The organism is Pantoea sp. Ap-967, assembly GCF_011752565.1.
GTDB lineage: Bacteria > Pseudomonadota > Gammaproteobacteria > Pseudomonadales > Pseudomonadaceae > Aquipseudomonas.
On record NZ_VWXK01000003.1, the window covers coordinates 1 to 227,966 of the forward strand.

Consider the following 227,966-nt stretch of genomic DNA (forward strand, 5'->3'; position numbering starts at 1 on the left):
TGCTGTCATGCGCAAGTATCTGACAGGCATCTGGGCGTGCATGCGTGGGGATGAGCCATTTGATACGGCCAAGCTTTTCAGCTCTGAACACCTCAGAAAAGCTTGACCATCAACAGAGTATCTACATGGTTCTCTGTTAAATCAGGTAGTTACGATTTTTTCTGTAGGAGCGGGCTTGCCCCGCGAAAGGGCCGGCACAAGCAACTCAAGGCCTGCGGATCACCCGCCCGTGGCATCCAGCATCAAGCGCTGCTTGACCACATCGACCAGGCGGTCGGGCTGGAACTTGGAGAGGAAGTTGTCGCAACCGACCTTCTTCACCATCGACTCGTTGAAGCTGCCCGACAACGAGGTGTGCAGCACCACGTAGAGCTTGCGCAGGCGTGCATCGCTGCGAATCTCGGTGGTCAGCCGGTAGCCGTCCATCTCGGGCATTTCGGCATCGGTGAACACCATCAGCAGTTTTTCGCAAACGTCTTCGCCGGCATCGGCCCAGCCCTTGAGCATGCGCAAGGCCTTCAGGCCGTCGCTGGCCACATGCAGCTTCACCCCCAACTGCGACAGGGTATCGCGCAGCTGCGCCAGCGCCACGCTGGAATCGTCCACCAGCAGCACTTCGCGCCCACGGGCACGCGCCAGCACCGGGTCGGCGAGCTTGTCCCCGGAAACCCGGGCGTTGTACGGCACGATCTCGGCCAGTACCTTTTCCACGTCGATCACTTCCACCAACTGCTCATCGACCTTGGTGATCGCCGTCAGGTAATGCTGGCGCCCAGCGCTGGAAGGCGGCGGCATGATCGACTCCCAGTTCATGTTGACGATACGGTCGACGCCGCCCACCAGGAACGCCTGCACCGAGCGGTTGTACTCGGTGACGATGATGGTGCTGTCTGGCCCCGGCTGCAGCGGGCGCATGCCAATGGCCTGGGACAGGTCGATCACCGGCAGGGTCTGCCCGCGCAGGTTCACCACCCCACACACGAAGGCATGGCGCTGCGGCATCAGGGTCAGCTTGGGCAGTTGCAACACTTCCTGCACCTTGAACACGTTGATGGCGAACAGTTGGCGACCGGCCAGGCGGAACATCAGGATTTCCAGGCGGTTCTCACCCACCAGTTGCGTGCGTTGGTCTACCGTGTCAAGAATGCCAGCCATTGGACAGCCCCCAGGCTTGAGTCGAAAATGTTGAAAGGATTCACCCTATATCGGCGGCGTGGCGGCCATCTTGACCCTTGCGTAAAAATGCCGTCCGGGCAATTGATATCACAATAGCATCATGCTTTACTCCAGTTGCCCGCACCTTGGATCCCTTCTAGGGCAACCTGTCGCACCCTAGGCCGCTCTAAGGGAAACCCCTAGGAGCAATCAGGTGCAACCTGATGTTCGCGCCATCCTTTAGCCATTAATGTGACGCCATTCTCACTGCATGAATGGAGTCAGGCTTTTGCTAGCGATCGTCATGGCGTGGCCATCCCCTGCTCCAGCCCAACGCGCCGGAGTGTCTTGATGGACAGCACAGTCTCAAACAACAGCGCCCTGCAGGAATTCCTGCTGGATGCGCAAGTCTTGCTGACCCAGTCCCAGGAATGCCTGCAGCACCTGGAGCTGATCGCCAACGACCCTGACGCCTGCCATTGCCTCGACCGTACCCTCGACACCCTCGCCCGCCGCGCCAGCAGCCTGGGCCTACGCGAAATCGCCCTCTACGCCACCCGCCTGCAGCAGATTCTGGCCCCAGCCTGCCGCCAACTGCACCTGCACAGCGCCGCCCTGCCCGCGCTGGACGCTTGCCTGAACCTGCTGGCCTGGCAGCTGGAGCTGGTCGACGTGCACACCGGCCACCTGGCCCTGGACAGCGGCGAGCAGGACTCACTGCTGAGCGAACTGGCCGCGGCACTGCAACAACCACTCCCGCAAACGTGTGCCTAGCCCTGCGTGAGCGTTGAGGCCTGAGCGCCACGGGCTCGCGCCCACGGGATGTGCGCAGGCAACTAAGCGCGCCCTCTGCCAACCGCCGCCGTGCAACTAATGAAGTTCAGCAAGTTGCGCCGTGGGTACTTGGGCCCAACCTTGGCAAGTTGCCGGGGGAGGCTTCGACGCCTGGTTCATTGGTGGCAGTTTGCTACTTGAAAACAAGCCATTTTTTTCACGATCAGCCCGCAAAAGCTGGGGTTTCAGCTCACTTCACACCCGCGACCAATGCCACCCAAAGTGTTAACATGCCCGCCAACAAACACCGGCCAGCCGTACCCGAAGCGCGTCGATGCGTATTCGAGTTTGTTGGGCTCACAACGCCAAAGCCTCTGGTAAAACATGCGCAAGGCTTCCATCAGCAAGACTTCAGTGGCTTCCCCTCTATGTTCCCACGCTTGAAGACTGTTCTGCGCTGCCGGTCCAGCGCCACCTTGCTGTGCTGGGTAACGGCAACGCTGTGCGTGGTTTCCCTGATTGCCAACCTGCTGCTGTTCATGGCAGGCCAGCCCATGCCTGCCAGCCTCGTACTGCTGCAGTTGCTGGCCACCCTAGGCGTCGGCTGGCACCTGAGCCGTGGCGCGCGGTCGATCAGCCTGCGCCCGGCGGAGCTGGCCGGCCGCATGCTCAAGGTTCAGGAAGGCGAGCGCCAGCACTTGAGCCGCGAGCTGCATGACGACATCGGCCAGCTGCTCACCGCCGCCAGAATGCAACTGCAATGGCTGCAGCGCCGGGTGCCGGCCGAACTCCAGAGCGCCTGTGGCACCCTGGGCAGCACCCTTGACGACACCTTGGGCAAGGTGCGCGACGTATCCGCCATCCTTAACCCGCGGCAACTGGCAAGCCTGGGCCTGGAAGCCAGCTTGCGCGCCCACCTGGTGCGTACCTTGGCCAATAGCGACGTGCACTGGAGCCTGGAATGCCACCAGCGCCTGGGCGGCATTGGTGAGGAAGTGGCGATGGCGGCATTTCGCATCACCCAGGAAGCGGTCACCAACATGCTGCGCCATGCCGGCGCCCGCAACCTCACCATCCGCCTGCTGCGCGGCCCCACCGGCCTTACCCTGTCGATTCAGGACGACGGCCAAGGCTTCGTCCCGGCGCCAGACCCCGCCGTGGCTGGCCAGCGCGGCATGGCCGGCATGCAGGAACGCGCCACGGCGCTCAACGGCAGCCTGCACGTCAGCAGCCAGCCAGGCCGGGGCACACGCATCGAAGTGCTGTTCCCGTGGCCGCCACGCACCCATGAACGCGCCAGGACACCTGCCACACCATGACCTGTAGATTGCTGCTGGTGGACGACCACTCGCTGATCCGTGCCGGGGTTCGCGCCCTGGTGTCCGACATACCCGGCTACGCCGTGGTGGGTGAAGCCGACGACGGCGACCAGTTGCTGGAGCAGGTGCAGCGGGTGGCGCCGGACATCGTGCTGCTGGACATTTCCATGCGCTCCACCAGCGGCCTGGATGCCCTCACCCTGCTGCGCGCCACTGGCAATACCTGCAAGGTGCTGATCCTGTCGATGCACACCGACCCGGACCTGATCATGCGCGCCCTGGAAAGCGGCGCCCACGGCTACCTGCTCAAGGACGCCACCGCCACCGAACTGGAGCAGGCCCTGGCCGCGCTGCGGGCGGGCGAGCGTTACCTGAGCCCGGCCATTGCCCATACGGTGATCAACCAGGCCCTGATGCGCGCCCAGCACGGCAAACAAACCAACAGCGACCGCCACAACCTGACCGCCCGGCAACTGGAAATCCTGCGCCTGATCGTGCGCGGCAAGTCCACCCGCGAGATCGCCGCGGGCCTTGGCCTTTCGATCAAGACCGTGGAAACCCACCGCTCGCAGATCATGAAGCGCCTGCAGATCTACGACGTGGCCGGCCTGGTGTTGTTCGCCGTGCGCGAAAAAATCATCAGCCTGGACGACTGAGCAGCGGCGAGTTCGCCGGCAAGTGCACGCGCAACGCCGCCGGGACTGCCTCGAACCGCAGGCTGTCGGCCTGCAGCGGCTCACCATCTAGGTTGATGTCCAACCCCTGCGAGCAGTGGATTTCCACCCACGGCAAGCGCGTACGCACAAACAGCCCGTCGCCTGCGAGCAAGTCACGCAACGCACCGACCATTTCCTGCGGCGCCGGCAGGATGGCGATGTCGAGCAAGCCGTCATCCACCTGCGCTTGCGGGCACAACACCTGCCCACCGCCGGCCTGGCGGCCATTGCCGATGCCCAGTGCCAGCAACTCGCCCTGCCAGTTGAAATCCGGCCCGCGCACGCGCACCGAGGCGGCTTGCAGTTCACTGAAGCGCGTCAGGCCAGTGAACAGGTAGGCGGCGGCGCCCAGCATTTTCTTCAGGTCTTCGGAGGTGCTGGCCGTGACCTGGCTGCCGAAGCCGCCGGTGGCCATGTTCAGGAACAGCTGGTCGCCCACCCGCCCAAGGTCGATCGGCATCGCCGGCATGTCCAGCAGGGCCAGCGCCTCGGCAGGCACCAGCGAAACGCCGGCGGCCCGGGCAAAATCATTGGCCGTGCCCAGCGGCAGCAGGGCCAGGCTGGCCTTGGTATTGGCCTGCCCCATGGCTTCGGCCACATCGCGCAGGGTGCCGTCGCCACCGCCTGCAACCACATGGCTGTAACCGGCCGCCAGCGCCTCGCCCACCAGCCGCTGGGCATCGCCGCCTTCCCAGGTGACCCGCACATCCAGCTGCCAGCCCCGCTCGCGCAGGCCCAGCACCGCCTGGCGCACGTCCTCGTTCGCGGCCTGCTTGCCGTGCAAAATCAGCATTGCCTTGCTCATTGCCCTTCTCCCCCGCAAACCGTTGCGTGCAGATCTCGACCACACGCGCACGCAGAATGCTGCATGCCGGCAAAAAATCCCTCTGACCGGGCAGCCACCAAGAAGTGCGCTTTACTGATAAGACGGACGCGCACCGGGAGCAGCCATGGGCTGATCGCCCCAGCGCGTTTTTTGTCCGCAGCCCTTTGCGAGGATTCCGGGCCATGCGCATTCTCTGGACACTGCCCTACCTGCCCTGGCCCACCACCAGTGGCTGCAAGACCCGGCAATACCACCTGCTGCGCGCCCTGGCCCAGCAGGGCCACCGGATCACCTTGCTGGTGCAGTCGAAAATTCCCCTGAGCGATGCCATCCGCGAAGCTCTGGAACCCTGCGTCGAACGCCTGATCGTGCTGCCCCGGCGGGCACTGAACAACCCGCTCAACCTGCTGGCCTCGCCCATCATCGACTACCCCATGCGGGCGATCATCAATGGCCTGGCGCCGAACCTGCGGCACCGCTTCGAACAGCTGCTGGACGAGCCCTGGGACGTCATCCAGATCGAGCACAGCTACAGCTTCCAGCCCTTCGAGAAAGCCTTGCAAGCCCGTGGCCTGCCCTACATGCTCAGCGAGCACAACCTGGAATCGGTCACCGGCGCGGCCTGCCACGACCGCCTGCCCCTGTGGCTGCGCCCCCTTAACGCCTTCGACCGCTGGCGCTACCGGCGCTGGGAACAGCGCGTGCTGCGCCAGCCCACCGAAGTGGTGGCGGTAAGCCCGCACGATGCCGAGCTGATCAGCCAGGTCAGCGGGCGGCGGGTGAACGTGGTGGTCAACGGCGTGGATTGCGACTTCTACCAGCACGTGCAACCGGCCCTGCACAGCCAGCGCCTGCTGTTCGTCGGCAATTTCGAGTGTGGCGCCAATCAAGAGGCGGTGGAGTGGGCGCTGGAAGAGATCCTGCCGCAGGTGTGGATGAGCAACCCCGCCGTACGCCTGGCGATCGCCGGGCATGCCTTGCCTGCCAGCTGGAAACTGCACTGGAACGACCCGCGCATCGAGTGGGTCGGCTACCGCCCCGACCTGCGCGAGCTGCAGCGGCGTTCGGCGTTGTTCTTCGCCCCGCTGCGCTACCCGGGCGGTTCCAAGGTCAAGATCCTCGAAGCCATGGCCGCCGGGCTACCGGTAATCAGCACCGGCAAGGGCATGTCGGGCCTTGCGGCGAACCAGGGTGAGCATTACCTGGGCAGCGACGACCCCGACCAGCTGGCGCTGTTGATCACCCAACTGCTCAACCAGCCCTGGCGCATGTGCCAATTGAGCGAAGCCGGCCGCCAGTTCGCCCGCCAGCGCCACGACTGGAGCGTGGCGGCGCAGCAACTGGAAACCGTGCACATGCGCTTGACCCAGGCAGCCCCAGCCAATGCCGGCCAAGGCGGCAGCGCCTGGCTGGGGCGCTCAGCCGAGTAGTTCGCTCAGTGGAATGAACGGCACGCTGTCACCCGGCTTGGGCGTACTGCCTTCGCGCACTTCCACCAAGCCATCGGCCCAGGCAGCACTGCGCAGCACCCCGGAGCTCTGGTTCTTGTAGATCTGCACCTGGCCGTTGTCGATGCGCGCCCGCAAGTACTCACGGCGGGTGCCGGCCTTGGGCCAGTCGAAGCCAGCCGGCATGTCGAAGCGCAGTGGCGTCACCGCCATCACGCCCTGGCGGCGCAGCAGGTACGGGCGGGTCAGCAGGCCGAAGGTGACCAGGGTCGAGGCTGGGTTGCCCGGCAGGCCGATCACCGGCACACCGCGGTAGTGGCCAAAGGTCAACGGCTTGCCCGGTTTGATCGCCAGCTTCCACAGGGCCAGCTCACCGGCCTCCCGCAGCGCCGCGCCCAGGTAGTCGGCCTCGCCCACGGACACGCCGCCGGTGGAGAGAATCAGGTCGACATCGCCCAAGCCGCCCAGGCACTCACGGGTGCGCGCCAGGTCATCGGGCAGAATGCCCATGTCGCGCACCTCGCAGCCCAGGCGCTGCAACCAGCTGACCAGCAAGCGCCGGTTGCTGTTGTAGATTTGCCCCGGGCCCAGCGGCAGGCCGGGTTCGACCAGCTCGTCACCGGTGGACAACACCGCCACCCGCACCCGGCGCACCACCTGCAGCTCGCCATGCCCGAGGGTGGCCGCCAGGCCCAGTTCGATCGGCCCCAGGCGCGTGCCGGCCACCAGCACCTGCTCGCCCTGGCGGGTTTCCTGGCCCTGGGGACGCACGTTCTGGTCTGGCTTCAAGGGTTCGAGAAAGCGCACCGTGCCATCGGCCAGCACCTCGGTGTTCTCCTGCATTTCGACGCAATCGGCGCCGGCAGGCATGGGCGCGCCGGTGAAGATCCGCGCGCAGGTGCCCGGCTGCAAGGGCTGCGGCGCATGGCCAGCGAAAATCCGCTGGCTTACGCTCAGCGGCTCGCCCTGCAGGTCAGCCAGGCGCAGGGCGTAACCGTCCATGGCGCTGTTTGGCCAGGGCGGCAGGTCGAGCGAGGCCACCAGGTCGCTGGCCAGCACTCGGCCATCGGCTTCGGCCAGGGAAACCCATTCGGTTTCCTTGATGGGTGCGGCTTCGGCCAATGCCAGCAAGCGCGCCAGGGCCTCTTCCACCGGCATCAACGGCCGGGCTTGCGGCGCCTCAGCCACGGCTGTCACAGGCCGCTGCCTGCTTCAGGTGCGCCACGAAGTTGCACGGCCGGTGGCGGGCATCGAGCTGTTCGGCGAGGATGCCGTCCCAGCCGGTACGCACTGCGTTGGTCGAACCTGGCAGGCAGCACACCAGGGTGCCATTGGCCAGGCCCGCCAGGGCGCGCGACTGCACGGTGGAGGTGCCGATATCGGCCACGGAAATCTGCCGGAACAGCTCGCCGAACCCGTCCACTTGCTTGTCCAGCAGGCAAGCGACCGCTTCCGGGGTGCTGTCGCGGCCAGTGAAGCCGGTACCGCCGGTAATCAGCACCACCTGCACGCTGTCGTCGGCGATCCAGGTGGCGACCTGGGCGCGGATCTTGTACAGGTCATCCTTGAGCAGTACCCGCGCGGCCAGGTGGTGGCCCGCGGCCGTGAGGCGGTCGACGAAGGTCTGGCCGGAGCTGTCGGTGTCGAAGGTGCGGGTGTCGCTGACTGTCAGCACGGCGATGTTCAGCGGCACGAAGGGGGTATCTGCCTTGGCTTTCATGGGGGTCCGTCGCGGGGGAATGAGGATGGGGCATTTATATCACAGGCGGCCCGGCAGGCAGCGCAGGCAGACTTGGATCAATACGGCGCGATTGGCGCTATGCTGCACTGTGAAGGAACTTGCACGGACACACTGCGTCATAAAGTCATCTAGCACCCTCGCATTGGAGATACACGATGATTCAACGGACCCTTCCTGCCTTTCTGCTCGCCCTGGGCCTCGGTGCGCTCGCCGGGTGCGCCTCGCCTACCGTGATCACGCTGAACGACGGCCGCGAGATCCAGGCCACCGATACCCCGAAGTATGACGAGGACTCCGGCTTCTACGAATTCGAACAGCTCGACGGCAAGCGCACGCGCCTGAACAAAGACCAGATTCGTACCGTCAAAGAGCTCTGAACAGAGCCGTTTTTCGGGCATTAGCCCCTGCCATGGCAAGGGCTTGCAGGCGAAAAATGGATGCAGTAGGATTTTGTTCATCGGAGTGTAGCGCAGCCAGGTAGCGCGTCTCGTTCGGGACGAGAAGGCCGCAGGTTCGAATCCTGTCTCTCCGACCAGATCCTTAGCCAAAGCCCGCCTTGCGCGGGCTTTTTGTATTTTGGGGTGAGGGGCGCTGCTGGCGCAGCGCCGCCCCTACCTACGCCGTCAACCGCGACGTCACCTCGCCCAACTGCCCCGACAACCCATGCAACCGCTGCCCCGCCTGCTCGGTGTGCTGCACCGCTTCCTGGTTGGCCGTGGCGATACGGGTGATCTCGATCAGGTTGCGCGAGATGTCCTCGGCCACGCTGGTCTGCTCTTCGGCGGCCGTGGCGATCTGCCGGTTCATGTCACGAATCGCCTCCACCGCCGTGGTGATGCGCTGCAGCATCTGCCCGGCCTGCTGCACCTGCTCGGCGCCCTCCTCGCTGCGCTGCTGGCCGCTTTCGATGGCCTTGACCGCCTCCACCGCGCCCGACTGCACCGCCTCGATGATCTGGTGAATTTCAGCGATCGACGCCGCCGTGCGCTGGGCCAGGCTGCGCACCTCGTCGGCAACCACCGCGAACCCACGCCCGGCCTCGCCGGCCCTGGCGGCCTCGATGGCGGCGTTGAGCGCCAGCAGGTTGGTTTGTTCGGCAATGCCGCGAATCACTTCCAGCACCTTGCCAATGCGTGAACTGTCGGTTTCCAGGTCGCGTATCACCGCCGCGGTGCCGGCAATCTCGCGGTTGACCACGCCAATGATATCGATGGTCTGTTGCATCACCTGCTCACCCGCCTGGGCGCTGTGGTCGGCGTCATCCGCGGCGCGCGCCGCCTCGGCGGCATGGCGGGCGACCTCCTGGGCAGTGGCGGACATTTCGTGCATGGCCGTGGCCACCTGGTCGGTGCGCTGGAACTGGTCCTGGGTGCCGCGGGCCATGTCGCCGGCGATGCTACGCAACTGGCCGCTGGCGCCTTCCAGTTCCTGGGCGTTGTCTTTCAGGCGGCCAACGGTGTCGGCCAAAAAATCGCGCAGGGTGTTCGCCGCACGGGCCAGGCGGCCCAGTTCATCTTCCCGGCGGCTGTCGACCCGGGCCGCGAAACGGCCCTGGCTCAGCTGCGCCACGTACTCGATCAGCTGGCGAATCGGCTCGACCAGGCTGCGGTTCACCCGCCACAGGCTGAGCAGCCCCACCAGCAGGGCTGAGCCCAGCATCACCAGCACGCCCAGCCACACCGTGCGCTCGGCACTGGCGCTGATATCGCCAGCGCGGGCGCGGGCGTCGGCACGCAGTTGCTCGACCAGCGCGCTCATCTGCTCGCTGGCGGCGCGGTCCACGCCCTTCACGGCCTGGTCGCCAGCCACCGGGTCGCCGCCTGCGGCCAAAAACGCCTGGCGCCCTTGCTGATACGCCAAACCCAGTTGCCGGTGGCTGTCACGCAGTTGCTGCAGCGGTGCCTTGAGCTTGGCGTCACTGCTGTCGATCAGCTCGCCCAGCAACTGCTGCACCTGCTGTTCACGGGCCTGGAACTGCTGCCAGTACTTGTCCAGTTCGGCCGGCTGGCGACCGCGCAACAGCACGTTCTTCCATTCCTGCACCTGGATCTTGAACTGCAGGTTGGCCTCGTCGATCAGCTGCGAGGCCCGCAGAGGCCCGTCCACCAACTCGGCATAGTTGCGCACGCTGGAGGACAGGAACTGGAAGCACACCAGGGCGATCAGCAGCATCGCCGCCAAGCTACTGCCAAGCAGGGTGAGGATTTGCACGCGGAGGGATTTACGCAGCATCGCGGGTCTCGGAGCCAGTCAAAAAGGAAAAGGGAACAGCGCCATTGGCAGCGCCGCCAGACATCCTTGTCCTCGTTCACAGGGCAAAAAAAAGCTGCCATCAGTCGATAGCAGCCAGGTCGAGCACTTACGCAACAGTTGAGCCAATACTCTCAGGCAAATGCTACAGAAATGTTACAGAAAAGCGACCATCAGCCTGTGGTGAACTGCAGCTCAGCCAGCCGGGCGTACAGCGGGCTTTCTTCGATCAATTGCCGGTGCGTGCCCACGGCCACCAGGCGCCCCTTGTCGATTACCGCGATGCGGTCTGCGTGCTGCACCGTGGCCAGGCGATGGGCGATCACCAGCGTGGTGCGCCCTTCCATCAGGGCCGGCAAGGCCTGCTGGATCAGGTGTTCGCTTTGTGCGTCGAGGGCACTGGTGGCTTCGTCGAGCAGCAGGATCGGCGCATCCACCAGCAGCGCGCGGGCAATTGCCAGGCGCTGCTTCTGGCCACCGGACAACCCGACACCGCCCTCGCCCAACGGTGTCTGGTAACCCTGGGGCAGTTGCCGGATGAATTCGTCGGCATGGGCACCGCGGGCCGCCGCCTCCACCTCGGCCAGGCTCGCTTCGGGCCGGCCGTAGCGGATATTGGCTTCGACCGTACCACGAAACAGCGACGGGTTCTGTGCCACCAGGGCGAATTGGGCACGCAAGGTGTCCGGGGCCAGCGCGGTGATCGGCTGGCCGTCGAGCAGAATCTGGCCTTGTTGCGGGTCGTAGAAGCGCAGCAGAAGGTCGAACAGGGTCGACTTGCCTGCGCCCGACGGCCCCACCAGTGCCACGGTCTGGCCGGGCTCGATGGCCAGGCTGAGGTGGTCGATGGCGGCCACCGAGGGCCGCGAAGGGTAGGCGAACACCACCTCTTCCAGGGCGATACGGCCACCTTGGGGGCGCAGCGCCTGGGGTTGCTGCGGCGCCAGGATGGTACTTTGCGCCGCCAGCAGTTCGGCAATGCGCTCGGCAGCGCCGGCGGCCCGCTGCAGCTCGCCGATCACCTCGCTGAGGGTGCCGAAGGCGCTGCCGACGATCAGGCTGTAGAACACGAACGCTGCCAATTCACCCGCCGAGATGCGCCCGGCGATCACGTCCATGCCGCCCACCCACAGCATCACCCCGACGGCGCCCAGCACCAGCACGATCACCAGGGTAATCAGCCAGGCACGCTGGGCGATGCGCTGGCGGGCCACGGCGAACGCCGCCTCGACCGTGCCGGCGAACAGCTCGCGGTCACGCCCCTGGTGGTTGTAGGCCTGAACGGTCTTGATCTGCCCCAGCGTCTCGGCCACGTAGCTGCCCACGTCGGCCACCCGGTCCTGGCTCTGGCGCGACAGGCTGCGCACGCGCCGGCCGAACAGCAGAATCGGCGCCAGCACCAGGGGCAAGGCCACCACCACGATGCTGGTGAGCTTGGGGTTGGTGATGAACAGCAACACCACGCCACCGAGCACCATCAGCGCGTTGCGCAGGAACAGCGACAGCGACGAACCGATCACCGTCTGCAGCAAGGTGGTGTCGGCGGTTAGCCGCGACTGGATCTCGGAGCTGCGGTTGTCCTCGAAGAAACCCGGGTGAAGGCCGATCAAGTGGTCGAACACCGCGCGGCGGATGTCGGCCACGCAACGCTCGCCAATCCACGACACCAGGTAGAAGCGGCTGAAGGTGCCCACCGCCAGGGCCAGCACCAGCACCAGGAACAGGCCGATGGTCTGGTTGAGCTGGTGCGCTGAGCCGGTCATGAAGCCCTGGTCGACCAGCAGGCGAATGCCCTGGCCCATGGACAGGGTGATGGCAGCGGTGACGATCAGGGCCAGCAAGGCCAGCAGCGCTTGCCGGCGATAGGGGCGCAGGTACTGCCAACCCAGCTGCAGGGCGCGGCGTTGACGGGAGGAATCCGGGTTGGGCATGGCGCGCTTCACAAAAAACAGAGGAGCCCGAAGACTACCACTCCTGACTGTCGATGGTGGCTATAGCACATCGTTCTAACCAGGGTATGGAGCTTTGCCGTGCTTTCTGGTGGACTGTAGATGCAGTGCCCTGATGAGGAGATCGCCAATGAGCTTGCAACACAACAGCGATAGCGTGAAACCCCAGAACAAGACGCAGCCCAAGGCCTGTGGTTCGATCATTGACGCCCAGGGGCGCGAGGTCGAGATCACCGAGCAGATGATCCAGCAGGCCTGCAAGGCCCTGGAAGAAAGCCGCGTGGAAAAAGTGCGTAAAGGCTGAGGCGCGAATTTCTTGAAACCCGGCCCAGTGCCGGGTTTTTTATGGCCTGCGCTGGCCCTTTCGCGGGGCAAGCCCGCTCCTACAAGGGGGGGGCCAGCACAGGTTCACGCGACCATCAAACCAACACACCACCCAGGGCACTGACCATCTGCGCCAGCTGTGGTGCCTCGCCGCGCACCCGCACCGCCAGCCCTTCAACCTCGCGGCGCGGCGGATATTGCTTGCGCAACTGGTCGAACGCCGCCCGCTGCTGCGCCACATCGTCACTCAGGCTGCGACGAAAATCGGCATCGTCACGTCGCGGGTCATACACCGCCCGGCACAAGGTCGCCAGGGACCAGGCGATATCGGCGCCCGCATCGAGCTCAATCTGCGCCAAGGGTGGCGGCGGCAGCAGGTCAGCCAGCTTGACCTGCTCGGCCTCGCCGAGAAACCGGCACAACGCCTGGTAGATCTGCGCCGTGCCGCGCTGGCGGCCATCGAGGCTGTAACCGGCGATATGCGGCGTAGCCAAGGTGCACAGGTCGGCCAGTTGCAGATCGACCTGCGGCTCGCCCTCCCACACATCCAGCACCGCGTGCACATCTTCGCGGTCCAGCAGCAGCTGGCGCAGGGCGGCGTTGTCCACCACCGGCCCACGGCTGGCGTTGATCAACCAGGCGCCCGGGCGCAGTTGGGCCAGCTGCGCCTGGCCCAGCAAGTGCCAGGTCGGGTGCTCGCCGCTGCGCTGCAGCGGAGTGTGCAGGCTGATGACATCGCATTGCTCAACAATCGTCTGCAGGCTGACATAGTCGCCGCCCTCGGCCGCCTGGCGCAGCGGGTCGCACACCAGCACCTTCCAGCCCAGCCCGTGCAGCACCCGCACCAGCCGGCCACCGACTTCACCTGCGCCGACCACCCCGTAGGTACGCTGGGGCAAGGTCACGCCATCGAGCTCGGCCAGGGTCAGCAGGCTGCCCAGCACGTAGTCGACAACGCCCCGGGCGTTGCAGCCGGGTGCGCTGCTCCAGTGGATGCCGGCTTCGGCGAAGTAGTTCAGGTCCAGGTGGTCGGTGCCGATGGTGCAGGTGCCGACGAAGCGCACCTTGCTGCCTGCGAGCAATTGCCGGTCGACCTTGGTTACCGAGCGCACCAGCAGCACGTCGGCATCCTTGACGCTGGCCGCGTCGAGGCTACGACCGGGGTAGCGGCGGATCTCGCCGAAACCTTCGAAGAAGGCATCGAGCAGCGGGATATTCTCGTCGGCAACTATCAGCATGGCGCTCTCCTGTCTGGGGAACGCAGTGTAGGCGCAACGAGAAGCCGGTTCCAGCGCGGTTCAGTCGGCCTTCTTGCGGATCCAGTACAGGTAGGTGCCGGCATCTTCCTGCTGTTCGAGCAGTTCGTGGCCGAGGAAGTTGCAGAACTTGGGGATGTCGCGGCGGGTGGACGGGTCGGTGGCGATGACCTTGAGCAGGCCGCCAGCAGCCAGGTTGCGCACGTGCTGGTGCAGCATCATCACCGGCTCCGGGCAGTTCAGGCCAGTGGCATCGAGGATGGCGTCGGGGGTGAAATCGGTCATGGGGGGCTCCGCAAATGATCGGTCATTGTGGCGCATCGCAGCGCATCGACCAAGGGGGCCGCGGCGCGGCCCCTGTAGGCGCGCCGCCACTGCGGCGCGGGTTACCTCAACGCGGCTTCAAATCGAGCCTGCGCAGGTGGCACGTCACCTCTTCACGGTCGTGATAGAGCTGCTTGCAGGCAATCGACACCTTGATCTTGCGCGCCTTGAAGGTCGCGTCCATGCGGTCGAGCAAACGCCGTACCTCGGCATAGCGCTGCTTCATCGGCAGTTTCAGGTTGACCACCGCCTCACGGCACAGCCCCTCGCCCAGCCAGGTTTCGATCAACGAGGTGGTACGCGCCGGCTTCTCGACGATGTCGCACACCATCCAGTCCACCGGCTGCTTGGGCTGCCAGGTGAAACCGTCGGCCATCAGGTGCTGCACCAGCCCTGTGTCCATCAGGCTCTCGGCCATCGGGCCGTTGTCGATGGCCGTCACCAGCATGCCGCGGCGCACCAGCTGGTACGTCCAGCCCCCCGGCGAGGCGCCCAGGTCGACCCCGGTCATGTCATCGCCCAGGCGCTGCGCCCAGTGCTCACGCGGGATGAACTGGTGCCAGGCCTCTTCCAGCTTGAGCGTCGAGCGGCTCGGCGCCTCGCGGGGGAACTTCAGGCGCGGAATGCCCATGGGCCACAGCGCACTGTTGTTGGCCTCGGCCACGCCAACGAATACCCGGCGGCCGCTGATGAAGGTCAGCAGCAGGCGCGGCAGGCTGGGGTTGTCCACCAGGCGGCCGGCCTTTTCCAGGGCCTTGCGCAGCGGCACTTCGAACTTGCGGCAGAAGGTCGACAGCTCCTTGCCTTCGTTGCTGTCCAGCACTTCCAGCCACAGGCTGCCAAAAACAGGCTGCTCGGCCAGGTGCGCCAGCAGCACGCTGATGCGGTCGGTTTCCGGCAGTTCGATATAGGCGCCACGGGCCCACTGGCGCGGGAAGATCAGCTGCGCGAAACGCAACTGGGCCATCAGCCGCTCGGCCCCCTCGGCGTCGGCGCAGACGAATTCGGCGCTGGCGCTTTGCGGCTTGCCCTTGGCATAGCCGGCCACACCCAGCTGGGCCGCATGTTCGCTGATCTCGGCGCACACCTCACCCTCGAAACCGGGCCGGCAATGCATGAACAGGGTATTCATTTCTCACTCCACTACGGCTGGCGCCTCAGGCGCCGGCAGGGCGGCGATGATAAAGGAAGTTCGGAACCTGCGACATGCCCCGCCGGTCCAGAAAAGAGCCAGGGGCGCCAAACGGCGCTAACCTGACCATTCAGCCAGGTCCGTGCCGTGCGGACCAGAACAGCGCGGTGGCACCGGCCTCCCCCAACGAATGCCGGGCCCCGCGGCACAAGGAGTCGGCAATGCCCTCGCTCGATAGCCTGAACACCCTCAAGACCCTCAAGGTGGCTGACCGCACCTACCATTACTACAGCCTCACCGAGGCCGCCAGCCAGCTGGGCGACCTGCAGCGCCTGCCCAAGTCGCTGAAGGTGCTGCTGGAAAACCTGCTGCGCTGGGAAGACGGCGAAACCGTCACCGGCGACGATTTGCGCGCCCTCGCCGCCTGGCTGCAGGAACGCCGCTCCGACCGCGAAATCCAGTACCGTCCGGCGCGGGTGCTGATGCAGGACTTCACCGGCGTGCCCGCCGTGGTGGACCTGGCCGCCATGCGCGCGGCCATGGCCAAGGCCGGTGGCGACCCACAGCGCATCAACCCGCTGTCGCCGGTGGACCTGGTGATCGACCACTCGGTGATGGTCGACCGCTACGCCACCCCCCAGGCCTTCACCGAGAACGTCGACATCGAGATGCAGCGCAACGGCGAGCGCTATGCCTTCCTGCGCTGGGGCCAAAGCGCCTTCGACAACTTCCGCGTGGTACCGCCGGGCACCGGCATCTGCCACCAGGTCAACCTGGAATACCTGGGCCGCACGGTGTGGACCCGCGAAGCCGATGGCCGCACCTATGCCTTCCCCGACACCCTGGTGGGCACCGACTCGCACACCACCATGATCAACGGCCTCGGCGTGCTCGGTTGGGGCGTCGGCGGCATCGAGGCGGAAGCGGCGATGCTGGGCCAGCCGGTATCGATGTTGATCCCCGAGGTCATCGGCTTCAAGCTCACCGGCAAACTGCGCGAAGGCATCACCGCCACCGACCTGGTGCTGACGGTCACGCAGATGCTGCGCAAGAAAGGCGTGGTGGGCAAGTTCGTCGAGTTCTATGGCGATGGCCTGGCCGACCTGCCCCTGGCCGACCGCGCCACCATCGCCAACATGGCACCTGAATACGGCGCCACCTGCGGCTTCTTCCCGGTCGACCAGGTAACCCTCGACTACCTGCGCCTGTCGGGCCGGCCGAGCGAGGCCGTGGCACTGGTGGAGCAGTACTGCAAGGCCCAGGGCCTGTGGCGGCAAAGCGGGCAGGAGCCGCTGTTCAGCGATACCCTGGCACTGGACATGCACGAGGTCGAAGCCAGCCTGGCCGGGCCCAAGCGGCCCCAGGACCGAGTAGCCCTGGGCCAGGTGAGCCAGGCGTTCGACCAGTTCATCGAATTGCAGCCCAAGCCGCTGGCCAAGGAAGTCGGCCGCCTGGAAAGCGAAGGCGGCGGTGGCGTGGCGGTGGGCAACGCCGACCAGGCCGGCGAAATTGCCTACAACCACGCCGGCCAAACCCACACCCTGCGCGATGGCGCCGTGGTGATCGCGGCCATCACGTCATGCACCAACACCTCCAACCCCAGCGTGATGATGGCAGCCGGCCTGGTGGCGAAGAAGGCCCTGGAAAAAGGCCTGCAGCGCAAGCCTTGGGTGAAGAGTTCGCTGGCCCCTGGGTCCAAGGTGGTCACCGACTACTACCAGGCCGCCGGGCTTACGCCCTACCTCGACCAGCTCGGCTTCGACCTGGTCGGCTATGGCTGCACCACCTGCATCGGCAACTCCGGCCCGCTGGATGAGGCCATCGAAAAAGCCATCGGCAGCGCCGACCTCACGGTGGCGTCGGTGCTGTCGGGCAACCGCAACTTCGAAGGCCGCGTGCACCCCCTGGTGAAAACCAACTGGCTGGCCTCGCCGCCGCTGGTGGTGGCCTATGCCCTGGCCGGCAGCGTGCGCGTGGACCTCACCCGCGACCCGCTGGGCACGGGCAAGGATGGCCAGCCGGTGTACCTGCGTGATATCTGGCCCAGCCAGCAGGAAATTGCCGAGGCCGTGGCCAAGGTCGACACCGCAATGTTCCACAAGGAGTACGCCGAAGTGTTTGCCGGCGATGCCCAGTGGCAGGCCATCGAGGTGCCCCAGGCCGCCACCTATGTGTGGCAGGAGGCCTCGACCTACATCCAGCACCCGCCGTTCTTCGACGACATCGCCGGGCCCCTGCCCGACATCAAGGACATCCAGGGTGCACGCATCCTCGCCCTGCTCGGCGATTCGGTGACCACCGACCACATTTCGCCGGCGGGCAACATCAAGGCCGACAGCCCAGCCGGGCGCTACCTGCGTGACAAGGGCGTGGAGCCACGCGACTTCAACTCCTACGGTTCGCGGCGCGGCAACCACGAGGTGATGATGCGGGGCACCTTCGCCAACATCCGCATTCGCAACGAAATGCTTGGCGGCGAGGAAGGCGGCAACACCCTGCATGTGCCCAGTGGGGAAAAGCTGTCGATCTATGATGCCGCCATGCGCTACCAAACCGAGGGCACGCCCTTGGTGGTGATCGCCGGCCAGGAGTACGGCACCGGCTCCAGCCGCGACTGGGCGGCCAAGGGCACCAACCTGCTGGGGGTCAAGGCGGTGCTGGCAGAGAGTTTCGAGCGTATCCACCGCTCCAACCTGGTGGGCATGGGCGTACTGCCGCTGCAGTTCAAGGCCGGCGCCGACCGCAAGCAGCTGGGGCTTACCGGCAAGGAGCAGATCGATGTGCTGGGGCTGGACGGCGCGGCGCTCAAGCCGGGCATGAACCTGACCTTGCGCATCACCCGTGAGGATGGGGGGCAGCAGGACATCGAGGTGCTGTGCAGGATCGATACCTTGAACGAGGTGGAGTACTTCAAGGCAGGCGGGATTCTGCATTACGTGTTGCGGCAGATGATCCGCGCCTGACAGCCCTTCGCGAGCTGCGCTCGCTCCTACGGAATAAATCGTATTGATTCGATAACGTCTATCTCCGTAGGAGCGAGCATAGCTCGCGATGCGCCGCACAGCGGCGCCAATCCCCCAACCTTCCACCAGTAGCACTTTGATGGCCGCTCAGTCATCATAGGCCCAAGCAGTCACAAAACGGTCATAAACCCCGCGCCTCTACTGCACCCCAGCGCCACCCACCTTGCCCCAGATCAAGCAAATTAATTATTCGTTCAATAAAACCAGTGGCTTGCCGATATCTGTCGAAAGCCTTGCGGATTACTCGACCCATGCGTAACAACCAGCCGATTACCCAGAGAGAACGGACTTTCCCTGCCCAGCAGCGGTTGATCTCCACCACCAACGCCAAGGGTGTGATCACCTACTGCAACGATGCCTTCATCGAGATCAGTGGTTTCACCCGCGAGGAGCTGACCGGTGCGCCGCACAATCTGGTGCGCCACCCCGATGTGCCGTCGGCGGTGTTCGCGCACATGTGGCAAACCCTCAAGCAGGGCCTGCCGTGGATGGGTATCGTCAAGAACCGCTGCAAGTCCGGCGACCATTACTGGGTCAACGCCTACGTCACCCCGATTTTCGACAACAACCAGGTGGTCGGCTTCGAATCGGTACGGGTCAAGCCCACCGCCGAGCAAATCCGCCGCGCCGAAGCGCTGTACCAGCGCATCAACCAGGGCAAGACCTCGGTGCCGCGCCGCGACCGCTGGCTGCCGGTGGCGCAGGACTGGCTGCCGTTCATCCTGGTCAGCCAGGTGGGCTTTTTGATCGGCAACTGGCTTGGCCACTCCTGGGGCTTCGCGATTGCCGCCGGCCTCTCGGTGCCCCTGGGCCTGCTGGGCCTGACCTGGCAGCAACGCGGCCTCAAGCGCCTGCTGCGCCTGGCCGAACAAACCACCTCCGACCCGCTGATCGCGCAGATGTACACCGACAGCCGCGGCGTGCAGGCGCGCCTGGAAATGGCCATGCTCAGCCAGGATGCGCGCCTGAAAACCTGCCTCACCCGCCTGCAGGACAGCGCCGAGCACCTGAGTGAACAGGCGCGCCAGTCCGATGCCCTGGCCCACAAGAGCTCCTCGGGCCTGGAGCGCCAGCGAGTGGAAACCGAACAAGTGGCCGCCGCGGTCAACCAGATGGCTGCCACCACCCAGGAAGTGGCCAACCACGTGCAACGCACTGCCGATGCCACCCAGGAAGCCAACCGCCTGACCAGCCAAGGGCGGCAGATCGCCGGGGAAACCCGCGACGCCATCGAGCGCCTGTCGACGGCCGTGGGCGAAACCGGCGCCACCGTGACCCAACTGGCCAAGGACAGCGACGAGATTGGCGGCGTGGTGGATGTGATCAAGGGCATCGCCGACCAGACCAACCTGCTGGCGCTCAACGCGGCCATCGAGGCGGCCCGCGCCGGTGAAATGGGCCGTGGCTTTGCCGTGGTTGCCGACGAAGTGCGGCAACTGGCCCAGCGTACTGCCGAGTCGACCGGGCAAATCCACGGCCTGATCGCCAAGTTGCAGCAAACCGCCAACAACGCCGTGCTGACCATGGAAACCGGCCACCGCCAGGCCCAGGAAGGTGTAGACCGGGTGATGCAGGCCGACCAGGCGCTGGTCGGCATCAGCGAAGCGGTGGCCAACATCACCGACATGGCCACGCAGATCGCCGCCGCGACCGAGGAGCAAACCGCGGTGGCCGATGAGATCAGCCGCAATATCAGCACCATCGCCGCACTGGCCGACCAAACCGCCGAACAGGCCCAGCATTCGGCGCAGCTGAGTGAAGAGCTGAGCAGTACGGCGGGTGGCCAGTATTCCCTGGTGGAGCGGTTCAACCGCTGAACGAGCGCCGCTTTTTGCGGCGCATCGCGAGCTTCGCTCGCGCCTACCAGGGCCGCGAATCCCCGCCGGTAGGAGCGAGCGCAGCTCGCGATGAAGCGTTTACCAATCCAGCGTCAAACGGCTCTCGAAATACCGCTCTTCGCCCGTCAACGGGTCGCTAAAGCGCAAGCTGTGGGCCAGCAGCTTCAGCGGCCGCTGGTAGTCGTCATCTTCCTTGAGCAAGTGCGGGTAGAACGGGTCGTTGCAGATCCCTGCCCCCAGCGCCGCCATGTGCACCCGTAGCTGATGGGTTTTGCCGGTGACCGGGGACAGCCCGTAGCGCCACAGTTCGCCATTGCGTTCCAGCACCTCGGCCAGGGTTTCGCTGTTGCTCTCCCCTTCGACCTCATGCATGCGGAAGAACGGCTCGCCGTGCACCAGCCGGCTCTTGTGCACCAAGGGGTAGCGGTGTTGCGGCATGGCGGCGGCAATGGCCTGGTAGCGCTTGTCGATACGCCGCTCGGGGAACAGCCGCTGGTAGGCGCTGCGGGTATCCGGGTTGGCCGAGAACAGCACCAACCCGGCGGTGTGCCGGTCGATGCGGTGCAGCGGCACCAGGTGCGGGTTGCCCAGGCGGCGAATCAACCGCCGCAACAGGGTTTGCTCGACGTATTCGCCGGTCGGGGTCACCGGCAGGAAATGCGGTTTGTCGGCCACCACCAGGTGCTCGTCCATGTGCAGGATGGTTTCCTGCACCGGAATCGGCTTCTCGTTGGGCACTTCCCGGAAATAGTGAAGGCGCATGCCCCGGCGGTACGGCAGGCTGGCAGCCACCGCCTGGCCTGCAGCATCCAGCACCCGGCCACGGGCGAAACGGTCGAGCCACACGGCCCGGTCGATGGCCTTGAAGTGGTCACACAGGCAGTCGAGCACCGTGGCCCAGTGGCCGGGGGGCAGGCAAACCGTGCTGGCTTGCTGGCGGGCAGGGTCGAATGGCGGGGTCATGGCGGGGCTCGAAACAGGCAAGGCCGCGCATTATCGCCCAAGCCCGGCAGCTCAACCAGCCTCGGCCATGGCCTCGCTGCGTTCCTTCAGCCAGCGCAGCACCTGCACCGCCTCCCAGCGCCCAGGATCGTACAGGGCATAAAGCAGGCCTTGGTAACCGACCACGTCCAGCCCGCGGTGGTAACCGGCGCGCTGGAACAGCGCCTCGATCTCGGCGAAGCAGGTGTTGAAATGAACCTTGCCAAACGGCGTGCGCTCATCGAGAACCAGGCCTTCCAGGCGCAGCTCCAGCACCGCCTCGCACACCCGCTCCACCGGCATGCGGTTGACGCTGTACTTGAGTTGCTCGACGTTGTGCATGGGGTTACCTCGATACTGTATTTATATACAGCATACGAAGTGGCAGGCACCGCCGTCAATTCACCTGGCCGTCATTGGCCGAGAAAGGCCACCACCTGCTCGGCATCGAACGGCCAGTGCAGCTCGGCCGACGTGTCGCAGCGGCGCAGCACCGGAATAATCAGCCCATAGCGCTCGAACAGCGTCTCGTCCTCGGCAATGTCGATCAGTTCGATGAGCAGGCCGCGGTCGGCGAAGGGCATCAGCACCGACTCGGCCACTTCGCACAAATGGCACCCGCTGGTACCGAAGAGTTGGCATTCAGGCAGCATGGGGCAGGACTCGATCTGGCTGTGGGATGAAGCCCATTCTAGGCCCGCCCTGCCCACTTGTGCACCCGGCCCCGGTCAATCCTGGCTGGTGGCACCAATACGGTGCAGCGACAGGTCGGCGCCCTGGAACTCCTGCTCATGGCTCAGGCGCAGGCCAAGTACCTTGCGGATCAACCCGTACACCGCAAAACCACCGGCCAGCGCCACCGCGATACCGCCCAAGGTGCCGAGCAACTGGCTGGCCAGGCTGACACCGCCCATGCCGCCAAGCGCGGCCTGGCCGAAGATGCCGCAGGCAATGCCGCCCCACACGCCGCACAGGCCGTGCAGGGGCCAAACGCCCAGCACGTCGTCGATCTTCCAGCGGTTCTGCGCAGCGGTGAAGCTCCACACGAACAGCACCCCCGCCACCAGGCCGGTGGCCAATGCGCCCAGTGGGTGCATCAGGTCGGAACCGGCGCAGATCGCCACCAGCCCGGCCAACGGGCCGTTGTGCAGGAAGCCTGGGTCGTTGCGCCCCGCCAGCAGCGCGGCCAGGGTGCCGCCGACCATGGCCATCAGCGAGTTGATCGCCACCAGGCCGCTGACGCCTTGCAGGGTTTGTGCGCTCATCACGTTGAAGCCGAACCAGCCGATGATCAGGATCCACGAGCCCAGCGCCAGGAACGGGATGCTCGATGGCGCGAAGGCCACCAGCCGGCCCTCGCGGTAACGCCCGCGCCGCGCGCCCAGCAACAGCACCGCCGCCAGCGCCAGCCAGCCGCCCATGGCGTGCACCACCACGGAGCCGGCAAAGTCATGGAACGGCGCACCGAAGCGGGCCTGCAGCCAGGCCTGGATACCCAGGTTGCCGTTCCACACCACGCCCTCGAAGAACGGGTAGACGAACGCCACGATCAGCGCCGTGGCGCACAACTGCGGCACGAAACGGGCGCGCTCGGCGATGCCACCGGAAATGATCGCCGGGATCGCTGCGGCAAACGTCAGCAGGAAGAAGCACTTGACCAGCGCATAGCCATGGTCGGCAGCCAGTGCAGCCGCTGGCTGCAGGAAGTTCACGCCGTAGGCGATCCAGTAGCCGATGAAAAAGTACACCAGCGCCGAGATGGCAAAGTCGCTGAGGATCTTCGACAAGGCATTGACCTGGTTCTTGTGGCGCACCGTGCCCACTTCCAGGAAGGCGAAGCCGGCATGCATGGCCAGCACCAAAATGGCGCCCATGAGGATGAACAGGGTATTGGAACCGTGGACCAGGGAGTCCATCGCGCTGAGCGTATTTTCCATGTAGAAGGCAGACCTGCTGAAAAAGGCACCAGGACAGTTCAAGAACCTGCATCCCTGCACCGAATCGGTGCCAGCCTGTCACCCCTTCACCGTGAAGCGGGTGTGGCCTGCGTGGTTTTTTCTTGGGTTTGTCGTGGATTGGGTTAAGGTTTACCGGTATCCGCCGGGGCCGGCGCCCTGAATCGGCGCAGCGCCCCAGGGCCGTGCCCCGCGTTGTGGCAATTGTCCTTAGCAAGGCGCATACCAGCGCCGACTGAACCTTCCACGCGCCGCGTCACTCGAATGATCTACACACCTGCACAGGGAGAGCCCCAATGGCCAGCAAATCGGCAAAGACTGCACAAGAAATCCTCATGGCTGACTTCCAGGCCTTGGTTCGCGATACCGAGAAACTGCTGGCCGACACCGCCAACCTTGCGGGCGACCAGGCCGACGAATTGCGCGAGCAGATTCACGAGCGCCTGAGCCAGGCCCGGGAAACCCTGCAACTGACCCAGGACTCGGTGCTCGACCGCGGGCAAGCGGCACTGGGCAGCGCCGAGCAGTACGTTCAAGAAAACCCGTGGCAGGCCATCGGCATCGCTGCAGGCGTGGGGCTGTTGATCGGCCTGCTGGCCAACCGGCGCTAAGGAGCCCACATGGACAATGATGCCATTGGCACCAGTGCCTCGGGCCGGCGCCTGGGCGCCGCGCTGCTGGGGCTGCTGCACAGCCATATCGAACTGTTCGGCATCGAACTGCAGGAGCAGAAAGGCCGCACCCTGAGCTTGTTGCTGTTCGCAGGCCTGGCGTTGGTATTTGCGCTGTTGCTGCTCACCGCCCTGTCGGGCTTGCTGCTGGTGCTGCTGTGGGACAGCTACCGCCTGGCCGGGATTATCGGCCTGTGCGTGTTCTACGGCCTTGCCGCGCTGTATTGCGCGCTGCGCCTGAAAGCAGCGGTGTTCGATGAATCCTCGCCCTTCCACGCCACCCTCGAGGAACTGGCCAAGGACCGGGAGCGCCTGTTGCCATGAGCCTGCCTGAAATGCCGAACACGCGAAACCCGCGTGAAATGCGCAAGGCGCTGCTGCGCCTGCGCATGGAAATGCACCGCCAGGAAATCCGCCACGAATCGGGGCAATTGCTGCAACCGCTGCAGCGCTTGCGTGGGGTGGGCAGCTCGCTGGGCGATGGGCTGGGCATCAAGCATGCGCCGTTGTGGGGCGTTGGCGCGGTCGTGGCGCTGGGCTTTCTCACCGGCAAGGGCGTGCGCAGCGGCAACCTTTCCCGCCTGGTGCGCCTGGGCGCCAGCCTGCTGCCTTTGGTGAAGCTGTTCATGCAAAGCGGCCGCCGGCCCTGACGCCAGCTACACCTTCCAGCGTAATGCGCTGTCGTGGCAAACCTGCCGCAATTCCCTGTAGGAGCGGGCTTGCCCCGCGAAGCAAGCGACGCGGTGGATGGCACCGGCTTCGCCGGTGTTCGCGGGTCAAGCCCGCTCCTACACAAAATTTGTTCCATGCGCATTCGCAATGCGCCGCCCCGGCGGCGCCAATCCCCCTTGCACAACCCACCCAGACACCAGAAGCTATACCCTTCGATCGACAGGAGACCGCGCCTTGGACTGGCACACCCTGCTCACCCGCGAACGCCTCGGCAAAGCCCTCTACAGCGCCGATGAACTGGGGCGCAGCCCCTTCCACAAAGACCACGACCGCATCATCTTCTCCGGCGCCTTCCGCCGCCTGGGGCGCAAGACCCAAGTACACCCGGTGTCGAGCAACGACCATATCCACACCCGCCTCACCCACTCGCTGGAAGTCAGCTGCGTTGGCCGCTCGCTCGGCATGCGCGTGGGCGAAACCCTGCGCGACAGCCTGCCGGCCTGGTGCGAACCCAGCGACCTGGGGATGATCGTGCAGTCCGCCTGCCTGGCCCACGACATCGGCAACCCGCCCTTCGGCCACTCCGGCGAAGACGCCATTCGCCACTGGTTCCAGCAGGCTGCCGGGCGCGGTTGGCTCGACGACATGAGCGATGACGAACGCGCCGACTTCCTCAATTTCGAAGGCAACGCCCAAGGCTTTCGCGTGCTCACCCAGCTGGAATACCACCAGTTCGACGGTGGTACCCGGCTGACCTATGCCACCCTCGGCACCTACCTCAAATACCCCTGGAGCGCCCGCCACGCCGACGCCCTGGGCTACAAGAAGCACAAGTTCGGCTGCTACCAGAGCGAACTGGGGCTGCTGGAGCAGATCGCCCGCAAGCTCGGCCTGCCGCAGCTCGAAGCCCAGCGCTGGGCGCGCCACCCGCTGGTTTACCTGATGGAAGCCGCCGATGACATCTGCTACGCGCTGATCGACCTCGAAGACGGCCTGGAGATGGACTTGCTGCAGTACGCCGAGGTGGAGGCACTGCTGCTCGACCTGGTGGGCGACGACCTGCCGGAAACCTACCGCCAGCTCGGGCCTGCCGATTCGCGCCGGCGCAAGCTGGCGATCCTGCGCGGCAAGGCCATCGAACACCTGACCAACGCCGCCGCCCGCGCCTTCGTCGAGCAACAACCCGCACTGCTCGCCGGGCAGCTGCACGGCGACCTGGTCGAGCACATGCACGGCCCGGCCAAGCGCTGCGTGCTGCAGGCCAAGGACATGGCACGCAACAAGATCTTCCAGGACAAGCGCAAGACACTGCATGAAATTGGCGCCTACACCACACTGGAAATTCTCCTCAACACCTTTTGCGCCGCCGCCCTGGAACAGCACGGCGGGCGTACGCCATCGTTCAAGAGCCGGCGCGTGCTCGACTTGCTCGGCAACAATGCACCCCACCCCCACGACTCGCTGCACAAGGCCTTCCTGCGCATGATCGATTTCATCGCCGGCATGACCGACAGCTACGCCAGCGAGATGGCCAGTGAAATGACCGGGCGCTCCAACCCGGCCTGAGCGTCAGCGCCCGGCGCCTCGCCGGGCGGCTGCCTGAATTGTAGGAAATTTCCTATATCCCAGACCCAGGGTTAAACATTTAATAAACATCGAGCCGCACTCTGGATACAAATATTAAAAGTTTGAATTAATCGCTTACACTTCGTGGATTTAATGCCCGTGTTTTGTAGTCCATTTCCCATATAACGCTAATCGCCATTCCTCATACCCCCGAGGAGTTTGAACTGCGTTATGGTGGAACCTGCCTCCGTCATTCGTCGCAGGGAAGTTGAACATGCAATCCGTATTTATTGTCGACGACCACCCGGTCGTCCGCTTGGCCGTTCGCATGCTGTTGGAGAACCAGAACTACAAGGTGGTGGGTGAATCGGACAATGGCGTGGACGCCATGCAGCTGATTCGCGAAACGGACCCGCACCTGGTCATTCTCGACATCAGTATTCCCAAGCTCGATGGCCTGGAAGTGCTGGCGCGCTTCCAGGCCATGGCGCTGCCGCTGAAGGTGCTGGTGCTCACCGCCCAGGCCCCAGCCCTGTTCGCCATGCGTTGCATGCACTCCGGCGCAGCCGGCTATGTGTGCAAGGCCGAAGACCTCACCGAACTGCTCAGCGCAATCAAGGCTGTACTTGCCGGCTATAACTATTTCCCAAGCCAGGCCATCCACCCGCAACACGAAACAACTGACGCCGACTTGCGCTTGTTCCGCCTGGTCAATGACCGGGAATTGATGGTCTTGCAACTTTTCGCCCAGGGCCGCAGCAACAAGGAGATCGCCCGGGGCATGTTCCTCAGCAACAAAACTGTCAGCACCTACAAGAAGCGGCTGATGCAAAAGCTTCAGGTCGAAACCTTGGTCGAGCTGATCGAGATGGCCAAACGCAATGCGCTGGTCTGAGGTCGGCCATGGTGCACATCATCGCTCGCCTGCTCCTCACCCTGACACTGGCCTGGGCGGGGGCGCTGGCCGCCGCCTCCGACGCCACGCCCTATTCGCTGCTGGCCCGTTACGCGCCCACCGACCCCGGGCCGCCCCTGGCGCCACAACAACTGGCCTGGCTGGCCGGGCGCCAGCAGCTGACACTGGGCACATCGGCCCCGGACTACCCCCCGTTCGACATCACCCGCGGGGGGCGCGATTACCAGGGCCTGACCGCCGAATACGCGAACCTGGTCGGCAAAGCCCTGCAGTTGCCCGTGAAGGTGCTGCGCTACCCAGACCGTCAAGCGGCAGTGCAGGCGCTGCTGCGCGGCGAGATCGACCTGCTGGGCAGTGCCAATGGCTATGAAGCGGCGGCCGATGGCCTGGCCATGTCGCTGCCCTACGCCATCGACCAGCCGGTGCTGGTCACCCGTGAGGACGAAGAGCGCCCCCTCGACACCGACCTTGAGGGCATGCGCCTGGGCATGCTCTACCACTACCTGCCCCGCCCCGAGGTGCATGCGGCCTACCCCAAGGCCGAACTGCTGACCTTCGATTCCTCCACCCAGGCGCTCAATGCCGTGGCGTTCGGCCAGGCCGACGTGTTCATCGGCGACACGCTGTCGACCCACTACCAACTCAACCGCGGCCACCTGCCGCGCCTGCGCATGGCCAGCTTCGGCCAACACGAGAGCGTCGGCTTCGGTTTTGCCATGCGCGCGCAGGATACCGAGCTCAAGGCCTTGGTAGACAGCATTCTCGAACACCAGGACAAAGCCGTGCGGGCCAGCATCTTCAAGCGCTGGAGTGCTGGCGCCGACCGGCTGCTCAGCGACCTCAGGCTGCCGTTGTCGGCCGCCGAGGCGCAATGGCTGAAACAGCACCCGGTGGTGCAGGTGGCCATCGACGAAACCGCCGCACCGCTGTCCTATTTCGACGGCAACGGGCATTTTCGCGGCATCACCGCCGACCTGCTGGAACTGATCCGCCTGCGCACGGGCCTGCGCTTCGAAGTGCAGCGCGCCAGCGATTTTGCCGACATGCTCACCCGGCTCAAGGACGAACGGGTCAGCATGATCGCCGCCCTGGCCGTCGACAGCCTCGCGGCCCCGCAGATACGCCTGAGCCGGCCCTACCTGGAAAGCCCCCAGGTGCTGGTGACCCGTGCCGATCACCCGCAGTACGGCTCGCTGGAACAACTGCGCGGGCGCCGCGTCGCCATCGCCCGCCACAGCACCCCGGCCCGGCTGATAACCGAGCGTTACCCGCAAACCAGCTGGGTCGAAACGCAAAGCCCCTACTATTCCATGGCCCTGCTGAGCGCTGGGGCCGTGGATGCGGTGATCACCACCCTGATCGATGCGAACCACGCCGTGGCGGTCGACCCCGCCCTGGTCATTCGCAGCACGCTGGGCAGCGAGCCTGCGACCTTCGCCATGGCCACCAACGCCCAGGCCACGGCGCTGGGTTCGATCCTCGACAAGGCCCTGACCAGCATTTCGCCAGAGGAGCTGGGGGTGATCGACAACCGCTGGCGGGGGTATGTGCGGCATGACGAGAACCACTGGCAAGCCGTGCGCCAGCGGGTCGTCCAGATATTGCTCGGCGCAGGCCTGCTGCTATTGCTGGCATTGCTGTGGAATGCCCGCCTGCGGCGCCAGATCAAGCAGCGCCAGCGCGCCGAGCGGGCGCTGGGTGACCAGCTGGAGTTCATGAGCGCCCTGCTCGACGGCACGCCGCACCCGATGTACGTGCGCGACCGCGAATGCCGCCTGCAAAGCTGCAACGCCAGTTACCTGCAGGCGCTACAGGCGCCCCTGGAGCACGTCATCGGCAAACGCCTGGAAGACACCCACTGCGCCGCCAGCGAGCACACCCGGCAGATGCAAGCCGACTACCAACAGGTGATGGCCGCCGGTGTTCCGTTGATCCTCGACCGCCCGCTGCACATGAACGAACGCGAGCTCACCATCTACCACTGGATCCTGCCGTACCGCGACTCGCTGGGCGAGGTACAAGGCATCATCGGCGGCTGGATCGACATCAGCGAGCGGCGCAAGCTGGTGCAGGAACTGCGTGAGGCCAAACGCCTGGCCGACGACGCCAACCGTGCCAAAAGCACCTTCCTCGCCACCATCAGCCACGAGATCCGCACGCCGATGAGCGCGGTGATCGGCATGCTGGAGCTGGCGGTCAACCGCGCCCGCCAAGGCCAGGTCGACGCGACTTCGCTGGAGGTCGCCCACCATTCGGCCAAGGACCTGCTGGGCCTGATCGGCGATATCCTGGACATCGTTCGCATCGAATCCGGCCACCTGTCCCTGGCCCCCGAGCCGGTCGACCCGGCCGCCTTGGTGGAGTCGGTGGGCCGCGTGTTCGACGGCCAGGCCCGGGAAAAAGGCCTGGCCCTGAAACTCGACATCAGCGCCGACGCCCGTTGCCATGTACTGCTCGACCCCCTGCGCTTCAAGCAGATTCTGTCCAACCTGGTCAGCAACGCCATCAAGTTCACCGAGCAGGGCCAGGTGTGCGTCAGCCTGGGCCTGCGCGAGGCGGGAAGCGCCAACCCCGCGCGGCTGGCGCTGGAGGTGCGCGACAGCGGCATCGGCATCCACCAGGACGACCTGCAACGGCTGTTCAACCCGTTCGTGCAAGCCAACCCGCACAGCCGGCAATCGCGTGCCGGCACCGGGCTGGGCCTGGCGATCTGCCGCAGCCTGTGCGAAATGATGGGGGGCGAGCTGAGCATCAACAGCGTGCCAGGCTTCGGCACCCAGGTGTGCCTGCAACTGCCGCTGGAGCCTGCCGAGGCCCCCTTGCCCGCCGTTCTTCCAGCCGACGACATCACAACACCGGCCCCGCAACTGAAGGTACTGGTGATCGACGACCACCCCGCCAACCTGCTGCTACTGACCCAGCAATTGGGCTACCTGGGGCTCACCGCAGCCAGTGCCAGCGACGGTCGGGAAGGCCTGGGCAAATGGCGCGCGGGCAACTTCGACGTCCTCATACTCGACTGCAACATGCCGCACATGAGCGGTTACCAGCTGGCCGCCACGCTGCGTGCCGAAGAGCGCCACGCCAAGCGCTCGCCCTGCCTCATCCTCGGCTACACCGCCAACGCACAGCCGCAGGTGAAGCAGAAATGCCTGAGCGCCGGCATGGACGACTGCCTGCTCAAGCCCATCACCCTGCGCACCCTCAGCCTGCGCCTGGCCGGTATTACGCCGCGCGCCGCCGTGGTGCAACGTACGCTGTTCGACCTCGGCGGCCTGGGCAGTATCGTCGGCGACAGCAGCAGTGGCCGCGCCCGTTTCGTCGAGGCCTTGCACCGCAGCCTGCATGAAGACCTGGCGGCGCTGATGGCGATCGATGTGGACAACGCACCGGAGGAACTGCGCGAGCAGGCACACAAGATCCTCAGCGCGGCGCGCATGCTCAAAGCGCATGAGGTGATGGCTGCCTGTGAGGCACTTGAGGCGCAAGACGAACCTGTTGCGCGCCTTAAACTACGGCGCCAGGCCTTGGCACGGCACATGTGCCGTGTGGAGAAGGCCCTGGCCCGCTACAGGGCCAGGGCCAGCTGAAGCGGCACGCCGAACGGCGGCCGCCCAGGTGGATCAGGAAGCCGGGTTGATCGGCTTTTCCGGGTACCAGGCGTCCAGCAGCGGGCTGACTTCGATGGTGGTCAGTTCGCTGCGGCCCTTGAGCCAGGCTTCGACAGTGGCGCGCTGCTCTTCGCTGACCGAGCCACGCTTGGCCGAGCAGACCAGGCCGAAATCATCACCGCCGACATAGTCCAGGCCGTTGGCATCCATGGCTTCTGCCAGGAAGGCGTCGAGGAAGGCATCGATGGCTTCGTCGGACAGGTCTTCCTTGAAACCCAGGTTCAGTTCGAAACCCAGCTCCTGGAATTCATCCACGCACAGCTTCTTGCGCAGACGACGGGAACGGTTGGTAGCCATGAAACAATCCTCTTGAGTAATAACGCGCGGCACTTTACCAGTTTCCACGCTACAAAGGCGCTTTTCCGTCGAACGTGGCCCATCAACGCTGCGCTTGGGGCATAATGGCCGCTATATTTCGTCGTGGGGCCACCATTTCTTATAGCCCCAATTTCATTTTCCCTCGTCCGCAGGGTATTTATCCCAGATGATCAAAGCGCTCCGTCCCCTCGTTCTCGCCGGCCTGCTGTTGCCGTTCGCTCTGCCCAGCCAGGCTGCCGCCGTCAATACCACCCTGCCAGCGAAAGTGCAGCAGGCCCTGAAGGCCAACAAACTGCAAGACAGCGCACTGTCGCTGGTGATGCTGCCGCTCAACGGCCCGGGCACCGCCACGGTGTTCAACGCCGATGTGTCGGTGAACCCGGCCTCGACCATGAAGCTGGTCACCACCTACGCCGCCCTGGAACTGCTCGGCCCGACCTTTCAGTGGAAAACCGAGTTCTACACCGACGGCACCCTGAGCAACGGCGTGCTCAATGGCAACCTGTACCTCAAGGGCGGTGGCGACCCAAAGCTGAACATGGAAAAGCTCTGGCTGCTGATGCGTGACCTGCGCGCCAACGGCGTGCGCACCGTCACCGGCGACCTGGTACTGGACCGCAGCCACTTCGTGCAGCCCAACCTGCCGCAGTTCGACGACGACGGTGGCGACGTCAACAAGCCGTTCCTGGTCAAGCCCGACTCGCTGATGATCAACCTCAAGGCCTTGCGCTTCGTTGCCCGCAACGACGGCGGCAAGGTGACCGTGGCCGTCGAGCCGCCGATCGCCAGCATTCATATCGACAACCAGGTCAAGGCCGTGGCTGCCAAGCAGTGCAGCGGCGATGTGCGCTACAACCCGGTGCAGCAGGCCGATGGCATCAGCGTGACCGTCACCGGCCAGCTGGCCGACGGCTGCAACTCGCAAACCTACCTGTCGCTGCTCGACCACCCGACCTACGCCGCCGGTGCGGTGCGGGCGATCTGGAACGAGCTGGGCGGCACCATCCAGGGCCGCGACCGCATCGAGAACGTACCGAAAAGCGCGCGCCTGCTGGCCCGGGCGTTCTCGCCGGACCTGGTGGAGGTGATTCGGGACATCAACAAATACAGCAACAACACCATGGCCCAGCAACTGTTCCTGAGCCTGGGCGCGCAGTTCCGCACCGATGCCGACGGTGACGATGCACGTGCCGCCCAGCGCGTGGTACGCCAGTGGCTGGCGAAAAAAGGCATCACCGCGCCGCACCTGGTGATGGAAAACGGCTCGGGCCTTTCGCGTGCCGAGCGCGTCAGTACCCGCGAGATGGCCGCGCTGCTGCAGGCCGCCTGGAACAGCCCGTATGCTGCCGAGTTCATCAGTTCGATGCCGCTGGTGGGCATGGATGGCACCATGCGCAAGCGCCTCAAGCGCACCGCCATGACCGGCGAAGGGCACATCAAGACCGGCACCCTGAACACCGTGCGGGCGATCGCCGGCTTCAGCCGCGACAGCAATGGCAACACCTGGGCGGTGTCGGCGATCCTCAATGACCCCAAGCCGTGGGGCGCGTCGCAGGTGCTCGACCAGGTGCTGCTCGACCTGTATCGCCAGCCCAAGTTGAACAACAGCGCTACGGCGGCTGTGGGGCAGTGATGCTGTAGTTCGCGGATCGCATTATTGTAGGAGCGAGCGCAGCTCGCGATGGCTGCAGAGCTGCCCCGGGGTTACAAGCCGCGAAGCTGAAACCCTGGGGCCGCTGCGCGCCCCATCGCGAGCTACGCTCGCTCCTACCGGGACCCCGCAGGCTTCGACGGGTGCCCAACCGTTAGGCCAACTCTGCCTCAACCCGGTCACGCCCGGCCTGCTTGGCCGCATACACCCCCGCATCGGCCCGCAGCAGCAAGGCATCGGCGCCCTCCCCCGGCCGCCACCCGGCCACGCCGAAGCTCGCGGTCACCTTGCCAACCCCCTCTACCGGCACGCCGCGCACCCCTTGCCACAACTCCAAGGCCAGCGCCCGCGCCTGCTCGGCATTGCTGCCGGGGCACAGCACCATGAATTCCTCGCCGCCCAGGCGGCAGAACACGTCGGTGCGGCGCAGGCGGTGGCCGATGCGCTGGCACAGGCTGCGTAGCACATGGTCACCCACGGCATGGCCGAATTGGTCATTGATGCGCTTGAAATGGTCGATGTCGAGCATGATTACCGCCAGGTCCTGGTCATCACGCTGGGCGCGGTCCAGCTCCACCTTCAGCCGTTCCTGGAAGTAGCGGCGGTTGTGAATGCCGGTCAGGGCATCGGTCACCGACAGCGCGCGCAGTTCCTCCTCCACGCCCTTGAGGTCGGAAATGTCGGTGAGGTAACCGTGCCACAGCGTGCAGCCCTGCTCACCCACCTCTGGCGTGGCCTCGCCACGCACCCAGCGCAACCCCGCACGGGGCAGGCACACCCGGTATTCCTCGCGCCACGGCGTCAGGTGCTCGGCCGAGTAACGCACCGAGCGGCGCACGCGCTCCAGGTCATCGGGGTGAATGCGCTCGAACACCACAGAAGCATCGTCGCGCAGCGCCTGCAGGTCGACCTCGTAGATATCGAACAGGCCCTGGCTGGCATACGGGAAGCATGAGTGGCCATCGGCATCCAGGCGGTACTGGTAGATGCCGCCGGGCACCTCGGCGCTGAGTTTTTCCAGCAGCCGGTCACGCATCGCCAAGGCCTCGTGCACGCGCCGCCGCTCGGTGACATCGATGCAAATGGCCAGGTAGCCCACCCACAGCCCCTGCTCGTCCAGCACCGCCGTGACCAGCATGTTGGCCAGCAGCTGGCTGCCATCCTTGCGCACCAGGGTCCATTCACCAGGCTCGGCACCGCGTTCCTGGATGGTTTCGGCGAACATCGCCTGGCCACCCGGAATCGGCCTACCGTAGCGCAGGCTCAAGGCCTGGCTGCGCTGGTTGAGCTCTTCGGCCAGCATCAGGTCTTCCAGGTGCAGGTGGCCGATGGCCTCGCTGGCGGCGTAGCCCAGCAGGCGCTCGGCACCGGCATTGAAGGTGCTGACCACGCCCTTGAGGCTGGTGGCGATGATCGCGACCTGGGTGGCGGCGTCGAGCACGCTGCGCAGCTGGTTGTGGGTGTCGCGCAACGATTGCTCGCTGACCTGCAGCTCGGCGGTGCGCTGCTCGACCAGGGTCAGGGCCCGCTGGCGCTGGCTGAACAGGCTGTACAGCAAGGCGCTGAGCAACAGGCTCAGCAGGCCACCGAGAAAGCCCACCGCCGGCGCCGCTGCAGAACGGTTGGCCTGCATGAACGCCTGGCTGGGGCGGATATCGAGCTGGTACTGGTGGTCGGCCAGGTGCAGCATCTGGCTGCTCGACAGCGGCAAGGGCGCAGCGGGGTTCTGCGAGTCGTACAGCACTTCCTGGCCGTCACGCCCGCTGGGGTCGACGATACTCACCACCAGGTTGTCATCGGCAGCGACCGGCAAGCCCTCGCTGACCAGCTGGCGCAGGCTCAGCAACGCCATCACATAGCCCGTCGGCAGGCCACTGGCGTGGTCGTCGGAAAACACGGGGGCCACCATCAGCAAGCCGCGACTCAAACCAGGCTCGACATTGATCATGTCCAGGGGCGCGGACACCGCCATGCTGCCCGGCTGCTGCGCCCGGCCCAGGGCCTGCTCGCGGGCCGGCTGGCTGCGCAGGTCGAGGCCGTAGGGCTGGCCCTGGGCCTGGGTCGATTGGGAATAGAGAATCGGGTAGTAGTGGTCGCGCGTCGGCGACGGCTGCCATTGCCCCTGGGCATCCTGCTCGCGAATCACATAGTCATGGCCAAGCCCGGCACTGGCCGCGCGCTCGAAGGCGCGCCGCTGCCCGGCGTCCACCCGCGGCGCCCAGGAATAGGCCTGGGTGCGGTGCAGCAACGGCCGCGCATAGCCATCGAACTCGCGTGAGGTAACCTCGTCGGAATAGTCGAAGAACCGCCGCAGGCCATCCAGGCGCTGGGTTTGCTCCTCGAAACGCTCAGCAATGCGGCTGGCGCGCTCAGCGGCCAGCAGCTCGAAGCGCTGGCGCAGCTGCTGCTTGTAGAAGGCCTCGGTGGCCAGCGCCAAGGCCGCCGAAAGCAGCACGCCAGCGACCAACGCCACCAACGCCACCGCCCAGGCAGCCATCGCCTCGCTGCACAGGTGCAACACCCTCGCACGAACGCCCCACTTCGACATAGATCGATCTCATCTCGTCAGCGTCCTGCGAACATCATGGCCCTGTGCAGAGTTATAGCTATTGGCCACTAACCACGCAACACGTCTCGTCGCTTCAGCGCAACTGCAGGCGCCAGGCGCGGTGGATACGGTTGTTGCGGGCGAAGTCCGGGTCCAGCGTCTGCGCCGTGATTTCCTCCACCGCGTAGCGCGCGCTCAGGTGCTCGTCGAGCTGGAACTTGCGGAAGTTGTTGGAGAAATACAGCACCCCGCCCGGTGCCAGGCGTGCCATGGCCAGGTCCAGCAACTGCACGTGGTCGCGCTGAACGTCGAACACACCTTCCATGCGCTTGGAGTTGGAGAAGGTCGGCGGGTCGATGAAGATCATGTCGTAGCTGTCACGGTTGGCTTCCAGCCAGGCCATGACATCGCCCTGCTCCAGGCGGTTGCGCTCGGAGAAGCCGTTCAGCGAAAGGTTGCGCCGTGCCCAGTCCAGGTAGGTTTTCGACAGGTCGACGCTGGTGGTGCTGCGTGCACCGCCCTTGGCCGCGTGCACGGTGGCCGTGGCGGTGTAGCAGAACAGGTTGAGGAAGCGCTTGCCGGCAGCCTCGCGCTGGATGCGCATGCGCATCGGGCGGTGGTCGAGGAACAGCCCGGTGTCGAGGTAGTCGGTCAGGTTGACCAGCAGCTTGACGCCGCCTTCGTTGACTTCCTGGAAGCGGCCTTCGGTGGCCTGGCGCTCGTACTGGCGGGTGCCGCTCTGACGCTCGCGGCGCTTGAGCACCACGCGCTGGGGGTCGATGTTCAGCGCCTGGGGAATGGCCGCCAAGGCATCGAGCAGGCGCGCCTGGGCCTTTTCCGGGTCGATGGAACGGGGGGCGGCGTATTCCTGCACGTGTACCCAGTCCTGGTACAGGTCGACGGCCAGGGCGTACTCGGGCATATCGGCATCGTACAGGCGGTAGCAGTCGACCTGCTCGCGGCGGGCCCACTTGCCCAGTTGCTTGAGGTTCTTCTGCAGGCGGTTGGCGAACATCTGCGCACCTTCCGACAGGCGCGCCGGCTCGCTGGCCTGGGGCGCCTGGCGGCGTGCGTCGCCGCTGTCGGCCTGGGCCTCGCGGCGCTCGCCAGTCACGAACTGGTCAGGCTGCACCTTGAACAGCAGCAGCTTGCACGGCAAGGCGCCGTTCCAGAAGGCGTACTGCTTGTGGCTGCGAATGCCCATGCGCTTGCCCAGCTCCGGGGCACCGGTGAACACCGCCGCTTCCCAGCCCATGCAGGCCTGGCGCAGGCGCTCGCCCAGGTTCTGGTAGAGGTACAACAGGCTGGCCTCGTCGCCCAGGCGTTCGCCGTACGGCGGGTTGCTGATGACCAGGCCTTTCTGGTTCTGGTCCGGGCGCGGCTCGAAGGTGCTGACTTCGCCTTGGTAGATCTTCACCCAGTCACCCAGGCCTGCGCGCTCGACGTTGTTGCGCCCGGGCTGGATCAGCCGCGGGTCGGCTTCGTAGCCACGAATCCACAGCGGCGGCTTGGCCAGGCCGGCCTGGGCGCGGGCCTGGGCCTCTTCATGAACCTTGCGCCAGGTGGCCGGCACATGGCCCAGCCAGGCGCTGAAACCCCAGCGCTCGCGCTTGAGGTTCGGTGCAATATCGGCGGCGATCATCGCCGCTTCCACCAGGAAGGTACCCACGCCGCACATCGGGTCGGCCAGGGCGCCGCCCTCGGCGGCAATGCGTGGCCAGCCGGAACGGATTAGCACAGCAGCGGCCAGGTTTTCCTTCAGCGGCGCAGCGCCTTGCTGCAGGCGGTAGCCACGCTGGTGCAGGCTGTGGCCCGACAGGTCCAGCGACAGAATCGCCTCGCCACGGTCCAGGCGCAGGTGCACGCGCACATCCGGGTCGACCTTTTCCACCGAGGGGCGCAGGCCTTCGCGGTTGCGCAGTTTGTCGACGATGGCGTCCTTGACCTTCAGGGCGCCGAAGTGGGTGTTGTCGATGCCCGAGCCGAGCCCGCTGAATTCCACGGCCAGGGTGCCGTCGGCAGCCAGGTGGTCGGCCCAGTCGAGCGCATGCACGCCGTCGTAGAGGTCGTCGGCGTTTTTCATGGAGAAGCGCTTGAGCACCAGCAACACGCGGTTGGCCAGGCGTGACCACAGGCACAGGCGGTAGGCGGTTTCCATGTCGGCGGCGCCGCGAATGGCCGAGGTGTGCTCACGCACATCATCCAGGCCAAGGCCCTTGGCCTCTTCGGCAAGCAGGCCTTCCAGGCCTTTGGGGCAAGTGAGATAGAGTTCGAAACGGTCCGACATGAGTATTCCAGCGCCTTGGGCTATTTAAGTGACGGGGCGACGCATCGCCCCGCCGATGTTTGCCCGAACGCCCTTCCAGCAGGCGTTCGAGTGGCCTTCGCGCTGCAGGGTTGCAGTGCGCGGGCCGGGCCGCCTGAACGATCCGCCGCGTGCCAGGTGGCAGAAACAGCTTAGATCATCAGGCAGTACGAATAATTTCCGCCGATTTCAGGGCCGATGTGACCCTTCGTCGCATTTCAAATTATTACTGTCATCGCTCAGCAACGCTGGCGAAATGACGTCAAGGTTCAGCAAACCCCGATCATAGCGGGCCCAACGCCAAACAGGGTTGAGTCGCATTTATTTACTTATCCCCTCACCCTCGGAAAGGTTACGTGCTTATGACAAATCGATCATTCACACCGTGACCTGCATTCGTTAGAACTGGTCCTAGGCCGCTTCGCAACGAGGCGGCACATTCAGCTCGCCACGCCGGCAGCGAGCGCAAACCGGCAGAAAGACTCTGCCCGGCCTCGGAGAGGCCGACGGGACATTACAGTCAACAAGTGAGGGCAACACCCTATGAGAAGACTTAAGCGTGATCCGTTGGAAAGAGCATATTCACGTGGCTACCAATACGGGGTCACCGGCAAATCCCGCGAACTTTGCCCTTTCAATCTTCCTTCCGTTCGCCAAGCCTGGATCAACGGCTGGCGCGAAGGTCGCGGTGATAACTGGGACGGCATGACTGGCACCGCTGGCATCCATAGACTCAACGAAAATCACGCCGTTGGCTGAACGAGGACACTGAATTCGAGTCACCATGCGCGCACTATCCGTGCGGCGGGCTACGGCCCAGGGGCCCCTTGAAGGGGCCCTTTTTTATGGGCCCGATCTTTGATCGGTGGTGGATGCGTCGCGGGTAAACCCGCGAACGCGCCCTGGCCGATCAGCGCGGCATCGCGGCAATGGCATCCACCGCTTCACGAATCAGCGCCGGGCCTTTATAGATGAAGCCCGAATAGATCTGCACCAGGCTGGCACCGGCGGCGATCTTCTCAGCCGCATGGCGCCCCTCGGTAATGCCGCCAGCGGCAATGATCGGCAACTTGCCCGCCAACTCGCCCGCCAGCACCTTGACGATATGGGTGCTTTTTTCCAGCACTGGCGCACCCGACAGGCCACCGGCCTCGCCACCGTGCTCCAGCCCTTCGACGCCTTCACGGCCCAGGGTGGTGTTGGTGGCGATCACCGCATCCATGCCCGACTGCAGCAATGCCGACGCCACCAGCGCGGTTTCCTCGTCGCTCATGTCCGGGGCGATCTTGATGGCCAGTGGCACGCGCTTGCCATGCTCGCTGGCCAGTTGCTCACGGCGCTCGGCCAGGGCATCGAGCAGTTGCTTGAGCGAATCGCCGAACTGCAGGCTGCGCAGGCCAGGGGTGTTCGGCGAGCTGACGTTGACGGTGATGTAGCTGGCGTCGGTGTACACCTTGTTCAGGCAGATCAGGTAATCGTCCACCGCACGCTCGACCGGGGTGTCGAAGTTCTTGCCGATGTTGATGCCCAGCACACCGTCGTAGCGCGAGGCACGCACGCGCTCGAGCAGGTGGTCGACCCCCAGGTTGTTGAAGCCCATGCGGTTGATGATCGCCGTTGCCTGGGGCAGGCGGAACAAACGTGGCTTGGGGTTGCCCGGTTGCGGCCGTGGCGTCACGGTGCCGATTTCGACGAAGCCGAAGCCCAGCTGGGCGAAGCCGTCGATGGCGGCGCCGTTCTTGTCCAGGCCTGCGGCCAGGCCCACGGGGTTTGCGAAGTTCAAGCCCATCACGCTCACCGGCAACGCCGCCGGCTGCTTGCACAGCACGCCATTGAGCCCGAGGCGGCCACCGGCGCCGATCAGGTCCAGGGACAGGTCATGGGAAGTTTCCGGGGAGAGCTTGAACAGCAGCTGGCGGGCCAGGGTATACATGGGCGGGCAAGGCTCGGGGTGAATGAGGGTGCGATTATAGCCAGCGCGGGCCGTGCATGACAGGCCCTTGGCACATGGGTTGCTACATCGCCTGCACACAGCCTATTCAGTACGGGCGAGGACCTTCGTGAACACAACACCCCTAGCCTGGGTAAACGGCAGCGACGCGCCGGAAAAACCCAGCCTCGACATCGGCTTCATGGCCCTGAGCGACTGCGCTTCGGTGGTAGTGGCCGCCACCCAAGGCTTCGCCCAGCAGCACGGCCTGACCCTCAACCTCAAGCGCCAGGGCTCCTGGGCCAGCCTGCGCGACAAGCTGGCCAGTGGCGAACTGGATGCCGCCCATTGCCTGTATGGCCTGGTGTACGCGCTGCACCTGGGCATCGGTGGGGTGCCGGCCAGCCCCATGGCGGTGCTCATGGGGCTGAACCAGAACGCCCAGGCCATCAACCTCTCGCCGGCGCTGCAACGCCAGGGCGTGACCAGCCCTGAAGCATTGGCCCTGCGCGTGCACCAGGCTGGCGCACCGCTGACCTTCGCCCAGACCTTTCCCACGGGCACCCACGCCATGTGGCTGTATTACTGGCTGGCCAGCCAAGGCATCCACCCCTTGCATGACGTGCGCAGCGTGGTGGTGCCACCGGCGCAGATGGCCGCGCATATCCAGGCCGGGCGCATCGACGGTTTTTGTGCCGGTGAGCCTTGGTCTGCCGCCGCCGTGGCACAGGGCCAGGGCTTCACCCTGGCCACCAGCCAGTCGATCTGGCCGGACCACCCGGAAAAGGTGCTGGCCAGTGCCCGCGCCTTTGCCGAGCAGTACCCCAACAGCGCCCGCGCCCTGGTCAAGGCAGTGCTTGCCGCCAGCCGCTTCATCGAGCAAAGCCCGGAGAACCGCCGCAGTACCGCGCAACTGCTGTGCGGCAGCGCCTACCTGGACACGCCCCTGGAAAACATCGAGCCGCGCTTGCTGGGCGATTATGAAGACGGCCTTGGCCATCGCTGGCAAGACCGCCATGGCCTGCGCCTGTTCGACCAGGGCCGGGCGAACCTGCCGTACCTGTCCGATGGCATGTGGTTCATGACCCAGTTCCGCCGCTGGGGGCTGCTGCGTGAAGACCCCGACTACCTGGGCGTTGCGCAACAGGTGCAGCAACTGGCGCTGTACCGCGACGCCGCCACCGCCGTTGACGTGCCCTGCCCCGACAGCGCCATGCGCAGCAGCCTGCTGATCGACGGCACGTGCTGGGACGGCAGCGACCCGTATGGCTACGCCCGCAGCTTCCGCCTGCATGCCCTGGGCGAGCCGCCAGCCGCCCGTACCGGTCTGTGAGGGCCATCGCCATGCTGCGCATCCTGCTGATCGACGATACCCGGAACAAGCTTGGCCGCCTCAAGGCCGCCCTGCGCGAGGCCGGCTTCGAGGTGATCGAAGCGCCAGACCTGACCATCGACCTGCCCGCCTGCATTGAAACGGTGCGCCCGGACGTGGTGCTGATCGATACCGAGTCACCCGACCGCGATGTGATGGAACAGGTAGTGCTGGTCAGCCGCGACCAACCCCGGCCGATCGTGCTGTTCACCGACGAGCACGACCCTGGGGTGATGCGCCAGGCGATCCAGGCCGGGGTCAGCGCCTATATCGTCGAAGGCATTCATGCCGCGCGCTTGCAGCCGATTCTCGATGTGGCCATGGCGCGTTTTGAAAGCGACCAGGCGCTCAAGGCCCAGCTGCAGGCCCGCGACCAGCAACTGGCCGAGCGCAAGCGCATCGAGCAGGCCAAGGGTTTGCTGATGAAGATGAAGGACTGCAACGAGGAGCAGGCCTACACCCTGATGCGGCGCCAGGCCATGAGCCGCCAGCAGAAGCTGATCCAGGTGGCCGAACAGATCATCGCCATGCATGAAATGCTGGGCTAGGGCACCCGCCGCATCGCGACTCCCCACCACGTCTCAATTCCCTGTAGGAGCGAGCGAAGCTCGCGATGGGCTGCGAAGCAGCCCCGGCGTGATGAGCCGCGAAGCTGAAACCTGGGCCGCTGCGCGCCCCATCGCGAGCTACGCTCGCTCCTACCAGGGCGGTGCCGGCCTAGAGAGGAAGAGTTGGCCCAGCTCTTGCTCAACAATCCTCACCGGTAGCCAACGGCGGTTGCCTCAAACACTCCCGACAAAGACGTCGCTTTCCCTTCCACGCCAGTGGACCGGGTAGCGGCGTCTTTTTCGTTTCCGTTGCATTGCCCCGTGAGGTGTTCGATGAGTACCAGCTTCTGGAAGTCCGGGCATGTGCCCACGCTGTTCGCCGCGTTCCTGTATTTCGACCTGAGCTTCATGGTCTGGTACCTGCTGGGCCCGCTGGCCGTGCAGATCGCTGCCGACCTGCAACTGAGCCCCCAGCAACGCGGCCTGATGGTGGCTACACCCATCCTCGCCGGGGCGGTGCTGCGCTTTATCATGGGCGTGCTGGTCGACCGCCTCTCGCCCAAGACCGCCGGGCTGATTGGCCAAGTCATCGTCATCCTGGCGCTGGCCAGCGCCTGGCACCTGGGCGTGCACACCTACGGCCAAGCCCTGCTGCTGGGCGTGTTTCTCGGCGTTGCCGGCGCGTCCTTCGCCGTGTCGTTGCCGCTGGCCTCGCAATGGTACCCACCGCAGCACCAGGGCAAAGCCATGGGCATCGCCGGTGCGGGCAACTCCGGCACCGTGTTCGCCGCCCTGTTGGCGCCCATGCTGGCGGCCGCCTATGGCTGGAACAACGTGTTCGGCTTTGCCGTGCTGCCCTTGCTGCTAGCCCTGGCGCTGTTTGCCCTGCTGGCCCGCAATGCACCGCAACGGCCCAAGCGCAAAGCCATGGCCGACTACCTCAAGGCCCTGGGTGACCGCGACAGCTGGTGGTTCATGTTCTTCTACAGCGTTACCTTCGGCGGCTTCATTGGCCTGGCCAGTGCCCTGCCGGGCTACTTTAGCGACCAATACGGCCTGAGCCCGGTCAGCGCCGGCTACTACACCGCCGCCTGCGTCTTCGCCGGCAGCCTGATGCGCCCGCTGGGCGGGGCCCTGGCCGACCGCTTCGGCGGCATCCGCACCCTGCTTGGCATGTACAGCGTGGCCGCGGTTTGCATCGCTGCCGTGGGCTTCAACCTGCCCAGTGCCACGGCGGCCCTGGCCCTGTTCGTCAGCGCCATGCTGGGCCTCGGCGCCGGCAATGGCGCGGTGTTCCAACTGGTGCCCCAGCGCTTTCGCCAGGAAATCGGCGTGATGACCGGGCTGATCGGCATGGCCGGCGGCATTGGCGGCTTCGCCCTGGCCGCCGGGCTTGGCACCATCAAGCAGCACACCGGCGACTACCAGCTGGGCCTGTGGCTGTTTGCCAGCCTCGGGCTGCTGGCCTGGTTCGGCCTGCACGGGGTAAAACAGCGCTGGCGCACCACCTGGGGTTCGGCGGCGGTGACGGCGGCGCGGGTCTGAGGTGGCCCGATGAGCCTGCAGCTGAGTTTCGCCCAGGCCAGCGCCACCGGCCCGCGCGCGGAAAACCAGGATGCCCTGCGCCTGGTTACCCCGGCGCCTGAACTGGCTGCCAGCAAGGGTTACCTGTTTGCCCTTGCCGACGGCGTCAGCCAGTGCGCCGATGGCGGCCTGGCCGCGCGCGCCAGCCTGCAGGCACTGGCCATGGACTATTACGCCACCCCCGCCACCTGGGGCGTGGCCCAGGCCCTGGACCGCCTGCTGCTGGCGCAGAACCGCTGGCTGCGCGCCCAGGGCAGCCAACCGTTGCTGACCACCCTGAGTGCCCTGGTGCTGCGTGGGCGCCGCTTCACCCTGGCACATGTCGGCGACTGCCGCGCTTACCGCTGGCACGCTGGCCGCCTGCAGTGCCTGAGCCAAGACCATGTGTGGGACCAGCCCGGCATGCAGCATGTGCTCAAGCGCGCCCTGGGCCTGGACCAGCACCTGCTGGTCGACTACCTGGACGGTGAGCTTGAGCCGGGCGAGTGCTATTTGCTGCTCAGCGACGGCGTCTGGGCCAGCCTGGGCGATGGGCATATCCAGGCGGTACTGCGCGAGCAGCCTGACCTGCAGCGGGCGGTGGATACCCTGGTTGCCAGCGCCCACCTCAATGGCAGCCAGGACAATGCCAGCGCCTTGCTGGTGCGCATCGACCAACTGGGCCCGGCAAACCTGGGCGACACGCTGGTGCAGCTGCAGCAATGGCCGTTACCCGGCGCCCTGCGCGATGGCCAGGCAATCGACGGTTGGCAGGTCGAAACCCGCCTGGCGCACAGCCGTCAGTCGTTGCTGTACCGGGTGCGCGACGGCCAGGGCCAGCCGTGGCTGCTGAAAACCTTGCCTGCCGAGCGCGAGCAGGAGCCAGGGGCCGCGCAAGGGTTGCTGATGGAAGAATGGTTCCTGCGCCGGGTAGCTGGCCGCCATTTCCCGGAAGTGCATGCTGCCAGCCAGCGCCAGCACCTGTACTACGTGATGCGCGAGCACCGCGGCCAAACCCTCGCCACGCAGCTTGCCGAGCACGGCCCGTTGCCGTTGGCGAAATGGCTGGAGGTGGCTCGCCAGTTGTTGCAGGCAGTGGGCGTGCTGCACCGGCGCAACCTGCTGCACCGTGACATCAAGCCCGACAACCTGCACGTGGGTGAAGACGGCCAACTGCGTGTGCTGGACTTTGGCCTGGCCTACTGCCCCGGGCTCTCCGAGAGGTCCCGGCACGACCTGCCCGGCACCCCTTCCTACATTGCCCCGGAAGCCTTCGAGGGAGAGCCGCCGAGCCCGCGCCAAGACCTGTACGCCGTCGGCGTCACGCTGTATCAGCTGCTGACCGGGCATTTTCCCTATGGTGAGGTGGAAGCTTTTCAGCGGCCGCGTTTCGGCCAGCCGGTGAACCCCTCGCGCTATCGACCCGACCTGCCCGAGTGGATCCAGCACAACCTGTTGCAGGCGGTGGCGGCAGACCCGGCGCAGCGTTTCGAAACGGCCGAGCAGTGGTTGTTGCTGCTTGAGCGTGGAGACCGTCAGGAACCGGCTGGGCGCCCACGGCCGTTGCTGGAGCGCGAGCCTGTGAAGGTGTGGCGCACGGTGGCGTTGGTGTCGTTGCTGGTGAATTTGGTGTTGTTGATGCTGTAGATAGGCGCCGCTTTGCGCGGCGCATCGCGAGCTGCGCTCGCTCCTACCAGGGGGACATGGACTGTGGTGTGGATGAATTTTGGGCAAAGAAAAACCCGGCCGAGGCCGGGTTTTTCATTGAAGCTTCAAACCAATTACTTGGCCTGGGCTTCTACCTGAGCTTCAACGCGACGGTTGATAGCACGGCCTTCTTCGGTGGCGTTGTCGGCAACCGGACGGGTTTCGCCGTAGCCAACCGACTGAACGCGGCTCGATTCAACACCGTACTGCTGGGTCAGAACCTGCTTAACAGCATTGGCACGACGCTCGGACAGCTTCTGGTTGTAAGCGTCTGGACCTACGGAGTCAGTGTGACCTTCAACCACGGTGGTGGTTTGTGGGTACTGCTTCATGAAGTCAGCCAGGTTCTTGATGTCGCCGTAGCTGTTAGGCTTGACGACCGACTTGTCGAAGTCGAACTTGACGTCCAGCTCAACGCGAACGACTTCGGCAACAGCCGGGCAGCCATCAGCGTCAACGGTAACGTTGGCTGGGGTGTCTGGGCACTTGTCGACGTTGTCGCACACGCCATCGTTGTCGGAGTCGGAGCAGACTTCGGCAACTGGAGCTGGAGCAGCTTCAGCAGCGTGCTTCGGGCTACCGCCGAAGTTCAGGCCAACACCGATGCTCGGGGCCCACTCGGTGTCACCCTGGTCGATGTTGTACTGGGCTTCAACGCCGGCACGGGCGTAGAACATGTCGGTGATGTACCACTTGGCGCCAGCGCCAACGTTGGCGAAGGTCGACTGGTTACGACCGCCACGGCCGGTCTGGCCCAGGGACTGGTGCGAGAAACCTGCCGATACGTATGGACGGATGGCGTCGTACGGGTTGTTGAAGTGGTAAACGGCGTCCAGGGCGGTGTTCGAGCCCTTGATGTTCTTGCCGTCGTCGCCACGAACGTTGTGCACTTCGTCGTAGCCCAGACGCAGTTCAACGTCGTCGGTCAGGAAGTAACCGATCGAACCGCCGAACAGGTTGCCGTCGTTCTTGAAGTCGCGCTGGCTGTCGTAGAATTCTTTCTTGGCAAAGATTTCAGTTTCGACGGCGCCTTGACCTTGTGCCAGAGCGCCAAACGAAGTGGCGGCTACAAGCGAACCAATGGCCAAGCCCAAGGTGTTTTTCAATTTCATCCGTTAAATCCCCATCTGGTGATAGTTAAGCAGTCCCACCAAAATCCGGGGGACAACTCGACGGCAAGTCTAGCAGAACTCGCCGATTCGTTAGAGATATTTACAAGGGACTAAGTTTCATCCAGGCCTGCAAATTTCTCCCGAAGCTTGTCTAGCGCACGCTTGTAGCGCATCTTCGTCGCGCTCAAGCCCATGTGCATGATGTCGGCGATCTCCTGGAATTCCAGCTCTGCAACAAAGCGCAGCACCAGGATCTCCCGGTCGATCGGGTTCACATGCACGAGCCATTTGTCCAGCCCGCCTTTTTCTTCCGGCTTCGGGGCCTTGTCTTCGGAGGCCTCTTCGACAGGGTCCAGACTCAAGGCATCCATCAACCGGCGTTTACGGCGCTCCTTGCGGTACTGGGTAATGCACTCGTTGTAGGTGATGCTGTAGAGCCAGGTTTTGAACTTGGATTTGCCCTCGAAGTTCTTCAGCCCGTACAGCACCTTCAGCATCACTTCCTGACAGACATCATCGGCGTCCCGGTCGTTCCCCAGGTAACGCGCGCAGACATTGAACAGGGTGCGCTGGTAGCGCCGCATGAGTTCCTCATAGGCGCGGGTTACGTGAAACAGCTCCTCGTGCGAACGCGCCACCAACTCCTCGTCCGTGAGTTCGCGGGGGTCGTAACGCAAGGGCGGCGTATGAACTTTATTCAAAACGAATCTGGCCGACAGTCAGGTCAATGTCGCCGCTCGGCCCCGTAGGCCGAATTTCGCGGCGGCATACATTAACAGCTTTTGGGCGGTTAGCGGCTATTGACCCGCTGCTCGAGCAATTCGCGGTTGGACATTGATACCAACTCGCCATCATCTGTCAGCAAAGTCGTCTTGACCGTGCCGATCTCTTCGATCATCCCTTCAACCTCTCCAATCCGCACCTGCTGGCCGACCTGGTAGAGTTCACGCACGTAGATGCCGGCCAGAATCTGCCCGGCAATTTCGCGGCTACCCAGGCCCATGGCCAGGGCAACGGCCAGACCAACGGTAATCAGCCCAATCACGATCACGTGGTTGAGCAGGTCGGTCTTGACCTCAAGCTGGCTGATGGCCACCGAGATACTGATGATGATCACCAGGCCCTGGGTGATGCGCCCAAGGCCTGCCGAGTATTCCAGGCCGATGCCTTCGGCGGCGCCGCGCACCAGGCCGTTGGCCACCTGCGCCAACATCACGCCGGCCAGCAGCACCAGCGCTGCGCCGAACACCTTGGGCAGGTACAGCGCCAGCATGTCGAGGGTCGCGGAAACCCGCTCAAGGCCCAGCGACTCGGCCGCCGACACCAGGAAGATCAGCAGCACGAACCAGTAGACGATCTTGCCGATCAAGGTCGAGATCGGCACCTGGATGCCCACCCGGCCAAACATCTTGGTCAGCCCGGTGCCGGCCATCAGGCGGTCCAGGCCGAACTTGGCCAGCAGCTTGGAGAGCAGTGTGTCGAGCAGCTTGGCCACCACGAACCCGAGCAGCACCACGACCAGCGCGCCAAACAGGTTGGGGATGAAGTTCGCCACCTTGGTCCATAGGGCGGTCATGGCAGTGACCAGGCTCTGGGTCCAGAGATCGAGTTCCATATTCAATCGGCCTTATCTGCTTTGCTGCCAGTGGCAGCGTTGCGGGTAGAGTGTCGGCGCACCGGCGCAACGTGCGCCGAGCCATTGTTCACGGCGATCAGCAGCGCCTGGCTCCAACGGCCAAGCAAGCTGAACAGGTCACCGGCGCCCACCTGGCGGTTGGCGGTTTTCAGTACGCGACCCAGGCAGGCGGCGTCGTCGCGGTCTTCACCGGACGGCGACGCCTTGAGCAGGTCACGCAGGGATTGTTCAAACGGATCGTGCATGGGCACCTCGCGCAATGTCACTCAGAGACGAGGTGGCCAGGCGATGGGTCACACATCGCGCTGCCCTCTTCGCGGGCAAGCCCGCTCCCACAGGGTTATCCGCAGGGCCTTTGTGGGAGCGAAGAGACCGGTACAGGCATGGCATTGTCATACCCAGCGCAACCGCCGGAACATCCACCACTGCCCCACCGCCAGGGCCAGCACGATCAGGCAGGCGACCAGGAAGCCATAAGGGCTGCTTGAACCGGGAATGCCGCCCACGTTTATCCCCAGCAGCCCGGTGAGAAAGCTCATGGGCAGGAAGATGCAGGTGATGATGCTGAAGCGGTACATGGTGCGGTTCATCCGCTCGCTGCGCCGGCGGTCTTCGCTTTCCAGCAGCAGCGCGGCGCGCTCGCGCGCCAGTTCGAGCTCTTCGAGGTAGCGGATCAGGCTGTTGTTCAGCTCGTTCCAGTAGTCGGCATCGGCATCGCAGAACCAGCTCCATTTGCTGCGCGACAGCTGGGCATAGATGTCGCGCTGTGGCGCCAGGAACCGGCGCAAGCCAGCGGCGCGGCGGCGGATCTGCTGCAGGCTGCCGTGCTCAGGGGTATACCGTTCGTCGGATTCAACCTTTTCCTCTTCCAGGTCGACCTGCTCCGACAGGTCGCTGACCAGGCTCTGGACCTTTTCGGTGAGCAAATCGCCCATCAGCAGCAACAGCTCGGACGCCGATTTCGGCCCCCTGCCCTCTTCCAGCTGCTGGAGCATTTCATCGCTGGCCCGCAGCGGGCGCAAACGCAGCGAAATCACCCGCTGGGCCTGGGCATGGATGCGCACCGACACCATGTCTTCGGGTTCGGCGCCGGGGTTCAGGTTGACCCCGCGCAGGAACAGCAACATCTGCTCGCCTGGCTGGGGCAACAACCGTGGCCGGGTGTTTTCCTCCAGCAGCAGTTCGCAGGCGAACTCGCTCAGGCCGCTGTCCTGCAACAGCCAGGTACGGGTCTGTGGATGGCTACGGTCCCAGTGCAGCCACAGGCTTTCCTGTGGCTGCAACTGCAGGTTGTCCAGCTCGGTGCGGGCAATCGGGCGCGCGCCGCCTTTACCATCGAGCACCAGGGCATGCACCAGCCCCCACTGCGCGTTGTCTTCCTCGAACATCAACACTCCATCAGCGCGTGCGGCGCATCACTCCGGCATTTTCAGCGGGCTTGGCGAGATGATCACGCCATTGTTGTCGGCATAGAGGTATTCGCCTGGGCGGAACGTCACTCCGGCGAAGGTCACGGCCACGTTCAGGTCGCCGATGCCCCGCTTGTCGGTTTTCATCGGGTGGCTGGCCAGGGCCTGCACGCCGACGTCGGTTTGGATCAGCACGTCGACATCGCGCACGCAGCCGTAGATCACCAGGCCTTCCCAGCCATGCTTGGCGGCCTTTTCGGCGAGCATGTCGCCCAGCAGCGCACGGCGCAGCGAACCACCACCATCGACCACCAGGACCTTGCCCTTGCCGTCCTGCTCGACTTGCTCCTTGACCAGCGAGTTGTCTTCGAAGCACTTGATGGTGACGATCTGGCCACCGAACGAATCGCGGCCACCGAAGTTGCTGAACATCGGCTCAAGCACCTGGACCAGGTCGGGGTAGGCATCGCACAGGTCGGGCGTTACGTAATGCTGCATGGGAAGCTCCTGTCAGTCACAACGAAAGCGGGTGTCGGACAAGGCTACACCGTAGACGCTGCTGGCGTCATCCGGGACCGGGCAGTCAGTTGTGGTTAACCTGTGCCCCGCGAAGAGGCCGGCACAGGCGAACCAGATTCAGCCTACAGGCACTGGCTCACGCGCCACCGTCGACTCATGCACCGGCAGCAGCGGGTTACGCAACCAGCGCTCCACCAGCGGCCACACCTGCAACTGCGCCGCCTTGCTCACCAGCATGTCGACATGCCCGAACGCCTCGAAGCCTGCTTCAGGCCCCAGGCGCAGGAACTGCTTGCGCGCCCCGCCCAGCTGGTCGAACAGCTTGCGGCAGGCCCATACCGGGTCCTGGAAGTCCCCCGCCCCGGCCACGGCCAGCAACGGCACATCGACCTCTGCCAGCCCGGCCCACCAGTCGCCGTGCTTGTCGCCAAAACGCCCGAACAAGCCATGCCAGCGCAGGCTTTCCAGCGCCAGGCCGATGGGCTCGTCTTCCGGGCCGCGCTTGAACCGCGGCCCGGAAATCTGCCCCCAGCGCTTGAGCAGCAGCTTGGCGCCCCAGGTCACCGGCGGCACCTTCAACGGCCAGTAGACGCGGCTGATCTGGGTGCCGAACATCGCCACGCTGGCCACCAGCTCCGCTGCCAGGAAGCCGCCGCCCAGCGCCGCCGCCAGGGTCGTGCCACCCAGGGAATGGCCCAGCCAGTGCGGCGCCTGGCCGGACTGCTCACGCACGAAGGCGCCAATCAGCGGCAAATCGTCGCGGGCATAGGCGGCCACGCTGTTGTGTTTCCAGTCACGGTTACGCGGGGACAGGCCATGGCCGCGCATTTCAGGAATCCACACATCGAACCCGGCCCGCGCCAAATAGGCGCCCAGGCCAATGCCCTTGGGCGAATACCAGAACCTGCGGTTGGAAAAACTGCCGTGCACAAGAATCACCGGCACGCCTAGGCACGGGCCCTGGTCGGCCAGGCCCAGGCGGGTCACGGCCAGTTCGACGCTGGGGTCCGGGCTGTTGCCGGCCTTGATCCGGTACACGTCTTCGCTGAGGTCGCCGCGGCGTTCGGCACTGAGCAGGGCCACGGGAAATAGGTTGCTGCTGCTTTGCATAAGGTTGCTTAGATAGCACAAAAAAGGGCGGGATCCATCACTGGAACTCGCCCTGGAAAAAACCAGGCGGGGGCGCGCCAGACGCGCCCCCGCAATTTACCGCATCAGGCCGCGCCTTGGCCTTCGGCCAGGAAGAACCAGGTTTCGAGTACCGAATCCGGGTTCAGCGACACGCTTTCGATGCCCTGCTCCATCAGCCACTTGGCAAGGTCCGGGTGGTCCGACGGGCCCTGGCCGCAGATGCCGATGTACTTGCCGGCCTTGTTGCACGCGGCAATGGCGTTGGCCAGCAGCTTTTTCACCGCAGGATTTCGCTCGTCGAACAGGTGGGCGATGATGCCCGAGTCGCGGTCCAGGCCCAGGGTCAGCTGGGTCAGGTCGTTGGAGCCGATCGAGAAGCCGTCGAAGTATTCCAGGAACTCTTCGGCGAGGATGGCGTTGGACGGCAGTTCGCACATCATGATCACGCGCAGGCCGTTGTCGCCGCGGGCCAGGCCGTTTTCGGCGAGCAGGTCGACCACTTGGCTGGCTTCGCCCAGGGTGCGCACGAACGGCACCATGATCTCGACGTTGGTCAGGCCCATTTCGTTGCGCACGCGCTTGAGTGCACGGCATTCGAGCTCGAAGCAGTCACGGAACGACTCGCTGATGTAGCGCGAGGCACCGCGGAAGCCCAGCATCGGGTTCTCTTCTTCCGGCTCGTACAGCTTGCCGCCGATCAGGTTGGCGTACTCGTTGGACTTGAAGTCCGACAGGCGCACGATGACCTTTTTCGGGTAGAAGGCCGCCGCCAGGGTGCTGATGCCCTCGACCAGCTTCTCGACATAGAAGCCAACCGGGTCGTTGTAGCCGGCGATGCGCTTGTCGACGCTGTCCTTGAGGTCGGCCGGCAGGCCTGCGTAGTTCAGCAGCGCCTTGGGGTGCACGCCGATCATGCGGTTGATGATGAACTCCAGGCGGGCCAGGCCCACGCCTTCGTTCGGCAGCTGGGCGAAGTCGAAGGCGCGGTCCGGGTTGCCGACGTTCATCATGATCTTGAACGGCAGCTCCGGCATGGCGTCCACCGAGTTCTGCTTGACGTCAAAGCCCAGCTCGCCCTCGAAGATGAAGCCGGTGTCGCCTTCGGCGCAGGACACGGTCACGCCCAGGCCGTCTTTCAATACCTGGGTGGCGTTGCCGCAGCCGACCACCGCGGGAATGCCCAGCTCACGGGCGATGATCGCCGCGTGGCAAGTGCGCCCGCCACGGTTGGTGACAATGGCGCTGGCGCGCTTCATCACCGGTTCCCAGTCCGGGTCGGTCATGTCCGACACCAGCACGTCGCCTGGCTGCACCTTGTCCATCTCGGACACGTCGTTGATCACGCGCACCTTGCCGGCGCCGATGCGCTGGCCGATGGCGCGGCCTTCGACCAGTACCTTGCCCTTTTCCTTGAGCAGGTAGCGTTCCATGACGTTGGCGCTGGCGCGGCTCTTCACGGTTTCAGGGCGCGCCTGAACGATGTACAGCTTGCCGTCGTCACCGTCCTTGGCCCACTCGATGTCCATCGGGCGCTGGTAGTGCTGCTCGATGATCATGGCCTGCTTGGCCAGCTCGTTGACTTCGTCGTCGCTCAGGCAGAAGCGTGCGCGTTCGGCGCGGTCGACTTCGACCGTCTTGACCGAGCGACCGGCCTTGGCTTCGTCGCCGTAGACCATCTTGATCGCCTTGCTGCCCAGGTTGCGGCGCAGGATGGCCGGGCGGCCAGCTTCCAGGGTTTGCTTGTGCACATAGAATTCGTCAGGGTTGACCGCACCCTGCACCACGGTTTCGCCCAAGCCGTAGGCGCCGGTGATGAACACCACGTCGCGGAAGCCCGACTCGGTGTCGAGGGTGAACATCACGCCGGCGGTGCCGGTTTCCGAACGCACCATGCGCTGCACGCCTGCGGACAGGGCCACCAGCTTGTGGTCGAAGCCCTGGTGCACGCGGTAGGCGATGGCACGGTCGTTGAACAGCGAGGCAAACACTTCCTTGGCCGCGCGGATCACGTTGTCGACGCCGCGAATGTTGAGGAAGGTTTCCTGCTGGCCGGCGAACGAGGCGTCTGGCAGGTCTTCGGCGGTGGCCGAGGAACGCACGGCCACGGCCATGTTGTCGTTGCCCTTGGACATTTCAGCGAAGGCCGTACGGATTTCCGAATCCAAGCGGGCCGGGAATTCGGCCTCCATGACCCACTGGCGAATCTGCGCGCCGGTTTTGGCCAGGGCGTTGACGTCGTCCACATCGAGGGCATCGAGGGCCGCGTGAATCTGGTCGTTCAGGCCACTCTGTTCGAGAAAATCACGGTACGCCTGAGCCGTCGTGGCAAAGCCGCCCGGCACCGACACGCCGGCACCGGCAAGGTTGCTGATCATCTCGCCCAGGGATGCGTTCTTGCCCCCCACATGCTCCACATCATGGACGCCGAGCTTATCGAGGGAAACTACGTACTCTACCAAGGTGATCTCTCCACTAACTGTATTGGAAAAGCTCAAGGGCGCCCGCCTGCCTGCTTTGACTGGGCCGGGCGCTTGTGGCCTGTACCTGGAAAATAGGTTCGCAAAATATGTCAGAATGCCGACAGCCGCATTCGGCAAACCGAACTTATCATATCCAAGAAACGTCATCAGCTTAAGGCCCATATCGCAAATGAAAAGAACCGCGTTCTTCATCTCCGATGGCACCGGCATCACTGCCGAAACCCTGGGCCAGAGCCTGCTCGCACAATTCGAGAGCATACCGTTCAACAAATTCACCCGTCCGTACATCGACACGCCCGACAAAGCGCGGACCATGGTGCAGCAGATCAACGCGGCCGCAGAGCGCGATGGCATGCGCCCGATCATCTTCGACACCATCGTCAACCAGGACATCCGCGAGATCCTGGCAACGTCGAACGGGTTCATGATCGACATCTTTTCGACGTTTTTATCCCCGCTTGAGCAAGAATTGACCGCCCATTCGTCGTATTCGGTGGGCAAGTCGCACTCGATCGGCGGCAATTCCAACTACATGGAGCGTATCGAGGCGGTGAATTTCGCCCTCGACAACGACGATGGCGCGCGCACCCATTACTACGACAAGGCCGACCTGATCCTGGTGGGCGTGTCGCGTTGCGGCAAGACCCCAACCTGCCTGTACATGGCCATGCAGTTCGGCATTCGCGCCGCCAACTACCCGCTCACCGAGGACGACATGGAGCGCCTGCAGCTGCCGGCGGTGCTGAAAAAGCACCACAACAAGCTGTTCGGCCTGACCATCGACCCCGACCGCCTGACCGCCATCCGCCACGAACGCAAGCCCAACAGCCGCTATTCGAGCTTTGCCCAGTGCGAGTTCGAGGTGCGCGAGGTGGAAAACCTGTTCCGCCGGGAGAACATTCCCAACATCAATTCCACGCATTTTTCGGTGGAAGAAATTTCCGCGAAGATTTTGGTGGAGAAAGGTGTGGAGCGCAGGTTCAAGTAATCCTGAGCGGCCCTCTTCGCGGGGCAAGCCCGCTCCTACAAGCAACCTGTAGGAGCGGGCTTGCCCCGCGAAGAGGCCGGCACAGCTGAACAAAAAAAGCCCCGGCATCACTGCCGGGGCTTTTTACTCACTGACCGCAAGGCTCAGGAAGGCACCACCGCCGCCTGCCCGCTCATGGCCAGGTCGACCAGCTCGCGGTTGGCCACCGCGTACATCGCATAGTCGGTGCCCGTGGCATTGCGCAGGTCGTCGAGCATGGCGCGCCAGCGCTCCACCATCACCCGGTGCTGCTCGGCCCACAGCGCCACGCGGGCGTCCATGTCCTCTGGCGCGTCGGCCATCTGCAGCACGGAAATGGTGATCGCCCGCTGCTGCAGGTCGATGTCGTCGCGGAACGCCTCGCGGGCCAGGGCCTGCCAGTTGTTCTCCACCGGCAGGTTGCTGATTTCCTGCAGGTACCAGGTCAGGTCCAGCGCGCTGCCCACGGCGAAGAACGCCTTGGCCACTTGCGCCGGGTCGTGCCCGGTGACGTCCGAGGCCTCGATGATCGGCAGCAGGGTGTACAGGTGGGTAGTACCCGCCACCATGCGCGCCAGCAGCTCTGGCACCCCGGCGTCGACGAAGCCCTGGTAGCGCACCATCCAGCGTTCGCGGGTCGGGCCTTCCAGCAGTTCGTCGAGCTTGAGCCCCAGCTGGGCGATTTTCGGCCCGAAGTGCGCGGCGTCGCGCCCGGCATCCTGCTCGTTGCGCCGGCTACGCAGGAACCAGCGGGTGGCGCGGCGGCCCAGGCGCATCAGCTCGTCCATCAGGGTCAGCTGAATTTCCGCCGGCACCTGGTAGTCCAGCGCCTCGATCTGGCGGAACCAGTGCGGCAAGTGGAAGATGTCACGTACGATCACATAGGCCCCGGCGACGTTGGCCGGGCTCATGCCGGTCGACTCCTTCAGGCGCTGCACGAAGGTGATGCCCATGTTGTTGACCAGGTCGTTGGCGATCTGGGTGCTGACGATTTCGCGCTTGAGGCGGTGGCGGCGCATGGCCTCGGCGAACTTGCTGACCAGCGACGGCGGGAAGGCGGTTTCCATGTCGCGGGTCAGGTAGTCGTCGTCAGGCACCTGCGACTTGAGCAACTGCTCCTTGAGGTCGATCTTGCTGTAGGAAATCAGCACCGACAGCTCGGCGCGGGTCAGGCCCTGGCCAGCCGCCAGGCGCTCGGCCAACTGCTCTTCCGACGGCAGGAACTCGATGGGCCGGTCCAGCTTGCCGCGGCCTTCAAGGTCGGCCATCAGGCGCTTGTATTCGGCAATCCGCTCGCGGGCACGGCGGGCCGCCAGCGACAGTGCCTGGGTCTGCTTGTAGTTGTTGCCCAGCACCAGGCCGGCGACTTCGTCGGTCATGCTGCCCAGCAGCTGGTTGCGCTGCTTCTCGGTCATGTCGCCGCCCTGCACCACTTCGTTGAGCAGGATCTTGATGTTGACCTCGTGGTCGGAGCAGTCCACGCCGCCGGCGTTGTCGATGAAGTCGGTGTTGGTGGCGCCGCCATTGAGGCCGAACTCGACCCGGCCGAGCTGGGTCATGCCCAGGTTGCCGCCCTCGCCCACCACCTTGCAGCGCAGTTCGTTACCGTTGACCCGCAGGGCGTCGTTGGCCTTGTCGCCAACGTCGGCATGGCTTTCGCTGCTGGCCTTGACGTAGGTGCCGATGCCGCCGTTCCACAGCAGGTCGACCGGTGCCTTGAGCAAGGCATGCAGCAGTTCGGTGGGGGTCAGGCGGTCGGCTTCGATGGCGAAGCGTTGCTGCATCTGCGGGCTGATGGCGATGCTTTTGGCACTGCGCGGGAAGATCCCGCCGCCTTCGGACATGATGCTGGTGTCGTAATCGCTCCAGGCCGAGCGCGGCAGGTCGAACAGGCGCTTGCGCTCGGCAAAGCTGGTGGCAGGGTCCGGGTTCGGGTCGATGAAGATGTGCAGGTGGTTGAACGCCGCCACCAGTTGCAGTTTGTCGGACATCAGCAGGCCGTTGCCGAACACGTCGCCGGCCATGTCGCCCACGCCGATCACAGTGATCGGGTCTTGCTGCACATTGATGCCGCGTTCGCGGAAGTGGCGCTGCACGCCCACCCAGGCGCCGCGGGCGGTAATGCCCATCTTCTTGTGGTCGTAGCCGGCCGAGCCGCCGGAGGCGAATGCATCGCCCAGCCAGAAGCCGTAGTCGATGGCGATGCCGTTGGCGATGTCGGAGAAAGTCGCGGTGCCTTTGTCGGCAGCCACCACCAGGTAGGGGTCGTCGTCATCGTGACGCACCACGTTGGCCGGCGGCACCACGCCGCCGTCCTTGAGGTTGTCGGTGATGTCGAGCAGGCCCGAGATGAAAATGCGGTAGCAGGCCACGCCCTCGGCGGCGATCTCGTCGCGGCTGCCGCCCAGCGGCAGCCGCCGTGGCAGGAAGCCGCCCTTGGCACCGACCGGCACGATCACCGAGTTCTTCACCTGCTGTGCCTTGACCAGGCCCAGCACCTCGGTGCGGTAGTCTTCCTCGCGGTCCGACCAGCGCAGGCCGCCGCGGGCAACGTTGCCAAAGCGCAGGTGCACGCCCTCGACTCGTGGCGAGTAGACGAATATCTCGAACTTGGGCACCGGCTTGGGCAGCTCGGGAATCAGCTTGGGGTTGAACTTGAAGCTGAAGTACGGCTTGTTCTGCCCGTTGCCATCGGGTTGGTAGAAGTTGGTGCGCAGGGTGGCCTTGATCAGGTCCAGGTAGCGGCGCAGGATGCGGTCCTCGTTGAGCACCTGAACATCGTCCAGGGCGGTGAGAATCGCCTGCTCCAGGCGTTGCTGCTTGTCGTCCAGGTCATCGTTGGCCAGCTTGCGCGCCAGGTAGAAGCGGGTTTTGAACAACCGGGTCAGCTCGCGGGCGATGTCGGTGTGGTTGTTCAGGGTGCTGGCGATGTAGCCAAGGTCGAAGCCCAGGCGAATCTGCTTGAGGTAGCGGGCATAGGCGCGCAGCAGCGCCACGTCGCGCCATGGCAGGCCAGCGGTGAGCACCAGGCGGTTGAAGGCGTCGTTTTCGGCGTCGCCGTTGACGATATGGACGAAGGCGTCCTGCAGGGTGTCGTTGAGCTGCTGGATGTCCAGGTCCAGCCCTTCGCTGTAGGTAAAGGCGAAGTCGTGGATCCAGAACTCGCGGCCGCTGGCATGGCGCAGGCGGTAGGGGAATTCACCGAGCACGCGCAGGCCAAGGTTTTCCAGAATCGGCAACACGTCCGACAGCGCCAGCGGGGTGTCGGCGTGGTACAGCTTGCAGTGCAGCAGGCGGTCGCCCAGGCGGGTCAGCGGCTGGTAGAAGCTCATGGCCAGGGGCTTGCTTTCCGACAGCGCCAGCACATGCTGCAGGTCGACCACCGCCGAATGCGCCGGGAAGCGCTCGCGGTAACCGGCCGGGAAGCCTTTGGGGAAGTCGCCGAGGATGTTGGTGCCCTGGGCCTCGCCGAAGTTCTCGACCACCAGTGCCGAGTAATCGTCATGCCACGAGCGGCAGGCCTGGATCACTTCGTTTTCCAGCTGCTGCGGGTCGATGTCGATGCGGTTCTTCGGGTCGACCCGCAGAATCAGTTGCACGCGCGCCAGCACGGATTCGGAGAAGAAGGTCCAGAATTCGCAGTCGCTGGCCTTCAGGCGCTCCATCAGCACCTGCTGGATCTTCTGCCGCACTTCGGTGGAGTAGATTTCCCGCGGCACGTAGGCCAGGCAGTAGCAGAAGCGGCCGTACGGGTCCTTGCGCAGGAACACGCGGATCTTGTTGCGTTCCTGAATTTGCACAATCGACATCACGGTGTTGAACAGCTCGTCGATCGGGGTCTGGAACAGGTCGTCGCGCGGCAGCACTTCGAGCACCTGGGCCAGCTCCTTGCCCAGGTGGGCTTTCGGGTCGAAGCCCGAACGGCGCTCTACTTCGGCGACCTTGACGCGGATGTACGGGATGGCATGCACGCTTTCGCCATACACCGACGAGGTGTACAGGCCCATGAAGCGGTGTTCCTTGACCACCTTGCCGGCAGCGTCCAGCTGGCGGATCGACACGTAGTCCGGGTAGGCCGGGCGGTGCACGCGGCTAGGCAGTGCGGCCTTGGCGAACGACAGCAGCAGCGGCTCGTTGAGGTAGGCCACGGCGTAGTCTTCGATGCGCAGCTCCTCGGCGCTCAGACCCACGCGCAAGCGGCGCGGCAGGCCGAGGAACGACGGCTCGTCATAGACCATCTGGCCACCGGCGGCATCGCCCTGCACGGTGAACTCTTCGTACCCAAGGAAGGTGAAGTGGTTGTCCAGCAGCCATTCGAGAAAGGCCTTGACCTCGCCCTTCTCGTGCTGGGCCGGGCCGTAGGCGGTGTTCTCCACCAGGGCGACCACCTCGCGCAGCTTGGCCTTCATCGGCTCGAAGTCGGCCACCGCCACGCGCACTTCGGCCAGCACCGCCTCGATCTCGCGGGCCAGCACGTTCAGCTCGGCAGCATTGGCGCAGCGGTCGATCTCCAGGTACATCAGCGACTCATGCTGCACGCCTTCGCCCTGGCTGCCCTTGGGCAGCAGCTCGGCCAGCTCGCCCTTGGCGCCACGGCGCACGCTGAGCACGGTGGTTTGCAGGGTATGGATGCTGTAGCCGCGGCGGTTGAGCTCGGTGCGCACCGAGTCGACCAGGAACGGCAGGTCATGGTGCAGCACCTCGACCACGGTGTGGGTCGACTGCCAGCCATTGCGTTCGTAGTCGGGGTTGTACACCCGCACCTGCGGCTGTTCGGGGTCGAAGCGCTCGATGATGCGCCAGGCAGAAAGGGTACAGCCGGCCAGGTCGGACAGCCTGCGCTGGGTGAGTTCGTCCAGAGAGATGATGCCAAAGAACTGCTCGGCGAACAGTGCCACTTGTGGCAGGGACTGTTCGCTGATGTGCTGCGCCAGGGCCGCTTGCAGTTGATGCTGGAAGTCGGCTTTGCTGGCTGCGGTGAAGAACGCCATCTGTGGTACTCCGCTTGGGCTTTGTAGTAGTTGAAGCGTCGCGTGCGTCCGCCAATTACGGATCAACGATAGTCAACACCGGGCAAGGCGGACGGCAAAAAACCAGACAGGGAACGCGACGGGCACGTTCCGGGCTCGCCGAAGCTTAACGACTGATCGGTCATTGCCGCTTGCGGTGCTGCGACAATTTCGGTCAAGGGCTGGCAACTTTACGTTTATGGATGGGTACAAGGCTGTCAGAATTCCCCTTCATTTCCACCAAGCCGAGCCGTAACCATGCAAATCAAGACCGCCGTGCTGTTCGCCACCCCTTGCGATGACGAGGAAGACAACATGGCCACCTTGTGCTGCCACAGCGACAAGGGGCAGATGTTCCTGCTGACCCGCTACCCGGACGAGGACACCGTCGACCTGACCCTGGATGACGAACCGTCGACGCTCGATGGCTTGAAGGTGACGCTCAGCGCCCAGCGCCTGCTGATCGAGGTGGCGGCCGGGGACCGCGATGCGTTGAAGGGAGACGAGGCACTGGAGATCGTGCTGACATCGGCGGGAACCGACCTGGAAGAGGTGGCGCTGACCCTGCGCAATATCCTCGATGGCACCGGCACCTTCGTCAGCGAGCTCTGACACCGAGCCCCAACCGCGCCCTTGTAGGAGCGAGCGTAGCTCGCGATGGGGCGCGCAGCGGCCCCAGGTTTCCAGCTTCGCGGCTCATGACGCTGGGGCTGCTTTGCAGCCCATCGCGAGCTACGCTCGCTCCTACCCAAAATTGTAACCACGCAATTGCAGGGCGCCTGCTGGCATTGTCAAACCGGGTTGTCGTGCACCACCCTGCCCCCCTGCGCAGGCCGGTTGACGAACAACACCTCCAGCGCGCCGCTGCGCACGCCCCTCAGCGCATTCCAATGCGCCGAGGCATGCACATACCGCTCGCGCAGCCACGCCTCTTCCTCGGCCGACAACACCCGCCCCCCAGCCAGCACATGCTCATGCAGCTGGTCGCTGATGGCCTGCAACTCGCCCGGCACCCGGTACGCCTCGTCATCGCCCATGGGCAGAAAAGGCACTCCGCCGCGCAGGCCAAGCTCACGCATGATGCTCAGGTACACCCGCGACAGGTGCCCGCTGACTTCACGCTCCCGGTACACCGCCGCATACACCTGCTTTTCCGGTGCGTCCCGGCGCGCCCAGGCATCGCCCAGCGCCACGTCCCAGGTCAGCACCCGTGCCCCTGGCTCGCCCAGTTCGGCCAGCAGCGCCTGGGCCTGGGCGTAGGCCTGGGTCTTTTCAGCTGGCACCCGCTGCGGCACGCGGCTGGAACCTGGCTTGCTCAACAGCACCTGCTCGCGGGTGGATGCCGGGTAACCGCCGCCGATGTTGGCGTGCACGCCTGGCACGACGATATCGTTGCCGCTGCGCATCAAGGCAAAATTGCGCCGTTGTTCGTCCCTGGCCACCAGTTGCACCACCTGCCGGGCAATGCCCTCGCCCAAGCCCAGGCGCAGGCTGCCGTTACGGGCGTCGGCCGGATCGAAGTCACCGCGCAGCGGCTCGACGATGGCGGCCACCGTGTCGAACAGGCCAATGAAGTTGATCGTGCAGGGGCCCTGCAATTCGCCCGGCAGGCCCTGGTTGCCACTCAAGCGGTTGGCCAGGTGCCTGGCCGCCGCCGCGCCGCGGCTGAAGCCGAACAGGTCGAATTCCACCCGCGCCGGCAACGCCCCCTGACGCAGCTGCCCGGCAACCGCGGCCAAGGCTTGCTCGACACGCGCCAGCACCCCCGTTGCCCCCTTTCCGGTGGCCATGGCATATAGCGAATCGGCAGCACCCGCCGTGGTGCCGATGCCTTCCATATACACCTTGAAGTACACCTGGCCCGCCACCGTGCCCTGCGGGTAAAGCCTGTGCAATAGCGCGATATTGCTGGGGGCCCGGGCCGGGTCAGCCTGGTTATTGCCCGTGCCGTCAAAGAAAATGCCCACCCGTACGCAATGCTCTTGCCTGTTCATCGTCACGCTCCGGTTCGCGCCAAAAGCCACCAGAAAGCGATAAACAGCAGACGCGCACCATCAGCCGACCCCACAAGCCCCACGTGCAGATTTCGACGCGGCACTACGGATAGATTAAAGTATGTCCCCCTGCCAGGCCGTTCGCGTTCTGGCGCACACCCAGGAACCGCCGCCGATGGAACACCGTGAAGCGCTGATCGCGCTGCGCACCTTTCTTTCCTCCCAGATCCTAGGCCAGGAGAAACTGGTCGAACGGCTGCTGATCGTGCTGCTCGCCGACGGCCACATGCTGGTCGAGGGTGCGCCGGGCCTGGCCAAGACCAAGGCCATCAAGGAACTGGCCGAGGGCATCGAGGCGCAGTTCCACCGCATCCAGTTCACCCCCGACCTGCTGCCCGCCGACATCACCGGCACCGAGATCTACCGCCCGGAAACCGGCAGCTTCGTGTTCCAGCAGGGGCCGATCTTCCACAACCTGGTGCTGGCCGACGAAATCAACCGCGCCCCGGCCAAGGTCCAGTCGGCATTGCTTGAGGCCATGGCCGAGCGCCAGGTCAGCGTGGGCCGCAGCACCTACGACCTGTCGCCGCTGTTCCTGGTGATGGCCACGCAGAACCCGATCGAGCAGGAAGGCACCTACCCGCTGCCCGAGGCCCAGCTCGACCGCTTCCTGATGCACGTGAAAATCGGCTTCCCGGACGCTGCCGTGGAACGGCGCATCCTCGCCCAGGCCCGCGGCGAGGCCCTGGGCGGCGAGGTGAAACCCGAGCGGCGGGTCAGCCAGCAGGCGATCTTTGCCGCGCGCAAGGAAATCCTCAACCTGTACATGGCCGATGCCGTGGAGGAATACCTGGTGCAGCTGGTCATGGCCACCCGTACCCCGGCCAAGTTCGACACCGAGCTTGCCGACTGGATCGCCTACGGCGCCAGCCCCCGAGGCTCGATCGCCCTGGACCGTTGCGCACGGGCCCACGCCTGGCTGGCCGGGCGCGACTTCGTCAGCCCCGAAGACATCCAGGCCGTGCTGTTCGACGTGCTGCGCCACCGCATCATCCTGTCGTTCGAGGCCGAAGCCGCCGGCATCGACCAGGACCGCGTGGTGCAGCGCATCCTCGACGTCGTTGCCGTCGCCTGACCCATGCCCACCGCGCACCTGGCCGAACACGGCATCCGCATCGGCCTGGCCGAACTGATCGACATGCGTCACCGCGTGCGCGAAATCCAGCTGTTTTCCCGCCCCGGCCAGCGCAGCCCGCTGGTGGGCCTGCACCACTCGAAACTGCGCGGGCGCGGGGTGGACTTCGACCAGGTGCGCGTCTACCAGGCCGGTGACGACGTGCGCAACATCGACTGGCGGGTGACCGCACGCACCCAGGAGCCGCACACCAAGCTGTTCCACGAGGAGCGCGAGCGGCCGATCTTCATTCTGGTCGAACAGAGCCAGCGGCTGTTCTTCGGCTCGGGGCTGCAGTTCAAGTCGGTGCTCGCCGCCCAGGCCGCAGCGCTGTTTGGCTGGGCGGCGCTGGGCCATAACGACCGCATCGGCGGCCTGGTGTTCGGCGACAACGAACACCACGAAATCAAGCCCCGGCGCAGCAAGCAGAGCCTGCTGCAATTGCTAAACCGCCTGGCCAAGGTGAACCAGGCGCTGCACACCGAAGCCGCGCCCCAGGCCGACAGCCTGGGCCTTGCCCTGCGCCGTGCGCGCGAAGTGCTGCGCCCCGGCAGCCTGGCCATCGTCATCTGCGACGAACGCTCGCTCAGCGCCCAGGCCGAGCAACACCTGGCCATGCTGTCGCGCCATTGCGACCTGCTGCTGATGCCGGTGTCCGACCCGCTCGACCATGCCCTGCCCGCCGCCGGCCTGCTGCGCTTCGCCCAGCGCAGCGCGCAACTGGAACTCGACACCCTCGACCCCAGCCTGCGCCAGGCCTACCGCCAACAGGCCGAGGCGCGGGTGGAGCGCTGGGAGCTGATGGCGCAGAAACTGCGCGTGCTGCTGATGCCCCTGAGCACCCAAAGCGAAATGATCGAGCAATTGCGCGAGTACCTGAATGCCCAGCGCCCGCGGAGCGCCACATGAACCCGCTGGACCAGCTGCAACCGCTGATCGCCCCTGCGCCGATCGGCCTGTGGCCGCCTGCGCCGGGCTGGTGGCTGCTGCTCGCCCTGCTGCCGCTGCTGGCCTGGGGCCTGTGGCGCCTGCGCCGCTGGCGCCCGGGCAAGCGCTTGCCGGTGCGCGCCGAGCAACCGCTGGACCCGGTACGCGCCGAAGCCCTGGCCGAACTGGCCCGGCTGCCGCGCCCCTACGACGGCGCCCCGGCCGGCGCCTGGCTGCAGCAGATCAATGCGCTGCTCAAGCGCCTGTGCCGCAACCATTACCCCGGCGCCAACAGCCACACCCTGAACGGCCGCCAGTGGCTGGCATTTCTCGACAACCGCTGCCCGGCGGCCGGCCTCACCCGCTGGATGGTGCTGGTCGAAGGTGCCTACAAACCCGAGTGCAAGCTCGACGACAAGGCCATCGCCGGGCTCAGCCAGGCGGTCGAGACCTGGATCCGCAAACATGTTTGAACTGGCCTGGCCGTGGATCTTCCTGCTGCTGCCGCTGCCGTGGCTGATGCGCTTGCTGCTGCCCGCTGCCGACAGCGGCGAGCCGGTGCTCAAGGTGGGCTTTCTCGATGAGCTCGAAAGCCTGGCCGGGCGCCGGGCGCGGCTGAACCTGCCAACCCTTCGCCAGCAGGCGCCGTTCGTGGTGGTGTGGCTGTTGCTGCTGTTGGCCGCCGCCCGCCCGCAATGGCTGGGCGACCCGGTGCCGGTGGCCGCCAGTGGCCGCGACCTGCTGGTGGCGGTGGACGTGTCCGGCTCGATGGACTTCCCCGACATGCAGTGGAAGGACGAAGACATCAGCCGCCTGGACCTGGTCAAGTCGCTGCTCGGCGATTTTCTCCAGGACCGCGAGGGCGACCGCGTTGGCCTGATCCTGTTCGGCAGCCAGGCCTACCTGCAAGCCCCGCTGACGTTCGACCGGCGTACCGTGCGCACCTTCCTCGACGAAGCGCAAATCGGCATCGCCGGCAAGAACACCGCCATCGGTGACGCCATCGGCCTTGCCGTCAAGCGCCTGCGCCTGCGCCCGGCACAGAGCCGGGTGCTGGTACTGGTGACCGACGGCGCCAACAACGGCGGGCAGATCCACCCACTGACCGCCGCCCGCCTGGCCGCCCAGGAAGGCGTGCGCATCTACACCATCGGCATCGGTTCGAACCCCGACGCCAATGGCACCCCTGGCCTGCTCGGGCTGAACCCGAGCCTGGACCTGGACGAAGCCTCGCTGCGGGAAATTGCCGACATCACCCACGGCGCCTATTTCCGCGCCCACGACGGCGCCGAGCTGAGCGCCATCGGCGATACCCTCGACCAGCTTGAACCGGTGGCCCAGCAACCGACCCAGGCGCGTACTGCCAAGGCCTTGTACGTCTGGCCGCTGGCCCTGGCCCTGCTGCTGAGCGTGCTGCTGGTGGTGGCGGTGCAATGGCCCGACCACCTGCTGCACCGGCTGCTGCGCCGGCCACGCTTCCTGCAACCCCACCCGGAGTGGCGCCAGCGCCTGAAGCGCCTGCGCCTGAGGAGGCGGCGATGATCGACCTATGGCCACAATGGCTGCGCGCGCTCTGGCTGCTGGTCCTGCCGCTGCTCGCCTGGCTGCTGTACAAGCTGTGGCACCGGCAAAAGCGTGCCGGGCGCTGGCAGATGATCCTGCCGCCGGCCTTCCACCCGGTGCTGCTCGGCGGCGGCAGCGGCAGCACCAGTAAACTGCCGTGGGTCGCCCTGGGCCTGGCCTGGCTGCTGGTGCTGCTGGCCTTGCTGGGGCCAAGCTGGCAGCGCCTTGAGGAAACCCGCCAGCGCCCGGCCGACCCGCTGGTGATCCTGCTGGAACTGACCCCGCAGATGCTCGCCGAAGACATGACGCCCAACCGCCTGGAGCAGGCCCGGCGCAAGATCCTCGACCTGCTTGAACACCGCCGCGACAGCCAGACTGCGCTGATTGTCTACGCAGGCTCGGCGCACACCCTGGTGCCGCTGTCCGACGACCTGGGCACCACGCGCAACCTGCTCGAAGCCATCGACCCGTCGATCATGCCGCAAGCCGGCCAGCGCGCCGACCTTGCAGTGCAGAAGGGCTTGGCATTGCTGGCCCAAAGCGGCCTGGGCCAGGGCCGCCTGCTGCTGGTGGGCTCGGCATTGAGCGCCGCTGAACGCCAGGGCATCACCCAGGCCCTGGGCCGCCAGGGGCCGAGCCTGCTGATGCTGGGCATCGGCAGCCGCGAGGGGGCGCCGGTGCGCCAGGCCAATGGCGAATTCCTCAAGGACGACCAGGGCGGCATCCTGGTGCCGCGCCTGGACAGCGCCAGCCTCAAGGCCTTCATCAACGGCACTGGCGGGCGCTACCGCCACGCCCGCATCGACGACCTCGACCTGCGCGGCCTGGGCCTGTTCGACACCCCGCACAGCCTGCGCGACGACAATGGCCACACCTTGCAGCTCGACAGCTGGGCCGACCAGGGTTACTGGCTGCTGATTCCCCTGCTGTTGCTGGCCGCCTGCGCCGGGCGCCGTGGCTGGCTGTTCTGCCTGCCGCTGCTGCTGGCCCTGCCGCAGCCAAGCCAGGCCCTGGAGTTCAACGACCTGTGGCTGCGCCCCGACCAACAGGGCCAGCGCCTGCTGCAACAGAACCACCCGGCGCAGGCTGCCGAACACTTCCAGAACCCCCTGTGGCGGGGCATGGCGCTGTACCAGGCCGGCGACTATGCCGGTGCCGCCCAAGCCTTCGCCCAAGGCAACAGCGCCGCCGCCCACTACAATCGAGGCAATGCCCTGGCCCGCGGCGGCGAGCTGGAAGCCGCCCTGGACGCCTACGAACAGGCCCTGGAACGCCAGCCCGACCTGCAGCCGGCACTGGCCAACCAGGCGCTGGTGCAACAGTTGCTGCAACAACGCCAGGCCCAGGCCGAGGAGCAACCTGCCAACCCCGATGCCCAGGGCACGCCCGGCAGCGAAACGGAAGGCAACAGCAGCTCGGCCAGCAGCCCTGCCCAAGGCTCGCCCGGCAATGAACAACAGGCCAGCGCCGAACAACCCGGCGAAGGCAGCGGCAACAGCCAGGCCGGGCCCGGCAACCAAGGCAGTGACGACGACAGCATTACCCAGCCGCCGCAGCGCCCGGTGTCGACCAGCCTCGATGCCGAACAGCGCCAGGCCCTGGAACAATGGCTGCGGGAGATCCCCGACAACCCGGCGGAGCTGCTGCGGCGCAAATTCTGGTATGAACAGCAATTGCATCAGGAAAAAACACGATGAGTCGCTTCGGCGTCTTTCTTCTCAGCCTGCTCTGGGCCGCCATGGCCCAGGCCGTACCGGCGCTGCAAGCCAGCGTCGACCGCACCCGCGTGCAAGCCGGCGAAACCCTTGAACTGACCCTCGAAAGCCAGGACGTGACCCAGTTCGGCAAGCCCGACCTGCGTGCCCTGGAGCCTGATTTCGAGGTGCGCGGCACGCGCCAGTTGAACAGCCTGCACACCCTGGACGGGGAAACCCGCGCCAGCACCCGCTGGATCATCACCCTGCTGCCACGGCGCAGTGGCAGCCTGCAGATCCCCGAGCTGCAACTGGGCCAGTCGCGCAGCCAGGCCATCGACCTGCAGGTGCTGCAGGCCGATGCCAGCCGCCCGGACAGCGCGTCTCAGGTGTTCGTCGAAGCCACCCTGGACAACACCGAGGTGTACGTCCAGGCCCAGGCGGTGCTGACCCTGCGCATCTACCATTCGGTGTCGCTGTACGACGACAGCAGCCTCAGCCCCCTGCAGCTGGAGAACGCCAAGGTCGAACCGCTGGGTGAGTCGCGCACCTATGAAAAGGAAATCAACGGTGTACGCCACGGCGTGATCGAAACTCGCTACGCGCTGTACCCGCAGCAAAGCGGCAGCCTGGACATACCACCACTGACCTTCACCGCCACCGCCGCCGCCGACCCCCAGCAAGGCGCGGGCACGCCGCGGGCCGGGCGCCAGGTGCAGGTCAGTTCACTGCCCCTGCACCTGACCGTGCGGGCGATCCCGGCGGCCTGGCCGGCCGGTGTGCCCTGGCTGCCAGCGCGCAGCCTGAACCTGGAAGAACACTGGAGCCCCGACCCCGCCAGCCAGCAGCCACAAATCGGCGATTCGCTGACCCGCAGCATCACCCTGCGTGCCGAGGGCCTGTCGAGCACCCAGCTGCCGCAACTGCCGGCCACCGAAATCGTCGGCCTGCGCCGCTACCCGGACCAACCGGTGCTGCGCAATGAAATCAACGAACGCGGCATGACCGCCAACCGCGAAGAGCGCGAGGCGCTGGTGCCGACCCACAGCGGCGAGCTGGCCCTGCCGGCGCTGGAAATCACCTGGTGGAACACCCGCGAGGATCACCTGGAGCACAGCAGCCTGCCGGCGCGCACCCTGAACGTGGAAGACAACCCGGCCCTGAGCGCGGACACGCCGGTGGGCGACAGCAGCGCTGGCAACCCGCTGCTGTGGCCATGGCAGCTGGCAACGATGGTGTTCGCCCTGACCACGCTGCTTGGGTTCGCCCTGTGGTGGCGCGCCCGCTCGCAACCGGCGGTGCTGCGCGCCGCACAGAACGGCCCAAGCCCACGCACGCTGCTGGACGACCTCAAGCGCGCGTGTTTGGCCAACGACCCCCAGGCCACCCGCCAGGCGCTGGACGCCTGGGCCCGGCAGCAGCCGGAAACCCTGGCTGAGATGGCGGCGCGTTTCGTGCCGTTGTCGGATGCCCTGGATGGGCTGAACGGGGCGTTGTACAGCGAGAGCGGGCAGTATTGGCAAGGTGAGGACCTGTGGCGGGCGATCGGCACCATTCCACCGGCCGAGCAGGTGTTGTTGCCGGCCGGGGAAAGCGGGAGCTTGCCGCCGCTGTATCCGAAATGATGCATTGAGCGTACCGGCCTCTTCGCGGGCAAGCCCGCTCCCACAGGCCACGGGAAATGGTATCCCTGTGGGAGCGGGCTTGCCCGCGAAGAGGCCGGTACAGGCCAACCTGCACTTGCGTTACCATACCGCCCCAACCCCAAAGCCCCCCAGCTCCCTTCCAACAGGTCATCCATGCGTCTGTTTCACACCTCCGACTGGCACCTGGGCCAAAGCCTGCACGGCCAGGAACGCGACTTCGAACACGCCTGCTTCCTCGACTGGCTGCTCGGCCAGCTGCAGCTGCGCCAGCCAGACGCGCTGCTGATCGCCGGGGATATATTCGACACGGTGAACCCACCGGTCAAAGCCCAGGAACGGCTCTACGACTTCATCGTCCAGGCCCATGAGCAACAGCCGAAACTGGACATCGTGATGATCGCCGGCAACCACGATTCCGGCTCGCGCATCGAGCTGCCCGCCGCGCTGATGCGCCGCCTGCGCACCCATGCCCTGGGCCGCGTGCACTGGCTCGACGAAGGCCAGCTGGACACCGAACGCCTGCTGATCCCGCTGACCAATGGCCGTGGCAAGGTCGCCGCCTGGTGCCTCGCCCTGCCCTTCCTGCGCCCGGCCGAAGTCACCGGCCCGCAACTGGGCGAGGACTACCTGCAAGGCATCACCCAGGTGCACCAGCAGCTGATCGCCGCCGCCCAGAAAAAGCGCAAGCAGGGCCAGGCACTGGTCGCCATCAGCCACGCGCACATGGCCGGTGGCGCAGTGTCGGAAGACTCCGAACGCAGCCTGATCATCGGCAACGCCGAGGCGCTGCCGGCCAAGCTGTTCGACAAGGCCATCAGCTACGTCGCCCTCGGCCACCTGCACAAGCCGCAGAAGGTCAACCGCGAAACCCGCATCCGCTACAGCGGCTCGCCAATTCCGTTGTCGTTCGCCGAAATCAACTACCCGCACCAGGTGCTGGAGGTCGAGCTCGATGGCACCGAGCTGGTCAGCGTCGAGCCGCGCCCCATCCCCCGTGCGGTCGCCCTGCAGCGGGTCGGCCCGGCGCCGTTGGGCGAGCTGCTTGAGCAGCTGGCCGAGCTGCCGGTGGTCGACCTGCTGGAAGACCCCAACCGCCAGCCGTGGCTGGAAGTGCGCGTACGCCTGGACGAACCACAGCCCGACCTGCGCCAGCAGGTTGAAAACGCCCTGCATGGCAAAGCGGTGCGGCTGATCCGCATCAGCGCCGAGTACGCAGGCGCCGGCAGCGCCGAGGATGACGACATGGCCTTCGTCGAACTGGCCCAGATGACGCCCCATGACTTGTTCGGCCGTGCCTGGGAACAAGCCTACGGCAGCCCCGTGGACGAGCAGACCCTGGCCGACTTCGCCCAGCTGCTGCAAGACGTGCAGCAAGAAGAGGAACAGCCATGAAGATTCTCGCCATCCGCCTGAAGAACCTGGCATCCCTGGCAGGGCCTGTGGACATCGACTTCACCGCCGAACCCCTGGCCAGCGCCGGCCTGTTCGCCATCACCGGGCCGACTGGCGCCGGCAAAAGCACCCTGCTCGACGCCCTGTGCCTGGCCCTGTTCGGCACCGTGCCGCGGCTCAACGACATCGGCCGCGAGGCCAAGGTGCCCGACGCCGACGGTGAAATTCCCACCTCCGACCCGCGCAACCTGCTGCGCCGCGGCACCGGCAGTGGCTTTGCAGAAGTCGACTTCGTGGGCATCGACGGCCACCGCTACCGCGCCCGCTGGGAAGCCAACCGCGCCCGCGACAAAGCCAACGGCAAGCTCCAGCACAGCCGCCAGAGCCTGTACGACCTGGACAGCGAGCAGGTACTGGGCAGCGGCAAGAACGAATACAAGCAATTGATCGAGGCCCGCCTGGGCCTGAACTTCGAGCAGTTCACTCGCGCGGTCATGCTGGCGCAAAGCGAATTCGGCGCATTCCTCAAGGCCGACGACAAAGACCGCAGCGAGCTGCTGGAAAAGCTCACCAACACCGCCATCTACACCCGCCTCGGCCAGCGCGCCTTCAGCAAGGCACGGGAAACCGGCGAGGCGCACAAAGCCCTCAACGACCGCGCCAGCCACTTGCTGCCAATGGCCAGTGAAGCCCGCGCCGAGCTGGACCAACAACTGGAGCAGGCGCTGCAGCAGCTCAAGGCCGACCAGGCCGGCGAGCGGCAACTGGAGCAGCAACGCATCTGGCTTGAGGAGCAGCGCCAGCTGCACGCCCAGCACAGCGCCGCCAGCACCGCCCTGCAGGCCGCCGAAGACGGCTGGCAGCAACTGGCCGAACAGCGCCTGGACCTGCAGCGCCTGGAACGCCTGGCCCCCCAGCGCCACCAGTTCCACCGCCAGCAAATGCTCGCGGCGCAATTGGCAACGCTGGGCGCGCAGATCGCCGAGCAACAGCACCGGCAAAGTGAACTGCAGGGTGCCACCGGCGAACTTGAGCAGGCCCAGGCGGCCGCCTGCGACGCCTTGGCCCAGCAACAGGCCCAGCACGGCGAAAACGCCCCGCGCCTGCGCCAGGCGTTCGCCGGCCAAGACACCCTCACCCGCCTGGATGAAGCACTCACCGCGCAAACCACTGCCGCCCAGCAGGCCGAGCAGCACGTGGGCGAAGGCCAGCAACACCTGCAGCAGCTGGAAGAAAACCAGCAGCGCAGCCAGCAACAACTGGCCCTGATCGACACCGCCCTGGCCGACAGCGAGCACCTGGCAGGGCTGGCCAGCGCCTGGCAGGCCTACCTGCCTCAGCTCAAGCAAGTGATGCTGATTGGCGGGCGCCTGGCCAAGGGCCGTGAGGAACTGCCGGGCCTGCAGGCCCAGGCCAGCCAGGCCAATGCCCAGCTGCAGGGCCAGCGCGAGCACTACGAGCTGCTGTTCCGCGAAGCCAAGGCCGAGCCCCAGGCCCTGGCTGAACAAATCGACCTGCTCGGCGGCATGTTGCAAGACAACCGCAAACAGCAACGCGCCGTCGAGGAGCTGTCGCGCCTGCACGGCCGCGAACTGGACGTGCGCCAGCAGCTCGACAGCCTGCGTGGCCGCCAGCAGCAGGCCATGCAGCAACGCCAGCACCTGATCGGCGAAGGCACCGCCGCCAAGGCCGAGCTTGAGGCCGCCGAGCAAGCGCTCAACATCACCCGCCAGTTGCTCGAACGCCAGCGCATGGCCCGCAACACCAGCGTCGAGGAACTGCGTGGCCAGCTGCGCGAGGGCGAGCCTTGCCCGGTGTGCGGCAGCGCCGAACACCCGTTCCACCAACCCGAAGCGTTGCTGCAAAGCCTCGGCCGCCACGACCAGGCCGAAGAGGACGCGGCGCAGAAGCAGGTCGAAACCCTCAACGGCAAGCTGGTCGAGCTGCGCACCCAGCTGGGTGTGGTCAATGCCCAGCTCAAGGATTACCAGCAGCAGCAACAGCAACTGGGTGAGCAGCTGCAGCCGCTGGTGGCCCAGGTGCAGGCCCACAGCCTGTGGCCGGCGCTCGCGCCCCAGGACGACAAGGCCCGCAGCGCCTGGCTCGACAGCCAGCTACGGCGCCTGGACGAAGAAATTGGCAAGGACGAGAAGCGCCAGAGCGCCCTGCTCGCCCTGCAAAAGGATGCCGCCCGCCTCAACCAGCAACTGCAGGCTGCCGAGCAGGCCCAGCAGCAGGCCCAGCGCAACCTGGACCATCAACACCAAGCCTTGGCCAGCGACGAGCAACAACTGCAGCAAGGCCTGAGTGACCTGGCCAGCGTGCTGCCGGACGATGTGCTCAAAGCCCTGGGCGACGACCCGGCCCATGCATTCCTGGCCCTCGACCAGCAGATCGCCCAACGCCTGCAGCAGCTGGAGCAACGCAAGGACGAACAGGACGAACAGCAGGCCCGACAAGGCCAGCTGGACAAACTGCGCGACCAGCAACAGGCACGGCTGCAGGCCCTGGAGCAGGCGCGCCAGCAGCTTGCCAGCGTCGACACCCAGCGCCAGCAGGCCCAGGCCGCCCTGGCCGAACTGCTTGGCGAGCATGCCAGCGCCGAGGCCTGGCAGCAGCACCTGGACACGCAACTGGAACAGGCCCGCGCCCTCGACGCCGACACCGCCCAGCGCCTGCAAGCCCTGCACACCCAGGGCGTGCAACTGGCCACCGAACTCAAGGCCAGCGGCCAGCAACAGCAGGCCCTGGCGCTTGAATGCCAGCAGTTGCAAGGCGACATCGCCCAATGGCGCGCCGCGCACCCGGAACTGGACGACGCAGGCCTCGACCGCCTGCTGGCCATGGACGACGCCCAGCTGGGCGAGCTGCGCCAGCGCCTGGAAAGTGCGCAGAAAGCCATCGAACAAGGCCGCGTGCTGTTCCAGGAGCGCGAGCAGCGCCTGCAGCAACATGCCGCACTGATGAGCGTGGAAAGCTCGGTCGAAGACCTCGAACAAGCCCTGGCGGCGCTGCGCGAAGGCCTGGCAGGCCACGAACAGCACTGCGCGGAGCTGCGTGCGCAGCAGGCCGACGACCAGCGCCGCCAGCAGGCCAGTGCTGCCCTGGCCGGGGAAATCGAACAGGCCTACCAGCAGTGGCAACGCTGGGCGCGCTTGAATGCCCTGATCGGCTCGGCCTCAGGCGACGTGTTCCGCAAGATCGCCCAGGGCTACAACCTCGACCTGCTGCTGCACCACGCCAACGCCCAGTTGCGCCAGCTGGCCCGGCGCTACCGCCTCAAGCGCGGTGGCAGCGCCCTGGGCCTGCTGGTGCTGGACACGGAAATGGGCGATGAGCTGCGCTCGGTGCACTCGCTGTCCGGTGGCGAGACGTTCCTGGTGTCGCTGGCCCTGGCCCTGGGCCTGGCCTCGATGGCGTCGAGCACGTTGCGCATCGAGTCGCTGTTCATCGACGAAGGCTTCGGCAGCCTCGACCCTGAATCGCTGCAACTGGCCATGGACGCGCTCGACGGCCTGCAGGCCCAGGGGCGCAAGGTGGCGGTGATTTCCCACGTGCAGGAAATGCACGAGCGCATTCCGGTGCAGATCCAGGTACGGCGCCAGGGCAATGGCCTGAGTGATGTGGAGGTGTGCGGGTGATCCTCTACTCGTTCCGCCGCTGCCCCTGGGCCATGCGCGCGCGCCTGGCGCTGCGCTATGCCGGCTGTGCGGTGGACATCGTCGAGGTGGCGATGAAGAACAAGCCGCCGGCGTTGCTGGCGCTGTCGCCCAAGGGCACGGTGCCGGTGCTCGACACCGGTGCCGGGGTACTGGAGGAGAGCCTGGACATCATGCGCTGGGCGCTTGAGCAGCACGACCCGCAAGACTGGCGCCTGCAGGCCGACCCGCTGGCGGCGCAGCACGCCGAGGCGCTGATTGCCCGCAACGACAGCACGTTCAAGGCGCAGGTGAACCTGTACAAGTATGCCGAGCGCTACCCCGAGCATTCACGCGAGCACTACCGCCAGCAGGCCGAGGCCTGGCTGGCGGAGCTTGAGACGTTGCTTGAAGGCCGGGCGTTCCTGCTGGCCGAACAGGCGAGCCTGGCCGATGCCGCGCTGTTGCCCCTGATGCGCCAGTTTGCCGGGGTCGAACCGCAGTGGTTCGCCGAGGCGGCTTATCCGCGGGTGCGGAGCTGGCTGGAGGGGTGGCTGGCGTCGGACCTGTTCAAGTCGGTCATGGCACGTTAGACACCTGTCTCAAGCATTTCATGGCCCCTGTAGGAGCGAGCCTTGCTCGCGATGGGCTGCAAAGCAGCCCCGGCAATACGGGCTGCGAAGCTGAAAACCTGGGGCGCTGCGCGACCCATCGCGAGCAAGGCTCGCTCCTACAGGGTCCGAGTCAGGCTTGAGTCAGTGGCCGTGCTTGGCGCTCAGTGCAGCATGGAAGTTGGCGCTCTGGCGCAGGTACTGCTCGGTGTAGCTGTGGGTGGCCGATGCCTTGCTGCTGTCGGCATGGGCATGGGCCGGCAGCACCACGGAGGCGGAAATGGCAGAGGCGGCGATCACGGGGAAAAGGTTGAAGTTCATGGGGCTGACCTCGACGTTTTGAGTTTGACGTTCAGCCACTTGGGCCTTGGGTCAAACTTACGCCGCCGAGGCGAGCTGCAGAAATTCATTGCGCTGGTAGGGATTATCAGCGGTATCGATAGTTCACGCCCCCTTCCAGGGGCGTGAACGCTACTCGATGAACTTGAGGTCCGACGGCGCGTCCTGGGCGAAGGCCTGCACCGTTTCGCCCAGCTTGCCGCTGCGCGGGTCGCGGCGCATGACCACGATCTGGTTGCTTTTCTGGTTGGCCACCAGCAGGAAGTTGTCGCTGGGGTCGAGGGCGAATTCCCGTGGGTGATCGCCTTCCACCGAACGGCGCTGCAGGAAACTCAGCTGGCCGTCGTCCTTGCCCACGCTGAATACCACGATCTCATTCGCCGTGCCGCGGTTGCTCACGTACAGAAAGCGCCCATCGGCTGACAGGTGCAGCCCGCCGGAGGCTTTCGCCGCAGCGTCCTGGCGCTCGGTCAGGGGCAAGCGCTGACGCTCAAGCAAGGCATCGTCCTTGACGTCGAACATCACCACTTCGCCGCTCATTTCAAGCGTCAGGTAGGCATGCCGGCCCTTGGCGTCGAACAGCAAATGGCGCGGACCGCTGCCCGGTGGCAGGTCGACCGCAGCGGGAATCGCCGGGCTCAGCGGGTGTTCGGCGCTGGCGCCGTCGTAACGGTAGATGAACACCTTGTCGGCGCCCAGGTCGCAGGCATACACGTGCTGGCCATCCGGCGACAGCACCAGCGAATGCACATGGGCACCGGCCTGGCGTTCGGGGTTCACCTTGCTGGGGGTGTGCCGCAACTGCTGGACCACCTCCTTGAGCTTGCCGTCCTTGGCCACCGGGATCACCACCAGGCTGCCGCCCGGGTTGGGGGCAACGGCGTAGTTGGCGACGAACAGGTAGCGCTGGTCACGGCTGAGGCTGGCGTGGGTGGGCTCGTCGCCGCGGCTGGCCACCTGGTTCAGCGGCTTGATCTCGCCCTTGGCACTGACGCTGAAGCTGCTGACCTGGCCATTGACGGTTTCGTTGACCGCAAACAGCTGGCGCTGGTCGGCCGACAACACCAGCCAGGAGGGGCTGACACTCTTGACCACCTGCAGCGGCGTGGGCGCGATCTGCCCGGTCTTGGTGTCGAACGTGTAGCGGTAGATGCCCTGGCTTTGACCATCGGTGTAGCTGCCCACCAGCAGCGTGGCTGCCTGGGCGGTGATTGTCAGGCTCATCAGGCTAGCGGTCAGCAGGCTCGTCCAGGTCCGGTTCTTCATCGTCTTCATCCGGGGCACGCAAGGCACTCATACAGATTAGACGATGCTCGCCCTGGGCATCGGCCAGTTGCCATTCATCACCGTTGGCAACCGCAGCAGCGACTTGCTCCGGGGTAAAGGACCAGCGACGGTGCTGGCGGCCGTCCATGCATTCGACGGTAAGGCCGTTGGCGTCGCAGGTGAAGTCGAAGGCATGCAGGCCGTCGATCAGGAGCATGTCGCAGGATGCGAGGGCGGTGGCGAGGGAAGACATGGGAATACCGTTTGAAAATGAGCTGGCAGTATAACCGTTGGGGCCGCGACGCGGCCCCAACGATTCAATGGGCGAAGATCGAACCACCCTGTTTGCCCGCCATTTTCTCCGGCTTGATCAGGAATCGCGCCAGCGCCGGCAGCAGCCACAGCGCGCCAAACATGTTCCACAGCAGCATGAAGGTCAGCATCAAGCCCATGTCGGCCTGGAACTTGATGGCCGAGAAGATCCAGGTGCACACGCCAATGGCCAGGCACAGGCCAGTGAACAGCACCGCTTTACCTGTCGAGCGCAGGGTCTGGTAATAGGCTTCCTGCAACGGCAACCCGGCGCGCAGGAAGCTTTCCAGGCGGCTGTAGATGTAGATGCCGTAGTCCACGCCAATGCCCACGCCCAGGGCCACCACCGGCAAGGTGGCAACCTTCACGCCAATGCCCATGAACGCCATCAGCGCGTTACCCAGCACCGAGGTGAGCACCAGCGGCAGCACGATGCACAGGGTGGCGGCGAATGAGCGGAAGGTGATCATGCACATCACCGCCACGCACAGGTAGACCAGGATCAGGATGGTCAACTCGGCCGACTTGATCACCTCGTTGGTGGCGGCCTCGATCCCGGCGTTACCGGCGGCCAGGAGGAACTGCAGGCCCTGCTTGTCATGGCTGTCGGCAAAGGCCTTGGCCACGCTGGTCACCCGTTCCAGGGTTTCGGCCTTGTGGTCGTTGAGGAACACCAGCACCGGCGCCAGCGAGCAGTCGGCGTTGTACAGGCCGTCGGCACGGGCGATGGAGTTGTTCAGCACGTCCGGGTTGCGCGAAAGGGTTTCCCATTTCAGGCTGCCCTCGTTCATGCCCTTGATTACCTGCTTGGACACCGTCACCAGGGAAATGGCCGACTGCACGCCCGGGGTGTTCTCCATGGTCCACATCAACTCGTCGACCGGCGCCATGGTCGAGTGGATCGAGCAGCTTTCCGGCGGGGTCTTGACCATGATCACCAGCACATCGGAACTGGTGGAATAGTTGCTGATGATGAAGTTGTTGTCCTGGTTGTAGCGCGAGTCGGGGCGCAGCTCCGGCGCGCCCTGGTCGAGGTCGCCGATCTTCAGGTTCTGGCTGTACCACAGGCCGCCAGCGAACATCACCAGGGCCAGGGCAATCGACACCGGCGCCACCTTGGCACTGGCGAAGTTCGACAGCAGGCGCCAGAACGGGTGCTCGCAGGTCGCGTCCTTCTTGCTGCGTTCGATGGCCTTCTTGCTGATGCCAACGTAGGAAATAGCCACCGGCAGCAGGATCAGGTTGGTGAAGACGATCACCGCCACGCCAATCGAGGCGCCGATGGCCAGCTCCCGGATCACCCCGATGTCGATGATCAGCAAGGTGATGAAGCCCACCGCGTCGGCGAGAATGGCGATCATCCCCGGCAGGAACAACTGGCGGAAGGTGCGCCGGGCGGCGGTCAGGGCGTTGTCGGCGTCGCTGGACTGCAGGGCGATGCCGTTGATCTTCTGCACCCCGTGGGAAATGCCGATGGCGAAGATCAGGAACGGCACCAGCATCGAGTAGGGATCCAGGCCGAAGCCCACGGCATGCATCAGGCCCAGCTGCCACACCACCGCCACCAGGGTGGTGATGAGCACGGCAACGGTGCTGCGGATGCACCAAGTAAACCAGTACAGCAGCACCCAGGTAATCGCCAGGGCCACGCCGAAGAACATCGCCACCATCACCAGGCCATCGATCAGGTCGCCGACCTTCTTGGCAAAACCGATGATGTGGATTTTCACGTTGGGGTTCTGCGCCTGGAACTTGTCGCGGATTTTCTCCTCCAGTTGGTGCGAGAACTGCTGGTAGTCGAGCTTCACCTGCCGGCCGGGGTCCTGCGGGTCGGGGAAGCTTTCCAGCAGCGGCACGTCGACGATGCTGGACTTGAAGTTGTTACCCACCAGGCGCCCCACCTGGCCCGACTTGAGCACGTTGTCGCGCAGGCTGTCGAGGCTGTCCTGGGAGCCGTTGTAGGTGTTGGGAATCACCTCGCCACCGGAGAAGCCCTCCTCGGTGACCTCGCTCCAGCGCACGCTGGGGCTCCACAGCGATTTCAGCCCGGCGCGGTCGACGCCGGGGATGTAGAACACCTCGTCGTGGATCTGGCGCAGGGTCTCCATGTAGTCCTTGTCGAAAATGTCGCCGTTGACCGCCTCCACCGAAATGCGCACGGTGTTGCCGAGGTTGGCCAGGTCGTTGCGGTGTTCCATCATCTGTTCGATGAAGGGGTGCTGCAGCGGGATCATCTTCTCGAAACTGGTCGAGGGGCGAATCTGCGTGGCCTGCCAGAACAGGAAGATGCTGACCAGCAGGCACAGGGCGATGACCACCGGGCGGTTGTTGAAGATCAGGCGTTCGAGCAGCGTGGCCTTGTCCTGGTGGTGCGGGTGCATGGTGATGCTCTCCCTGCTGGTCATGGCCGCACCTCCTTGGCAGGCAGGTCCGCACCGTCGGCGCCGGCCAGGTGGACGCCACCCTGCCCCACCAGCAGCAGGCCGCCATTGGCCAGGCCGCTGACGCCGGCCAGGGCGATGCGGTCGGCGCGGTTGTAGACGCTGAAGTTCTGCCCGTCATCGGTGCTGCGCAGCACGCTGCCGCCATTACCCACCAGCACCAGGCTGCCGTCTTCGACAAGCGTAGCGCCTGCCAGGCCGAATTCGAGCTCGCCGCGTGCGGCCTTGAGGGCGATGGGCTGCCAGCTGTCACCGAAGTCGGTGGAGCGGAACAGATTGCCGCGCAGGCCGTAGGCCAACAGGGTGCGCGGCGCGGCAGTGCCGATCACGCCGAACAGCGAGCCCTCGTAGGGGCCCTGGACCTTGGCCCAGGTTTGCCCGTTGTCGCTGGAGCGGAACATGCCGCCCTGCTCGCCGACGATGAACAAGCCGGCATCGCGCACCCGGGTGATGCCGTTGAGGTGCAGTTGGTCGGGGTTGTCCAGGCGCTCGGCGATGTCATTCCAGCGCTGGCCGCCATCGGTGGTTTCCAGCAACGCCCCGTAGGCGCCCACGGCAAAGCCGTGCTGGGCGTCGAGGAAGGTCAGGTCGAGCAGGGGCGCTTCGCGGGCAAGGTCTTCGAACTGCTTGCTCCAGGTTGCGCCGCCGTCGTTGCTGGCCAGCACCTGGGCATCGTGGCCTACCGCCCAGCCGCGTTTGTCGTCGAGGAAGAACACGGCGGTGAGCAACTGCCGGGTAGGCACCCGGGCCTGGGTCCACGTGGCGCCCTGGTCGTCGGAGAACAGGATATGCCCGCGATCACCCACCACCACCAGGCGCTTGCCGGCATGGGTGGCGCCGATCAACAGGCTCTGGCTGGCCTTGGCCGATTCGGTGGAGTATTCGTCGGCGCCAGCAGCTTGCGCGCTGTCGGCCCACATGCCCAGTGCCAGCGCCAGCATCGCACCGGCCGCCAGCGGCCAGGCACCACGCCTGGCTCGCGTCATCACCCGCTCCTTCATGACCATCCCCTGTTGTGTTCTTCTTGGTGGGTCTGTGCTGTGAAAAGCCTGTGCTAGAGGCTTGCCGTAGCCTGGAGGGATCGTATCGGGGAAGGTTGCGCGATTACAACGGACAAGACGTTATGTTTTGTTAACCGGGAAAAAGCTGGGGCCGCTTTGCGGCCCATCGCAGGCAAGCCAGCTCCTACAGGGGTTCGATTAGCCTGTAGGAGCTGGCTTGCCTGCGATGGGCTGCACAGCAGCCCCAGAATCGACCAGGCTTACGCCAGGCTCTTGCTCACCACTTCATACACATCGCTGGACAGCTCACCGGAAGCCAGAATCCGCTCCAGCTCGCCCTTCATCAGCACCTGCCGCGCGTCATCGTACTTGCGCCAGCGGGTCAGCGGTGCCAGTTGGCGCGAAGCAATCTGCGGGTTCAACGCGTTGAGCTCGATCACCAAGTCCGCCAGGAAGCGATAGCCCGAACCGTCGGCTGCGTGGAAGTTCACCAGGTTCTGCCCGGCAAAGGCGCCGATCAACGCCCGCACCTTGTTCGGGTTCTTCAAGGTGAATGCCGGGTGCTGCATCAGCGCCTTGACCCGTGCCAGGCCGCCCGGCAAGGTGCTGGCCGCCTGCACGCTGAACCACTGGTCCATGACCAGCGGGTTGTCCTTGAAGTGCTCGGCAAAGGACTCCAGGGCCTTGGCGCGCTCGGCCTCGAACGGCGAGTTGACCAGCACCGCCAGCGCGGTCAGGCGCTCGGTCATGTTGTCGCAGTGCTCGAACTGCTCCAGGGTCGCTTCCAGCACCTGCGCCTTGCCGCTCTGCATCAGGTACGACAGCGCGATGTTCTGCAGGCTGCGGCGGGCGAAGTGCTCGGCAGCGGCCACATAGGCGGTGTTGCGCGACACCTCACGGTTGGCCTGGTAGCGCGCCCACAGCGCGTCGAACAGCTGTTCGGCGATTTGCTGGCGGGCGAACTCGCGGGCCGCGTGAATGGCGTCCACGTCCGCCACCTGGCTGATCTCGGTGAGGTAGGCTTCACCGGGCAGCGAGAGCATTTCGGCAACCATGGCGGGGTCGAGCGATGCATTGCCCAGCACCGTGCCGAGCGCGGTAATCAGGCGCTGGTCAAGGGTGAGCGCTGCGCCGCGCTGGTACTGGCCGATCAGCTCCTGCAGCACCTGCACCGACAATTGCTGGCCCGCTTCCCAGCGGTTGAAGCCATCGCTGTCGTGCTGCATCAGGAACATCAGCTGGTCACGGTCGTAGGGGAAGCTCAACTTCACCGGCGCACTGAAGCCGCGCAGCAGCGACGGCAGCGGCTTGGCGGCTATGCCCTGGAAGGTGAAGGTCTGCTCGGCCTCGGTCACCGACAGCACGCGGCTGCTGGCCCCAGGGCTGGCTTCACCGGCCAGTTGCAGTGGCAGGTCGTTGCCCTGGGCATCGAGCAGGCCCAGTTCCACCGGAATCACGAACGGCAGTTTCTCGGCCTTGTCCGGGGTTTGCGGGCAGCTCTGGCGGAAGGTCAGGCTGTAGGTCTGGGCGGCGCCATCATAGGCTTCGCTGACCGCCAGGCGCGGGGTGCCGGCCTGGTTGTACCAGCGCTTGAACTGGGTGAGGTCGACGCCGTTGGCGTCTTCCATGGCCTTGATGAAGTCGTCGGTGGTGACCGCCTGGCCATCGTGGCGCTCGAAGTACAGGTCGCTGCCCTTGCGGAAACCGTCTGCGCCCAACAGCGTACGCACCATGCGCACCACTTCGGCGCCCTTCTCGTACACCGTCAGGGTGTAGAAGTTGGAGATTTCGATGAAGCTGTCCGGGCGCACCGGGTGGGCCATGGGGCCGGCGTCTTCGGCGAACTGGTGGGTGCGCAGGTAGGCGACGTCCTCGATGCGCTTGACCGTGCGCGAGTTCATGTCGGCGCTGAACTCGGCATCGCGGAACACCGTGAAGCCTTCCTTGAGCGACAGCTGGAACCAGTCGCGGCACGTGACGCGGTTGCCCGACCAGTTGTGGAAGTACTCGTGGGCGACCACACCCTCAACACGCTGGTGGGCGGCGTCGGTGGCGGTTTCGGCGCGGGCCAGCACGCAACTGGAGTTGAAGATGTTCAGGCCCTTGTTTTCCATGGCGCCCATGTTGAAGTCGTTGACCGCAACGATCATGAAGATGTCCAGGTCGTATTCGCGGCCGTACACCTCTTCGTCCCAGCGCATGGACTTCTTCAGGCTGACCATGGCGTGGTCGCACTTGTCGATGTTCTCGGGCTCGACATAGATGCGCAGGGTCACGTCGCGGCCGGACTGGCGGGTGAAGTTGTCCTCCACGCACCAAAGGTCACCGGCCACCAGCGCGAACAGGTACGCCGGCTTCATGAACGGGTCTTCCCAGGTTGCCCAGTGGCGGCCGTCTTCGGCCGGCCCGCTGCCGATCGGGTTGCCGTTGGAAAGCAGCACGGGGTAGCGATGCTGTTCGGCGATCACCGTGGTGGTGAAGGTGCTCATCACATCCGGGCGGTCGAGGTAGTAGGTGATCTTGCGGAAACCTTCGGCCTCGCACTGGGTGCAGAACATCTTGCCGGACTTGTACAGGCCTTCCAGCGCGGTGTTGCTTTCAGGGTGGATCTTCACGCTGGTGTCGAGGGTGAAGCGCTCGGCCTTGGGCTGGACGGTCAGGCTGTCGGCTTCGAGCTGGTAGTCGCCGGCCTGCAGCTCGGCATCGTCCAGCGAGGCACGCAGCAGCTCCAGCTGCTGGCCATCGAGCACCAACGGCGGCAGCCCGGCACCGCGTGCCGGGTTGCGGCGCATGACCAGTTGCGCATGGACCAAGGTGTGGTCCTCGAACAGTTCGAAGGTCAGGTGCGTCTCGTCGATCAGGTACTCGGGCGCCTGGTAGTCCTTGAGGTAGATCACTTGCGGTTGTTCGGTACGCATGTGCAGGTCCTTTTTACTGGAGCACGGCCAACTGGTAGGCCGTGTACTTGCGAATGTTGATCACGCCGGTGTCGAAGATCAGGTACTGGCCCTTGATGCCCAGCAGCGTGCCTTCGGCCACCGGGTCCTTGTCGAGGTTGAAGCTGACGATCTTTTTCGGGTAGGCCTCGACCGGGTAGTTCATCTGCACCACTTCGGCATCGGGCAGCGGCTGGATCGCCTGCAGGCCAAAGCGGGCCTGCAGGTCGCGCAGGCCATCGGCGCAGGCGTCGAACACCTGCTCGCGGATGGCCGGCAGGTCGAGCGCTTCGGCGTCGCCCTTGAGCAGCGCGCGCCAGTTGGTGCGGTCGGGCACCTGGCTGCGCAGCACGTCTTCGACCAGACCCGATTGCTGGCGGGTGGCCACGCGCATGATCGGCAGGGCCTGGATCGCGCCCTGGTCGAGCCAGCGGGTGGGCAACTGGGTGGCGCGGGTAATGCCCACCTTGATGCCCGAGGAATTGGCCAGGTAGACCACGTGGTCGGTCATGCAGAACTGTTCGCCCCACGACGGCTCGCGGCAGGTGCCGGCGTCGTAGTGGCATTTTTCCGGGGCCATGATGCACACGTCGCACTGGGCCAGCTTGGTCATGCAGGGGTAGCAATACCCCTGGCTGAAGCTGGTCTTGGTGCGCTTGCCACAATGGTTGCAGTGAATGGCGCCGAGGTATTCCAGGCGCAGGCGCTGGCCGATCAACGGGTTGACCGGCACCAGGGTGTCATCGAGGCGGAAGCTGTACTGCACCAACGGTGCCTGCAGGCTGACCGCCATCTTGCTCAAAGAGCCACGAGCGAGTTCGATCAATGTACCGAGTCCGACTTGAACAGAATGTTGGCAATGGGTGCGGACTTCGAGGCGCATTCCTGCGGACCCATGTAGCCGGTGCGCTGGTCTTCGGGGAGGTTCTTGATTTCCCAGGCGATCACCGCCTGCAGCGACAGCTCTTTCTGCTCGGCGGTGAGCTTGCGCCCGTCCGACCATTTGCCGATTTCCACGGCCAGTTTCAGGCTCTCGTAGATTTCCGGGGTGATGTTTTCAATCATTTGCGCGAAAGTGGACATAGAGTCTCCTGGTTCAAGCCGACAGTTTACGCCGGGCCAGCGCCCCGCCCAAGAGCCCGGTCAGGCATCCGATGAGCAGCCCGCCGACGTGGGCGGCGTTGGCGATCTGGCCGAAGCCGAGCTGGCCGACCACGCCGGTCAGGCACACCACCAGCCAGATCAGCATCATCACCAGCACGCCCCGGGGCAGGTTGAAGTGAGGGTTGGGCGCCAGCCACTGGTACAGCCACACGTGGCCGAGCAGGCCGTAGAGCACGCCAGACAAACCGCCGAACAGGCTCGGGCCGCTGGTGAAATGCTGGGCCAGGTTCGACACCAGGCTGAACAGCAAGGTCAGGCCCAGCAGCAGCCAGGGGCCCTGGCGCAGTTCGATGCGCTTGCCCAGCTCCCAGTACCACATGCCGTTCATGGCCAGGTGCAGCACGCCAAAGTGCAGCAGCATGGGCGACACCAGCCGCCACCATTGGCCTTCGGCCAGGCCCTGGGCCAGCGGGGTGAAGTGCAGGTAGTCGCCCTGGACGCGGAAATCGAGGAAGGTGAGCCAGCTGATCGCATCGAGGTTGTCGCCCAGGCTGGTGAGGCCAGCGACGATCAGGCAGAGGATCAGCACGGCGGCTGTGACCTTGCAGGCCTTGGCCTGTTCCGCCAGTGACGGCGCTGCAGGGGCATTGGCGGGTGAATCCGCTGGCGCAAGCTGCACGTCGGCGTTGCCGTCGGGGAAGCGCTGGTACAGCTCGCGTACGTCGCCAGCCAGGGTGTCGGGGGCCCAGAGCACCTGCTCCTCGCCCTCCTCGCTCACCCGGTGCGGCACCTGCAGGCGCTGCAACAGGTGGACGAAGCCGCTGAGGTCGACCGACAGCGGCAGGCGCATGACTTCGATGATATTCATTGGTTGGCCTGTGGGCGCTCGACATCGACCCAGACGAACTTGTGCGGGTCGATATGGGTTTCGTCATCCAGCCGGTAGGCCGCCAGCTTGCCGTACAGCACTGCACTGTAGTCCAGGCAGGCCAGGTTGCTGCGGATCGGTGCCGGCCGGCCGCTGCGCCAGTAGTGGCCAACGAACAGCAACGGTTCGTCTTCGGCGTAGCGCAGCAGGGCGTTCTTTTCGGTGTGGCTAAGCGGTGTGCGGGCCACTTCCTCGGGCAACGCATCGGGTTGGAACACGATGTCGCCGTAGGTTTGCGGGTCTTCTTCCCAGAACTTGGTACGGAAGAAGGCGCGGGTCAGGCCGTCGCCGCCGGTGAGCGTAAGGCCGTCGGGCAGGCGCATGTCGGTGCCTCGCAGCAGGCGGTTGCACACATTGGCGGCGAAGCTGCCGGAAATCGCCGAGGCCTGGATGAAATGCTCGTCGATGCGCCCGTCGGGGTATTGCTGGCGCAGTGGCTCGATCAGCCGTGGGTCCCAGCAGGCATGCACCAGGCGGAAGCGCCCGGCGTCGACGAACAGCGGCATGTCGTAGAACCACTGGATGAAGTCGTGCCAGTCGCCGGGGTGCTGGGCGAACTGTTCCAGGGTTTCGTCGATCAGCCGGGCGTGGCGCGGGGTGTGCTCGCGCACGAACGACTTGCCGCTGCCAGGCAGCGCCGGGGTCACCCAGCCCAGGGCGTTGTACTCGTGGTTGCCCATGATGCAGAACGCCTGGCCGGCCTCGACCATGTCGTGGACGATGTGCAGCGCCTCGCGAATGCGCGGGCCGCGGTCGACGATGTCGCCCAGGAACAGGGCCTGGCGCCGTGGGTGACGCCAGACGCCGCCGACCCGTTTGTAGCCGAGGGCGTCGAGCAGGCGTTCGAGGGTCAGTGCACAGCCGTGCACATCACCGATGATGTCGAAACTGCGCGCCGGATCGAGCATCAGTCGTCCCTGCCTCCCAGGCGGCTGCCCCAGCCGAGCTTGGTGCGGCACACTTCGTAGTAGTTATGGTCCAGCGGATGGATCAGGCGCAGTTTCTGCGGTTTCTTGCTCACCGTGATGGTGTCGCCAGGGGCGCAGGTGAAGTGGTTCTGGCCGTCGCAGGACACCTGCGGGTAGATCTGCAGGTCCTTGGACACCACGATCTTCAGCTCGCTGTTGCCGTCGACCACGATCGGCCGGCCCGACAGGGTGTGCGGGTACATCGGCACGATGACGATGGCGTCGAGCTTGGGGTGCATGATCGGGCCGCCGGCCGACAGCGCGTAGGCGGTAGAACCGGTGGGGGTGGCAACGATCAGGCCGTCGGCCTTCTGGCTGCAGACGAACTGGCCGTCGATGTAGATCTCGAACTCGATCATGCGCGTGGACTTGCCTGGGTGCAGCACCACATCGTTCAGGGCATCGCCCTGGCCGATGGCCTCATGATGGCGGCGCACCTCGGCCTGCAGCAGGAAGCGGTTTTCCACCAGGTAGTGGCCGTCGAGCACTTCGGCAACCTTCTGCTCCAGCTCGTCGGGGCGGATGTCGGTGAGAAAGCCCAGGTTGCCGCGGTTGATGCCCAGCACCGGCACATTGTGCCGGGCCAGGGCGCGGGCGGCGCCAAGCAGGCTGCCGTCGCCGCCCACCACGATGACCAGGTCGCAGACCTCGCCCAGCAGCTTGCGCGTGGAGGTTTGCAGGCCGTGGCCGGGCAGCACTTCGGCGATGGTGTCCTCGAGAATCACGTGCAGGTGGCGCTCGAGGAGGAATTTTTTCAGTCGGCGAATGGTATCGAGCACCTGGGAACTGCCAAGGCGGCCGATGATACCGATATTGCGAAATTGCTCCATGGGGCTCCTGCGGGGCTCTGCGACGGGTGACGATGCCGCGATTATGGGCGAAAGCACCGGGTAGCGGCAAACCGGCTATGCTCGCTGCATGATGCCGTTCACCGAGCTTTGCGAGCTACCGCGCCTGCTGCGCCGCCCGGCCGTGCGCGACTTGGCCTGGGCCCTGCTGTCGCCGGCGCTGCTCAGCGCCCCGCCGTGCCCCCAGCGCCACCCGCTGGCGGGCAGCGCCTGGGCGGCCGACCCGCAGCGCCTGGAAGGCTGGCTGCGGGCGCTGGATGCCGACGACCAGCCCCTGCGCGACTGGTTGGCGAAGCTCACCAGCCGGCGCCTGGGGCTGTACTACGAAGGCCTGTGGCAATTTGCCCTGACCCACGCGCCCGGGGTCGAGTTGCTGGCGTCCAACCTGGCGATTCGTGCCAATGGCAGGACCTTGGGCGAGCTGGACATTCTGATGCGTGATGCGCAAGGCACCCATCATCTGGAGCTGGCGATAAAACTGTACCTGGGGCCAACCGAGGAAAACGGGCGCGACCCGGCGCACTGGCTCGGGCCGGGCTGCCACGACCGGCTGGGGACCAAGCTGGCGCATGTTGCCGGGCACCAGCTGCCGATGTCGGCAGATGCACAGAGTCGCGCAGCGATGGCCGCCGTGGGGGTCGAGCAGGTGCGGGCGCACCTGTGGCTGGGTGGCTACCTGTTCTACCCCTGGCCTGGGCACGCCGAACCGCCACAGGGCGCCAACCCGCGGCATCTGCGTGGGCGCTGGGTGCGGCGCAGTGCTTGGGCCGTGGTGAGGGAGGAGCGCTGGCAGCCGCTGGCCCGGCATGCCTGGCTGGCACCCGCGCGGGTTGAGCCGGGTGAGTGCTGGACGGTGCAACAGTTTGGCAATTGGCTGGAGCAGCGCGACGCGCATGCACCGGCGCAATTGCTGGTGCGCTTGGAGCACGATGCCGACGGCGCCTGGCAGGAAGCCGAACGTGTGTTTCTGGTGGCCGACAGCTGGCCGCATTTGCCCCAGCGCTTGCCTTGAGGGTTGCGGCGCTCTATTTCACAAACGCTAAAACTATAAAGACCTACCCACCGACCTGATGACGAGGACCGACCATGGTTTCATCCACCCCCGCGAGCCATTACTCGCGCCTGTCCATCACCCTGCACTGGCTGATGCTGGTGCTGTTGGCTGCGGTGTACGCCTGCATGGAATTTCGCGGCCTGTTCCCCAAGGACAGCGCTGAACGCAACCTGATGAAAGACCTGCACTTCATGCTCGGCCTGAGCGTCTTCATCCTCGTCTGGCTGCGCCTGGCCGTGCGCCTGAGCCGCCCTACCCCACCCATCGTGCCCAAGCCGCCGGCCTGGCAAACCGGCCTTGCGCACCTGATGCACCTGGCGCTGTACCTGCTGATGATCGGCCTGCCCCTGGCCGGCTGGCTGGTTCTCAGCGCCGCCGACAAGCCGGTGCCTTTCTATGGCCTGGAACTGCCGCACCTGATCGGCCCAGACCCCGACCAGGCCAAGTTCATCAAGGGTTGGCATGAGCGCGTGGCCACCTGGGGCTACTGGCTGATCGGCCTGCACGCGCTGGCCGGGCTATACCATCACTACGTGCAGCGCGACAACACGCTGTTGCGCATGCTGCCCTACAAGTAACCGCGCCGGCCCTGCAGGCCGCCGGTGTGCAGGAAGATCAGGCGCGTGCCCGGGGCGAACGCGCCGGCCTCGACCTGCTCGCGCAGGGCCATCAGTGCCTTGCCGGTGTAGAGCGCTTCGAACGGCACGCCACTTTGGCGTTCGCTGAGTTCGATAAAGGCCAGCAGTTCATCATCGAACTTGCCAAAGCCACCCCGGCAGGCGTCGTGCAGTTGGTAGCCGTGCAAGCCTGCCAGTTCAGCGACGGTTTGCGGCACGCCGTGGCCCAGCGGCACGGCCAGTGCGCCATGCACCACGTGCGCCCCGGCCTCGGCCAGCACCAGGCCGGCCAGCGTCGTGCCGGTGCCTGCGGCCAACCACCAGCCGTCGTAACCGCGCCAGCCCAGCGCGGCCAGCTGGGAACGCGCCTGCTCGACGATCAAGGCACAACCGGCGGCGCCGGCGACGCCGCCACCGCCTTCGGGAATGCAGTGCCAGCCGGGATAGCGAGCCTGCCAAGGCTCCCAGAAGCCCGCCTCATGGCGCGCCCGGTAGCCGCCATAGCCCAGCCAGTGCAGCGCCATGCCCAGGGCCTGCAGGTCGCGCACCGTGGGCGTGTCTTGGGGATGGCCGCGCAGCAGCCCGGCCGTGGCGAAGCCCAGGCGCTTGCCGGCGGCGGCCAGGGCATGCAGGTGGTTGGAATGGTTACCGCCCAGGCTGATCAGGCCAGGTGCCCGGGCCTGGCTGGCCTGCTGCAGGTGGTGGCGAAGCTTGAACCACTTATTGCCGCTAAGCAGTGGGTCGATCAGGTCCAGGCGCAGGATGGCGGCCTGGATCGTGTTCAACCAGGGCAGGCGCAGGGGCTGCAGGGGGGCGACGGGGATGTTGGGGAGCATGGGCCGAGTTTAACATGCCGCCTGGGGGATCGAGCGCCGCTGTGCGCGGCGCATCGCGAGCTGCGCTCGCTCCTACCAAGGCCTACGCAAAACCCCGTAGGAGCGAGCAAAGCTCGCGATGCGCCGCGCAAGCGGCGCCCGCCCACCTCAAAGCTCAGCCGCCAACCGCGACCCCTGGTTGATCGCCCGCTTGGCATCCAGCTCTGCCGCCACGTCCGCCCCGCCAATCAGGTGCACCGCCTGCCCCGCCGCCAGCAGCCCTTCCTGCAGCTCGCGCAGCGGCTCTTGCCCGGCACAGATCACCACGTTGTCCACCGCCAGCACCTGCGGCTCGCCACCGGCAACCCGAACATGCAACCCGGCATCGTCGATGCCCAGGTACTCGACGCTGTTGAGCATCTGCACCCGCTTGTTCTTCAGCCCCGTGCGGTGAATCCAGCCAGTGGTCTTGCCCAGGCCATCGCCCACCTTGGTGGCCTTGCGCTGCAGCAGGTACACCTGCCGCGCCGGCGCATGCGGCTCGGGCTTGACCCCAGCCACGCCACCGCGTGCCTGCAGGCCGGTATCGATGCCCCACTCCCGCCAGAACGCTTCGCGGTCCAGGCTGGTGGCCACACCCTCATGCACCATGAACTCGGAAACGTCGAAACCGATGCCGCCCGCGCCAATCACCGCAACCGCCTTGCCCACCGGCTTGCGCTGCAGCAGCACGTCCAGGTAGCTCAGCACCTTGGCATGCTCGATACCGGGGATGGCCGGGGTGCGCGGTGCAATACCGGTGGCCAGGATGATGTCGTCGTAGCCGCCCTCGACCAGCGCCGCCACGTCCACCCGGGTATTCAACCGCAGCTCGACGCCGGTGCTGGTCAGCTTGTTGGCAAAGTAGCGCAAGGTTTCATGGAACTCTTCCTTGCCCGGCACCCGCTTGGCCACGTTGAACTGCCCGCCGATCTGCGCGGCGGCCTCGAACAAGGTCACTGCATGGCCCCGCTCGGCCGCCACGGTAGCCGCCGCCAGGCCCGCCGGGCCCGCCCCTACCACGGCAATGCGCTTTACCGCGCGCACCGGCAAGTAGTTGAGTTCGGTTTCATGGCAGGCGCGCGGGTTGACCAGGCAACTGGTCAGCTTGCCGCCGAAGGTGTGGTCCAGGCAGGCCTGGTTGCAGCCGATGCAGGTGTTGATCTGCTCGGCATGCCCGGCGGCCGCCTTGTTGACGAAATCCGGGTCGGCAAGGAACGGCCGGGCCATCGAAACCATGTCGGCATCGCCCTCGGCCAGCACCGCTTCGGCCACTTCCGGGGTATTGATGCGGTTGGTGGTGATCAGCGGAATCTTCACCACGCCGCGCAGCTTGGCGGTGACCTTGCTGAACGCCGCCCGTGGCACCTTGGTGGCAATGGTTGGAATGCGTGCCTCGTGCCAGCCAATGCCGGTGTTGATCAGGGTCGCGCCGGCCTGCTCGATGGCCTTGGCCAGGGTTTCGATTTCGTCCCAGGTGCTGCCACCCTCTACCAGGTCAAGCATCGACAGGCGGAAGATGATGATGAAATTCGGCCCCACCGCCTCGCGCACGCGGGTGACGATCGCCACCGCCAGGCGCATGCGGTTTTCGTAGCTGCCGCCCCAGCGGTCGCTGCGGTGGTTGGTGTGGGCGGCGAGGAACTGGTTGATGAAGTAGCCTTCCGAACCCATGATCTCGACACCGTCATAGCCCGCCTGCTGGGCCAGCACGGCGCAATTGACGAAGTCGGCGATCTGCTTCTCGATGCCGGCTTCGTCCAGTTCCTTGGGCTTGAACGGGTTGATCGGCGCCTGGATCGCGCTTGGCGCCACCTGGCGCGGGCTATAGGCATAGCGCCCGGCGTGCAGGATCTGCAGGCAGATCTTGCCACCGGCAGCATGCACCGCCTCGGTGACGATGCGGTGCTTCTGCGCTTCTTCCTCGGTGCTGAGCTTGGCCGCACCGGAATACACCCCGCCCTCATCGTTGGGCGCAATGCCGCCGGTGACCATCAGGCCGACGCCGCCGCGGGCACGCTCGGCAAAATACGCCGCCATGCGCTCGAAGCCGCCTGGGCGCTCTTCGAGGCCGGTGTGCATCGAGCCCATCAAGGTACGGTTGCGCAACGTGGTGAAGCCCAGGTCGAGCGGGGCCAGCAAGTGCGGATAATGGTCGGCAGCCATGGTTGAATTCCCCTGGTGGCGTGGTCACGGAGTGCGGGCGCCTCTGCGGGGCCCGTCATTTGTCTGTGGGTGACATTAAACAGCCGTTTGAATCGGCTCAATGATCGAAACTGACAACTTATTGATCCTTGCGTACAGCAGGACTACCCTAGGGAACCCTCATTCCATGGTGCTGCACCGCTCGATGCGCAAACTCCTGGCAGGCGCCCTGGCGCTGGTGATGATCGCCGCCCTTTGCGGCTACGGCTTCTGGACTCTGCAGCGCCCGGAAGGCCACTACCTCTCCGACCTGCGCGTGGAGCTTGCGCTCAACCATGGCGTCCCCGGCGGGCACGGTAACTTGCTGGGCATCGAACCGCTGCTCTACCCCAGCGACTACCAGAACCTGCAGCGCCTGCACCGCAAGCTGTCGGCCTACCTGGAGCAAGCCCGCGCCCAGGGGCTAGTGGGGCCACGCACGGTGGTGGTGCTGCCTGAACACATCGGCACCTGGCTCTGGGCCCGTGGCGAAAAGAACGAGCTGTACCAGGTAACCCAGAGCCGTGAAGCCGAGCAGTGGCTAGAGCTGAGCAACCCGCTGCGCTACGGCCTGGCGATGCTGGGCGCCAATGGCGATGACCGGCGCGCCGATGCCCACCTGCGCATGAAGGCCGAACAAATGGCCAGCGACTACCAACAGTTGTTTGGCGGCCTGGCCAAGGAGTTCGGCGTTACCCTGGTGGCTGGCTCGATCGTGCTGCCGACCCCCTATGTGGAACAGGGCGTATTGCACATCGGCCGCGGCCCCCTGTTCAACAGCAGCATGGTGTTCGCAGCCGACGGTTCAGTGCTCGGCCAACCACAGCGCCAGCAATACCCCGACAGCGAGATGCGGCGCTTCATTCACCACGGTCGGCACTTCCCGTTGCAGGTGGTGCAGACCCCGGCCGGGCGCCTGGGCGTGTTGATCGGCAGCGACAGCTGGTACCCGGAGAACCAGCACCAGTTGCAACAGCAACAGGTGCAACTGATCGCCAACCCGGTGTTCCTCAGTGGCAAAGGCAGCTGGGAGGCGCCCTGGCGTGGCAACCGTCACCAGGACGCTGCGGCAGAGCTGGGGCTGCAGCGCGGCGAGGTCAGTGAGCAAACGGCCTGGCAGCGCCTGACTCAGGTAACCGGCGACGGCATCAGCAGCATGAGCGTGTTCATGCGCGGGCAGTTCTGGGAACAAGGCAGCGACGGCCAGGGCTTCGCCCACCAGGCCGGCGAACTGCTGGCCGGGCCGCCCAGCCAGGGTGCGCGCCTGCTGAACCTGTGGCTGTAGGCCGATGACCCGCCCGCGCGTGCGCCTGGGTGACCTTTCGGTCGGCTTCGTGCAGCCTTTGGCCGAGGCCCTGGGCCAGCTGGGCCACGACCCAGCGCCGCTGCTGCAGCGCTACGGGCTCGATGCCGCACGCCTGGCCGAACCCGCCGCACGCTTGTCGATTCCTCGTTACATGCACCTGGGGCATGCCGCCATCGCGCTGTGCGGCGAGCCAGCGCTGGGCTTGCACATGGGCCGCCTGAGCCGCCTGGCCCAGGCGGGCCTTGCCGGCGTTGCCGCGGCCCAGGCACCGACGCTCGGTGAAGCGGCGCACACCCTGCTGCGCTTCGGCCCGCTGTACGCCGCCAACTACCGTGGCCACTCGGTGTACCAGGAAGATGCCCAGGGCGCATGGCTGCGCTTCTACTCGATCAGCCCATACAACGACTACAACCGGTTCGTGGTCGATTCGCTGCTGGCCGGTTGGCTGGCCCAATTGGCTGCGCTGGCGGGCACATCACTGCAGGCCGAGTGCCTGGAGATCGAGTTCCAAGCACCGGCCTATGCCGCTCACTACCAGGCGCTGTGCACCACCCCCGTGCAATTTGGCGCCAGTGCCAACCGCCTGCGCCTGGGCCGTGCCACACTGGCGACGCGCAACCCGCAGCACTGCCCGAGTACCTATGCCCATCTGCTGCAGCTGTGTGAGGCAGAGCTGCAGCAGCGCACCCGCGTGCGTAGCCTGGGCGAACGGATTACCCACTTGCTCGGCCCGCTGCTCAACGGCGGCCGTGAACCGGACCTGGACGAAGTGGCGCTGCACCTGCAGATGCCCAGCTGGACCCTACGGCGCAAGCTGGCCGAGGAAGGCACACGCTTTCGCGACTTGCTCAACGACACGCGGCGCGACCTGGCCGAGGCCTACATCCGCGACACGGCCCTGGCCTTTGGCGAAATCGCTTATTTGTTGGGGTTTGCTTCGGCCGAAGCCTTCCAGCGCGCATTCAAGCGCTGGACGGGCCTTACGCCGGGGGAGTTTCGCCGCAGCCAGCGGCGAGTGGGTTAAAGCTCGGTGGCGTCGTCCGCCGGTTCCGGTGGGTCCAGTTCGTAGGCCTGGTACTCAAGCAGCTCTTCCTGGTATTCATCCATAGCCCTGCGTCCTCTTTTCTCATGCGTCTTCGTTGGTCATGGCTTCAACCTAAGCGGGGCGGATGAAGCAATGATGACAAGCTTATGAGTGGTAAACGTAGCAGGTGTTCAGGAAGTTATCGCCGGGGATCTGTAACAGCGGATTTAACCTGTGCCGGCCCTTTCGCGGGGCAAGCCCGCTCCTACAAAAGCCAAGGGTCGTTGTAGGAGCGGGCTTGCCCCGCGAAAGGGCCGGCACAGGTAACGCCTCAAAGCGAAGAAGGTGCCGCCTCGGCCGCCGGCGCATCCTGCTGCACCTGGATCGGCGCGGCCTCCACGGGCGGCGCTACCGGCTGCGACCCCTGGCTGTCGTTCACCACCGGCGCTGGCGCTGCCTCACTGGCTGGCGCAAGTGCGGCTGGGGCCGCAGCCGGCGCTGCAGGCGCCGCCGAGGCCTGTTCCGGCAGGCCCAGGTCTGGCGCCGGCTTCTCAGGCTTGGGCGCAGGGGCCTCGACCTTGGCCTTGGCCACTTTCTTAGGCTTTGGCAGGTAGCTTTCCACCAGGGCGAAATAGCGGTCGTAGAACTGCGCCGCCGTCACCGTCTCGCTGGCCACCTTGACCATGGAGTCGTCACTGGAGCCGATCGGCATCGACACCGAACCCAGCACGCCTACACCCAGGCTGGCCGAGGAGTTCGATTTCTTCAGGCTGTAGCGGTCCTGCAGGGCGTTGGCGAACATGGTCGAGCGCTGGCTGTCGTTGACATCTGGCGCGCAGGTGACGTTGAAGCTGATCTGCAGGTGGTTCTCGCTGTTCTGCTGGAAGCTCTTGTTGCCCATCACCTGGTTGGCACCGCTGCTGGTGATGATATAGCCCTGGCTGAGCAGCGCACGGCGGGCTGCCTCGCAGGAGCCGGCGTCGGTTACCGGGAAGCTGCGCGAGTAGGTGCCCGAGTCGTCGAAGTTCTCGTGCTCGTAGATGGCGGCTTTCTTCGAGGAGCAACCGGTCACGCCCGCCAGCACCAGGGCCAGCCCGAGCGCACCAAAGACGGATGATCTGGTCATTGCGAATTCCGGGTAAGTCGAGAAGGTGCCTATTGTGCAACACTGAGGGCAAGCACAGGAACCGCTGATCGGTGAAGAGTTCGTCAGGATCATGTAAATGTGGCCATGGGCTGACGCACAAACAAAAAAAGCGACCCTAAGGTCGCTTTTTCCGTGGCTTCGAGGCGTTCAAGGGGCCTCGGAGCAAAGATGGCGCAGCGGACGGGACTCGAACCCGCGACCCCCGGCGTGACAGGCCGGTATTCTAACCGACTGAACTACCGCTGCGTATCATTCAGGCTTTCGCCCGATTGAAACTGGGGCTACCCTTGCGGCGCAATGGCCTCGGGGCAGGCACAAAAAAAGCGACATGTGATCGCTTCTTTTGTGGTTGCTTCAAGGTGTTCTAGGGACCTTGAAACGAAGATGGCGCAGCGGACGGGACTCGAACCCGCGACCCCCGGCGTGACAGGCCGGTATTCTAACCGACTGAACTACCGCTGCGTATCGTTCAGGCTTTCACCTGATTGAAACTGGGATCAGCATCAGGCTTTTCGCCTGTTGCTTCAGACCGGTGCCAGGCACCCATCTGTTACTGAAAAATGGCGCAGCGGACGGGACTCGAACCCGCGACCCCCGGCGTGACAGGCCGGTATTCTAACCGACTGAACTACCGCTGCGCAGTGCGTTTCTCTCCGGCTAGCGACTTCATTGGAAGCGCTAGCACTAGAAACAATCTCAGGAAATGGTGGGTGATGACGGGATCGAACCGCCGACCCTCTGCTTGTAAGGCAGATGCTCTCCCGGCTGAGCTAATCACCCTCGCGATGTTGCTTGTTGCGTTTGCTTCGCTGAGGCCGCGAAATTTACGCAGGTACCGAAGCTAAGTCAATAGCCCCATTGAATTTTTTTCAAAAAAAGCAAAAGTGGATGGGCTGCCTGTACAGGCAGCGCAACGCGCTCAGGTGTAGATCATCTTGCGGGTCATGCCGCCGTCGACCACGAACTCCTGGCCGGTCACGAACCCGGCCTGGCGTGACAGCAGCCAGGCAACCATGGCCGCAACATCTTCCACGGTCCCTACCCTGCCGGTCGGGTGCTGGGCATGGTCGGCCTCGGTCAGCGGCTCGGCACGCCGTTGCGACGGGTCACGGGCGTCGATCCAGCCCGGGCTCACCGCATTGACGCGAATCTCCGGCCCCAGGCTCATGGCCAAGGCGTGGGTCAGCGCCACCAACCCACCCTTGCTCGCCGCGTAGGCCTCGGTGTCCGGTTCGGACTGCCGGGCACGGGTGGACGTCAGGTTGACGATCGCCCCATTGTGCGCGCGCAGGTACGGCGCACAATGCTTGGCCAACAGCATCGGGCCATTGAGGTTGACCGCCAGCACCCGGTTCCACTGCGCCAGGCTCAGGCTTTCCAGGGTCTGGTTGTGCGGGTTGGCGATCGCCGCGTTGCACACCAGGGCATCGAGCCGGCCAAACTGGCCGAGCACCTGGGAAACCCCGGCGCTGACCTGGGCCTCGTCAGCCACGTCCATGGTGATGAACCAGGCGTTGTCGCCCAAGGCCTTGGCCACCTTGGTGCCGCGCGGGCGGTCAAGGTCGCTGAGCACCACTTGCCAACCCTCGCAGATCAGCCAGGCAGCAATACCCAGGCCGATGCCGCGGGCGGCACCGGTCACCAGGGCAACCCGGCCGTTATGGCCCGGTGCGCTGCCTCTGATTTCCATCACAGTGCCGCCAGCCCACGGGCGAGGTCCGCCTGCAGGTCAGCCACATCTTCCAGGCCCACGGCAACCCGGATCAGGCTGTCGCGAATGGCCGCCGCGTCACGTTCCTGCGGCGTCAGGCGGCCGTGGGAGGTGGTGGCCGGGTGGGCGATGGTGGTCTTGCTGTCACCCAGGTTGGTGGTGATCGAAATCACCCGCGTGGCGTCGATGAAGCGCCAGGCGCCCTCTTTGCCACCCTTGACCTCGAAGCTCACCACCGCGCCGAAGCCGCTCATCTGGCGCTTGGCCAGCTCATGCTGCGGGTGACTCGGCAGGCCAGCGTAATGCACCTTCTCCACGCCTTCCTGCTGCTCCAGCCACTGGGCCAGGTGCTGGGCGCTCTCGCAGTGCGCACGCATGCGCAGCTTGAGGGTTTCCAGGCCCTTGGTGAATATCCAGGCGTTGAATGGGCTGAGGGTCGGGCCTGCGGTACGCAGGAAACCCACCACTTCCTTCATCTGCTCCGCACGGCCGGCAACCACGCCACCCATGCAGCGGCCCTGGCCGTCGATGAACTTGGTGGCCGAGTGGAACACGATGTCGGCACCGAGCTTCAGCGGCTGCTGCAGCGCCGGGGTGCTGAAGCAGTTGTCCACGACCAGCATGGCGCCACGGGCGTGGGCGATTTCAGCCAGCGCGCCGATGTCGACCAGTTCGGCCAGCGGGTTGGACGGCGATTCGACGATCAGCAGCTTGGTGTTGGCCTTGATGGCCTGTTCCCAGCCCGCGAGGTCGACCAGGGGGACGTAGTCCACCTGCACGCCGAAACGCTTGAAATACTTCTCGAACAGGCTGATGGTCGAGCCGAACACGCTCTGCGACACCAGCACATGGTCACCGGCGCTGCACAGCGACATGACCACGGCGAGAATCGCCGCCATGCCGGTGGACGTGGCCACGGCCTGCTCGGCGCCTTCCATGGCCGCCAGGCGCTCCTCGAAGGCGCGCACGGTCGGGTTGGTGTAGCGCGAGTAGACGTTGCCCGGCGTTTCGCCGGCAAAGCGCGCGGCCGCATCGGCGGCCGTGCGGAACACATAGCTGGAAGTCAGGAACAGCGCTTCGCTGTGCTCGGCCTCCGGTGTACGGTTTTGACCGGCGCGTACCGCCAGGGTGTCGAAACCGACACCCTCGAGGTCACTGTCCAGTCGCCCGGCATCCCATTGATCCGTCATGCCGTCGCTCCCAAATCAGTTGTTGTAGAGGTCGATGATCGCGCTGACCGCCTGGTTCTTCACCTTGGCCAGGTCATTACGGGCCTGCTCGATGCGGTCGAGGTAGGCTTCGTCGATGTCGCCGGTGACATATTCACCGTTGAACACCGCGCAATCGAAGTGGTCGATCTTGATCTTGCCGCCACCGACCGAATCGATCAGGTCTGGCAGGTCTTGGTAGACCAGCCAATCGGCGCCGATCAACTCGGCCACCTGTTCGGTGGTACGGTTGTGGGCGATCAGTTCGTGAACACTCGGCATGTCGATGCCGTAGACGTTGGGGTAACGCACCGCAGGCGCAGCCGAGCAGAAGTAGACGTTCTTGGCGCCGGCTTCACGGGCCATCTGGATGATCTGCTTGCAGGTGGTGCCGCGCACGATCGAGTCGTCCACCAGCATCACGTTCTTGCCGCGGAATTCCAGCTCGATGGCGTTGAGCTTCTGGCGGACCGACTTCTTGCGCGCAGCCTGGCCGGGCATGATGAAGGTACGGCCGATGTAGCGGTTCTTGACGAAGCCTTCACGGAACTTCACACCCAGGCGGTTGGCCAGCTCCAGGGCAGCGGTACGGCTGGTGTCGGGAATCGGGATGACCACGTCGATGTCGTGCTCGGGGCGCTCGCGCATGATCTTGTCGGCAAGCTTTTCACCCATGCGCAGGCGCGCCTTGTACACCGAGATACCGTCGATGATCGAGTCTGGGCGGGCCAGGTAGACGTGTTCGAAGATGCACGGCTGCAGCTTCGGCGCTTCGGCGCACTGCTTGGTGTACAGCTGGCCTTCCTCGGTGATGTACACCGCTTCGCCCGGCGCCAGGTCACGGATCAGGGTGAAACCAAGCACGTCCAGGGCAACGCTTTCCGAGGCGATCATGTATTCCACGCCTTCATCGGTGTGGCGCTGGCCGAAGACCACCGGGCGGATGCCGTGCGGGTCACGGAAGCCGACGATACCGTAGCCGGTGATCATCGCCACCACGGCGTAGCCACCGACACAGCGGCTGTGCACGTGGGAAACCGCGGCGAACACGTCTTCCTCGGTGGGCTGCAGCTTGCCGCGCACGGCCAGCTCATGGGCGAACACGTTCAGCAGCACTTCCGAGTCGGAGTTGGTGTTGACGTGGCGCAGGTCCGATTCGTAGATCTCTTTGGCCAACTGCTCGACGTTGGTCAGGTTGCCGTTGTGCGCCAGGGTGATGCCATACGGCGAGTTGACGTAGAACGGCTGGGCCTCGGCCGAGGTCGAGCTGCCCGCGGTCGGGTAGCGCACGTGGCCGATGCCGATGCTGCCCACCAGGCGCTGCATATGGCGCTGCTGGAAAACGTCACGCACCAGGCCATTATCCTTGCGCAGGAACAACCGGCCGTCGTGGCTGGTCACGATACCGGCAGCGTCCTGGCCGCGGTGCTGAAGGACCGTAAGCGCGTCATACAGCGCCTGATTGACGTTCGACTTACCGACGATACCGACGATGCCACACATGCGACGCAACCCCTACTTTGATGAAACTTGAACGAACAGCGCTCAGGGCTTTGCCGGCCCGAGCAACTGCTCCTTGAATGGAAGATCAGCCGGAGCGCTGATCACCCCACTGGAAGTCCACTGACCGGTGAAACCCAGAATCAGGTTTTTCGACCAGTCAGCGACCAATAGAAACTGTGGTATCAGGCGTGATTCCTGCCACCAGGTGTCTTGTTGCACCGGCCCGAGGCTGAGCAGGCCGACTGCCACTACCACCAGCAAGCCCCCGCGCGCGGCACCAAAGGCCATGCCAAGGAAACGATCGGTGCCGGAAAGCCCGGTCACGCGGATCAGCTCGCCAATGAGGAAATTGAGCATTGCCCCCACCAGCAGGGTGGCGACGAAAAGAATGGCGCAACCGGCAATGACGCGCATGGACGGCGTCTGGATATAGCTTTCAAGGTACACCGAAAGCGACCCGCCGAACATCCAGGCGACCGCCCCTGCGACGATCCAGATGAGCAGGGACAAGGCTTCCTTGACGAAGCCGCGCTTGAGACTGATCAGTGTGGAGACGGCGATGATCGCAATGATCGCCCAATCAACCAGGGTAAAGGCCACGGTGCTGCCTGCAGACGTTTGAGGCGGCGCATTTTACCAGAGCGGCGGGGGTTGGGTAAGCGGAATGTCAGGTGGATCCCTGGGTCAGGTTTTAACACCCAAAGCCGCCTTTTTGTAGGCGCGAGCGGGGCTGCTTTGCAGCCCATCGCGAGCTCCTACCAATCAGGTGCAGCGCCCTATGCTTGAAAAAAACGCGATCCGCGAACAACGGCTCAGCCCTGGCCTGCTGGTCAGGCACTTATTTCCAAGCCGACGCCACCTCGGTAGGAGCGAGCGTAGCTCGCGATGGGGCGCGTAGCGGCCCCAGGGTTTCAGCTTCGCGGATTAGAACGCAGGGCTGCCTTGCAGCCCATCGAGAGCTTCGCTCGCTCCTACCAGGTTCTGCGGTGTGGCTGCTGGCAGCGAGGGGGCTTCAGCCTTTTTCCGGTTGGAAGCGTGTCACGAAGCCATTGAGCTTGTGCTGGCGGTTGATCGCGTCCTTGAGTTTGTCCGCCTCGGCCCGCTCGATCAGTGGCCCCACATACACCCGGTTCATGCCACCGGCCGAACGGATGTAGGCGTTGTAGCCCTGGCTGCGCAGGGTTTTCTGCAAGCTCTCGGCACCCGCCCGGTTGGACAGGCTGGCCAACTGGATCGACCAGCTTACCGGCAGGCCATTGACGTCGATTTTCGACGGCGCCGGCGCTGCCGCCTTGGGCACCGGCACCGGTGTTTGCGGCTTGGCTTGCACCTGGGTCTGCGGCGACGGGGTGATCGGCTGGCTGGGCGCGGTCACCGGGCGCGTGGACTCATTGACCACCACCGGTGGTTGCTGCGGCTGCGCCTGTTGGGGCGACTGGGACACTTGAGGCGGCTCAGCCTGCTCAGGCAACGGCTGCGGCTCGGGCACCGCCACCGGCTCGACCTTCACCTCAGGCAGGCTTGGCATGGCCGGCGCCTGCGGGGCGTCGACGCGCACCTGGCGCATCTCATCCTCGCGGGTGAACAGCATCGGCAAGAAGATAACCGCCAGCGCCACCAGCACCAGCGCACCCACCATGCGCTGCTTCATCCCTTTGTCCAGCACTGCCATCTAATCACCCCTCCAGGGCCTGCCGCTCCAGCCATTCCAGGGCCTGGGCGACACAGAAAAACGAACCGAACAGCAGGATCTGGTCATCCGCCGTCGCCTGCGCGCATTGCCCTTCAAGGGCGGCGTCGACGCTGACGTAAGACTTCACCGTTGCGCCGAGGTTCGTCAAGGCAGCAACCAGTTCAGCAGCCGGGCGGCTGCGCGGGGTGTCCAGCGGCGCTACCGCCCAGTCGTCGACCAGCCCCTGCAACGGCGCGATCACGCCTTCCAGGTCCTTGTCGGCAAGCAGGCCGAACACCGCCAGGCGACGGCCCTTGGGGGCACGGCTGGCCAGGCGCTGGGCCAGGTAATGCGCGGCATGCGGGTTGTGCCCGACATCCAGCAGCAGCTCCACAGGCCGGCCCTGCCAAGTCAACTGGCGGCGGTCGAGGCGGCCGGTGATGCGCGTATCGAGCAACGCCTGGCGGACCTGCCCGGCGTGCCACGGCAGCCCCGTCAGCAGGTAGGCCTGCAGCGCCAGGGTGGCGTTTTCCATCGGCAGGTCGAGCAGCGGCAGGCCGCCAAGTTCGACCGGCTGGCCCTCGGCGGTAACCCCACGCCAGCGCCAGCTGTTGCCGTCACTGGCCAGGTCGAAGTCACGGCCACGCAGGTAAAGCGGCGCGCCCAATTCACCGGCCTTGTCCAGCAACGGCTGCGGTGGGTCCAGGTCGCCGCACAGCGCAGGCTTGCCGGCACGGAAGATGCCAGCCTTCTCGAAGGCCACCAATTCGCGGGTGTCACCCAGGTATTCCACGTGGTCGACACCAATACTGGTAACCAGCGCAAGGTCGGCATCCACTACGTTGACGGTATCCAGGCGCCCGCCAAGGCCCACTTCGAGGACCACGGCATCGAGCTGCGACTGGTGGAACAACCAGAACGCCGCCAGCGTGCCCATCTCGAAGTAGGTCAGGGAAATATCGCCCCGCGCCGCCTCGACGGCGGCGAAGGCCTGGCACAGGTGCTCATCGCTGGCTTGCTCGCCATCGATCTGCACCCGTTCGTTGTAGCGCAGCAGGTGGGGCGAGCTGTACACCCCCACCTTCAGCCCCTGGGCCCGCAACAGCGACGCCACGAAGGCGCAGGTCGAGCCCTTGCCGTTGGTGCCGGTGACGGTGACCACACGCGGCGCCAGCTTGCCCAGCGCCAGCCGCGCCAGCACCTGCTGCGACCGCTCCAGGCCCATGTCGATGGCCGAAGGGTGCAACTGCTCGAGGTAGGCGAGCCATTCGCCCAGGGTTCGTTGTTTCATCACGCGACCGCAGCGTCCTCACGGGCCTGCTCCGGGGTGGCCTGGCCGGTCATCTGCGCCAGCAGGCGAGCCAGGCGCGGGCGCAGTTCGCCACGGGAAATGATCAGGTCGATGGCACCGTGCTCCAGCAGGAACTCGCTGCGCTGGAAGCCTTCCGGCAGTTTTTCGCGCACGGTCTGCTCGATTACCCGCGGGCCGGCGAAGCCGATCAGGGCCTTCGGCTCACCGACGATGACGTCACCGAGCATGGCCAGGCTGGCGGAAACGCCGCCGTAGACCGGGTCGGTCAGCACCGAGATGAATGGAATGCCTTCTTCGCGCAGGCGCGCCAGCACGGCCGAGGTCTTGGCCATCTGCATCAGCGAGATCAGCGCTTCCTGCATGCGCGCACCACCGGAGGCGGAGAAGCAGATCATCGGGCAACGGTTTTCCAGGGCATAGTTGGCAGCGCGCACGAAGCGCTCGCCAACGATGGCGCCCATGGAACCGCCCATGAACGAGAACTCGAAGGCGCTGACCACGATCGGCATGCCCATCAGGGTGCCGCTCATGGAAATCAGGGCGTCTTTTTCGCCGGTCTGCTTCTGCGCGCCAACCAGGCGGTCCTTGTACTTCTTGCCGTCACGGAATTTCAGGCGGTCGACCGGCTCCAGCTCGGCGCCCAGCTCGGCGCGGCCTTCCGGGTCGAGGAAGATGTCGATACGGGCACGTGCGCCGATGCGCATGTGGTGGTTGCACTTGGGGCAGACATCCAGGGTCTTTTCCAGCTCCGGACGATACAGCACGGCCTCGCAGGCTGGGCACTTGTGCCACAGGCCTTCGGGCACCGAGCTCTTCTTCACCTCGGAACGCATGATCGATGGAATCAGTTTGTCGACTAACCAGTTGCTCATGCTTTCTTTCTCCAGTATTGGCGGACGGGGACCGGACTGGCCGGCCATGCCCTGCCCTTGAGCTCAAATTCTTCTATGAAACGATGGCGGCCCGGCCGCAGGGGCTGCCTGCGTACCGCGCCGTGTTCAATCTGTTCAATGGCCACGCGGCATGCCGCGGGCCGCCCCGCAGGGCTGCGAAACCTATGGACGATGGCGCGCCGCCAGCCGTCACATCTGCTATCACGCCTGTTTTACCGCACGCATGAAGGCTTCGATCTTCGCCGCATCCTTGATGCCCTTGGCCTGCTCCACCCCGCCGCTGACATCCACTGCATACGGCTTCACCTGGGCAATCGCCTGGCCGACGTTGGCCGCCGACAGGCCCCCGGCGAGGATCACCGGCTTGCTCAGCCGCGCCGGCACCAGCGCCCAGTCGAAGGCTTCGCCGGTGCCGCCGGGCACGCCGGCCACGTAGGTGTCGAGCAGGATGCCGCTGGCGCCGCGATAGTGCTGGCAGGCCGCTTCCAGGTCATCCCCTGGGCGCACCCGCAGGGCCTTGATCCACGGGCGGTGGTAGCCTTCGCAGTCGGCCGGGGTTTCGTCGCCGTGGAACTGTAGCAGGTCCAGCGGCACCACTTCGAGGATCTCGTTCAGCTCGCAGCGCGAGGCGTTGACGAACAGGCCGACGGTGGTCACGAACGGTGGCAGCTCGGCGATGATCGCCCGTGCCTGGCGCACGTCCACGGCACGCGGGCTCTTGGCATAGAAGACGAAGCCGATGGCATCGGCGCCGGCTTCGGCGGCGGCCAGCGCGTCTTCGATGCGGGTAATCCCGCAAATCTTGCTGCGAACGTTGCTCATGGACTGCAAACCTTGAGTGGTGACTGAAGGGCCCGATGGTAGCAAATGACTTTTGGCGCGTCAGTCAGCCAGGGCGTCGTAGCCGGTCAAAAAGTGTGGGCCAATGTAACGTTGCGGCAGCTGGAATTGCTCGGGGTATTCCACCTGCACCAGGTACAGGCCGTAGGGGTGCGCGGTCACCCCGCCCTCGCGGCGATTGCGCCCTTCCAACACTTCGCGGGCCCACTCCACCGGGCGCTCGCCGGCGCCAATGGTCATCAGCACACCGGCGATGTTGCGCACCATGTGGTGCAGGAAGGCCGTGGCGCGCACGTCCAGCACAATCATCTGGCCATGGCGGGTCACACGCAGGTGGTGGATATGCTTGATCGGTGACTTGGCCTGGCACTGGCTGGCGCGGAAGGCGCTGAAGTCATGGGTGCCGAGCAGGTACTGCGCGGCCTGGGCCATGCGCTCGACGTCCAGCGGGCGGTGGTTCCAGGTCACTTCCTCGGCCAGGTGCGCGGGGCGAATCGGATCGTTGTAGATCACGTAGCGGTAGCGACGGGCGCAGGCCTTGAAGCGCGCGTGGAAGTCCGCCGGCATCGGCCGCGACCAGACCACGCTGATGTCATGGGGCAGGTTGAAGTTGGTGCCCAGGGTCCAGGCACGCTCGTCGCGCACGGCACGGGTGTCGAAATGCACCACCTGGCCGCAGCCGTGCACGCCGGCATCGGTGCGCCCGGCGCAGATCACGCTGATCGGCTCGTCGGCCACTTTCGACAACGCCTGCTCCAGGGCCTGCTGGACGCTGGGCACGCCGCTGGCCTGGCGCTGCCAGCCGCGGTAGCGCGAACCTTTGTATTCCACACCCAGGGCGATGCGGGTGAAGCCTTCGGCGGCCGCTTCGCTAGCGGCGGTGTCGATGATGTCCAAGAGCGTGAAACCTGTGGGTGTACGAAATGGCGGGGATTATAACGACAACGGCAACCGTATTGGGTTGCCGTTGGCTTTGCAGGGTGTTCGAGGGCCTCTTCGCGGGGCAAGCCCGCTCCTACATTAGGAGAGGGGGGCCCCGCGAAGAGCGCCGGCATCAAACCAGGCGGGTCAGCATTTCCTCGGCTTCCTTGCGCTGGCCGGTATCGCCATCCTTGACCACTTCATCGAGGATGTCGCGAGCGCCCTGGTGGTCGCCCATGTCGATGTAGGCCCGTGCCAGGTCCAGCTTGGTGGCCACTTCATCGGCGCCGGAAAGGAAGTCGAAGTCCAGGTCATCCAACGGCTCGGGCTCGGCTGCAGCGTCCTCAGCGGTGAAATGCGGCTCCAGCGACGGCGATTCCAGGTTTTGCGACAGCTTGTCGAGTTCGGCGTTGACATCGCTGAGTTCCGACTCGAAACGCTTGGCCGCCGGCGAATCATCGTCAAGCGACAGCGACAGGTCGAAGTCCTGGGGCAGCTCCAGCTCGGAAATCGGGTCGAATTCCGGCATGGCATCGAAGGCCGCCAGCTCGGCGGCCACGTCCACCGGCGCGTCCTCGGCAGCGGCAGGTGCCGCAGGCTCGACGACATTCAGGTCGAACTCGGCCAGTTCGTCGATATCCTGGGGTGCCGGTGCTGCCTGGGCCTGGGCCAGCAAGGCCTCGAAATCGTCATCGGCATCGGTTTGTGGCTCGGGCGCCGCCTGCGTATCGTCCAGGTCGGCCTCCTCAAGCATGGGCGGATCAAGGTGTTCGTCCAGCGGCAGGTCATCGCCCAGGCTCAGGTCGAACGCACTGTCCAGGTCGCCATCGTCCAGCACCGAGGTTTCGGTGAACGCTTCGGCGGCTGCATCCAGCTGCTCATCGGACACAGGCTCCGGCACAGGCTCCGCTTCCAGCACGGGCTCAGGCTCGGCTACAGGCTCTGGCTCTAGCTCTAGCTCTGGCTCGGCCAGGGCGTCGTCTTCAGCCAACACAGGAGGTTCAGGCTGCTCTTGCAGCAACTCCTGCACATACTGCTCGTCCATTTCCGCCGCCAGTGCGGCAGCGCCCAGGCCCACGGCGGCCACCGCGATGCCGACCATGGCCGGGTAGCGTTCCTTGAGGCCATTGACCTGTGCGGTGTTGGCCTCGTTAGCCGGCAGCGCGCGCTCCTGCTCGACAAAGGCGCTGTGGTCACCCTGGCGGGCGTAGACTTCCATCAGCTTAAGGCGCAGGGCATCGCTGTGCGGCTGCGCCGCCACGGCAACTTCCAGCAGGTCAGCCGCGTGGTTCAGGCGGCCCTGGGCGATGCTTTCGTCAACCTCGGCGAGCAAGGCGGCATTCGGGTCTTGCACCGGTTCGGGCTCGGCCACGGCCGCCAGCGGTTTTTCCGCCGCCGTGGCAGCCGCGGCAGAAGCCGCGACCACCGCTGGCGACAGGGTCGTTTCTTCCAGCTCATCGAAGCTGCCCGCTGGCAGGTCGAAATCCGGGTTGCGCTCGCTGTCCTCGGTCAGTGCCTGGGCCATGCGCAGGTGCTTTTCAGCCTCCTGCTGGGCCTTGTGCTTGCGTGCCAGCAGCAAGAGCAACAGCAGCACCAGGAAGGCGGAACCTGCGATCACGCCCAGCACCAGCGGGTTGCTCAACCAGCCCGACGCGGGCTGCTCTGGCGCAGGCTCCGCTGCCGGTGTGGCTGCAGGGGCCGGCGCGGTGTCGACGGCGGCAGGCGCCGGGGTGACCACAGGCTCGGCGGCAGGTGCAGGCGCTGCCGCCTCTGCCACTGGCTGGGCAGGCGCTGGCTCGCCAGGTGCAGCCGCAGGCGGCGTGGCCGGCTCGGCGGCGCCCTGGGCTTCCAGGCGGGCCAGTTGGTCGTTCTTCAGGTCGATCAACTTCTGCAGCTTGTCCAACTGGCTCTGCAAGTCGGTCATGCGGCTTTTCAGCTCGTCGTTGTCACGGCGGCTGGTGTCCAGGCTTTCCTGGGCCACGGCCAGCTTGTCGTTCAGCGCCTTGGCACCACCGGCACCGGCCTGGCTGCCTGGGCTTACCAGGCGCAGGTTGTCACCCTGGGCGATGCGCTCGGGCGCCGCGTCGGCGGCGCCGCGGCGGGTGGCATCGAGTTGCCGCGCACGCGGCCCCAGGCGCCGGCCTTCACGCCAGGCGGCATACTGCTCGGCCACTTCGCGATTGGCTTCGGGCCGTGGGATGCTCTGAACCTGCTGCTGGTCGGGCAGGCGCAATACCTGGCCGACTTTCAACAGGTTGATGTTGTTGCCGATGAAGGCATCCGGGTTCAGCGCCTGGATGGCGATCATGGTCTGCTGCACCGAACCGCCACCCTGGGTATTGCGCGCGGCAATCTGCCACAAGGTGTCACGGCGTTTGGTGGTGTAGCTGCCAGCGCTGCTGGTGGCCGGGTTGACGTTGGCCGCAGCCGGCTGCTGGCCCTGGGCCTTGGCCTGGTCGAGCAGCACGCTGTAGTCCCGCAGCAGGCGGCCCTGGGGCCACATGACCTGCACCAGGAACTTGACCACCGTACCGGGCAGTGGCTGGCTGGAGGTTACCCGCAACACGCTCTTGCCGTTGGGGTTGATGACCGGGGTGAAGGTCAGGCCCTCCAGCTCGGCCGTGTAGGCCACCCCGGCCTTGCTGAACTCTTCCGGTGGCGCCAGGCTTGGCGCCAACTCGGCGGCGGTGAGGTCGCGGACATCGAGCAATTCGATTTCGGCGTCAAGTGGTTGGTTCTGCGCCGACTTCAATGTCAGCTCACCCAACCCCAGGGCATTCGCCATGCCCGACGACAGCGCCGACGCTGCCGCCATGGCCAGAACCAGTTTGCGAATTCGAAGCATGACCTCTTCCCTTGTAAGAATCGTCCTAAAAACCTGCGCGAGGTGTAGGACAAAAGTGCTCGCCAGTATCTTTTACACCATGTGTTTAATCAACAATTGCGCCACCTGCACGGCATTGAGCGCGGCCCCCTTGCGCACATTGTCGGTGGTCAACCACAGGTTCAGTTGCTGGTTTTCGTCAATTCCATGGCGTATACGACCAACATAGACCACGTCTTGGCCAACTGCGTCACCAACCGGGGTCGGATAATCATCATTTTCAACCCGCTCGACGCTTGCCGCCTGCTCCAGCAATGCATTGACCTGAGGCAAGTCGACCGGGCGACGGCTGTGCACCGCCACACTGAAGCTATCGCCGAAAAACACCGGGACTTGAACGCAGCTCACGGAAATCTTCAGCGCCGGCAGCCCCAGCACCACGCGCAGTTCATTGACCAGACGGCGCTCGACGAAGGTGTGGCCCTGCTCGTCGGCAGCGCCAACCTGGGCCAGCACGTTGAAGGCTACCTGCCGATCGAAGAAGCGCGGTTCCAGGGGCCGGGCGTTGAGCAGTTCGGCGGTTTGCCGGGCCAGCTCGTTGACCGCTTCACGGCCCTGGGCGGACACCGCCAGCGCCGCCATGACCTGCAACTGCTCGATATCCAACTCGCCCTTCAAGGGCGCCAGGGCTACCGCCACGGCCACGGTGGCCGAACTGGGGCTGGCCAGGCGGGCCGGCAATGGCAGGTTCTCCAGGCAGTGGGCATTGGCCTCGGGCACCACTGGCAAGGCGTTGTCCAGGCCGCCAGACAGGTCGATGACGCTGCAGCCGGCTTGCTCGGCCTTGCTGGCGAAGCTGCGGCTGACGGCGGGGCTGGCGGCGAAGAAGGCCAGTTTGACCTGGCTGAAGTCGAAGCTGTCCACCTCGCGCACCTTGAGCTTCTTGCCCGCGAACATCACGCTGCTGCCCGCCGATTCCATGCTGGCCAGCAGGTGCAAGGTGCCGACCGGGAAGTCCAGCTCTTCGAGGATCTGTACGAGGGCTTCACCGACGCTGCCGGTGGCGCCGATGACGGCGATATCAAAGGTAGGGTTCATGGTGCGGGCTGCCTCAGGCGAAACGGGAGCGGCACTTTACCCGCATTGCCCGAGGCTGGCCAACGCAGCCGACGCAATGGGCGTCAAAACTGCTTTTCCAGCTTGAAGCTGACGCTGTTGCGCTCCCAGCTGTACAGCCAGTCGACGTTGCTGTGCACCTTGTTGTACTTGAACGTAAGGCTGGGCACCACGTCCAGCACGGCCAGGCGCGGCGCCCGCAGGATGAAGGTGTAGCCCTGTTCACGCTCGTGACGCCGGGCGTCGAGCAAGGCGCTGTAGGCGTCGTATTGCCGGGTGCGCCAGGAGGCGAACAGCACGGCACTGACGCCGACCTCGAAGTCCTTGGCCACCCCCAGGCGCAGGCCTTTCTGGAAGTAGGCCTCGGTGTCGGCGCGGGTGTCGCGGCCGGTGAAATCGAAACCGCCGAACAGCGTCCATTGGCGCGGCAGTGCCTGCCATAGCGTGGCATACACCGAGGTTGCGCTGCCGTCGTAGAGGTCGGCTGCCTGGCCACGGTAGACCATGTCCTTGTATTCCCCTTCCAACCTGAGCATGCGCGTGGCGGACAGGTTGTGCATCCACTCCCCGCGCACGCCCCAGGCTGAATACATCGGGTCGCTGCCGATACGGTTGTACTCGAACGAAGGCCCCAGGCTGTACTGGTTGCGCCCATCCTGATAGCTGTAGCCGGCGTTAGCGATAAAGGTGTCTTCGTTGTACTTGCCCTGGCGATCGTAGGCTTGCCCATAGGCCAGCGCTCGGCCGAATACACCGTGGTGCCCGGCAAGGGCGATGCGTTTGTTGAGGGTGGCCTCATAGTCGATGCCCTCTGCCGAAACCGCCTTGGGCATCTTGCGCTGTACCAGGTAGACCCCATCGCTGGTTTCCAGGCGGTAGGTGGTGGTGCTTTCGGAGCTTTGGTTGAGGTTGTCGCTCCAGGTTGGCCCGATCGCCAAGGAGCCTTGCCAGCGTTCGCGCTGGCCCAGCGCCTGGATGAAGCTGTCGACGCTGTTGCCCAGGCCCTGGTTGTGGGCATCGGCCGGCCCCAGGCTCTGGCTGATCTGGCGGAAGGCATCTGCCGCCTCGCGGTCCTTGCGGTTCTCGAACAGCACACGGGCCAGTTCAAGCTGGCCGGGTAGAAAGTCGCCTTGTTGGGCGAGCAGCTGGCGATAGTAGGTTTCGGCCTGCTCCAGCTCGCCCCGTGAGCGGGCCAGGGCACCGTCGGCATAGGCCACCAGCATCGTGTCATGGCCTGGCAGAGCGACGTAGCGGGCGCGGAAGGCGTCGGCATCGGCCCATTGCTGGCGTTGCACGCAAAGATACAGCGCACGCCCCAGGTCATCGAGGTTGTCGCCGACTCGGTAAGCCTGGCCATCGATGACCAGCGTGGTACCGGCGCCTTCGTCCTTGAGCAGCTCGCGTTCCTGGCGGCTGGCACGGTATTCGATGCTCTGGTTCAGGCGCAGGTTGGTGTCTTGGTCCGCGTGGGCGGTAGTGGGTAATAAAAGCGGGAGGTAAAGCAACAAGAGGTAGTGCAGGCGTGAAGACTGGGGCATTGCTCGGCTCCCGGGGCACCTCGAAAACGCTGCACCGGGGCCACGCCGCGGCCCCGGTGCACTTAACTGACCAGCATCGAGCTGACCGGCTTACTGTTTAACGCCACCAAACGCGGTGTCGTAGTTGCGGTTGGCGAACTTGGCGATACCGGCCAGGGAAGCGCTGGCGCCGGCGCCGAAGAAGCTGCCCTGGGTAGTACCTGCCGACAGCGTTGCGTTGGTGCTCGGGTTGATGGCAGTGGCGATGCCCGAGAAGGCGGCGGTCGAGGTGTTGATACCGGCGTTGAGCTGCACCTTGAGCGCGCCGTTGGCAAGGTTGCCCGACAGCGTCGGCGACGCATTGCCGAAGGTTGCGTTGAGGTTGCCCGACAGCAGGTTGGCACCGGAGTAGTTGCTGATGCCCTGTACCGCATAGCTGACATTGGTGGTTGGCAGCACGCGACCGGCGGTGTCGCCGGAGTAGTAGACGACGCGAGTCGGGTCGTTATCGGTGCCGTTTTGCGACCACCTTCCGGCAATGTTCATCCGTCCATCGTTACCTCGATTGTCAAAAGGTCGCAGTCAAACCGATTTTCAACGTTCGCCCCGGCGCCGGCATGGCCGAGCGGGTTAACGGGTCCAGGTAATACAAATTGGACAAGTTGGTACCGACCAACTCGACATTGACCGCATCGGTCAATTTGTAATTCACATAAGCGTCGTAGGTAATGATGTCATCCCAGGACAGCGGTGAATTCAAGTAATAGGAAACCATGGGGTTGTCGGCATACTTGCTGTAGAACTTGCTGTCATGGCCTTTGTAGTAGATGACCCGCCCGCCCACCTCCAGGCGCCGGTCCAGAAAACGCATCCCCAGCCCAAGGTTTGCCGACCACTCGGGCATTGCCATGCCCGCCAGGTAGCCACCGACGAAACCATCGTCGACGCAATTGGGAATACCCCCGGTCGGGTCCAGCCGTATCGCCGAGTTTTCATCGCAGACTTTGTTCTTCAGCACATGGGCAACACTCAGGTCGGTAAAGAACCGGCCATTGTCATAACGCCCCTGAAGTTCCAGCCCGGCCGTCGTCTGCTTGTCGATATTGGAAAACAACAACTGCGGGTTACGCTCGATCACATCGGTGGTGGTGTTGTGGTAGTAGGTAAACTTTACATCGGCCTGTTCGCTGCCTAGCCACCCGCTCAAGTTATGCACATACGCCGCCTCGTAGTTATGTGCATGCTCCGGCTTCAACGGCCAGGGCGACAACGATGCGGAAAAGCCTACCGTGCTCTCGAACATGCTCGGGTAACGGATCGCTTCGCTGTAACGCAGGTAGAAGCGGCCATTTTCCGAGGTGTAGAAGGTTGCCGAGAGGTTCGGCACCCAGCCCTGGTCCCTGCGGTGCCTGGCCGAGCCATCGACGACCTGGTTGGCCAGGTTGCCCTCCAGGTCGCGGGCATCGGCGCCGGAGGAGTAGCCTGAGGCGGCGCACGAGATCATCTCTTCACCGGCCACCGCCCCGGTGATGCATGGGCTGTCGGCCCGTCGATAACGACCGCTGCCATCATGCGCCCAGTGCTGGCTGTGCTCGGTGTCCAGTACCCGCGGCGTTTCACTTTCGATCAGGTCGATGACCGGCTGGCGCTCTTCCATCGGCGTTTCGAACAAGTCCCAGATTTCGTTGAAGAACTGCAACTTCTCATCGACGACGGCCTGCCACTGCTCCTGCGAGAGTTGCTTGCGTGTCACGTAGACCACGCCCTGCCCCGACTGGACATTCATGCTGGTCTGGCCGGTGTCTCGCTGCTGCTGGTGAAGAAAGTCATCGAACGACCAGTACGAGGAATAGCGCCCGCCGGCGGTGAACCGGGCGAAGCTGACCGGTTGCCAGTCGAAGTTGAAATTGTACTCCTGCTCCTCCCGGCGCCCCGCCCGCGGGTAGATGCGCGTAACCGAAATGCTGGTGGGGTCGTAGATGCTGTCGCCAGAGCTGAGCTTTTCATGCTGGTAACTGCCGCCCAAGGTCAGGCTCAGGCTGTCGAGCAACCGGAGCTTGTTGCTCAGGGTCAGGCCGGCACGGTCGTGCTTGGCGTTGGCGACCGCGGTATTGCGAAACGCCGGGTCCTGGGCGGTGGTTTCGTTGGGTACGCCGCCGGAACTGTAGGTGTCGCTGACGGTGCGGGTCATCCACAGGTTCGAGTAGAAATCCAGCCAAGGATTGCCTTCAGGCTTGAGCGTGTACTCAAGGTTATAGGCCTTGCTGTCGACATGGCTCAATGGCCATTGCGGCACGCCATAGGTGGCGGCATCGTATTGGCTTCCCGGCGTGAAGAAGGAAATGCGTGTCGGCAGGATTTCGCCATACAGGGAGTCAGTGGCCCGATAGCCGAACTCCAGGCGCTGGCCTTCGTCGATTTTCCAGGTGGCCTTGGCCAGCCACGACTCCATCTTGCTGGAGGTGTTGGGCACCTCGTCTCCGGGCTTGTAGATGCGTGCAAGGTTGGGCACATAGTCCCACTTGCCCTCGACCATCTCGCCACTGGCGTAGTAGCCACTCTTGTTCTTGCCGGCGTAGTGGTTGCCCTTCTCGCGGTAGGCATAGGCCGCCATCAGGTCGAACTGCTCCTGTTGCGTGCCAAGCGCCAGCCGGTAGGCCTGATCGTCGCTCGACAGCAAGCCGTTGCTGCTACTGGTGCGTGGGTGCTTGTACAGCGACGGGTCGTAATAGGAGTTGATCGGGTAGTACTGGTAGTCGGCACCTGGCATTTGCCCCGTCAGCAGGGTAGGCAGGCGCGGCGACACCGAGTTGTTGCTGCCTTCGATCTTGAACTCGCCACCGTAGGCCTCACCTTCCTTGAGGATGTCGTCGACACTCAGGGTGTTGGCCACGACGGCGCCGCCAACCCCGCTGTAGACGTTGCGTTCCAGGTTCGGCCCCTTGATAACCTTGATCGAGCCGATCAGGTTGGGGTCGATGTAGTTGCGGTTATTGGCGCCCATGTAGCCGCGGTAAGCCGTCAACGCCTGCTCGGTGCCATCGATGGTCAGCGGCACCCGGCCCGGGCCCTGGATGCCGCGCACGTTCGGGTCCAGCGCGCCGCTGTTGCGCGCATCGCCGCTGTAGACATTGAGCATGCCCTTGAACACGTCGGCCGGGGCGGCGCCCTTGTAACGCTCGATCTGCTCCTTGCCGGCGTAGACGGTGGAAATATCCTGGTCGTAGATGTCGCTGTAGCCCTTCTCGTCCCGCGAGCGACCATCGCGCAGGCCGTAGACGTAGGTCGGGTGCAGGTCGTCAGCGCTGGCATCGGCGGGCCGCAGGTGAATCACCGGTTGCCCGGTGGGCCCGCTCAGGCTGAAGCTGACCGGCAAGCCGGCCAGCAACTGCTCAAGCGCGCCTGGCAACGACAAGCGGCCTTGCACCGGGTTGGCGTACAGGCCTGCGAAAGCGTTGCCGGTGAGGTAGAACTCGGCACCGGCCTGGCGGGCCAACTGCAACATGGCGTCTTCAAGCGGCCCGGCCTGTACATCGAACACGTGGTACTGGCCAGCTTGGCTGATCGCTGCTGCCGTCGCATCGTTGGCGGCGGGCGCCGCGAGCACCGGCGCGGTACCGCAGCAGGTCAACAGGGCCAGCTGAATTCCCAGGCTCAGCTTGCCCTTCTGTGGGGCAAAGCGCCCCGAAGCTCCCTTTGACATCGTTCCCAAGCACCCTAGCTAAAAACAAATAAGAGTTATTTGCATCTAGTAACGGCGCAGGGCATCAAACGCAGTAGAGCGATTTGGTCTATTAAATATTATTTATAGATCAATAGATAATTAGAAAACCGGGCACGTCCAGCACGCGGGCGTGCGCTTGCCCAGCCAGCTGCCGGAGTGCGTCATCGACATGATCCAGGCGCGCCACAGCGCTTACCGGCAGCCGTCGCAGCGCATCGCCACGCACCACGGTCAGGCCGGGACGATAACGGCCCAACTGCTCGGCGGCCTCAGCCAGGGACTGGCGCCTCAGCACGATCTTGCCCTGTTGCCAGCTGGCCAGTTCCTCGGGCGATTGCGCCAAGGGCTTGAGCCCCTCATGGGGCCCGAACCGCAAGCTGTCGCCTTGTTGGAGCACCGCGGATGCCGAGGCATCGTCCAGGCTGTGGGAAACCAGGTTGATCTCGACGCTGTGCTGCAGCACTGCAACCCACCCGGAGCGTTCGTCCTTGTCGACCCCAACCAGGTAACGAGTACCGCGCGCGGTGATCGTCGCCCCGGGCGTGGCCACCGTGAACAGCCTAGGCTCCCCCTCCCCCACGGGCGAAGGCGTGAAGACCGCCTCACCACGCTGCAGGCGCACGGTACGGCGCTGACCGTCATAGTTGACGCTCAGCAGGGTGCGGCTGCCCATTTCGACCTGGCTGCCATCGTCCAGGGTGACATGGCGCACTTCGCCGTAGCCGGTCTGGTAATCGGCGCCCAGGCCCTGAACCCAGAACGGCGGCGCCAGCCACAGCCAGCAGGCCACGGCCACCGCCGACAGTGCACCTGTGCATGCCCACGGCCGCCGCCAGCCTGCCTGCAGCCATGCCAACGGCCCCCGCGCACGGGGCGGGCGCGGTGGGCGCACATAGCCCTGGCGCAGCACCGCGCTGGCCCGCCAGGCGTGATCGATGCGCCGGGCGGCAGCCGCGTGCCGCGGGTCGGCGGCCAGCCAACGCCCATAGGCCGCTTGCTCGGCGGGACCGAGGCGGCCTTGACGGTGCTTCATGACCCAATCGGCGGCTTTGCGTTCGATCGGGTCAACAGGTTCTGAGGGGTTCACGGTGTGGTGTTTGCTGCCTGTTGGTGTTTTTCTGGTAACCCGGCCAGGTCAGCGCCAGCGCCTGTTCTAGTGATCAGGCTCAAGCCCTCGGCCGATTCTGGCCAGTGCACTGGCCAGGTGTTTTTGTACAGAGCTGGTGGATATCCGTAAATACTCGGCGGCCTCCTTGTGCGTCATCCCTTCGACCCGGCACAACAAGAACACGTTGCGGGTGCGTTCGGGCAGCAATTCCAGGATGGCGTGCAGGCGCTCCAGCTCCAGGGCTCCCAGGGCCTGATCCTCTGGCGAACTGGCTTCATCGATCAGGCCCTCGAAGATATCGGCCGCCTCGGCCTCGTAGCGCTTGCTGCCGTAACGCCGATGATGGTCGATCATCAGGTTGTGGGCAACGCGGAACAGGTAGGCCGGGGTGGCGAGCAAGCGCTCTACGCCGTCCATCTGCGCCAGCCGCAGGAAGGTTTCCTGGACGATATCCGCTGCCAGGCTTGGCGTGCAGTTCTTGCGCAGCAAATAGCGGTGCAAGGCGCGGGCATGTTCGTTGAAGAGTTGTTCCAGCACGTCAGCACTTTCCTATGCTCAGGCAAACTGGGGAGGCTGATTATAATGAGAATACTTCTCGTTAAACCAGATGTTTTGCGCGCATGACGGGGTGCTGTTACAAAACAAAATGCAAGGGTGGCCGCGCCGCAATCCCCTGTAGGAGCGAGCGCAGCTCGCGATGGGGCGCGCAGCGGCCCCAGGGTTTCAGCCTCGCGGCTCAAAGTGCTGGGGCTGCTTTGCAGCCCATCGCGAGCTGCGCTCGCTCCTACCGGGTCATGTGGGAGCAGCCTTGTCGAGGCGTCGAACCGCCGCGAAGCAGGCGACGCGGTGGATGGCAGGGTTGCAGTGTGCCAAGGCATAAAAAAACCCGCGTTGTCGCCAACGCGGGTTTTTCGGCCAAGCCAGGGCGATCAACGCTCCAGCAGAATCCGCAGCATGCGGCGCAGCGGTTCGGCGGCGCCCCACAGCAGCTGGTCACCCACGGTGAAGGCGCCCAGGTACTGCGAGCCCATGTTCAGCTTGCGCAGGCGGCCAACCGGGATGTTCAGCGTGCCGGTCACCTTGGTAGGCGTCAGTTCCTGCATGCTGATTTCGCGCTGGTTCGGCACCAGCTTCACCCACGGGTTGTGCTGGCTGATCATGCCTTCGATGTCGGCCAGCGGCACGTCCTTGTTCAGCTTGATGGTCAGCGCCTGGCTGTGGCAGCGCATGGCACCGATGCGCACGCAGATACCGTCGACCGGGATCGGGCTCTTGAAGCGGCCGAGGATCTTGTTGGTTTCGGCCTGGGCCTTCCATTCCTCACGGCTTTGGCCGTTCGGCAGTTCCTTGTCGATCCATGGGATCAGGCTGCCGGCCAGCGGCACGCCGAAGTTCTCGGTCGGGAAGCCTTCGCCGCGCATGGTTTCAGCCACTTTGCGGTCGATGTCGAGGATGGCGCTGGCCGGGTTGGCCAGGTCGTCGGCAACGGCGGCGTGGGTAGCGCCCATTTGCTTGATCAGCTCGCGCATGTTCTGCGCGCCGGCACCGGAGGCCGCCTGGTAGGTCATGGCGCTCATCCACTCCACCAGGCCGGCTTCGAACAGGCCGCCCAGGCCCATCAGCATCAGGCTGACGGTGCAGTTGCCGCCGATATAGTTCTTGGTACCGGCGTCGAGCTGCTGGTCGATGACCTTGCGGTTGACCGGGTCAAGCACGATCACCGCGTCATCCTGCATGCGCAGGGACGATGCGGCGTCGATCCAGTAGCCCTGCCAGCCGGCTTCACGCAGCTTGGGGAACACCTCGTTGGTGTAGTCGCCGCCCTGGCAGGTCAGGATCACGTCGAGGGTCTTGAGTTCTTCAATCGAATAAGCGTCCTTCAGCGGAGCAATATCCTTGCCCACGTTCGGACCCTGGCCACCGACATTGGAGGTGGTGAAGAACACCGGCTCGATAAGGTCGAAGTCCTGCTCCTCCAGCATCCGCTGCATGAGCACGGAACCGACCATGCCGCGCCAACCGATCAGACCTACACGTTTCATCGCAACTACACCTTTGCTAAAAGTGGGCCGCCACCGTGAATTTTCGGTGGCGGGCCAGAGAGATTACAGATTCCGCAGCGCGGCGACTACTGCATCGCCCATTTCCTGCGTACCGACCTTGCGGCAACCTTCCGAGAAGATGTCGCCCGTGCGCAGGCCCTGGTCCAGCACCAGGCTGACCGCCTGCTCGATCGCTTCAGCGGCAGCCGACTGGTTGAAGCTGTAGCGCAGCATCATCGACACCGACAGGATGGTCGCCAGCGGGTTGGCGATGCCCTGGCCGGCGATGTCCGGCGCCGAGCCGTGGCAAGGCTCGTACATGCCTTTGTTGTCGGCATCCAGCGAGGCCGACGGCAGCATGCCGATGGAGCCGGTGAGCATCGACGCTTCATCCGACAGAATGTCACCGAACATGTTGTCGGTCACTACCACGTCGAACTGTTTCGGTGCGCGGACCAACTGCATGGCGGCGTTGTCGACGTACATGTGGCTCAGTTCCACGTCCGGGTAGTCCTTGGCCACGTCTTCGACCACTTCGCGCCACAGCTGGCTGGAAGCCAGGACGTTGGCCTTGTCCACCGAGCACAGCTTCTTGCCGCGCACGCGGGCCATGTCGAAGCCGACGCGGGCAATGCGGCGCACTTCGCTTTCGCTGTACGGCAGGGTGTCGTAGGCCTGGCGCTCGCCGTTTTCCAGCTCGCGCTGGCCACGCGGGGCACCGAAGTAGATACCGCCGGTCAGCTCACGAACGATGAGGATGTCCAGGCCAGCGACGATTTCCGGCTTCAGCGAGGAGGCATCGGCCAGTTGCGGGTAAAGGATGGCCGGGCGCAGGTTGGCGAACAGGCCCAGTTGCGAACGGATTTTCAGCAGGCCGCGCTCAGGGCGGATGTCACGCTCGATCTTGTCCCATTTCGGGCCGCCCACGGCGCCCAGCAGCACGGCGTCGGCCTTGCGTGCGCGCTCCAGGGTTTCGTCGGCCAGCGGCACGCCGTGCTTGTCGATGGCAGCGCCACCGATCACGTCGTGCTCCAGGCTGAAACCGAGCTGGAACTTGTCGTTGGCAACTTCCAGCACCTTGACGGCTTCGGCCATGATTTCCGGGCCAATGCCATCACCTGGGAGAATCAGAATCTGCTTGCTCATGCTTTCCTCTATCCATTCACGCGGCGCGGCCGGACGGGCCCCGCCGTAAAGTGCTTAACGCTCGGCCCACAGCACCAGCACATCGGTGCTGAACGAGCCATCGGCTTCGATCTGGTAATACTGCCGTACTTCTTCGCCCATGGCTTGTTGCAATTGGCGAATGGCCACGCGCAGCGGCTCGGGGGTGCGCATGCGCTCGACCCAGCTGGCGAACTCCAGGCGCAATTTCTGGCGCGCCTGGCTGCGTACCTGCAGGCCGGCCTCGCTGGCCTGGCGCTGCCACTCGGCGCCGGAGTAGTCGCGCACATGGCTGGTGTCGCGCAGCACCTCCACCGCCTGCAGGTAGGTGTCGAGCAGTGGGCTGCCGGGCGACATCACGTCGATGAACGCCGCCACGCCACCAGGCTTGAGCACCCTGCGCACCTCGCGCAGGGCCAGGCCCAGGTCGCTCCAGTGGTGCGCCGAGTAACGGCTGAATACGTAGTCGAACGAGGCATCGGCAAACGGTAGGCGTTCGGCGGCGCCGCGCTCGGTGGTGATGTTGGCCAGGCCGCGCTCGGCGGCGGCACGGGCGACCACGTCGAGCATCGATTGCGAGAGGTCGTAGGCGACCACCTCGGCAACCAGCGGGGCGACGTGGAAACTGACATGGCCAGCACCGCAGCCCAGGTCCAGCACGCGGGCGCTGCCCTGCCCTGCAAGTTCGGCCTGCAGCAAGGCGAATTCGCGGCCTTGGGCGTGCACGGCGCTGCTGAGGTAGGCGTTGGCCTGTTCGCCGAACTGGCGTTGGACCACGTCGGTGTGTTGGGTGCTGGTCATGGGTGAGTCCTTTTCCTATCGCCTGTGCGGGCCCCTTCGCGGGGCAAGCCCGCTCCTACAGAGGTAAAGAGGCCGATGCGGCTAACGAGCTTCAGGCATCGCGGAACAGCCAGGGCTGCCCGGCGCGGTGCTTGCCTTCGAAGGCCTTGATCGCGTCGCTGTCCTGCAGGGTCAGGCCGATGTCGTCCAGGCCGTTGAGCAGGCAGTGCTTGCGGAACGCATCGATCTCGAAGTGCAGCACCTTGCCGTCCGGGCGAGTCACCGCCTGCGCCTGCAGGTCGATGGTCAACTGGTAGCCCGGGTTGGCTTCGACCTGCTTGAACAGCTCGTCGACTTCCTCATCGCTGAGGATGATCGGCAACAGGCCGTTCTTGAAGCTGTTATTGAAGAAGATATCGGCAAAACTTGGCGCGATCACGCTACGGAAACCGTACTCGTCCAAGGCCCAGGGGGCGTGCTCGCGGCTCGAACCGCAACCGAAGTTCTCCCGCGCCAGCAACACGCTGGCACCCTGGTAGCGCGCATGGTTGAGCACGAACTCCTGGTTCAACGGGCGCTTGCTGTTGTCCTGGTACGGCTGGCCGACATCCAGGTAACGCCATTCATCGAACAGGTTGGGGCCGAAGCCGGTGCGCTTGATCGACTTCAGGAACTGCTTGGGGATGATCTGGTCGGTGTCGACGTTGGCACGGTCCAACGGCGCGACGAGGCCGGTGTGCTGGGTAAAGGCTTTCATGCTGCGCTCCCTTGGATCAACTCGCGGACATCGATGAAGTGGCCGGTCACCGCGGCGGCGGCGGCCATGGCCGGGCTGACCAGGTGGGTACGGCCACCGGCGCCCTGACGGCCTTCGAAGTTGCGGTTGGAGGTGGACGCGCAGTGCTCGCCGCTTTCCAGGCGGTCCGGGTTCATCGCCAGACACATCGAGCAGCCGGGCTCGCGCCATTCGAAGCCAGCTTCGAGGAAGATCTTGTCCAGCCCTTCACGCTCGGCCTGGGCCTTGACCAGGCCCGAACCCGGCACCACGATCGCCTGCTTGACGGTCGCGGCCACCTTGCGGCCCTTGGCGATTTCAGCGGCCGCGCGCAAGTCTTCGATGCGCGAGTTGGTGCACGATCCAATGAATACGCGGTCGAGCTGGATGTCGGTGATCGCCTGGTTGGCGCTCAGGCCCATGTACTTGAGGGCGCGCTCGATCGAGCCACGCTTGACCAGGTCGGCCTCGGCGGCCGGGTCTGGCACGCGCTGGTCGACGGCCAGGACCATTTCCGGCGACGTGCCCCAGCTTACCTGCGGCTTGATCTGCGCGGCGTCCAGCTCCACCACCGTGTCGAACACGGCATCGTCGTCGGACACCAGGTCTTTCCAGGCCTCCACGGCGCGCGTCCAGTCCTCGCCCTTCGGCGCGTACGGGCGGCCTTCAACGTAGGCGACGGTGGTGGCATCGGTGGCCACCAGGCCCACGCGGGCACCGGCCTCGATGGACATGTTGCAGATGGTCATGCGGCCTTCCATCGACAATTCGCGGATGGCGCTGCCGGCGAATTCCATGGCATGGCCGTTGCCGCCGGCGGTGCCGATCTTGCCGATCACGGCCAGGACGATGTCCTTGGCGGTAACACCGGCAGGCAGTTGGCCTTCGACACGCACGAGCATGTTCTTCATTTTCTTGGCAACCAGGCACTGGGTGGCGAGCACGTGCTCAACCTCGGAGGTGCCGATGCCGTGGGCCAGGGCACCGAAGGCGCCGTGGGTGGAGGTGTGCGAGTCGCCGCAGACCACGGTCATGCCAGGCAAGGTAGCACCCTGCTCCGGGCTGATGACGTGGACGATGCCCTGGCGCTCGTCGTTCATCTTGAATTCGACGATGCCGTATTCGTCACAGTTCTCATCGAGGGTCTGCACCTGAAGGCGCGACACCTGGTCGACGATCGCCTCGATGCCACCCTTGCGCTCTGGCGTGGTCGGCACGTTGTGGTCGGGGGTGGCGATGTTGGCATCGATGCGCCACGGCTTGCGGTTGGCCAGGCGCAGGCCTTCGAAGGCCTGGGGCGACGTCACTTCGTGAATGATATGACGGTCGATGTAGATCAAGGACGAGCCGTCATCGCGGCGCTTGACCTCATGGGCGTCCCAGAGTTTGTCGTAGAGCGTTTTGCCAGCCATCAGACTGTTCCTCATCAGCGTCTTTCTATGCCAAAGACCCCTTGGCTTGTACGGACGATGCTAGGGGGTTAGATTGAATAACTCAAATTCATAATTTTTATGCTTTGGATAACCAAAAGGAATTCGATGCCGTGGACCTGGCCAACCTCAGTGCCTTCATCGCCATCGCCGAAACCGGCAGCTTTTCCGGGGCCGGCGAGCGCCTGTTCCTCACCCAGCCGGCCATCAGCAAGCGCATCGCCGGGCTGGAGCAACAATTGGACGTGCGCCTGTTCGACCGCCTAGGCCGCGAGGTGACCCTGACCGAAGCCGGCCGTGCCCTGCTGCCGCGTGCTTACCAGATCCTCAACATACTCGATGATACCCGACGGGCGCTGACCAATCTGACCGGGGAAGTGAGCGGTCGGCTGACCCTGGCCACCAGCCACCATATCGGCCTGCACCGCCTGCCCCCACTGCTGCGAGCCTTTACCCGGCAGTACCCGGCGGTGGCGCTGGATATTCAGTTCATGGATTCAGAACAGGCCTACGACGAAATACTCCACGGCCGCGCCGAAATTGCCGTAATCACCCTGGCACCCGACCCCCACCACCTGGTTCGGGCGGTGCCGGTGTGGGACGACGCCCTGGACTTCGTCGCAGCCCCCGAGCACCCATTGGCCAACAACCAGGCGGTGAGCCTTGGCGATGTGGCCCGCCACCCGGCGGTATTTCCCGGCGGCAACACCTTTACCCACCATATCGTGCAGCGTCTGTTCGAAAGCCAGGGCCTGACACCGAACATCGCCATGAGCACCAACTACCTGGAAACCATCAAGATGATGGTGTCCATTGGCCTGGCCTGGAGCGTACTGCCGCGCACCATGCTCGATGAGCAAGTGGCTTCCATCGCTTTGCCCGGCATACAGCTGTCGCGCCAGCTAGGCTACATTCTGCACACGGAGCGAACGCTATCGAACGCGGCCCGGGCCTTCATGGCCCTGCTCGACAGCCAGGCAGAAGCCGCCTGACCGCCGTCAGCCCGGCATTTCCAACTCAAGGATGCGTCACACGCCAAAGGTCTGGTGATCAATGCCCAAATCAGCAAACCGCTTTCCGCGCCTGCCGCGCATTCCTGCGGTCGATCCCCAGGAGTCGGAACAGGCCTGGCAGAACGCCCCGCAGTTGCTGGCGGCGCTCAACGGCGCGCGCCTGGGCGCCTGGCTCTGGGACATCGAAAGTGGCCGGGTCAGTTGGTCGCGCGGCACCCAGGCGCTGTTCGGCTTCGACCCCCATCGCCCACTGCCCGCCGACATCGACTACCTCGACCTGCTGCCCGAGGAAGACCGCGCCCGCACCCGCCAGCTGTTCCACGCCGTGGTCAACGGCGAGCCGGTGGAACAGGCCATGCGCCATCGCATCCGCTGGCCGGATGGCAGCCTGCACTGGCTGGAAATCAACGGCAGCCTGACCCACGACCGCCACGGCAGGCGGCAGATGATCGGGGTGATCCGCGAAATCACCCGCCAGCGCGAACGGGAAACCGCGCTGATCAACTCGGAAAAGCGCTTCGCCACCCTGTTCCACCTAAGCCCCAATGCGATCCTGCTAAGCCGCCGCCATGACGGCATGATCATCGAGGTCAACCAGCACTTCGAAGACATGTTTGGCTGGCCCGGCGACCAGGTGATCGGCAAGACCAGCATCGAGCTGGGCCTGTGGGCCAATGCCGAGCAACGCCACCAGGTGATCGAAGCCACCCGCGCCAACAGCGGCCCGGCGATCATGGAGGTGCAGTTCCGCGCCAGCAGCGGCAAGCTGCATGACGGCATCCTGTGCACCCAGAGCATTGACCTTGAGGGTGTCACCTACCTGATCAGCACCTTCGTCGATACCACCGAGCGCAAGCGCGCCGAACAGGCGCTCAAGGACAGCCAGGAGCGCCTTGACCTGGCCCTGGACTCGGCGCAGCTGGGCACCTGGGACTGGCACATCCCCAGCGGCATGCTCTATGGCTCGGCCCGCGCCGCCCAGTTGCACGGGCTGGACCCGGTGCCGTTCCACGAGTCGTTCGATTCGTTCTTCGAGGGCGTGCCGGAGCACGAGCGCAGCTCCATGCGCCAAGCGTACCGCAGCCTGCGCGAAGGCCCCGCCGGCAACTACCAGATCACCTACCGGGTGCAGCTGGAGAACGGCGCCTCGCGCTATATAGAAAGCCGCGCGCGCCTGTACCGCGACGAGCAGGGCAACCCGCTGCGCATGGCCGGCACGCTGCTGGACATCACCGAGCAGGTGGAGCGCGAACAGCGCCTTAGCGCCTCGGAAGAAAAATTCGCCAGCCTGTTCCAGGTCAGCCCCGACCCGATCTGTGTCACCCGCCAGGACACCGGCCAGTTCATCGAGATCAACCCGGCCTTCACCCAGACCTTTGGCTGGGACGCCGAGCAGGTAATTGGCCGTACCGCCGAGCAGATCGGCCTGTGGGCCGAGTCGATCGAGCGCGCCCAACGCATCGAGCGGGTGATACGCGAACAAGCCCTGAGCAACGTGGCCGTGGTGGTCAACCACTGCAGCGGCGCGGCGCTGACCTGCGTGATCGCCAGCCGGCTGATTACCGTCGACGATCAGCCCTGCAGCGTTACCACCCTGCGCGACATCACCCAGCAGCAGCGCGCCGAGGCGGCGCTGAAGGCCAGCGAAGAGAAGTTCGCCAAGGCGTTTCACTCCAGCCCCGACGCCATCACTATCACCGAGCGGCGCAGTGGCCGCTACCTGGAAGTCAACGACGGCTTCTGCCGCCTGACGGGCTACAGCGCAGACGAGGTGGTTGGCCGCAGTGTGTACGAGGTCGGCATCTGGGCCGACGACAAGCAGCGCAATGCCCTGCTCAGTGAGCTGAAGGCGCGTGGCCGGGTGCACCACCGGGAAATGCTCGGGCGTAACAAGCGTGGGGACATCCTGACCGTTGAGGTTTCGGTCGAGCCGATCAGCCTCAACGAGGTGGACTGCCTGCTGTTGACCGCCCGCGACGTCAGCCTGCTGAAGAACGCCCAGGCGCAGATCCGCCACCTGGCCTACCACGACCCGCTGACCAACCTGCCCAACCGCGCCCTGCTGATGGACCGCCTGAGCCAGCAGATCGCCCTGCTGCGCCGGCACAACCTGCGCGGCGCACTGCTGTTCCTCGACCTTGACCATTTCAAGCACATCAACGACTCGCTCGGCCACCCGGTGGGCGACACGGTGCTGAAGATCATCACCGCCCGCCTGGAAGCCAGCGTGCGCCTGGAAGACACCGTCGCCCGCCTGGGCGGGGATGAGTTCGTGGTGCTGCTCAGCGGGCTGGAGGGCAGCCGCGAGGCGGTGGAAGGCAAGGTGCGCGAACTGGCCGACACCTTGCGCGAACTGCTGGCAGAGCCCATGTCGCTGGATGGCCAGCGCCTGCAGGTAACGCCAAGCATCGGCGTGGCGCTGATTCCCGACCACGGCACCACGCCAGCCGACTTGCTCAAGCGCGCCGACATTGCCCTGTACCGGGCCAAGGATTCCGGGCGCAACACCACCGAGCTGTTCCACACCACCATGCAGAAGGCGGCCAGCGAGCGCCTGCGCATGGAAAGCGACCTGCGCCTGGCCCTGGCCCGTGGCGAGCTGGCCTTGCACTTCCAGCCCCAGGTCGATGCCCGCGACAACCGTATCGTCGGCGCCGAGGTGCTGCTGCGCTGGCACCACCCGCAACTGGGCCAGCAACCACCGGGGCAATTCATTCAGGTGTTGGAAGAAAGCGGCCTGATCCTGGAAGTTGGCTCCTGGATCCTCGATGAGGCCTGCGATGCCTGCGCGCGCATGCTTGAAGACAAGCTGATCGATGCCGACGATTTCAGCCTGTGCGTGAACATCAGCCCCCGGCAGTTCCGCCAGAACGATTTCGTCGAGCGGGTGCTGCGCAGCCTGGATGACTATCGCCTGCCGCGGCGCATGCTGAAGCTGGAAATTACCGAAGGCATCGTGATCCAGAACCTGGAAGACACCATCAGCAAGATGCGTGAGCTACAGGCCCACGGGGTGAGTTTCGCCATGGATGATTTCGGCACCGGCTATTCGTCGCTGACGTACCTGAAGCGGTTGCCGGTGGATGCCTTGAAGATCGACCAGACGTTCGTGCGCGATGCGCCGGTCGACACCAACGATGCCGAGATCGTGCGCGCCATCGTGGCCATGGCCCGCAGCCTGGATTTGGCGGTGATTGCAGAAGGGGTGGAATTGACCGAGCAACTGGCGTTTCTGGAGCGGCTGGGTTGCCACTTGTACCAGGGCTATTTGCACAGCAGGCCGCTGCCGTTGCCGGAATTTCGGCGCATGTTGCAGGAGGCGCCGGCGGATTATTGAGCGCCGCCGTGCGGCGGATCGCGAGCTGCGCTCGCTCCTACGGGGCCCATGGCTTCCTGGTAGGAGCGAGCGCCAGCTCGCGATCCGCCGCAACGCGGCGGCGCTCAATCAATCAATTGATCGCTGGCTTGTCGCCGTTGATCGGGATGCGCTTGGCCTTGGCCTCTTCCGGCACGATGCGCAGCAGGTCGATGCTGAGCAGGCCGTTGGCCAGGCCCGCCGACTTGACTTCGATGTGGTCAGCCAGGCGGAACGACAGCTTGAACGCGCGCTGGGCAATGCCCTGGTGCAGGTAGGTCACTTCAGCGGCGGCGTTTTCGCGCTTGCCACCGATTACCGTCAGGACGCCTTTTTCGACTTGCAGGTCGAGGTCCTGTTCCTGGAAACCGGCTGCGGCAACCACGATGCGATAGTGGTCATCGCCATGTTTTTCCACGTTGTAGGGAGGGTAGCTGCTACCCGCCTCGTTACGTGCGGCGGATTCGAACAGGTCGTTGAAACGGTCGAAGCCCACGGAATGGCGGAACAGTGGAGCGAGGGAGAAAGCGCTGGTCATGGTCATAAACTCCTGAGATTCAGCAAGTAAGTCATTACGCGACCCGACTTCGGCATCGCGTACTCAAGAGATATGGCCGGGGGAGAGGCTTTCAAGGGGAGACAGAAAAATTTTTGATGCTGAGGGCCCTTTCGCGGGGCAAGCCCGCTCCTACAAGGGCGTCACGGGGACTGGAATGTGTGTAGGAGCGGGCTTGCCCCGCGAAGAGGCCAGATCAGGCAACACAGGCTTCGAAGGAGATCGCATCAACCCCAAGCAACCGGCTGATCCGCGCGCAATCATCCTCACGCCGCAACTCAGCAAACAGCACCACCGCTTCGGGGTAACTGCGGGTCAGCATCGCCAGCCACTGCTTCATCCGCCCCGGGGCATAGCGCGGCGACAGCTTGGCCTGAGCCTGGCGCCAGAATTCGCGCAACAACGGCAACAAATCCTCCCAACCCAGCGGCTGGTAATCCCGCCCATCACGCGCCGCCGCGATCTGCAGGGCCAGGTCAGGCCGCGACACCAGGCCACGCCCAAGCATGATGTCCTCGGCACCACTGACCTCACAACAGCGCCGCCAGTCATCCACGGTCCAGATCTCGCCATTGGCGAACACCGGCACCCGCACCACATCCTGCACCCGCGCCACCCATTCCCAGTGTGCCGGTGGCTTGTAGCCCTCGACCTTGGTGCGCGCATGCACCACCAGGTGCGCCGAACCGCCCTCGGCCAGCGCCGTGGCGCAGTCCAGCGCGCCATCGGGGCTGTCGAAGCCCAGGCGCATCTTCGAGGTAACCGGAATATGCGCTGGCACCGCACGGCGCACCTCCTGCACGATGGCATGCAGCAGCTCGGGCTCCTTGAGCAGCACCGCCCCGCCCCTGGACTTGTTCACGGTCTTGGCCGGGCAGCCGAAGTTCAAGTCGATCACCGGAGCACCCAGCTCGCAGGCCAGCGCTGCGTTTTCCGCCAGGCACACTGGGTCCGAACCCAGCAGCTGCACGCGCATTGGCACGCCGGCGGCGGTACGCGCCCCCTGGCGCAACTCGGGTGCAAGCTTGTCGAACGAGGAAGCTGGCAGCAGGCGGTCGCACACGCGGATGAACTCGGTGACGCACCAATCGATGCCACCCACCCGGGTCAGTACGTCGCGCAGGATGTTGTCGACCAGCCCCTCCATGGGGGCCAGGGCAATTTGCATAGCGGGGTCTCGGCGGAAAAAGCCGGCAGTCTAGCAAAAAACGCCGAGGTTTCAGGCGCCGATCAGCGCCGGGCCGTAACCTTCGATGAACTCCGCCGGCATACGCCTTGGCTTGCCGCTGGACAGCTCGATGCAAGCGAAGGTGGTTTGCGCCCGCAACAGGGTCACGCCATCGCTGGGGCGCTTGAGCTGAAAGCGCCGGGTCATGCGCAGGCGCTGGTCCCAGTCGATGATCCAGGTGGCCAGTTGCAGCTCGTCATCCTCGTAGGCTGCCGCGAGGTAGTCGATTTCGTGGCGCACTACCGCCATGGCCCGGTCCAGGCGCCGGTATTCGGCCAGGTCCAGCCCCAGGCGCTGGGAATGGCGCCAGGCGCAGCGCTCCAGCCAGGTCACGTAGACCGCGTTGTTGGCGTGGCCGAGGCCGTCGATGTCTTCACTGCCCACGCGCAGGTCGATGATGAATGGCGTTGCCAGGTCCCAGCTCATGCACACTCCTTGAGATCAATTCCGAATGGCCGGGGTGCCTTGCCCCTTTCGCGGGGCAAGCCCGCTCCTACAGGGATGCACACCGTCCTGTAGGAGCGGCCTTGTGCCGCGAAAGGGCTGCACAGCAGCCCCAAAGTTCCCCGAGTGTAATGGATGCTCAAGCGCTTTGCCGCGCTGGCTCACTGGCGCGGCTAAGCAACTCCAGCACCGCCTCGCTCAGGCGCGGGTCGGCCAGCACGCGCTGGTGGCCGCCCTCCTGCAACAGCAGCAGGCGGCTGTCGAACCAGGCCTTGTGGATGGCCTGGGCCTCGCTGGCGGGCACCAGGGCATCATCGGCGGCATGCACCACCAAGCCCGGCAGTTCCAGCTGGTAACCACTGACATCCAGGCGGGCAATCTGCATGCCCACGTCGCGCTCTACCTGGCGAATGAACGCCGCCCTGGCGCGGGCTGGCAAGCCCAGGTGCCGGGCAAAGCCGCGTAGCACGCCAAGCAGTTGCGCGGGTGCGGCAATGCTGACCGCAGCTTCGGCGCGCAAGCCCATCTGCAGCGCCAGCAGCACGCTGGCGCCGCCCATCGAGTGGCCGATCACCGCGCGCAGCGGCGGCAGTTCGGCGGCGGCCTCCAGCAGCGCCCGGGCAAACAGCACCACATGGGCCTGCTGCCCCGGTGAACGGCCATGGGCCGGCCCTTCCAGCGATACCACCGTGTGCCCCGCCTGCACCAGGGTTTCGATCAGTGCGGCGAACTGGGTAGGGCGCCCTTCCCAACCGTGCATCAACAACACGGTTGGCCCCTTGCCCCAGCGCAGCGCCGACAGGCCAAAGCGCAGGGTGATGCGCTCGGCGCTGGCCAGCAGCGGCAGTTCCCATTGCCTGGGCGGCAAGTTGCGCGGGGTCATGAAGGCGCGGCGCATCTTGCCGGCAATATGTTCAGGGACCAGGTGGCCGAGGGTGCCGTTGACACCGCGAATCCAGCTCAGGGTTGTCATCGCCTTGCTCCAGGTTCGAAAGGGTTAGATCACCGCCGATTTGGCGGCACGCAAGATGCGGTCAGACAACTCGCCCGTGCCCAGGGCCCGCGCCAAGGCCAGGCCACCGATCATCAGGGCCAGGTCTGCCAAGGCTTTGTCGGCGTCTTCCGGGCGGTCGACCATGGCCGCGGTCATCAGCTCGATATGCTCGGCCAACACCTCGCGAAAGGCCTCGGGCAGGCGCTGCATTTCGCCGAGCGCGTTGGGCAGCGGGCAGGCATGCACTTCGGCATCGCGGTGCTTGCGCGACAGGTAGAAGGCGCTCGCCAAGGCGCGGCGCCCCTCGCCGTCCAGGCTGGGGTCGACTTGGGCGAGCAATGCCCGCCGTTCGCACAGCAGCTGGTTGAAGGCTTCGAGCATCAACTCGTCCTTGCTGTCGAAGTGTGCGTAGAAGCCGCCGACCGTCAGGCCCGCTGCGCCCATCACCTGGCTGACGCTGGGCTCGGCCGGGCCGTGCTGAATCAAGGCACTGCGGGCCGCTTCGAGGATGCGTTCGCGGGTTTTGCTTTTCTTGTCGCTCATGCGCCGGCTCACCGAACAAAATATGATGATCGAAATATTATTCTCATCATATTTTTAAGCAAGCAAAATCGGCTGCCGCTTGTCGGCACCGAAATAATGGGGAGGGGAGAAAAACAAAAGGCCCATTCAATAAGCGAATGAGCCTTTAAAGTCCCGCAAAACGCGGGTAAACGTGGCGTCCCCTAGGGGACTCGAACCCCTGTTACCGCCGTGAAAGGGCGGTGTCCTAGGCCACTAGACGAAGGGGACGTAACCTTCGCGAAGATTCACAAACGTGAACCCTGGCAGAATTGGTGGAGCTAAGCGGGATCGAACCGCTGACCTCCTGCATGCCATGCAGGCGCTCTCCCAGCTGAGCTATAGCCCCAGATTTTTAGCCTCGCGGCCCAGCGACAGTATAACCATCACTTGTGTGAAACTGGCGTCCCCTAGGGGACTCGAACCCCTGTTACCGCCGTGAAAGGGCGGTGTCCTAGGCCACTAGACGAAGGGGACATAACCTTCGTGCCGACCCGCTTTCGCGAATCGCGGCAAAATTGGTGGAGCTAAGCGGGATCGAACCGCTGACCTCCTGCATGCCATGCAGGCGCTCTCCCAGCTGAGCTATAGCCCCGGATTTTTAGCCTCGCGGCCCAGCGACATTCTGAAACATCGCTTGTGTAAAACTGGCGTCCCCTAGGGGACTCGAACCCCTGTTACCGCCGTGAAAGGGCGGTGTCCTAGGCCACTAGACGAAGGGGACGAACCTTCTTACCTTCAAGACCCGGTTGCTGGACCCGGTCTTGCTTGGCAGCCTTGGCTGCTAAGCGGAATTTGGTGGAGCTAAGCGGGATCGAACCGCTGACCTCCTGCATGCCATGCAGGCGCTCTCCCAGCTGAGCTATAGCCCCACAATGTCGCGTTGAACTGAAGCGCTGGCTGGGTGCCTGGCGTTTCGTTTTCGTTCATCGCTGTGGACGGGGCGCATATTAAGATCGGATTGCAGGGCTGTCAAACTAAATTTTGAAAATATTCAAATTTTTTTTCACAGATAACAAACACTTACCGCCCTGCCCCGCTGAATCGGAGTGCTGACCCCTTGTAGGAGCGGCCTTGTGCCGCGAATGGACCGCAAAGCGGTCCCAGCCTTTCTTGCACTGACGCTCAAAGGGCGGGACCGCGGTGCGGTCCATTCGCGGCACAAGGCCGCTCCTACAAGGAACACCTCTTGCCGCCGGAAACCTGTCAGGCGATGTTCGCCAGCAGCTTTTCCCATTCCTTGTTTTCTTTCTTCGACACGCCACCCAGCAGGTCCAATGCCTGGCGCAGGCGATAGCGGGTCAGGTCCGGGCCGAGGATTTCCATGGCATCGAGTACCGACACCGAGCTGGCCTGGCCGCTGATGGCCGCGAACATCAGCGGCATGGCGTCACGCAGCTTCAGCTCCAGGGCATCGACCACCGCCTGGATGCAACCGGTGATACGGTCCTTTTCCCACTGCCGCAGGCTTTCCAGTTTCCACAGGATCAACTGCATCACCTGGCGCACCTGGTCGGCCGAGAGCTTCTTGCTCTCGAACAACTTGGCGTCGAGCTTGAGCGCGCCTTCGAAGAAGAACCCGCCCAGCGGGGCGATCTGGCTGAAGGTTTCCACCCGGCCCTGCACATGGGGCGCGATCTTCATCATGTAGTCGCTGTTGAATGCCCACTTCTGCACGCGCGCGGCGAATTCCTGCACCGGCAGTTCGCGCAGCCACTGGCCGTTGAGCCACGACAGTTTCTCGATGTCGAAGATCGGGCCGCCCAGGGAAATGCGCGACAGGTCGAAGTGCTCGACCATTTCGGCCAACGAGAACTTCTCGCGCTCGTCCGGCATCGACCAGCCCATGCGGCCCAGGTAGTTGAGCATGGCCTCGGGCATGAAGCCCATGCGCTCGTAGAACGTCACCGAGGTGGGGTTCTTGCGCTTGGACAGCTTGGACTTGTCGGGGTTACGCAGCAGCGGCATGTAGCACAGCTTGGGCTGCTCCCAACCGAAGTACTCGTACAGCTTGATCAGCTTGGGCGCCGAGGGCAGCCACTCTTCGCCACGCAGTACGTGGGTAATGCCCATCAGGTGGTCATCGACGACGTTGGCCAGGAAGTACGTGGGCAGGCCGTCGTTCTTCATCAGCACCTGCATGTCCATGCGGTCCCACGGGATCTCGACGTCGCCACGGAGCATGTCCGGCACCACGCAGATGCCCTCGCTCGGCACCTTCATGCGGATCACGTGGGGCTCACCGGCCGCCAGGCGGCGCTGCACTTCCTCGTCGCTCAGCAGCAGCGCGCGGCCGTCGTAGCGAGGCGTTTCGCCACGGGCCATTTGCTCGGCGCGCATCTGCTCCAGCTCTTCGGCGGTGCAGAAGCAGTAGAAGGCGTGGCCGGCGTCGACCAGTTCCTTGGCGTACTTGGCGTAGATGTCGCCACGCTCGCTCTGCCGGTAAGGGCCGTGCGGGCCGCCGACATCCGGGCCTTCGTTCCATTCGATGCCCAGCCAGCGCAGGGCATCGAAGATCTGTTGCTCCGACTCGCGCGTGGAGCGCAGTTGGTCGGTGTCTTCGATGCGCAGGATGAACTCACCGCCGTGCTGCTTGGCGAAGCAGTAGTTGAACAGGGCGATGTAGGCGGTGCCGACATGGGGGTCGCCAGTGGGCGATGGCGCGATACGCGTGCGAACGGTGGTCATGGAGAGTCTCGAACGAAAGATGAAACAAAGGCGGGATGTTAGCAGGGAGCGGGCACCGGGCTCCAGCAATGGCGCGAACGACACTTGTCGGCTGGCCATGTGCCGCTGTTAAATTCGCTTACATTTCTGGAACGATAGTCCCCATGCCTGCTCAACTCAAACGCCGCCTGGCGATCTTCTTCACCCTGGTGGCCATCATCGCCCTGGCCTTCCTGGCCGAATGGTATTTCAAGGGTCGGTTCTACGAGAGCACCGACAACGCCTACGTGCAGGGTGAAATCACCCGCATTTCCAGCCAGCTCGGCGCACGCATCGACGAGGTGCGGGTCGACGACAACCAGCACGTCAACCAAGGTGACCTGCTGGTGCGCCTGGAGGCCGCCGATTTCGAGCTGGCGGTGCAACGCGCCCACGCCGCCCTGGCCACCCGTGAAGCGGAATATGCCCAGGCGCAGAGCCGCCTGACCCAGCAGGGCAGCCTGATTGCCGCAGGCCAGGCCCAGGTGGCGGCCAACCAGGCCACCTTCGACCGCTCACGCCTGGACCTCAGCCGCGCGGAAAAACTGCGCAAGCCCGGTTTCGTCTCCGAAGAGCGGGTTACCACGCTCTCGGCAGACAGCCACGTGGCCGGCTCCCAGGTGGACAAGGCCCGCGCCGACCTGCAAAGCCAGCGCCAGCAGGTCACGGCCTTGAACGCCGAGCTCAAGCGCCTCGATGCGCAGATCGCCAATGCCCGTGCCGACCTGGCCCAGGCCGAGCTGAACCTGACCCGCTGCGAGGTTCGCGCCCCACTGAGCGGCACCATCGGCCAGCGCAGCGCGCGCAATGGCCAGGTGGTGCAGGCCGGTGCCTACTTGTTGTCGATCGTGCCCGACGAGAACATCTGGGTGCAGGCCAACTTCAAGGAAACCCAGATCGGCCGCATGCAGCCTGGCCAGCGCGCCGAGCTGGTGTTCGACAGTTACCCCGACACGCCAATCGAAGGCCGGGTGGAAAGCCTGTTCGCCGCCTCCGGCGCGCAGTTCAGCCTGCTGCCGCCGGACAACGCCACCGGCAACTTCACCAAGGTGGTCCAGCGCATTCCGGTGAAACTGACGTTTGCCGCCGACAACCCGCTGCACGGGCGCATCCGCCCCGGCATGTCGGTCACTGCCACCGTCGACTTGCGCCGCGAAGACGAAGGCCACGATGGCCGGTGATCCGTTACTGCGGCCAACCGCAGAGCCCACCCGGCGCGACTGGATCGCGGTGATGAGCGTGATGCTGGGTGCCTTCATGGCGGTGTTGGACATCCAGATCACCAACTCCTCGCTCAAGGACATCCAGGGCGCCTTGTCGGCCACCCTGGAAGAAGGCTCGTGGATTTCCACCTCCTACCTGGTGGCGGAGATCATCATGATTCCGCTCACCGCCTGGCTGGTGCAGTTGTTGTCGGCGCGGCGCCTGGCGGTATGGGTATCCGGCGGCTTCCTGCTGTCGTCGCTGTTGTGTTCGATGGCCTGGAACCTGGAAAGCATGATTCTGTTCCGGGCCCTGCAGGGCTTTACCGGCGGCGCGCTGATCCCGCTGGCCTTTACCCTCACCCTGATCAAGCTGCCCGAGCACCACCGCGCCAAGGGCATGGCGATGTTTGCCATGACGGCCACCTTCGCCCCCTCGATTGGCCCGACCCTGGGCGGCTGGCTGACCGAGAACTGGGGCTGGGAATACATTTTCTACATCAACATCCCGCCAGGGCTGGTGATGATCGCCGGGCTGCTGTACGGCCTGGAGAAGAAGGAAGCCCACTGGGAACTGCTGAAAAGCACCGATTATGCCGGCATCCTCAGCCTAGGCCTGGGGCTGGGTTGCCTGCAGGTATTTCTTGAGGAAGGCCACCGCAAGGACTGGCTGGAATCCAGCCTGATCGTCGGCCTGGCGACGGTGGCCGCGATCAGCCTGATTACCTTCGTCATCCTGCAGCTGTCCAAGCCCCAGCCGCTGATCAACCTGCGTATTCTCGGCAATCGCAATTTCGGCCTGTCGAGCATCGCCAGCCTGGGCATGGGCGTGGGTTTGTACGGGTCGATCTACCTGCTGCCGCTGTACCTGGCGCAAATCCAGGGTTACAACGCGCTGCAGATCGGTGAAGTCATCATGTGGATGGGCATTCCACAGCTGTTCCTGATCCCGCTGGTGCCGCAACTGATGAAGGTGATCCCACCCAAGCTGCTGTGCGCCATCGGCTTTTGCCTGTTCGGTGTCGCCAGCTTCAGCTCGGGGGTGCTGAACCCGGACTTTGCCGGGCCGCAGTTCAACCACATCCAGATCATCCGCGCCCTCGGCCAGCCGATGATCATGGTGACCATCTCGCTGATCGCCACGGCCTACATCCAGCCGCAGGATGCGGGCTCGGCGTCGAGCCTGTTCAATATCCTGCGTAACCTGGGCGGGGCAATCGGTATCGCCCTGCTGGCGACCCTGCTGGATGCGCGCACCAAGGTGTATTTCGATTACCTGAGGGAATCGGTGGTGCCGAGTAACCCGCAGGTGGCCGAGCGCCTGGCACAGTTGGCGGAGCGGTTGGGCAATGACAATGCGGCGCTGGGCAGGTTGAGCGAGATTACCCACCAGCAGGCGTTGATCATGGCCTATAACGATGCCTTCCACCTGGTGGGCATCGGGTTGGCGGTGAGCATGGTGGCGGTGTTGCTGACCCGGAAGTTGCCGCAAGGGCTTAAGGCTGGGGAAGCCCATTGAGGGTTGTGTTGCCGGTGCGGGCCCTTTCGCTTTTGTAGGAGCGGGCTTGCCCCGCGAAGAGGCCCGCACAGGCAACAAACCCATCAGCTGGTAATCAACCGCTCGCGCAATTGGGCGATCTCGTCACGCAACTGCGCGGCGGCCTCGAACTCCAGGTCGCGGGCGAACTGCATCATCTTCTCTTCCAGCTGCTTGATGCGCTTGGTGATCTCCCCCGGTGTACGCAATTCGGCCTCGTAACGCGCCGTTTCTTCCGCCGCCTTGGCCATGCCCTTGCGCTTCTTGCTACGCGCCCCCGGCACCGTGGCGCCTTCCAGAATATCGGTGATGTCCTTGACCACACCCTTGGGCACGATGCCGTTGGCCTGGTTGAAGGCGATCTGCTTCTCGCGGCGCCGCTCGGTTTCATCGATGGCGCGCTGCATGGAGCCGGTGATGTTGTCGGCGTACAGGATGGCCCGGCCGTTGAGGTTGCGCGCGGCCCGGCCAATGGTCTGGATCAGCGAGCGCTCGGAACGCAGGAAGCCTTCCTTGTCGGCATCGAGGATCGCCACCAGCGACACCTCGGGCATGTCCAGGCCTTCACGCAACAGGTTGATGCCCACCAGCACGTCGAAGGTGCCCAGGCGCAGGTCGCGGATGATCTCCACCCGCTCCACCGTGTCGATGTCCGAGTGCAGGTAGCGCACCCGCACGTCGTGGTCGGCCAGGTAATCGGTCAGGTCTTCGGCCATGCGCTTGGTCAGCGTGGTGGCCAGCACCCGCTCGCCCTGGGCGACGCGCTTGTGGATTTCCGACAGCAGGTCGTCGACCTGGGTCAGTGCGGGGCGCACTTCCACCTGCGGGTCGACCAGGCCGGTGGGGCGTACCACCTGCTCCACCACCCTGCCCGCGTGCTCGGCCTCATAGGGCCCAGGCGTTGCCGAAACGAAGATGGTCTGGGGGCTAACCGACTCCCATTCGTCGAAACGCATGGGCCGGTTGTCCAGCGCCGAGGGCAGGCGGAAGCCGTACTCCACCAGGGTTTCCTTGCGCGAGCGGTCACCCTTGTACATGGCCCCCACCTGGGGAACGCTGACGTGGGATTCGTCGATCACCAGCAGCGCATCGGCCGGCAGGTAGTCGTACAAGGTGGGCGGCGGCGCCCCGGCCGGGCGCCCGGACAGGTAGCGTGAGTAGTTCTCGATGCCGTTGCAGTAGCCCAGCTCAAGGATCATCTCCAGGTCGAAGCGGGTGCGCTGCTCCAGGCGCTGGGCCTCGACCAGCTTGTTGGCCTGCTGCAGGTAGTCCAGGCGCTGCTTGAGCTCGACCTTGATGCCCTCAACCGCCTCCAGCAGGGTTTCCCGTGGGGTGACGTAGTGGCTCTTGGGGTAGAACGTGAAGCGCGGCAACTTGCGAAACACCTCGCCGGTGAGCGGGTCGAAGGCGGCGATGTTCTCTACCTCGTCGTCGAACAGCTCGATGCGGATGGCCTCAAGGTCCGATTCGGCAGGGAAAATGTCGATTACATCGCCACGCACGCGGAAGGTGGCGCGGGCGAAGTCCATTTCATTGCGGGTGTACTGCAGGTCGGCCAGGCGGCGCAGCAATGCGCGCTGGTCGAGCTTGTCGCCACGGTCGACGTGCAGGACCATCTTCAGGTACGTCTCGGGGCTGCCCAGGCCGTAGATGCACGACACCGTGGTGACGATGATCGCATCGCGCCGTTCCAGCAGCGCCTTGGTCGCCGACAGGCGCATCTGTTCGATATGGTCGTTGATCGAGGCGTCCTTCTCGATGAAGGTGTCCGACGACGGCACGTAGGCTTCGGGCTGGTAGTAGTCGTAGTAGGAAACGAAATACTCCACCGCGTTGTTCGGGAAGAACGCCTTGAATTCGCCGTACAGCTGCGCGGCCAGGGTTTTGTTCGGCGCCAACACCAGGGTGGGCCGTTGCACCTGCTGGATGACGTTGGCGATGCTGAAGGTCTTGCCCGAGCCGGTAACCCCAAGCAGGGTCTGGTGCGCCAGGCCCGCGTCGATCCCCTCGACCATCTGGCGGATGGCCTCGGGCTGGTCGCCGGCCGGCTGGAAACGGGTGACGAGCTGGAACTCGGACATGACGGACCTCGCGGTAACGCAGCAACTGTAAATTTAGCCAGTAGTCTATACCCAAATGCGCCCGCCCGGGGCCGCTTTCAAGGCCAGACTGTGAACGCGCATTACGGTGGACAGGGCAATTCGACCAATGGTCGAAAATAATTTGCGCAAATCGCCGGAAAACCTGCGCCAGGCTGTCGCAGTGACCGGTCGGTATCACTATACTGACTCCCCGTTTGTGCACCGCTTCAGTGCATTCGGCTGGAGCGTGTACGCCCTATCACTCTCCAATCAGAGCCGAAGTAACAATGAGCCTGTTTTCCGCTGTAGAGCTGGCACCCCGCGACCCTATCCTGGGCCTCAACGAAGCATTCAACGCCGACCCGCGCACCGACAAGGTCAACCTGGGCGTGGGCGTGTACTGCAATGAGGAAGGCCGCATTCCGCTGCTGCGCGCCGTGATCGAAGCTGAAACCCAGCGTGCCGCCCAGCATGCCTCGCGCGGCTACCTGCCGATCGACGGCATCGCCACCTACGACCAGGCCGTACAAAAACTGCTGTTCGGTGCCGAATCGCCACTGCTGGCCGCTGGCCGCGTGGTCACCGTGCAGGCCGTTGGCGGCACCGGTGCCCTGAAGATTGGCGCAGACTTCCTCAAGCGCATTTCGCCCAATGCCGTGGTGGCCATCAGCGACCCGAGCTGGGAAAACCACCGCGCGCTGTTCGAAAGCGCAGGTTTCCCGGTGCAGAACTACCGTTACTACGATGCGCCAAGCAACGACGTCAACCGTGCCGGCATGCTCGAAGACCTCAACACCCTGCCGTCCGGCTCGGTGGTGGTGCTGCACGCCTGCTGCCACAACCCTACCGGCGTCGACCTGACCCTGGACGACTGGAAAAACGTGCTGGAAGTGGTCAAGGCCAAGGGCCACGTGCCGTTCCTCGACATGGCCTACCAGGGCTTCGGTGACGGTATCGCCGAAGACGCCTTCGCCGTGCGCCTGTTCGCCGAGTCGGGCCTGGAGTTCTTCGTGTCCAGCTCGTTCTCCAAGTCGTTCTCGCTGTACGGCGAGCGCGTGGGTGCACTGTCGATCGTCACCGCCTCGAAAGACGAAAGCACCCGCGTGCTGTCGCAGGTCAAGCGGGTGATTCGCACCACCTACTCCAACCCGCCAACCCACGGCGCCACCATTGTTGCCACCGTGCTCAACAGCGCCGAGCTGCGCCAGATGTGGGAAACGGAGCTGGCCGAAATGCGCGAGCGCATCCATGGCATGCGCAAGCAGATGGTGTCGCTGCTGGCCGAATACGGCGCCAACCGCGACTTCAGCTTCGTTGGCCGCCAGGTGGGCATGTTCTCGTACTCGGGCCTGACCGTTGAGCAAGTGGCACGCCTGAAGAACGACTTTGGCATCTATGCGCTGGACACTGGCCGCATCGCCGTGGCTGCGCTGAACCAGAGCAACATCCACGTGGTCACCAAGGCCATCGTTGAAGTGCTGTAACTGATTGATTTGTCAGGGGGAGGCTTGACTTCCCCTTGGCAATCGGTAAGATACGCGCAGATTCCGCGATAGCTCAGTCGGTAGAGCAAATGACTGTTAATCATTGGGTCCCTGGTTCGAGTCCAGGTCGCGGAGCCAAATACTGAGAAAGCCCCCGAATGCGCAAGCATCGGGGGCTTTTTCGTTAGGGTTCGATATATAAAACCCCGGTAGGAGCTCGCGATGCGCCGCAAGAAGCGGCGCTCACCCCACAGGCCGCACCTGCCTCAGGCCGATCGCCCAATCGGGTAAAACTCCCCCTGGCTCCACACCCCAAGCCACTCCTCACCCTCGATCTCACGCGGCACGGCCAATTCCACCATCTGGTAGAACACATTGCGATGGATCAGCGCCTCAAGGTTGCTGCGCATCAGCACATAGGGCGAAGGCTCCTGGGTGACCGGGTCGATCACCACCCGCAACGGATGCCCGGGCCCCGCCACCGCCTCATCCTCGACATTGCTGGTAAAGCGCAGCACCTGCTGTTCACCGCTGCCCTCCACCTGCAGGGTCACGGCCACGAACGGCGCGTCATCGACGCGAATGCCGACTTTCTCCACCGGGGTTACCAGGAAGTAGTCATCGCCATCGCGGCGAATGATCGAGGAAAACAGCCGTACCATCGGCTTGCGCCCAATGGGCGTGCCCAGGTAGTACCAGGTGCCATCGCGGGCGATGCGCATGTCGATGTCGCCGCAGAAATCCGGGTTCCACAGATGCACCGGCGCTGGCCCCTTGTGGCTGGGGATTTGCGCCAGCAGATCGTTTGCCTTCCCCGAATCGCTCATCGCCCTGCCCTCACTCGCTCATACCCAGAAGGCTACGAGCGTACGCGCGCATCGGGGCGCCAAGCAAATCCTGCGGGGTGTTGTCGTGGAACGTCAACAAACCGCCGCGGCTCTTGATGCGCACCGTGTCGATGAGGTAACGGGTGTTGGTTTCGAGCAGCATCATCTGCACCACGCCGGTGTCCCAGCCCAGGCGGTCGACGGCCTGCTCGTCGTACCATTCGTCGCCATTGCCGATGCGGTCGTCAGTGCGGGCGAAGCGGGTGTACAGCACGTAGTCGGCGCCCACAGCACGGGCCTGGGTGATGGCCTCCTCAAGCCCCAGCGGGCCCTGGGCGCGGCGCACCAGCGGGAAATATTCGATGAAGCTCTTGAAGGCTTCCTCGGCCACCGCGTTCTGCTTGGGCAGCGGCCCCTTGCCCGGCGGCATGAAGGCGCCCTGGCCAATGAAGATGAACGAATCGGGCTGCAGGCGGATCGACAGGGTTCGGCGGGTGTCGCTGTGATCCAGCAGCCCGGCATCGCTCATGTGGTAACGAACGCCCTCGCCCATATCGCTGACATTCATGCAGCCGCCCAGCGCCATCAGCGCCAGCAGCAAGACCAGGCTACGCATCTTTCCTCCAGTGGCCGGTGACGAAAAACCGGCGAATAGCCGGCGGATGCAGCTTTTGCGCCAGCTTCAGCCGCCGATCACCTTCATCACCGTCACACCCCCGGAAAAGGCCAGCTCTTGCTTGTCGGCCAAGGCCTTGACCAACAACCGCTGCAGTGCCGGCAACGCCTGGTGGCGCGGTTTTTCCAGCAGGTCGCCGACATAGTGGCGGTTGGATGACGACAGGCAGCCATGCAACCAGCCGGTGGACGACAGGCGCAGGCGCGAGCAGGTTCGGCAGAACGGCACGCTTTCGTTGGCGATCACGCCGAAGTGGCCCTTGCCGGGAATCCGGTAGCGCAGCGCGGTGGCATCCACCGGCGCGTCAACTTGCTCGAAGGCATGTTCGGCCCCAATCGCATCGAGCAGCGTATCCAGGCCCACGAATTGCTGGAGGAAGGCATTGGCGTCGCGGGCCAGGTGGCCCATGCGCATCAGCTCGATGAAGCGCAGCTCGTAGCCCTGCGCCAGGCAGTAGTCGAGCATCGGCAATACCTGGTCGAGGTTCTGCCCGCGCATGGGCACCATGTTGACCTTGATGCGCATGCCCATGGCGCTGGCCTGCTGCATGCCCGCCAACACGCTGGCCAAGTCGCCGCCACGGGCAATACGGCGAAACGCCTCGGGGTCGAGGCTGTCGAGGGAGACGTTCAAGCGCCGAATACCGGCGCCGTGCAACTGGGGCAGCTTGCGCGCCAGCAGTTGGCCGTTGGTGGTCAGGCTGATCTCGGCCAGGCCGAGCCGGGCCACCGCGGCCAGGAAGGCGTCCAGCCTGGGACTGAGCAGTGGCTCACCGCCGGTGATACGCAGGCGCTCGATGCCAGCCGCTTCCACCAGGTAGGCCACGCCGCGCGCCAGGGCCTCGCCCGACAGTTCATCCTGCGCCGCCACCAGGCGCTTGCCATTGGGTACGCAGTAGCTGCAGGCATAGTTGCAGGCAGCGGTCAGGCTGACGCGCAGGTTGCGAAAACGCCTGCCTTGACGATCGACGATCATGGGTGACTCCGGCATGGATGAATCGGGGCTGGCAAAACTTGACTCATGGTTCAAGTTTTTGCAAGCCCCGAGTGCTCGGCCGGGTCAATGATTGCTGCCAAGCCCCTTCAGGAGGTGGCGTCCGGGTCACGCTTGCGCTTGTTGCCCATGCGCACGCCGATGTCCATGAGGAACTGGAAGAAGCCCTCCTGGTCCTCCAGCACATTGCTCCAGAATGGCGAGTGGTACAGCGCCACGGCGCCATGCACCAAGGCCCAGGCGGCGCAATAGTGGAAGTACGGCGGCACGTCTTCGAGCTTGCCTTCGCTGATACGGCCTTTGATGAGCTGGGTCAGGCGGTCGAAGTTGGAGGCGCGGATGCTGTGCAGTTCCTCGACCATTTCCGGGACCTGGTTGCCCTTGACCACCTTTTCTTCCAGGCGATCGAACAGCCGGTAGCGCTGAGGGTCGCGCATACGGAACTCGAAGTAGGCGCGCGACAGGGCTTCCTTGTCACGGTCGACATCGGCCGAGTGCAGCAGCGCATTCAGGTCGCGCTCGTAGTCGAGCATCAGGCGCAGGTAAATTTCCGCCTTGGACTTGAAGTGCTTGTAGATCGTGCCTTTGCCGATACCTACGGCGTCGGCGATCATCTCGACGGTGACGCTGTCTTCACCCTGTTCGAGGAACAGCTTGAGGGCTGTATCGAGGATTTCCTGTTCGCGACGGCGAAACTCACGGACCTTACGAGGTTCTTTCTGCATAGGAAGGACTGGATGACATTGAAGCGGTTTATTATGCCTAACTTGCAGCAAATTGCACGGATCATCCAAGCATGTCTATGTTTCACGATGAGTTCGCCATGCGCAGAAGGAGGAAGCGGGGACGGGCGTATTCCAAATCTGTTTAAAAAACGTACAGCAAAGCACTGGCAGCGCGGCCAACCTGGCCAATACTTGAAGTGTCGGCGTCCCACATCCCCCCAAGTGGCGAGCCGATAAAGGCGCTCAGGGACCGCGTGCCTTTGTTTTACTCCTAATGGTCTTAACCCGGATTCCCCCCCCAGAACCCGGGTTTTTTTTGCCCGGGCACAGATCGGCCCTACCGGGCTTGCGCGGATCCGGTAGGAGCGAGCGTAGCTCGCGATGGGGCGCGCAGCGGCCCCAGGGTTTCAGCTTCGCGGCGGATAACGCCGGGGCTGCTTTGCAGCCCATCGCGAGCTACGCTCGCTCCTACAGGGGGGGGGGCGTGGCCGTCGCCTACAGGGGGGGGCGTGAGCGACGCCTAGAGGACGCGGGCCAGGGGGAACAGGCGCTTGAAATTGGCCGTGGTCTGCTCGGCCAACTGGGCGTAACTCACGCCGCGCAGCGACGCCACGTATTCGGCCACTTCCCGCACGTACTGCGGCAGGTTCGGCTTGCCACGATGCGGAATCGGCGCCAGGTACGGCGAGTCGGTTTCCACCAGCAGGCGGTCCACCGGCACCTGGCGCGCCACCTCGCGCAGGGCATCGGCATTGCGGAAGGTGACGATGCCGGACAACGAAATGTAATAGCCCAGGTCCAGCGCGGCCCTGGCCATGTCCCAGTCTTCGGTGAAGCAATGCAGCACCCCTGCCTGGGGCAGGCTGGCCTCGCGCAGCAACGCCAAGGTATCGGCGCGCGCCGCACGGGTGTGCACGATCACCGGCTTGCCGGTTTGCCGCGAAGCCTCCAGGTGCAGGCGGAAAGAGGCCTGCTGCAATTCGGCGGCCTCAGGCTCGTAGTGGTAATCCAGCCCGGTTTCACCAATGGCCACCACATGCGGGTGGGCCAGTTCGCGCAGCAGCCACTCCAGCGCCGGCGTTTCGCCCGGCGCCAGGTCCAGCGGGTGCACGCCCACCGAGCAGTCGACATCGGCGTACTGCTCGCTCAGGGCCTTCACCGCACCGGCATTCTCGGCGCTTACGCCAATACACAGGAAATGCCCGACGCCCCGCTCGCGGGCCGCCTGCAGGGCAGCATCGAGCGAGCCCTGGTGGGCGCTCAGGTCCAGACGGTCGAGGTGGCAATGGGAGTCAACGAGCATGGGATAGGTCACACATCTAGAAATGAAAAATCAACGGACGCCTGGCAACTGCACCCAATGGGCCAGCAAGGCTTCCAGCAACAGCACGCGATTGAGGTTGGCCTTGCCCAGCACCTTCTGGCGCTGTTCGAGGATCCACGCCTGCACCTCCAGCACCTTGCCCTGGCGGCTTTTCTGCGCCAGGTACTGCACCACCTTGCGCATGTCGGCCAGGCCCAGCCCGTCCTCGTCCTGGGTCAGCTGGTAACGCAGCACCAGGTGCGACCAGTCGCAGAACCAGTCGAACAGCAGCAACAGCGGCACGCCACTCCAGGCTTCGGCCAACTGGCTGGGCGATTGCTGCTGCTTGAGCAACTTCTTCACCCCGTCGGTAACCAGCGCACGCTGCTCGCGCACGCCTTGGGCCTGCAGGCTCACGGCCATCAATGGCGAGCCAGCGGCCAGGGTGAGCAGTTCGTCACGCTCGGCCTCGGCGCTGTCTGCCAACGCCTCTGCCAACCAGGCCTGGCTCTGGGCCAGCGTCGGTTGCGGGCAGGCGACTTGCTGGCAACGGCTTTTGATGGTCGGCAACAAGCGGCTGGGCTGGTGGCTGACCAGAATCAGCACGGTGTCGCCCGAGGGCTCCTCGAGGCTTTTGAGCAAGGCGTTGGAGGCATTGATGTTCATTGCCTCGACCGGCTCGATCAACACCACCTTACGCCCACCGAGCTGCGCCGTCTGCACCACGAACGCCACCAGTTCACGCACCTGGTCGATCTTGATCGGCTTGTCGGCCTCTTCCGGCTCCAGCACGAAGTTGTCCGGGTGGCTGCCGGCCTTGAGCAACTGGCACGACTTGCACTGCCCGCAGGCATCGAGCCCCTGCGGTTTCTGGCACAGCAGGCGGGCCATCAGGCGCTCGGCCATGGCCCGCTTGCCGATGCCCTGGGGGCCATGCAACAGGTAGGCGTGGGCATGCCGGCTGCGGCCGGCCAACTGCTGCCAGATGGCCTGCTGCCAGGGGTAGGCCTCAGCCACGGCAACGCCCTGCGATGGCTGGCAGCAGCGCGTCGATCTGGCGCTGCACGTCAGCCAGTGGCTGCGCGGCATCCAGCAGGCTGTAGCGCTGCGGCTCGCGCTGGGCGCGCTGCAGGTAGGCCTGGCGCACGGCCTCGAAGAAGGCCTGGCCTTCCTGCTCGAAGCGGTCCAGGCGGCCACGGGCGGCGGCACGGGCCAGGCCCACTTCCACCGGCAGGTCGAAGACCAGGGTCAGGTCCGGGCGCAGGTCGCCCTGGACGAACTGCTCCAGGGTGGCGATGCGCTCGACCGACAGGCCGCGACCGCCGCCCTGGTAGGCATAAGTGGCATCGGTGAACCGATCGCACAGCACCACGGCGCCCCGCGCCAATGCCGGGCGAATCACCTCGGCCAGGTGCTGGGCGCGGGCGGCGAACACCAGCAACAGCTCGGTATCGGCCGCCATCGTTTCGTCGCTCGGCGCCAGCAGCAATTCACGAATCTTTTCCGCCAGGGGCGTCCCCCCCGGCTCGCGGGTCAGCACCACGTCCACGCCCTGCTCGCGCAGGCGCGCGGCCAGGTAATCGCGGTTGGTGCTCTTGCCGGCGCCTTCCGGGCCTTCCAGGGTAATAAACAAGCCGCTCACAGGCAGTCCTTAATGGGTTTCGTCAGGCGCAGGCGCTTCGGCCGGCGCGGGCTCGCTGCCTGGCACCTGCTCGGCAGGCTCGGCAGCGTCGGCCGGCGCGCTCTGCGGCGCCGGGCTGGAACGGTAATCGGCACGGCGCTTGAGCTGGAACTCGCGCACCGCACTGTTGTGGTCGTCCAGGTCGTCGGAGAACACGTGGCTGCCATCGCCACGGGCGACGAAGTACAGGCTGGTGCCATCGGACGGGTTGAGCGCGGCATGGATCGCCTCGCGCCCAACCATGGCGATCGGCGTCGGCGGCAGGCCGGTCATGGTGTAGGTGTTGTACGGGGTCGGCTCGCGCAGGTCGGCGCGGGTGATGCGGCCGTTGTAGCGCTCGCCCATGCCGTAGATCACCGTGGGGTCGGTTTGCAGCATCATGCCCAGGCGCAGGCGGCGCACGAATACCCCGGCGATCTGCCCACGCTCCTGGGGAATGCCGGTTTCCTTCTCCACCAGCGAGGCCATGATCAGCGCCTGGTAGGGGTCGCGGTAAGGCAGGTCGGTGGTGCGCTCGGCCCACTCCTTGGCCAGCACTTCGTCCAGGCGCATGTAGGCCTGCTGCAGCAACTCGACATCGCTCATGCCACGCACGAAGCGGTAGGTGTCGGGGAAGAAACGGCCCTCGGGGAAAACTCCGGTGTGGCCCAGCTTGTCCATCACCTCGGTGTCGGACAAGCCATCCAGGGTGTGCTTGATCTTTTCATGCTTGGCCACCGCCGAACGCACCTGGCGGAAGGTCCAGCCTTCGACCAGGGTCAGGTTGTACTGCACCACATCGCCGCGACGCCAGGCATCGAACAGCTGTTCCACCGTCATGCCGGGGCTCAGGCGGTACTCGCCCGTGTGCAGTTGCGTGCCCACCATGTTGAAGCGCCAATACAGGCGCAACCAGAACGCATCGTCGAGCAGGCCGTCGGCCTGCATGCGGTAGAACATGCGGTTGGGGTTGGTGCCGCTGGGCACGTCGAGCAAGCGCTCTTCGGTGACGTGCAAGGGCTGCTCCAGCACGGTGTTGATCTTCCAGGCCGACCAGCCCAAGGCCAGGCCGGCGAGGATCAAACCCATTTCCAGCAGCAGCAGGAATTTGCGTCTCACGAATTCAGGTATCCAGTAACGTACGGGCAACGGCCTGCAGTTTACGGGTGAGCGGGCCCGGCGACCAGTTCAGCTTGAGCGCGGGAATGCCGCGCACCGGCCACACGCCATAGACACTGTTGCAGACGAAGACTTCATCGGCCAGCGCCAGCTCGTCGAAGGCAATGTCACGCACCTGCAGGGCAATGCCCAGCACCTGCGCCTGTTCCAGCAGCGCACCACGCATCACCCCTGCCACGCCGCAGCGGCTCAGGTCGGCGGTGTGCAGCACACCCTCGCGCACCAGGAACAGGTTGCTGTACACCCCTTCGATCACCCTGCCCTGGCCGTCACGCATCAGGCCTTCGGCCAGCTCGCTGCCCTGCCATTCGGCACGGGCCAGCACCTGCTCCAGGCGGTTGAGGTGTTTGAGCCCGGCCAGCAGCGGTTGTTCCGCAAGGCGGGTTTGGCAGGCGAACAGCTGCACACCGAGTTCGGCATGCTCAGCCGGGTAGCTGGGCAACGGGCTGCCCTGAAGGATACGCCGCGCCATGGCGCCGGCAACCGGTGCATAGCCGCGCTGGCTGTCGCCGCGCGTGAGGATCAGCTTGGCGACGCCGTCGCCCAGCTGGCTGGAAAATGCCAGGATTTCCTCGCCCACCCGCGCAAGGTCGGCGTCGATTGCCAGGCGCTGGCAGCCCAGTGCCAGGCGCGCCAGGTGGCCGTCCAGCAAGCTGGGCCGGCCAGCCCGCACGGCGATGGTTTCGAACAGGCCATCGCCGTAGGCCAACCCACGGTTCTGCAGGTTGACTGCAGCCGCGGGCCCGCCGTCGATCCAGCTCAGCATCAACCGGCGAACCGGCGGAACACCAGCGAACCGTTGGTGCCACCAAAGCCGAACGAGTTGGACAACACCACATCGATCGGCATGCTGCGCGCCTGGTGAGGCACGAAGTCGAGGTCGCACCCTTCGTCTGGCTCATCCAGGTTGATGGTTGGCGGCGCCATCTGGCTGTTGATGGCCAGCACGCTGAAGATCGCCTCCACCGCGCCAGCTGCGCCCAGCAGGTGGCCGGTCATCGACTTGGTCGAGCTGACCGCCAGCTTGTAGGCGTGCTCGCCGAACACACGCTTGATGGCGGCCACTTCGGCGATGTCGCCGGCCGGTGTCGAGGTGCCGTGGGCGTTGATGTAGCTGACCTGCTCAGGCTGGATACCGGCGTCACGCAGGGCGTTGGCCATGCAGCGCGCGGCGCCTTCACCGCTGTCCGGTGGCGAGGTCATGTGGTAGGCATCGCCACTCATGCCAAAGCCCACCAGCTCGGCATAGATGGTGGCGCCACGGGCCTGGGCGTGTTCCAGTTCCTCGAGTACCAAGGCACCGGCACCGTCGGACAGCACGAAGCCATCGCGGCCTTTGTCCCATGGGCGGCTGGCGCGGGCCGGCTCGTCGTTGCGCGTGGACAACGCCCGCGACGCACCGAAGCCGCCCATGCCCAGGCCGCAAGCGGCCATTTCGGCGCCACCGGCGATCATCACGTCGGCTTCACCGTAGGCGATGTTGCGCGCGGCCATGCCGATGCAGTGGGTGCCGGTGGTGCAAGCGGTGGCAATGGCGTAGTTCGGCCCCTGCAGGCCCAGGTGGATCGACAGGAAACCGGAGATCATGTTGATGATCGAGCCCGGCACGAAGAACGGCGAAATGCGCCGCGGCCCTTGGTCGTGCAAGGTACGGCTGGTTTCTTCGATGTTGGTCAGGCCGCCGATGCCCGAGCCCATGGCCACGCCAATGCGCTCGCGGTTGGCGTCGGTCACTTCCAGCCCGGCATTACGCACGGCCTGGAACCCGGCCGCCAGGCCGTACTGGATGAACAGGTCGAGTTTGCGGGCCTCTTTGGCCGACAGGTACTGCTCAACCTCGAAGCCTTTCACCGAGCCGCCAAAACGGGTGGAGTAGGCAGACAGGTCCGTGTGTTCGATCGGACCAATGCCACTGCGGCCAGCCAGAATGCCCTGCCAGGTGCTCGGTACATCGGTACCCAGTGGCGACAGCATACCCATACCGGTGACCACGACGCGTCTACGCGACACAGTACTCTCCTTTTCTAATCACAGAGTTTCTTGCCATTGCATTCAAGCAATGGAATGAAATGGCAACAAGCTCTCGTAGCGAGCGAAACGACGCCGGTGGCTCGCAAAGAAAAAACCGCACGCCGGCAAAGGCAGTGCGGTTCTTCTCGACAAGAAGCGTCGACTACAACGTCTTAAGCCTGGTGGTTTTTGACGTAGTCGATTGCAGCTTGAACGGTAGTGATCTTCTCGGCTTCTTCGTCAGGGATTTCGGTCTCGAATTCCTCTTCCAGAGCCATCACCAGCTCAACGGTGTCAAGCGAATCGGCACCCAGGTCATCGACGAAGGACTTCTCAGCAGTCACTTCCTCTTCCTTCACGCCCAGTTGCTCGGCGACGATTTTCTTGACGCGTTCTTCGATGGTGCTCATACCTAGTTTTCACTCCTAATGGACATATGTCAGGCAGCTGGCCGGTGACCAAGTTTATAGAAAGACGTTCGCTTTTCAAGCGGAACGCACCTTCGGCCGGGGCACCCTACCCGCTGCCTGGAATCTGGTTGCAGCTTTATAACGGATTTTAGGCTCGCAGTATGACTCTTTTTTGAAGCAATCCGTCACATTGCATTGCAGTTTTACATGTACATCCCGCCGTTGACCGGCACGGTAGCGCCGGTTACGTAGCCAGCGCCGTCCGATGCCAGGAACGAAACCACCTTGGCAATTTCGTCGGCCTGGCCCAGGCGGCCCAGCGGAATCTGGGTTTTCAGCGCGTCGCGCTGGGCTTCCGGCAGCTCGCGGGTCATGTCGGTGTCGATGAAGCCCGGGGTCACCGCGTTGACGGTGATGCCACGCGAACCCACTTCACGGGCCAGGGCGCGGCTGAAGCCTTCCAGGCCCGCCTTGGCGGCGGCATAGTTGGCCTGGCCTGCGTTACCCATGGCACCGACGACCGAGCCGATGCTGATGATACGGCCCCAACGCGCCTTGGTCATGCCACGCAGCACGCCCTTGGACAGACGGTAGAGGCTGTTCAGGTTGGTGTCGATCACGTCGAACCACTCGTCGTCCTTCATGCGCAGCATGAGGTTGTCACGGGTGATACCGGCGTTGTTAACCAGGATGGCCGGGGCGCCGAACTGCTCGCCAATGGCGCCCAGCACCGCGTCAACGGACTCGGCACTGGTGACGTTCAGCTCCATGCCGGTGCCGGTGATGCCGTGTTCTTTCAGGGTAGCGGCGATGCGCTCGGCGCCGGACGCCGAGGTGGCGGTGCCGATCACGGTCGCGCCCTGGCGGCCCAGTTCGAGGGCGATGGCCTGGCCAATACCACGGCTGGCGCCGGTGACCAATGCAACTTTACCTTGCAGGCTCATGCAAGCTTCTCCAAATCAAGCCAGCGCCGCGCGGGTGGCGGCGACAGCGTCAGGGGTATTGAGGTTGTAGGTGGTCACGCCGTCGGCGCAACGCTTGTTCAGGCCAGCCAGGACCTTGCCCGGGCCGCACTCCACCAGGTTGACGGCGCCATTGGCCGCCAGGGTTTGCACGCACTCTACCCAGCGTACCGGCTGGTACAGCTGCGCCAGCAGGTCCTGCTTCAGGGCATCGAGGTCGGCGGCCACGGCGGCGGTGACGTTCTGCACTACCGGGATCTGCGGGGCCTTCCATTCGATGGCGTTGACGGCGTCGGCGAAGCGCTCGGCAGCAGGCTTCATCAGGGCGCAGTGCGACGGCACGCTGACCGCCAGCGGCAGGGCGCGCTTGGCACCCTTGGCCTTGCACAACTCGATGGCGCGGTCGACCGCCGCCTTGTTGCCGGCGATGACCACCTGGCCTGGCGAGTTGAAATTCACCGCGCTGACCACTTGGTCTTCGGCGGCTTCGGCGCAAATCTCGACCACCACGGCGTCGTCCAGGCCGAGGATGGCGGCCATGCCACCGTGACCGGCGGGCACGGCTTCCTGCATCAGTTGGCCACGGCGCTCGACCAGGCGCACGGCGTCTTTGAGCGACAGGGCACCGGCAGCCACCAGGGCGCTGTACTCACCCAGGCTGTGACCGGAAACGAACGCTGGCTTGGCGCCGCCCTCTTCCAGCCACAGGCGCCACAGGGCGATGGAAGCGGTGAGAATGGCCGGCTGGGTCTTGTCGGTTTGGTTGAGTTGTTCTTCCGGACCTTCCTGAACCAGCTTCCACAGGTCGTAGCCCAGAGCCTCGGAAGCCTCCTTGAAGGTCTCGATGACCACCGGCTTTTCAGCGCCGAGTTCGGCGAGCATGCCCAGCGACTGGGAACCTTGACCGGGGAAGACGAATGCGAGGGATGCAGACATTGAACAAGCCCTTATGATCTTGTCGTCGGATAGTGTGCGCCAAGCCTGGGGCTGGGCGCGTAATCTGAAAACTTGGATGAAAACGAAAACTGAGCGGTCACATTTAAGCACTTCATCGGCGATATGCCCAAAGGCTTTGTACCCCTGCACCGGCCCTTTCGCGGACAAGCCCGCTCCCACACGGCCACCACAGGCTTGCCCGCGAAGAGGCCGGCACAGGCTACGGCAACAAGTCCTCCAGGCGCCCATGCAAGCGCTGCGGCAGGTTTTCCTGAATCTCGATCAGCGCCCGCTGAATCGCACTCTGGAAGCCCTCCACCCCCGCCGAGCCATGGCTCTTGACGACGATGCCCTGCAGCCCAAGGAAGCTCGCGCCATTGTGCCGCGCTGGCGCAAGGTCGGCCTGCAGGCGCTTGAGCAATGGCATCGCCAACGCCCCGGCCACCCGCGACAACGCGCCGCCCTTGAACAACCGCTCGATGCGCGCACCGATCATGGTCGCCAGGCCCTCGCTGGACTTGAGCAGGATGTTGCCGACGAACCCGTCGCACACCACCACATCCGCCTCGCCGCGGTACAGGCCATCACCCTCGACGAAGCCCACGTAGTTCAGGCCACGGGCATTCTGCAACAGCGTGGCGGCCAACTTGACCTGCTGGTTGCCCTTGATGTCTTCGGTGCCGATGTTCAGCAGCGCCACGCGCGGCCTGTGGATGCCCAGGGCCTGGGCCGCCACCGAGCCCATCACGGCGAACTGGTAGAGGTTTTCGGCGCTGCAATCGACATTGGCGCCCAGGTCGAGCAACTGGCAATAGCCAGCCTGGGTCGGAATCGCCGCCACCATGGCTGGCCGGTCGATGCCCGGCAGGGTTTTCAGCACGAAGCGCGACAGCGCCATCAACGCCCCGGTGTTGCCGGCACTGACGCAGGCCTGGGCCTTGCCATCACGCACCAGTTCAAGGGCGATGCGCATCGACGAATCCGGCTTGCCGCGCAACGCTTGCGATGGCCGCTCGTCCATGCCGATCACTTCGCTGGCACCGACAATGTGCAGGCGCGCGCGATCCGCAGCCGAGAGGCCGCTGACAAGATCTTCAAGGAGGGAGGGTTGACCGACGAGGGTCAGGTGCAGCGAGGGGGTAGCCGAAAGGCAGGCAATGCTAGCCTGGACAATGCTGCGGGGACCGAAGTCCCCGCCCATTGCGTCGATCGCGATGATCTGAGCGGACAAGGATTACTCGTCAGCGCCCTTGTCGACCACTTTGCGACCACGGTATACGCCTTCTGGCGAAACGTGGTGGCGCAGGTGTACTTCACCGGTGGTTTTCTCTACCGACAGCGCGTTTTCCGACAGGGCGTCGTGCGAACGGCGCATGTCACGGGCAGAGCGGGATTTTTTGTTCTGCTGAACAGCCATAATTGATTAACTCCTAAACGTTTGGGTCACGCTTTAACTGCGCCAAAACACTGAACGGGTTGGACCGCGATACCTCGTCCTTGCTCGATTCGGGCTCGTCTGCGCCCGCCGGCTGCTGGCATTCTTCCGGATGATGAGCAGGCACGATGGGCAAGGCGAGCAACAGCTCTTCCTCGACCAAGGCCTGCAGATCCAATGGATCTTCGCCCAGTTCCAGCACGTCATAGCCTTTCGGCAACGACTGGGTATTCGCACCCTCCTTCACCACGGCGTATGTACATTCGCTGTGGATCGGCAGGGTGACCAGCTCAAGACAACGCTGGCAAACCATCTTGACCTCGACGTCCAGCTCGCTGTGGATAACCACCACGTGCTGTTCATCTCGTTCAAAATCGAACTTCGCCTGCACCATACCGACATTGTCGGAAAGCGGGTCGCAGAGTCTTTCCAAATCAGCGAGTTGCAGCGTACCAGTGATGGATACGCCTCGGTCGGCTAATTTGCGCGGGTCAACGTGAGGTGGAATCGGGTCATTCAACATAGGCGCAGCATTCTAGGGATGCCCCCCGCCCCTGTCAAAGGAAATTCGGCGGCATCTCGCATGTTAGAATCGGGTTCAACTGATCAGGAGTCTATCATGCTTCCCTTGTTGCTGGCTTCAAGCTCCGCCTACCGCCGTGAACTGCTCGCTCGCCTGCGCCTGCCTTTCACCTGTGCAAGCCCCGATCTAGACGAGCGCCGCCTGGCCGACGAACCCGCCGTGGAGCTGGTGCGCAGGCTGGCGCGGCAAAAGGCCGAGGCACTGGCGGCCAGCCACCCTGGGCACCTGATCATCGGCTCGGACCAAGTGGCGGTGCTGGGCGAGCAGGTACTGGGCAAGCCGCACACCTTCGAACGGGCGTGCGAGCAGCTGCTGGAGGCCAGCGGCCAACAGGTCACCTTCCTGACCGGGCTGGCGCTGCTCAACACCGCCACCGGGCAGTGCCAGGTCGATTGCGTGCCGTTCACGGTGACCATGCGCGAACTGGACCGCGAACGCGTAGAGCGCTATGTGCAAGCGGAGCAGCCGCTCGATTGCGCAGGAAGCTTCAAGGCAGAGGGGTTGGGCGTGAGTTTGTTTCAGAGCACCCATGGGTGCGATGCGACCAGCCTGATCGGGCTGCCGCTGATTCGGCTGGTGGACATGCTGATGCGCGAAGGGGTGGTGATTCCCTGAACCCGCACCGCTTGCGCGGCGCATCGCGAGCTTTGCTCGCTCCTACCGGCCCAGCACCTCAATCCCGGTAGGAGCGAGCGCAGCTCGCGATGCGCCGCACAGCGGCGCCACATTCAACGCAAATGCGGCCCCTGGAACCCCATCCACATGGCCAGGTGCTCAGCCACGCTGGCACCGATGCGCTTGGAGAAACGGTCGAACGGCGATTCCTGCACGGTGTAATCGACCAGGTCTTTCTCGCCGACCACTTCACGTGCCACATAACTGACGCTGCCCAAGCCATCCACCAACCCAAGCCCCTTGGCCTGCTCACCGGACCAGATCAGGCCACTGAACAGCTCTGGATGCTCCTTGTCCTTCAGGCGCTCACCCCGCCCCTGCTTGACCATGGCAATGAACTGCTGGTGCGTGGTATCCAGCACACCCTGCCAGAACGCCGTCTCGTCAGGCTTTTGCGGCGAGAACGGGTCAAGGAAGGCCTTGTGCTCGCCCGACGTATACGCCCGGCGCTCGACTCCCAGCTTCTCCATCGCCCCGACAAAGCCGTAACCGGCCGCCGTCACGCCAATGGAGCCAACCAGGCTGGCCTTGTCGGCGTAGATTTCATCCGCCGCACTGGCAATGTAGTAGGCACCCGACGCACCCAGGTCGGTAATCACCGCATACAGCTTGATGTCCGGGTGCAAGGTGCGCAGCCGGCGCATTTCGTCATACACGTACCCCGCCTGTACCGGGCTGCCACCTGGGCTGTTGATGCGCAGCACCACCGCCTTGGTCTTGGGGTCCTTGAAGGCATCGCGCAGGCCCTTGACGATATTGTCGGCACTGGCGGCCTCCTGGTCGGCAATCACCCCACGCACCTCCACCAGCGCCGTGTGGCTGCCACTGCGCGAGGCGGCCTTGTCCATGTCCGTCAGCGGCAGGAACAGTGCCAGCAGGCCAAACAGGTAGATAAAGGTCAGCAGCTTGAAGAAAATCCCCCAGCGCCGCGCCCGGCGCTGCTCCTGAACGCCTGCCAGCAGGGTTTTCTCCAGCAGTTTCCAGCTTTTGCGCTCTTCGCGCTCATCGGGTTCGGTTTCGGGTGCTTTCCATTCGTCAGCCATGCTCACCTACCTTGGAACGTGCAATTACACGGAAGCGGCCAGCCACTCGCGCAGCTGGGAGAAATGATCGATGCACAGCTGCGGGCCGAACTCGGCCAGCGCCTGCAGCGGCATGGCGCCATAGCCAACGGCAACCGAGTGCATGCCCGCACTGCTGGCCATCTGCAGGTCGAACGCCGAATCTCCGACCATCAACGCCTGATGCGGTTCGACGCCACAGTGCCCAAGGATCTCTTCAAGCATCAAGGGGTGCGGCTTGCCACGGGTTTCGTCGGCAGCGCGGGTGATGTCGAAGAACTGCTCCCAGCCATTGGCCTTGAGCACCCGGTCCAGGCCACGGCGGGCCTTGCCGGTTGCCACCGCCAGGCGATAGCCCTCGGCACGGAAAGCCTCCAGCGACTCGACCACGCCCTCGAACAGCGGCGAGGGCTGCTGGTCGAGCGCCATATAGATGTCGGCGTAGTGCTGGCGGAAGGCTTCGACCTGCAGCGGGCCAAGGTGCGGATACAGGGTGGAGATGGCCTCGGCCAGCGCCAGGCCGATGATGCCCTTGACGGCAGCCTCATCGCTCGGCGCTTCTCCCGCCCGCTCGGCAGCAGCGTTCATGGCCACGACGATGCGGCCGATGGAATCGGCCAGGGTGCCGTCCCAGTCGAAAATCAGCAGCTCGTAGCGCTTGCTATGGGCATCACGGCGCACTCAAACGCTCCACGGTCTTGGCCCACACCTCATCCACCGGCGCTTCAAGCTTGAGCTCGCCGCCGTCAGGCAGTGGCACGGTAAGGGCATAGGCATGCAGGAACAGGCGCTTGCCACCCAGTTCGCGGATTTCGCGGCTGAAGTCTTCATCGCCGTATTTGCTGTCACCGGCGATCATGTGGCCGGCATGCAGGGTGTGCACGCGAATCTGGTGGGTACGCCCGGTGATCGGCCGCGCCTCGACGATGGTGGCGAATTCGCCGAAGCGGCGCAGCACGCGGAACAGGGTCAGCGCTTCCTTGCCTTCGTCGTTCACCTCGACCATGCGCTCGCCCGAGCGCAGGTTGCTTTTGAGCAGCGGTGCATTCACCTGCTTCTTCGACGTCGGCCAATGGCCGCGCACCAGCGCCATGTAGCGCTTGTCTACGCCATCGCCGCGCAAGGCGGCGTGCAGGTGGCGCAGCATGCTGCGCTTCTTGGCGATCATCAACAGGCCCGAGGTGTCGCGGTCCAGGCGATGCACCAGCTCCAGCTCCTTGGCGTCCGGGCGCAGCTGGCGCAGCGCCTCGATCACACCAAAGCTCAGGCCGCTGCCACCGTGCACGGCGATGCCGGCAGGCTTGTTCATCACGATCAGTGCCTTGTCTTCGTAGACAATCGCCGCTTCCAGGCGCTGCAGCAGCCCCTGGGCGACCGGCGCCGGCTCGTCACGCTCAGGCAGGCGGACGGGCGGTACCCGCACGATGTCGCCGGCCTGCAGCTTGTACTCGGGTTTGATACGGCCCTTGTTGACCCGTACCTCGCCTTTGCGCAGGATGCGGTACACCAGCGTCTTGGGCACGCCCTTGAGCGCCGTGATGAGGAAATTGTCGATGCGTTGGCCGGCAAGTTCCGGCGCGACTTCGATCAGCTGAACGCCGGAAGTCGGAGGGGTATTGGTCGTCATGGCGGGATCATAACAATTTTTTATGGAATTGAAGCACTTAATCATTACTGCTATAGTCGCGAACGCCGCCAAAAGCGGCAGGCCAGCGGCACCAGGCCCTTAGCCGGTCCCTGACCTTCGCAATTCTCCAGGACGCAAGGCCGTCCTACGGGGTTTTCGCCAGTTTACCGAATTGCCTGGAATCGCCACCAGCGCTGTGTAGAGAAGACCGAAAAAAAACGACAAGTGTGGTTTTTCGCCTGCTTACCCGATTATTTTCGCCCCACCTCTGCCCGCCCCGTCGCTTCCACGCAACGCACGGCGAATGCTTCGGAAATACCTGCCTTGGACATGTAATGGCGTCAGCTTCCCATTCGGAGCTGGCGAAAAATGCAACCCGTTGCGGATTCAGCGCGCGGCAGCACCCGAATTATCAGGGATACGTGCAGGGTGGAGATGCACAGCCCTCGGACCGTGTAGCACCGCGTCCGGCCACCGGCCCACTGATTGGCCGGCGAGCGGATAAGGTCCTGAACAGATGCCCTCGGGCGTCCACGGCTGACGGTTGATTCCTCCTCCTGACTGAGTGCACGAGGCCCGCTTGGTTGATTCGGATACCCATTCGAAGCCACCGGGGCCTGGTAGGCACCGCAGCAAACAGGACGCGTCGTCGCGACAACGGCAGGCTGGGCAACCGGCTGGTGCCGAACGTTGCTCGACACGGGGGTGGCCCCGGCCACCCTTTGCGCACCTTGGCACCGACCATGAGAAGTCGTGTGTGCCGCACGCCGTTTCCGGCAGCCCGGAAACCGACGGTACAACATGAAAAGAATGCTGATTAACGCAACTCAACCCGAAGAGTTGCGTGTAGCCCTGGTGGACGGCCAACGTCTGTACGACCTGGACATCGAGTCTGGCGCGCGTGAACAGAAAAAGGCCAACATCTACAAAGGCAAGATCACCCGCATCGAGCCCAGCCTCGAAGCCGCCTTCGTCGACTTCGGCTCCGAACGTCACGGCTTCCTGCCGCTGAAGGAAATCTCCCGCGAATACTTCAAGAAAGCCCCTGAAGGCCGGGTAAACATCAAGGAAGTCCTGAGCGAAGGCCAGGAAGTGATCGTTCAGGTCGAGAAGGAAGAGCGCGGCAACAAAGGCGCCGCCCTCACCACCTTCATCAGCCTGGCTGGCCGCTACCTGGTGCTGATGCCGAACAACCCACGCGCCGGCGGCATTTCCCGCCGCATCGAAGGTGAAGAGCGCAACGAGCTGCGCGAAGCCCTCAACGGCCTGACCGTGCCGGGCGACATGGGCCTGATCGTGCGCACTGCCGGCCTTGGCCGCAGCAGCGAAGAAATGCAGTGGGACCTCGACTACCTGCTGCAACTGTGGACCGCCATCAAGGAAGCGTCCCAGGACCGCGTTGCGCCATTCCTGATCTACCAGGAAAGCAACGTCATCATCCGCGCCATCCGCGACTACCTGCGCCAGGACATCGGCGAAGTGCTGATCGACAGCATCGATGCCCAGGAAGAAGCCCTGACCTTCATCCGCCAGGTGATGCCGCAGTACGCCAGCAAGGTCAAGCTGTACGAAGACAGCGTGCCGCTGTTCAACCGCTTCCAGATCGAAAGCCAGATCGAAACCGCCTTCCAGCGCGTTGTCGACCTGCCATCGGGTGGCTCGATCGTGATCGACCCGACCGAGGCCCTGGTTTCGATCGACATCAACTCGGCGCGCGCCACCAAGGGCAGCGACATCGAGGAAACCGCCCTGCAGACCAACCTGGAAGCGGCCGAGGAAATCGCCCGCCAGCTGCGCCTGCGTGACATCGGCGGCCTGATCGTCATCGACTTCATCGACATGACCCCGGCCAAAAACCAGCGCGCCGTCGAAGAGCGCGTGCGTGAATGCCTGGAAGCCGACCGCGCCCGCGTGCAGGTTGGCCGCATCTCGCGCTTCGGCCTGCTGGAAATGTCCCGTCAGCGCCTGCGCCCATCGCTGGGTGAAAGCAGCGGCATCGTCTGCCCACGCTGCTCGGGCACCGGCATCATCCGTGACGTCGAGTCGCTGTCGCTGGCCATCCTGCGCCTGATCGAGGAAGAAGCCCTGAAGGACCGTACCGCCGAGGTACGTGCCCAGGTGCCAATCCCGGTGGCCGCATTCCTGCTCAACGAGAAGCGCAACTCGATCACCAAGATCGAACTGCGCACCCGTGCGCGCATCATCATCCTGCCGAACGATCACCTGGAAACGCCGCACTTCGAAGTCCAGCGCCTGCGCGACGACAACCCGGAAGTGCTGAACAACCAGTCCAGCTACGAAATCGCCGCCGCCGAAGCCGAGGAAGCGCCGCAGCCGACCGCTACCCGCACCCTGGTTCGCCAGGAAGCCGCGGTGAAAACTGCCCCGGCCCGCGCCAACGCGCCGCTGCCGACCGCCGAAGAGCAGTCACAGCCAGCTGCCCCGGTAGCCCCTGCCCCGGCCGCACCGGAACCTAGCCTGTTCAAGGGCCTGGTGAAGTCGCTGGTCAGCCTGTTCGCCGGCAAGGATGAACCTGCCGCCGCGCCGGTCGCTGCCGCCGCAGCCGAAAAACCGGCCGCCGAGCGCAACCCGCGCAACGAAGAGCGTCGCAACGGCCGCCAACAGAGCCGCAACCGCAACGGCCGCCGCGACGAGGAGCGCAAGCCGCGTGAAGAGCGTGCTGAGCGCGCCCCACGTGAAGAACGCCAACCCCGCGAGGAACGTGCGCCACGTGAAGAACGCGCACCGCGTGAGGAACGTGCACCACGCGAAGAACGCGCCCCACGTGAAGAGCGCGCGCCGCGTGAAGAGCGCGCGCCGCGCCAGCCACGCGAAGACCGCCGTGGCAACCGTGGCGAAGAGCGCGTGCGCGAACTGCGCGAGCCGCTGGACGCCACCCCGGCCGAACGCGAAGAGCGTCAGCCACGTGAAGAACGTGTAGCCCGTGAAGAACGCGCACCACGCGAAGAACGTGCACCGCGTGAAGAACGTGCACCACGTGAAGAGCGTGCGCCGCGTGAGGAACGCGCCCCACGTGAAGAGCGTGCACCGCGTGAAGAACGCGCACCTCGCGAGGAGCGTGCACCGCGTGAAGAACGCGCCCCACGTGAAGAGCGTGCGCCACGCGAAGAACGCGCCCCGCGCCCACCACGCGAAGAGCGCCAGCCACGTGTTGGCGAAGAAGCCGCCGAACAGGCTGCGGAACTGGCCGAAGAGCAACTGCCGAACGACGAACTGCTGCAGGATGAGCAGGAAGGCGCCGACGGCGAACGCCCACGCCGCCGCTCCCGTGGCCAGCGTCGTCGCAGCAACCGTCGTGAACGCCAGCGCAACGCCAATGGCGAGCTGATCGACGGCGGCGACGAGGAAGGCAGCGAAGAGCAACCACAACAGCACCAAGCCACCGAGCTGGGCGCTGAACTGGCTGCCGGCCTCGCCGTTACCGCCGCCGTTGCCAGCAGCAACATCAGCGCCAATGCCGAAGCCGAAGCCAACCAGCAGGCCGAACGCGCCAGCGCCGAAGTGGTCAGCACCGACAACAGCGAAGCTGCCCAGCCAGCCGTCGTGGTTGAAGCTGCCGCCCCAGCCGTTGAAGTTGAAGAGGCTGCCAAGGCCGAACAGGCCGCTATCGCCCCCGTGGTCGAGCAGCCTGTCAGCGAGCCGGTTGCCGTGGTTGAAGCCAGCGCCGAGCCGGTAGTGGAAGTGGCGCCTCAGCCAGTGGTCGAGCAAGCAGCTGTTGCCGAGCCAGAGGTGGCTGTCGAAGCACCGGTCGTTGAAGCCCCTGTTGTTGAAGCGGCGGCTGTTGAAGCGGCAGTCGTTGCAGCACCAGTAGTCGAAGCACCGGCTGTCGAAGTGGTTGAAGCCGAGCAGGCTCAGGCCGTGGTCGAGCCAGCAGCGGTTGCCGAGCAACCTGCCGTAGTCGTGGAAGCCCAGCCGGAGGTGGTTGCAGAACCGGCTCCAGTGGTCGCCGAACCCGCCCCAGCGGTCGCTGAAGCGGCGCCGGTAGTGGCCGAGCCTGCACCGGTCGAAGCGGCGCCTGCCGTTGTCGAAGCGGCCACCGTGATGCTGCCTAACGGCCGCGCGCCTAACGACCCACGTGAAGTGCGTCGTCGCAAGCGTGAAGCCGAAGCGGCTGCCAAGGCAGCCCAGGAAGCGGCCGAGCCGGTGCTGGAAACCGCCGATGAGCACAAGCCTCACCACGGTTGATAGCCACCGCTGAATGAAAAAGCCCCGCCAGTGCGAACTGGCGGGGCTTTTTCTTTGGCCTTTGCATCAACAGGGCCGGCCTCTTCGCGGGCAAGCCCGCTCCCACAGGATTGCCACAGATTTCGAGAATTGTGGAATACCTGTGGGAGCGGGCTTGCCCGCGAATAGGCCGGCACAGGCAAACACTCAGTACAGGTTAGGCTCCATCTCCAGCGCCACCCCGAACCGCGCCAGGATATCCGCCTGGATCCGCTGGGCCAGCGCATGCACCTGCGCCCCGCTCGCCTGGCCATAATTGACCAGCACCAACGACTGCAACCGGTGCACCCCGGCATCACCCTCGCGATAACCCTTCCACCCCGCCTGTTCGATCAACCAACCGGCGGCCAGCTTCACCTGGCCATCGGCCTGCGGGTAGGCCACAACGTTCGGATACTGGGCACGAATCCGCTCGACCTGCTCGGCAGCCACCACCGGGTTCTTGAAGAAACTCCCGGCATTGCCCAACTCAGCCGGGTCCGGCAGTTTCTCCCGGCGAATACTGCAAATGGCCTCACTGATCGCCTGCGCGCTCGGCTGCTCCACGCCCTGCTCCACCAGGCGCTGGCGCACCGGGCCATAATCCAGGTGCGCCTGTAGCGAATGGCTCAGGGCAAACCGCACACGCAGAATCAACCAACGCCCCGGCGCACGCTTGAACAGGCTGTCGCGGTAGCCGAAGGCGCACTCGGCCAGGCTGAAATCGCGCAGCTCGCCGGTTTCCCGGTCCAGCGCGGTCAGGCCGGCGAATACATCCTTGATCTCTACCCCATAGGCGCCCACGTTCTGCATCGGCGCCGCGCCCACGGTGCCGGGGATCAGGCTCAGGTTTTCCAGGCCACAGAAGCCCTGCGCCAGCGACCACTGCACGAACGGGTGCCAAGGCTCACCGGCCTCGGCCTCGACCACCAGGCGCTCGCCATCGTCACTCAGCACGCGCCGACCACGGCTGGCCATGTGCAGCACCAGCGCATCGACATCACGGCTCAGCAGCAGGTTGCTGCCACCGCCGATGACGAAAACGGCAACGCCCATCCGCTGCGCCCGGGCCAGGGCCTCGCGCACTTCGTCATCGTCATGCACCTGGGCAAAGTAGCGGGCTTTGACATCGATGCCGAAGGTATTGAAAGGCTTGAGCGAAACCCACTCCTGCCACTGCACCGTCATAGCCGCCCCTTGATTTCCACGACCAGCTCACGGCAGGCCGCCTCGATCAAGTCCAGCACCTGTTCGAACCCTTCGGCGCCGCCGTAGTAAGGGTCCGGCACTTCGTCCAGGGCTGCGCCGTAACGGCGCAGGAACAGGTCGAGCTCGCCACGGGCATCGTGCGGGCGCAAAGTGCGCAGGTGGCCGAGGTTGCTTTCATCCATGGCCAGGATCAGGTCGTACTCGGCAAAATGCGCCGCCTTGACCTGCTGCGCACGCTGCCGCGAAAGGTCGTAGCCACGCGCCAGGGCCGCCTTGCAAGTGCGGCTGTCCGGCGCCTTGCCGACATGCCAGTCACCGGTGCCGGCAGAGGCAACCTGTACCTGGCCTTCCAGGCCGGCGGCCTTGAGTTGATGGCGCAGCACGCCTTCGGCGGTGGGGGAACGGCAGATGTTGCCCAGGCAGACGAACAGAACGCGCATCAGGCCTCCAGCAAGCGCCGCACGCGCTCAAGGTCTTCAGGGGTATCGACACCCACCGCTGGCGCCTCGATGGCGTCTTCGACGTGGATGCGCACGCCGTGCCACAGCGCACGCAGCTGCTCCAACGCCTCGGTTTGCTCAAGCCAGCACGGGCCCCAACCAACGAAGTCCTGCAGGAAGCCCACACGGTAGGCGTACATACCGATATGGCGGCGATAGGGCACGCCTTGCGGCAATGCACCACGGCTCCCGGCAAAGGCATCACGCGCCCAGGGCAACGGCGCACGGCTGAAGGTCAGGGCCAGCCCATGCTTGTCGCTGACCACCTTCACCGCATTGGGGTTGAACACGGTTTCCGGCGCGTGGATGGGCTCGGCCAGGGTGGCGATGCCCGCCTCAGGGTGGGCAGCCAGGTTGGCCGCTACCTGGTCGATGATCACCGGTGGAATCAAGGGTTCATCGCCCTGCACGTTGACCACGATGGCATCGGCGGGCAGGCCCAGCTGCGCGGCCACTTCGGCCAGGCGATCGGTGCCGGACTCATGGTCGGCACGGGTCATCAGCACTTCGGCGCCAAAGGCCTGGCAGGCGTCGAGGATGCTGGCATCGTCGGTGGCGATCACCACGCGGCTGGCGCCGCTCCTGCGCGCCTGCTCCCAAACGTGCTGCACCATCGGCTTGCCGGCAATCGGCAGCAACGGCTTGCCCGGCAGGCGTGTGGAACGCAGCCGGGCGGGAATCACCACGGTGAAGTTCAGGCTCATTTGTCCAGACGCTCGTCGTCGGTCAGGGTGCGCGCCTCGCTTTCCAGCATCACCGGGATACCGTCGCGAATCGGGTAGGCCAGGCCTGCGCCCTTGCTGATCAGCTCGGTCTTGTCGGCGCTGAGCTTGAGCGGGCCCTTGGTGATCGGGCAGGCCAGGATATCGAGCAGTTTGGTGTCCATTGAAGGCGTCCTTGGGCGGAAGTTGAATAAGGGCTCAGGGCTTGCGCAGCAAGCGCTGCAGCTGGGTGTCGAACCAGGCGCCGAACGCAGGCGTGGGCTGCGCCTCGACCGCCAGGTACCACCAGTCATCGGCGGCGAAGGCCCGGCATTTCACCGCATCCTTCTCGGTCATGACCAACGGCAGCGCGGGGCTGAAGGCCAGGCGCTCGGCGCTGAACTGCGCATGGTCGGCGAACGGGTGCGGCACCGGCTGCCAGTTTAGCCCCAGCAGGGTGTTGAAGAAACGTTGCGGGTTACCGATACCGGCCACCGCATGCAGGCGCTGGCCTGCGGGGAAATGGTCGAGCGCGCGGCGCTCGCCGCTGCGCAGGTTCACCAGCACCGAGGGCTGCAGGCGAAAGGCAAAGCCTTCGGCGCTGTCGGCGCTGGCACCGTTGAACAATACCGCATCGGCTTCCTGCAGCCGTTCGGCAGGCTCACGCAAGGGGCCTGCGGGCAGGCAGCGGCCATTGCCCAGGCCGCGGGCGGCATCCACCAGTACCAGCTCCAGGTCGCGGGCCAGGCGGTAGTGCTGCATGCCGTCGTCGCACAGAATCAGGTCGACCGGCTCGCTGGCCAACAGCGCCTGCACCGCCGCCGAGCGGTCGGGGTCGATCACCAATGGCACGCCGCTGCGCTGCACGATCAGCAACGGCTCGTCACCGGCCTGCGCAGCCGGCTGGCTGGCCTCGACGCGCCAGGGAAAGTGCGGCGGCTTGGCGCCATAGCCACGGCTGACCACGCCGACCTTCAGGCCCTGGCGGCGGCAATGTTCGATCAGCCAGAGGATCATCGGCGTCTTGCCCGTACCGCCAACCGTGATGTTGCCCACCACGATCACCGGCACCGGGGCCCGGTAGCTGGGGCTTTGGCCACTGAGAAAGCGTGCACGCTTGCGCGTGACCACTCGCCGGTACAACGCTTCGAGCGGGCGCAGCAGCGCCAGGGCCGGATGCCCGGCGTACCAGGCAGCCAGCAGTCGGTCGGCGAGCGCCATCAAGGTGTCCCCTGGGCGGCCTCGACGGTGGTCATGCGCAGGTGGCTGAAACCGAGCTTGCCGGCGGCATCCATCGCGGTGATCACGGCCTGGTGCGGGGTCTTGCCGTCGGCGCTGATGGCCAGCGGCAGCTTGTTGTCGCCGCCGGACTCGCGCTCGATGGCCTCGGTCAGGGTGGCCAGGTCGCTTTTGGGCAGCAGGTGGTTGTTCACCGAGTACACGCCGTCGGCGCTGATGGTGACTTCCACCAGTTTGTCCTGGTCGGCCGGCGCCTGTTCGGCACTGGCGGCCTCGGGCAGCTCGACACGCAGCTGGGTTTCACGGGTGAAGGTGGTGGTGACCACGAAGAACAGCAGCAGCACGAACACCACGTCGATCAGCGACGCCAGGTTGATGTCCACGTTTTCCCGCTGGCGATTGCGCCGGAACTTCACGCCTTGCCTCCGGCCACTTCCACTTCACGGTCGCCTTGAATCACTTCCACCAGCTTGATAGCTTCCTGCTCCATGCCCACCACCAGTTCATCGATGCGGCGCAGCAGGAAGCGGTGGAAGAACACTGCCGGGATACCGACCATCAGGCCAGCGGCGGTGGTGACCAGGGCCTTGGAGATACCCCCCGCCAGCACGGCGGCGTTGGTGGTCATCTGCGAGCCCATGAAGGCGCTGAAGATGTCGATCATGCCCAGCACGGTGCCCAGCAGGCCCAGCAACGGGGCCATGGCGGCGATGGTGCCGAGGGTGCTGACGTAGCGTTCGAGCTCGTGGATGACGCGCGAGGCGGCTTCCTCGATGCACTCTTTCATGATTTCGCGGCCGTGGCGCGAGTTGGCCAGGCCCGCGGCGAGGATTTCGCCCAGCGGCGAGTCGGCGCGCAGGGCCTTGAGCTTGTCACTGGTGAGTTGCTTGTCCTTGATCCACATCCATACCTGGCCCAGCAGGTGCGGCGGGGTAACGCGGCTGGCGCGCAGGGTCCACAGGCGCTCGACGACGATCGCCATGGCAGCGATGGAGCTCAGAATGATTGGCAGCATCATCCAACCACCGGACTTGACCAATTCCCACACAGTAAATGCCCCTTCGGAAAAAGGCCGACACTCTAGCATAGGAGTGCGTGGGGGCTCATCTGCCGGAGGTCAGGGAATTGGGCGCAGGTGTATGGCTTGGTTTTTTGGGTGGATGTGAGATCGAGCGCCGCCCGCGCGGCGCATCGCGAGCTTTGCTCGCTCCTACGGTTGTTTCGGGCCGATGTTCATGGGGGCACCGCGTGCGATCTAGCTCAAGGCGAACGCCAAAACCGCCGTTGCCCACGCACCCCTTCCACCTCCCCCCGCGCCCCTAATACCAAGCGCAACGCCCCCGACACCGCCGTGTCATGCACTTGCATCCCATGGCGCCGATACCGCTCCAATACCTGCCCGTGCGGGTGCCCAAAGCTGTTGTTGCGCCCACGCGAAATCAACACCCCGCGCGGCGCGGTAGCGCGGATAAACGCCTCGCTAGAGGAACTGCGGCTACCATGGTGCGGCGCCTGCAGCCAATCGATGCGCGGCGCCTCGGTGGCCGCCAGCCAAGCCCGCTCGGCGCCGGCTTCCATATCCCCCGCCAGCAGCAACCGCTCACCCTGCGCCTCGACCAGCAACACGCACGAGCGGTCGTTGCTGCTGTGCCCGCGCTCCCAGCGCCACAACGAAAACACCACGCCATCCCACACCCAGCGCTCGCCACTGGCGCAGGGTTGCAGCGCAATGCCATCCACCGCTTCACCGCCAATCATCCGCCCAACCGGCAAACCACGGGCAATGGCGGCGCCACCGCCGGCATGGTCGGCATGGGCATGGCTGAGCAGCATTACGTCCAGGCTGCCCACCCCCAGTTTGTGCAACGTCGGCAACACCACCCGCTCGCCAAGGTCGCTGTCGCCCCGGGCAGGCCCTGCGTCGTACAGCAGGTTGTGATGGCGGGTGCGCAGCAACACCGCCAGGCCCTGGCCCACGTCCAGCTGCCACACCTCGACCTGCCCGAACGGCACCGGCTCGCGGGGCACCCACAACGCCAACAGCATCACCCCGCCCAACCCACGCAGTGGCACGCCACGGGGCAACAGCACCAGCAGCGCGCCCACAGCGACCACGAGCCAGGCCCACAACGGCAAGGCGGGCGGCACCCAGGCCGGGCGCCAGCCCGCCACCAGCGCCAGCAAGCGGAACAAACCATCGAGCAGGCCACCGGCCAACCACAGCAAGCCCTCACCCACCCCCGCCAGCGGCAACAGCAGCACGCCGAGCAAGGCCAACGGCAGCACTGCCAGGCTGATCCAGGGCACCGCCAGCAGGTTCGCCAGCGGCGCGCTCAGGCTCACCGGCAAGCCCGTGGCCAGTAGTACCGGCAACAAGCCGATCGCGATCACCCACTGGGCTCGGCTCCACGCCTGCCAGGGCCGCCAGCCCCCCAGCCGCGCCGCAAAGCTGTACACCAGCACCGCCACCGCCGCGAACGACAACCAGAACCCCGGCAACAACGCCGCCAAGGGGTTGGCCAGCAACACCGCATTGAATGCCAGCAACAACGGAGGCAGCGCCCCCAGGTGACGAAAGCGCAGGCGCCAGAGCAATACCACGCCCAGCATCAGGCAGGCCCGCTGCACCGGCACCCCCGCGCCCGCCAGCCAGCCGTAGGCCAGCGCCCCTGCCAGTGCCAAGGCGCAGGCCGATGGCAACCAAGGCAGGCGGCGCGGCCACAGGCCCCAGCGCGCCAGCCCCGCCACCAGGGCATACAGCAACCCGGCCACCAGGCCAATGTGCTGGCCGGAAATCACCAGCAAATGCACCGTGCCAGTGGCCTGCAGCACCTGCCAGTCCTCACGGGCAAGCCCTGCACCGTCGCCCAGCAACAGCGCCACCAGGGCCGCCTCCCGCCCATGGGCGGCCACCCCCAGCAGGCGCTCACGCAGGGCATCGCGCAGCCCTGGCGGCGACGCCTGCAAGCGCTGGCCGGCCTTGACCGTGCCGGTCGCGCCCACCCCACGCGCCAGCAGCTGCGCCTCGCGGTCCGGGCCATGGGGGTTGAGCAGGCCCGCAGGGCGCTGCAGCGTTACCGCCAGGCGCCAGTGCTCCCCGGCGCGCACCGGCGGCCCGCCGAACCAGTTGACCTGCACGCGGCTGGGCAACGCAGCGCGCCGTGACTGGGGGTGTTCCAGTTCAAAGCGCACACCCTGGGCGGTGCGCGTCGGCAACCCGGTCACCTGCCCTTCCAGCCACAGCGTGCGACCATCCAGGCCCGGCGCCAGGCGCTCGTCCAGGGCCTGCTGCGCCACCCAGCACGCCCAGCACAGCCCCAGCAGGCCAATGCCCAGCGGCCAGCCACGGGTACACAAGCCGGCCAGCGCCAGCCCACACAGCCACACCAGCCACCCGACCGATGGCAAGGCCGGCAGCGCACCCAGGCAGGCCAGCCCGAGCGCCAGCGCAAACATCCCTGTGCGCATGAGATAGAGCTCCAGCAGCAAAATCGCTGACACAGGCATAGCCGAAAAGCAGGGGCGGCCTGCTCAACAATTGTCACAAACTCTAAACGAGGCCGTGCGGGAATCAGGGCATACTTCCCCGATGACCGCCCCGGGAGCCCACATGCCGCGCCGCCTGTTCAAACGCTACATGCCGGACCCGACCAGCATTCGGGAACACAAGTCCTTACGCTTTTTCGGCAAGTTGCTGCACGACCCCAACCTCTGGCACCTGAACCGCCATTCGGTGGCACGGGCCATGGGCGTGGGCTTGTTCGCCGCGCTTATTCCCATCCCCATGCAGATGCTGCTGGCGGCAGCGCTGGCCATTCCGGTACGCGGCAACCTGCCGATTGCCGTCAGCCTGGTCTGGCTGACCAACCCGCTGACCATGCCCCCGGTGTTCTTCGTCACCTACATGACCGGTGCCTGGCTGATGCAGGTGCCGCCGCGCACCCTGCCCGACGAACTGACCTTCGACTGGATCACCGACCAGTTGGCCACGCTGTGGCAGCCGTTCCTGCTGGGCTCGGTGGTGTGCGGGGTGGTGCTGGGCATCGCTGCCTGGGCGGCCACCCTGGTGTACTGGCGTTGGTGGATTGGCCGGCAGTGGCGCCGGCGCAAGCAAAGGAGGCTAGGCGCGCATGCCGCGGCCGCTGACCAACAGGCGAACGCACAGCACGTAGAGCACCGCAGTGGCCACCAGCATGAAGGTGATCGCCGTGCCGATGCTGATATCCGACACCCCTAGAATGCCGTAGCGGAAGGAGTTGACCATGTGCAGCACCGGGTTGGCCAGCGACACGGTCTGCCAGAACGGCGGCAGCAGGTTGATCGAGTAGAACACCCCGCCCAGGTACGTCAACGGCGTCAGCACGAAGGTCGGGATGATCGAGATGTCGTCGAAGTTACGGGCGAACACCGCGTTGACGAAGCCCAGCAGCGAGAAGATGGTGGCGGTCAGCAGCACCACGACCACGGTCACGCCCAGGTGGTGCACCTGCAGGTTGGTGAAGAACATCGACAGGATGGTCACGATCACCCCCACCGCCAAACCACGCAATACGCCGCCCAGCACGTAGCCGACGAGGATGGTGTGTGGCGATACCGGCGATACCATGAGTTCTTCGATCGAGCGCTGGAACTTGCTGCCGAAGAAGCTCGACACCACGTTGCCGTAGGAGTTGGTGATCACCGACATCATGATCAGCCCCGGCACGATGTACTGCATGTAGGTGAAGCCACCCATGTCGCCAATCTGCCGGCCAATCAGGTTACCGAAGATGACGAAGTACAGCACCATGGTGATCGCTGGCGGCAGCAGGGTTTGCGGCCAGATGCGCAGGAAGCGCCGCACTTCGCGGTAGACGATGGTGTTCAGGGCAACCCAGTTGGTGCGCAGTTCCACACTCATACGGCCACCTTCGACAGGTTTTTTTCCACCAGGGACACGAACAGCTCCTCGAGTCGGTTGGTTTTGTTGCGCAGGCTCTGCACCTCGATGCGTTGCAGTGCCAGTTGGCCGAACAGCGCGGTGATGCCGATGTCCTTGTCCACCTGCACTTCCAGGGTGTGCGGGGTCAGCAACCGGCACGGGTAGCCTTCGAGCACAGGCGCTGCGGCCAGGTCCTGCTTGAGGTCGAGCACGAAGGTTTCCACATGCAGCTTGCCCAGCAGCTGGCGCATGCTGGTGTTCTCGACGATGGTGCCGTGGTCGATGATGCCGATGTTACGGCACAGCTGCTCAGCCTCCTCCAAGTAGTGGGTGGTGAGGATGATGGTGATGCCTTTCTGGTTCAGCTCGGTGAGGAAGGTCCACATCGAACGGCGCAGCTCGATGTCCACCCCGGCGGTCGGCTCGTCGAGGATCAGCAGGCGCGGCTCGTGGATCAGCGCACGGGCGATCATCAGCCGGCGCTTCATGCCGCCGGACAACGAACGCGACTGCACATCGCGTTTGTCCCACAGGCCCAGCTGGGTCAGGTACTGCTCGGCACGCTCTTTGGCCACCTTCGGTGGAATACCGTAGTAGCCCGCCTGGGTCACGACGATGTCGAAGGTTTTCTCGAACTGGTTGAAGTTGAATTCCTGTGGCACCACGCCCAGGCAGCGCTTGAGCGCCGAGGGCTCGCGGTCCAGGTCATGGCCGAACACGTTGACCGTGCCGCTGGTCTTGTTCACCAGGGTGGACAGGATGCCGATGGTGGTGGATTTGCCGGCGCCGTTGGGGCCGAGCAAGGCGAAGAAATCGCCTTCGGCAACGTCCAGGTCGATGCCCTTGAGGGCCTGGAAGCCGTTGCCGTAGGTCTTGGTCAGCTGTCGGATGGACAGGGCGGAACTCATAGCGGGTCACTTACCGAAGAAGAAGGTGCAGGACACGCCAGGGCAGGTCACTGGCGCAGTGAGTGCGGCCATGGTGCAAGGCCAGGCCGCACAAGTACAGTCACATGTATTGATAATGACTATCGAAGCAAGGTCAGGTCAGCGCGGTCATCACCGCGGCCTGGTAGGCCGGGCGCGCCTTCAGGCGTTCGTACCAGGCTTCCAGGTGGTGCATGGCCGGGCGTTCGATGGGCATTTCGAACCAGGCGTAGGCGAAGCACCCCAGTGGGATGTCGCCCATGCCGATCTGGTCACCGGAAAGGTACGGTTGTTTGCCCAGGGTTTCGTCGGCAATGGCCAGCAGCGCGGCGCACTGCTTGTGCGCGGCGTTGATCGCTACCCAGTCACGCTGGTCCTCCGGGGTGCGCAGCAGGCCCCAGAACAGCGGGCGGAATGGTGCGGCGAAGGACGAGGTGGTCCAGTCCATCCACTTGTCGGCCAGGGCACGCTGGCGGGGGTCTTCCAGGTACCAGCCCTGCTCTGCGCCGTATTCGGCGCACAGGTAGCGGACGATGGCATTGGACTCCCACAAGGTCAGGTCGCCGTCTTCGAGCATTGGCACCAGGCCGTTGGGGTTGCGCGCCCGGTAGTGCGGTTCGTTGACCACGCCGAAGGCGCCACCGGCATCGATCGACTCGAAATCCAGGCCCAGTTCGTGGGCGGCCCACAGCGCCTTGCGCACGTTGCTTGAATTCTTGCGGCCCCAGATCTTCAGCATGGCGATGTCCTTATGAATGCGGAGGTTCATAGTCTACTCCAGAGTTTTGCTGCCTGTACCGGCCCTATCGCGGGCAAGCCCGCTCCTACACGTACAGCGCCGTACCTGTAGGAGCGGGCTTGCCCGCGATAGGGCCGGTACAGGCTGAAACTGCCCTGAAACTCCTGGCGCCACACCCTGTCACTGTTCTGACCCTGCCGTTCACAGCGTTGCGTCTAAGCTGACTGGGACGGCTCAAGCCCCTGGTTCCAAGGAGGACCGATTATGTTGCTGTTGTGGTTGGTAGTGCTGGTGATCGGTGCGGCGTACCTCACGCACCGGCGCCTGGCGCCCTTGCAGATTCTCGCCATCCTGGCGGTGTACGTGCTGCTCATGGGTATCTTCAGCAAGGCCCCCGGCTGGTTGCTGGCCCTGTTCTGGGCCGTGCTGGCGCTGAAAACCGCCCTGCTGGTGCTACCGGACTGGCGCCGCAAGGTGTTCACCGGCCCGGTGTTCAAGTGGTTCCAGCGCACCCTGCCGCCCATGTCGCAAACCGAACGCGAGGCGATCGACGCCGGCACCGTGTGGTGGGATGGCGAGCTGTTCAGCGGCCGCCCCGACTGGCGCACCCTGCTCGCCTACCCGGCGCCGAAACTGACCGAAGAAGAACAAGCCTTCCTCGACGGCCCCACCGAAGCGCTCTGCGCCATGGTCAGCGACTGGCAGATCGGCCAGGACCTGGACCTGCCCCCCGAAGCCTGGGCGCACATCAAGCAGCATGGTTTCTTCGCCCTGATCATTCCCAAGGAATACGGCGGCAAGGGCTTCTCCGCCCACGCCCACTCCCAGGTGGCGATGAAACTGGCCACCCGCAGCGGCGACCTGGCCTCCACCGTGATGGTGCCCAACTCCCTGGGCCCTGCCGAGCTGCTGCTGCACTACGGCACCGACGAGCAGCGCAACCACTACCTGCCGCGCCTGGCCCGCGGCGATGACATTCCCTGCTTCGCCCTCACCGGCCCCCTGGCCGGCTCCGATGCCGGGGCCATGCCCGACACCGGCGTGGTGTGCAAGGGCCAGTGGAACGGCGAGGAAGTCATCGGCCTGCGCCTGAACTGGGAAAAGCGCTATATCACCCTGGGCCCGGTCGCCACCCTGCTGGGCCTGGCCTTCAAGGCCTACGACCCAGAGCACCTGCTGGGCGAAGAGGAAGAACTGGGCATCAGCCTGGCCTTGATCCCCACCGACACCCCCGGCGTTGAAATCGGCAAGCGCCACCTGCCCCTGGGCGCTGCGTTCATGAACGGCCCCAACAGCGGCAAGGACGTGTTCGTGCCACTGGACTTCCTGATCGGCGGCCAGGCCATGCTCGGCAAGGGCTGGATGATGCTGATGAACTGCCTGTCGGTGGGCCGCTCCATCTCCCTGCCCGCCGTGGGCACCGGTGCTGCCAAGTACACCAGCCTGGTCACCGGCCAGTACGCCAACATCCGCGAGCAGTTCAACGTGCCCCTGGCCGCCTTCGAGGGCATTCAGGAATCGCTGGCACGCATCGGCGGCAATGCCTGGCTGATGGACAGCGCCCGCCTGCTGACAGCCAAGGCCGTGGACCTTGGCGAGAAACCTTCGGTGCTGTCGGCCATCCTCAAGTACCACCTCACCGAACGCGGCCGCGAATGCATCCAGCACGCCATGGACGTGCACGGCGGCAAGGGCATCATCATGGGCCCGAACAACTACCTGGGCCGCAACTGGCAGGGTGCGCCGATCTTCATCACCGTCGAAGGCGCCAACATCCTGTCGCGCAACCTGATGATCTTCGGCCAGGGCGCGATTCGCTGCCACCCGTTCGTGCTCAAGGAAATGGCCCTGGCCGGTCGCCAGGACCGCGACCAGGCGTTGCGCGAGTTCGACGACCTGTTGCTCAAGCACATCGTGTTCGCCGTCGGCAACGCGGCCAGCACGCTGGTGCTGAACCTTGGCCTGGGGCGCCTGGAAGCCGTGCCGGGCGATGCCCTGAGCCAGGGTTACTTCCGCGCCCTGAACCGCCAGGCAGCGGCCTTCGCCCTGCTGGCCGACCTATCGATGATGCTGCTGGGCGGCGCGCTCAAGCGCCGCGAACGCCTGAGCGCACGCCTGGGTGATGTGCTGAGCTACCTCTACCTGGCCAGCGCCGCGCTCAAGCGCTACCACGACCTGGGCTCGCCCGAGCACATGCAACCCTTGCTGCGCTGGGCCATGGAAGAAAGCCTGGGCCAGGCCGAGCACGCGCTGGATCGGCTGCTGGACAACTTCCCCAACCGCTTCGTCGGCTGCGCCCTGCGGGTGCTGGTATTCCCCTTCGGCCGCCGCCACACCGGGCCAAGCGATGAACTGGATGCCGAAGTCGCCGCCCTGATTGGCCGCAGCAAAGGCGACCCGGCGCTGGAAGAGTTGCTGGCCGGCTGCTTCAGGCCACAGGCAGATGGCGACCCGGTGGCGGCGCTGCAACGGGCCTGCGACCTGCTGGATGAAGCGCTGCCCGTGCACAAGGCGCTGCACCAGGCGATCAAGGAGGGCAAGGTGCAGCCGGCACCGGGGCAGTCGGCGATCGATGCGGCCATCGAGGCCGGGGTACTGCAGCCAGATGAAGGGCAACGGCTGCAGGCCGCGGAACAGGCGCGCCGGGCGGTGATCGATGTGGATGCCTTCGACAAGGCGCAATTGTTGCCCGAGCAAGGCAAGGTGCGCTGAGGGCTCTATATAGAACCTTGTAGGAGCGGGCTTGCCCCGCTCCTACAACACCACAGGCTTGGCCAACCGGCGTATACTCCGCCCCCGTTTCAACCACCCCGAGGACCACCCCCATGGCCACCCCCCACCTGCACTACCACCTGCAACTGCTGAACCACCTGCGCACCATCCTGGTGGCCCTGGGTGAAGCCGAGCAGGTGCCGGAGGAAAGCCACGCCCTGTTCCTCGAACGCTTCGACGAACTGCTCACCCTGCTGCCGCAAGACCCGCTGCAAAGCCAGTACCTGGGCCAGGACCTGATCTGCCAGGTCATCACCCGCTACCCGCAAATCGCCCACCTGGTGCCGCGTGACCTGTTGTGGTTCTTTGCCGGCGATTGCCTGCACTTCATGCCCGATGAGGAACTGGACCTGTACCAGCAGCTCGAAGAAGCCCGCTACGAAGCCGAACAGCAGGGCGCGCCGTTCGACTGGAGCGCAGAAAAGCAACAGCGGCTGCAAGCCCGAACCGAGTAAGCTTGCCCTCCTTGCCGTGCCCCCCACGGCAAGGAAACTTGCTGAAACATTCCTACCCGCCTGACACTTTCACCTACATCGGTTCCCTCTGTACATCCATAACCTGAATGGCGACACGAGCGCACTCACAGCTCGATGTCTTGCGGGCCCGTTCCCGCAAAACAGCCAACCATTCGATAATGGATAACCCCCATGAAAAAAATCCTGCTACCCCTGGTGCTTGCAATGGCAAGCAGTTCGGTAATGGCCGCCGATGAGAACGGCCGTATCACCTTCCGTGGCTACATCAGCGCCGGTGGCACCTGCCCAATCGAGGTCGTCGACCCAGGCCTGGGCGTTCAACCCTGGGTATTCCTGGGCAACTACGCCACCAAGGCCTTCCCAACCGTAGGTACCGAAACCAAGGAAGTCGCCTTCGGCCTGCGCGTAACGCCAGACGCCAGCTGTGTCATCGCCCCAGGCACTGAGGCAACCGTCAAGTTCGACGCCCTGGCCGGTGTTGAAGGTACCGACATGTATGCATTGAACCGGGGCGGTGCAACGGGCCTGGGCCTGCTGATCAAAGACGACACTGGCGCTACCATCGACCCGAATACCGAGTCCAAGAAGTACGCCCTGGCTGAGAACACGCCCACCGAGATGCGCTTCTTCGCCAACTACAAGTCCTCCGCCGCCACCGTGGGTGCTGGCATGGCCGAAGCTGACGTGAACTTCGTCGTCGCCCTGCCGTGATCCGTTTCCAGGTGCCCCAGGGCACCTGGATTCCCCCAACGCCTTCGCGAGGCTATTTCCATGCTCTCTATCCTGCGCCCCCTGTTGCTACTGGGAGGTGGCGTGTTGGCGTTGGCCAGCACCCTGAACAGCGCCAGCGCCGCACTCACCATCAGCACCACGCGCATTGTCTACGACGGTGGGCAACGCAGCGCCTCGGTACTGATCGCCAACCCTGGCAAGCAAACCTTCGCCGCCCAGGCCTGGGTGAATACACAAACGGACGACACGGTCACCCCGGTACCGTTCCTGACCACGCCCAACCTGTTTCGCCTGGCACCCAACGGCGAGCAGACGGTAAAGCTCAGCCATTTGCCCAACGACCTGCCACAAGACCGCGAGTCGCTGTTTTTCTTCAACCTGCAGGAAATTCCCCAGGCCTCGGGCGAGGCGCGCAATGCCTTGAACATTGCCATCCGCACGCGCATCAAGCTGTTCTACCGGCCCGCCGCCGTGCAGGGCAACCCCGAGCGGCGCCTCAAAGACCTGCACATTACCACCCGCCTGCAAGGCGGCCAGCGGGAAGTGGTCGTCAAGAACCCCACCCCGTACTTCTACACCCTGAACCGCCTGGAACTCGTCAGCGGCACCACCCGGCACCCCCTGCCCGTGGCCGACATGCTCGCCCCCCTGGCCGAGCGCAGCTACCCGTTACCAGCGGCGCTGGCTGACGCCAACGACCTGCACGCCGTGATCACCACCATCAACGACTACGGCGGCACCACCAAGCCCTTGACCTTGCCCGTGCACACCCCGTTCTGACCTGGCGGCAACACCCAAGGAGCGTCCATGACCTTCATGCCCCACCTGCGTGGGCCTATTCGCCTGCGCGGCAGCCAGCTGCTCACCCTGTGCATTGCCTTGAGCCCGCTGCTGGCCCAAGGTAATGCCGTGCCGGGGGAGTTTCGCGCCGGTTTCCTGCGCCAACACCCCGATGATGCCCCCAACAGCGGCGCCCTGGCCCTGCAGGCCCTGGCCAACGAGCGGGTCCTGGGCCCCGGGCTGCTGCTCGTCGACCTCACGGTGAACCTTGAGCCGGTGGGCCCACGCGAGCTCAGGTTCGACCTCGATGCCACCGGCACGCACCTGCAGCCCTGCCTCTCGCCCGGCCTGCTGGCCGAGCTGGGCCTGCGCACCGAGGCCCTGGCCGACCCGACCCTGCTGGCCCAGCAGTGCCTGAACCTGGCCGAAGTGGTGCCTGGGGCGCGGGTCGACTTCGACAGCCAGCGCCTGCGCCTGGCCATTTCCATTCCGCAAATCGCCATGCGCCGCGAAGTGGCAGGCCAGGTGGACCCGGCCCGTTGGGATGCCGGCATCAACGCCGCCTTCGTCAACTACCAGGCGTCCACCCTGCAAGGCAGCAGCCGCGGCCGGGGGCGCTTCGACAGCCATGACCTGTACCTGACCAGTGGCATCAACCTCAGCGGCTGGCGCCTGCGCAGCAGCCAGGCGTGGCGCCAGGACGCCCAGGGCGAGCGCAGCTGGACCCGCGCCTACACCTACGCGCAAACCGACCTGCCAGGCACCTGGGGCACCCTGACCCTGGGCGAAACCGCCACTGACAGCGACCTGTTTCGCGGCGTCCCGGTCACCGGGCTGCGCTTGGCCACTGACCCCGAGATGCTGCCCGACGCCCTGCGCAGCTACGCCCCGACCATTCGCGGTGTGGCGCAAACCCGCGCCAAGCTGGAAATCTGGCAGAACGGCTACCCCCTCTACTCCACCTACGTCAGCCCCGGCCCCTATGCCATCGACGACCTCGGCGTCGCCGGCTCAGGCGAGCTGGAAGTGGTCTTGACCGAGGCCGACGGCCAGGTGCGCCGCTACCTGCAGCCCTACACCGCACTGGGCAACCTGCTGCGCCCTGGCATAGCCCGCTACAGCTTCACCGCCGGGCACTACAACACAGCCGGTGACGCACGCAGCCCGGCCCTGTGGCAGCTCACCGCCGCGCGGGGCACACCGTGGAACACCACCCTGATCGGCGGGCTGATGGCAAGCCAGGGCTACCATGCGCAGGCCGTTGGCCTGGCACGCGACCTGGGCGCGCTGGGTGCGCTGGCATTCGACATCACCCATGCCAGCGCCGACCTGGGCCAGGCCCTGGGCGGAGAGATACAGGGCATGAGTTACGCCCTGCGCTACAGCAAGGCGTTCGAGCACGGCACCAACCTGCGTTTCGCCGGTTACCGCTACTCCACCGAAAACTACCGCGACTTCGATGAGTGGGTACGGCAAACCAGCTACGACGGGCGTTTCCGGGGTAGCCGGCGCAGCCGCCTGGAGGCGTCGGCCTACCAGCGCCTGGGCAGCAACAGCTCGCTGAACCTGAACTTCTCGCAACAGGATTTGCAGGCTGCTACGGTAGCTCATGGTGTAGGGCTTTTCCTCGCCCAGGTCACGGGTTTCGGTCTTTACTTCGCCGGTACTGAAATACGTGCGGTTGACCTTCTGCCCCTGCACCTCGAAATCCACCAGCCAGGCTTTTTTCGGGTCGAAGCCGTAGGTGGCGGTGCCGATGTCGGCCACGCCCTGGCCATCGGCAGCACCAGCCAGGTAGCGCTTGATCGGCTCTTCGCTGAGTACCGGGTTGTACTCGTAGTGGATCAGGTCGAAGGTTTGCAGGTCCTGCTTGTATTTGTACACCCGGGCCGGCTTGGTTTGCCCCGGGTCGTACTCGTACTTCTGCAAGCGCCCCCCGGTCGTTGCGGTTTCCAGCCGCCCCAGGCCATCGAAGGTCTGCGTGCCGAGCAGGATATCCTTGGCGGCAGGGACCTTGATCAAGGTGGGCAAGTCCTGCTCGCTGTGCAGGGCATATTCGCGTACGACCTTGTTCTTGTCGCCCAGGGTATGGGTCACCTGGCGCCCAAACACGTCGTAGAGGTGTTCCTCGACCCGCAGCGTTTTACTGTCGATTCCAACCGTTTCCTTGGCGGCACGCCCCAGGCCGTCGTAGGCATTGAGCGCACGGCTAACAAGCGTACCCTTGGCGTCCAGGCGCTCGACCTTCACCGGGTTGTTCGCCGCATCGTACCAGGTGATGGTCTTGCCCGTTGTTGCCTTGGAAGTGGCGATGCGCCAGGCCGTGGTGACCTTGCCCTGGTGCTGTGAATCGTTCACGTAAGTCGTTTCAGTGAACTGGGTAACGCCATCGGGGCCGGTTTGCGCCTGTTGCTCGCCCCAGTCGTCGTATTCGAACGTGGTGGCCAGCTTCAGGGGTTTGCCATTGAGCCAATCAACCTGGGTTTCGCTCACCAATTGCCCCAGGGCATCGTACTGGGCTTCGTAGGTATCGTGCAGGGTGTCGGCGCCCTGCCCGAGCAGGTTGTCGATGTCCAGGCGTTGTTCCTTGATGGGCCGGTTCAGCCCGTCCACCAGCGTCAACGTTTGCACGTCCTTCACATCGAAGGCGGTCTGGCTGGCCTGGTCGCCTGGTTTGGCGCACAGCACGTAGGCATACCGGCGGCTGGCCTCGAACGAGGTTCCCGGGGCAACCATTTCCCGCGTGGTGCGGCGCAGGGGGTCGTACTCGTAACGAATTTCCACGTCGTTGTCGTCACGGGTGAGCAGCGGCAGGTCGTGCAGCAGCGGTGTCGCCAGTGGCACTGTCGAGATCCGCAACGGCAGCACCCTGAGCGCTGGCAATGGCAGGCTGGTGTCGGTGGCCAGCGATGGCGATGCCAGCATCCGGGTAGACAACAGCCACTTGCAGGGCGACATCATCGTCGACCAGGGCGGGCGCGCCGATGTCACCCTGGACAACGGCGCCACCCTGCAAGGCCGGCTGGAAAACAGCGAACGCCTGACCGTGGGCAACCAGGCAGAATGGACCATGGTCGGTGACAGCCAGCTCAATACCCTGGCCATGAACGGCGGCGCGGTGAAGCTCAGCGCCACCCCTGGCACGTTCAACACCCTGACCGTCAACAACCTCGAAGGCGCCGGCACCTTCAAGATGGGCGTGGACTTTGCCACCGGGCAAACCGACCACCTCGACGTCACTGGCACCGCCACCGGCAACCATCAACTGCTGGTCAGCAGCAGCGGCACCGACCCACAAGCTGAAAGCAGCCTGCACCTGGTGCATACCGCTGCCGGCGACGCTACCTTCGGCCTGCTGGGCGGCCCGGTGGACCTGGGCGCGTTTTCCTACAACCTGGTTCAACAAGGCAACGACTGGTACCTGGACACCACCACCCGCACCGTAAGCCCCGGCACGCAAACGCTGATCGGCCTGTTCAACAGCGCCCCCACCGTGTGGTACGGCGAGCTGAACACCCTGCGCAGCCGCATGGGCGAAGTGCGCAACGACACCGGCAAGGCCGGCGCCTGGGTGCGCAGCTACGGCAACAAGTTCAACGTCTCGTCGGCGGCCGGTACCGGTTACCAGCAAACCCAGCAAGGTATGTCGTTCGGCGTGGATACACCGCTGCCGGTGGGTGATGGCAACTGGCTGGCCGGGGTCACCGGCGGTTACAGCAAGTCTGACCTGAGCATGGCCCGCGGCGCCTCCGGTAATGTCGACAGCTACCACGTTGGTGCCTACGCCACCTGGCTGCAGCCGCAAACCGGCTACTACGTGGACATCGTCGGCAAGCTCAACCGTTACCAGAACGAAGCCAACGTGCAACTGAGCGACGGCCAGCGCACCAAAGGCAGCTATGACAACAGCGGCGCAGGCGTGTCGGTGGAAGCAGGCCGGCACTTCAAGCTGGCCGACGGTTACTTCGTCGAACCCTTCGCGCAAGTGGCCGGCATGGTCGTGCAAGGCAAGGACGTGACCCTGGACAACGGCATGCGCGCCCACGGCGACCCGGCCCGTTCGCTGCAGGCCAAAGTCGGGGCTACCGCCGGGCGCACCCTGGACTTCGGCAACGGGCGTAGCGTGCAGCCTTACCTGAAGGTGGCGGCGGTGCACGAGTTCGCCAACGACAACGACATCAAGGTGAACGGCAATCGCTTTGCCAACGACCTGTCCGGCTCGCGTGCCGAACTGGGCGCAGGCGTTTCGGTGGCCTGGGCCGAACGTTGGCAGGTGCATGCCGACGTCGATTACAGCAACGGCGACAAGATCGAGCAGCCATGGGGGGTGAGCCTCGGCGTGCGCTACAGCTGGTGATTCAACGCAACGGGCTCCCGTGCCTGGTGCCAGTAGGCCTTCGCCTGCAAGGCATCAGGCCCGGGAGCCTGTTTTATCCTGGAGAGCGACATGAGCACATCGAAGCCGCGGCAACCTGAACACCCACAGGCCAATGTATCGGCCAGCTTTGCGTTATCCCCTCCCAACGTGATCGGGCTGCTACCGGATATCCCCGACGGCCAACCCCACTTGCTGCCCACGCCCGCCACGGCGTTGCCGCTGCGGGTCGAGTTCCAGATGTGGTCGAACAGTTTCCCCGAGCCCGGTGCCCCTGACACCCTCACGCTCTACCTCTCCAACAAACTTGTCGATAGCAAAAGCTGGGAAGCACCCGTCCAGCCGGAGGATCTGTTCATCAATGTACCGCCCAAGTCGCTCACCGATGGCGAGCACGAACTGACCTACAAGGTTGTGCTCTCATCGGGCAACGAAGAAACCTCCGCGCCTTACATCATGACGATCGACAAGATTCCGCCCGCCCTCCCTTTCAAGAACAGCATTGAATTTCCCAAGGAAGTGGGGCAAACCGGGGTAACCGACAAGTACCTCAAAGCCCACGGCGACCGGCTGATGGGTACCTTCCCGCCCTACCAGGGCGCAACCCCCGGCGACGAGCTGGTCACCTACTGGAGCGTTGCCCCTGGTGCGCTGGATAATGAAGAAGTCGAACGCAGGATGCTGAGTAAGGCCGAGCTCAGTGCCGACATTGTCGTGACCTTTTCCGGCGCGGCCATCAGGGCCGCTGGTGACGGCCTGCGGTTTGCGTCTTACCGAATATTCGACCGTGCGCAGAATGCCGCGCAAACCTCAACCGCGAAAAACCTCATGGTCGAGGCCCAGCCCGTCGCCCGGCTGCTGAAGGCTCCTACCCTGAAGGAAGCCATCGGTGGGCTTACCGGCAGCACCTTGCAACCGACCGCTGCCGCAGCCGGTGCAACGTTGGTCGTCCCTGCTGATGTGGAAATCGAAGACGATGAGACGGTCACCGTGTTCTGGAACACACCTGGCGAACCGGGCGCCTATTCGTCCAGCCAGCCCCTGCAGGCCGGCGGCAGGGAATACCGCATACCTGCTGCCAACGTTGCCCTGAGCTCAGGCCATACCTTCCCGTTGTTCTATACACTCACCGGCCCAGAGGAGGAGTTGACCTCCGACCCGCATACGCTCAGGGTACTCACGGTTTCCAACCTGCCCACGCCCAGTTGCGACAAAATCACCGGCAGCTACCTGAGCATCGGCCATGTGGGTAGCGAGGGCGCGGCAGTTTCACTGCCCGCCCAGGCAAGCGATCCGGCCTGGCCGCTTATCGCCACCACCCAACACACCAAGATGAGCCTGTGGGGGGGCAATGCAGACGACGGCGAAAACCTGCGCATTGATTTCCCACCACAGCCGGTCAAGAACGCCACCGGAACGGTGGACATCGGCATGATTACCCAAGCGGACTTGCGCAAATTCGCCATCGATCATGACCTGGATATCGAAGTGTTCGTCACCTTCGATGGCCAGAAAACCTGGCAGCCGTTCAAGGTATTGAGGCCGTTGCTGGTAGCCTGACGCCTGAAACGACAAGGCCGCGGGCATCACTGCCCGCGGCCTTGTCGTTGCCCTGCGCTTCAGTTCAGGGCGCGAATTTCCCGTAGTTGGCCCCCCGGCAGCATCTCCACCGTACCTGGCAATGCACGGTCCGCTTCTGCCAAGGGCAGTGGCAGGATGATGTAGCTCATGAGCACACCGATAGAGCCTGTATCCCAGGCCGCCTGCACGACCACGAAGCGGTCCAAGGCCGATTTGTCGGCTTGGTACAGGCCGGTATCAGGGTCAACCTTGCCAGCGCCCGCCAGGATGGACCACTGTGACGGTTTCTCCATTTGCTTGTGCTTGCTGACAAGCTGCACTGAACCCGCGTCCAGGTTCATTTCACTGACCTCCACTACCAACCCAGTTTCACTGACAGTGTTGATGATGTAGCTGGTCACCGAGGTTCCCCCGTGGGTGACGGTAATTTCGTCCAGCACCTGATCGGGTATGTTGGCTTGATCTTCGAATTCATCGGGTCGCCTAGGCGTATAGGTTACGTTCTCGCCCTGGTTGGCGCTGAGTGTACCCTGGGTACCGGTTTGCTTGATGGCCCAGGTATAGTCGCCGCTGCCAACCCCGCCTGCCTTGAGCACTACGAGAGCCGCCGTTTTGGTGGCCTGCACCAGGGGGTTGATATTCACCGCCACCCTGAGAATGGTCACCATGGCGACACTGTAGAACGTATCCTCAGCGTTGGTGACAACGACACGCACGCGGGTGAAGTTGCCTTCGAAGGTAGCAGGGGCTTTGTACAGGCCGGTTTTACTGTCGATGGTACCCGCCGCGTTACCCCCGCCAACGGCCTCCACGCTCCAAACCGGGTTCGTGCCACCACCCAGCTGGAACTGGAATTCGCTGCCCGCCAGCATCAGATGCTCGACCGGGCTGATCTCCGCCCCGAGTTGCCGAGGTGCGAGATTACCGAAGGTTGCGTAGTCGCGGTTAAAACCTGCCTGCTTCAAAGCGACAACTTGGTTAAAGAGCACATTGAAACTCATCCACGTGAAAGGGTGAGGTTCAAAACTCTCGAACGCAGCGTCAAGGGTTTTAAACAAACCACCTGCACAGGCCGGCTCGTACACACCCCAATCGGGAGAGTCTTTAGACCTGGTAGCGAATTTAATGGATTCGAGAATTTCACTTTGAATGTCATGTGCTATCTCGGACGACGGTTGACTAGCGGCTTCGGCTTGAGGGCCCTTGGGGTCATGCGAATTATATCCCAGCGTAATTTTCAGGTCATTTAATTCCGCTGGAAACGCTAGAACACCATAAGTGCTCGAAACAGTGTATTTTTTGGTGAGTAAACAGCTGAATGTATTGCGCCGTTCCGGAACATAGTTGTCGTGATATTTATCGCCCCCCGGAATGAGCGGATTACCCTGAGCATCATAAGAGTTCAAAAAATGGAATTGTGGAGAGCCGACACAATCTGCCGTCAACAACATACTGGGTTGAGCAGACTCAGACTCTACGTATTCCAATTTGATGGAACGACTTTCGAATACGTAACTAAAATGCTCTATCGCCATACGCACAGTCTGGCCATGCCGCTGCAGAGGAAAATCGAAACCCACGTCAGGTCCAGGGGCGGCACCGGACTGAAGGTATGCAGTTCCAGGCAAACCCTGAGCATCGATGTCAAAGACCCAGTAAAAATTAGGTGAGACAAGTGCCCTCGTCATCCAGGGCAGAAAAACGCGTTTACCCTGATACAAAACAACCGCAGAAGTTTGGTCATCGAGAAGCCAAGGAAACGCCTCAGGGAAAGTCGGCGCACCACTATTGTGCATTTTAACGAACATCAACACTGCACCATTTTCATCACCCTGAACCTTTCCTTGCGTACGCGCATAAAACGATTCGGGCTGCATGAACGAGTTAGCGGTATTCTCCGGCAATGCACCTAAGGTGTAACGCCGCTGTTCATCGGCAAGGCCCTCAAAATAGATTTTGAACAGGTTGCCGACCCGTATTTGTTCCTCCTTGTCATCAACATGCATTAGACGAAAGTCACTACTATGGCGTAAGTCCATGATGAGTTCGCCGCCTTGGGCGACATGGATCGGAGTATCTGGCAGCTTAACATCCAACAACAGCTCTGGCCCCTGCACGGGGCTGAGGTACTCAATCTTGCGGGCGTACCAATTACCATTGACCAGCTTTTGCGTCACGATATTGCCGCCCACCACACTCATACGCAAACGGCCGCGGGAATCGGTGATTTCAGCGTTCTCGAATGAGAGCCGTGGTTTATCTAACAGTATACTTTCAAGGCGAGTGCGCTCTTCCGTGCCCTCTGTGGTGAAGCTCACCGGGTTAAGGTAGCTGTTGGAGTTGTACCGGGTGATATAACTCTGCAACAATAACTTGTTGACCATTTTGCGGTCGAAGACAGCGATCGAACCCCAACCATTGAGCCGGTCTTTTTCGCCTAGCCACTGCATTACTTGTTCGTAGTTCATGTATACGCCCTCGCCGGGTTGTGTGTCCAGGCCGCCTAGGCTGCCCGCCTCGTCAAGGTATATAAGGAATGCCTGGCGCCGAAAACTGGCAGAATTACCAGGTAGGCGGGGGTGGTGCTTGGCCGGCCCTGGCTGGAAATCCCCCACAGGAAACATCGCCCGCAAGCGCGCCGCCACCCTCTGTAGGAGCGGGCTTGCCCCGCGAACACCGGCGCAGCCGGTGCCATCCACCGCATCGCCTGCTTCGCGGGCAAGCCCGCTCCCACAGGGAATTGCGGCCTGCCTCTTACAGGGGATTGCGTTCTGATGTAGGAGCAGGCTTGCCTGCGATAGGGCCGCCAAGGAAGGGAAACAATCAGAAAACCATAAACTTCAGGAACGAAAAAAGGCCCCGAAGGGCCTTGATTCTAGCCTTGCGAAATACTTCGCAAAGGCCTGATTGGAGCGGGAAACGAGACTCGAACTCGCGACCCCGACCTTGGCAAGGTCGTGCTCTACCAACTGAGCTATTCCCGCATATTTGAAGCTACCGTACCGCACTTAGACGCCACAGTTTAGAAAACTGGAGCGGGAAACGAGACTCGAACTCGCGACCCCGACCTTGGCAAGGTCGTGCTCTACCAACTGAGCTATTCCCGCAAATGGCGTCCCCTAGGGGACTCGAACCCCTGTTACCGCCGTGAAAGGGCGGTGTCCTAGGCCACTAGACGAAGGGGACACACAACACTTTTCAGTGCACCAGAACCTGAACCTCACGGTTCAACCTGGATTTTCTTTTCCTGCCTCGCCGAAGCGCTGCCGGAGAAACTGGAGCGGGAAACGAGACTCGAACTCGCGACCCCGACCTTGGCAAGGTCGTGCTCTACCAACTGAGCTATTCCCGCAATTTGGCGTCCCCTAGGGGACTCGAACCCCTGTTACCGCCGTGAAAGGGCGGTGTCCTAGGCCACTAGACGAAGGGGACACGCTGCTAGCATTGCTGCTTGCTTTCACTCCCTGCCGCGTTTCGCTGTGTGCTTTACGCTGCAAGTGGCGCGCATTCTATGGATGCTTGGAAGGGTCGTCAACCCCTTTGTAGAAATTTATTTAAATCAATGACTTCCGGGTGGGTTGGGGGTGCAGATGTGGGGTGGGTGGCCGATACAGAGAAAGGGAGGCCGATGCCCTACCTGTGGGAGCGGGCTTGCCCGCGAAGGGCCCAGCGCACTGTTCGTCCCAAGGCGAACTCACTACACTCTAAGGGTGTAATTCTTCTTAAATGAGGCGTTAACGGTGACACCACTTCTGATCACCCTGCTTATCGTGGCGGGTATCGCGTTGCTGATCGTGATCGGCTACCTCAACAATGTGGTCGAGAACAGCAAGCTTGAACGGGCGCGGCTGAAGATCGAACTGGCCGACCGTGTGCGCCGCTGTGGCGAAATCACCGAGACCTTCCCCGGCCAGTTCATGACCCCGGGGCTGAAACGGCTGCTGGCGCGCCTGGAGCTGAACCTCAATCAGCGCCAGTTGGCGCTGGACAAGCACAACGCCAGCCTCAAGGCCCGCATCACCGAGCTGGAAGGCCAGGTGGCCCTGGGTGACAAGATTGCCGTCAACAACCCGCCCTGCCCTATCCAGACCGAAGCCAAGGCCAAGGACGTGCGCTTCCTGCTCGAAGCCCTGCACACGCAGATCGTCAAGGGCACCCAGGAAAACGTGCTGCAAACCGCCGAGGGCAAGCAGTGGGTGAAGGAGATTCGCCACATCCTGGTGCTGTTGCACATCGAGTTCTTCAATAACCTCGGCCAACAGGCCCTGCAGCAGGAACAGCCCGGGCAGGCGCGGCTGGCCTTCGAGCGCGGCGTGCAGTATTTGCGCAAGCAGCCGGAGCCGAAGGTGTATGAGGAGCAGTTGAGGTATCTGGAGAAATTGCTGGCCCGCGCCAATGCCCAGGTGCTGGACAAGATGGAGCCGGCGGATAACGAGCAGAACGAATTGACCGAAGGGCTCAAGACCGATGAGGACGAGACCTGGAAGAAGCGGGTTATTTATGATTGAGGGGTGAACCTGGGCCGGCCCTTTCGCGGGGCAAGCCCGCTCCTACAGGGGGGATGCGTCCTTTGTAGGAGCGGGCTTGCCCCGCGAAAGGGCCAGCCCAGGCAACACACCATCAGCAGTCGGTCAATTCCAGGAAAATCGCCACCAACCGCTCCAACCCCACCTGATCCGCCTCACTGAACCGCCCAAGCTTCGGGCTATCCAGGTCCAGCACCCCAACCAACCGGCCATCCTTCACCAGCGGAATCACCAGCTCGCTGTTCGACGCACTGTCGCAAGCGATATGCCCGGGAAACGCATGCACATCTTCCACCCGCTGGGTCTGCCGGGTGGCCGCCGCCGCGCCGCACACGCCCTTGCTGAACGGAATGCGCACGCAGGCCACCTGGCCCTGGAATGGGCCCAGCACCAGTTCTTCGTTGCGGTTGAGGTAGAACCCCGCCCAGTTCAGGTCATCCACCTGGTTATAGAGAAACGCCGAGAACTGCGCGGCATTGGCGATGAAGTCGCGCTCGTCGGCGAACAGCGCCTGCACTTGCGCCGCCAGCAGGTTGTAGCCATCGAGGCCAGCGCCACTGGCATTGAGGTCGATCATGTTTACTTTTGCTCCAGCAATTGCAGCCCAACCCAGTAGCGGGCGAACTGATAGGCACAACGGCCATTACGGTTGCCGCGCCCGGTTGCCCAGCGCACGGCGAGAATTTCCAGGGCTTCGTCACGTTGCCAGGCCAGGCCCGCCGGGCGGGCCAGCTGGCCGATCCAGTGCTCGACCACGTCAAGGAAGTGCTCCTGGCTGAACGGGTAGAACGACAGCCACAGGCCAAAACGGTCGGACAGGGCGATTTTATCTTCCACCGCCTCGTTGGGGTGCAGCTCGCCGTCGACCATCTTCCAGTTTTCGTTGTCGCTCTGTTTTTCCGGCACCAGGTGGCGGCGGTTGGAGGTGGCGTACAGCAGCACGTTGTCCGGGGCCTGCTCCAGCGAGCCGTCGAGCACGCTCTTGAGCACCCGGTAGTCGCCCTCCCCGGCTTCGAACGACAGGTCGTCGCAGAACAGGATGAAGCGTTGGGGCAGCTTCTGCAGCTGTTCGACGACACGCGGCAGGTCGGCCAGGTGGTCGCGCTCGATTTCGATCAGGCGCAGGCCCTGGCCGGCATGTTCGGCCAGCAGGGCGCGCACCAGCGACGATTTACCCGTGCCGCGCGAGCCCCACAGCAAGGCGTGGTTGGCGGGCATGCCGTTGATGAACTGGTGAGTGTTGCGGCCCAGTTGCTCGCGCTGTTTGTCCACGCCGATCAGGTCGGTCAGGCGGATGTCCAGGCTCACTTCCAGCGGCATCAGGTAGCCACTGCGGCCATCGCGCTGCCAGCGGGCGGCCAGGGTGGTGTTCCAGTCGATGTCCGGGCGCGGTGCCGGCAACAGGGGTTCAAGGCGCGCCAGTACCGATTCGGCGCGTTCCAGGAAAGCATTCAAGCGAGCGTCCATGAGGACTCCTACAAATTTCAGTTATGGGGGCCTGCGCTGCCCATCGCGGGTCAAGCCCGCTCCTGCAGGCGCAGCGGCCCCCGTTTGGTAATCAACTGAAATGAACAGACAGACCCGCCAGCAGCCGTGGCTATTCGGCTATGCTTGCGCAGCGCAAGGAACGTGGAACCGGCTCGGGACTCATGGATATCAAGTTCACCAATCGCCTGTCATACAAGCAAGCCCGGTTGACAGTCCTGGTCGGCTTCATCCTGGGTACATTGCTCAGTCTCATCCAGATCGGCATCGATTATGCCAGCGAAGACGCATCCATCAACCGCGAAGTGCGCGCGTTGCTGCAAATCAGCCATAACCCGGCCTCGCGCATCGCCTACAACATCGACTCGGAACTGGCCCTGGAGCTGACCCGCGGCCTGCTGCAATCCCCAGCCATCGTTCGCGCCCAGCTGATCGACAACAACGAAACCGTGCTGGCCGATGTACAGCGCCCGCCCCTGCAAGACCGCTACCGCCCCTTGAGCGATTTCCTGTTCGGTGAGCAGCGCCAGTTCAAGGAACGCCTGTACCTCACCCACATGCCCGAGGAATACCTGGGCACCCTGTACCTGGACGTCGACACCTACGCCTTTGGCAGCCGCTTCCTCGACCGCGCCGGCATCACCCTGCTCAACGGTTTCGCCCGCAGCCTGGTGCTCACCGGCATCCTCCTGGCGTTGTTCCACATGCTGCTGACCAAGCCACTGGTGACAGTGATCAGCGCCCTCACCAGCCGCGACCCGCGCCAGCCCGGGCAAACCCGGGTGAACTGCCCGCCGGGGCACGAACTGGACGAGATCGGCGTGCTGGTGAAGGTGGCCAACCAGCAGTTCGTCAGCATGTCGACCGAAATCCAGCAGCGGCGCACCGCGGAAAACCGCCTGACCCAGTACCTCAACGAGCTGGAAGACATCGTTTCGGCGCGCACCGACGAGCTCAAGGCCAGCAACAGCCGCCTGAGCCAGTCCAACCAGGAACTGGACGATGCCCGCCAGCGCGCCCTGGACATGGCCCAGGCGCGGGCGGCCTTCCTGGCCAACATGAGCCACGAAATCCGCACGCCGCTCAATGGCATGCTCGGCATGATCGCCCTGGCCCTGGACAGCCCGCTGGCCGGCGAGCAACGCCAGCAACTGGCAATCGCCCACGACTCGGGCAAGGTGCTGGTGGAACTGCTCAACGATATCCTCGACCTGTCCAAGTTCGACGCCGGCCAGCTGGAGCTGGAGCGCATTCCGTTCGACCTCGGCGCCATGGTCGAAGACACCGCCAACCTGCTGTCGCAAAATGCCGCCCAGGGGGTGGAACTGACCTGCCTGGTGGCTGCCGACTTCCCAAGCTCGGTACTGGGCGACCCCACGCGGGTGCGCCAGGTCATCAGCAACTTGCTGTCCAACGCCTTGAAGTTCACCCGTGTTGGCCGCGTTGACGTGCGCCTGTCGACCATCGTTGGCGGCGTGCGCCTGGAAGTGCGCGACACCGGCATCGGCATTCCCGAGGACGCCCAGGCGCGCATCTTCCAGCCCTTCACCCAGGCCGGTGCCGGCATCACCCGCCAGTATGGCGGCACCGGCCTGGGCCTGGCCCTGACGCGCAACTTGTGCAAGGCCATGCACGGCCACCTGAACATTCAGTCGCAGCCAGGCGCAGGCAGCCGCTTTGCCGCCGACCTGCCGCTGGCCACCCACACCGAGGCGGTGGCCCCTGCGCCGCTACAGGGCCGGGTGGCAGCCCTGAGCACGGCCGGCAGCGGCTTGAGCGAGCTGCTGCAAGGCCTGCTGCCCGGCTGGGGGCTGAGCTACCAGCGCCACGACGACCCCGCCGCGCTGCCCCAGGCCACCCCCGACCTGCTGATTACCGACGACCTGGAGCACCTGTTCCAGCTGCGCCCGGCGCTGAAGGTGCCGATTCTGCTGGTGACCGCCTACGGCAACTTCCTGCCCAGCGAGCAGTCGGCGCAACTGGCGCCGCTGCACCAGCTGGCCCGCCCACTGGCGCGCAATGCCCTGTACCAAACCCTGCGCCGCACCCTGCAGGGGCATGCGCCCGAGCACCCGCTGGCCACCCCGCAACTGACCGCCGCCGAGGGCCGGGCGCGCATTCTGCTGGTGGAGGACAACCCGGTGAACCAGCTGGTGGCCAAGGGCATGCTGGCCAAGCTCGGCTGCCAGGTGCAGGTCGCCACCCAGGGCGTCGAGGCCCTGGAATGGCTGGAACAGGAAGACTTCGACCTGGTGCTGATGGACTGCAACATGCCAGTGATGGATGGCTACGAGGCCAGCCGGCGCATCCGCCAGAGCGGGCGCTGGACCGACCTGCCGATCGTTGCCCTCACCGCCAACGCCATGCCCGAGGAACGCGAGCGTTGCCGCGCCGCGGGCATGAACGACTACCTGGCCAAGCCGTTTCGCCGCGAGGAGTTGCTGGCGCTGATCGACCATTGGGTGCCGGTCAGCGGCTGAGCAGGCGCTCGATGTCGGCTTCCAGGGCCTGGGGCTTGGTGGTGGGCGCATAGCGCGTCACCTTGCCACTGGCCGGGTCGACCAGGAACTTGGTGAAGTTCCACTTGATCTTCTGCCAGCCCAGCAGGCCCGGCGCACGCTGCTTGAGCTCGACGAACAGCGGGTGCGCGCCCGGCCCGTTGACCTCCACCTTGCGCATCAGCGGGAAGCTGACACCGAAGTTCAGCTCGCAGAACTGGGCAATTTCGCCGGCATCGCCCGGCTCCTGCTTGCCGAACTGGTTGCAGGGAAAGCCCAGCACCACCAGGCCGCGCTCGCGGTAGGCCTGCCACAGCTGCTCAAGGCCTTTGTACTGCGGGGTGAAGCCGCACTGGCTGGCGGTGTTGACCACCAGCAGCGCCTTGCCGGCGAAATCGGCCAGGGTTTTCTGCTCACCGCCCAGGGTCACGCAGGGGATGTCCAGCATCGAGGCGGCCATGCTCAGGCTCCGTCGCGGGGTTGGAAGTCCAGGCACACCGAGTTGATGCAGTAGCGCAGGCCGGTGGGCGGCGGGCCGTCGGGGAACACGTGGCCCAGGTGGGCGTCGCACTGGGCGCAGGTGACCTCGGTGCGGATCATGCCGTGGGAGGTATCGCGGATCTCGACCATGGCGCTGGCCTCGATGGGGGCATAGAAGCTCGGCCAGCCGCAGCCGGAGTCGAACTTGGTGTGCGAGTCGAACAGCGCCAGGCCACAGCAGATGCAGGTGTACACGCCGGCGCGGCGCTCGCTGTTGTACTTGCCGCTGAACGGCCGTTCGGTGCCCTTCAGGCGGCACACTTGATACTGGGCGGGGTCGAGCATTTCACGCCACTGGTCAAGCGTCTTTTCAATCTTTTGCATGGGGGAACCTCGGCAGGCTGAATTTCACCTCGCGCCGTCTTTTCCCTGGCGCGGGTGGCACGTATATTAGTTGGCTTCGTGTGCAAGGCCTCCAGTCTGGCACCCGCGCCTCGCCCTTTCAAACCTTTCGACGGCGGCGCGCCGCGTATTCTCAATCGGGATCACATCATGCAGTTCAGCAAATCGAACAAGCTCGCCAATGTCTGCTACGACATTCGCGGCCCGGTGCTCAAGCACGCCAAACGCCTGGAAGAGGAAGGCCACCGCATCCTCAAGCTGAACATCGGCAACCCGGCGCCCTTTGGCTTCGAGGCGCCGGACGAAATTCTCCAGGATGTGATCCGCAACCTGCCGACCGCCCAGGGCTACAGCGACTCCAAGGGCCTGTTCAGCGCGCGCAAGGCGGTGATGCAGTACTGCCAGCAGAAGGAAATCGAAGGCGTCACCATCGAGGACATCTACCTTGGCAACGGCGTGTCCGAGCTGATCGTGATGTCGATGCAGGCGCTGCTCAACAATGGCGACGAGGTGCTGATTCCAGCGCCCGACTACCCACTGTGGACCGCCGCCGTGAGCCTGGCCGGCGGCAAGCCGGTGCACTACCTGTGCGACGAGCAGGCCGACTGGTTCCCTGACCTTGCCGACATCAAGGCCAAGATCACCCCGAACACCAAGGCCCTGGTAATCATCAACCCGAACAACCCAACGGGCGCGGTGTACTCCAAGGAGCTGCTGCTGGGCATGCTGGAGCTTGCGCGCCAGCACAACCTGGTGGTGTTCTCCGACGAGATCTACGACAAGATCCTCTACGACGAAGCCGTGCACATCAGCACCGCCTCGCTGGCCCCAGACCTGCTGTGCCTGACCTTCAACGGCCTGTCCAAGTCGTACCGGGTGGCGGGCTTCCGTTCCGGCTGGCTGATTATCTCCGGGCCCAAGCACCACGCGCAGAGCTACATCGAAGGCATCGACATGCTGGCCAACATGCGCCTGTGCGCCAACGTGCCGGCCCAGCATGCGATTCAAACGGCGCTGGGTGGCTACCAGAGCATCAACGACCTGGTGCTGCCGCCAGGGCGCCTGCTGGAGCAGCGCAACCGCACCTATGAGCTGCTGAACGATATTCCTGGCGTCAGCTGCGTGAAGCCGATGGGCGCGCTGTATGCGTTCCCACGGATCGACCCGAAAGTGTGCCCGATTCTCAACGACGAGAAATTCGCCCTCGACCTGCTGCTGTCGGAAAAGCTGCTGATCGTGCAGGGCACGGCGTTCAACTGGCCGTGGCCAGACCACTTCCGCGTGGTGACCTTGCCACGGGTGGATGACCTGGAAGCGGCGATTGGGCGGATTGGCAATTTCCTGCGTACCTATTCGCAGTAAGGTTCGACGGGGGATTTGCGGGGGCGTCGAGATCGCGCGCCGCCCGCGCGGCGCTTCGCGAGCTTTGCTCGCTCCTACGCCACAGGTGAAACCCTAGGTGAAACCCTGGTAGGAGCGAGCGCAGCTCGCGATGCGCCGCACTGCGGCGCCCCTTCACCAATTCTTACATCCTGCAACGCTCTATCCCACAGCCCCCGCACCATCCTCTGCCATACTGCGCCGTACACAGTTTGTAATAGTCGCCCGATTGAATCGGCGCGGCCGGCACCTTATATACCCCGCAGTAAGCAATGACTCATCCGTCAGGAGAACGTAACAACCATGATGCGCATTCTGTTGTTTGTAGCCACCAACCTCGCGGTGGTGCTGGTTGCAAGCATTACCCTGAGCCTGTTCGGTTTCAACGGGTTCATGGCCGCCAACGGGGTTGACCTGAACCTCAGCAGCCTGCTGGTGTTCTGCGCCGTGTTCGGCTTTGCCGGCTCCCTGGTTTCGCTGTTCATCTCCAAGTGGATGGCGAAGATGTCCACCGGCACCCAGATCATCACCCAGCCGCGCACCCGCCACGAGCAGTGGCTGTTGCAAACGGTGGAGGAGCTGTCGCGCGAGGCCGGCATCAAGATGCCCGAGGTGGGTATTTTCCCGGCCTACGAGGCCAACGCCTTCGCCACCGGCTGGAACCGCAACGACGCCCTGGTGGCCGTGTCCCAGGGCCTTCTGGAGCGCTTCTCGCCCGATGAAGTGCGCGCCGTGCTGGCCCACGAGATCGGCCACGTGGCCAATGGCGACATGGTCACCCTGGCGCTGGTGCAGGGCGTGGTGAACACCTTCGTGATGTTCTTCGCCCGCATCATCGGCAACTTCGTCGACAAGGTGATTTTCAAGAACGAGGAAGGCCAGGGCATCGCCTACTACGTGGCCACCATCGTTGCCGAGCTGATTTTGGGCATTCTGGCCAGCATGATCGTCATGTGGTTCTCCCGCCGCCGCGAATACCGCGCCGACGAAGCCGGCGCCCAGCTGGCCGGCACCGCCGCCATGATCGGCGCCCTGCAGCGCCTGCGCGTCGAGCAAGGCCTGCCGGTGCACATGCCGGACACCATGAAGGCCTTCGGCATCAACGGTGGCCTCAAGCACGGCCTGGCCGGCCTGCTGATGAGCCACCCGCCGCTGGAAGAGCGCATCGAGGCCCTGCGCCGCCGCGGTTGATTCACCCGCCCCGTTCGCGGGGCAACCCCGCCCCTACAAAAAACACCCCCTTTTGTTTGTAGGAGCGGGCTTGCCCCGCGAAAAGGCCGGCACAGGCCACCCCCCCACTCAAAACGCTACGAGATACACCCGCTCCAACACACTGGCCACCCCAGCCTGCAGAAATTTCGGGCTCTCGTCGATCACTTCCCGCTCTTCCAGCCGCTGCACCAGCCCCCCGGCATACCCCGCACGCACCTCATCATCCGACACCGAGAACGGCGGCCCATCGACCAACTGCTGGTCGTAAACCATGGTCAGCAACACCCCCTTGCACCCCGCCGGCAACACCTTGGCCAAATGCGCCATGTAGCGCCCACGCATCTCCAGCGGCAAGGCAATCACCGCCGCCCGGTCATACAGCCCCTGGCAATCGGCAAGGTCTTCGGCCCGCAGGGCAAAGAAATCGCCGCACCAAACCTCGATAGCGCCACTGCGCCACACCTCGAACGCCCCCTGCTGCGCCACCTCAGGCTGCAGCCCCTGCTCACGGAAAAAGTCTTCCACCGCGAGGCGCGACAGCTCCACCCCCACCACCCGATGCCCCTGCTCCGCCAGCCAGGCCATGTCCAGGCTCTTGCCGCACAGTGGCACCAGCACGCGGCTGCCCGCCGCCAGCCCCAGGGTGGGCCAATGCGCCTGCAGGAAAGGGTTTACGTCCGTGCGGTGAAAACCGATCTGGTTGTTGGCCCAACGCTTTTGCCAGAACGCAGCTTCCATGGTTACTCCTGATTTTTAGATAGGTTTAGGGGAAAACTTGGTTTGGATTTCGATGTTTAGTTGGCCGAAGATGATGACATCTTAAACCTCAGGACCCCAACCATGTTGCCCAGCCTGTTCATTTCCCACGGTTCCCCCATGCTCGCCCTGCAGCCCGGCGCCAGCGGGCCGGCCCTGGCCGCCCTGGCCCGCGCCCTGCCCCGGCCCAAGGCGGTGGTGGTGGTGTCGGCGCACTGGGAAAGCCGTGAGCTGCTGGTAACCGGCAGCGCCCACCCTGAAACCTGGCACGACTTCCATGGCTTCCCGCCGGCGCTGTATGCCGTGCAGTACCCGGCGCCGGGCGAGCCTGCACTGGCTGGGCAGGTCAGCGAGCTGCTGAACGCGGCCGGCCTGCCTGCGCGCCTGGATGCGCAGCGGCCATTCGACCATGGCGCCTGGGTGCCGCTCTCGCTGATGTACCCGCAGGCGGATATTCCGCTGATTCAGGTATCCTTGCCCAGCCAGGCAGGGCCGGCGCTGCAGGTCAAGGTTGGCCAGGCGCTGGCGGGGTTGCGCAGTGAAGGCATTCTGCTGGTGGGCTCGGGGAGCATTACCCACAACCTGGGTGAATTGGACTGGCATGCCGGGCCAGAGGTGATCGAGCCTTGGGCGTTGGCGTTTCGGGACTGGGTGGTGCAGCGGCTGCAAGCGGATGACCAGGCGGCCTTGCTGGATTACCGGAAACAGGCGCCGTTTGCAGTGCGCAACCACCCCAGTGATGAGCATTTGCTGCCGTTGTACTTTGCCTTGGGGGCTGGGGGGCGGTTTGGCGTGGTGCATCAGGGGTTTACCCTGGGGGCGCTGGGGATGGACATTTATCGGTTCGGCTGAAGATCGCTATCGCGAGCTGCGCTCGCTCCTACCAGGGCGGTGGCGTTTTCATTGGCAAAAAAAAATCCCCGACCTAGGCCGGGGATTTTTTTATTGCGTCAGGATCAATCTTCGCGGTAACGGCGCAGCTTCAGCTGCTTGCCGGCAACGCGGGTGTCCTTCAGCTTGGTCAGCAGACGCTCCAGGCCATCTTCCGGCAGCTCGATCAGGCTGAAGCTGTCGCGCACCTGGATGCGGCCGATGGCGTCGCGGGCCAGGCCGCCTTCGTTGAGGATCGCGCCCAGCAGGTTCTTGGCGGCGATGCCGTCACGGGCACCCAGGGCAGTACGGCAACGCACGCGGCCTTCGGCCAGCGGCAGTGGTGCACGACGCTCGCGCTCACCACGGTCACCACGGTCGCTGCGCTCACCGCGCTCGGTACGCTCGCCACGTGGGGCGAAGCTTGGTACCAGCGGTTGCTCGCGTTCAACGGTGGCCAGGTCCAGCGCTTGGCCGTTGGTGGCCTTGCGCAGCAGGGCCGAAGCCAGGGCACGGGCGCTGCAGCCCAGGTCAGCGGTCAGGCGGTCGAACAGCTCGCCATGGGTGGCTTCTGCTTCGGCCACCAGCGGCGCCAGGCTGTTGGTCAGCTTCTTGATGCGGGCGTCCAGCACGGCCTGGGCGTTCGGCAGGCGGGCTTCGGCCACTTTCTGGCCGGTAACGCGCTCGATCACCTGCAGCATGCGGCGCTCACGCGGGGTGACCAGCAGCAGCGCACGGCCATCGCGACCGGCACGGCCGGTACGGCCGATACGGTGAACGTAGGACTCTGGGTCGTACGGCATGTCGACGTTGAACACGTGGGTGATGCGCGGTACGTCCAGGCCACGGGCAGCGACGTCGGTGGCGACGACGATGTCCAGGCGGCCATCCTTGAGCGAGTCGATGACGCGCTCACGCTGGTTCTGGGCGATGTCGCCGTTCAGCGCGGCAGCCTTGTAGCCCTTGGCTTCCAGCGCGGCGGCCAGGTCCAGGGTGGCTTGCTTGGTACGCACGAAGGCGATCAGCGCGTCGAACTCTTCCACTTCCAGCAGGCGCAGCACAGCCGGGATCTTCTGGTCGGCGTGCACCATCAGGTGCGCCTGGTCGATCGCGGTAACGGTCTGGGTCTTGCTCTGGATCTTGACGTGCTTGGGCTCGCGCAGGTGGCGTTCGGCGATCGAGCGGATCGACGACGGCAGGGTCGCGGAGAACAGCACGGTCTGGCGGCTGGCCGGGATGGCATCGAAGATCACTTCGAGGTCGTCCATGAAGCCCAGCTTGAGCATTTCGTCGGCTTCGTCCAGCACCAGGTACTGCACGGTGGACAGGACTTTTTCGTCACGACGCAGGTGGTCGCACAGGCGGCCCGGGGTAGCGACGACGATTTGCGCGCCGTTGCGGATGGCACGCAGCTGCGGGCCCATCGGGGCACCGCCGTACACGGCCACGACGTTCACGCCCGGCATCTGCTTGGCGTAGGTTTCGAAAGCGGTAGCAACTTGCAGCGCCAACTCACGGGTTGGCGCCAGGATCAGGGCTTGCGGTTCGCGCTTGCTCACATCGATCTTGTTGAGGATCGGCAGGGCGAAGGCAGCGGTCTTGCCGGTGCCAGTCTGCGCCTGGCCGATCATGTCGTGACCGGCGAGGATGATCGGGATCGATTGTTGCTGAATGGCCGACGGCTCTTCATAGCCGGTAGCCAGGACGGCAGCAACAATGTTCGGGTTCAGATCGAGAGCGGCGAAGCCGCCGGTTTCCTGGGTCATGGGTCTGCCTCTAGGTGCATCCGCAAAGACCCATGCTCCAAAGCTGCACATGCCTTGAAAGACCGGAACGGTCACCCAGGCAGCTTTGGCGGCGGGGATTTGCGAAAACGATTGAAAAAGAATACGTGGGAAGGTCCGCCTAGCGGACGTGCAGCCGAAGCTGGACTCGGAGGATTTGCACCACCTGATTTTGAGGTCCGCTAAAAGACCGGCGCGTACTATACCCGAATTAATGAGGGGGAGTGAGTAAATTTTTCTGGCCGCTTGGCCAGTATCGCGCCATCAACTGGCCAGGGCTGAATCGTTTTTCTGGAAGCCCGCAGTGCCGCCCCTGTAGGAGCGAGCGCAGCTCGCGATGGGCTGCAGAGCAGTCCCGGCGTGATGAGCCGCGAAGCTGAATCCCTGGGGCCGCTGCGCGCCCCATCGCGAGCTACGCTCGCTCCTACCGAAGAGCGGCGCAGGCCCAGGCCTTCAGCTAGCCGGCCGAATCTCGCCAATCAGCCCATCCAGGCTATACCCCAACCGCGGCGCCAACGCCTCGGCCCGTGCGCGCAAGCCGTCCAGGTCCAGCGACTGCTCCAGGTCCGCCGGCACCAGCAGGATCACGTTGCCCTCCTTCACCGGCAATTCCCAGTAATGCCGGTGGTACAGCCCACGCAACAGCGCCGCCCCCAGCGGCTTGCCGTCATCGGTGGCCCACTGGTTTATCACCAGCCAGCCGCCAGGGTTGAGCTGCTGCTGGCAGCTTTCAAGGAAGTTCCACGCCAGGTGGCCAACCCCCGGCCCATGGTCGGTGTACAGGTCGACGAACAGCAGGTCGGCTTTTTCTGCCGTGGGCAGCAGCTCCAGGGCATCGCCAATGCGCACGTACAGCCGTGGGTCGTCATCCAGCCCCAGGTATTGCATGGCCAGGCGCGGCACGTTGGGGCGCAGCTCGATGGCCTCGATGTCGTCCAGCGGCAGGAATTTCATGCACGCCTGGGTCAGGGTGCCGGCGCCCAGGCCCAGGAACAGCGCACTTTCCGGCTGCGCATGGCACAGCGCACCCACCAGCATGGCGCGGGTGTAGTCGTACTCCAGCCAGCTGGGGTCGGCGGTGAACACGCAGCTCTGCTCGATGGCATCGCCGAACTCAAGGAAGCGGTAGTCGTCCACCTCGTACACGCTGACCACGCCGAAGGCATCCTCGACCCGGGCCAACAGCTTCTCTTCCCGCTCCGTCGTCATCTACCTGCCACTCACCCGCGCAAAAACGCGCATTGTCCGCCAACGCCCTGGATGCAACAAGCGCCGCGCCACTGCTACCATGGCAAACAGCCTATAACGAACCCTTCGAGCCCGTGATGAACCGACCGTGGAGCCCCGACAGCTGGCGTGCCCTGCCGATCCAGCAGCAACCGACCTACCCCGACGCCGCGCACCTGCTCAAAGTGGAGCAAACCCTGGCCAGCTACCCGCCGCTGGTGTTCGCCGGCGAAGCCCGCGAGCTGCGCCGGCAGTTCGCCGAGGTCACCGAGGGCCGAGCCTTCCTGCTGCAGGGCGGCGACTGCGCCGAAAGCTTCGCCGAGTTCTCGGCGGCGAAGATTCGCGACACCTTCAAGGTGCTGCTGCAAATGGCCATTGTCATGACCTTTGCCGCCGGCTGCCCAGTGGTCAAGGTGGGGCGCATGGCCGGGCAGTTCGCCAAGCCGCGCTCCTCGGGCGATGAAACCATCGGCAACGTCACCCTGCCGGCGTACCGCGGCGACATCGTCAACGGTATCGGCTTCGACGAAAAAAGCCGCATCCCGGACCCCGAGCGCCTGCTGCAGGCCTACCACCAGGCCACCGCCAGCCTCAACCTGCTGCGCGCCTTCGCCCAGGGCGGTTTTGCCGACCTGCACCAGGTGCACAAGTGGAACCTGGACTTCATCGCCAACTCGGCGCTGGCCGACAAGTACCACCAGCTGGCCAACCGCATCGACGAAACCCTGGCCTTCATGCGCGCCTGCGGCCTGGACAGCGCGCCGCAACTGCGCGAAACCAGTTTCTTCACCGCCCACGAGGCGCTGCTGCTCAACTATGAAGAAGCCTTCGTGCGCCAGGACAGCCTGACCGGCGACTACTACGACTGCTCGGCGCACATGCTGTGGATTGGCGACCGTACCCGCCAGCTCGATGGTGCCCACGTCGAGTTCCTGCGCGGTGTGCACAACCCGATTGGGGTCAAGGTCGGCCCCAGCATGGACCCTGAGGAGCTGATTCGCCTGATCGACACGCTCAACCCGGCCAACGACCCCGGGCGCCTGAACCTGATCGTGCGCATGGGTGCGGGCAAGGTCGGCACCCACCTGCCAGGGCTGATCCGCACGGTGCAGCGCGAAGGGCGCAAGGTGCTGTGGAGTTCCGACCCGATGCACGGCAACACCATCAAGGCCAGCAGCGGCTACAAGACCCGCGATTTTGCGCAGATCCTCGACGAGGTGAAGCAGTTCTTCCAGGTGCACCAGGCCGAGGGCAGCCATGCCGGCGGCATTCATATCGAAATGACCGGGCAGAACGTGACCGAGTGCATCGGCGGCGCCCGGCCGATCACCGAAGACGCCCTGTCAGACCGTTACCACACCCACTGCGACCCGCGCATGAACGCCGACCAGTCGCTGGAGCTGGCCTTCCTGATCGCTGAAACCCTCAAGCAAGTGCGGCGCTGAGCAAGGCCGCGCGCAACTGGCTGCCCTCGGCGCGGGGGCAGTTCAGTTGCACCCGCTCAAGGCCCAGCCACCGGGCCAGGCGCAACAGGTTCACGGCCAGGGCCTGGTAGCCCTCCTCGTCCAGGGCTTCAGGCTGCGCGTGCACGGCATGCACGGCCAGTTGCCCCTGGGCGCGTTCGGCGCGCAGGTCTAGCCGGGCGGCGATACGTTCGCGGTGCAGAAAAGGCAGCACGTAGTAGCCGTACACCCGCTTGTGCGCCGGGGTGTAGATTTCCAGGCGGTAGTGAAAGTCGAACAGCCGCTCGGTGCGGTTGCGCTCCCAAACCAGCGAATCGAATGGCGACAACAGCGCACTGGCCGCTATGCGCCGGGGAGTGCGTGGCGTGCCGGCGCAGTAGCCGGGCTGCTTCCAACCCTGGACTTGCACCGGCTGCAGGCGGCCATCGGCGACCAGTTCGGCCAGCGCCGCCCTGCCCTGCCCCGGCTCCAGCCGAAAGTAATCGCGCAGGTCGCGCTCGGTGGCCACGCCCAGGGCGCTGGCGGCATGCAGCATCAGCCCTTGATGCGCCTCGGCCTCGCCGGGCAGCGGCTGGTCGAGAATGGCCTTGGGCAGCACCCGCTCCGGCACATCGTACAGCCGCTCGAAACCACGCCGGCCCGCCACGGTCACTTCACCGGCAGCGAACAGCCACTCCAGGGCGAGTTTTTCCGCGCTCCAGTCCCACCAGGGGCCGGCCCGTTCCTGGCGGGTGGACAGGCTGCCCGCACCCAGGGCGCCCTGCTCGCGCACAGCGGCCAGTACCCGGGCGATCACCGCTGGGTGTTCACGGCCAAATTGCGCCAGCTGGCGGTAGATGCCACGGCCCTCGGCGGCATGGGCCATGCGCCAGCGCAGCAGGGGGTAGAGGTTGAGCGGCAGCAGCGAGGCTTCGTGGCCCCAATATTCGAACAGTTGGCGCTGGCGGCCACGGCCCCAGGCGAGCTGGTCGAGCAAGGGCATGGGGTAGTCGCCCAGGCGTGAGAACAGCGGCAGGTAGTGGGAGCGGACCACGGCGTTGACCGAGTCGATCTGCACCACGCCCAGGCGGTTCAGCATGCGTTTGAGGGCGGGCAGGGTCGAGCCGGGCTGCTTGCCGAATCCTTGGGCGGACAGGGCCAGGCGGCGGGCCTGGTGGTTGGACAGCTCTAGGGGCAAACCTGATCTCCTTGCGGTGCCTGATGCGGCCCTTTCGCGGGGCAAGCCCGCTCCTACAAGGATGCGTGTGATGCCTGTAGGAGCGGGCTTGCTCCGCGAAAGGGCCCTTAAAGGTGTAGCCTACTTACGCAACGGATCATCCCAAAAATGCCGATCCGCCTCTTGCTGAATATCCGCCCGGCTCAACCCCAGGTCATGCAAGGTAGCATCACTGAGGCTGGCCAGCTCATCACGCTGGCGGTGCAACTGCAGCCAACGCACCGGGCGCTGCAGCGCTGCGTGCCACAGTTGGTTCAGGGAAAAGGCAGGTTGCTGGGTGCTGCTGGCATGACCTTTCATCGTGAAGCCCTCCGTGTTGATGGCTTCAGTCTCTGCCCAGGCATAAGATCAATCCAACGAATGTTTCTGATGCCATGCATCTCGGAGATTGATGCAATGTCCCAGTACCAGAGCCTCGATGCCGACGTGCTGCGCACCTTCGTCGCCATCGCCGAGCAAGGCGGCTTCACCCGCGCCGGGGAAGTGGTCAACCGCACCCAGTCGGCGGTCAGCATGCAGATGAAACGCCTGGAAGAAGACATCCTGCAACGCCAACTGTTCGAACGCGAAGGCCGCCAGGTGCGGCTCACCGCCGAAGGCCAGGTGCTGCTGGGCTATGCGCGGCGCATCCTCAAGCTACATGGCGAGGTGTTCAACACCCTGCGCATGCCGCACATGGTCGGGCTGGTGCGCATCGGCACCCCCGACGACTACGCCATGCGCTTCTTGCCCACCATTCTGTCGAGCTTCGCCCAGGCCTACCCGCTGGTGCAGGTGGAGGTGCATTGCGATTCGTCCAAACAACTGATGCTGCGCCAGGACCTGGACCTGACCATCGTCACCCGCGAGCCGGGCAACGAAGTGGGCCAGCTGCTGCGCCAGGAACGCCTGGTATGGGCCGCCGCCGAAGGCTTCTGCCCCCAGGAGCAAAGGCCGATGCCGTTGGCACTGTTCAACACCGACTGTTTCTGCCGCGCCTGGACCTGCAATGCCCTGGAGGCCCAGGGCATCGACTACCGCATCGCCTACACCAGCCCGAGCCTGGCGGCGATTTTCGCCATCGTCAGCGCAGGGCTTGCGGTGACGGCGCAATTGCAGAGCCTGGTGGGCGGCCATATCCGCATCCTTGGCGAAAGCGATGGCCTGCCGCAGCTGCCAGTGGCCAACGTGATGCTGCTGCGCAACAGCCAAAGCCAGTCACCGATCACCGATTGCATGGCTGACTACATCGTCGAAGGGTTCATGTAACTGGCGGGCACGCCGCTTTTACAATTCAAACCCCAACATCACCGCACACACCACCAAAAACACACAGAACATCGCCCGCAACACTTTCTCCGGCAACGCATGGGCCAATTTCACCCCCCAGCTGATGCTGAGCAGCCCACCCACCGCCAATGGAATGCCCACGCCCCAATCGACACTCTGGTGCAGCCCATAGGTGACCAAGGTCACCAGGGTGCTGGGCGCCGCCAGCGCCAGCGACAGCCCTTGCGCCACCACCTGGGTAGTGCCGAACACCGAGGTCAGGATCGGCGTGGCCACCACCGCCCCGCCCACACCGAACAGCCCGCCCATGGTGCCGGCAAAACCACCCAGCACGCCCAGCCATGGCCAGGCATAGCGCAGCTCGGCGCTGGGCGGCGCCACCTTGAGGAACATCCGCACCACGTTCCAGACCGCCAGCGCCACCAGGAAGCCGACAAAGCCCAGGCGCATGGACTGGGCATCGATACCCACCGCCCACATCGACCCCAGCCAGGCAAACAGGAAACTGCACAGCGACAGCGGCACGGCATGGCGCAGCTCGATGCGGTTGCGCTGGTGGTAGCGCCACAGCGCCAGCAGCACGTTTGGCACCACCATCACCAGCGCCGTGCCCTGGGCCAGTTGCTGGTCGAGCCCGAACAGTACCCCTAGCGCCGGAATGGCGATCAAGCCGCCGCCGATGCCGAACAAACCACCCATCGTGCCCAGGCCCGCGCCCAGCACCACATACAACAACCACTCGATCATCAGGGCCTCGTCCGCCAGCTGTTTTGAATGCGAGCATGCTAACCACTGCGCTCTGGCGGGGAAACGCACAGCAGCGCAAAATGGCTGTGCGTTTTTCGCATAGCCAGGGATACCATGAGCCCCGATACCCTCACCGACCAGCTGAGCCTGTTTTTGGATGTGCTGGAAAGCGGCAGCTTTTCCGCCGCCGCCCGCCGCCACCCGCTCACCCCGTCCGCCGTGGCCCGGCGCATCGACAACCTGGAAAACGCCGTGGGCAGCCGCCTGTTCACCCGCAGCACCCATGCGGTACGGGCCACACCCGCCGGGCATGCCTTCGCCGAGCGCGCCCGGCGCATCATCGAGGAACTGCGCCTGGCCCGCGCTGAGGCGGTGTCGCTGAGCAATGCCCCGGAAGGGCTGATCCGCATCGATGCCCCAGCCGCCTTCGGCCGCCGCCACCTGGCCCCGGCCATCGCCGACTTCCTGGTGGCCTACCCTGGCCTGGATGTGCAACTGCGCCTGATCGACAGCTTCGTCGACCTGCACGGCAGCCACCTGGGCGAAGTCGACCTGGTGCTGCGCGCCGGCCCCCTGGCCGATACCCGCCTGGTGGCCACGCCCTTGGCCTACATGGTGCGCATTGCCTGCGCCAGCCCCGCCTACCTTGCCAGCCGCGGCCTGCCCGCTTGCCCCAGCGAGTTGCCCGGGCACGACGGCCTGGACTGGGACGGCCTGGCACCGCCCTTCGCCTGGCGCTTCGAGGTCGACGGCCAGCAGCGCCTGTACCGCCCGTCGCGCATGCGCATGGCGGCCAACAATGCCGAAACCTTGCTGTTCGGTGCCCTCGCCGGCCTTGGCATCGCCCACCTGCCCACCTGGCTGATCAGCGACTACCTGCTGCGCGGCGAGCTGATGCCGCTGTTCTGCCACAACGGCCTGCCGGTGGCCGAAACCAGTGGCATTTATGCATTGCGCCTGGAACATGAAACGAACTCTCGCAGCCGTTTGCTGCTCGAATTTCTCAAGAGCCGCTTCAGCCCGATTCCACCCTGGGACCTGGCGCTGCGCAGTGAGCTGCGCTGGCAATAAGCGCGCCAACCTTTAGCGTGCTAGATTCCTCAATCGATGACATTCAAGGACCTGCATGAACGCCACCTCCCAAGCTTCCTGTGACGAGCTGCTGCTGGACAACCAGGTCTGCTTTGCCCTGCATTCCACCTCGTTGCTGATGACCAAGGTCTACAAGCCGTTGCTCCAGGCCCTGGGCCTGACCTACCCGCAGTACCTGGCCATGCTGGTGTTGTGGGAGCAGGACGGCCTGACCGTGGGCGAAATCAGCCAGCACCTGCTCACCGACCCCGGCTCGCTGACCCCGCTGCTCAAGCGCCTGGAAAGCGAAGGCTTGCTGCAGCGCAACCGCAGCCGTGAAGACGAGCGTGTGGTGCTGGTGCAGCTCACCGACAAGGGCCGCGCCCTCCAACAGCAGGCCCGCGAGGTGCCACGCTGCATCCTCAAGGCCAGCGGCCGGAGCCTGGAGCGCCTGCAACAGCTACAGGCCGAGCTGCTGGAACTGCGCGACAGCCTGCAAAAAAACCTCTGACGGCTACGCTGTGTGATGCTTATTCGGATGAGTGGTAAAAATTTATCTTGCGCGCAAACTAATTGCGCGCTAATTTAAATCCCGTATCCACATGACGCCACCTGATCGACAGGGGCGCACAGCACACACGTGAGGCTCAAGATGCAAAAGGTCACTCCGCTGTACATCGCAGAAGCCACCTCCACTGGCGGTCGCGACGGTAAATCCCGCGCCAGCGACGGCAAGTTGGAAGTCAAGCTGAGCACCCCCAAGGAACTGGGCGGCGCTGGCGGTGAAGGCACCAACCCAGAGCAGCTGTTCGCCGCCGGTTATTCGGCCTGCTTCATCGGTGCCCTGAAGTTCGTGGCCGGCCAGGAGAAAAAAGCCCTGCCCGCCGACGCCTCGATCACTGCCAAGGTCGGCATCGGCCAGATTCCAGGTGGTTTCGGCCTGGACATCGACCTGCACATCAACCTGCCAGGCCTGGCCCAGGCTGACGCCGAAGGGCTGGTGGAGAAGGCGCACAAGGTCTGCCCTTATTCCAACGCTACCCGCGGCAACGTAGACGTCCGCCTGCACGTAACCGTGTAAGCCCTGCAGGGCTGCAATCCCCTTGTAGGAGCGGGCTTGCCCCGCGAAGCCAGCACCGCGGTGCATGGCACCGGCTTCGCCGGTGTTCGCGGGGCAAGCCCGCTCCTACAGCAGTAGCTTTTTACGATCAAAAAAAAACCCGGCCAAGGCCGGGTTTTTTGCGTTTCACAAGAAGAATTACTTCTTGGAGCGGCCTTTGAAGCTGTTGTCGCGAGTGTCGATGTCGATCCACTCGTCGATCTGGATGAAGTCGGCAACCGAGATCTCGGTACCGTTCTTCAGCTTGGCAGGCTTCATCACCTTGCCCGAGGTGTCGCCGCGAGCAGCGTTCTCGGTGTAGACAACCTGGCGGCTGATGGTGGTCGGCAGTTCAACCGATACCAGGCGGCCTTCGAAGAACACGGCTTCGCAGACGTCTTCCATGCCTTCTTCGATGTACGGCAGAACGGCTTCGATGTCCTCGGCGTTCAGTTCGTACATGGTGTAGTCGGTGGTGTCCATGAAGGTGTATTCATCACCGTTGATGAACGACAGGGTCGCTTCTTTGCGATCCAGGATCACGTCGTCCAGCTTGTCGTCTGCACCGTAGACGGTTTCAGTCTTGTAGCCGGTCAGCAGGTTTTTCAGCTTGGTCTTCATGATCGCGCTGTTGCGACCGGACTTGGTGAACTCGGCTTTCTGAACCAGCCACGGGTCGTTGTCGATCCGCAGTACGGTACCGGGTTTCAGTTCTTTACCAGTTTTCATTACGAAGTATCCGAATCTGGATGGATTTATAAAAATCGAGGCCGCATATCATAGCCAATTTCGGTAAAACTGTACCAGCGCCTTGGCAAGGTCCGGCCGAGCGGCCTGGCTGGCGGCCCAATCCTGGGCGTGCTGCTGCAGTTGCGCCCAGTGTTTGCGGGCGCCTTGCCAGGCCGCGTGCATGTCGCCGTCCATGTTCCAGGCGCGCCACAATGCCATCAGTGCCGCGCTGGCGTCGTCCGACAAACCCTGGCGATAAAGCGCAAGGAAGGCTTCGAGCTTTTCCCAGTGGGCATTTTCGTCCTGGATGTAGATGTGCCACAGCATCGGCCACCCGGCCCACTGGGCGCGCACGAACGAGTCTTCGCCGCGCACGGCGTTGAAGCCGCAGCTCCACAGCAGGCGGTCGTAGTCGTCCTGGCTGACGAACGGCAGCACCTGCACGGTCAGCGAGCCGCGCTGGTGCACCTCGCCCACGGCCAGCGCCTGTACCCCCAGCCAACGCGCCAGGTCGCCAAGGATGCGCCCTTGGGGCACCAGCAGATGAACCGGGCCGGCATCGGCGGCCAGCGCATCCAGCCAACCGCCCAGCTGTGCGTTTTCATAGGCGAACAGCGACATCAGCAATGCACCGGGCCGAGCCTGTACCCCCAGCCCCTGCAGGAAGGCCGTGCGGGCCTCGGCCGACTGTTCGAAGGCCTGCCGGCGCGCCAGCAGCGAGGCTTCGCGCAACAGGCCGCCGGTCTTGGCGGTGAACCCTGGGAAGAAGAACACCTTGCGCAGGCCGTTGGCCTGGGGAGAGGGCAAGCCATGGCACCCTTCCACCCAGGCCTCGGCGCTGAGGTAGTCGAGGTTCAGCCACAGCACCGGCACCGTGCGGGCGCGCATCGCCTCGACGTAGGCCGGTGGCAACTGGCAGGCAAACGCGCCGATCACCACGTCTGCAGGCTCGGCGGGCTGCCATGTGGCAGGCCAGGCGCACACCTCCACGCCCTGTTGCCATTGCCGCGCCGAGTTGGCGTCGCTGCCTGGGCACAGCGGCACGAAGGCATTGAGGTCGTCCACCCACAGGCGCACGGCCAGGCCGTGCTCGGCCACCAACTGCCGGGCCAGGCGCCAGGTAACGCCGATATCGCCGTAGTTGTCGACGACGGTGCAGAAGATGTCCCAGGTGGTTTTCATGTGCCCTGCCTACGCCCAGCGCTAAAACCCCGAATTCTGCGGATAATTGCCCGCCGACAAAAGCACCGCACGGAAAAAACCCGGTGGCCATGCGACAATGGCACCTTCACCCGCCCTGCCAGGAGGCTGCCATGCCGCGCCACCGTGAACTGAAGATCACCCTTAAACCGCTGCAGCTGATTTTCTGCGTGGCCTTTGGCCTGTGGCTCGGCGCCGTGGCCATTGCCCTGAGCCTGTGGCTGGCGTTGCGGCTGTGGCCCGAACACGTGCAACCGGTCGCCCAGGTGGTGGTGCCAGCCGTGACGCCACCGGCTGCCAGGCTTTCAGCGCCCGTGGCACAACCACCACAGGATGCGCAGAGCGAGATGTTCGAACGCTACAAGGACATCCTGCACCAGCAGCAAGTGCAGCAGGCCGCCGAGGCCGCCCAGGGCAACCCGCGCAACCTCAATAGCCCCAAGTGCCAGTTCTGGTTGGCGCAGAACCGCACTGCGCCCACCGACAAGAGCCAGGCCGCGGTGCTGGAGTTCTGTTACTGACCATGAACAAGGCCACCCTGCTCACGCGCATCGTCGCGGCCCTGGAAACCGACATGGAGGTGCTGCGCCGCGCCGCCCAAACCGCCTACGAAGCCGCCACCGCCGAAGAGAACATTGCCGAGAACAAGTACGACACCCTGGGGCTGGAGGCGTCGTACCTGGCCACCGGGCAGGCGCGGCGCACGGCCGAAATACGCCAGGCGCTGGTCACCTACCAGCAGTTGCTGTTGCGCGAGTACGACCCGACGCGTGGGGTGCAGGTGAGCAACCTGGTGACCCTGGAAGATGAAGATGGCGGGCGGCGGCGGTTGTTTCTCGGGCCGGAAGCGGCGGGGCTGAAGGTGGGTGAAGGTGAGGGGCTGGTGACCGTCATTACCCCGCGTTCGCCCTTGGGGCAGTTGTTGGTGGGCAAGCGGGTTGATGATGAGGTGAGCTTGGGGGCGCAGGTGTTTTACATCGTTGAGGTTGCCTGACAGGGCCTCTTCGCGGGGCAAGCCCGCTCCTACAGCAATCGCGCCGGCCTTTAACATTTGCGCAAGACCGGCAAGGTCAGCTTGCGCGTACTACGCTGGAACAGCCCCGCCCCCAAGGCATCCGGCCTTGCTTCCAGCAGGAGATCAGCATGTCCAAAGCACTTACCCTTGAAGGCAAAGTGGCCTTCGTTCAAGGCGGTTCCCGCGGCATCGGCGCCGCCATCGTGCGCCGCCTGGCGCGCGAAGGCGCGCAGGTAGCCTTTACCTACGTCAGCTCCGCCGGCCCCGCCGAGGCGCTGGCCGAGGAGGTCAAGGCCGCAGGCGGCCAGGCCCTGGCCCTGCGCGCCGACAGCGCCGACGCCGCTGCCTTGCAGTTGGCGGTGGACGACGCGGTAAAGGCCTTTGGCCGCCTCGATATCCTGGTCAACAACGCCGGCGTGCTGGCCGTGGCACCGCTGGCCGAGTTCGACCTGGCGGACTTCGACCGCACGCTCGCGGTCAACGTGCGCAGTGTGTTCGTCGCCAGCCAGGCAGCCGCCCGCTATATGGGCCAGGGCGGGCGCATCATCAATATCGGCAGCACCAACGCCGAGCGCATGCCCTTCGCCGGCGGCGCGCCCTATGCCATGAGCAAGTCGGCGCTGGTGGGGCTGACCAAGGGCATGGCGCGTGACCTGGGGCCACAGGGGATTACCGTGAACAACCTGCAGCCTGGGCCGGTGGACACCGACATGAACCCGGCCAGCGGCGAGTTTGCCGAAAGCCTGATTCCGTTGATGGCGGTTGGGCGGTACGGGCAGGCCGATGAGATTGCCAGTTTCGTCGCGTACCTGGCCGGGCCTGAGGCCGGTTACATCACCGGGGCCAGTTTGACGGTCGATGGTGGGTTTGCCGCCTGAGGCCAGCCTGGTTTGCACCCGCTTGGTAGGAGCGAGCGTAGCTCGCGATGGGGCGCGCAGCGGCCCCGGGTTTCCAGCTTCGCAGCCCAGGATGCCGGGGCTGCTTTGCAGCCCATCGCGAGCTGCGCTCGCTCCTACCGGGCCTACCGCCAACGCATGAAAACGCGATGCCTTCGCCCAGGTCAGCCCTCAACCCCCAGGCTCTGCTCCATCACCTCCAGAAACGCCCGCGCCGCCGGGGTCGGGCTATGGGCCCACACGGCATACAGGTGGCGCACCGGGGCATCCACCAGCGCCGCCACCGCCACCCCTTGAAACCCCTGGGCCACCCGCTCCGGCACCAAACCCACCGCCATGCCCCGCTGCACGAATTTTTCCACCAGGCGAATATGGCCAATTTCGAACTGCACCCGCCGCACCACCCCCGCCGCCTGGAACGCCTCATCGGTCTGGCGCCGCGCGCCGGTGCCTTCGGGAAAGTCCACCAATACCTGGTCGGCCAGGTCGGCCAACGCCAGCGGCGCCCTGCCCGCCAGCCGGTGCCCGGGCGGCAGCACGGCCACCAGCGCTTCGCGTGCCAGCAGGCGATGCTGCACACCCTGCAGTTGCTCGCCCTGCCACAAGCCAATGAAGCCCACATCCAGCCGCCGCTCGCACACGTCCGCCACCAGCAGCTCGCTCTTGGCGGTGAGCCAGCGCACGTCCACCTGCGGATAACGGCCATGGAACAGCGCCAGCACCTCCACCAGGTCCAGCGCGGTCAGCGAACTGATTTCGCCAATCGACAAGCGCCCCCGTACCTGGCCGCAGGCCGCCGCCACGTCATCGGCAATGCGCCTGGCGGCCTCCACCGCTGGCTTGGCGCTGAGCACGAAGGCTTCACCCGCCGGGGTCAGGCGCACCCGCCGCGAACTGCGCTCGAACAGGCTGACACCCAACTGCGCCTCCAGCCGCGCCACCTGGTGGCTAAGGGCCGACTGCACCACGTGGCAGCGCTCGGCAGCGCGGGTGAAACTGCCAGTATCGGCAACGGCCAGGGCGTATTCGAGCTGCTTGAGGTTCATCGATCTATCTGCTTTCAAGATGAATAGGTTGAAAACTATACATTGGTGTCATGCCTGATACTTCCCGATACTGCTCACCATTGACCGCCCCACGAGATTCCCCATGAATACGCCAACCCTGAGCCGCGCCCTGATCCTGCTGATGGCCACCGCCACCGGCCTGGCCGTGGCCAGCAACTACTACGCACAACCCCTGCTGCACAGCATCGCCGAGCACTTCGGCCTGAGCACCGCGAGCGCTGGCAGCATCGTCATCGCCGCCCAGCTGAGCTACGGCGCCGGCCTGTTGCTGCTGGCGCCCCTGGGCGATTTGTTCGAACAGCGCCGGCTGATCGTGGTGATGAGCGCCATCGCCACCCTGGGCCTGGTGATCAGCGCCTGCTCCCCTAGCCTGCCGTGGCTGATTCTGGGTACCGCGCTCACCGGGCTGTTCTCGGTGGTGGCGCAGATTCTGGTGCCCATGGCCGCGACCTTGAGCGAACCCCACCAGCGTGGGCGCGCGGTGGGCACGCTGATGAGCGGCCTGCTGCTGGGCATTCTGCTGGCGCGCACCGCAGCAGGCCTGATGGCCGAACTGGGCGGCTGGCGCAGCATCTATGTACTGGCCGCGGTATTGATGGCAATCACCGCCCTGGCCCTGTACCGCAGCCTGCCGCAACACCATAGCCATGCGGGGCTTAAATACCCGGCGCTGATCGGCTCGGTGTTCCGCCTGTTCATCGAGGAGCCGGTGCTGCGCCTGCGCTCGCTGCTTGGGCTATTGTCGTTCAGCCTGTTCGCGCTGTTCTGGACGCCCCTGGCCTTCCTCCTGGCGCAGCCGCCGTACCAGTATTCCGACGCGGTGATCGGCCTGTTCGGCCTGGCTGGCGCCGCCGGTGCACTGTCGGCCAACTGGGCCGGGCGCCTGGCCGACCGCGGCAAAGGGTCGCTGGGCACTACCGTGGGGCTGGTGGCGCTGTTGCTGGCGTGGGTGCCGCTGGGCTTTGCGCAAAGTTCGCTGCTGGCCTTGCTGGTGGGCGTGCTGGTGCTGGACCTGGCCGTGCAGCTGGTGCACGTGAGCAACCAGAACGCGGTAATCGCCCTGCGCCCCGAAGCCCGTACCCGGCTCAATGCGGGCTACATTACCTGCTACTTCATCGGCGGTGCGCTAGGCTCGTTGCTGGGTACGCAATTGTTCCAGCGCCAGGGATGGCAGGGGATCGTGGCAGCAGGCCTGGCCATCGGCGCAGTGGCGCTGGTGGTGTGGGGGTTGGCGGAGCGCAAGCGCAAGCTGACCCTGCACGTTGCCTGAAGGGGACAGGGTGGCCGCTGCGGCCACCCGCCACACGACCCTCCGTCGTCTTGTCGTTGACTTGCCTGCCCCTGCGGCGCTCAGTAGGCGTTGGTCTAGCCCTATCCCGAAGGATCATTCAATGACAAGACTCACGGTGCAATCCGGCGACTTCTTGCAAGGTGAAGGCGAGTTTCGCAATGGATCGCTCACGCTCAAGACCCCACGCAGTCCCTCGCCGGGCGAACGTATTTCACTCAACCGCGTCGTCGACCTGCGCCTGGCCAGCCTGGAGTCGAGTCGCAGCCTGGGCAGCGCCCTTGGCTGGGGCATGGCCGGGGCCTTGGTGGCCGGCCCGGTGGGCTTGCTGGCTGGGCTTTGGCTGGGCGGCAAGGAAGAGGAAGTGACTTTTTTGGCCACGTTCAAGGATGGCCGCAAACTGCTGGCCATTACCGACGGCAAGACCTGGTCGAAAATCGATGACACCTGGCGCCAGCATCGGCGTCCGGCTGCGGACTGAAAGGCTTTTGGGCTGGTAAGATAGCGCACCTTTTTTTGCCTGTTCCGGCGCTTTCGCGGGGCAAGCCCGCTCCTACAAGGATGTTGTAGGAGCGGGCTTGCCCCGTGAATGAAGCCTGCGCGGTCTTCGCCCCAAGGACGCCCTCCGCATGCCCCTGCTTCGCCCTCACCTGCCCCTGAGCCTGCTCAGCCTGGGCCTGGCCTTGCACAGCCCCCATGGCTTGGCCGAAGACAGCATCACCCTGGCCCCCGTGCAGGTGTCCGACACCTACGACGACAGCGGCTACCAGGCCCGCGAGGCGGCCGTGGGCGGTTTCCAGGCCGCACCGCTGCTCGACACCCCGGCCTCGGTCAGCGTGTTCAGCCAGGCCCTGCTGCAAGACCGCCAGGTGCGCCAGCTCAGCGAAGTGCTGCACAGCGACGCCTCGGTTGGCGAAAGCTACGCGCCCATCGGCTACTACGAAAACTTCAACGTGCGCGGCTTCGAACTCAATGCCGCCAGCAGCTACCGCATCAACGGCCAGACCATCGCCGGCGAGCAGAACGTGGCGCTGGAAAACAAGCAGCAGGTTGAACTGCTCAAGGGCCTGGCCGGCCTGCAAAGCGGCGTTTCGGCGCCCGGCGGGCTGATCAACTACGTGACCAAGCGCGCCGCCGATGTGCGCAGCGTCAGCGTGTCCACCAATGCCCAGGGCGAGCGCTACCTGGCCACCGACCTGGGCGGCTGGTTCGGCAGCGAACGGCAGTTCGGCGTGCGGGTGAACCTGGCCCACGAAGATATCCGCTCCTATGTCGACCACGCCGATGGCAAGCGCGACTTCGCCTCGCTGGCCTTCGACTGGCAGATCAACCCCAATGCCACCCTGCAGCTCGACGCCGAGTACCAGCACCGCGAACAGCGCTCGGTGCCGGGCTACCAGTTGCTGGGCGGCAGCGAACTGCCCCACGGCATCGACCCGCACGACCGCCTGGCCTACCAACAGTGGGCCAAGCCTGTGCAAAACGACTCGCTGAACCTGGGCGGGCGTTTCGCCTACCGCTTCAACGACAACTGGACCGGCACCCTGAGCGCTTCGCGCAGCCAGGTGGTGATCGATGACTACAGTTCGTTCGCCTGGGGCAGCGAGGGTGGCTGGCAGTCGCACTTCAGCCCGCAAGGCGACTACGACATCTACGACTTCCGCAGCCCCGACGACACCCGCCGCACCGACGAAGCCCAGGCCATGCTCGAAGGCCACTTCGACGCACTGGGGGTTGGCCACGCGCTGACCGTGGGCACCAGCGCCCAGCGCCGCACCCTCGACCAGCGCCCGTATTACAACGCGCTGGTAGGCAGCGGCAATATCTACACCGGCACGCCGGCGGTGGACCCGTCGGACGACCCCGTGGGCGCGAGCCAGCGGCGCCTGGACAGCCGCCAATACGGCCTGTTCGCCAGCGACCGGATCACCTTCAACGAGCAGTGGCAGACCGTGATCGGCGCCCGCGAAATACGCCTGGACGAACGCACCTGGGACGAGGACGGCAACGCCGGCCGGCATACCCGCCAGTACCAGTTGCTGCCAAACGCTGCGCTGATCTACAAGCCGCGCCCGGACACCACCCTGTATGCCAGCTACGCCAAGGGCCTGTCGGCCGGCGGCACGGCGCCGTGGTACGCGAACAATGCGGCCGAGATTCTGGCCCCTACTCTCTCCCACCAACTGGAGCTGGGTATCAAGCAGGACTGGCAGCGCATGAGCTTCAGTGCGGCGCTGTTCCAGCTGCGCCAGGCTTACCAGTATGCGCGCCCTGAAGGGGATGGCAGTTTCAGCTACGTGCAGCAGGGCCAGCAGAAGAACATCGGCCTGGAGCTGGGCGCCAGTGGCTGGGTAACCTCGAACCTGCAGCTGCAGGCCAGCGCCGCGGCGATTCGCGCACGGGTGCACAACAGCGGCACAGAGGCCTACGAAGGGCACCAGGCGATCAACGTACCGCGCTTGCGCGCGGCGCTGCAGGCCGACTACAGCCTGCCGGTGCCAGGCCTGGCGTTGCTTGGCGGGGCACGCTACAGCGCCAGCAAGTATGCGAGCCAGGCGGGCAATGTGCAGGTGGGCGGGTACACCGTGTTCGATGTGGGCAGCCGCTATCGCACGCAGATCGGGGGGTATGACACGGTGCTGCGCCTGACCGTGGATAACGTCTTCGACAAACGCTACTGGCGCGATGTGGGCGATTACCTGGGCGACAACTACCTGTTCCAGGGCGCGCCGCGCACGGCACGGTTGTCGGCGTCGGTGAGTTTCTAACCGCCCCCTATTCTCCCCCAGGCCGCCGATCTCCATGTAGGAGCGAGCGCAGCTCGCGATGCGCCGCGCGCGGCGCTAGTTCCATGGAGAGGCGCTGGGGTTGAGATCGAGCGCCGCAAGCGGCGCATCGCGAGCTCCTACCAGGGGGCCTGGGGAGCAGGTGCCAGAAAGCAAAAAGCCCCCGAACTTTTCAGTTCGGGGGCTCTTCGCAGAATGTGGCGGTGAAGAAGGGATTTGAACCCTTGATACGATTTCTCGTATACACACTTTCCAGGCGTGCTCCTTCGACCACTCGGACACTTCACCGTTTTCCCTTCAAGGCATTCACCCTGTCGAGGCGCGCTAATTTAGTGGAAGAGCTTTTCTTTGGCAAGCATTTTTTTCAAATTTTTCATGTATTTATGCCAAACCACTGAAACGCGCAGGTTGCCAGGGCAAAGCTGCCAATCTCGCCTGCGCTTTTACCCGGCGCCAGCGCCCTGCCCTCGCCCGGCAAGGCATAGGGCGCCGCCGCTGACTGGCCAGTCAGCCTTGCCGCTTTACCTGGCCCGCGGCGCTGGGTAACGTCGTCGCCACGCCCCCCAAAGGACTCTGCCATGAGCGAGCTGATTACCTACCACGCCGAAGACGGCATCGCCACCCTGACCCTGAACAACGGCAAGGTCAACGCCATCTCGCCGGATGTCATCGCGGCCTTCAATGCCGCGCTCGACCGCGCCGTGCAGGACCGCGCGGTGGTGATCATCACCGGCCAGCCGGGCATCCTTTCCGGCGGTTACGACCTCAAGGTGATGACCTCCGGCCCCAAGGAAGCCGTGGCCCTGGTGACGGCTGGCTCCACCCTGGCACGCCGCCTGCTGGCGCACCCGTTCCCGGTGATCGTCGCCTGCCCTGGCCATGCCGTGGCCAAGGGCGCGTTCCTGCTGCTGTCGGCTGACTACCGCATCGGCGTCGAAGGGCCGTACAAGATTGGCCTGAACGAAGTGCAGATCGGCATGACCATGCACCACGCCGGCATCGAACTGGCGCGCGACCGCCTGGGCCGCGCGGCCTTCCACCGTTCGGTGATCAACGCCGAGATGTTCGCACCCAAGGAGGCCCTGGAGGCCGGGTTCCTCGACCGGGTGGTGCCAGCCGAACAGCTGTTGGAAGCGGCCCAGGGCGTTGCCCGGGAATTGAAGAAGCTGAACATGCTGGCGCACAAGAACACCAAGCTGAAGGTGCGCAAGGCGTTGCTCGATACCCTGGACGAAGCGATCTTGCTCGACCAAGGGCATATGGGGTGACCTCGCAGGCCCCATCGCGACTGGTAGGAGCGACCGCAGGTCGCGATAGGGCCCGCCCAGGCTGACACCAAGGTTTGCCCCAGCCAGTGCACACCCGTACACTGCCCCGCGACTGTCTGGTGTGAGTCGTACCATGCTCTACTCCCTTCGCATGTTCCTGTTGGCGTTGCACTTCGTGCTGGTGGGGGCCATCGGCCTGCTGATTGGCCTGCTGCGCCCGTTCAACCGCGACAACAGCCGGGTATTCGCCCGCCTCTACAGCCTGCCGGCCACCTGGCTGCTGCGCATCAAGGTCAAGGCCGAGGTCGGCCCGCTGTGGGACCAGCCACCTGGCTGCGTGATCGTCGCCAACCACCAATCCAACTTCGACCTGTTCGTGCTCGGCCATGTGGTGCCGCAACGCACCGTGGCCATCGGCAAGAAAAGCCTGGGCTGGATTCCACTGTTCGGCCAGTTGTTCTGGCTGGGTGGCAACGTGCTGGTCGACCGCAAGAACGCCTACCAGGCGCGCAAGGCGATGCAAACCACCACACGCATACTGCGCGACGACACCTCGATCTGGATTTTCCCGGAAGGCACGCGCAACCCCGAACAGCAGTTGCTGGCCTTCAAGAAAGGCGCGTTCCACATGGCCGTCGAAGCCGGCGTGCCAATCGTGCCGGTGTGCGTCAGCCGCTATGCCCGGCGCCTGAGCCTGAACAGCTGGCGGCGGCGCACGGTGATCGTTCGCTCGTTGCCGCCCATTGCGACTGCCGGCCTCGGCCAGCAAGACCTGCCCGCGTTGATCGAGCAGTGCCGCAGCCAGATGCAGCATTGCATCGACCATATGGAACGGGAATTGGTGGAGCCCTAGGCGGGCGCTGCTCCCCCCCAGGGGTTAAGCTGTAGGGCGTCTGCAACCGAATAAGTGGATCACCATGGGACGAGTCGTGGCATCGGCGGTGTATGCCGCCGGCAGGAAGGTCACCAATATCAATATCGATGAAGGCAGCGAGTGGGCACGCAAGCCGGGGCATTTCGTGTGGATCGGCCTGGAAGAACCCAACGCCGAGGAGCTGGCCAACCTGCAGTGCCAGTTCAACCTGCACGAACTGGCCATCGAGGACGCGCTGGAAAAGCACAGCCGGCCGAAGCTTGAAACCTTTGGTGACGCGCTGTTCATCGTCACCTACTCGCCGGTACGCCATGAAGGCAAGCTGGAGTTCATCGAAACCCACATCTTCGCCGGCAACGGCTACATCATCACCTGCCGCAACGGCCACTCGAAATCCTATGCCCTGGTACGCCAGCGCTGCGAGGCACGCCCGCTGCTGCTGGAGCATGGCGAAGACTTCGTGCTGTATGCGTTGCTCGACTTCGTGACCGAGAACTACCAGCCGGTGAGCGAGGCCATTCATGGCGAGATCGAGGAGCTGGAGCAGAGCGTGCTCAGCAATTCCTTGCAGGAAGACGACATCCGCCGCCTGCACAGCCTGCGCCGCGACATCTTGCGCCTGCGCCGCTACGTGGCGCCGATGGTGGAAGTGAGCGAGGAACTGCAACGCCTGAGCTTCCCGTTCATCGACAAGAACATGCGCCCGTACTTCAAGGATGTGCAGATTCACGTCACCCGGCAGATGGAAGACCTGGCCAGTATCCGTGACATCGCCAGCCAAACCATCGAGATCGGCATGCTGCTGGAGTCGTCGCGCCAGAGCATCGTGCAGCGCAAGTTTGCCGCGTGGGCGGCGATTCTGGCGTTTCCCACGGCGATTGCCGGGGTGTATGGGATGAACTTCCAGAACATGCCGGAGCTGAGCTGGCATTACGGCTATTTTGCCGTGCTGGGGGTGATTGGGCTGGGGTGCGCGGGGTTGTATGCCAGCTTCAAGAAGTCGGGTTGGCTTTAGGGCCTATCGCGAGCTGCGCTCGCTCCTACCGGGCCTGTGCAAGGCCTGTAGGAGCGAGCGTAGCTCGCGATTCGCTCAGGCAGCGCTGTCGCTTGCCTTGCGGGGTTGCTGAATGAACCGCAGCATCCACTCCCCTACCAGGTCGCCCTGGTGCTCGGTAGCCAGGCTGGCGATGGCCTTGTGGTACACCTCGTCGCCCAGATAGGCCTGGCGCGCATCCAGCAGCGCCCGCGAATAATCATGCACGAACTCCGGGTGGCCCTGGAAGCACAGCACCTGGTCACCAATGTGGTACGCCGCGTTCGGGCAGAAATCGCTTGAGGCAATCACCGTGGCGCCTTCGGGCAGCTGGGTCACCTGGTCCTGGTGGCTGATCAGCAGGCTCAGTTCGGCAACCTGCGGGTCCATCCACGGCGCATGGGCGGCCAGCGAATAGCGGTGCACACCCACGCCCCAGCCCTGGTCGGCGCGTTCGGCCTTGCCACCCAGGGTCAGCGCCAGCAACTGGTGACCGAAACACACACCCAGCAGTTTCTCGCCACGCTGGTACAGCTTCAGCAGGTACGCCTTGAGCGTCTGGATCCATGGGTCGCTGCCGAACGAGTCGGCCTTGCTGCCGGTAACCAGGTAGGCATCGAAGCGTTCGCTGTCGGGCGGGTAGTCGCCGTTCATGACGTTGTACACACGAAACTCGGCGGCGATCGGCTGACGCGAGAAGAGCTGCTCGAACATCCTTCCGTAGCCCTGGTACTGCGCGGTCAACTCCGGTCGCAGGACATCGGTTTCAAGGATGCAGATGCGTAACGACATAGGGATAGTCCTGAACGACATGGGTGGGAATCTGCTGTAGAGACTGACGCGAAAGCCACGTACAAGCAAGTAGGTCGCACTGACGAACGGTCACATTTCGTCGGCACGCCAACGGTGAATACGCCGCTGTCTAGCCAGAGCATGCCAGCGGGATGGCCCATGGCCTCATAGCCAATGGAGATCAACCAACAAGCATTTAGAACAAAGGGTTCTGGCTCACGGATGACGCTGGCGCTGTGCGTGGTTTATATCCACATACATGAGGCAAGCAGCAACGGCGCCACCCGCCCCGCTGCGATCGACCCGCGACGCGACAAGGAAGCCAACGGGTATTCAGGAATAACAACAAGAAGGCGGTCCGCCATGTTCAGTCAATCGAAGCTACGCCAAGCTGGGCTCATTCTATTCGCTACCACGTTGCTGCTGATTCTGCCGAACCTGACACGCTTGTTCGGCTAACAGTGGCTGTAGCCTTTTTCGGCAACGCACAGGTAACCTGCCGGCCTTGACGGTCGGAGATTGCCTATGCGCCAGTGCCTTGCCCTGCTTACCCTTCTGGTCAGCCTGCCCCTGTGGGCGGCGCAATTGCAGCTGGAGCTGGGCGGCGCCGTGCGCCGCCTGGACAGCGCGGCGCTGCTCAAGCACCCGCAGGCGCGCGAGATCGACATCGAGCAGGATGTGGCCTACAAACGGGCCATGCACTACCGCGCCGTGCCCCTGGCGGCGCTGCTTGAAGGGGTAACGGCAGGCGACCACCTGCAGGCCGTGGCGCTGGACGGGTTCGCCGCCGAGATGCCCGCCGGGCCTTTGCTGCAGGCGGGGCCGGCGCGGGCCTGGCTGGCGGTTGAAGACCCGGGCAAGCCGTGGCCACCTTTGGCCGATGGCAAGCCCAGCGCGGGGCCGTTCTACCTGGTATGGACCCATGCCCAGGCCAGCGGCATTCGCCCCGAGCAGTGGCCCTTCCAGATCACTACCCTGCGCCGCCTGGCCTCGGTGGAGCAACGCTTTCCGGCGTTGTTGCCCGACCCGAAGCTGGCCGCCGACGACCCGGTGCGCCAGGGGTTTTCGTTGTTCCAGCAGAACTGCCTGGCCTGCCATCGGCTCAATGGCGCGGGGGATGCGCAGTTTGGGCCTGACCTGAACGTGCCGCATAACCCCACCGAGTATTTCCGGCCTGAATTCCTGCGGATGTACATTCGCGACCCGCAGGGGTTGCGGCGCTGGCCCCAGGCGAAGATGCCGGGGTTTGGCGCGGATGTGTTGAGTGACCAGGAGCTGGAGGCGTTGTTGGCTTACCTCAAGCACATGGCTGGGCGTAGGGGGTGAGATTGCCAGGGGCTGCCAGGCAGCCCATTCGCGGGGCAAGCCCGCTCCTACACAGGCATGGCGTGCCCCGCGAATACCTCAGGCAATAGGCCGCTCTTGCTTGACGCCCCACCCCTCGACCTCACCGCCATAGGGCGAAACAACCTGCTCGAAGGCCTCCTCGAAGTCGCCAATCCCGCCATAGGTGGCATACATGACCTTGCTCAGTTCCAGGTGCCAGGCGCCATCGTCCCGCTCATGCACCTGGGCATTCAACGACTCGCCGCGAAACTGCCCAGCCGCACGCCGGGCGCCGGCTTCGTCGGGGAATACCGCGTAGAACTCGATGGGGTGGATACGGGTGAAATCGAAACCGCCAGCTTTCATCTGGCGCAGGACATTGCTGCTGATATCGTCGTTCAGGCTGCTCATGAATCGTCCTCCCGAATGAAGCGATGGATAGACTTTCCGTGCACTACGCACCTGCTGGCAGGGCCAGCAGTTCGAGCTGATGCAAGACGCGAATTGAACAGGTGCAGGCCCGCAGAAAAGGCCTGCGCCTGGGTGTAGCGTAGCGCCTGCAATAGCACTACGCCAACCCTGGGCCAACCTGCAGGTCAGGAAGCTTCTTGGATGCGAGTGATTACCACGCCGTTCTGCTCCTTGAGCCATCGGGCGGTGGGGGATGGGGCGCGGTCCTGGAAGTCGTTGAGATCCAGTTCGTCCATGACCGGAAACAAGTGCGAACGAATGGCGCGGGCCGCTTCCTCCTCGCTGGGGCACTGCTCGCCGTGAAGCAGCAGTGTGGTCGGCTCGCCCTTCTGATCGGCAAAGATGACTTCCCACTCTTTCATTAAATAGCCCTCTCAAGCAAAGGACACGGAATACGTGATGCCTGTAAATGCTTGACCTTGGGCGCGGGGATTTGTTCAGTCTGTGCCGGCCTCTTCGCAAGAGGTTTGCGCAAGCGTGGTAGGAGCGAGCGTAGCTCGCGATGGGGCGCGCAGCGGCCCCAGAGGTTCAGCGTCGCGGCTGATTACGCCGGGGCTGCCTTGCAGCCCATCGCGAGCTGCGCTCGCTCCTACCAGGTGTATCGCCCAGGAAAGGGGCCGCAACGCGGCCCTGGGGCTTACTTCTTCGGTGTGCCGTGAACCACGCCAGCGGTGTTGTCCAGCAGGCTCTTGGTCGCCGTCTGGATGAACGCTTCGAGCTGCTGCAGCATTTGCGGCTGCTCTGGGCTTTCGATCAGCTCGGCCTTGAACTCGCTGCCCAGCTGGTAGCGGTACATGCGCGGGCTCATGTCCTTGGACTCGATCAGCAGGTGGTCACCCTTGACCAGGCCCACGATCTGCTCGCTGCCCGAGGGCTTGATCATGCCCACGCCCGGGTCACCGGCAGGCAAGTTGAGCAGGTCGCGGCCCCAGCACTGGTGACGGGTTTCGCCACCCAGGCGGCCCATGATGGTCGGCACGATGTCGACCTGGGTACCCACGGTGTGGTCGACCGCGCCGAATTTCTCCTGGATGCCCGGAGCAATCAGCAGCAGCGGCACGTTGAAGCGGCCCAGGTCCAGCTCGGTGACCTGCTGGTGGTTGCCGAAGCCGTGGTCGCCGACGATGACGAACAGGGTGTCCTTGAAGTACGGCTCTTTACGCGCCTTCTCGAAGAACTGGCCCAGCGCCCAGTCGGAGTAGCGCATGGCGGTCAAGTGCTCGTCCAGGCGGCCCTGGCCAGTCACTTTCTCCACCGGCAGGTTCGCCGGCAGCGCGTACGGGGTGTGGTTGGACAGGGTTTGCAGCAGCGCGTAGATCGGCTTCTTCTGGTCGTGCTTGGCCAGTTCCTCGTTGCCACGGTCGAACATGTCCTGGTCGGACACGCCCCAGGTCGGGTCGGAGAACACCGGGTTCACGAAGTCGTTGCGGCCGATGAAGGTGGTCATGCCCTGGTTGCCGAAGAACCCGGACTGGTTGTCCCAGGCGAAGTCGCCGTTGTACACGTAGACGTCGTCGTAATCACGGGCGCTGAGCAGTGCCGGCAAGCCCGACAGCTTGTGGCCGCCTTCCGGGGTCTGCATCAGGTATTCGAAGCCTGGCAGGTTGGGGAAGCAGGCCATGGTGGCGAACATACCCTGGTGGGTATGGGTGCCATTGGAGAAGAAGCGGTCGAACAGCAGGCCTTCCTTGGCCAGCTTGTCGAAGTACGGGGTGATGTTGTTCGGGCTGCCCAGGGCGCCTACCGAATGGCCGGCGAAGCTTTCCATGAGGATCACCACGACGTTCTTCACCGCCAGGGTGCGGTCGGCTGGCGGGGTGAAGTCACGGCGCACGGCGGCCTCGTCGGCATCCACCAGCACGTCGTTGGCGGTGAGCAGTTGCTTGCGCACGGTGTCGGTGGCCAGGTCCTGCTTGAGCACCGGCTTCCAGATGTTGGCGCGGTCTTCGCCGAAGCGGCTCTTGGCAGCGTCGATCAGGGTCAGGGTGCCGTTCAGGCCCAGCTGGTTGACGAAGTTGGAGTCGGTGGTGAAGGCATCGCCCCAGCGCATCGGCGGGCCTTGGCGCAGGGTGCCACGGGCGGCGAGCACCGCCACCAGCAGAATCACCATGAACACCGCCAGGCGGTTGTACCAGGCGGCCACGCGCTGGCCCGAGCCACGGGTGGCGCGATCGATGCCCTTGAACAGCAGGCTCAGCAACCAGGTGCCGACCAGCCAGGCCAGCAGGTAGCGCACCACCGGGAAGCCGTACCAGAGCATGCTCAGTACGGTCTTGGGGTCTTCCTTGATGTATTGGAACACCAGGCCGTTCAGGCGCTGGTGGAACTCACGGTAGAAGTCCATCTCCATCAGGCCAAGGAACATCACCACACTGGAGCTGATGGTCAGCCAGAAGCGGAACAGCCCGCGCCGGGCCATCAGCCAGGGGCTCAGGGTGGCCAGCAACAGCGGAATGCTCAGGTACACCACCACGCGCAGGTCGAAGCGCAGGCCGTTGAGGAAGCCTTCGGCAACGGTGGAGTACGGGGTGTCGCCGATCATGTCGCTGTTGTAGACCAGCAACGCCAGGCGCACCAGGCTGAGCATCAGCATGATCACCAGGCCGCTGAGCAGCATGTAGGCCAGGTGTGATTTCAAGGTCGGCGTGAAAGCTCGCGCGCCCTGTTGCTTCAAGGCATCCGTGTTAGCCATGAATGGGGAAGTCCTAGGATTGCGGGTTTGCGGAGATGGCGCTGGTACTGGACCAACGCAGCATTGTGCGGGTGCGGATTCTGTTTAAACCAATGTGAAAATTTTGTCACGGGGCTGTTGCAGATTTTGTCTGCGCCGGCCCTTCCGCGCCCGGGTCAGAGCCGCACATTGCCCCGGGGGCCGGCAATTGCCCAGATGATAAGGCCAATTACCGGCAGCAAGGCGATCAGCAGAATCCACAGCACCTTGATGCCGATTTCGGCATTGCTCTTGATCACGTTGAGAATCGCCCAGATGTCCAGGGCGAGGATGATCAGGCCGACCAGGCCGTTGAAGGTGGACCCCATTGCACAGCGCTCCTTTGAACGTAAGCCATGGCGCTGAGCATAGTTGGGGATTGCGCGCCTCGCGGCGCATCGCGAGCTGCGCTCGCTCCTACGGGGTTCATGTACCCAGGCAGGAGCGATGCGATTCAGACGTGAACGGCGACCTTCAGGGCCTCCAGCGCAGGCTCCAGCTTGATGCCCACCTCGGCCCCCAGGGCCAGTACGCGGTCCAGGTCCTGCTGCCCCACCATCACCATCTGCACCTCGTCGTCGAGCAACTGGCTGAAGTTCAGCAGCACATAGCCCCCGGCTTCCTTGTTCAAGGCGCCCATCTGTACCTGGATACGGTTGAGCGCGGTCAGCGGTTCGGTACGCGCCAGCTGCTTGGGCTTGAGGGTGAACGCCACGCTCTTGTCGAACGAGTCGCTGATGTGCTGGAACAAGTCCTGGTAGCTGTCGGCCTGGAACACCACCGTGTCCGGCAGGCTGCCGAGCACCACCCATTCGCCCAGCGGCATCGGGAAGCTGTCGTCGTAGTTGATGTCCGGGTTGGCGGCAAGGAAGGCGGCGGGGTCGGCGTAGGCCTGGGCGGCTTCGTCGGCGATGCGCTCGATGTCCTCATCGCGCATGCAACCGGCGGCAATGAGGCTGATGAGTTCGAGCAACTGGTTTTTCATGAAGGGGGCCTGCGGCGGGTGAAAAGGCGCCAAGGATAGCCGCAAACGCCCCCGCAGGGTTAGCCGGCCAGCGCTTGCAGGCGCTCGGTGGCCTGCACCGCCCCCATGGTTTGTGCCGCCATCAGCGCGGTGGCGCCACGGGCGTCCTGGTGCGCAGGGTCGGCGCCCTGGGCCAACAGGAAGTCGAGGATTTCGCCACGGTTGAACATGGCCGCCAGCATCAGCGCGGTGCGCCCGTCCTGGGCGGCGGCATCCACCGGTACACCGTGCGCCAGCAACAGGCGGATCATGGCCAGGTCGCCCTTGAACGCTGCGCCGGCAATGGGCAACTGGCCGTTGTCGTTGGCAATCAGCGGGTCGGCGCCATGCTCCAGCAGCACGCGCGCCGCCTCCAGGTGGCCGTGGTAGCTGGCCAGCATCAGCAGGGTGTCGCCCTTGTGGTTGCGCAGGTCAGCCGGCAGCCCGCTGGCGAGCAAGCGCTGCAGCATCTGGGCATCGCCCTGGCGGGCGCGGTCGAACACCTGCTCGGCGAAAGCTGCGGTTTCGTCATCGGTCATGGCGACGGGTTGGTCAGACATCTGGAACCTCCTGGCAGAAAAGATTGCCCAAGTGTTTGTCAGGCACGGCCATGGGGTCAAAGGTTCAGAATCTATGGGGCCGATAGCCAAGTGGCCAACCGTGCAAAATGCACTGTGCAAAATGCACGACCATGCAGACTGCACGAAGGTGCTTCTGCAAAAACGCCGCAAACACCTGTATTCATTGGGTTTTTACCGAATTCGATTACTGGCACGGTCACTGCAACAGTCAACTCACGTCTGCCAATACAACAGTCAGGAGTTGATATGGACCTTATCCAGGAAAAGTTCGTCTCGGTGTTCTCGGCCTACCAGGTCGCCACCCAGGCTCGCCCCGACGGTGGTGTGTTGCTGACCCTGCGTGCCGCCGATGGCAAAGTGACCCGCCGCGTGCTGACCTATGGCCAACTGCACAGTGCCGAGCAACTGTCCTGGGCAATCAGCGCCATTCGCCGTGACTTGGCCGAGCAGGCCAGTGAATTGCCAGTGATTTCGATGCTGCAGAGCCAGCAGCGGTTTGCCTTGCCGACCTACCGTTAAGGGTTTTTCTGTACGGGCCTCTTCGCGAGCTTTGCTCGCTCCTACGGGTACGGGTACGGATTACGACCCGGTAGGAGCGAGCGCAGCTCGCGATGAGGCCAGCCCAGGCACTACAACTCGTCAATCCCAAGAAACGCCCGAGCCGTCTCATCACCGGTAAACCGCGGCTCCACCCCCCGCTCACTGGCGAACAATCGAAACGCCAGGCAAAACGGTGTATCCCCCAGCTCCACCCAACGCCGCACCCCTGCCGGCACCACCAGCCGGTCGCCCTTCTCGCACAACACCGAATACACATACTCGCCCAAGCACAACCCCACCTGGGCACGCCCGCTGACCACGGCGAACACTTCCTCGGCCTCATGCACGTGCTCATCGCGCACATCCACCTGCGCCGGGTCCACGCCGTCGCGGTTGAGCAGGCTGTAAGCAGCGCTGCCGTGCTCGGTCATCAACAGGTCAAGGTGGGCGCGGCACGCCTCCAGCACCTCACCCTGGGCACTGCCCGGGCGCACGCGCAGCGCATGGGGCTGGTGAGCGAAGCGCACGCCCTGCTCGGCCAGGGTCGCGGCAATGTCGTCGTGGTGGGTCAGCACCTTGTTCGGCAAGCCCGGGCTGGACGGGTGGAAAACACAGAGGATGCTCATCGGCTGCTGGTCCTGGTCGGTTTCGAACGAGTGGCAATGATAACGGCTGCCGCCAGTGCTGCGGCGCTCGCCATACCAAAGGTGAAGGTCGGCCCCAGCAATTTCCAGCTGTAGCCCGAATACAACGCACCCAGTGCGCCGCCGGTGCCCGACAGCGCCGCATACAGCGCCTGGCCCTGGCCTTGCTGGCGGGCGCCGAAGCTGGCCTGTACAAAGGCGATGGACGCGGCGTGGAAGCAGCCGAAGGTTGCCGCATGCAGCAGCTGGGCGACAATCAGCAGCGCAGGGTCACCGGCCAGATTACCCAGCAGCAACCAGCGCAGCGAAGCCAGCAGGAAGCTCACCAGCAGCACCCGCTGCACGCTGAACCGCGCGAACACACGGCTCATCACCATGAACATCAGCACCTCGGCCACCACCCCCAGCGCCCACAACAGGCCAATGGCGCCACGGCTGTAGCCCAGGTGCTCCAGGTGCAGGGTGAGGAAGGTGTAGTAAGGCCCGTGGCTGAGTTGCATCAACGCCACGCAGATATAGAAGGCAATGACACCGGGTGCGGCCAGCTGGCGCAGGAAGCCGCCCGCCTCGCGGCGCTCGCTATGCTCCAGCGGCTGGGCATTGGGCACCCACAGGCTGGCGGCGAAGATGCCGGCCATGACAGCCACCAGCGCCACCGGGTAGATGTCCAGGCTCAGCCATTCGAACAGGCGGCCCAGGCCAACCACGGTGATGATGAAGCCGATCGAGCCCCACAGGCGCACCTGGCTGTAGCGCGAGGTTTGGCCGTGCAGGTGGGCCAGGGTGATGACCTCGAACTGCGGCAGCACCGCGTGCCAGAAGAAGGCGTGCAACGCCATTACCAGCGCCAGCCAGGCGTAGCTCTTGCCGACGAAGATCAGCGAGAAGGTGGCCAGGGTCGACAACGCGCCCAGGCGCACGATCAGCAGGCGCTGGCCCGTGCGGTCGCCTAGCCAGCCCCACAGGTTGGGGGCAATGCAGCGCATCAGCATGGGAATGGCCACCAGCTCGCCGATGCGTGCCGGGGGGAAGCCCAGGTGGTCGAGGTACAGGGCCAGGAAGGGGGCGGTGGCGCCCAGCAGGGCGAAGTAGCAGAGGTAGAAGCTGGACAGGCGCCAGTAGGGGATTTGGGACATGGGGGGCCTTTTGGCTGCCTGTGCCGGCCTCTTCGCGGGGCAAGCCCGCTCCTACAAAAAAGAGGTGTGTAGGAGCGGGCTTGCCCCGCGAACAGGCCGGCCCTGGCTAAATCAGAGCTGGCCCAGCACCGGGGTGGCGACGTTCACATCGGCATTCTGCGCACGGTGGCGCAGCAGGTGGTCCATCAGCACGATGGCCATCATTGCCTCGGCGATAGGCGTGGCGCGAATGCCCACGCACGGGTCGTGGCGGCCCTTGGTGATCACATCCACCGGGTTGCCGTGCACATCGATCGAGCGGCCCGGCACGGTGATGCTGGACGTTGGCTTGAGCGCCAGGTGCGCGACGATCGGCTGGCCCGAGCTGATGCCACCGAGGATGCCGCCGGCGTTGTTGCTGAGGAAGCCTTCCGGGGTCAGTTCGTCGCGGTGCTCGGTGCCACGCTGGCTGACGCTGGCGAAGCCGGCGCCGATCTCCACGCCCTTGACCGCGTTGATGCTCATCAGCGCGTGGGCCAGTTCGGCATCCAGGCGGTCGAAGATCGGCTCGCCCAGGCCCGGCATCACGCCTTCGGCCACCACGGTGATCTTCGCGCCCACCGAGTCCTGGTCACGGCGCAGCTGGTCCATGTAGGCCTCCAGTTCCGGCACCTTGCTTGGGTCGGGGCTGAAGAAGGCGTTTTCTTCCACCGAGTCCCAGGTCTTGAACGGGATTTCGATGGGGCCCAGCTGGCTCATGTAGCCGCGCACCTGGATGCCCTGGGTAGCCAGGTATTTCTTGGCGATGGCGCCGGCCGCCACGCGCATGGCGGTTTCACGCGCCGAGCTGCGGCCACCGCCGCGGTAGTCGCGGATGCCGTACTTGTGGTGGTAGGTGTAGTCGGCGTGGGCGGGGCGGAACAGGTCCTTGATCGCCGAGTAGTCCTTGGACTTCTGGTCGGTATTGCGGATCAGCAGGCCGATCGAGCAACCGGTGGTGCGGCCTTCGAACACGCCGGAGAGGATTTCCACCTCGTCGGCTTCCTGGCGCTGGGTGGTGTGCCGGCTGGTGCCGGGCTTGCGCCGGTCGAGGTCACGCTGCAGGTCGGCAAGGGAGATGTCCAGGCCTGGCGGGCAGCCATCGACAATGGCGACCAACGCCGGGCCATGGCTTTCGCCTGCGGTGGTGACAGTGAACAGCTTGCCGTAGGTATTGCCGGACATGGACGCTCCGCGAGTTCTGCCTGAAGTGATCGAAAGCGGGCAGTATACAGATGGAATGGCCGCCTGTGCGGGCCTCTTCGTGGGGCAAGCCCGCGCCTGCGGGATGGCCACGTCGTTGAGCAGCGAACCTTCCCCCAATCACTGGGTCAAACCCTCATCTCCCCACTGTAGTACCGCATGATGTCGCGCTTCGTCGCCCTGCTGCTCCTGCTGTGCACCGGCCTGGCCCAGGCCGCCCCCACCGTGTCGCAACGCCCCATCGACCTCGATACCGGCCAGGGTGTGCTGCATGGCAGCCTGCTGCTGCCCCAGCAGGCCGTGCCGCCTCCGGTGGTGCTGATCATTGCAGGTTCCGGCCCCACCGACCGCGATGGCAACAACCCGGCCTCCGGGCGCATCGACAACCTCAAGCGCCTGGCCTTGCTGCTGGCCAACGCGCACATCGCCAGTGTGCGCTTCGACAAGCGCGGCGTGGCCGCCAGCCAGCCGGCAGCGCCGGATGAGCGCGACCTCAGCGTGCAGCGCTACGTCGACGACGTGGTGGCCTGGAGCCGCCAGCTCAAGGCCGACCCACGCTTTGGCCCGCTGATCCTGGTGGGCCACAGTGAAGGCGCGCTGATCGCAAGCCTGGCCGCCGAACGTGCCGGCGCCAGCGCGGTGATTACCCTGGCCGGCAGCGGCCGGCCAATGGCCGACGTGCTGCGCGAGCAACTGGCCCAGCGCATGCCGGCCGCGCAACTGGCGCGCGGCAGCGCCCTGCTCGACCGCCTGCAGGCCGGGCAAACCAGCCTGGATGTGCCGGCACCGTTGCGCCAGGTGTTTCGCCCCAGCGTGCAGCCCTACCTGATTTCGCTGTTCCAGCAAGACCCGGCCAAGGCCTTCGCCCGCCTGCCGATGCCCGCGCTGATCATCCAAGGCCGCAACGACGTGCAGGTCGATGTGGCCGATGCCCAGCGCCTCAAGGCAGCCAAACCAGACGCCCAGCTGGTGCTGATCGATGGTATGAACCATATGCTGCGCATCAGCCCGAAAAGCATGCGCCAGCAGCGCGACAGCTACCTCAACCCAGCGCTGCCACTGGCACGTGAGCTGGGTGAACGGGTGGTCAGCTTCATTCACCAGTTGCCCTCGGCCTGACCCTCAAACATCGGCAGCGGCTGCCGATAACGCGGTATTGGTGCGATTCGGGGCCGCTTTGCGGCCCATTCGCGGGGCAAGCCCGCTCCTACAGGGGGGGTGGGTTTAGCCTGCGAATGGGCTGCACGGCAGCCTTGGCCAGCGCCCGCCCGTACCTGAGGACATGCCTTGATGAGCGAAGCCCCCGCCGCTGTAGAACCGGCCGAAGAGCCGCAAGCCCCGGAACCGTCCAACCTGCCCTGGGCAGACCTTGCCGTTGAACACTTCCAGCTGGTGCGCCTGGCGCCCCTGCCCACCGACCGCAACAGTGGCGCACGGCCGCTGCGGTTCGTTGAGTTCGCCTACGCCGAGCGCCACGACAAGGCCCACAGCCTGTTGCGCATGGAAATCCGCCTGCCGGGGCAGAAGGTGCGCAAGGAGCAGAACCAGTTGGATGTGCGGGTTGACCATGCCCTGCGCCAGGTCAGCATCGGCAGCGACAACGGCCTGCAGCTGGAACCACTCAACCGCGGCCTCGGCCGTTTCCTGCTGGGCCAGGCGGTGCAATGGCTGCAGCGCAAGTGGCCGAACTACCGGGTCGAGGGCATGGCGCTGGCGAACAAGGACGCGCTGAACGAAGACACCCGCCTGCGCCGTGACCGTTTCCTGGCCGCCAGCGGCATCGAGGTTGAGTACGCCGATGCGCAGCACCTCAAGGGCCGCACGCTCGATACGCAAGTGAGCCAGCTCAAGGCCGGCTGGAACAGCGAGAAATTGCAGCTGGTGGGCATTCTGGATGCGGCGGGCATGCTGCAGCAGGCCGAGCAGCAGTTGCTGGAGAAAGACGGGCAACTGCGCGAGCGCGATGAGCGGGTGGCCAAGTACCGGCGTGAGGACAGCGGGTTGCGCTTTACCATCACCTGCCTGGTGGCGTTTGCGGTGTTCCAGGCCGGGTTGTTGATTTGGATTGCTACCCGGTAGACACGGCGCCGCGGGCGGCGCTTCGCGAGCTGCGCTCGCGCCTACCAAGGGGCGTATTCACCTTGTAGGCGCCAGCGCAGCACGCGATGAATCACACGCGGGCCTTGAACAGTTCCTGGTGGCGGCGGCACTGCTCGGCGGTCAACATGAACACGCCATGCCCGC

General features: G+C 64.7%; 198 protein-coding genes and 18 tRNA genes (1 of these 216 running past the window's edge). 76 read left to right on the forward strand and 140 right to left on the reverse strand.

Features of this window, described 5'->3' with window-relative positions:
• Positions 1-219 precede the first annotated feature (219 nt).
• Entirely contained in the window at positions 220-1,155 is a 936-nt protein-coding gene (locus tag F3J45_RS04300) for a chemotaxis protein CheV (RefSeq protein WP_167057893.1), read from the reverse strand.
• A 351-nt stretch (positions 1,156-1,506) separates the two neighbouring features.
• Between F3J45_RS04300 and F3J45_RS04305 the strand changes: the two genes are divergently transcribed.
• The 3 genes from F3J45_RS04305 to F3J45_RS04315 all read left to right on the forward strand — a co-directional run bounded on the left by F3J45_RS04305 (position 1,507) and on the right by F3J45_RS04315 (position 3,904).
• Positions 1,507-1,929: an Hpt domain-containing protein gene (locus tag F3J45_RS04305; RefSeq protein WP_167057896.1), complete on the forward strand. Its 423-nt coding sequence runs from the start codon at positions 1,507-1,509 to the stop codon at positions 1,927-1,929.
• Between the two features lie 440 nt (positions 1,930-2,369).
• The gene (locus F3J45_RS04310; protein WP_205300401.1) at positions 2,370-3,248 is read left to right on the forward strand and encodes a sensor histidine kinase; all 879 of its coding nucleotides are present in this window, start codon (positions 2,370-2,372) and stop codon (positions 3,246-3,248) included.
• Positions 3,245-3,904: a response regulator transcription factor gene (locus F3J45_RS04315; protein ID WP_167057899.1), complete on the forward strand. Its 660-nt coding sequence runs from the start codon at positions 3,245-3,247 to the stop codon at positions 3,902-3,904. Before F3J45_RS04310 ends, F3J45_RS04315 begins: the two co-directional genes overlap by 4 nt.
• On the opposite strand, the gene yegS is transcribed toward F3J45_RS04315, so the two are convergent.
• Positions 3,888-4,769: a lipid kinase YegS gene (gene yegS / locus F3J45_RS04320; protein ID WP_205299810.1), complete on the reverse strand. Its 882-nt coding sequence runs from the start codon at positions 4,767-4,769 to the stop codon at positions 3,888-3,890. The genes F3J45_RS04315 and yegS overlap by 17 nt on opposite strands.
• 203 nt (positions 4,770-4,972) lie before the next feature.
• Here yegS and F3J45_RS04325 point away from each other — a divergent pair, with 203 nt between their 5' ends.
• Positions 4,973-6,220: a glycosyltransferase family 4 protein gene (locus tag F3J45_RS04325; protein ID WP_167057902.1), complete on the forward strand. Its 1,248-nt coding sequence runs from the start codon at positions 4,973-4,975 to the stop codon at positions 6,218-6,220.
• Here F3J45_RS04325 and glp read toward each other — a convergent pair.
• Positions 6,209-7,435 (reverse strand): gephyrin-like molybdotransferase Glp, encoded by a 1,227-nt coding sequence (gene glp / locus F3J45_RS04330; protein WP_167057905.1) that lies wholly within the window; start codon positions 7,433-7,435, stop codon positions 6,209-6,211. The genes F3J45_RS04325 and glp overlap by 12 nt on opposite strands.
• Positions 7,419-7,958, reverse strand: coding sequence for a molybdenum cofactor biosynthesis protein B (gene moaB, locus F3J45_RS04335; RefSeq protein ID WP_167057908.1), 540 nt, complete (start codon positions 7,956-7,958; stop codon positions 7,419-7,421). The genes glp and moaB overlap by 17 nt, the downstream gene beginning before the upstream one ends.
• 176 nt (positions 7,959-8,134) lie before the next feature.
• Here moaB and F3J45_RS04340 point away from each other — a divergent pair, with 176 nt between their 5' ends.
• Positions 8,135-8,356 (forward strand): YgdI/YgdR family lipoprotein, encoded by a 222-nt coding sequence (locus tag F3J45_RS04340; protein WP_013971697.1) that lies wholly within the window; start codon positions 8,135-8,137, stop codon positions 8,354-8,356.
• A gap of 81 nt (positions 8,357-8,437) precedes the next feature.
• A tRNA-Pro gene (locus F3J45_RS04345) sits at positions 8,438-8,514 on the forward strand.
• An 80-nt stretch (positions 8,515-8,594) separates the two neighbouring features.
• On the opposite strand, the gene F3J45_RS04350 is transcribed toward F3J45_RS04345, so the two are convergent.
• Together F3J45_RS04350 and F3J45_RS04355 are read right to left on the reverse strand one after the other, a co-directional pair.
• A complete protein-coding gene (locus tag F3J45_RS04350; protein WP_167057911.1) occupies positions 8,595-10,211 on the reverse strand; it encodes a methyl-accepting chemotaxis protein in 1,617 nt (538 codons plus the stop codon).
• A 191-nt stretch (positions 10,212-10,402) separates the two neighbouring features.
• Complete coding sequence (locus F3J45_RS04355; RefSeq protein WP_167057914.1) at positions 10,403-12,160, reverse strand: ABC transporter transmembrane domain-containing protein; 1,758 nt, start codon at positions 12,158-12,160, stop codon at positions 10,403-10,405.
• Between the two features lie 148 nt (positions 12,161-12,308).
• On the opposite strand from F3J45_RS04355, the gene F3J45_RS04360 reads away from it, so the two are divergent.
• A complete protein-coding gene (locus F3J45_RS04360) occupies positions 12,309-12,482 on the forward strand; it encodes a PA1571 family protein (protein ID WP_167057917.1) in 174 nt (57 codons plus the stop codon).
• A gap of 115 nt (positions 12,483-12,597) precedes the next feature.
• Here the strand turns inward: F3J45_RS04360 and pdxB are convergent, their stop codons facing one another.
• The 3 genes from pdxB to rlmM all read right to left on the reverse strand — a co-directional run bounded on the left by pdxB (position 12,598) and on the right by rlmM (position 15,214).
• Positions 12,598-13,740, reverse strand: coding sequence for a 4-phosphoerythronate dehydrogenase PdxB (gene pdxB / locus F3J45_RS04365; protein WP_167057921.1), 1,143 nt, complete (start codon positions 13,738-13,740; stop codon positions 12,598-12,600).
• A gap of 60 nt (positions 13,741-13,800) precedes the next feature.
• A complete protein-coding gene (tusA, locus tag F3J45_RS04370; RefSeq protein WP_167057924.1) occupies positions 13,801-14,043 on the reverse strand; it encodes a sulfurtransferase TusA in 243 nt (80 codons plus the stop codon).
• Positions 14,044-14,149: 106 nt separating this feature from the next.
• On the reverse strand, positions 14,150-15,214 hold the full coding sequence (rlmM, locus tag F3J45_RS04375) for a 23S rRNA (cytidine(2498)-2'-O)-methyltransferase RlmM (RefSeq protein ID WP_167057927.1): 1,065 nt from the start codon (positions 15,212-15,214) through the stop codon (positions 14,150-14,152).
• 221 nt (positions 15,215-15,435) lie between these two features.
• On the opposite strand from rlmM, the gene acnA reads away from it, so the two are divergent.
• The gene (gene acnA / locus F3J45_RS04380) at positions 15,436-18,177 is read left to right on the forward strand and encodes an aconitate hydratase AcnA (RefSeq protein WP_167057930.1); all 2,742 of its coding nucleotides are present in this window, start codon (positions 15,436-15,438) and stop codon (positions 18,175-18,177) included.
• A gap of 311 nt (positions 18,178-18,488) precedes the next feature.
• Positions 18,489-20,054 carry a PAS domain-containing methyl-accepting chemotaxis protein gene (locus F3J45_RS04385; RefSeq protein WP_167057933.1) on the forward strand — a complete coding sequence of 522 codons (1,566 nt, stop codon included), beginning with the start codon at positions 18,489-18,491 and terminating at the stop codon, positions 20,052-20,054.
• 99 nt (positions 20,055-20,153) lie between these two features.
• Here F3J45_RS04385 and F3J45_RS04390 read toward each other — a convergent pair whose 3' ends face one another.
• The 4 genes from F3J45_RS04390 to F3J45_RS04405 form a co-directional block, all read right to left on the reverse strand.
• On the reverse strand, positions 20,154-21,038 hold the full coding sequence (locus F3J45_RS04390) for a pseudouridine synthase (protein ID WP_167057936.1): 885 nt from the start codon (positions 21,036-21,038) through the stop codon (positions 20,154-20,156).
• 51 nt (positions 21,039-21,089) lie between these two features.
• A complete protein-coding gene (locus F3J45_RS04395; protein ID WP_167057939.1) occupies positions 21,090-21,398 on the reverse strand; it encodes a transcriptional regulator in 309 nt (102 codons plus the stop codon).
• A 71-nt stretch (positions 21,399-21,469) separates the two neighbouring features.
• A complete protein-coding gene (locus F3J45_RS04400) occupies positions 21,470-21,709 on the reverse strand; it encodes a glutaredoxin family protein (RefSeq protein WP_167057943.1) in 240 nt (79 codons plus the stop codon).
• Positions 21,710-21,784: 75 nt separating this feature from the next.
• On the reverse strand, positions 21,785-22,993 hold the full coding sequence (locus tag F3J45_RS04405; RefSeq protein ID WP_167057946.1) for an ammonium transporter: 1,209 nt from the start codon (positions 22,991-22,993) through the stop codon (positions 21,785-21,787).
• A gap of 353 nt (positions 22,994-23,346) precedes the next feature.
• On the opposite strand from F3J45_RS04405, the gene F3J45_RS04410 reads away from it, so the two are divergent.
• The 6 genes from F3J45_RS04410 to F3J45_RS04435 all read left to right on the forward strand — a co-directional run bounded on the left by F3J45_RS04410 (position 23,347) and on the right by F3J45_RS04435 (position 30,426).
• Entirely contained in the window at positions 23,347-23,622 is a 276-nt protein-coding gene (locus F3J45_RS04410; protein WP_240164534.1) for a YqjD family protein, read from the forward strand.
• Positions 23,623-23,631: 9 nt separating this feature from the next.
• On the forward strand, positions 23,632-24,006 hold the full coding sequence (locus F3J45_RS04415) for a phage holin family protein (RefSeq protein WP_167057952.1): 375 nt from the start codon (positions 23,632-23,634) through the stop codon (positions 24,004-24,006).
• The gene (locus tag F3J45_RS04420) at positions 24,003-24,332 is read left to right on the forward strand and encodes a hypothetical protein (RefSeq protein WP_167057955.1); all 330 of its coding nucleotides are present in this window, start codon (positions 24,003-24,005) and stop codon (positions 24,330-24,332) included. Before F3J45_RS04415 ends, F3J45_RS04420 begins: the two co-directional genes overlap by 4 nt.
• 256 nt (positions 24,333-24,588) lie before the next feature.
• Complete coding sequence (locus tag F3J45_RS04425; protein ID WP_167057958.1) at positions 24,589-25,920, forward strand: deoxyguanosinetriphosphate triphosphohydrolase; 1,332 nt, start codon at positions 24,589-24,591, stop codon at positions 25,918-25,920.
• Between the two features lie 274 nt (positions 25,921-26,194).
• Positions 26,195-26,815 (forward strand): response regulator transcription factor, encoded by a 621-nt coding sequence (locus F3J45_RS04430; protein ID WP_167057961.1) that lies wholly within the window; start codon positions 26,195-26,197, stop codon positions 26,813-26,815.
• Positions 26,816-26,823: 8 nt separating this feature from the next.
• Positions 26,824-30,426 (forward strand): transporter substrate-binding domain-containing protein, encoded by a 3,603-nt coding sequence (locus F3J45_RS04435; protein ID WP_167057964.1) that lies wholly within the window; start codon positions 26,824-26,826, stop codon positions 30,424-30,426.
• 33 nt (positions 30,427-30,459) lie between these two features.
• Here F3J45_RS04435 and F3J45_RS04440 read toward each other — a convergent pair whose 3' ends face one another.
• The gene (locus F3J45_RS04440; RefSeq protein WP_167057967.1) at positions 30,460-30,804 is read right to left on the reverse strand and encodes a YggL family protein; all 345 of its coding nucleotides are present in this window, start codon (positions 30,802-30,804) and stop codon (positions 30,460-30,462) included.
• A 187-nt stretch (positions 30,805-30,991) separates the two neighbouring features.
• Here F3J45_RS04440 and dacB point away from each other — a divergent pair, with 187 nt between their 5' ends.
• Positions 30,992-32,458 (forward strand): D-alanyl-D-alanine carboxypeptidase/D-alanyl-D-alanine-endopeptidase, encoded by a 1,467-nt coding sequence (gene dacB, locus F3J45_RS04445; protein ID WP_167057970.1) that lies wholly within the window; start codon positions 30,992-30,994, stop codon positions 32,456-32,458.
• Positions 32,459-32,630: 172 nt separating this feature from the next.
• Here dacB and F3J45_RS04450 read toward each other — a convergent pair whose 3' ends face one another.
• Both F3J45_RS04450 and rlmKL read right to left on the reverse strand, forming a co-directional pair.
• The gene (locus F3J45_RS04450) at positions 32,631-35,024 is read right to left on the reverse strand and encodes a diguanylate cyclase (protein WP_167057973.1); all 2,394 of its coding nucleotides are present in this window, start codon (positions 35,022-35,024) and stop codon (positions 32,631-32,633) included.
• Positions 35,025-35,118: 94 nt separating this feature from the next.
• Positions 35,119-37,311: a bifunctional 23S rRNA (guanine(2069)-N(7))-methyltransferase RlmK/23S rRNA (guanine(2445)-N(2))-methyltransferase RlmL gene (gene rlmKL, locus F3J45_RS04455; RefSeq protein WP_167057976.1), complete on the reverse strand. Its 2,193-nt coding sequence runs from the start codon at positions 37,309-37,311 to the stop codon at positions 35,119-35,121.
• A 561-nt stretch (positions 37,312-37,872) separates the two neighbouring features.
• Between rlmKL and rmf the strand changes: the two genes are divergently transcribed.
• Positions 37,873-38,088 (forward strand): ribosome modulation factor, encoded by a 216-nt coding sequence (gene rmf / locus F3J45_RS04460; RefSeq protein ID WP_003248687.1) that lies wholly within the window; start codon positions 37,873-37,875, stop codon positions 38,086-38,088.
• 151 nt (positions 38,089-38,239) lie between these two features.
• On the opposite strand, the gene F3J45_RS04465 is transcribed toward rmf, so the two are convergent.
• Positions 38,240-39,262, reverse strand: coding sequence for a quinone-dependent dihydroorotate dehydrogenase (locus tag F3J45_RS04465; RefSeq protein WP_167057979.1), 1,023 nt, complete (start codon positions 39,260-39,262; stop codon positions 38,240-38,242).
• 127 nt (positions 39,263-39,389) lie between these two features.
• Between F3J45_RS04465 and F3J45_RS04470 the strand changes: the two genes are divergently transcribed.
• The 4 genes from F3J45_RS04470 to F3J45_RS04485 all read left to right on the forward strand — a co-directional run bounded on the left by F3J45_RS04470 (position 39,390) and on the right by F3J45_RS04485 (position 44,389).
• Positions 39,390-40,592, forward strand: a complete 1,203-nt coding sequence (locus F3J45_RS04470) for a CmpA/NrtA family ABC transporter substrate-binding protein (RefSeq protein WP_167057982.1) — start codon at positions 39,390-39,392, stop codon at positions 40,590-40,592.
• 11 nt (positions 40,593-40,603) lie between these two features.
• The gene (locus F3J45_RS04475) at positions 40,604-41,179 is read left to right on the forward strand and encodes an ANTAR domain-containing response regulator (RefSeq protein ID WP_167057985.1); all 576 of its coding nucleotides are present in this window, start codon (positions 40,604-40,606) and stop codon (positions 41,177-41,179) included.
• 333 nt (positions 41,180-41,512) lie between these two features.
• On the forward strand, positions 41,513-42,724 hold the full coding sequence (locus tag F3J45_RS04480; RefSeq protein WP_167057989.1) for a NarK/NasA family nitrate transporter: 1,212 nt from the start codon (positions 41,513-41,515) through the stop codon (positions 42,722-42,724).
• 9 nt (positions 42,725-42,733) lie between these two features.
• Positions 42,734-44,389 carry a bifunctional protein-serine/threonine kinase/phosphatase gene (locus F3J45_RS04485; protein ID WP_167057992.1) on the forward strand — a complete coding sequence of 552 codons (1,656 nt, stop codon included), beginning with the start codon at positions 42,734-42,736 and terminating at the stop codon, positions 44,387-44,389.
• Between the two features lie 134 nt (positions 44,390-44,523).
• On the opposite strand, the gene F3J45_RS04490 is transcribed toward F3J45_RS04485, so the two are convergent.
• The 8 genes from F3J45_RS04490 to ppsA all read right to left on the reverse strand — a co-directional run bounded on the left by F3J45_RS04490 (position 44,524) and on the right by ppsA (position 52,715).
• Positions 44,524-45,561: an OmpA family protein gene (locus F3J45_RS04490; protein ID WP_167057996.1), complete on the reverse strand. Its 1,038-nt coding sequence runs from the start codon at positions 45,559-45,561 to the stop codon at positions 44,524-44,526.
• 110 nt (positions 45,562-45,671) lie between these two features.
• Positions 45,672-46,238: an RNA polymerase sigma factor SigX gene (gene sigX / locus F3J45_RS04495; RefSeq protein WP_085625211.1), complete on the reverse strand. Its 567-nt coding sequence runs from the start codon at positions 46,236-46,238 to the stop codon at positions 45,672-45,674.
• Positions 46,239-46,351: 113 nt separating this feature from the next.
• Complete coding sequence (locus F3J45_RS04500) at positions 46,352-47,176, reverse strand: mechanosensitive ion channel domain-containing protein (protein ID WP_167057999.1); 825 nt, start codon at positions 47,174-47,176, stop codon at positions 46,352-46,354.
• Between the two features lie 2 nt (positions 47,177-47,178).
• Positions 47,179-47,442, reverse strand: a complete 264-nt coding sequence (locus tag F3J45_RS04505; protein WP_167058002.1) for a CrfX protein — start codon at positions 47,440-47,442, stop codon at positions 47,179-47,181.
• A gap of 147 nt (positions 47,443-47,589) precedes the next feature.
• A complete protein-coding gene (locus F3J45_RS04510; protein ID WP_167058005.1) occupies positions 47,590-48,585 on the reverse strand; it encodes a zinc transporter ZntB in 996 nt (331 codons plus the stop codon).
• A gap of 27 nt (positions 48,586-48,612) precedes the next feature.
• Positions 48,613-49,104: a ribonuclease E activity regulator RraA gene (gene rraA / locus F3J45_RS04515; protein ID WP_167058008.1), complete on the reverse strand. Its 492-nt coding sequence runs from the start codon at positions 49,102-49,104 to the stop codon at positions 48,613-48,615.
• Positions 49,105-49,242: 138 nt separating this feature from the next.
• Positions 49,243-50,235 carry an alpha/beta fold hydrolase gene (locus F3J45_RS04520; RefSeq protein WP_167058011.1) on the reverse strand — a complete coding sequence of 331 codons (993 nt, stop codon included), beginning with the start codon at positions 50,233-50,235 and terminating at the stop codon, positions 49,243-49,245.
• Positions 50,236-50,339: 104 nt separating this feature from the next.
• Positions 50,340-52,715, reverse strand: coding sequence for a phosphoenolpyruvate synthase (gene ppsA / locus F3J45_RS04525; RefSeq protein WP_167058014.1), 2,376 nt, complete (start codon positions 52,713-52,715; stop codon positions 50,340-50,342).
• A 190-nt stretch (positions 52,716-52,905) separates the two neighbouring features.
• Here ppsA and F3J45_RS04530 point away from each other — a divergent pair, with 190 nt between their 5' ends.
• A complete protein-coding gene (locus F3J45_RS04530) occupies positions 52,906-53,724 on the forward strand; it encodes a pyruvate, water dikinase regulatory protein (protein ID WP_167058017.1) in 819 nt (272 codons plus the stop codon).
• 143 nt (positions 53,725-53,867) lie between these two features.
• On the opposite strand, the gene F3J45_RS04535 is transcribed toward F3J45_RS04530, so the two are convergent.
• The gene (locus tag F3J45_RS04535) at positions 53,868-58,733 is read right to left on the reverse strand and encodes an NAD-glutamate dehydrogenase (RefSeq protein WP_167058021.1); all 4,866 of its coding nucleotides are present in this window, start codon (positions 58,731-58,733) and stop codon (positions 53,868-53,870) included.
• Between the two features lie 276 nt (positions 58,734-59,009).
• Between F3J45_RS04535 and F3J45_RS04540 the strand changes: the two genes are divergently transcribed.
• Complete coding sequence (locus tag F3J45_RS04540; RefSeq protein WP_167058024.1) at positions 59,010-59,363, forward strand: hypothetical protein; 354 nt, start codon at positions 59,010-59,012, stop codon at positions 59,361-59,363.
• 179 nt (positions 59,364-59,542) lie between these two features.
• On the opposite strand, the gene F3J45_RS04545 is transcribed toward F3J45_RS04540, so the two are convergent.
• Positions 59,543-60,745, reverse strand: coding sequence for a DUF2235 domain-containing protein (locus F3J45_RS04545; protein WP_167058027.1), 1,203 nt, complete (start codon positions 60,743-60,745; stop codon positions 59,543-59,545).
• Positions 60,746-60,920: 175 nt separating this feature from the next.
• Here F3J45_RS04545 and F3J45_RS04550 point away from each other — a divergent pair, with 175 nt between their 5' ends.
• The 9 genes from F3J45_RS04550 to F3J45_RS04590 all read left to right on the forward strand — a co-directional run bounded on the left by F3J45_RS04550 (position 60,921) and on the right by F3J45_RS04590 (position 73,372).
• On the forward strand, positions 60,921-61,880 hold the full coding sequence (locus tag F3J45_RS04550; RefSeq protein ID WP_167058030.1) for a MoxR family ATPase: 960 nt from the start codon (positions 60,921-60,923) through the stop codon (positions 61,878-61,880).
• A gap of 3 nt (positions 61,881-61,883) precedes the next feature.
• Positions 61,884-62,828 (forward strand): DUF58 domain-containing protein, encoded by a 945-nt coding sequence (locus F3J45_RS04555; protein ID WP_167058033.1) that lies wholly within the window; start codon positions 61,884-61,886, stop codon positions 62,826-62,828.
• Complete coding sequence (locus F3J45_RS04560; protein WP_167058036.1) at positions 62,825-63,319, forward strand: DUF4381 domain-containing protein; 495 nt, start codon at positions 62,825-62,827, stop codon at positions 63,317-63,319. Before F3J45_RS04555 ends, F3J45_RS04560 begins: the two co-directional genes overlap by 4 nt.
• Positions 63,312-64,388: a VWA domain-containing protein gene (locus F3J45_RS04565; protein ID WP_167058039.1), complete on the forward strand. Its 1,077-nt coding sequence runs from the start codon at positions 63,312-63,314 to the stop codon at positions 64,386-64,388. The genes F3J45_RS04560 and F3J45_RS04565 overlap by 8 nt, the downstream gene beginning before the upstream one ends.
• Positions 64,385-66,106, forward strand: a complete 1,722-nt coding sequence (locus F3J45_RS04570; RefSeq protein WP_167058042.1) for a tetratricopeptide repeat protein — start codon at positions 64,385-64,387, stop codon at positions 66,104-66,106. The genes F3J45_RS04565 and F3J45_RS04570 overlap by 4 nt, the downstream gene beginning before the upstream one ends.
• On the forward strand, positions 66,103-67,728 hold the full coding sequence (locus tag F3J45_RS04575) for a BatD family protein (RefSeq protein WP_167058045.1): 1,626 nt from the start codon (positions 66,103-66,105) through the stop codon (positions 67,726-67,728). The genes F3J45_RS04570 and F3J45_RS04575 overlap by 4 nt, the downstream gene beginning before the upstream one ends.
• Before the next feature lie 174 nt (positions 67,729-67,902).
• Complete coding sequence (locus F3J45_RS04580) at positions 67,903-69,141, forward strand: exonuclease SbcCD subunit D C-terminal domain-containing protein (RefSeq protein WP_167058048.1); 1,239 nt, start codon at positions 67,903-67,905, stop codon at positions 69,139-69,141.
• Positions 69,138-72,782 (forward strand): AAA family ATPase, encoded by a 3,645-nt coding sequence (locus F3J45_RS04585; protein WP_167058051.1) that lies wholly within the window; start codon positions 69,138-69,140, stop codon positions 72,780-72,782. The genes F3J45_RS04580 and F3J45_RS04585 overlap by 4 nt, the downstream gene beginning before the upstream one ends.
• Positions 72,779-73,372, forward strand: a complete 594-nt coding sequence (locus F3J45_RS04590) for a glutathione S-transferase (RefSeq protein WP_167058054.1) — start codon at positions 72,779-72,781, stop codon at positions 73,370-73,372. The genes F3J45_RS04585 and F3J45_RS04590 overlap by 4 nt, the downstream gene beginning before the upstream one ends.
• A 162-nt stretch (positions 73,373-73,534) precedes the next feature.
• On the opposite strand, the gene F3J45_RS04595 is transcribed toward F3J45_RS04590, so the two are convergent.
• The 11 genes from F3J45_RS04595 to F3J45_RS04645 form a co-directional block, all read right to left on the reverse strand.
• A complete protein-coding gene (locus F3J45_RS04595) occupies positions 73,535-73,711 on the reverse strand; it encodes a hypothetical protein (protein ID WP_167058057.1) in 177 nt (58 codons plus the stop codon).
• A 150-nt stretch (positions 73,712-73,861) separates the two neighbouring features.
• The gene (locus tag F3J45_RS04600) at positions 73,862-74,995 is read right to left on the reverse strand and encodes a lactonase family protein (RefSeq protein WP_205300402.1); all 1,134 of its coding nucleotides are present in this window, start codon (positions 74,993-74,995) and stop codon (positions 73,862-73,864) included.
• A complete protein-coding gene (locus F3J45_RS04605) occupies positions 74,958-75,248 on the reverse strand; it encodes a DUF5629 family protein (RefSeq protein ID WP_167058063.1) in 291 nt (96 codons plus the stop codon). Before F3J45_RS04605 ends, F3J45_RS04600 begins: the two co-directional genes overlap by 38 nt.
• A 64-nt stretch (positions 75,249-75,312) precedes the next feature.
• A complete protein-coding gene (locus F3J45_RS04610; RefSeq protein WP_167058678.1) occupies positions 75,313-77,688 on the reverse strand; it encodes an RND family transporter in 2,376 nt (791 codons plus the stop codon).
• Positions 77,689-77,708: 20 nt separating this feature from the next.
• Positions 77,709-78,734 carry a YCF48-related protein gene (locus tag F3J45_RS04615; protein WP_205300403.1) on the reverse strand — a complete coding sequence of 342 codons (1,026 nt, stop codon included), beginning with the start codon at positions 78,732-78,734 and terminating at the stop codon, positions 77,709-77,711.
• A 275-nt stretch (positions 78,735-79,009) separates the two neighbouring features.
• A complete protein-coding gene (pepN, locus tag F3J45_RS04620) occupies positions 79,010-81,667 on the reverse strand; it encodes an aminopeptidase N (RefSeq protein ID WP_167058069.1) in 2,658 nt (885 codons plus the stop codon).
• Between the two features lie 13 nt (positions 81,668-81,680).
• Positions 81,681-82,511 (reverse strand): DUF2797 domain-containing protein, encoded by an 831-nt coding sequence (locus F3J45_RS04625; protein WP_167058072.1) that lies wholly within the window; start codon positions 82,509-82,511, stop codon positions 81,681-81,683.
• A complete protein-coding gene (locus tag F3J45_RS04630) occupies positions 82,508-82,768 on the reverse strand; it encodes a YeaC family protein (RefSeq protein WP_119370829.1) in 261 nt (86 codons plus the stop codon). Before F3J45_RS04630 ends, F3J45_RS04625 begins: the two co-directional genes overlap by 4 nt.
• A 13-nt stretch (positions 82,769-82,781) precedes the next feature.
• Positions 82,782-83,657, reverse strand: a complete 876-nt coding sequence (locus F3J45_RS04635; RefSeq protein WP_167058075.1) for a rhomboid family intramembrane serine protease — start codon at positions 83,655-83,657, stop codon at positions 82,782-82,784.
• Entirely contained in the window at positions 83,654-84,625 is a 972-nt protein-coding gene (locus F3J45_RS04640; RefSeq protein WP_167058078.1) for a metallophosphoesterase, read from the reverse strand. Before F3J45_RS04640 ends, F3J45_RS04635 begins: the two co-directional genes overlap by 4 nt.
• The gene (locus F3J45_RS04645; RefSeq protein WP_027919132.1) at positions 84,625-85,515 is read right to left on the reverse strand and encodes an NAD(+) kinase; all 891 of its coding nucleotides are present in this window, start codon (positions 85,513-85,515) and stop codon (positions 84,625-84,627) included. Before F3J45_RS04645 ends, F3J45_RS04640 begins: the two co-directional genes overlap by 1 nt.
• A gap of 88 nt (positions 85,516-85,603) precedes the next feature.
• Between F3J45_RS04645 and F3J45_RS04650 the strand changes: the two genes are divergently transcribed.
• Together F3J45_RS04650 and cybB are read left to right on the forward strand one after the other, a co-directional pair.
• Positions 85,604-86,545 carry a DUF1853 family protein gene (locus F3J45_RS04650; protein WP_167058081.1) on the forward strand — a complete coding sequence of 314 codons (942 nt, stop codon included), beginning with the start codon at positions 85,604-85,606 and terminating at the stop codon, positions 86,543-86,545.
• Between the two features lie 74 nt (positions 86,546-86,619).
• The gene (gene cybB, locus F3J45_RS04655) at positions 86,620-87,165 is read left to right on the forward strand and encodes a cytochrome b561 (protein ID WP_167058084.1); all 546 of its coding nucleotides are present in this window, start codon (positions 86,620-86,622) and stop codon (positions 87,163-87,165) included.
• On the opposite strand, the gene F3J45_RS04660 is transcribed toward cybB, so the two are convergent.
• Complete coding sequence (locus F3J45_RS04660; protein WP_167058087.1) at positions 87,156-88,040, reverse strand: 1-aminocyclopropane-1-carboxylate deaminase/D-cysteine desulfhydrase; 885 nt, start codon at positions 88,038-88,040, stop codon at positions 87,156-87,158. The genes cybB and F3J45_RS04660 overlap by 10 nt on opposite strands.
• Before the next feature lie 147 nt (positions 88,041-88,187).
• Entirely contained in the window at positions 88,188-90,224 is a 2,037-nt protein-coding gene (locus tag F3J45_RS04665) for an NADPH-dependent 2,4-dienoyl-CoA reductase (RefSeq protein WP_167058090.1), read from the reverse strand.
• A 184-nt stretch (positions 90,225-90,408) separates the two neighbouring features.
• Here F3J45_RS04665 and F3J45_RS04670 point away from each other — a divergent pair, with 184 nt between their 5' ends.
• On the forward strand, positions 90,409-91,527 hold the full coding sequence (locus tag F3J45_RS04670; protein WP_167058093.1) for a nitrilase-related carbon-nitrogen hydrolase: 1,119 nt from the start codon (positions 90,409-90,411) through the stop codon (positions 91,525-91,527).
• A gap of 4 nt (positions 91,528-91,531) precedes the next feature.
• A complete protein-coding gene (locus tag F3J45_RS04675; RefSeq protein WP_167058096.1) occupies positions 91,532-92,572 on the forward strand; it encodes an AraC family transcriptional regulator in 1,041 nt (346 codons plus the stop codon).
• Positions 92,573-92,903: 331 nt separating this feature from the next.
• On the opposite strand, the gene F3J45_RS04680 is transcribed toward F3J45_RS04675, so the two are convergent.
• From F3J45_RS04680 to leuC, 26 genes are all read right to left on the reverse strand, one after another.
• Positions 92,904-93,698, reverse strand: a complete 795-nt coding sequence (locus F3J45_RS04680) for a DUF2242 domain-containing protein (RefSeq protein ID WP_167058099.1) — start codon at positions 93,696-93,698, stop codon at positions 92,904-92,906.
• Between the two features lie 190 nt (positions 93,699-93,888).
• Positions 93,889-93,965 (reverse strand) — tRNA-Asp (locus F3J45_RS04685).
• A 139-nt stretch (positions 93,966-94,104) separates the two neighbouring features.
• Positions 94,105-94,181, reverse strand: a tRNA-Asp gene (locus F3J45_RS04690).
• Positions 94,182-94,280: 99 nt separating this feature from the next.
• Positions 94,281-94,357 (reverse strand) — tRNA-Asp (locus tag F3J45_RS04695).
• A gap of 66 nt (positions 94,358-94,423) precedes the next feature.
• A tRNA-Val gene (locus F3J45_RS04700) sits at positions 94,424-94,499 on the reverse strand.
• A 139-nt stretch (positions 94,500-94,638) separates the two neighbouring features.
• Positions 94,639-95,409: an SDR family oxidoreductase gene (locus tag F3J45_RS04705; RefSeq protein WP_205299814.1), complete on the reverse strand. Its 771-nt coding sequence runs from the start codon at positions 95,407-95,409 to the stop codon at positions 94,639-94,641.
• The gene (locus tag F3J45_RS04710; protein ID WP_167058105.1) at positions 95,409-96,620 is read right to left on the reverse strand and encodes an O-succinylhomoserine sulfhydrylase; all 1,212 of its coding nucleotides are present in this window, start codon (positions 96,618-96,620) and stop codon (positions 95,409-95,411) included. Before F3J45_RS04710 ends, F3J45_RS04705 begins: the two co-directional genes overlap by 1 nt.
• A gap of 15 nt (positions 96,621-96,635) precedes the next feature.
• Positions 96,636-98,141 (reverse strand): amidophosphoribosyltransferase, encoded by a 1,506-nt coding sequence (gene purF, locus F3J45_RS04715; RefSeq protein WP_167058109.1) that lies wholly within the window; start codon positions 98,139-98,141, stop codon positions 96,636-96,638.
• A gap of 42 nt (positions 98,142-98,183) precedes the next feature.
• Positions 98,184-98,741 (reverse strand): CvpA family protein, encoded by a 558-nt coding sequence (locus F3J45_RS04720; protein ID WP_167058112.1) that lies wholly within the window; start codon positions 98,739-98,741, stop codon positions 98,184-98,186.
• Positions 98,742-99,153: 412 nt separating this feature from the next.
• Positions 99,154-99,813 carry an SPOR domain-containing protein gene (locus F3J45_RS04725; RefSeq protein ID WP_167058115.1) on the reverse strand — a complete coding sequence of 220 codons (660 nt, stop codon included), beginning with the start codon at positions 99,811-99,813 and terminating at the stop codon, positions 99,154-99,156.
• Between the two features lie 4 nt (positions 99,814-99,817).
• The gene (gene folC / locus F3J45_RS04730) at positions 99,818-101,104 is read right to left on the reverse strand and encodes a bifunctional tetrahydrofolate synthase/dihydrofolate synthase (RefSeq protein WP_167058118.1); all 1,287 of its coding nucleotides are present in this window, start codon (positions 101,102-101,104) and stop codon (positions 99,818-99,820) included.
• Positions 101,104-101,997: an acetyl-CoA carboxylase, carboxyltransferase subunit beta gene (gene accD / locus F3J45_RS04735; protein ID WP_167058121.1), complete on the reverse strand. Its 894-nt coding sequence runs from the start codon at positions 101,995-101,997 to the stop codon at positions 101,104-101,106. Before accD ends, folC begins: the two co-directional genes overlap by 1 nt.
• Before the next feature lie 222 nt (positions 101,998-102,219).
• Positions 102,220-102,840, reverse strand: a complete 621-nt coding sequence (locus F3J45_RS04740; RefSeq protein ID WP_167058124.1) for a phosphoribosylanthranilate isomerase — start codon at positions 102,838-102,840, stop codon at positions 102,220-102,222.
• Positions 102,841-102,900: 60 nt separating this feature from the next.
• Positions 102,901-103,746 carry a tRNA pseudouridine(38-40) synthase TruA gene (truA, locus tag F3J45_RS04745; protein WP_370526295.1) on the reverse strand — a complete coding sequence of 282 codons (846 nt, stop codon included), beginning with the start codon at positions 103,744-103,746 and terminating at the stop codon, positions 102,901-102,903.
• 166 nt (positions 103,747-103,912) lie between these two features.
• The gene (locus tag F3J45_RS04750; protein ID WP_167058130.1) at positions 103,913-106,624 is read right to left on the reverse strand and encodes a FimV/HubP family polar landmark protein; all 2,712 of its coding nucleotides are present in this window, start codon (positions 106,622-106,624) and stop codon (positions 103,913-103,915) included.
• Between the two features lie 72 nt (positions 106,625-106,696).
• The gene (locus tag F3J45_RS04755; RefSeq protein ID WP_167058133.1) at positions 106,697-107,701 is read right to left on the reverse strand and encodes an aspartate-semialdehyde dehydrogenase; all 1,005 of its coding nucleotides are present in this window, start codon (positions 107,699-107,701) and stop codon (positions 106,697-106,699) included.
• Between the two features lie 83 nt (positions 107,702-107,784).
• Entirely contained in the window at positions 107,785-109,257 is a 1,473-nt protein-coding gene (locus F3J45_RS04760; RefSeq protein WP_167058136.1) for a surface lipoprotein assembly modifier, read from the reverse strand.
• Positions 109,258-109,347: 90 nt separating this feature from the next.
• On the reverse strand, positions 109,348-109,782 hold the full coding sequence (locus F3J45_RS04765; RefSeq protein WP_205300404.1) for a Slam-dependent surface lipoprotein: 435 nt from the start codon (positions 109,780-109,782) through the stop codon (positions 109,348-109,350).
• A 22-nt stretch (positions 109,783-109,804) separates the two neighbouring features.
• A complete protein-coding gene (locus F3J45_RS04770) occupies positions 109,805-112,939 on the reverse strand; it encodes a TonB-dependent receptor domain-containing protein (RefSeq protein WP_167058139.1) in 3,135 nt (1,044 codons plus the stop codon).
• 109 nt (positions 112,940-113,048) lie between these two features.
• Positions 113,049-114,047 carry a FecR family protein gene (locus tag F3J45_RS04775; protein WP_370526256.1) on the reverse strand — a complete coding sequence of 333 codons (999 nt, stop codon included), beginning with the start codon at positions 114,045-114,047 and terminating at the stop codon, positions 113,049-113,051.
• A 66-nt stretch (positions 114,048-114,113) separates the two neighbouring features.
• Positions 114,114-114,605 carry an RNA polymerase sigma factor gene (locus F3J45_RS04780; RefSeq protein WP_167058145.1) on the reverse strand — a complete coding sequence of 164 codons (492 nt, stop codon included), beginning with the start codon at positions 114,603-114,605 and terminating at the stop codon, positions 114,114-114,116.
• A 392-nt stretch (positions 114,606-114,997) separates the two neighbouring features.
• Positions 114,998-116,110: an aspartate-semialdehyde dehydrogenase gene (asd, locus tag F3J45_RS04785; RefSeq protein WP_085675569.1), complete on the reverse strand. Its 1,113-nt coding sequence runs from the start codon at positions 116,108-116,110 to the stop codon at positions 114,998-115,000.
• A 63-nt stretch (positions 116,111-116,173) separates the two neighbouring features.
• Entirely contained in the window at positions 116,174-117,256 is a 1,083-nt protein-coding gene (gene leuB / locus F3J45_RS04790; RefSeq protein WP_167058148.1) for a 3-isopropylmalate dehydrogenase, read from the reverse strand.
• Positions 117,257-117,310: 54 nt separating this feature from the next.
• Positions 117,311-118,075 (reverse strand): class I SAM-dependent methyltransferase, encoded by a 765-nt coding sequence (locus F3J45_RS04795; protein WP_167058152.1) that lies wholly within the window; start codon positions 118,073-118,075, stop codon positions 117,311-117,313.
• A gap of 91 nt (positions 118,076-118,166) precedes the next feature.
• Positions 118,167-118,811 carry a 3-isopropylmalate dehydratase small subunit gene (gene leuD / locus F3J45_RS04800; protein ID WP_054885742.1) on the reverse strand — a complete coding sequence of 215 codons (645 nt, stop codon included), beginning with the start codon at positions 118,809-118,811 and terminating at the stop codon, positions 118,167-118,169.
• Positions 118,808-120,241, reverse strand: coding sequence for a 3-isopropylmalate dehydratase large subunit (gene leuC / locus F3J45_RS04805; protein ID WP_167058155.1), 1,434 nt, complete (start codon positions 120,239-120,241; stop codon positions 118,808-118,810). The genes leuD and leuC overlap by 4 nt, the downstream gene beginning before the upstream one ends.
• Before the next feature lie 131 nt (positions 120,242-120,372).
• On the opposite strand from leuC, the gene F3J45_RS04810 reads away from it, so the two are divergent.
• Positions 120,373-121,251, forward strand: a complete 879-nt coding sequence (locus F3J45_RS04810) for a LysR family transcriptional regulator (RefSeq protein ID WP_167058158.1) — start codon at positions 120,373-120,375, stop codon at positions 121,249-121,251.
• 61 nt (positions 121,252-121,312) lie between these two features.
• Positions 121,313-124,609 (forward strand): PAS domain S-box protein, encoded by a 3,297-nt coding sequence (locus F3J45_RS04815; RefSeq protein WP_167058161.1) that lies wholly within the window; start codon positions 121,313-121,315, stop codon positions 124,607-124,609.
• A 112-nt stretch (positions 124,610-124,721) separates the two neighbouring features.
• On the opposite strand, the gene F3J45_RS04820 is transcribed toward F3J45_RS04815, so the two are convergent.
• The 12 genes from F3J45_RS04820 to gltX all read right to left on the reverse strand — a co-directional run bounded on the left by F3J45_RS04820 (position 124,722) and on the right by gltX (position 131,098).
• On the reverse strand, positions 124,722-125,165 hold the full coding sequence (locus F3J45_RS04820; RefSeq protein ID WP_167058164.1) for an Hsp20 family protein: 444 nt from the start codon (positions 125,163-125,165) through the stop codon (positions 124,722-124,724).
• 214 nt (positions 125,166-125,379) lie between these two features.
• The gene (locus tag F3J45_RS04825) at positions 125,380-126,351 is read right to left on the reverse strand and encodes a tRNA-dihydrouridine synthase (RefSeq protein WP_167058167.1); all 972 of its coding nucleotides are present in this window, start codon (positions 126,349-126,351) and stop codon (positions 125,380-125,382) included.
• A gap of 51 nt (positions 126,352-126,402) precedes the next feature.
• Complete coding sequence (locus tag F3J45_RS04830) at positions 126,403-126,837, reverse strand: thioesterase family protein (RefSeq protein ID WP_167058170.1); 435 nt, start codon at positions 126,835-126,837, stop codon at positions 126,403-126,405.
• A gap of 157 nt (positions 126,838-126,994) precedes the next feature.
• The gene (locus F3J45_RS04835) at positions 126,995-127,828 is read right to left on the reverse strand and encodes an alpha/beta fold hydrolase (protein WP_167058173.1); all 834 of its coding nucleotides are present in this window, start codon (positions 127,826-127,828) and stop codon (positions 126,995-126,997) included.
• Between the two features lie 24 nt (positions 127,829-127,852).
• A complete protein-coding gene (locus tag F3J45_RS04840; protein ID WP_167058176.1) occupies positions 127,853-128,392 on the reverse strand; it encodes a TetR/AcrR family transcriptional regulator in 540 nt (179 codons plus the stop codon).
• Positions 128,393-128,565: 173 nt separating this feature from the next.
• Positions 128,566-128,641 (reverse strand) — tRNA-Glu (locus F3J45_RS04845).
• 42 nt (positions 128,642-128,683) lie between these two features.
• Positions 128,684-128,759: transfer RNA gene (locus tag F3J45_RS04850), tRNA-Ala, on the reverse strand.
• Between the two features lie 52 nt (positions 128,760-128,811).
• A tRNA-Glu gene (locus F3J45_RS04855) sits at positions 128,812-128,887 on the reverse strand.
• 42 nt (positions 128,888-128,929) lie between these two features.
• A tRNA-Ala gene (locus tag F3J45_RS04860) sits at positions 128,930-129,005 on the reverse strand.
• Between the two features lie 53 nt (positions 129,006-129,058).
• A tRNA-Glu gene (locus F3J45_RS04865) sits at positions 129,059-129,134 on the reverse strand.
• A 72-nt stretch (positions 129,135-129,206) separates the two neighbouring features.
• A tRNA-Ala gene (locus F3J45_RS04870) sits at positions 129,207-129,282 on the reverse strand.
• Between the two features lie 334 nt (positions 129,283-129,616).
• Positions 129,617-131,098 (reverse strand): glutamate--tRNA ligase, encoded by a 1,482-nt coding sequence (gene gltX, locus F3J45_RS04875; protein WP_167058179.1) that lies wholly within the window; start codon positions 131,096-131,098, stop codon positions 129,617-129,619.
• Between the two features lie 143 nt (positions 131,099-131,241).
• Here gltX and F3J45_RS04880 point away from each other — a divergent pair, with 143 nt between their 5' ends.
• Both F3J45_RS04880 and F3J45_RS04885 read left to right on the forward strand, forming a co-directional pair.
• Entirely contained in the window at positions 131,242-132,297 is a 1,056-nt protein-coding gene (locus F3J45_RS04880) for an HlyD family secretion protein (protein ID WP_167058182.1), read from the forward strand.
• Positions 132,298-132,349: 52 nt separating this feature from the next.
• Complete coding sequence (locus tag F3J45_RS04885; protein WP_205300405.1) at positions 132,350-133,837, forward strand: MDR family MFS transporter; 1,488 nt, start codon at positions 132,350-132,352, stop codon at positions 133,835-133,837.
• 83 nt (positions 133,838-133,920) lie between these two features.
• Here F3J45_RS04885 and uvrB read toward each other — a convergent pair whose 3' ends face one another.
• The gene (uvrB, locus tag F3J45_RS04890; RefSeq protein WP_167058188.1) at positions 133,921-135,936 is read right to left on the reverse strand and encodes an excinuclease ABC subunit UvrB; all 2,016 of its coding nucleotides are present in this window, start codon (positions 135,934-135,936) and stop codon (positions 133,921-133,923) included.
• Between the two features lie 293 nt (positions 135,937-136,229).
• Between uvrB and F3J45_RS04895 the strand changes: the two genes are divergently transcribed.
• Both F3J45_RS04895 and F3J45_RS04900 read left to right on the forward strand, forming a co-directional pair.
• A complete protein-coding gene (locus F3J45_RS04895) occupies positions 136,230-137,420 on the forward strand; it encodes an amino acid aminotransferase (protein ID WP_370526296.1) in 1,191 nt (396 codons plus the stop codon).
• 62 nt (positions 137,421-137,482) lie between these two features.
• Positions 137,483-137,558 (forward strand) — tRNA-Asn (locus F3J45_RS04900).
• A gap of 128 nt (positions 137,559-137,686) precedes the next feature.
• Here F3J45_RS04900 and F3J45_RS04905 read toward each other — a convergent pair.
• The 16 genes from F3J45_RS04905 to F3J45_RS04980 form a co-directional block, all read right to left on the reverse strand.
• Positions 137,687-138,247 (reverse strand): DUF1285 domain-containing protein, encoded by a 561-nt coding sequence (locus F3J45_RS04905; RefSeq protein ID WP_167058194.1) that lies wholly within the window; start codon positions 138,245-138,247, stop codon positions 137,687-137,689.
• A 10-nt stretch (positions 138,248-138,257) separates the two neighbouring features.
• Positions 138,258-138,863, reverse strand: a complete 606-nt coding sequence (locus F3J45_RS04910; protein ID WP_167058198.1) for a DUF4823 domain-containing protein — start codon at positions 138,861-138,863, stop codon at positions 138,258-138,260.
• A gap of 66 nt (positions 138,864-138,929) precedes the next feature.
• The gene (locus F3J45_RS04915; RefSeq protein WP_167058202.1) at positions 138,930-139,898 is read right to left on the reverse strand and encodes a GTP 3',8-cyclase MoaA; all 969 of its coding nucleotides are present in this window, start codon (positions 139,896-139,898) and stop codon (positions 138,930-138,932) included.
• 107 nt (positions 139,899-140,005) lie between these two features.
• Positions 140,006-140,641: a TetR/AcrR family transcriptional regulator gene (locus tag F3J45_RS04920; RefSeq protein ID WP_167058205.1), complete on the reverse strand. Its 636-nt coding sequence runs from the start codon at positions 140,639-140,641 to the stop codon at positions 140,006-140,008.
• Between the two features lie 520 nt (positions 140,642-141,161).
• The gene (locus F3J45_RS04925; RefSeq protein WP_167058208.1) at positions 141,162-141,944 is read right to left on the reverse strand and encodes a TatD family hydrolase; all 783 of its coding nucleotides are present in this window, start codon (positions 141,942-141,944) and stop codon (positions 141,162-141,164) included.
• Between the two features lie 30 nt (positions 141,945-141,974).
• Positions 141,975-142,961, reverse strand: a complete 987-nt coding sequence (locus F3J45_RS04930) for a DNA polymerase III subunit delta' (RefSeq protein ID WP_167058211.1) — start codon at positions 142,959-142,961, stop codon at positions 141,975-141,977.
• Positions 142,954-143,586, reverse strand: a complete 633-nt coding sequence (tmk, locus tag F3J45_RS04935; protein ID WP_167058214.1) for a dTMP kinase — start codon at positions 143,584-143,586, stop codon at positions 142,954-142,956. The genes F3J45_RS04930 and tmk overlap by 8 nt, the downstream gene beginning before the upstream one ends.
• A 9-nt stretch (positions 143,587-143,595) precedes the next feature.
• A complete protein-coding gene (mltG, locus tag F3J45_RS04940) occupies positions 143,596-144,723 on the reverse strand; it encodes an endolytic transglycosylase MltG (RefSeq protein ID WP_167058217.1) in 1,128 nt (375 codons plus the stop codon).
• A gap of 4 nt (positions 144,724-144,727) precedes the next feature.
• Positions 144,728-145,549, reverse strand: a complete 822-nt coding sequence (gene pabC / locus F3J45_RS04945) for an aminodeoxychorismate lyase (protein WP_167058220.1) — start codon at positions 145,547-145,549, stop codon at positions 144,728-144,730.
• Positions 145,549-146,793, reverse strand: a complete 1,245-nt coding sequence (fabF, locus tag F3J45_RS04950; RefSeq protein WP_167058223.1) for a beta-ketoacyl-ACP synthase II — start codon at positions 146,791-146,793, stop codon at positions 145,549-145,551. Before fabF ends, pabC begins: the two co-directional genes overlap by 1 nt.
• Before the next feature lie 173 nt (positions 146,794-146,966).
• Positions 146,967-147,203 carry an acyl carrier protein gene (acpP, locus tag F3J45_RS04955; protein ID WP_009685065.1) on the reverse strand — a complete coding sequence of 79 codons (237 nt, stop codon included), beginning with the start codon at positions 147,201-147,203 and terminating at the stop codon, positions 146,967-146,969.
• Between the two features lie 203 nt (positions 147,204-147,406).
• Positions 147,407-148,147: a 3-oxoacyl-ACP reductase FabG gene (gene fabG / locus F3J45_RS04960; protein WP_167058226.1), complete on the reverse strand. Its 741-nt coding sequence runs from the start codon at positions 148,145-148,147 to the stop codon at positions 147,407-147,409.
• A gap of 15 nt (positions 148,148-148,162) precedes the next feature.
• Positions 148,163-149,101 carry an ACP S-malonyltransferase gene (fabD, locus tag F3J45_RS04965; protein ID WP_167058229.1) on the reverse strand — a complete coding sequence of 313 codons (939 nt, stop codon included), beginning with the start codon at positions 149,099-149,101 and terminating at the stop codon, positions 148,163-148,165.
• 220 nt (positions 149,102-149,321) lie between these two features.
• Positions 149,322-150,332, reverse strand: a complete 1,011-nt coding sequence (gene plsX / locus F3J45_RS04970; protein WP_167058232.1) for a phosphate acyltransferase PlsX — start codon at positions 150,330-150,332, stop codon at positions 149,322-149,324.
• A gap of 3 nt (positions 150,333-150,335) precedes the next feature.
• The gene (gene rpmF / locus F3J45_RS04975; RefSeq protein WP_003247154.1) at positions 150,336-150,518 is read right to left on the reverse strand and encodes a 50S ribosomal protein L32; all 183 of its coding nucleotides are present in this window, start codon (positions 150,516-150,518) and stop codon (positions 150,336-150,338) included.
• 13 nt (positions 150,519-150,531) lie between these two features.
• The gene (locus F3J45_RS04980) at positions 150,532-151,059 is read right to left on the reverse strand and encodes a YceD family protein (protein ID WP_167058236.1); all 528 of its coding nucleotides are present in this window, start codon (positions 151,057-151,059) and stop codon (positions 150,532-150,534) included.
• Between the two features lie 96 nt (positions 151,060-151,155).
• Between F3J45_RS04980 and F3J45_RS04985 the strand changes: the two genes are divergently transcribed.
• A complete protein-coding gene (locus F3J45_RS04985; protein WP_167058239.1) occupies positions 151,156-151,734 on the forward strand; it encodes a nucleoside triphosphate pyrophosphatase in 579 nt (192 codons plus the stop codon).
• Between the two features lie 113 nt (positions 151,735-151,847).
• Here the strand turns inward: F3J45_RS04985 and F3J45_RS04990 are convergent, their stop codons facing one another.
• The 3 genes from F3J45_RS04990 to rluC are packed head-to-tail and all read right to left on the reverse strand — an operon-like array spanning position 151,848 to position 154,482.
• Positions 151,848-152,837, reverse strand: a complete 990-nt coding sequence (locus F3J45_RS04990) for a S49 family peptidase (protein ID WP_167058242.1) — start codon at positions 152,835-152,837, stop codon at positions 151,848-151,850.
• Positions 152,838-152,861: 24 nt separating this feature from the next.
• Entirely contained in the window at positions 152,862-153,536 is a 675-nt protein-coding gene (locus tag F3J45_RS04995; RefSeq protein ID WP_167058245.1) for an HAD family hydrolase, read from the reverse strand.
• Entirely contained in the window at positions 153,526-154,482 is a 957-nt protein-coding gene (gene rluC, locus F3J45_RS05000) for a 23S rRNA pseudouridine(955/2504/2580) synthase RluC (RefSeq protein WP_167058248.1), read from the reverse strand. The genes F3J45_RS04995 and rluC overlap by 11 nt, the downstream gene beginning before the upstream one ends.
• Positions 154,483-155,283: 801 nt before the next feature.
• On the opposite strand from rluC, the gene rne reads away from it, so the two are divergent.
• Positions 155,284-158,688, forward strand: coding sequence for a ribonuclease E (gene rne / locus F3J45_RS05005; RefSeq protein WP_205300406.1), 3,405 nt, complete (start codon positions 155,284-155,286; stop codon positions 158,686-158,688).
• Between the two features lie 186 nt (positions 158,689-158,874).
• Here rne and murB read toward each other — a convergent pair whose 3' ends face one another.
• From murB to F3J45_RS05045, 8 genes are all read right to left on the reverse strand, one after another.
• The gene (gene murB, locus F3J45_RS05010) at positions 158,875-159,894 is read right to left on the reverse strand and encodes a UDP-N-acetylmuramate dehydrogenase (RefSeq protein ID WP_167058254.1); all 1,020 of its coding nucleotides are present in this window, start codon (positions 159,892-159,894) and stop codon (positions 158,875-158,877) included.
• Entirely contained in the window at positions 159,891-160,355 is a 465-nt protein-coding gene (locus F3J45_RS05015; protein ID WP_167058258.1) for a low molecular weight protein-tyrosine-phosphatase, read from the reverse strand. The genes murB and F3J45_RS05015 overlap by 4 nt, the downstream gene beginning before the upstream one ends.
• Positions 160,355-161,113, reverse strand: coding sequence for a 3-deoxy-manno-octulosonate cytidylyltransferase (gene kdsB, locus F3J45_RS05020; protein WP_205300413.1), 759 nt, complete (start codon positions 161,111-161,113; stop codon positions 160,355-160,357). Before kdsB ends, F3J45_RS05015 begins: the two co-directional genes overlap by 1 nt.
• Before the next feature lie 2 nt (positions 161,114-161,115).
• Positions 161,116-161,301, reverse strand: a complete 186-nt coding sequence (locus F3J45_RS05025; protein WP_003247142.1) for a Trm112 family protein — start codon at positions 161,299-161,301, stop codon at positions 161,116-161,118.
• Between the two features lie 34 nt (positions 161,302-161,335).
• Entirely contained in the window at positions 161,336-162,337 is a 1,002-nt protein-coding gene (gene lpxK, locus F3J45_RS05030) for a tetraacyldisaccharide 4'-kinase (protein WP_167058264.1), read from the reverse strand.
• The gene (locus tag F3J45_RS05035; RefSeq protein ID WP_167058267.1) at positions 162,337-162,771 is read right to left on the reverse strand and encodes a biopolymer transporter ExbD; all 435 of its coding nucleotides are present in this window, start codon (positions 162,769-162,771) and stop codon (positions 162,337-162,339) included. Before F3J45_RS05035 ends, lpxK begins: the two co-directional genes overlap by 1 nt.
• Positions 162,768-163,403, reverse strand: coding sequence for a MotA/TolQ/ExbB proton channel family protein (locus F3J45_RS05040; protein WP_167058271.1), 636 nt, complete (start codon positions 163,401-163,403; stop codon positions 162,768-162,770). Before F3J45_RS05040 ends, F3J45_RS05035 begins: the two co-directional genes overlap by 4 nt.
• Positions 163,404-163,615: 212 nt before the next feature.
• Positions 163,616-165,823 (reverse strand): DNA internalization-related competence protein ComEC/Rec2, encoded by a 2,208-nt coding sequence (locus F3J45_RS05045; RefSeq protein ID WP_167058274.1) that lies wholly within the window; start codon positions 165,821-165,823, stop codon positions 163,616-163,618.
• A gap of 142 nt (positions 165,824-165,965) precedes the next feature.
• On the opposite strand from F3J45_RS05045, the gene F3J45_RS05050 reads away from it, so the two are divergent.
• Positions 165,966-166,592 (forward strand): DUF2062 domain-containing protein, encoded by a 627-nt coding sequence (locus F3J45_RS05050; protein ID WP_167058277.1) that lies wholly within the window; start codon positions 165,966-165,968, stop codon positions 166,590-166,592.
• Here the strand turns inward: F3J45_RS05050 and F3J45_RS05055 are convergent.
• From F3J45_RS05055 to F3J45_RS05065, 3 genes are all read right to left on the reverse strand, one after another.
• The gene (locus F3J45_RS05055; RefSeq protein ID WP_103449696.1) at positions 166,476-167,255 is read right to left on the reverse strand and encodes an ABC transporter permease; all 780 of its coding nucleotides are present in this window, start codon (positions 167,253-167,255) and stop codon (positions 166,476-166,478) included. The two genes, F3J45_RS05050 and F3J45_RS05055, sit on opposite strands and share 117 nt — an antisense overlap.
• Entirely contained in the window at positions 167,252-168,184 is a 933-nt protein-coding gene (locus F3J45_RS05060; RefSeq protein ID WP_167058281.1) for an ABC transporter ATP-binding protein, read from the reverse strand. The genes F3J45_RS05055 and F3J45_RS05060 overlap by 4 nt, the downstream gene beginning before the upstream one ends.
• 133 nt (positions 168,185-168,317) lie before the next feature.
• Complete coding sequence (locus tag F3J45_RS05065; RefSeq protein ID WP_167058681.1) at positions 168,318-168,941, reverse strand: glutathione S-transferase; 624 nt, start codon at positions 168,939-168,941, stop codon at positions 168,318-168,320.
• A 264-nt stretch (positions 168,942-169,205) separates the two neighbouring features.
• On the opposite strand from F3J45_RS05065, the gene F3J45_RS05070 reads away from it, so the two are divergent.
• From F3J45_RS05070 to F3J45_RS05100, 7 genes are all read left to right on the forward strand, one after another.
• Positions 169,206-171,653, forward strand: a complete 2,448-nt coding sequence (locus F3J45_RS05070) for an acyl-CoA dehydrogenase (RefSeq protein WP_167058284.1) — start codon at positions 169,206-169,208, stop codon at positions 171,651-171,653.
• Between the two features lie 113 nt (positions 171,654-171,766).
• Positions 171,767-172,168 (forward strand): PA2817 family protein, encoded by a 402-nt coding sequence (locus tag F3J45_RS05075; RefSeq protein ID WP_167058287.1) that lies wholly within the window; start codon positions 171,767-171,769, stop codon positions 172,166-172,168.
• A gap of 192 nt (positions 172,169-172,360) precedes the next feature.
• A complete protein-coding gene (locus tag F3J45_RS05080) occupies positions 172,361-172,900 on the forward strand; it encodes a fimbrial protein (RefSeq protein WP_167058290.1) in 540 nt (179 codons plus the stop codon).
• A gap of 60 nt (positions 172,901-172,960) precedes the next feature.
• A complete protein-coding gene (locus F3J45_RS05085; protein WP_167058293.1) occupies positions 172,961-173,701 on the forward strand; it encodes a molecular chaperone in 741 nt (246 codons plus the stop codon).
• Positions 173,702-173,728: 27 nt separating this feature from the next.
• Positions 173,729-176,050 (forward strand): fimbria/pilus outer membrane usher protein, encoded by a 2,322-nt coding sequence (locus F3J45_RS05090; RefSeq protein WP_167058296.1) that lies wholly within the window; start codon positions 173,729-173,731, stop codon positions 176,048-176,050.
• 439 nt (positions 176,051-176,489) lie between these two features.
• The gene (locus F3J45_RS05095) at positions 176,490-178,058 is read left to right on the forward strand and encodes an autotransporter outer membrane beta-barrel domain-containing protein (RefSeq protein WP_205300407.1); all 1,569 of its coding nucleotides are present in this window, start codon (positions 176,490-176,492) and stop codon (positions 178,056-178,058) included.
• Positions 178,059-178,268: 210 nt separating this feature from the next.
• Positions 178,269-179,636, forward strand: a complete 1,368-nt coding sequence (locus tag F3J45_RS05100; protein WP_167058299.1) for a hypothetical protein — start codon at positions 178,269-178,271, stop codon at positions 179,634-179,636.
• 59 nt (positions 179,637-179,695) lie between these two features.
• Here the strand turns inward: F3J45_RS05100 and F3J45_RS05105 are convergent, their stop codons facing one another.
• The 6 genes from F3J45_RS05105 to F3J45_RS05130 all read right to left on the reverse strand — a co-directional run bounded on the left by F3J45_RS05105 (position 179,696) and on the right by F3J45_RS05130 (position 183,089).
• On the reverse strand, positions 179,696-182,125 hold the full coding sequence (locus tag F3J45_RS05105) for a hypothetical protein (protein WP_167058302.1): 2,430 nt from the start codon (positions 182,123-182,125) through the stop codon (positions 179,696-179,698).
• Positions 182,126-182,565: 440 nt separating this feature from the next.
• Positions 182,566-182,641, reverse strand: a tRNA-Gly gene (locus F3J45_RS05110).
• A 47-nt stretch (positions 182,642-182,688) separates the two neighbouring features.
• Positions 182,689-182,764: transfer RNA gene (locus tag F3J45_RS05115), tRNA-Gly, on the reverse strand.
• A 3-nt stretch (positions 182,765-182,767) separates the two neighbouring features.
• Positions 182,768-182,843: transfer RNA gene (locus F3J45_RS05120), tRNA-Glu, on the reverse strand.
• A gap of 90 nt (positions 182,844-182,933) precedes the next feature.
• Positions 182,934-183,009, reverse strand: a tRNA-Gly gene (locus tag F3J45_RS05125).
• Positions 183,010-183,013: 4 nt separating this feature from the next.
• Positions 183,014-183,089, reverse strand: a tRNA-Glu gene (locus tag F3J45_RS05130).
• 308 nt (positions 183,090-183,397) lie between these two features.
• On the opposite strand from F3J45_RS05130, the gene F3J45_RS05135 reads away from it, so the two are divergent.
• Positions 183,398-184,165, forward strand: coding sequence for a hypothetical protein (locus F3J45_RS05135; protein ID WP_167058305.1), 768 nt, complete (start codon positions 183,398-183,400; stop codon positions 184,163-184,165).
• Between the two features lie 112 nt (positions 184,166-184,277).
• Here the strand turns inward: F3J45_RS05135 and F3J45_RS05140 are convergent, their stop codons facing one another.
• Both F3J45_RS05140 and F3J45_RS05145 read right to left on the reverse strand, forming a co-directional pair.
• Positions 184,278-184,760, reverse strand: coding sequence for a GAF domain-containing protein (locus F3J45_RS05140; RefSeq protein WP_167058308.1), 483 nt, complete (start codon positions 184,758-184,760; stop codon positions 184,278-184,280).
• 2 nt (positions 184,761-184,762) lie between these two features.
• Positions 184,763-185,650 (reverse strand): ATP-binding protein, encoded by an 888-nt coding sequence (locus F3J45_RS05145; RefSeq protein ID WP_167058311.1) that lies wholly within the window; start codon positions 185,648-185,650, stop codon positions 184,763-184,765.
• Positions 185,651-185,832: 182 nt separating this feature from the next.
• Here F3J45_RS05145 and F3J45_RS05150 point away from each other — a divergent pair, with 182 nt between their 5' ends.
• Entirely contained in the window at positions 185,833-188,148 is a 2,316-nt protein-coding gene (locus tag F3J45_RS05150; RefSeq protein WP_240164536.1) for a response regulator, read from the forward strand.
• On the opposite strand, the gene F3J45_RS05155 is transcribed toward F3J45_RS05150, so the two are convergent.
• Both F3J45_RS05155 and msrB read right to left on the reverse strand, forming a co-directional pair.
• Positions 188,138-188,626, reverse strand: a complete 489-nt coding sequence (locus tag F3J45_RS05155) for a glutathione peroxidase (protein ID WP_167058317.1) — start codon at positions 188,624-188,626, stop codon at positions 188,138-188,140. The two genes, F3J45_RS05150 and F3J45_RS05155, sit on opposite strands and share 11 nt — an antisense overlap.
• 2 nt (positions 188,627-188,628) lie before the next feature.
• A complete protein-coding gene (gene msrB / locus F3J45_RS05160; RefSeq protein WP_167058320.1) occupies positions 188,629-189,030 on the reverse strand; it encodes a peptide-methionine (R)-S-oxide reductase MsrB in 402 nt (133 codons plus the stop codon).
• Between the two features lie 168 nt (positions 189,031-189,198).
• On the opposite strand from msrB, the gene F3J45_RS05165 reads away from it, so the two are divergent.
• Positions 189,199-190,410 carry a pyridoxal phosphate-dependent aminotransferase gene (locus tag F3J45_RS05165; RefSeq protein WP_167058323.1) on the forward strand — a complete coding sequence of 404 codons (1,212 nt, stop codon included), beginning with the start codon at positions 189,199-189,201 and terminating at the stop codon, positions 190,408-190,410.
• Positions 190,411-190,731: 321 nt separating this feature from the next.
• Positions 190,732-191,619, forward strand: a complete 888-nt coding sequence (gene htpX, locus F3J45_RS05170) for a protease HtpX (protein WP_167058326.1) — start codon at positions 190,732-190,734, stop codon at positions 191,617-191,619.
• Positions 191,620-191,727: 108 nt separating this feature from the next.
• Here htpX and F3J45_RS05175 read toward each other — a convergent pair whose 3' ends face one another.
• Positions 191,728-192,378, reverse strand: coding sequence for a thiopurine S-methyltransferase (locus F3J45_RS05175; protein WP_167058329.1), 651 nt, complete (start codon positions 192,376-192,378; stop codon positions 191,728-191,730).
• A 102-nt stretch (positions 192,379-192,480) separates the two neighbouring features.
• Here F3J45_RS05175 and F3J45_RS05180 point away from each other — a divergent pair, with 102 nt between their 5' ends.
• Complete coding sequence (locus tag F3J45_RS05180; RefSeq protein WP_167058332.1) at positions 192,481-193,248, forward strand: class III extradiol ring-cleavage dioxygenase; 768 nt, start codon at positions 192,481-192,483, stop codon at positions 193,246-193,248.
• Positions 193,249-193,352: 104 nt separating this feature from the next.
• Here F3J45_RS05180 and F3J45_RS05185 read toward each other — a convergent pair whose 3' ends face one another.
• Together F3J45_RS05185 and F3J45_RS05190 are read right to left on the reverse strand one after the other, a co-directional pair.
• Positions 193,353-195,032 (reverse strand): DEAD/DEAH box helicase, encoded by a 1,680-nt coding sequence (locus F3J45_RS05185; protein WP_167058335.1) that lies wholly within the window; start codon positions 195,030-195,032, stop codon positions 193,353-193,355.
• A gap of 471 nt (positions 195,033-195,503) precedes the next feature.
• A complete protein-coding gene (locus tag F3J45_RS05190) occupies positions 195,504-196,259 on the reverse strand; it encodes a spermidine synthase (RefSeq protein ID WP_167058338.1) in 756 nt (251 codons plus the stop codon).
• A gap of 116 nt (positions 196,260-196,375) precedes the next feature.
• Here F3J45_RS05190 and F3J45_RS05195 point away from each other — a divergent pair, with 116 nt between their 5' ends.
• Positions 196,376-197,722 carry a class II 3-deoxy-7-phosphoheptulonate synthase gene (locus F3J45_RS05195; protein WP_167058341.1) on the forward strand — a complete coding sequence of 449 codons (1,347 nt, stop codon included), beginning with the start codon at positions 196,376-196,378 and terminating at the stop codon, positions 197,720-197,722.
• Here the strand turns inward: F3J45_RS05195 and F3J45_RS05200 are convergent.
• Together F3J45_RS05200 and F3J45_RS05205 are read right to left on the reverse strand one after the other, a co-directional pair.
• The gene (locus tag F3J45_RS05200) at positions 197,703-198,917 is read right to left on the reverse strand and encodes a winged helix-turn-helix domain-containing protein (RefSeq protein ID WP_167058344.1); all 1,215 of its coding nucleotides are present in this window, start codon (positions 198,915-198,917) and stop codon (positions 197,703-197,705) included. The two genes, F3J45_RS05195 and F3J45_RS05200, sit on opposite strands and share 20 nt — an antisense overlap.
• Before the next feature lie 120 nt (positions 198,918-199,037).
• A complete protein-coding gene (locus F3J45_RS05205; protein WP_167058347.1) occupies positions 199,038-199,256 on the reverse strand; it encodes a DUF1127 domain-containing protein in 219 nt (72 codons plus the stop codon).
• 96 nt (positions 199,257-199,352) lie between these two features.
• Between F3J45_RS05205 and F3J45_RS05210 the strand changes: the two genes are divergently transcribed.
• Entirely contained in the window at positions 199,353-200,204 is an 852-nt protein-coding gene (locus F3J45_RS05210; protein ID WP_167058350.1) for a LysR substrate-binding domain-containing protein, read from the forward strand.
• Between the two features lie 18 nt (positions 200,205-200,222).
• On the opposite strand, the gene F3J45_RS05215 is transcribed toward F3J45_RS05210, so the two are convergent.
• Positions 200,223-200,972: a sulfite exporter TauE/SafE family protein gene (locus tag F3J45_RS05215; RefSeq protein ID WP_167058353.1), complete on the reverse strand. Its 750-nt coding sequence runs from the start codon at positions 200,970-200,972 to the stop codon at positions 200,223-200,225.
• 114 nt (positions 200,973-201,086) lie between these two features.
• Between F3J45_RS05215 and F3J45_RS05220 the strand changes: the two genes are divergently transcribed.
• From F3J45_RS05220 to F3J45_RS05230, 3 genes are all read left to right on the forward strand, one after another.
• Positions 201,087-202,043, forward strand: a complete 957-nt coding sequence (locus tag F3J45_RS05220) for a LysR family transcriptional regulator (RefSeq protein WP_167058356.1) — start codon at positions 201,087-201,089, stop codon at positions 202,041-202,043.
• A gap of 55 nt (positions 202,044-202,098) precedes the next feature.
• Complete coding sequence (locus F3J45_RS05225; protein WP_167058359.1) at positions 202,099-202,554, forward strand: MarR family winged helix-turn-helix transcriptional regulator; 456 nt, start codon at positions 202,099-202,101, stop codon at positions 202,552-202,554.
• A 141-nt stretch (positions 202,555-202,695) separates the two neighbouring features.
• Positions 202,696-203,124 carry an organic hydroperoxide resistance protein gene (locus tag F3J45_RS05230; protein WP_167058362.1) on the forward strand — a complete coding sequence of 143 codons (429 nt, stop codon included), beginning with the start codon at positions 202,696-202,698 and terminating at the stop codon, positions 203,122-203,124.
• 177 nt (positions 203,125-203,301) lie between these two features.
• Here F3J45_RS05230 and efp read toward each other — a convergent pair whose 3' ends face one another.
• Positions 203,302-203,871 (reverse strand): elongation factor P, encoded by a 570-nt coding sequence (efp, locus tag F3J45_RS05235; RefSeq protein WP_013971530.1) that lies wholly within the window; start codon positions 203,869-203,871, stop codon positions 203,302-203,304.
• Between the two features lie 48 nt (positions 203,872-203,919).
• Entirely contained in the window at positions 203,920-205,053 is a 1,134-nt protein-coding gene (gene earP, locus F3J45_RS05240) for an elongation factor P maturation arginine rhamnosyltransferase EarP (RefSeq protein WP_167058365.1), read from the reverse strand.
• A gap of 131 nt (positions 205,054-205,184) precedes the next feature.
• Between earP and F3J45_RS05245 the strand changes: the two genes are divergently transcribed.
• The 3 genes from F3J45_RS05245 (at position 205,185) to F3J45_RS05255 (ending at position 206,964) form a co-directional block, all read left to right on the forward strand.
• Positions 205,185-205,592 carry a hypothetical protein gene (locus tag F3J45_RS05245; protein ID WP_167058368.1) on the forward strand — a complete coding sequence of 136 codons (408 nt, stop codon included), beginning with the start codon at positions 205,185-205,187 and terminating at the stop codon, positions 205,590-205,592.
• A gap of 2 nt (positions 205,593-205,594) precedes the next feature.
• Positions 205,595-206,065, forward strand: a complete 471-nt coding sequence (locus tag F3J45_RS05250; protein WP_167058371.1) for a GreA/GreB family elongation factor — start codon at positions 205,595-205,597, stop codon at positions 206,063-206,065.
• 149 nt (positions 206,066-206,214) lie between these two features.
• The gene (locus tag F3J45_RS05255; protein ID WP_167058375.1) at positions 206,215-206,964 is read left to right on the forward strand and encodes a 3-oxoacyl-ACP reductase family protein; all 750 of its coding nucleotides are present in this window, start codon (positions 206,215-206,217) and stop codon (positions 206,962-206,964) included.
• A 182-nt stretch (positions 206,965-207,146) separates the two neighbouring features.
• Here the strand turns inward: F3J45_RS05255 and F3J45_RS05260 are convergent, their stop codons facing one another.
• Entirely contained in the window at positions 207,147-208,028 is an 882-nt protein-coding gene (locus tag F3J45_RS05260) for a LysR family transcriptional regulator (protein WP_167058378.1), read from the reverse strand.
• A gap of 103 nt (positions 208,029-208,131) precedes the next feature.
• Here F3J45_RS05260 and F3J45_RS05265 point away from each other — a divergent pair, with 103 nt between their 5' ends.
• The 3 genes from F3J45_RS05265 (at position 208,132) to F3J45_RS05275 (ending at position 212,105) form a co-directional block, all read left to right on the forward strand.
• Complete coding sequence (locus tag F3J45_RS05265) at positions 208,132-209,319, forward strand: MFS transporter (RefSeq protein WP_167058381.1); 1,188 nt, start codon at positions 208,132-208,134, stop codon at positions 209,317-209,319.
• A 121-nt stretch (positions 209,320-209,440) separates the two neighbouring features.
• Entirely contained in the window at positions 209,441-209,818 is a 378-nt protein-coding gene (locus tag F3J45_RS05270; protein ID WP_167058384.1) for a hypothetical protein, read from the forward strand.
• A gap of 148 nt (positions 209,819-209,966) precedes the next feature.
• Complete coding sequence (locus F3J45_RS05275; protein ID WP_167058387.1) at positions 209,967-212,105, forward strand: TonB-dependent siderophore receptor; 2,139 nt, start codon at positions 209,967-209,969, stop codon at positions 212,103-212,105.
• 216 nt (positions 212,106-212,321) lie between these two features.
• Here F3J45_RS05275 and F3J45_RS05280 read toward each other — a convergent pair.
• Positions 212,322-212,411: transfer RNA gene (locus tag F3J45_RS05280), tRNA-Ser, on the reverse strand.
• 290 nt (positions 212,412-212,701) lie between these two features.
• On the opposite strand from F3J45_RS05280, the gene F3J45_RS05285 reads away from it, so the two are divergent.
• The 3 genes from F3J45_RS05285 (at position 212,702) to F3J45_RS05295 (ending at position 215,280) form a co-directional block, all read left to right on the forward strand.
• Entirely contained in the window at positions 212,702-213,391 is a 690-nt protein-coding gene (locus F3J45_RS05285) for a crotonase/enoyl-CoA hydratase family protein (protein WP_167058391.1), read from the forward strand.
• 133 nt (positions 213,392-213,524) lie between these two features.
• Entirely contained in the window at positions 213,525-214,244 is a 720-nt protein-coding gene (locus F3J45_RS05290) for a 1-acyl-sn-glycerol-3-phosphate acyltransferase (RefSeq protein WP_167058394.1), read from the forward strand.
• A 64-nt stretch (positions 214,245-214,308) separates the two neighbouring features.
• Positions 214,309-215,280: a magnesium and cobalt transport protein CorA gene (locus F3J45_RS05295; protein ID WP_167058398.1), complete on the forward strand. Its 972-nt coding sequence runs from the start codon at positions 214,309-214,311 to the stop codon at positions 215,278-215,280.
• A gap of 75 nt (positions 215,281-215,355) precedes the next feature.
• Here the strand turns inward: F3J45_RS05295 and F3J45_RS05300 are convergent, their stop codons facing one another.
• Positions 215,356-216,090 (reverse strand): amidotransferase, encoded by a 735-nt coding sequence (locus tag F3J45_RS05300; protein WP_167058401.1) that lies wholly within the window; start codon positions 216,088-216,090, stop codon positions 215,356-215,358.
• Between the two features lie 174 nt (positions 216,091-216,264).
• Between F3J45_RS05300 and F3J45_RS05305 the strand changes: the two genes are divergently transcribed.
• A complete protein-coding gene (locus F3J45_RS05305; protein WP_167057890.1) occupies positions 216,265-216,549 on the forward strand; it encodes a hypothetical protein in 285 nt (94 codons plus the stop codon).
• 66 nt (positions 216,550-216,615) lie between these two features.
• Positions 216,616-217,416 (forward strand): cytochrome c, encoded by an 801-nt coding sequence (locus F3J45_RS05310; RefSeq protein ID WP_167058403.1) that lies wholly within the window; start codon positions 216,616-216,618, stop codon positions 217,414-217,416.
• Positions 217,417-217,494: 78 nt separating this feature from the next.
• On the opposite strand, the gene F3J45_RS05315 is transcribed toward F3J45_RS05310, so the two are convergent.
• The 6 genes from F3J45_RS05315 to F3J45_RS05340 all read right to left on the reverse strand — a co-directional run bounded on the left by F3J45_RS05315 (position 217,495) and on the right by F3J45_RS05340 (position 222,160).
• The gene (locus F3J45_RS05315) at positions 217,495-217,827 is read right to left on the reverse strand and encodes a ribonuclease E inhibitor RraB (RefSeq protein WP_167058406.1); all 333 of its coding nucleotides are present in this window, start codon (positions 217,825-217,827) and stop codon (positions 217,495-217,497) included.
• A 185-nt stretch (positions 217,828-218,012) separates the two neighbouring features.
• Positions 218,013-218,249 (reverse strand): hypothetical protein, encoded by a 237-nt coding sequence (locus tag F3J45_RS05320; protein ID WP_167058409.1) that lies wholly within the window; start codon positions 218,247-218,249, stop codon positions 218,013-218,015.
• 275 nt (positions 218,250-218,524) lie between these two features.
• The gene (locus F3J45_RS05325) at positions 218,525-220,579 is read right to left on the reverse strand and encodes an LTA synthase family protein (protein ID WP_167058411.1); all 2,055 of its coding nucleotides are present in this window, start codon (positions 220,577-220,579) and stop codon (positions 218,525-218,527) included.
• 155 nt (positions 220,580-220,734) lie between these two features.
• Positions 220,735-220,926 (reverse strand): PLDc N-terminal domain-containing protein, encoded by a 192-nt coding sequence (locus tag F3J45_RS05330; RefSeq protein ID WP_167058414.1) that lies wholly within the window; start codon positions 220,924-220,926, stop codon positions 220,735-220,737.
• Between the two features lie 125 nt (positions 220,927-221,051).
• Positions 221,052-221,582, reverse strand: a complete 531-nt coding sequence (locus F3J45_RS05335) for a hypothetical protein (protein WP_167058417.1) — start codon at positions 221,580-221,582, stop codon at positions 221,052-221,054.
• 59 nt (positions 221,583-221,641) lie between these two features.
• Complete coding sequence (locus tag F3J45_RS05340; protein WP_167058421.1) at positions 221,642-222,160, reverse strand: ankyrin repeat domain-containing protein; 519 nt, start codon at positions 222,158-222,160, stop codon at positions 221,642-221,644.
• A 267-nt stretch (positions 222,161-222,427) separates the two neighbouring features.
• On the opposite strand from F3J45_RS05340, the gene F3J45_RS05345 reads away from it, so the two are divergent.
• Positions 222,428-222,700, forward strand: a complete 273-nt coding sequence (locus F3J45_RS05345; RefSeq protein ID WP_167058424.1) for a DUF3509 domain-containing protein — start codon at positions 222,428-222,430, stop codon at positions 222,698-222,700.
• Between the two features lie 110 nt (positions 222,701-222,810).
• On the opposite strand, the gene F3J45_RS05350 is transcribed toward F3J45_RS05345, so the two are convergent.
• The 3 genes from F3J45_RS05350 to aroC form a co-directional block, all read right to left on the reverse strand.
• Positions 222,811-223,347 (reverse strand): cupin domain-containing protein, encoded by a 537-nt coding sequence (locus F3J45_RS05350; protein ID WP_167058427.1) that lies wholly within the window; start codon positions 223,345-223,347, stop codon positions 222,811-222,813.
• Positions 223,344-224,501, reverse strand: coding sequence for an MFS transporter (locus F3J45_RS05355; RefSeq protein ID WP_167058430.1), 1,158 nt, complete (start codon positions 224,499-224,501; stop codon positions 223,344-223,346). Before F3J45_RS05355 ends, F3J45_RS05350 begins: the two co-directional genes overlap by 4 nt.
• A 111-nt stretch (positions 224,502-224,612) precedes the next feature.
• Entirely contained in the window at positions 224,613-225,704 is a 1,092-nt protein-coding gene (aroC, locus tag F3J45_RS05360; RefSeq protein ID WP_167058433.1) for a chorismate synthase, read from the reverse strand.
• A gap of 177 nt (positions 225,705-225,881) precedes the next feature.
• Between aroC and F3J45_RS05365 the strand changes: the two genes are divergently transcribed.
• On the forward strand, positions 225,882-226,841 hold the full coding sequence (locus F3J45_RS05365) for an alpha/beta hydrolase (RefSeq protein ID WP_167058436.1): 960 nt from the start codon (positions 225,882-225,884) through the stop codon (positions 226,839-226,841).
• 171 nt (positions 226,842-227,012) lie between these two features.
• Entirely contained in the window at positions 227,013-227,801 is a 789-nt protein-coding gene (locus F3J45_RS05370; protein ID WP_167058439.1) for a hypothetical protein, read from the forward strand.
• 91 nt (positions 227,802-227,892) lie between these two features.
• Here F3J45_RS05370 and prmB read toward each other — a convergent pair whose 3' ends face one another.
• Positions 227,893-227,966 carry the 3' portion of a 50S ribosomal protein L3 N(5)-glutamine methyltransferase gene (gene prmB, locus F3J45_RS05375; RefSeq protein WP_167058442.1) on the reverse strand. Its footprint extends 835 nt past the window's final position, so the window shows 74 of its 909 coding nt (coding positions 836-909); its start codon lies beyond the right edge, outside the window; the stop codon is at positions 227,893-227,895.

Excerpts from the sequence above, each read along its gene's own strand:
- F3J45_RS04915 (WP_167058202.1), bottom strand. The coding sequence starts at position 139,898 with ATGATCGTCGATCGTCAAGGCAGGCGTTTTCGCAACCTGCGCGTCAGC.
- F3J45_RS05210 (WP_167058350.1), top strand. The coding sequence starts at position 199,353 with ATGTCCCAGTACCAGAGCCTCGATGCCGACGTGCTGCGCACCTTCGTC.
- moaB (WP_167057908.1), bottom strand. The coding sequence starts at position 7,958 with ATGAAAGCCAAGGCAGATACCCCCTTCGTGCCGCTGAACATCGCCGTG.
- F3J45_RS04305 (WP_167057896.1), top strand. The coding sequence starts at position 1,507 with ATGGACAGCACAGTCTCAAACAACAGCGCCCTGCAGGAATTCCTGCTG.
- F3J45_RS05300 (WP_167058401.1), bottom strand. The coding sequence starts at position 216,090 with ATGTCGTTACGCATCTGCATCCTTGAAACCGATGTCCTGCGACCGGAG.
- F3J45_RS04925 (WP_167058208.1), bottom strand. The coding sequence starts at position 141,944 with ATGCTCGTTGACTCCCATTGCCACCTCGACCGTCTGGACCTGAGCGCC.
- F3J45_RS04430 (WP_167057961.1), top strand. The coding sequence starts at position 26,195 with ATGCAATCCGTATTTATTGTCGACGACCACCCGGTCGTCCGCTTGGCC.
- F3J45_RS04410 (WP_240164534.1), top strand. The coding sequence starts at position 23,347 with ATGGCTGACTTCCAGGCCTTGGTTCGCGATACCGAGAAACTGCTGGCC.
- uvrB (WP_167058188.1), bottom strand. The coding sequence starts at position 135,936 with ATGTCCGAGTTCCAGCTCGTCACCCGTTTCCAGCCGGCCGGCGACCAG.
- F3J45_RS04740 (WP_167058124.1), bottom strand. The coding sequence starts at position 102,840 with ATGAGCAACGTTCGCAGCAAGATTTGCGGGATTACCCGCATCGAAGAC.
- F3J45_RS04705 (WP_205299814.1), bottom strand. The coding sequence starts at position 95,409 with ATGGAAATCAGAGGCAGCGCACCGGGCCATAACGGCCGGGTTGCCCTG.
- F3J45_RS05290 (WP_167058394.1), top strand. The coding sequence starts at position 213,525 with ATGCTCTACTCCCTTCGCATGTTCCTGTTGGCGTTGCACTTCGTGCTG.
- F3J45_RS05205 (WP_167058347.1), bottom strand. The coding sequence starts at position 199,256 with ATGAAAGGTCATGCCAGCAGCACCCAGCAACCTGCCTTTTCCCTGAAC.
- F3J45_RS04795 (WP_167058152.1), bottom strand. The coding sequence starts at position 118,075 with ATGACCAGCACCCAACACACCGACGTGGTCCAACGCCAGTTCGGCGAA.
- F3J45_RS04605 (WP_167058063.1), bottom strand. The coding sequence starts at position 75,248 with ATGTCTTCCCTCGCCACCGCCCTCGCATCCTGCGACATGCTCCTGATC.
- F3J45_RS04635 (WP_167058075.1), bottom strand. The coding sequence starts at position 83,657 with ATGAATATCATCGAAGTCATGCGCCTGCCGCTGTCGGTCGACCTCAGC.
- F3J45_RS04535 (WP_167058021.1), bottom strand. The coding sequence starts at position 58,733 with ATGGCGTTCTTCACCGCAGCCAGCAAAGCCGACTTCCAGCATCAACTG.
- F3J45_RS05315 (WP_167058406.1), bottom strand. The coding sequence starts at position 217,827 with ATGAGCAGCCTGAACGACGATATCAGCAGCAATGTCCTGCGCCAGATG.
- leuC (WP_167058155.1), bottom strand. The coding sequence starts at position 120,241 with ATGGCTGGCAAAACGCTCTACGACAAACTCTGGGACGCCCATGAGGTC.
- F3J45_RS04880 (WP_167058182.1), top strand. The coding sequence starts at position 131,242 with ATGCCTGCTCAACTCAAACGCCGCCTGGCGATCTTCTTCACCCTGGTG.
- F3J45_RS05340 (WP_167058421.1), bottom strand. The coding sequence starts at position 222,160 with ATGTCTGACCAACCCGTCGCCATGACCGATGACGAAACCGCAGCTTTC.
- F3J45_RS04575 (WP_167058045.1), top strand. The coding sequence starts at position 66,103 with ATGAGTCGCTTCGGCGTCTTTCTTCTCAGCCTGCTCTGGGCCGCCATG.
- F3J45_RS05015 (WP_167058258.1), bottom strand. The coding sequence starts at position 160,355 with ATGCGCGTTCTGTTCGTCTGCCTGGGCAACATCTGCCGTTCCCCCACC.
- F3J45_RS04400 (WP_167057943.1), bottom strand. The coding sequence starts at position 21,709 with ATGCTGCCTGAATGCCAACTCTTCGGTACCAGCGGGTGCCATTTGTGC.
- aroC (WP_167058433.1), bottom strand. The coding sequence starts at position 225,704 with ATGTCCGGCAATACCTACGGCAAGCTGTTCACTGTCACCACCGCAGGC.
- F3J45_RS05140 (WP_167058308.1), bottom strand. The coding sequence starts at position 184,760 with ATGATCGACCTCAATGCCAGTGGCGCTGGCCTCGATGGCTACAACCTG.
- F3J45_RS04750 (WP_167058130.1), bottom strand. The coding sequence starts at position 106,624 with ATGCTTCGAATTCGCAAACTGGTTCTGGCCATGGCGGCAGCGTCGGCG.
- F3J45_RS05220 (WP_167058356.1), top strand. The coding sequence starts at position 201,087 with ATGAGCCCCGATACCCTCACCGACCAGCTGAGCCTGTTTTTGGATGTG.
- F3J45_RS04615 (WP_205300403.1), bottom strand. The coding sequence starts at position 78,734 with ATGACGCGAGCCAGGCGTGGTGCCTGGCCGCTGGCGGCCGGTGCGATG.
- F3J45_RS04660 (WP_167058087.1), bottom strand. The coding sequence starts at position 88,040 with ATGCTCCCCAACATCCCCGTCGCCCCCCTGCAGCCCCTGCGCCTGCCC.
- asd (WP_085675569.1), bottom strand. The coding sequence starts at position 116,110 with ATGAAACGTGTAGGTCTGATCGGTTGGCGCGGCATGGTCGGTTCCGTG.
- F3J45_RS04835 (WP_167058173.1), bottom strand. The coding sequence starts at position 127,828 with ATGACAACCCTGAGCTGGATTCGCGGTGTCAACGGCACCCTCGGCCAC.
- F3J45_RS05370 (WP_167058439.1), top strand. The coding sequence starts at position 227,013 with ATGAGCGAAGCCCCCGCCGCTGTAGAACCGGCCGAAGAGCCGCAAGCC.
- F3J45_RS05275 (WP_167058387.1), top strand. The coding sequence starts at position 209,967 with ATGCCCCTGCTTCGCCCTCACCTGCCCCTGAGCCTGCTCAGCCTGGGC.
- F3J45_RS04765 (WP_205300404.1), bottom strand. The coding sequence starts at position 109,782 with ATGAACATTGCCGGAAGGTGGTCGCAAAACGGCACCGATAACGACCCG.
- F3J45_RS04675 (WP_167058096.1), top strand. The coding sequence starts at position 91,532 with ATGACCCGCCCGCGCGTGCGCCTGGGTGACCTTTCGGTCGGCTTCGTG.
- F3J45_RS04545 (WP_167058027.1), bottom strand. The coding sequence starts at position 60,745 with ATGAACAGGCAAGAGCATTGCGTACGGGTGGGCATTTTCTTTGACGGC.
- F3J45_RS05255 (WP_167058375.1), top strand. The coding sequence starts at position 206,215 with ATGTCCAAAGCACTTACCCTTGAAGGCAAAGTGGCCTTCGTTCAAGGC.
- F3J45_RS04630 (WP_119370829.1), bottom strand. The coding sequence starts at position 82,768 with ATGTCCACTTTCGCGCAAATGATTGAAAACATCACCCCGGAAATCTAC.
- F3J45_RS04820 (WP_167058164.1), bottom strand. The coding sequence starts at position 125,165 with ATGACCAGCGCTTTCTCCCTCGCTCCACTGTTCCGCCATTCCGTGGGC.
- F3J45_RS05325 (WP_167058411.1), bottom strand. The coding sequence starts at position 220,579 with ATGGCTAACACGGATGCCTTGAAGCAACAGGGCGCGCGAGCTTTCACG.
- F3J45_RS05105 (WP_167058302.1), bottom strand. The coding sequence starts at position 182,125 with ATGAACTACGAACAAGTAATGCAGTGGCTAGGCGAAAAAGACCGGCTC.
- F3J45_RS05260 (WP_167058378.1), bottom strand. The coding sequence starts at position 208,028 with ATGAACCTCAAGCAGCTCGAATACGCCCTGGCCGTTGCCGATACTGGC.
- F3J45_RS04760 (WP_167058136.1), bottom strand. The coding sequence starts at position 109,257 with ATGCCCCAGTCTTCACGCCTGCACTACCTCTTGTTGCTTTACCTCCCG.
- F3J45_RS05185 (WP_167058335.1), bottom strand. The coding sequence starts at position 195,032 with ATGACCCAGGAAACCGGCGGCTTCGCCGCTCTCGATCTGAACCCGAAC.
- F3J45_RS04440 (WP_167057967.1), bottom strand. The coding sequence starts at position 30,804 with ATGGCTACCAACCGTTCCCGTCGTCTGCGCAAGAAGCTGTGCGTGGAT.
- pdxB (WP_167057921.1), bottom strand. The coding sequence starts at position 13,740 with ATGCTGATAGTTGCCGACGAGAATATCCCGCTGCTCGATGCCTTCTTC.
- F3J45_RS04600 (WP_205300402.1), bottom strand. The coding sequence starts at position 74,995 with ATGAAGAACCGGACCTGGACGAGCCTGCTGACCGCTAGCCTGATGAGC.
- F3J45_RS04585 (WP_167058051.1), top strand. The coding sequence starts at position 69,138 with ATGAAGATTCTCGCCATCCGCCTGAAGAACCTGGCATCCCTGGCAGGG.
- purF (WP_167058109.1), bottom strand. The coding sequence starts at position 98,141 with ATGTGTGGCATCGTCGGTATCGTCGGTAAGTCGAACGTCAATCAGGCG.
- htpX (WP_167058326.1), top strand. The coding sequence starts at position 190,732 with ATGATGCGCATTCTGTTGTTTGTAGCCACCAACCTCGCGGTGGTGCTG.
- F3J45_RS04350 (WP_167057911.1), bottom strand. The coding sequence starts at position 10,211 with ATGCTGCGTAAATCCCTCCGCGTGCAAATCCTCACCCTGCTTGGCAGT.
- F3J45_RS04315 (WP_167057899.1), top strand. The coding sequence starts at position 3,245 with ATGACCTGTAGATTGCTGCTGGTGGACGACCACTCGCTGATCCGTGCC.
- pepN (WP_167058069.1), bottom strand. The coding sequence starts at position 81,667 with ATGCGTACCGAACAACCGCAAGTGATCTACCTCAAGGACTACCAGGCG.
- F3J45_RS05270 (WP_167058384.1), top strand. The coding sequence starts at position 209,441 with ATGACAAGACTCACGGTGCAATCCGGCGACTTCTTGCAAGGTGAAGGC.
- yegS (WP_205299810.1), bottom strand. The coding sequence starts at position 4,769 with ATGAGCAAGGCAATGCTGATTTTGCACGGCAAGCAGGCCGCGAACGAG.
- F3J45_RS05245 (WP_167058368.1), top strand. The coding sequence starts at position 205,185 with ATGCCGCGCCACCGTGAACTGAAGATCACCCTTAAACCGCTGCAGCTG.
- F3J45_RS05285 (WP_167058391.1), top strand. The coding sequence starts at position 212,702 with ATGAGCGAGCTGATTACCTACCACGCCGAAGACGGCATCGCCACCCTG.
- fabG (WP_167058226.1), bottom strand. The coding sequence starts at position 148,147 with ATGAGCCTGCAAGGTAAAGTTGCATTGGTCACCGGCGCCAGCCGTGGT.
- F3J45_RS04985 (WP_167058239.1), top strand. The coding sequence starts at position 151,156 with ATGCTTCCCTTGTTGCTGGCTTCAAGCTCCGCCTACCGCCGTGAACTG.
- F3J45_RS04340 (WP_013971697.1), top strand. The coding sequence starts at position 8,135 with ATGATTCAACGGACCCTTCCTGCCTTTCTGCTCGCCCTGGGCCTCGGT.
- accD (WP_167058121.1), bottom strand. The coding sequence starts at position 101,997 with ATGAGCAACTGGTTAGTCGACAAACTGATTCCATCGATCATGCGTTCC.
- F3J45_RS04570 (WP_167058042.1), top strand. The coding sequence starts at position 64,385 with ATGATCGACCTATGGCCACAATGGCTGCGCGCGCTCTGGCTGCTGGTC.
- folC (WP_167058118.1), bottom strand. The coding sequence starts at position 101,104 with ATGAAACAACGAACCCTGGGCGAATGGCTCGCCTACCTCGAGCAGTTG.
- F3J45_RS05365 (WP_167058436.1), top strand. The coding sequence starts at position 225,882 with ATGATGTCGCGCTTCGTCGCCCTGCTGCTCCTGCTGTGCACCGGCCTG.
- F3J45_RS05215 (WP_167058353.1), bottom strand. The coding sequence starts at position 200,972 with ATGATCGAGTGGTTGTTGTATGTGGTGCTGGGCGCGGGCCTGGGCACG.
- F3J45_RS04580 (WP_167058048.1), top strand. The coding sequence starts at position 67,903 with ATGCGTCTGTTTCACACCTCCGACTGGCACCTGGGCCAAAGCCTGCAC.
- F3J45_RS04450 (WP_167057973.1), bottom strand. The coding sequence starts at position 35,024 with ATGTCGAAGTGGGGCGTTCGTGCGAGGGTGTTGCACCTGTGCAGCGAG.
- F3J45_RS05175 (WP_167058329.1), bottom strand. The coding sequence starts at position 192,378 with ATGGAAGCTGCGTTCTGGCAAAAGCGTTGGGCCAACAACCAGATCGGT.
- F3J45_RS05295 (WP_167058398.1), top strand. The coding sequence starts at position 214,309 with ATGGGACGAGTCGTGGCATCGGCGGTGTATGCCGCCGGCAGGAAGGTC.
- lpxK (WP_167058264.1), bottom strand. The coding sequence starts at position 162,337 with ATGGCGCTCGCCGACCGACTGCTGGCTGCCTGGTACGCCGGGCATCCG.
- F3J45_RS04645 (WP_027919132.1), bottom strand. The coding sequence starts at position 85,515 with ATGGAGCAATTTCGCAATATCGGTATCATCGGCCGCCTTGGCAGTTCC.
- F3J45_RS05230 (WP_167058362.1), top strand. The coding sequence starts at position 202,696 with ATGCAAAAGGTCACTCCGCTGTACATCGCAGAAGCCACCTCCACTGGC.
- F3J45_RS04465 (WP_167057979.1), bottom strand. The coding sequence starts at position 39,262 with ATGTATACCCTGGCCCGCCAGCTGCTGTTCAAGCTCTCCCCGGAAACT.
- F3J45_RS04840 (WP_167058176.1), bottom strand. The coding sequence starts at position 128,392 with ATGAGCGACAAGAAAAGCAAAACCCGCGAACGCATCCTCGAAGCGGCC.
- F3J45_RS05045 (WP_167058274.1), bottom strand. The coding sequence starts at position 165,823 with ATGCGCACAGGGATGTTTGCGCTGGCGCTCGGGCTGGCCTGCCTGGGT.
- F3J45_RS04435 (WP_167057964.1), top strand. The coding sequence starts at position 26,824 with ATGGTGCACATCATCGCTCGCCTGCTCCTCACCCTGACACTGGCCTGG.
- F3J45_RS05055 (WP_103449696.1), bottom strand. The coding sequence starts at position 167,255 with ATGAGTGTGGAACTGCGCACCAACTGGGTTGCCCTGAACACCATCGTC.
- F3J45_RS04815 (WP_167058161.1), top strand. The coding sequence starts at position 121,313 with ATGCCCAAATCAGCAAACCGCTTTCCGCGCCTGCCGCGCATTCCTGCG.
- F3J45_RS05165 (WP_167058323.1), top strand. The coding sequence starts at position 189,199 with ATGCAGTTCAGCAAATCGAACAAGCTCGCCAATGTCTGCTACGACATT.
- F3J45_RS04910 (WP_167058198.1), bottom strand. The coding sequence starts at position 138,863 with ATGCGTAGCCTGGTCTTGCTGCTGGCGCTGATGGCGCTGGGCGGCTGC.
- F3J45_RS05070 (WP_167058284.1), top strand. The coding sequence starts at position 169,206 with ATGTTGCTGTTGTGGTTGGTAGTGCTGGTGATCGGTGCGGCGTACCTC.
- acpP (WP_009685065.1), bottom strand. The coding sequence starts at position 147,203 with ATGAGCACCATCGAAGAACGCGTCAAGAAAATCGTCGCCGAGCAACTG.
- F3J45_RS05190 (WP_167058338.1), bottom strand. The coding sequence starts at position 196,259 with ATGACGACGGAGCGGGAAGAGAAGCTGTTGGCCCGGGTCGAGGATGCC.
- F3J45_RS05335 (WP_167058417.1), bottom strand. The coding sequence starts at position 221,582 with ATGAAAAACCAGTTGCTCGAACTCATCAGCCTCATTGCCGCCGGTTGC.
- F3J45_RS04360 (WP_167057917.1), top strand. The coding sequence starts at position 12,309 with ATGAGCTTGCAACACAACAGCGATAGCGTGAAACCCCAGAACAAGACG.
- F3J45_RS04300 (WP_167057893.1), bottom strand. The coding sequence starts at position 1,155 with ATGGCTGGCATTCTTGACACGGTAGACCAACGCACGCAACTGGTGGGT.
- F3J45_RS05345 (WP_167058424.1), top strand. The coding sequence starts at position 222,428 with ATGGACCTTATCCAGGAAAAGTTCGTCTCGGTGTTCTCGGCCTACCAG.
- F3J45_RS04825 (WP_167058167.1), bottom strand. The coding sequence starts at position 126,351 with ATGCAAATTGCCCTGGCCCCCATGGAGGGGCTGGTCGACAACATCCTG.
- F3J45_RS05050 (WP_167058277.1), top strand. The coding sequence starts at position 165,966 with ATGCCGCGCCGCCTGTTCAAACGCTACATGCCGGACCCGACCAGCATT.
- rraA (WP_167058008.1), bottom strand. The coding sequence starts at position 49,104 with ATGCAGCATTACGTAACGCCCGACCTGTGCGATGCCTACCCCGACCTG.
- pabC (WP_167058220.1), bottom strand. The coding sequence starts at position 145,549 with ATGCTGAGCTGGATCGACGGCGGGCCCGCGGCTGCAGTCAACCTGCAG.
- F3J45_RS05075 (WP_167058287.1), top strand. The coding sequence starts at position 171,767 with ATGGCCACCCCCCACCTGCACTACCACCTGCAACTGCTGAACCACCTG.
- F3J45_RS04610 (WP_167058678.1), bottom strand. The coding sequence starts at position 77,688 with ATGCACCCGCACCACCAGGACAAGGCCACGCTGCTCGAACGCCTGATC.
- F3J45_RS04710 (WP_167058105.1), bottom strand. The coding sequence starts at position 96,620 with ATGACGGATCAATGGGATGCCGGGCGACTGGACAGTGACCTCGAGGGT.
- F3J45_RS05265 (WP_167058381.1), top strand. The coding sequence starts at position 208,132 with ATGAATACGCCAACCCTGAGCCGCGCCCTGATCCTGCTGATGGCCACC.
- rluC (WP_167058248.1), bottom strand. The coding sequence starts at position 154,482 with ATGACGACCAATACCCCTCCGACTTCCGGCGTTCAGCTGATCGAAGTC.
- F3J45_RS05330 (WP_167058414.1), bottom strand. The coding sequence starts at position 220,926 with ATGGGGTCCACCTTCAACGGCCTGGTCGGCCTGATCATCCTCGCCCTG.
- F3J45_RS04595 (WP_167058057.1), bottom strand. The coding sequence starts at position 73,711 with ATGAACTTCAACCTTTTCCCCGTGATCGCCGCCTCTGCCATTTCCGCC.
- F3J45_RS05305 (WP_167057890.1), top strand. The coding sequence starts at position 216,265 with ATGGAGATCAACCAACAAGCATTTAGAACAAAGGGTTCTGGCTCACGG.
- F3J45_RS05085 (WP_167058293.1), top strand. The coding sequence starts at position 172,961 with ATGCTCTCTATCCTGCGCCCCCTGTTGCTACTGGGAGGTGGCGTGTTG.
- tusA (WP_167057924.1), bottom strand. The coding sequence starts at position 14,043 with ATGACCGATTTCACCCCCGACGCCATCCTCGATGCCACTGGCCTGAAC.
- dacB (WP_167057970.1), top strand. The coding sequence starts at position 30,992 with ATGATCAAAGCGCTCCGTCCCCTCGTTCTCGCCGGCCTGCTGTTGCCG.
- F3J45_RS05180 (WP_167058332.1), top strand. The coding sequence starts at position 192,481 with ATGTTGCCCAGCCTGTTCATTTCCCACGGTTCCCCCATGCTCGCCCTG.
- F3J45_RS04980 (WP_167058236.1), bottom strand. The coding sequence starts at position 151,059 with ATGTTGAATGACCCGATTCCACCTCACGTTGACCCGCGCAAATTAGCC.
- fabD (WP_167058229.1), bottom strand. The coding sequence starts at position 149,101 with ATGTCTGCATCCCTCGCATTCGTCTTCCCCGGTCAAGGTTCCCAGTCG.
- F3J45_RS05350 (WP_167058427.1), bottom strand. The coding sequence starts at position 223,347 with ATGAGCATCCTCTGTGTTTTCCACCCGTCCAGCCCGGGCTTGCCGAAC.
- F3J45_RS05155 (WP_167058317.1), bottom strand. The coding sequence starts at position 188,626 with ATGGCCGCCTCGATGCTGGACATCCCCTGCGTGACCCTGGGCGGTGAG.
- F3J45_RS05225 (WP_167058359.1), top strand. The coding sequence starts at position 202,099 with ATGAACGCCACCTCCCAAGCTTCCTGTGACGAGCTGCTGCTGGACAAC.
- F3J45_RS05080 (WP_167058290.1), top strand. The coding sequence starts at position 172,361 with ATGAAAAAAATCCTGCTACCCCTGGTGCTTGCAATGGCAAGCAGTTCG.
- F3J45_RS04405 (WP_167057946.1), bottom strand. The coding sequence starts at position 22,993 with ATGGAAAATACGCTCAGCGCGATGGACTCCCTGGTCCACGGTTCCAAT.
- F3J45_RS05065 (WP_167058681.1), bottom strand. The coding sequence starts at position 168,941 with ATGCTGAAGATCTGGGGCCGCAAGAATTCAAGCAACGTGCGCAAGGCG.
- gltX (WP_167058179.1), bottom strand. The coding sequence starts at position 131,098 with ATGACCACCGTTCGCACGCGTATCGCGCCATCGCCCACTGGCGACCCC.
- F3J45_RS04490 (WP_167057996.1), bottom strand. The coding sequence starts at position 45,561 with ATGAAATTGAAAAACACCTTGGGCTTGGCCATTGGTTCGCTTGTAGCC.
- F3J45_RS05150 (WP_240164536.1), top strand. The coding sequence starts at position 185,833 with ATGGATATCAAGTTCACCAATCGCCTGTCATACAAGCAAGCCCGGTTG.
- F3J45_RS04905 (WP_167058194.1), bottom strand. The coding sequence starts at position 138,247 with ATGAGCGATTCGGGGAAGGCAAACGATCTGCTGGCGCAAATCCCCAGC.
- F3J45_RS04480 (WP_167057989.1), top strand. The coding sequence starts at position 41,513 with ATGAGTACCAGCTTCTGGAAGTCCGGGCATGTGCCCACGCTGTTCGCC.
- F3J45_RS05250 (WP_167058371.1), top strand. The coding sequence starts at position 205,595 with ATGAACAAGGCCACCCTGCTCACGCGCATCGTCGCGGCCCTGGAAACC.
- leuB (WP_167058148.1), bottom strand. The coding sequence starts at position 117,256 with ATGAGCAAGCAGATTCTGATTCTCCCAGGTGATGGCATTGGCCCGGAA.
- F3J45_RS04530 (WP_167058017.1), top strand. The coding sequence starts at position 52,906 with ATGAAAAGAACCGCGTTCTTCATCTCCGATGGCACCGGCATCACTGCC.
- F3J45_RS04415 (WP_167057952.1), top strand. The coding sequence starts at position 23,632 with ATGGACAATGATGCCATTGGCACCAGTGCCTCGGGCCGGCGCCTGGGC.
- F3J45_RS04670 (WP_167058093.1), top strand. The coding sequence starts at position 90,409 with ATGCGCAAACTCCTGGCAGGCGCCCTGGCGCTGGTGATGATCGCCGCC.
- F3J45_RS05025 (WP_003247142.1), bottom strand. The coding sequence starts at position 161,301 with ATGGACACCAAACTGCTCGATATCCTGGCCTGCCCGATCACCAAGGGC.
- F3J45_RS04540 (WP_167058024.1), top strand. The coding sequence starts at position 59,010 with ATGCAAATCAAGACCGCCGTGCTGTTCGCCACCCCTTGCGATGACGAG.
- F3J45_RS04920 (WP_167058205.1), bottom strand. The coding sequence starts at position 140,641 with ATGCAGAAAGAACCTCGTAAGGTCCGTGAGTTTCGCCGTCGCGAACAG.
- F3J45_RS04560 (WP_167058036.1), top strand. The coding sequence starts at position 62,825 with ATGAACCCGCTGGACCAGCTGCAACCGCTGATCGCCCCTGCGCCGATC.
- F3J45_RS04640 (WP_167058078.1), bottom strand. The coding sequence starts at position 84,625 with ATGCTCGATCCGGCGCGCAGTTTCGACATCATCGGTGATGTGCACGGC.
- F3J45_RS05310 (WP_167058403.1), top strand. The coding sequence starts at position 216,616 with ATGCGCCAGTGCCTTGCCCTGCTTACCCTTCTGGTCAGCCTGCCCCTG.
- F3J45_RS04475 (WP_167057985.1), top strand. The coding sequence starts at position 40,604 with ATGCTGCGCATCCTGCTGATCGACGATACCCGGAACAAGCTTGGCCGC.
- F3J45_RS05320 (WP_167058409.1), bottom strand. The coding sequence starts at position 218,249 with ATGAAAGAGTGGGAAGTCATCTTTGCCGATCAGAAGGGCGAGCCGACC.
- earP (WP_167058365.1), bottom strand. The coding sequence starts at position 205,053 with ATGAAAACCACCTGGGACATCTTCTGCACCGTCGTCGACAACTACGGC.
- F3J45_RS04830 (WP_167058170.1), bottom strand. The coding sequence starts at position 126,837 with ATGAGCTGGGACCTGGCAACGCCATTCATCATCGACCTGCGCGTGGGC.
- F3J45_RS04650 (WP_167058081.1), top strand. The coding sequence starts at position 85,604 with ATGATGCCGTTCACCGAGCTTTGCGAGCTACCGCGCCTGCTGCGCCGC.
- F3J45_RS04395 (WP_167057939.1), bottom strand. The coding sequence starts at position 21,398 with ATGCACAACGTCGAGCAACTCAAGTACAGCGTCAACCGCATGCCGGTG.
- F3J45_RS05090 (WP_167058296.1), top strand. The coding sequence starts at position 173,729 with ATGACCTTCATGCCCCACCTGCGTGGGCCTATTCGCCTGCGCGGCAGC.
- rmf (WP_003248687.1), top strand. The coding sequence starts at position 37,873 with ATGAGAAGACTTAAGCGTGATCCGTTGGAAAGAGCATATTCACGTGGC.
- acnA (WP_167057930.1), top strand. The coding sequence starts at position 15,436 with ATGCCCTCGCTCGATAGCCTGAACACCCTCAAGACCCTCAAGGTGGCT.
- leuD (WP_054885742.1), bottom strand. The coding sequence starts at position 118,811 with ATGAAAGCCTTTACCCAGCACACCGGCCTCGTCGCGCCGTTGGACCGT.
- rpmF (WP_003247154.1), bottom strand. The coding sequence starts at position 150,518 with ATGGCTGTTCAGCAGAACAAAAAATCCCGCTCTGCCCGTGACATGCGC.
- rlmKL (WP_167057976.1), bottom strand. The coding sequence starts at position 37,311 with ATGTCGGACCGTTTCGAACTCTATCTCACTTGCCCCAAAGGCCTGGAA.
- rlmM (WP_167057927.1), bottom strand. The coding sequence starts at position 15,214 with ATGAATACCCTGTTCATGCATTGCCGGCCCGGTTTCGAGGGTGAGGTG.
- F3J45_RS04485 (WP_167057992.1), top strand. The coding sequence starts at position 42,734 with ATGAGCCTGCAGCTGAGTTTCGCCCAGGCCAGCGCCACCGGCCCGCGC.
- msrB (WP_167058320.1), bottom strand. The coding sequence starts at position 189,030 with ATGCAAAAGATTGAAAAGACGCTTGACCAGTGGCGTGAAATGCTCGAC.
- F3J45_RS04885 (WP_205300405.1), top strand. The coding sequence starts at position 132,350 with ATGAGCGTGATGCTGGGTGCCTTCATGGCGGTGTTGGACATCCAGATC.
- F3J45_RS04520 (WP_167058011.1), bottom strand. The coding sequence starts at position 50,235 with ATGCAAAGCAGCAGCAACCTATTTCCCGTGGCCCTGCTCAGTGCCGAA.
- F3J45_RS04420 (WP_167057955.1), top strand. The coding sequence starts at position 24,003 with ATGAGCCTGCCTGAAATGCCGAACACGCGAAACCCGCGTGAAATGCGC.
- F3J45_RS04755 (WP_167058133.1), bottom strand. The coding sequence starts at position 107,701 with ATGAACCCTACCTTTGATATCGCCGTCATCGGCGCCACCGGCAGCGTC.
- F3J45_RS04325 (WP_167057902.1), top strand. The coding sequence starts at position 4,973 with ATGCGCATTCTCTGGACACTGCCCTACCTGCCCTGGCCCACCACCAGT.
- F3J45_RS04390 (WP_167057936.1), bottom strand. The coding sequence starts at position 21,038 with ATGACCCCGCCATTCGACCCTGCCCGCCAGCAAGCCAGCACGGTTTGC.
- F3J45_RS04385 (WP_167057933.1), top strand. The coding sequence starts at position 18,489 with ATGCGTAACAACCAGCCGATTACCCAGAGAGAACGGACTTTCCCTGCC.
- F3J45_RS04665 (WP_167058090.1), bottom strand. The coding sequence starts at position 90,224 with ATGGCTGCCGACCATTATCCGCACTTGCTGGCCCCGCTCGACCTGGGC.
- F3J45_RS04355 (WP_167057914.1), bottom strand. The coding sequence starts at position 12,160 with ATGCCCAACCCGGATTCCTCCCGTCAACGCCGCGCCCTGCAGCTGGGT.
- F3J45_RS04510 (WP_167058005.1), bottom strand. The coding sequence starts at position 48,585 with ATGTTCGAGGAAGACAACGCGCAGTGGGGGCTGGTGCATGCCCTGGTG.
- F3J45_RS04725 (WP_167058115.1), bottom strand. The coding sequence starts at position 99,813 with ATGGCAGTGCTGGACAAAGGGATGAAGCAGCGCATGGTGGGTGCGCTG.
- F3J45_RS05195 (WP_167058341.1), top strand. The coding sequence starts at position 196,376 with ATGAACCGACCGTGGAGCCCCGACAGCTGGCGTGCCCTGCCGATCCAG.
- F3J45_RS04770 (WP_167058139.1), bottom strand. The coding sequence starts at position 112,939 with ATGTCAAAGGGAGCTTCGGGGCGCTTTGCCCCACAGAAGGGCAAGCTG.
- F3J45_RS04680 (WP_167058099.1), bottom strand. The coding sequence starts at position 93,698 with ATGACCAGATCATCCGTCTTTGGTGCGCTCGGGCTGGCCCTGGTGCTG.
- F3J45_RS04990 (WP_167058242.1), bottom strand. The coding sequence starts at position 152,837 with ATGGCTGACGAATGGAAAGCACCCGAAACCGAACCCGATGAGCGCGAA.
- F3J45_RS04500 (WP_167057999.1), bottom strand. The coding sequence starts at position 47,176 with ATGGAACTCGATCTCTGGACCCAGAGCCTGGTCACTGCCATGACCGCC.
- rne (WP_205300406.1), top strand. The coding sequence starts at position 155,284 with ATGAAAAGAATGCTGATTAACGCAACTCAACCCGAAGAGTTGCGTGTA.
- efp (WP_013971530.1), bottom strand. The coding sequence starts at position 203,871 with ATGAAAACTGGTAAAGAACTGAAACCCGGTACCGTACTGCGGATCGAC.
- F3J45_RS05060 (WP_167058281.1), bottom strand. The coding sequence starts at position 168,184 with ATGAGTTCCGCCCTGTCCATCCGACAGCTGACCAAGACCTACGGCAAC.
- F3J45_RS04550 (WP_167058030.1), top strand. The coding sequence starts at position 60,921 with ATGGAACACCGTGAAGCGCTGATCGCGCTGCGCACCTTTCTTTCCTCC.
- murB (WP_167058254.1), bottom strand. The coding sequence starts at position 159,894 with ATGACGGTGCAGTGGCAGGAGTGGGTTTCGCTCAAGCCTTTCAATACC.
- F3J45_RS04505 (WP_167058002.1), bottom strand. The coding sequence starts at position 47,442 with ATGCACGATCCGTTTGAACAATCCCTGCGTGACCTGCTCAAGGCGTCG.
- F3J45_RS05145 (WP_167058311.1), bottom strand. The coding sequence starts at position 185,650 with ATGGACGCTCGCTTGAATGCTTTCCTGGAACGCGCCGAATCGGTACTG.
- F3J45_RS04565 (WP_167058039.1), top strand. The coding sequence starts at position 63,312 with ATGTTTGAACTGGCCTGGCCGTGGATCTTCCTGCTGCTGCCGCTGCCG.
- F3J45_RS04555 (WP_167058033.1), top strand. The coding sequence starts at position 61,884 with ATGCCCACCGCGCACCTGGCCGAACACGGCATCCGCATCGGCCTGGCC.
- cybB (WP_167058084.1), top strand. The coding sequence starts at position 86,620 with ATGGTTTCATCCACCCCCGCGAGCCATTACTCGCGCCTGTCCATCACC.
- F3J45_RS05355 (WP_167058430.1), bottom strand. The coding sequence starts at position 224,501 with ATGTCCCAAATCCCCTACTGGCGCCTGTCCAGCTTCTACCTCTGCTAC.